This window comes from Streptomyces sp. NPDC050549 (genome assembly GCF_040655035.1).
Classification (GTDB): Bacteria; Actinomycetota; Actinomycetes; order Streptomycetales; family Streptomycetaceae; genus Streptomyces.
In genome coordinates this window covers 170,820-401,505 of the sequence record NZ_JBFAJD010000001.1, presented here as the reverse complement: position 1 = coordinate 401,505, position 230,686 = coordinate 170,820, and the positions used below count along the sequence as shown (strand labels likewise).

At 70.4% G+C, this 230,686-nt stretch carries 195 protein-coding genes, 5 tRNA genes and 4 pseudogenes (2 of these 204 only partly in view); 77 read left to right on the top strand and 127 right to left on the bottom strand.

The window, feature by feature from the left end; translation table 11 throughout:
• From AB0I51_RS01790 to hrcA, 7 genes are all read right to left on the bottom strand, one after another.
• Positions 1 to 2,057 carry the 5' portion of a S41 family peptidase gene (locus tag AB0I51_RS01790; RefSeq protein ID WP_362970319.1) on the bottom strand. 1,171 nt of this gene lie to the left of the window's left edge, so 2,057 of the gene's 3,228 nt are visible here — the first part of the coding sequence; the start codon lies at positions 2,055 to 2,057; the stop codon falls past the left edge of the window.
• A 70-nt stretch (positions 2,058 to 2,127) separates the two neighbouring features.
• On the bottom strand, positions 2,128 to 2,640 hold the full coding sequence (locus tag AB0I51_RS01785; protein ID WP_362971119.1) for a hypothetical protein: 513 nt from the start codon (positions 2,638 to 2,640) through the stop codon (positions 2,128 to 2,130).
• A 144-nt stretch (positions 2,641 to 2,784) separates the two neighbouring features.
• Positions 2,785 to 3,177, bottom strand: a complete 393-nt coding sequence (locus AB0I51_RS01780; RefSeq protein ID WP_362970317.1) for a VOC family protein — start codon at positions 3,175 to 3,177, stop codon at positions 2,785 to 2,787.
• Between the two features lie 16 nt (positions 3,178 to 3,193).
• A complete protein-coding gene (locus AB0I51_RS01775) occupies positions 3,194 to 3,946 on the bottom strand; it encodes a 16S rRNA (uracil(1498)-N(3))-methyltransferase (RefSeq protein WP_362970315.1) in 753 nt (250 codons plus the stop codon).
• On the bottom strand, positions 3,943 to 5,019 hold the full coding sequence (locus AB0I51_RS01770) for a nitronate monooxygenase (protein ID WP_362970313.1): 1,077 nt from the start codon (positions 5,017 to 5,019) through the stop codon (positions 3,943 to 3,945). Before AB0I51_RS01770 ends, AB0I51_RS01775 begins: the two co-directional genes overlap by 4 nt.
• A gap of 99 nt (positions 5,020 to 5,118) precedes the next feature.
• The gene (gene dnaJ / locus AB0I51_RS01765; RefSeq protein ID WP_362970311.1) at positions 5,119 to 6,255 is read right to left on the bottom strand and encodes a molecular chaperone DnaJ; all 1,137 of its coding nucleotides are present in this window, start codon (positions 6,253 to 6,255) and stop codon (positions 5,119 to 5,121) included.
• On the bottom strand, positions 6,256 to 7,272 hold the full coding sequence (gene hrcA / locus AB0I51_RS01760; protein ID WP_019074081.1) for a heat-inducible transcriptional repressor HrcA: 1,017 nt from the start codon (positions 7,270 to 7,272) through the stop codon (positions 6,256 to 6,258).
• A 181-nt stretch (positions 7,273 to 7,453) separates the two neighbouring features.
• On the opposite strand from hrcA, the gene AB0I51_RS01755 reads away from it, so the two are divergent.
• Together AB0I51_RS01755 and AB0I51_RS01750 are read left to right on the top strand one after the other, a co-directional pair.
• Positions 7,454 to 8,179 (top strand): MBL fold metallo-hydrolase, encoded by a 726-nt coding sequence (locus AB0I51_RS01755; RefSeq protein WP_362970309.1) that lies wholly within the window; start codon positions 7,454 to 7,456, stop codon positions 8,177 to 8,179.
• Between the two features lie 31 nt (positions 8,180 to 8,210).
• The gene (locus tag AB0I51_RS01750; RefSeq protein WP_362970307.1) at positions 8,211 to 9,020 is read left to right on the top strand and encodes a DUF3097 domain-containing protein; all 810 of its coding nucleotides are present in this window, start codon (positions 8,211 to 8,213) and stop codon (positions 9,018 to 9,020) included.
• On the opposite strand, the gene AB0I51_RS01745 is transcribed toward AB0I51_RS01750, so the two are convergent.
• The 3 genes from AB0I51_RS01745 to AB0I51_RS01735 all read right to left on the bottom strand — a co-directional run bounded on the left by AB0I51_RS01745 (position 8,998) and on the right by AB0I51_RS01735 (position 12,831).
• Complete coding sequence (locus AB0I51_RS01745) at positions 8,998 to 9,576, bottom strand: Uma2 family endonuclease (RefSeq protein ID WP_362970305.1); 579 nt, start codon at positions 9,574 to 9,576, stop codon at positions 8,998 to 9,000. The two genes, AB0I51_RS01750 and AB0I51_RS01745, sit on opposite strands and share 23 nt — an antisense overlap.
• A gap of 99 nt (positions 9,577 to 9,675) precedes the next feature.
• The gene (gene hemW, locus AB0I51_RS01740; protein WP_362970303.1) at positions 9,676 to 10,908 is read right to left on the bottom strand and encodes a radical SAM family heme chaperone HemW; all 1,233 of its coding nucleotides are present in this window, start codon (positions 10,906 to 10,908) and stop codon (positions 9,676 to 9,678) included.
• A gap of 36 nt (positions 10,909 to 10,944) precedes the next feature.
• Positions 10,945 to 12,831: a SpoIIE family protein phosphatase gene (locus tag AB0I51_RS01735; RefSeq protein ID WP_362970301.1), complete on the bottom strand. Its 1,887-nt coding sequence runs from the start codon at positions 12,829 to 12,831 to the stop codon at positions 10,945 to 10,947.
• Between the two features lie 102 nt (positions 12,832 to 12,933).
• Between AB0I51_RS01735 and AB0I51_RS01730 the strand changes: the two genes are divergently transcribed.
• A complete protein-coding gene (locus AB0I51_RS01730) occupies positions 12,934 to 17,064 on the top strand; it encodes a HAMP domain-containing protein (protein ID WP_362970299.1) in 4,131 nt (1,376 codons plus the stop codon).
• A gap of 11 nt (positions 17,065 to 17,075) precedes the next feature.
• The gene (locus AB0I51_RS01725; RefSeq protein ID WP_362970297.1) at positions 17,076 to 17,660 is read left to right on the top strand and encodes a response regulator; all 585 of its coding nucleotides are present in this window, start codon (positions 17,076 to 17,078) and stop codon (positions 17,658 to 17,660) included.
• A 24-nt stretch (positions 17,661 to 17,684) separates the two neighbouring features.
• Here the strand turns inward: AB0I51_RS01725 and AB0I51_RS01720 are convergent, their stop codons facing one another.
• A complete protein-coding gene (locus AB0I51_RS01720; protein WP_362970295.1) occupies positions 17,685 to 19,568 on the bottom strand; it encodes an AMP-dependent synthetase/ligase in 1,884 nt (627 codons plus the stop codon).
• Positions 19,569 to 19,796: 228 nt separating this feature from the next.
• A complete protein-coding gene (lepA, locus tag AB0I51_RS01715) occupies positions 19,797 to 21,671 on the bottom strand; it encodes a translation elongation factor 4 (protein ID WP_362970293.1) in 1,875 nt (624 codons plus the stop codon).
• Between the two features lie 276 nt (positions 21,672 to 21,947).
• On the opposite strand from lepA, the gene rpsT reads away from it, so the two are divergent.
• Complete coding sequence (gene rpsT, locus AB0I51_RS01710; protein WP_019074070.1) at positions 21,948 to 22,214, top strand: 30S ribosomal protein S20; 267 nt, start codon at positions 21,948 to 21,950, stop codon at positions 22,212 to 22,214.
• 269 nt (positions 22,215 to 22,483) lie between these two features.
• Here the strand turns inward: rpsT and holA are convergent, their stop codons facing one another.
• The 8 genes from holA to leuS all read right to left on the bottom strand — a co-directional run bounded on the left by holA (position 22,484) and on the right by leuS (position 33,451).
• Complete coding sequence (gene holA, locus AB0I51_RS01705; protein ID WP_362970291.1) at positions 22,484 to 23,473, bottom strand: DNA polymerase III subunit delta; 990 nt, start codon at positions 23,471 to 23,473, stop codon at positions 22,484 to 22,486.
• Positions 23,474 to 23,554: 81 nt separating this feature from the next.
• Complete coding sequence (locus AB0I51_RS01700; RefSeq protein WP_362970289.1) at positions 23,555 to 23,800, bottom strand: hypothetical protein; 246 nt, start codon at positions 23,798 to 23,800, stop codon at positions 23,555 to 23,557.
• A gap of 48 nt (positions 23,801 to 23,848) precedes the next feature.
• A complete protein-coding gene (locus AB0I51_RS01695) occupies positions 23,849 to 24,757 on the bottom strand; it encodes an arylamine N-acetyltransferase (protein ID WP_362970287.1) in 909 nt (302 codons plus the stop codon).
• Positions 24,758 to 24,851: 94 nt separating this feature from the next.
• The gene (locus tag AB0I51_RS01690; protein ID WP_362970285.1) at positions 24,852 to 27,398 is read right to left on the bottom strand and encodes a ComEC/Rec2 family competence protein; all 2,547 of its coding nucleotides are present in this window, start codon (positions 27,396 to 27,398) and stop codon (positions 24,852 to 24,854) included.
• Positions 27,395 to 28,591, bottom strand: coding sequence for a ComEA family DNA-binding protein (locus AB0I51_RS01685; RefSeq protein WP_362970283.1), 1,197 nt, complete (start codon positions 28,589 to 28,591; stop codon positions 27,395 to 27,397). Before AB0I51_RS01685 ends, AB0I51_RS01690 begins: the two co-directional genes overlap by 4 nt.
• A gap of 155 nt (positions 28,592 to 28,746) precedes the next feature.
• Positions 28,747 to 29,592, bottom strand: a complete 846-nt coding sequence (locus AB0I51_RS01680) for a DegV family protein (RefSeq protein ID WP_362970281.1) — start codon at positions 29,590 to 29,592, stop codon at positions 28,747 to 28,749.
• 108 nt (positions 29,593 to 29,700) lie between these two features.
• Entirely contained in the window at positions 29,701 to 30,432 is a 732-nt protein-coding gene (locus AB0I51_RS01675) for a hypothetical protein (RefSeq protein WP_362970279.1), read from the bottom strand.
• A gap of 139 nt (positions 30,433 to 30,571) precedes the next feature.
• On the bottom strand, positions 30,572 to 33,451 hold the full coding sequence (gene leuS, locus AB0I51_RS01670) for a leucine--tRNA ligase (RefSeq protein ID WP_362970277.1): 2,880 nt from the start codon (positions 33,449 to 33,451) through the stop codon (positions 30,572 to 30,574).
• Positions 33,452 to 33,868: 417 nt separating this feature from the next.
• Here leuS and AB0I51_RS01665 point away from each other — a divergent pair, with 417 nt between their 5' ends.
• Entirely contained in the window at positions 33,869 to 35,191 is a 1,323-nt protein-coding gene (locus AB0I51_RS01665) for a cytochrome b/b6 domain-containing protein (protein WP_362970275.1), read from the top strand.
• Complete coding sequence (locus tag AB0I51_RS01660; protein WP_362970273.1) at positions 35,188 to 36,801, top strand: NADH-ubiquinone oxidoreductase-F iron-sulfur binding region domain-containing protein; 1,614 nt, start codon at positions 35,188 to 35,190, stop codon at positions 36,799 to 36,801. Before AB0I51_RS01665 ends, AB0I51_RS01660 begins: the two co-directional genes overlap by 4 nt.
• A gap of 125 nt (positions 36,802 to 36,926) precedes the next feature.
• Here AB0I51_RS01660 and AB0I51_RS01655 read toward each other — a convergent pair.
• From AB0I51_RS01655 to AB0I51_RS01605, 11 genes and pseudogenes are all read right to left on the bottom strand, one after another.
• A tRNA-Ala gene (locus tag AB0I51_RS01655) sits at positions 36,927 to 36,999 on the bottom strand.
• Between the two features lie 133 nt (positions 37,000 to 37,132).
• Positions 37,133 to 37,366 (bottom strand): hypothetical protein, encoded by a 234-nt coding sequence (locus AB0I51_RS01650; protein ID WP_003976229.1) that lies wholly within the window; start codon positions 37,364 to 37,366, stop codon positions 37,133 to 37,135.
• A 3-nt stretch (positions 37,367 to 37,369) separates the two neighbouring features.
• Complete coding sequence (locus tag AB0I51_RS01645) at positions 37,370 to 37,543, bottom strand: hypothetical protein (protein WP_019063265.1); 174 nt, start codon at positions 37,541 to 37,543, stop codon at positions 37,370 to 37,372.
• Positions 37,544 to 37,612: 69 nt separating this feature from the next.
• A pseudogene (locus AB0I51_RS01640) lies at positions 37,613 to 38,103 on the bottom strand (MFS transporter); the annotation flags it as partial.
• 234 nt (positions 38,104 to 38,337) lie between these two features.
• Positions 38,338 to 38,410, bottom strand: a tRNA-Ala gene (locus AB0I51_RS01635).
• A 93-nt stretch (positions 38,411 to 38,503) separates the two neighbouring features.
• Positions 38,504 to 39,169 carry a histidine phosphatase family protein gene (locus AB0I51_RS01630; RefSeq protein WP_362970271.1) on the bottom strand — a complete coding sequence of 222 codons (666 nt, stop codon included), beginning with the start codon at positions 39,167 to 39,169 and terminating at the stop codon, positions 38,504 to 38,506.
• Entirely contained in the window at positions 39,166 to 39,609 is a 444-nt protein-coding gene (gene rsfS / locus AB0I51_RS01625; RefSeq protein ID WP_093626661.1) for a ribosome silencing factor, read from the bottom strand. The genes AB0I51_RS01630 and rsfS overlap by 4 nt, the downstream gene beginning before the upstream one ends.
• A gap of 155 nt (positions 39,610 to 39,764) precedes the next feature.
• Entirely contained in the window at positions 39,765 to 41,474 is a 1,710-nt protein-coding gene (locus AB0I51_RS01620; protein ID WP_362970269.1) for an LCP family protein, read from the bottom strand.
• A gap of 16 nt (positions 41,475 to 41,490) precedes the next feature.
• The gene (nadD, locus tag AB0I51_RS01615) at positions 41,491 to 42,180 is read right to left on the bottom strand and encodes a nicotinate-nucleotide adenylyltransferase (RefSeq protein WP_362970267.1); all 690 of its coding nucleotides are present in this window, start codon (positions 42,178 to 42,180) and stop codon (positions 41,491 to 41,493) included.
• Positions 42,181 to 42,236: 56 nt separating this feature from the next.
• Positions 42,237 to 42,398, bottom strand: a complete 162-nt coding sequence (locus AB0I51_RS01610) for a hypothetical protein (protein ID WP_033285922.1) — start codon at positions 42,396 to 42,398, stop codon at positions 42,237 to 42,239.
• Between the two features lie 145 nt (positions 42,399 to 42,543).
• On the bottom strand, positions 42,544 to 42,705 hold the full coding sequence (locus tag AB0I51_RS01605; RefSeq protein WP_019065531.1) for a hypothetical protein: 162 nt from the start codon (positions 42,703 to 42,705) through the stop codon (positions 42,544 to 42,546).
• Positions 42,706 to 42,806: 101 nt separating this feature from the next.
• Between AB0I51_RS01605 and AB0I51_RS01600 the strand changes: the two genes are divergently transcribed.
• Complete coding sequence (locus AB0I51_RS01600) at positions 42,807 to 43,934, top strand: M48 family metallopeptidase (RefSeq protein ID WP_362970264.1); 1,128 nt, start codon at positions 42,807 to 42,809, stop codon at positions 43,932 to 43,934.
• A 62-nt stretch (positions 43,935 to 43,996) separates the two neighbouring features.
• Here the strand turns inward: AB0I51_RS01600 and AB0I51_RS01595 are convergent, their stop codons facing one another.
• The 18 genes from AB0I51_RS01595 to AB0I51_RS01510 all read right to left on the bottom strand — a co-directional run bounded on the left by AB0I51_RS01595 (position 43,997) and on the right by AB0I51_RS01510 (position 67,116).
• Complete coding sequence (locus AB0I51_RS01595; protein WP_362970262.1) at positions 43,997 to 45,067, bottom strand: hypothetical protein; 1,071 nt, start codon at positions 45,065 to 45,067, stop codon at positions 43,997 to 43,999.
• 89 nt (positions 45,068 to 45,156) lie between these two features.
• The gene (locus AB0I51_RS01590; protein WP_362970260.1) at positions 45,157 to 45,765 is read right to left on the bottom strand and encodes a hypothetical protein; all 609 of its coding nucleotides are present in this window, start codon (positions 45,763 to 45,765) and stop codon (positions 45,157 to 45,159) included.
• Between the two features lie 93 nt (positions 45,766 to 45,858).
• On the bottom strand, positions 45,859 to 47,145 hold the full coding sequence (locus AB0I51_RS01585; protein ID WP_362970258.1) for a glutamate-5-semialdehyde dehydrogenase: 1,287 nt from the start codon (positions 47,143 to 47,145) through the stop codon (positions 45,859 to 45,861).
• A gap of 82 nt (positions 47,146 to 47,227) precedes the next feature.
• Complete coding sequence (locus AB0I51_RS01580) at positions 47,228 to 47,686, bottom strand: hypothetical protein (RefSeq protein ID WP_362971117.1); 459 nt, start codon at positions 47,684 to 47,686, stop codon at positions 47,228 to 47,230.
• A gap of 143 nt (positions 47,687 to 47,829) precedes the next feature.
• Complete coding sequence (gene proB / locus AB0I51_RS01575) at positions 47,830 to 48,936, bottom strand: glutamate 5-kinase (protein WP_362971115.1); 1,107 nt, start codon at positions 48,934 to 48,936, stop codon at positions 47,830 to 47,832.
• Positions 48,937 to 49,151: 215 nt separating this feature from the next.
• On the bottom strand, positions 49,152 to 50,336 hold the full coding sequence (locus tag AB0I51_RS01570; protein ID WP_362970256.1) for a glycosyltransferase family 2 protein: 1,185 nt from the start codon (positions 50,334 to 50,336) through the stop codon (positions 49,152 to 49,154).
• Positions 50,337 to 50,513: 177 nt separating this feature from the next.
• Positions 50,514 to 52,592: a hypothetical protein gene (locus AB0I51_RS01565; protein WP_362970254.1), complete on the bottom strand. Its 2,079-nt coding sequence runs from the start codon at positions 52,590 to 52,592 to the stop codon at positions 50,514 to 50,516.
• Between the two features lie 59 nt (positions 52,593 to 52,651).
• Entirely contained in the window at positions 52,652 to 54,145 is a 1,494-nt protein-coding gene (locus AB0I51_RS01560; RefSeq protein ID WP_362970252.1) for a bifunctional cytidylyltransferase/SDR family oxidoreductase, read from the bottom strand.
• A gap of 150 nt (positions 54,146 to 54,295) precedes the next feature.
• Positions 54,296 to 55,459: a hypothetical protein gene (locus AB0I51_RS01555; protein ID WP_362970250.1), complete on the bottom strand. Its 1,164-nt coding sequence runs from the start codon at positions 55,457 to 55,459 to the stop codon at positions 54,296 to 54,298.
• A gap of 97 nt (positions 55,460 to 55,556) precedes the next feature.
• A complete protein-coding gene (locus AB0I51_RS01550; RefSeq protein WP_362970248.1) occupies positions 55,557 to 57,107 on the bottom strand; it encodes an alkaline phosphatase D family protein in 1,551 nt (516 codons plus the stop codon).
• A gap of 217 nt (positions 57,108 to 57,324) precedes the next feature.
• Positions 57,325 to 58,761 carry a GTPase ObgE gene (obgE, locus tag AB0I51_RS01545; protein WP_362970246.1) on the bottom strand — a complete coding sequence of 479 codons (1,437 nt, stop codon included), beginning with the start codon at positions 58,759 to 58,761 and terminating at the stop codon, positions 57,325 to 57,327.
• A gap of 104 nt (positions 58,762 to 58,865) precedes the next feature.
• Positions 58,866 to 59,120, bottom strand: a complete 255-nt coding sequence (gene rpmA / locus AB0I51_RS01540; RefSeq protein ID WP_019063244.1) for a 50S ribosomal protein L27 — start codon at positions 59,118 to 59,120, stop codon at positions 58,866 to 58,868.
• Positions 59,121 to 59,134: 14 nt separating this feature from the next.
• Entirely contained in the window at positions 59,135 to 59,455 is a 321-nt protein-coding gene (gene rplU / locus AB0I51_RS01535) for a 50S ribosomal protein L21 (RefSeq protein WP_007381993.1), read from the bottom strand.
• Between the two features lie 229 nt (positions 59,456 to 59,684).
• Positions 59,685 to 63,776, bottom strand: a complete 4,092-nt coding sequence (locus tag AB0I51_RS01530) for an Rne/Rng family ribonuclease (RefSeq protein ID WP_362970243.1) — start codon at positions 63,774 to 63,776, stop codon at positions 59,685 to 59,687.
• A 263-nt stretch (positions 63,777 to 64,039) separates the two neighbouring features.
• Positions 64,040 to 64,819: a TIGR03936 family radical SAM-associated protein gene (locus AB0I51_RS01525; RefSeq protein ID WP_362970241.1), complete on the bottom strand. Its 780-nt coding sequence runs from the start codon at positions 64,817 to 64,819 to the stop codon at positions 64,040 to 64,042.
• A gap of 46 nt (positions 64,820 to 64,865) precedes the next feature.
• Entirely contained in the window at positions 64,866 to 65,942 is a 1,077-nt protein-coding gene (locus tag AB0I51_RS01520) for a hypothetical protein (RefSeq protein WP_362970239.1), read from the bottom strand.
• A 57-nt stretch (positions 65,943 to 65,999) separates the two neighbouring features.
• Positions 66,000 to 66,479: a GNAT family N-acetyltransferase gene (locus AB0I51_RS01515; protein ID WP_362970237.1), complete on the bottom strand. Its 480-nt coding sequence runs from the start codon at positions 66,477 to 66,479 to the stop codon at positions 66,000 to 66,002.
• A gap of 19 nt (positions 66,480 to 66,498) precedes the next feature.
• On the bottom strand, positions 66,499 to 67,116 hold the full coding sequence (locus tag AB0I51_RS01510) for a TetR/AcrR family transcriptional regulator (protein ID WP_362970235.1): 618 nt from the start codon (positions 67,114 to 67,116) through the stop codon (positions 66,499 to 66,501).
• Between the two features lie 145 nt (positions 67,117 to 67,261).
• Between AB0I51_RS01510 and AB0I51_RS01505 the strand changes: the two genes are divergently transcribed.
• From AB0I51_RS01505 to AB0I51_RS01495, 3 genes are all read left to right on the top strand, one after another.
• On the top strand, positions 67,262 to 67,813 hold the full coding sequence (locus AB0I51_RS01505; protein ID WP_362970233.1) for an isochorismatase family cysteine hydrolase: 552 nt from the start codon (positions 67,262 to 67,264) through the stop codon (positions 67,811 to 67,813).
• Between the two features lie 115 nt (positions 67,814 to 67,928).
• Positions 67,929 to 68,765, top strand: coding sequence for a hypothetical protein (locus AB0I51_RS01500; RefSeq protein WP_362971113.1), 837 nt, complete (start codon positions 67,929 to 67,931; stop codon positions 68,763 to 68,765).
• 38 nt (positions 68,766 to 68,803) lie between these two features.
• Positions 68,804 to 69,031 carry a hypothetical protein gene (locus AB0I51_RS01495; protein ID WP_362970231.1) on the top strand — a complete coding sequence of 76 codons (228 nt, stop codon included), beginning with the start codon at positions 68,804 to 68,806 and terminating at the stop codon, positions 69,029 to 69,031.
• A gap of 7 nt (positions 69,032 to 69,038) precedes the next feature.
• Here AB0I51_RS01495 and AB0I51_RS01490 read toward each other — a convergent pair whose 3' ends face one another.
• Entirely contained in the window at positions 69,039 to 70,175 is a 1,137-nt protein-coding gene (locus AB0I51_RS01490) for a glycosyltransferase (RefSeq protein ID WP_362970229.1), read from the bottom strand.
• A gap of 517 nt (positions 70,176 to 70,692) precedes the next feature.
• On the opposite strand from AB0I51_RS01490, the gene AB0I51_RS01485 reads away from it, so the two are divergent.
• The gene (locus AB0I51_RS01485) at positions 70,693 to 71,259 is read left to right on the top strand and encodes a hypothetical protein (protein ID WP_362970227.1); all 567 of its coding nucleotides are present in this window, start codon (positions 70,693 to 70,695) and stop codon (positions 71,257 to 71,259) included.
• Positions 71,260 to 71,684: 425 nt separating this feature from the next.
• On the top strand, positions 71,685 to 71,930 hold the full coding sequence (locus AB0I51_RS01480; protein WP_362970225.1) for a hypothetical protein: 246 nt from the start codon (positions 71,685 to 71,687) through the stop codon (positions 71,928 to 71,930).
• On the opposite strand, the gene AB0I51_RS01475 is transcribed toward AB0I51_RS01480, so the two are convergent.
• From AB0I51_RS01475 to AB0I51_RS01425, 11 genes are all read right to left on the bottom strand, one after another.
• Positions 71,920 to 73,866, bottom strand: coding sequence for a TIGR03960 family B12-binding radical SAM protein (locus tag AB0I51_RS01475; RefSeq protein ID WP_362970223.1), 1,947 nt, complete (start codon positions 73,864 to 73,866; stop codon positions 71,920 to 71,922). The two genes, AB0I51_RS01480 and AB0I51_RS01475, sit on opposite strands and share 11 nt — an antisense overlap.
• Before the next feature lie 79 nt (positions 73,867 to 73,945).
• Positions 73,946 to 75,457: a CYTH and CHAD domain-containing protein gene (locus tag AB0I51_RS01470; RefSeq protein WP_362970221.1), complete on the bottom strand. Its 1,512-nt coding sequence runs from the start codon at positions 75,455 to 75,457 to the stop codon at positions 73,946 to 73,948.
• 88 nt (positions 75,458 to 75,545) lie between these two features.
• Entirely contained in the window at positions 75,546 to 76,742 is a 1,197-nt protein-coding gene (rodA, locus tag AB0I51_RS01465; RefSeq protein WP_362970219.1) for a rod shape-determining protein RodA, read from the bottom strand.
• Positions 76,739 to 79,003, bottom strand: coding sequence for a penicillin-binding protein 2 (gene mrdA / locus AB0I51_RS01460; protein WP_362970217.1), 2,265 nt, complete (start codon positions 79,001 to 79,003; stop codon positions 76,739 to 76,741). Before mrdA ends, rodA begins: the two co-directional genes overlap by 4 nt.
• Positions 79,004 to 79,082: 79 nt before the next feature.
• Complete coding sequence (gene mreD / locus AB0I51_RS01455) at positions 79,083 to 79,751, bottom strand: rod shape-determining protein MreD (RefSeq protein ID WP_362970215.1); 669 nt, start codon at positions 79,749 to 79,751, stop codon at positions 79,083 to 79,085.
• Between the two features lie 15 nt (positions 79,752 to 79,766).
• On the bottom strand, positions 79,767 to 80,699 hold the full coding sequence (mreC, locus tag AB0I51_RS01450; protein ID WP_362970213.1) for a rod shape-determining protein MreC: 933 nt from the start codon (positions 80,697 to 80,699) through the stop codon (positions 79,767 to 79,769).
• A 169-nt stretch (positions 80,700 to 80,868) separates the two neighbouring features.
• On the bottom strand, positions 80,869 to 81,888 hold the full coding sequence (locus tag AB0I51_RS01445; protein ID WP_019065566.1) for a rod shape-determining protein: 1,020 nt from the start codon (positions 81,886 to 81,888) through the stop codon (positions 80,869 to 80,871).
• A gap of 275 nt (positions 81,889 to 82,163) precedes the next feature.
• Complete coding sequence (gene ndk, locus AB0I51_RS01440) at positions 82,164 to 82,577, bottom strand: nucleoside-diphosphate kinase (protein WP_362970211.1); 414 nt, start codon at positions 82,575 to 82,577, stop codon at positions 82,164 to 82,166.
• Between the two features lie 125 nt (positions 82,578 to 82,702).
• Positions 82,703 to 83,065, bottom strand: a complete 363-nt coding sequence (locus AB0I51_RS01435) for a DUF4233 domain-containing protein (RefSeq protein WP_362970209.1) — start codon at positions 83,063 to 83,065, stop codon at positions 82,703 to 82,705.
• 5 nt (positions 83,066 to 83,070) lie between these two features.
• Complete coding sequence (locus AB0I51_RS01430) at positions 83,071 to 84,558, bottom strand: folylpolyglutamate synthase/dihydrofolate synthase family protein (protein WP_362970207.1); 1,488 nt, start codon at positions 84,556 to 84,558, stop codon at positions 83,071 to 83,073.
• A gap of 163 nt (positions 84,559 to 84,721) precedes the next feature.
• Positions 84,722 to 87,346 (bottom strand): valine--tRNA ligase, encoded by a 2,625-nt coding sequence (locus AB0I51_RS01425; RefSeq protein ID WP_362970206.1) that lies wholly within the window; start codon positions 87,344 to 87,346, stop codon positions 84,722 to 84,724.
• A 135-nt stretch (positions 87,347 to 87,481) separates the two neighbouring features.
• Here AB0I51_RS01425 and AB0I51_RS01420 point away from each other — a divergent pair, with 135 nt between their 5' ends.
• On the top strand, positions 87,482 to 88,471 hold the full coding sequence (locus AB0I51_RS01420) for a hypothetical protein (RefSeq protein ID WP_362970205.1): 990 nt from the start codon (positions 87,482 to 87,484) through the stop codon (positions 88,469 to 88,471).
• A 92-nt stretch (positions 88,472 to 88,563) separates the two neighbouring features.
• Here AB0I51_RS01420 and clpX read toward each other — a convergent pair whose 3' ends face one another.
• From clpX to AB0I51_RS01395, 5 genes are all read right to left on the bottom strand, one after another.
• The gene (gene clpX / locus AB0I51_RS01415) at positions 88,564 to 89,850 is read right to left on the bottom strand and encodes an ATP-dependent Clp protease ATP-binding subunit ClpX (protein WP_019065572.1); all 1,287 of its coding nucleotides are present in this window, start codon (positions 89,848 to 89,850) and stop codon (positions 88,564 to 88,566) included.
• A 161-nt stretch (positions 89,851 to 90,011) separates the two neighbouring features.
• Entirely contained in the window at positions 90,012 to 90,692 is a 681-nt protein-coding gene (locus tag AB0I51_RS01410) for an ATP-dependent Clp protease proteolytic subunit (RefSeq protein WP_362970203.1), read from the bottom strand.
• Between the two features lie 50 nt (positions 90,693 to 90,742).
• Positions 90,743 to 91,345: an ATP-dependent Clp protease proteolytic subunit gene (locus AB0I51_RS01405; RefSeq protein ID WP_362971111.1), complete on the bottom strand. Its 603-nt coding sequence runs from the start codon at positions 91,343 to 91,345 to the stop codon at positions 90,743 to 90,745.
• 238 nt (positions 91,346 to 91,583) lie between these two features.
• Entirely contained in the window at positions 91,584 to 92,966 is a 1,383-nt protein-coding gene (gene tig / locus AB0I51_RS01400) for a trigger factor (RefSeq protein WP_362970201.1), read from the bottom strand.
• A 194-nt stretch (positions 92,967 to 93,160) separates the two neighbouring features.
• A tRNA-Pro gene (locus AB0I51_RS01395) sits at positions 93,161 to 93,237 on the bottom strand.
• A gap of 153 nt (positions 93,238 to 93,390) precedes the next feature.
• Between AB0I51_RS01395 and AB0I51_RS01390 the strand changes: the two genes are divergently transcribed.
• Positions 93,391 to 93,464, top strand: a tRNA-Gly gene (locus AB0I51_RS01390).
• Between the two features lie 511 nt (positions 93,465 to 93,975).
• Here the strand turns inward: AB0I51_RS01390 and AB0I51_RS01385 are convergent.
• Positions 93,976 to 94,170: a hypothetical protein gene (locus AB0I51_RS01385; protein ID WP_026178055.1), complete on the bottom strand. Its 195-nt coding sequence runs from the start codon at positions 94,168 to 94,170 to the stop codon at positions 93,976 to 93,978.
• Positions 94,171 to 94,475: 305 nt separating this feature from the next.
• Here AB0I51_RS01385 and AB0I51_RS01380 point away from each other — a divergent pair, with 305 nt between their 5' ends.
• Positions 94,476 to 95,615, top strand: a complete 1,140-nt coding sequence (locus tag AB0I51_RS01380; protein WP_362970199.1) for an acyltransferase family protein — start codon at positions 94,476 to 94,478, stop codon at positions 95,613 to 95,615.
• On the opposite strand, the gene AB0I51_RS01375 is transcribed toward AB0I51_RS01380, so the two are convergent.
• The gene (locus tag AB0I51_RS01375) at positions 95,612 to 96,067 is read right to left on the bottom strand and encodes an HD domain-containing protein (protein ID WP_362970197.1); all 456 of its coding nucleotides are present in this window, start codon (positions 96,065 to 96,067) and stop codon (positions 95,612 to 95,614) included. The two genes, AB0I51_RS01380 and AB0I51_RS01375, sit on opposite strands and share 4 nt — an antisense overlap.
• On the bottom strand, positions 96,064 to 97,263 hold the full coding sequence (locus AB0I51_RS01370; RefSeq protein WP_362970195.1) for a PP2C family protein-serine/threonine phosphatase: 1,200 nt from the start codon (positions 97,261 to 97,263) through the stop codon (positions 96,064 to 96,066). The genes AB0I51_RS01375 and AB0I51_RS01370 overlap by 4 nt, the downstream gene beginning before the upstream one ends.
• A 162-nt stretch (positions 97,264 to 97,425) precedes the next feature.
• Here AB0I51_RS01370 and AB0I51_RS01365 point away from each other — a divergent pair, with 162 nt between their 5' ends.
• The gene (locus tag AB0I51_RS01365) at positions 97,426 to 98,685 is read left to right on the top strand and encodes a GNAT family N-acetyltransferase (protein WP_362970193.1); all 1,260 of its coding nucleotides are present in this window, start codon (positions 97,426 to 97,428) and stop codon (positions 98,683 to 98,685) included.
• Positions 98,686 to 98,701: 16 nt separating this feature from the next.
• On the opposite strand, the gene AB0I51_RS01360 is transcribed toward AB0I51_RS01365, so the two are convergent.
• Both AB0I51_RS01360 and AB0I51_RS01355 read right to left on the bottom strand, forming a co-directional pair.
• Positions 98,702 to 99,517 (bottom strand): DNA-formamidopyrimidine glycosylase family protein, encoded by an 816-nt coding sequence (locus AB0I51_RS01360; RefSeq protein ID WP_362970191.1) that lies wholly within the window; start codon positions 99,515 to 99,517, stop codon positions 98,702 to 98,704.
• Between the two features lie 87 nt (positions 99,518 to 99,604).
• Positions 99,605 to 100,090: a ribose-5-phosphate isomerase gene (locus AB0I51_RS01355; RefSeq protein WP_362970189.1), complete on the bottom strand. Its 486-nt coding sequence runs from the start codon at positions 100,088 to 100,090 to the stop codon at positions 99,605 to 99,607.
• A 180-nt stretch (positions 100,091 to 100,270) separates the two neighbouring features.
• Here AB0I51_RS01355 and AB0I51_RS01350 point away from each other — a divergent pair, with 180 nt between their 5' ends.
• Positions 100,271 to 101,704: an amino acid permease gene (locus AB0I51_RS01350; RefSeq protein ID WP_362970187.1), complete on the top strand. Its 1,434-nt coding sequence runs from the start codon at positions 100,271 to 100,273 to the stop codon at positions 101,702 to 101,704.
• Between the two features lie 3 nt (positions 101,705 to 101,707).
• Here AB0I51_RS01350 and AB0I51_RS01345 read toward each other — a convergent pair whose 3' ends face one another.
• Complete coding sequence (locus AB0I51_RS01345) at positions 101,708 to 103,528, bottom strand: protein kinase (protein ID WP_362971109.1); 1,821 nt, start codon at positions 103,526 to 103,528, stop codon at positions 101,708 to 101,710.
• Positions 103,529 to 103,710: 182 nt separating this feature from the next.
• Between AB0I51_RS01345 and AB0I51_RS01340 the strand changes: the two genes are divergently transcribed.
• Positions 103,711 to 104,451 carry an LPXTG cell wall anchor domain-containing protein gene (locus tag AB0I51_RS01340; RefSeq protein ID WP_362970185.1) on the top strand — a complete coding sequence of 247 codons (741 nt, stop codon included), beginning with the start codon at positions 103,711 to 103,713 and terminating at the stop codon, positions 104,449 to 104,451.
• 115 nt (positions 104,452 to 104,566) lie between these two features.
• Positions 104,567 to 105,889, top strand: a complete 1,323-nt coding sequence (locus AB0I51_RS01335; RefSeq protein WP_362970183.1) for an FAD-binding oxidoreductase — start codon at positions 104,567 to 104,569, stop codon at positions 105,887 to 105,889.
• Here AB0I51_RS01335 and AB0I51_RS01330 read toward each other — a convergent pair.
• Positions 105,873 to 106,454, bottom strand: coding sequence for a biotin transporter BioY (locus tag AB0I51_RS01330; protein WP_362970181.1), 582 nt, complete (start codon positions 106,452 to 106,454; stop codon positions 105,873 to 105,875). The genes AB0I51_RS01335 and AB0I51_RS01330 overlap by 17 nt on opposite strands.
• 393 nt (positions 106,455 to 106,847) lie before the next feature.
• Here AB0I51_RS01330 and AB0I51_RS01325 point away from each other — a divergent pair, with 393 nt between their 5' ends.
• From AB0I51_RS01325 to AB0I51_RS01295, 7 genes and pseudogenes are all read left to right on the top strand, one after another.
• Positions 106,848 to 108,062, top strand: coding sequence for an ROK family protein (locus AB0I51_RS01325; protein WP_362970179.1), 1,215 nt, complete (start codon positions 106,848 to 106,850; stop codon positions 108,060 to 108,062).
• A gap of 227 nt (positions 108,063 to 108,289) precedes the next feature.
• Positions 108,290 to 109,360, top strand: coding sequence for an ABC transporter substrate-binding protein (locus AB0I51_RS01320; RefSeq protein ID WP_362970177.1), 1,071 nt, complete (start codon positions 108,290 to 108,292; stop codon positions 109,358 to 109,360).
• Positions 109,361 to 109,365: 5 nt separating this feature from the next.
• Positions 109,366 to 110,214, top strand: coding sequence for an ABC transporter permease (locus tag AB0I51_RS01315; RefSeq protein WP_362970176.1), 849 nt, complete (start codon positions 109,366 to 109,368; stop codon positions 110,212 to 110,214).
• The gene (locus tag AB0I51_RS01310) at positions 110,190 to 110,906 is read left to right on the top strand and encodes an ABC transporter ATP-binding protein (RefSeq protein ID WP_362970174.1); all 717 of its coding nucleotides are present in this window, start codon (positions 110,190 to 110,192) and stop codon (positions 110,904 to 110,906) included. Before AB0I51_RS01315 ends, AB0I51_RS01310 begins: the two co-directional genes overlap by 25 nt.
• Before the next feature lie 126 nt (positions 110,907 to 111,032).
• The gene (locus AB0I51_RS01305; RefSeq protein WP_362970172.1) at positions 111,033 to 112,367 is read left to right on the top strand and encodes an LLM class flavin-dependent oxidoreductase; all 1,335 of its coding nucleotides are present in this window, start codon (positions 111,033 to 111,035) and stop codon (positions 112,365 to 112,367) included.
• 12 nt (positions 112,368 to 112,379) lie between these two features.
• Positions 112,380 to 113,270 (top strand): TauD/TfdA family dioxygenase, encoded by an 891-nt coding sequence (locus tag AB0I51_RS01300; protein ID WP_362970170.1) that lies wholly within the window; start codon positions 112,380 to 112,382, stop codon positions 113,268 to 113,270.
• Positions 113,271 to 113,410: 140 nt separating this feature from the next.
• Positions 113,411 to 113,979, top strand: a pseudogene (locus AB0I51_RS01295) (superoxide dismutase).
• 58 nt (positions 113,980 to 114,037) lie between these two features.
• Here the strand turns inward: AB0I51_RS01295 and AB0I51_RS01290 are convergent.
• Positions 114,038 to 114,655, bottom strand: a complete 618-nt coding sequence (locus AB0I51_RS01290) for a histidine phosphatase family protein (RefSeq protein WP_362970168.1) — start codon at positions 114,653 to 114,655, stop codon at positions 114,038 to 114,040.
• Entirely contained in the window at positions 114,652 to 116,091 is a 1,440-nt protein-coding gene (locus AB0I51_RS01285; protein WP_362970166.1) for an FGGY-family carbohydrate kinase, read from the bottom strand. The genes AB0I51_RS01290 and AB0I51_RS01285 overlap by 4 nt, the downstream gene beginning before the upstream one ends.
• Before the next feature lie 71 nt (positions 116,092 to 116,162).
• On the opposite strand from AB0I51_RS01285, the gene AB0I51_RS01280 reads away from it, so the two are divergent.
• The 3 genes from AB0I51_RS01280 to AB0I51_RS01270 all read left to right on the top strand — a co-directional run bounded on the left by AB0I51_RS01280 (position 116,163) and on the right by AB0I51_RS01270 (position 119,209).
• Complete coding sequence (locus AB0I51_RS01280) at positions 116,163 to 117,206, top strand: 2-hydroxyacid dehydrogenase (protein ID WP_362970164.1); 1,044 nt, start codon at positions 116,163 to 116,165, stop codon at positions 117,204 to 117,206.
• Between the two features lie 264 nt (positions 117,207 to 117,470).
• Positions 117,471 to 118,892 (top strand): FGGY-family carbohydrate kinase, encoded by a 1,422-nt coding sequence (locus AB0I51_RS01275; RefSeq protein ID WP_362970163.1) that lies wholly within the window; start codon positions 117,471 to 117,473, stop codon positions 118,890 to 118,892.
• 110 nt (positions 118,893 to 119,002) lie between these two features.
• Complete coding sequence (locus AB0I51_RS01270; RefSeq protein ID WP_362970161.1) at positions 119,003 to 119,209, top strand: hypothetical protein; 207 nt, start codon at positions 119,003 to 119,005, stop codon at positions 119,207 to 119,209.
• A 4-nt stretch (positions 119,210 to 119,213) separates the two neighbouring features.
• Here the strand turns inward: AB0I51_RS01270 and AB0I51_RS01265 are convergent, their stop codons facing one another.
• The gene (locus tag AB0I51_RS01265; RefSeq protein ID WP_362970159.1) at positions 119,214 to 119,864 is read right to left on the bottom strand and encodes a DsbA family protein; all 651 of its coding nucleotides are present in this window, start codon (positions 119,862 to 119,864) and stop codon (positions 119,214 to 119,216) included.
• A 149-nt stretch (positions 119,865 to 120,013) separates the two neighbouring features.
• Here AB0I51_RS01265 and pepN (AB0I51_RS01260) point away from each other — a divergent pair, with 149 nt between their 5' ends.
• A complete protein-coding gene (pepN, locus tag AB0I51_RS01260; protein WP_362970157.1) occupies positions 120,014 to 122,617 on the top strand; it encodes an aminopeptidase N in 2,604 nt (867 codons plus the stop codon).
• Between the two features lie 206 nt (positions 122,618 to 122,823).
• The gene (locus tag AB0I51_RS01255) at positions 122,824 to 123,861 is read left to right on the top strand and encodes a hypothetical protein (RefSeq protein ID WP_362970155.1); all 1,038 of its coding nucleotides are present in this window, start codon (positions 122,824 to 122,826) and stop codon (positions 123,859 to 123,861) included.
• Positions 123,862 to 123,946: 85 nt separating this feature from the next.
• Here AB0I51_RS01255 and AB0I51_RS01250 read toward each other — a convergent pair whose 3' ends face one another.
• The 8 genes from AB0I51_RS01250 to AB0I51_RS01215 form a co-directional block, all read right to left on the bottom strand.
• Positions 123,947 to 125,155: a glycosyltransferase gene (locus tag AB0I51_RS01250; RefSeq protein WP_362971107.1), complete on the bottom strand. Its 1,209-nt coding sequence runs from the start codon at positions 125,153 to 125,155 to the stop codon at positions 123,947 to 123,949.
• Positions 125,156 to 125,630: 475 nt separating this feature from the next.
• Positions 125,631 to 125,837, bottom strand: coding sequence for a hypothetical protein (locus tag AB0I51_RS01245; RefSeq protein ID WP_362970153.1), 207 nt, complete (start codon positions 125,835 to 125,837; stop codon positions 125,631 to 125,633).
• Between the two features lie 118 nt (positions 125,838 to 125,955).
• Positions 125,956 to 126,984, bottom strand: a complete 1,029-nt coding sequence (locus tag AB0I51_RS01240) for an aldo/keto reductase (protein ID WP_362970151.1) — start codon at positions 126,982 to 126,984, stop codon at positions 125,956 to 125,958.
• Between the two features lie 82 nt (positions 126,985 to 127,066).
• Positions 127,067 to 128,206, bottom strand: a complete 1,140-nt coding sequence (locus AB0I51_RS01235) for a serine hydrolase domain-containing protein (protein WP_362970149.1) — start codon at positions 128,204 to 128,206, stop codon at positions 127,067 to 127,069.
• 117 nt (positions 128,207 to 128,323) lie between these two features.
• Positions 128,324 to 130,099 (bottom strand): TIGR03767 family metallophosphoesterase, encoded by a 1,776-nt coding sequence (locus AB0I51_RS01230; protein ID WP_362970147.1) that lies wholly within the window; start codon positions 130,097 to 130,099, stop codon positions 128,324 to 128,326.
• Positions 130,100 to 130,351: 252 nt separating this feature from the next.
• Positions 130,352 to 130,801 (bottom strand): NUDIX hydrolase, encoded by a 450-nt coding sequence (locus AB0I51_RS01225; RefSeq protein ID WP_362970145.1) that lies wholly within the window; start codon positions 130,799 to 130,801, stop codon positions 130,352 to 130,354.
• Positions 130,802 to 130,901: 100 nt separating this feature from the next.
• On the bottom strand, positions 130,902 to 131,792 hold the full coding sequence (locus AB0I51_RS01220) for a pyridoxamine 5'-phosphate oxidase family protein (protein WP_362970143.1): 891 nt from the start codon (positions 131,790 to 131,792) through the stop codon (positions 130,902 to 130,904).
• 11 nt (positions 131,793 to 131,803) lie between these two features.
• Positions 131,804 to 132,253: a VOC family protein gene (locus AB0I51_RS01215; RefSeq protein ID WP_362970141.1), complete on the bottom strand. Its 450-nt coding sequence runs from the start codon at positions 132,251 to 132,253 to the stop codon at positions 131,804 to 131,806.
• Positions 132,254 to 132,361: 108 nt separating this feature from the next.
• Between AB0I51_RS01215 and AB0I51_RS01210 the strand changes: the two genes are divergently transcribed.
• Together AB0I51_RS01210 and AB0I51_RS01205 are read left to right on the top strand one after the other, a co-directional pair.
• Positions 132,362 to 132,904, top strand: a complete 543-nt coding sequence (locus AB0I51_RS01210; protein WP_362970139.1) for a CGNR zinc finger domain-containing protein — start codon at positions 132,362 to 132,364, stop codon at positions 132,902 to 132,904.
• Between the two features lie 129 nt (positions 132,905 to 133,033).
• Positions 133,034 to 136,327 carry a S8 family serine peptidase gene (locus AB0I51_RS01205; RefSeq protein ID WP_362970137.1) on the top strand — a complete coding sequence of 1,098 codons (3,294 nt, stop codon included), beginning with the start codon at positions 133,034 to 133,036 and terminating at the stop codon, positions 136,325 to 136,327.
• A 55-nt stretch (positions 136,328 to 136,382) separates the two neighbouring features.
• Here the strand turns inward: AB0I51_RS01205 and AB0I51_RS01200 are convergent, their stop codons facing one another.
• Positions 136,383 to 137,141, bottom strand: a complete 759-nt coding sequence (locus AB0I51_RS01200) for a hypothetical protein (protein ID WP_362970135.1) — start codon at positions 137,139 to 137,141, stop codon at positions 136,383 to 136,385.
• A gap of 1 nt (position 137,142) precedes the next feature.
• On the bottom strand, positions 137,143 to 137,664 hold the full coding sequence (locus tag AB0I51_RS01195) for a sigma-70 family RNA polymerase sigma factor (protein WP_362970133.1): 522 nt from the start codon (positions 137,662 to 137,664) through the stop codon (positions 137,143 to 137,145).
• Between the two features lie 235 nt (positions 137,665 to 137,899).
• Between AB0I51_RS01195 and AB0I51_RS01190 the strand changes: the two genes are divergently transcribed.
• The gene (locus tag AB0I51_RS01190) at positions 137,900 to 139,804 is read left to right on the top strand and encodes a TerD family protein (RefSeq protein ID WP_362970131.1); all 1,905 of its coding nucleotides are present in this window, start codon (positions 137,900 to 137,902) and stop codon (positions 139,802 to 139,804) included.
• A gap of 44 nt (positions 139,805 to 139,848) precedes the next feature.
• Positions 139,849 to 140,865, top strand: a complete 1,017-nt coding sequence (locus tag AB0I51_RS01185) for an aspartate-semialdehyde dehydrogenase (RefSeq protein WP_362970129.1) — start codon at positions 139,849 to 139,851, stop codon at positions 140,863 to 140,865.
• Positions 140,866 to 140,989: 124 nt separating this feature from the next.
• On the opposite strand, the gene AB0I51_RS01180 is transcribed toward AB0I51_RS01185, so the two are convergent.
• Complete coding sequence (locus AB0I51_RS01180) at positions 140,990 to 141,463, bottom strand: DUF1203 domain-containing protein (protein ID WP_362970127.1); 474 nt, start codon at positions 141,461 to 141,463, stop codon at positions 140,990 to 140,992.
• Positions 141,464 to 141,575: 112 nt separating this feature from the next.
• On the opposite strand from AB0I51_RS01180, the gene pepN (AB0I51_RS01175) reads away from it, so the two are divergent.
• Positions 141,576 to 144,149, top strand: coding sequence for an aminopeptidase N (pepN, locus tag AB0I51_RS01175; protein ID WP_362970125.1), 2,574 nt, complete (start codon positions 141,576 to 141,578; stop codon positions 144,147 to 144,149).
• Positions 144,150 to 144,210: 61 nt separating this feature from the next.
• On the opposite strand, the gene AB0I51_RS01170 is transcribed toward pepN (AB0I51_RS01175), so the two are convergent.
• From AB0I51_RS01170 to AB0I51_RS01160, 3 genes are all read right to left on the bottom strand, one after another.
• A complete protein-coding gene (locus AB0I51_RS01170; RefSeq protein ID WP_362970123.1) occupies positions 144,211 to 144,969 on the bottom strand; it encodes an SDR family oxidoreductase in 759 nt (252 codons plus the stop codon).
• A 72-nt stretch (positions 144,970 to 145,041) separates the two neighbouring features.
• Complete coding sequence (locus AB0I51_RS01165; RefSeq protein WP_362970121.1) at positions 145,042 to 146,265, bottom strand: sigma-70 family RNA polymerase sigma factor; 1,224 nt, start codon at positions 146,263 to 146,265, stop codon at positions 145,042 to 145,044.
• Positions 146,187 to 147,260, bottom strand: a complete 1,074-nt coding sequence (locus tag AB0I51_RS01160) for an EamA family transporter (protein WP_362970119.1) — start codon at positions 147,258 to 147,260, stop codon at positions 146,187 to 146,189. Before AB0I51_RS01160 ends, AB0I51_RS01165 begins: the two co-directional genes overlap by 79 nt.
• A 119-nt stretch (positions 147,261 to 147,379) precedes the next feature.
• Here AB0I51_RS01160 and AB0I51_RS01155 point away from each other — a divergent pair, with 119 nt between their 5' ends.
• Both AB0I51_RS01155 and AB0I51_RS01150 read left to right on the top strand, forming a co-directional pair.
• Positions 147,380 to 147,886, top strand: coding sequence for a MarR family transcriptional regulator (locus tag AB0I51_RS01155; protein ID WP_362970117.1), 507 nt, complete (start codon positions 147,380 to 147,382; stop codon positions 147,884 to 147,886).
• A gap of 119 nt (positions 147,887 to 148,005) precedes the next feature.
• On the top strand, positions 148,006 to 148,779 hold the full coding sequence (locus AB0I51_RS01150; protein ID WP_362970115.1) for a hypothetical protein: 774 nt from the start codon (positions 148,006 to 148,008) through the stop codon (positions 148,777 to 148,779).
• Here AB0I51_RS01150 and AB0I51_RS01145 read toward each other — a convergent pair.
• The 3 genes from AB0I51_RS01145 to AB0I51_RS01135 all read right to left on the bottom strand — a co-directional run bounded on the left by AB0I51_RS01145 (position 148,697) and on the right by AB0I51_RS01135 (position 151,456).
• Entirely contained in the window at positions 148,697 to 148,960 is a 264-nt protein-coding gene (locus AB0I51_RS01145; protein WP_362970113.1) for a hypothetical protein, read from the bottom strand. The two genes, AB0I51_RS01150 and AB0I51_RS01145, sit on opposite strands and share 83 nt — an antisense overlap.
• 66 nt (positions 148,961 to 149,026) lie before the next feature.
• Positions 149,027 to 151,213: a 4-alpha-glucanotransferase gene (gene malQ, locus AB0I51_RS01140; protein WP_362970111.1), complete on the bottom strand. Its 2,187-nt coding sequence runs from the start codon at positions 151,211 to 151,213 to the stop codon at positions 149,027 to 149,029.
• On the bottom strand, positions 151,214 to 151,456 hold the full coding sequence (locus AB0I51_RS01135) for a hypothetical protein (RefSeq protein ID WP_362970109.1): 243 nt from the start codon (positions 151,454 to 151,456) through the stop codon (positions 151,214 to 151,216).
• 180 nt (positions 151,457 to 151,636) lie between these two features.
• Between AB0I51_RS01135 and AB0I51_RS01130 the strand changes: the two genes are divergently transcribed.
• From AB0I51_RS01130 to AB0I51_RS01120, 3 genes are read left to right on the top strand one after another with little or no spacing between them, the layout of a single operon-like run.
• On the top strand, positions 151,637 to 152,170 hold the full coding sequence (locus AB0I51_RS01130) for a PadR family transcriptional regulator (protein WP_362970107.1): 534 nt from the start codon (positions 151,637 to 151,639) through the stop codon (positions 152,168 to 152,170).
• Positions 152,167 to 152,865: an ABC transporter ATP-binding protein gene (locus AB0I51_RS01125; RefSeq protein WP_362970105.1), complete on the top strand. Its 699-nt coding sequence runs from the start codon at positions 152,167 to 152,169 to the stop codon at positions 152,863 to 152,865. Before AB0I51_RS01130 ends, AB0I51_RS01125 begins: the two co-directional genes overlap by 4 nt.
• The gene (locus AB0I51_RS01120; RefSeq protein ID WP_362970103.1) at positions 152,862 to 154,223 is read left to right on the top strand and encodes an FtsX-like permease family protein; all 1,362 of its coding nucleotides are present in this window, start codon (positions 152,862 to 152,864) and stop codon (positions 154,221 to 154,223) included. The genes AB0I51_RS01125 and AB0I51_RS01120 overlap by 4 nt, the downstream gene beginning before the upstream one ends.
• A gap of 95 nt (positions 154,224 to 154,318) precedes the next feature.
• Here AB0I51_RS01120 and AB0I51_RS01115 read toward each other — a convergent pair whose 3' ends face one another.
• Complete coding sequence (locus AB0I51_RS01115) at positions 154,319 to 154,855, bottom strand: HNH endonuclease (protein ID WP_356017467.1); 537 nt, start codon at positions 154,853 to 154,855, stop codon at positions 154,319 to 154,321.
• 346 nt (positions 154,856 to 155,201) lie between these two features.
• On the opposite strand from AB0I51_RS01115, the gene AB0I51_RS01110 reads away from it, so the two are divergent.
• Complete coding sequence (locus tag AB0I51_RS01110; protein WP_362970101.1) at positions 155,202 to 156,296, top strand: mechanosensitive ion channel family protein; 1,095 nt, start codon at positions 155,202 to 155,204, stop codon at positions 156,294 to 156,296.
• Positions 156,297 to 156,704: 408 nt separating this feature from the next.
• Here AB0I51_RS01110 and AB0I51_RS01105 read toward each other — a convergent pair.
• From AB0I51_RS01105 to AB0I51_RS01095, 3 genes and pseudogenes are all read right to left on the bottom strand, one after another.
• Positions 156,705 to 157,190 (bottom strand): annotated as a pseudogene (locus AB0I51_RS01105) (GNAT family N-acetyltransferase); the annotation flags it as partial.
• 14 nt (positions 157,191 to 157,204) lie between these two features.
• Entirely contained in the window at positions 157,205 to 157,342 is a 138-nt protein-coding gene (locus tag AB0I51_RS01100; protein WP_362970099.1) for a hypothetical protein, read from the bottom strand.
• A complete protein-coding gene (locus AB0I51_RS01095; RefSeq protein WP_362970097.1) occupies positions 157,335 to 157,490 on the bottom strand; it encodes a hypothetical protein in 156 nt (51 codons plus the stop codon). The genes AB0I51_RS01100 and AB0I51_RS01095 overlap by 8 nt, the downstream gene beginning before the upstream one ends.
• Before the next feature lie 117 nt (positions 157,491 to 157,607).
• Between AB0I51_RS01095 and AB0I51_RS01090 the strand changes: the two genes are divergently transcribed.
• Together AB0I51_RS01090 and AB0I51_RS01085 are read left to right on the top strand one after the other, a co-directional pair.
• On the top strand, positions 157,608 to 158,243 hold the full coding sequence (locus AB0I51_RS01090; RefSeq protein WP_362970095.1) for a hypothetical protein: 636 nt from the start codon (positions 157,608 to 157,610) through the stop codon (positions 158,241 to 158,243).
• Positions 158,244 to 158,693: 450 nt separating this feature from the next.
• A complete protein-coding gene (locus tag AB0I51_RS01085; protein ID WP_362970093.1) occupies positions 158,694 to 159,041 on the top strand; it encodes a hypothetical protein in 348 nt (115 codons plus the stop codon).
• Between the two features lie 173 nt (positions 159,042 to 159,214).
• Here AB0I51_RS01085 and AB0I51_RS01080 read toward each other — a convergent pair.
• Positions 159,215 to 159,343, bottom strand: a pseudogene (locus AB0I51_RS01080) (IS5/IS1182 family transposase); the annotation flags it as partial.
• 167 nt (positions 159,344 to 159,510) lie between these two features.
• On the bottom strand, positions 159,511 to 159,969 hold the full coding sequence (locus AB0I51_RS01075; RefSeq protein WP_362970091.1) for a hypothetical protein: 459 nt from the start codon (positions 159,967 to 159,969) through the stop codon (positions 159,511 to 159,513).
• 350 nt (positions 159,970 to 160,319) lie between these two features.
• On the opposite strand from AB0I51_RS01075, the gene AB0I51_RS01070 reads away from it, so the two are divergent.
• The 14 genes from AB0I51_RS01070 to AB0I51_RS01005 all read left to right on the top strand — a co-directional run bounded on the left by AB0I51_RS01070 (position 160,320) and on the right by AB0I51_RS01005 (position 179,496).
• Positions 160,320 to 161,153 carry a hypothetical protein gene (locus tag AB0I51_RS01070; RefSeq protein WP_362970089.1) on the top strand — a complete coding sequence of 278 codons (834 nt, stop codon included), beginning with the start codon at positions 160,320 to 160,322 and terminating at the stop codon, positions 161,151 to 161,153.
• Positions 161,154 to 161,343: 190 nt separating this feature from the next.
• Complete coding sequence (locus AB0I51_RS01065; RefSeq protein WP_362970087.1) at positions 161,344 to 162,570, top strand: ROK family transcriptional regulator; 1,227 nt, start codon at positions 161,344 to 161,346, stop codon at positions 162,568 to 162,570.
• Positions 162,571 to 162,671: 101 nt separating this feature from the next.
• On the top strand, positions 162,672 to 164,009 hold the full coding sequence (locus tag AB0I51_RS01060) for an ABC transporter substrate-binding protein (protein WP_362970085.1): 1,338 nt from the start codon (positions 162,672 to 162,674) through the stop codon (positions 164,007 to 164,009).
• 7 nt (positions 164,010 to 164,016) lie between these two features.
• A complete protein-coding gene (locus AB0I51_RS01055) occupies positions 164,017 to 164,958 on the top strand; it encodes a sugar ABC transporter permease (protein ID WP_262058107.1) in 942 nt (313 codons plus the stop codon).
• A 3-nt stretch (positions 164,959 to 164,961) separates the two neighbouring features.
• Complete coding sequence (locus tag AB0I51_RS01050; protein ID WP_362970082.1) at positions 164,962 to 165,855, top strand: carbohydrate ABC transporter permease; 894 nt, start codon at positions 164,962 to 164,964, stop codon at positions 165,853 to 165,855.
• Between the two features lie 6 nt (positions 165,856 to 165,861).
• On the top strand, positions 165,862 to 167,127 hold the full coding sequence (locus AB0I51_RS01045) for a 6-phospho-beta-glucosidase (protein ID WP_362970080.1): 1,266 nt from the start codon (positions 165,862 to 165,864) through the stop codon (positions 167,125 to 167,127).
• Positions 167,118 to 168,089, top strand: coding sequence for a BadF/BadG/BcrA/BcrD ATPase family protein (locus AB0I51_RS01040; protein ID WP_362970078.1), 972 nt, complete (start codon positions 167,118 to 167,120; stop codon positions 168,087 to 168,089). Before AB0I51_RS01045 ends, AB0I51_RS01040 begins: the two co-directional genes overlap by 10 nt.
• A 185-nt stretch (positions 168,090 to 168,274) precedes the next feature.
• Positions 168,275 to 169,720: a hypothetical protein gene (locus tag AB0I51_RS01035; RefSeq protein ID WP_362970076.1), complete on the top strand. Its 1,446-nt coding sequence runs from the start codon at positions 168,275 to 168,277 to the stop codon at positions 169,718 to 169,720.
• A gap of 14 nt (positions 169,721 to 169,734) precedes the next feature.
• Complete coding sequence (locus tag AB0I51_RS01030; RefSeq protein ID WP_362970074.1) at positions 169,735 to 170,793, top strand: glutamate ABC transporter substrate-binding protein; 1,059 nt, start codon at positions 169,735 to 169,737, stop codon at positions 170,791 to 170,793.
• Positions 170,794 to 170,859: 66 nt separating this feature from the next.
• Positions 170,860 to 172,191: a hypothetical protein gene (locus tag AB0I51_RS01025; RefSeq protein ID WP_362970072.1), complete on the top strand. Its 1,332-nt coding sequence runs from the start codon at positions 170,860 to 170,862 to the stop codon at positions 172,189 to 172,191.
• Between the two features lie 26 nt (positions 172,192 to 172,217).
• Complete coding sequence (locus AB0I51_RS01020; RefSeq protein ID WP_362970070.1) at positions 172,218 to 174,827, top strand: tetratricopeptide repeat protein; 2,610 nt, start codon at positions 172,218 to 172,220, stop codon at positions 174,825 to 174,827.
• A complete protein-coding gene (locus AB0I51_RS01015) occupies positions 174,828 to 176,174 on the top strand; it encodes a PP2C family serine/threonine-protein phosphatase (RefSeq protein WP_362970068.1) in 1,347 nt (448 codons plus the stop codon).
• 98 nt (positions 176,175 to 176,272) lie between these two features.
• A complete protein-coding gene (locus AB0I51_RS01010) occupies positions 176,273 to 177,619 on the top strand; it encodes a VWA domain-containing protein (RefSeq protein WP_362970066.1) in 1,347 nt (448 codons plus the stop codon).
• A 41-nt stretch (positions 177,620 to 177,660) separates the two neighbouring features.
• Positions 177,661 to 179,496 carry an FHA domain-containing protein gene (locus tag AB0I51_RS01005; protein WP_362970064.1) on the top strand — a complete coding sequence of 612 codons (1,836 nt, stop codon included), beginning with the start codon at positions 177,661 to 177,663 and terminating at the stop codon, positions 179,494 to 179,496.
• 6 nt (positions 179,497 to 179,502) lie between these two features.
• Here AB0I51_RS01005 and AB0I51_RS01000 read toward each other — a convergent pair whose 3' ends face one another.
• Positions 179,503 to 180,468, bottom strand: a complete 966-nt coding sequence (locus AB0I51_RS01000) for a methyltransferase domain-containing protein (RefSeq protein ID WP_362970062.1) — start codon at positions 180,466 to 180,468, stop codon at positions 179,503 to 179,505.
• Positions 180,469 to 180,568: 100 nt separating this feature from the next.
• On the opposite strand from AB0I51_RS01000, the gene AB0I51_RS00995 reads away from it, so the two are divergent.
• Positions 180,569 to 180,973, top strand: coding sequence for a globin (locus AB0I51_RS00995; RefSeq protein WP_317888034.1), 405 nt, complete (start codon positions 180,569 to 180,571; stop codon positions 180,971 to 180,973).
• 90 nt (positions 180,974 to 181,063) lie between these two features.
• On the opposite strand, the gene AB0I51_RS00990 is transcribed toward AB0I51_RS00995, so the two are convergent.
• From AB0I51_RS00990 to AB0I51_RS00960, 7 genes are all read right to left on the bottom strand, one after another.
• Positions 181,064 to 181,732: a hypothetical protein gene (locus AB0I51_RS00990; protein WP_362970059.1), complete on the bottom strand. Its 669-nt coding sequence runs from the start codon at positions 181,730 to 181,732 to the stop codon at positions 181,064 to 181,066.
• Complete coding sequence (locus AB0I51_RS00985) at positions 181,729 to 182,142, bottom strand: thioesterase family protein (protein WP_362970057.1); 414 nt, start codon at positions 182,140 to 182,142, stop codon at positions 181,729 to 181,731. The genes AB0I51_RS00990 and AB0I51_RS00985 overlap by 4 nt, the downstream gene beginning before the upstream one ends.
• A gap of 5 nt (positions 182,143 to 182,147) precedes the next feature.
• The gene (ettA, locus tag AB0I51_RS00980; RefSeq protein WP_362970055.1) at positions 182,148 to 183,812 is read right to left on the bottom strand and encodes an energy-dependent translational throttle protein EttA; all 1,665 of its coding nucleotides are present in this window, start codon (positions 183,810 to 183,812) and stop codon (positions 182,148 to 182,150) included.
• A 130-nt stretch (positions 183,813 to 183,942) separates the two neighbouring features.
• Positions 183,943 to 185,325 (bottom strand): Cys-Gln thioester bond-forming surface protein, encoded by a 1,383-nt coding sequence (locus tag AB0I51_RS00975; protein ID WP_362971105.1) that lies wholly within the window; start codon positions 185,323 to 185,325, stop codon positions 183,943 to 183,945.
• Positions 185,326 to 185,648: 323 nt separating this feature from the next.
• Entirely contained in the window at positions 185,649 to 186,131 is a 483-nt protein-coding gene (locus tag AB0I51_RS00970) for a single-stranded DNA-binding protein (protein WP_362970053.1), read from the bottom strand.
• A gap of 175 nt (positions 186,132 to 186,306) precedes the next feature.
• Positions 186,307 to 188,292 (bottom strand): YfjP family GTPase, encoded by a 1,986-nt coding sequence (locus tag AB0I51_RS00965; RefSeq protein ID WP_362970051.1) that lies wholly within the window; start codon positions 188,290 to 188,292, stop codon positions 186,307 to 186,309.
• Between the two features lie 3 nt (positions 188,293 to 188,295).
• Positions 188,296 to 189,903, bottom strand: coding sequence for a dynamin family protein (locus AB0I51_RS00960; RefSeq protein WP_362970049.1), 1,608 nt, complete (start codon positions 189,901 to 189,903; stop codon positions 188,296 to 188,298).
• A gap of 323 nt (positions 189,904 to 190,226) precedes the next feature.
• Between AB0I51_RS00960 and AB0I51_RS00955 the strand changes: the two genes are divergently transcribed.
• Positions 190,227 to 190,302 (top strand) — tRNA-Arg (locus AB0I51_RS00955).
• 453 nt (positions 190,303 to 190,755) lie between these two features.
• Here the strand turns inward: AB0I51_RS00955 and AB0I51_RS00950 are convergent.
• Complete coding sequence (locus AB0I51_RS00950) at positions 190,756 to 191,613, bottom strand: inositol monophosphatase family protein (RefSeq protein ID WP_362970047.1); 858 nt, start codon at positions 191,611 to 191,613, stop codon at positions 190,756 to 190,758.
• Positions 191,614 to 191,855: 242 nt separating this feature from the next.
• Between AB0I51_RS00950 and AB0I51_RS00945 the strand changes: the two genes are divergently transcribed.
• Both AB0I51_RS00945 and AB0I51_RS00940 read left to right on the top strand, forming a co-directional pair.
• Complete coding sequence (locus AB0I51_RS00945) at positions 191,856 to 193,388, top strand: APC family permease (RefSeq protein ID WP_362970045.1); 1,533 nt, start codon at positions 191,856 to 191,858, stop codon at positions 193,386 to 193,388.
• Positions 193,389 to 193,477: 89 nt separating this feature from the next.
• The gene (locus AB0I51_RS00940; protein ID WP_362970043.1) at positions 193,478 to 194,437 is read left to right on the top strand and encodes a D-2-hydroxyacid dehydrogenase family protein; all 960 of its coding nucleotides are present in this window, start codon (positions 193,478 to 193,480) and stop codon (positions 194,435 to 194,437) included.
• A 31-nt stretch (positions 194,438 to 194,468) separates the two neighbouring features.
• Here AB0I51_RS00940 and AB0I51_RS00935 read toward each other — a convergent pair whose 3' ends face one another.
• Positions 194,469 to 195,008: a DUF2087 domain-containing protein gene (locus tag AB0I51_RS00935; RefSeq protein WP_362970041.1), complete on the bottom strand. Its 540-nt coding sequence runs from the start codon at positions 195,006 to 195,008 to the stop codon at positions 194,469 to 194,471.
• Positions 195,009 to 195,206: 198 nt separating this feature from the next.
• Between AB0I51_RS00935 and AB0I51_RS00930 the strand changes: the two genes are divergently transcribed.
• Positions 195,207 to 195,509 carry a chaplin gene (locus tag AB0I51_RS00930; RefSeq protein WP_362970039.1) on the top strand — a complete coding sequence of 101 codons (303 nt, stop codon included), beginning with the start codon at positions 195,207 to 195,209 and terminating at the stop codon, positions 195,507 to 195,509.
• A 96-nt stretch (positions 195,510 to 195,605) separates the two neighbouring features.
• Here the strand turns inward: AB0I51_RS00930 and AB0I51_RS00925 are convergent, their stop codons facing one another.
• From AB0I51_RS00925 to chpG, 7 genes are all read right to left on the bottom strand, one after another.
• A complete protein-coding gene (locus tag AB0I51_RS00925; RefSeq protein WP_362970037.1) occupies positions 195,606 to 196,472 on the bottom strand; it encodes a tyrosinase family protein in 867 nt (288 codons plus the stop codon).
• Positions 196,456 to 196,899: a tyrosinase family oxidase copper chaperone gene (locus AB0I51_RS00920; protein ID WP_362970035.1), complete on the bottom strand. Its 444-nt coding sequence runs from the start codon at positions 196,897 to 196,899 to the stop codon at positions 196,456 to 196,458. The genes AB0I51_RS00925 and AB0I51_RS00920 overlap by 17 nt, the downstream gene beginning before the upstream one ends.
• A gap of 168 nt (positions 196,900 to 197,067) precedes the next feature.
• Complete coding sequence (locus AB0I51_RS00915) at positions 197,068 to 197,586, bottom strand: hypothetical protein (RefSeq protein WP_362970033.1); 519 nt, start codon at positions 197,584 to 197,586, stop codon at positions 197,068 to 197,070.
• Between the two features lie 163 nt (positions 197,587 to 197,749).
• Positions 197,750 to 198,247: a DUF5949 family protein gene (locus AB0I51_RS00910; RefSeq protein WP_362970031.1), complete on the bottom strand. Its 498-nt coding sequence runs from the start codon at positions 198,245 to 198,247 to the stop codon at positions 197,750 to 197,752.
• A gap of 127 nt (positions 198,248 to 198,374) precedes the next feature.
• Positions 198,375 to 198,665: a hypothetical protein gene (locus tag AB0I51_RS00905; protein WP_019065677.1), complete on the bottom strand. Its 291-nt coding sequence runs from the start codon at positions 198,663 to 198,665 to the stop codon at positions 198,375 to 198,377.
• A 234-nt stretch (positions 198,666 to 198,899) separates the two neighbouring features.
• Entirely contained in the window at positions 198,900 to 199,667 is a 768-nt protein-coding gene (locus tag AB0I51_RS00900) for a hypothetical protein (RefSeq protein ID WP_362970029.1), read from the bottom strand.
• A gap of 272 nt (positions 199,668 to 199,939) precedes the next feature.
• On the bottom strand, positions 199,940 to 200,179 hold the full coding sequence (chpG, locus tag AB0I51_RS00895) for a chaplin ChpG (RefSeq protein ID WP_362970027.1): 240 nt from the start codon (positions 200,177 to 200,179) through the stop codon (positions 199,940 to 199,942).
• 254 nt (positions 200,180 to 200,433) lie between these two features.
• Here chpG and AB0I51_RS00890 point away from each other — a divergent pair, with 254 nt between their 5' ends.
• Genes AB0I51_RS00890 through AB0I51_RS00850 form a run of 9 tightly spaced genes read left to right on the top strand, consistent with a single transcriptional unit; the run spans position 200,434 to position 210,851 of the window.
• Positions 200,434 to 201,516: a DUF3344 domain-containing protein gene (locus AB0I51_RS00890; protein WP_362970025.1), complete on the top strand. Its 1,083-nt coding sequence runs from the start codon at positions 200,434 to 200,436 to the stop codon at positions 201,514 to 201,516.
• Between the two features lie 54 nt (positions 201,517 to 201,570).
• Positions 201,571 to 202,746, top strand: coding sequence for a glycosyltransferase (locus AB0I51_RS00885; protein ID WP_362970023.1), 1,176 nt, complete (start codon positions 201,571 to 201,573; stop codon positions 202,744 to 202,746).
• Complete coding sequence (locus AB0I51_RS00880; RefSeq protein WP_362970021.1) at positions 202,743 to 204,164, top strand: sugar transferase; 1,422 nt, start codon at positions 202,743 to 202,745, stop codon at positions 204,162 to 204,164. The genes AB0I51_RS00885 and AB0I51_RS00880 overlap by 4 nt, the downstream gene beginning before the upstream one ends.
• A gap of 3 nt (positions 204,165 to 204,167) precedes the next feature.
• Positions 204,168 to 205,511, top strand: coding sequence for an O-antigen ligase family protein (locus AB0I51_RS00875; protein ID WP_362970019.1), 1,344 nt, complete (start codon positions 204,168 to 204,170; stop codon positions 205,509 to 205,511).
• Positions 205,512 to 205,513: 2 nt separating this feature from the next.
• Positions 205,514 to 207,232, top strand: a complete 1,719-nt coding sequence (locus tag AB0I51_RS00870) for a lipid II flippase MurJ (protein WP_362970017.1) — start codon at positions 205,514 to 205,516, stop codon at positions 207,230 to 207,232.
• Positions 207,216 to 207,974 carry a polysaccharide deacetylase family protein gene (locus tag AB0I51_RS00865; protein ID WP_362970015.1) on the top strand — a complete coding sequence of 253 codons (759 nt, stop codon included), beginning with the start codon at positions 207,216 to 207,218 and terminating at the stop codon, positions 207,972 to 207,974. Before AB0I51_RS00870 ends, AB0I51_RS00865 begins: the two co-directional genes overlap by 17 nt.
• Positions 207,971 to 209,122, top strand: coding sequence for a glycosyltransferase (locus AB0I51_RS00860; RefSeq protein ID WP_362970013.1), 1,152 nt, complete (start codon positions 207,971 to 207,973; stop codon positions 209,120 to 209,122). The genes AB0I51_RS00865 and AB0I51_RS00860 overlap by 4 nt, the downstream gene beginning before the upstream one ends.
• Positions 209,119 to 209,751 carry a lipopolysaccharide biosynthesis protein gene (locus AB0I51_RS00855; protein ID WP_362970011.1) on the top strand — a complete coding sequence of 211 codons (633 nt, stop codon included), beginning with the start codon at positions 209,119 to 209,121 and terminating at the stop codon, positions 209,749 to 209,751. Before AB0I51_RS00860 ends, AB0I51_RS00855 begins: the two co-directional genes overlap by 4 nt.
• Positions 209,748 to 210,851 carry a GNAT family N-acetyltransferase gene (locus tag AB0I51_RS00850; RefSeq protein ID WP_362970009.1) on the top strand — a complete coding sequence of 368 codons (1,104 nt, stop codon included), beginning with the start codon at positions 209,748 to 209,750 and terminating at the stop codon, positions 210,849 to 210,851. Before AB0I51_RS00855 ends, AB0I51_RS00850 begins: the two co-directional genes overlap by 4 nt.
• 22 nt (positions 210,852 to 210,873) lie before the next feature.
• Here the strand turns inward: AB0I51_RS00850 and AB0I51_RS00845 are convergent, their stop codons facing one another.
• A complete protein-coding gene (locus tag AB0I51_RS00845; RefSeq protein WP_362970007.1) occupies positions 210,874 to 212,199 on the bottom strand; it encodes a glycosyl hydrolase in 1,326 nt (441 codons plus the stop codon).
• A gap of 140 nt (positions 212,200 to 212,339) precedes the next feature.
• On the opposite strand from AB0I51_RS00845, the gene AB0I51_RS00840 reads away from it, so the two are divergent.
• Complete coding sequence (locus AB0I51_RS00840) at positions 212,340 to 213,647, top strand: ATP-grasp domain-containing protein (protein WP_362970005.1); 1,308 nt, start codon at positions 212,340 to 212,342, stop codon at positions 213,645 to 213,647.
• The gene (locus AB0I51_RS00835) at positions 213,647 to 214,903 is read left to right on the top strand and encodes an NAD(P)-binding domain-containing protein (protein ID WP_362970003.1); all 1,257 of its coding nucleotides are present in this window, start codon (positions 213,647 to 213,649) and stop codon (positions 214,901 to 214,903) included. The genes AB0I51_RS00840 and AB0I51_RS00835 overlap by 1 nt, the downstream gene beginning before the upstream one ends.
• A 54-nt stretch (positions 214,904 to 214,957) precedes the next feature.
• On the opposite strand, the gene AB0I51_RS00830 is transcribed toward AB0I51_RS00835, so the two are convergent.
• The 3 genes from AB0I51_RS00830 to AB0I51_RS00820 form a co-directional block, all read right to left on the bottom strand.
• Entirely contained in the window at positions 214,958 to 215,992 is a 1,035-nt protein-coding gene (locus AB0I51_RS00830; RefSeq protein WP_362970001.1) for a chaplin family protein, read from the bottom strand.
• 107 nt (positions 215,993 to 216,099) lie between these two features.
• Positions 216,100 to 216,291: a chaplin gene (locus AB0I51_RS00825; RefSeq protein ID WP_019065692.1), complete on the bottom strand. Its 192-nt coding sequence runs from the start codon at positions 216,289 to 216,291 to the stop codon at positions 216,100 to 216,102.
• Positions 216,292 to 216,629: 338 nt separating this feature from the next.
• The gene (locus AB0I51_RS00820) at positions 216,630 to 217,046 is read right to left on the bottom strand and encodes a rodlin (protein ID WP_362969999.1); all 417 of its coding nucleotides are present in this window, start codon (positions 217,044 to 217,046) and stop codon (positions 216,630 to 216,632) included.
• Between the two features lie 190 nt (positions 217,047 to 217,236).
• On the opposite strand from AB0I51_RS00820, the gene AB0I51_RS00815 reads away from it, so the two are divergent.
• Both AB0I51_RS00815 and AB0I51_RS00810 read left to right on the top strand, forming a co-directional pair.
• The gene (locus tag AB0I51_RS00815; protein WP_019065694.1) at positions 217,237 to 217,650 is read left to right on the top strand and encodes a rodlin; all 414 of its coding nucleotides are present in this window, start codon (positions 217,237 to 217,239) and stop codon (positions 217,648 to 217,650) included.
• Positions 217,651 to 217,876: 226 nt separating this feature from the next.
• Complete coding sequence (locus tag AB0I51_RS00810) at positions 217,877 to 218,287, top strand: rodlin (protein ID WP_019065695.1); 411 nt, start codon at positions 217,877 to 217,879, stop codon at positions 218,285 to 218,287.
• A 58-nt stretch (positions 218,288 to 218,345) separates the two neighbouring features.
• On the opposite strand, the gene AB0I51_RS00805 is transcribed toward AB0I51_RS00810, so the two are convergent.
• The 7 genes from AB0I51_RS00805 to iolD form a co-directional block, all read right to left on the bottom strand.
• Entirely contained in the window at positions 218,346 to 220,277 is a 1,932-nt protein-coding gene (locus tag AB0I51_RS00805) for an AMP-dependent synthetase/ligase (protein WP_362969996.1), read from the bottom strand.
• 107 nt (positions 220,278 to 220,384) lie between these two features.
• Positions 220,385 to 221,959: a von Willebrand factor type A domain-containing protein gene (locus AB0I51_RS00800; RefSeq protein WP_362969994.1), complete on the bottom strand. Its 1,575-nt coding sequence runs from the start codon at positions 221,957 to 221,959 to the stop codon at positions 220,385 to 220,387.
• Positions 221,960 to 222,107: 148 nt separating this feature from the next.
• Entirely contained in the window at positions 222,108 to 222,971 is an 864-nt protein-coding gene (locus tag AB0I51_RS00795; protein ID WP_362969992.1) for an ABC transporter permease, read from the bottom strand.
• Positions 222,968 to 225,781, bottom strand: a complete 2,814-nt coding sequence (locus tag AB0I51_RS00790) for an alpha/beta fold hydrolase (RefSeq protein ID WP_362969990.1) — start codon at positions 225,779 to 225,781, stop codon at positions 222,968 to 222,970. Before AB0I51_RS00790 ends, AB0I51_RS00795 begins: the two co-directional genes overlap by 4 nt.
• 187 nt (positions 225,782 to 225,968) lie before the next feature.
• The gene (locus AB0I51_RS00785) at positions 225,969 to 227,372 is read right to left on the bottom strand and encodes an APC family permease (RefSeq protein ID WP_362969988.1); all 1,404 of its coding nucleotides are present in this window, start codon (positions 227,370 to 227,372) and stop codon (positions 225,969 to 225,971) included.
• A 198-nt stretch (positions 227,373 to 227,570) separates the two neighbouring features.
• Complete coding sequence (mmsA, locus tag AB0I51_RS00780) at positions 227,571 to 229,073, bottom strand: CoA-acylating methylmalonate-semialdehyde dehydrogenase (protein ID WP_362969986.1); 1,503 nt, start codon at positions 229,071 to 229,073, stop codon at positions 227,571 to 227,573.
• Positions 229,074 to 229,087: 14 nt separating this feature from the next.
• On the bottom strand, positions 229,088 to 230,686 hold the 3' portion of the coding sequence (gene iolD, locus AB0I51_RS00775) for a 3D-(3,5/4)-trihydroxycyclohexane-1,2-dione acylhydrolase (decyclizing) (RefSeq protein ID WP_362969984.1). It continues 318 nt past the right edge of the window; the window shows 1,599 of its 1,917 coding nt (coding positions 319-1,917); its start codon lies beyond the right edge, outside the window; the stop codon is at positions 229,088 to 229,090.

Below are 230,686 nucleotides of genomic sequence, written 5' to 3'. Positions count from 1 at the left end.
TCGGCGGCCGGGTCGACGGTCTGGCGGATGCGGGAGAGGTCGACGTTGATGTTCGAGTCGCTGTCGTCGTCCTCGGAGGAGGCGCGGCGGTCGCTCGGGACGACCCGCAGTTTGTGGTCGGTGCGCAGCAGGACGCGTTTGCCGTCGCCGCTGACCTCGAAGTGCTCGGCGTCCCCGGCGAGGTGCTCGATGCGCTGCTGGGCGAGGTCGTAGCGCTCCAACTCGGTTTTGGGGTCCGGGTCTTCGGGGGTCGCGCGGGTGGCGCCGAGGACGCCCTGTACGGGGTGGCGCAGCCACAGGACGCCGTCCTTGGCGGCGCGCAGGTTGGAGTAGCGGCCGGCCTCGACGGGGAACGGGACGATGCGGTCGGCGAGGCCTTCGAGGTCGACGCGGGTGGTGGGGCGGCCCTCGCTGTCGGGGGTCTCGTCCTTGTCGGGGGCCTCGAAGGGGCGGCCGTGCCGCTGCGGTCCGAAGGGGGACGGGGTGGTCGCGGCGAGAGTGATCAGGTGCGGGCGGTCGCCGACCACGAAGGCGAGGTCGAAGACGTGCTCGTCGTAGACCGGGTCGAAGGAGCGGGTGGAGAGGAAGACCAGGTGCTTGCCGTCGAGGGTGAAGGCGGGGGCGTAGTCCTGGAAGCGGAGGGGGGTGGCCTCGGTGACCGACAGGTCGGTGGTGTTGGCGAGTTTGAGCTGGCGCAGCGGGCGCGGGCCGGGGTGCGACCAGGCGAGCCAGGCGGAGTCGGGCGAGAAGGAGAGGCCGGAGGCGTCGCCGTCCGCGCTGCGGTCGACCTCGCGGACCTCGCCGGTCTCCCGTTCGATGAGGAGGACGCGGCCGTCGTGCGAGGCGACGGCGACGCGGCTGCCGTCGGGGGCGACGGTGAGCGCGAGGACGCGGCCGAGCTGTCCGGCGGCGATGCGGCGCGGGGTGGCGCCGGGGGCGAGGCCGGTGGCGGGGGCGAACTCCAGGGCGTCGTCGCCCTCGGCGTCCGTCACCCACACCACCCATTCCTCGCCGTCGACGCGGAAGGTGTGGGGCAGCCGGGCGCGGACGCCGGGGGTGGCGGCGAGAGCGCGGGCGGGGCCGGAGCGGTGGGTGATCCAGTGGACGGTGCCGCGGACGGCGACGGCGCTGCCGCGCGCGGTGTGGTCGGGCGACGCGGAGGCGAACCAGCGGGCGGCGGACACCGGGAAGGGCTGCTGGTCGGTGCGCTGTCCGCCGAGCCTGATGTCGAGCCGGCGGGGTTCGGCGCCGTCCAGGTCGTCCAGGAGCCAGAGTTCACCCGCGGAGGAGTAGATGATCCGGGTGCCGTCACCGGACGCGTGCCGGGCGTAGAAGCCGTCGAGCGGGGTGTGGCGGCGCAGGTCGGAGCCGTCGGCGAGGGAGGAGTAGAGGGCGCCGGTGCCCTCGTGGTCGGAGAGGAACGCGATCCTCTCCCCCGCCCACACCGGGTACTCGAGGTTGCCGTCCAACTCCTCGTGCAGGCGGGTGAATTCGCCGTCACCGTCACGGTCGATCCACAGCTTGCCCGCCGTGCCGCCCCGGTAGCGCTTCCACCAGGCGGCCTCGCGGCCCATGGGTGCGGAGAGCAGGACGGTGGCGGCGGGGCCGATGGCGACATCGCCGACGGGCCCGTAGGGCAGGGTCGTTGCCGGTCCGCCGTCCAGCGGGATCGCGCGGGCCCAGCTGAGGCGGAGGTTCGCCTGGCCGTGGGTGCTGATCGCGAGAACCTGGCCGTCCACCGTCCAGCCGCGCACCTGGGTGCGTGAACTCCCCCAGTGGGTGAGGCGTTTGGCCGGTCCGCCGTCGACCGGGGCGATGTGGACCTCGGGGGCGCCGTCCCGGGTGGAGGTCCAGGCGACGGTGGTGCCGTCGGGCGAGATGCGCGGGTGCGTCACCGGCACGTTCTCCGCGCTGACCCGCCAGGCCCGGCCGCCGTCGAGAGGGGCCAGCCACACGTCGTCCTCGGCGGTGAAGGCGATCAACTCGCCGTGCAGGTGCGGGAAGCGGAGATAGGCCTGGAGACCGGCCTGGGCTGCGGACGCTGAGGGCTGAGTCACCTGATCAGCGTATGCAGCGGTGGCCCGCGCCGACAGCGGTTTGGATCACTTGCCCGCTGTGGAAGGGTCCTCACTTGCCCTCCACGGGCCAGCAGGTCGGGTCGCCCTTGCACCAGATGGTCTTGGTGACCGTGACGGTGACGGTCGGTCCCGGGCCGTAGGTGAGGCTCGGGTTCGGGTTGACCACGGACGAGGGTGTCGCCGCGTTGCAGTCGCCCAGGCCGGTCACGTGGAACACCTGCTTGCCGCCCACCTTGGCGACCAGGTCTCCGCGCACACAGGCGCCGTCGACGGCCCGGGTGACCTTGCCGGTGATGGTGATGTCCCGGTTGTCGTTGGTCTGCCCCTGGCAGTCGACGGAGACGACGGTGGACTCGGTCGGCGAGGGTGTCTTCCCGGGCGTGTAGGCCTTGTTGCCGCTGCCGTAGTTGCCCGTGCAGGTCAGATAGCGGACGCTCACATGGTCCCGCTTGAGCTCCGCGGTCGCCGTCTTGTCGGTGGTGTACGCGACGGTCGCCGCGCTGAGATCACCGGGCTGGCACGCGACGACCCCGCCCACGGACACCATCGCGAGCCCCGCCACAGCGGCCACCCGCCGTCCGCGGGGCCGACGCCAGTTCTGCCTCAACGCCCCCATGGACGGCAGCCTGCCACCGTCGGGGCGCACACGGAAGAGCGCATACGGCCACCCGTGCGCCCAGGGCGCAGTCACCCGGCGCACGACCGGTCAGCCCCGCAGCAGCAGCCACTCCTGAAGCTCCACCACATTGCCCTCGGGGTCCTTGAGATGGGCGACCCGCATCCGGTCCGTCATCGGCGCGGGGCCATGGAGGAGGGCCGCTCCCCGGTCGGTGATCTGTTCGCAGTACGCGTCCAGGTCGTCGACCCGCAGCACCACCAGCGAGCGGTGCCCGGCCACCAACTCCCCCATCTCACCGAGGACTTGGGCCATCATCGCGCGGTCCTGCAGCGCGATCCCGGCCGACCCGGCGGTGGGCCTGAACTTCTCGTACGGTCCCTCGGTCGCCCCCGACTGCGGCTTCAGGCCGAGGACTTCGGCGTAGAAGCGGTAGCAGGCGGCGAAGTCGGTGACGAGCAGCCTCACTTGGGCCAGTTCCACGACGGTCTCCCCTCGTTCAGGACCAGCGTCCGGTACGGCCCAGGAGCAGGGCGGTGGCCGCTGTCCCGGCGGTCGATGTGCGCAGCACGCTACGCCCGAGCCGGTAGGCCTTCGCCCCGGCCTCCTCGAAGAGGGCCAACTCCTCGGGGGAGACGCCTCCTTCGGGGCCCACGACCAGCACGATCTCGCCCTCGGCGGGGAGTTCGGCGGTGGCCAGCGGCTCGCTGCCGTAGTCGCGGTCCTCGTGGAGTACGGCGGCGAAGTCGGCTTTGGCGAGAAGTGCGGCAACCTGTTTGCTCGTTGCCGCGTCCGCCACCTCCGGGAAGCGCAGCCGGCGGGACTGCTTGCCGGCCTCGCGGGCGGTGGCCCGCCACTTCGCGAGGGCCTTCAGACCCCGCTCGCCCTTCCATTGCGTGATGCAACGGGAGGCCGCCCAGGGGACGATGGCGTCGACGCCGGTCTCGGTCATCGTCTCCACGGCCAGTTCGCCGCGGTCGCCCTTGGGTAGGGCCTGGACGACGGTGATGCGAGGGGTGGGCTCCGACTCGACGGGGAACGCGTGGAGTTCGACGATCAGCCGGTCCTTGCCCTCGGCCCTGAGGACCACCCCGGCGGCGCCCCGGCCCTGTCCGTCCGTGAGTACGACGTCCTCGCCGGGCTGCAGCCGTCGTACGGAAACGGCGTGCCGTCCCTCGGGGCCGTCCACCTCGGCGACGGAGCCGGGGCCGACGCCCGCCAGGGACTCGACCACGAACACCGGCGCCGTCATCGGAGCTCACCCCCGGCGGACAACGCTGTCCGGGCGGCGGCCAGTTCGGCGACCAGTACCTCGACCAGCTGGCCGGCCGGCAGCTCGCGTGCCATGCGGTGGCCCTGTCCGGCCCACAGCGCCATGCCCTGCGCGTCGCCGGCCGCGGCGGCCTGCTTGCGGAGCGGGGTGGTGAGGTGGTGGACCTCGGGGTAGGCGGCGGGGGCGTACGGGCCGTGCTCGCGCATGAAGCGGTTGACCAGGCCGCGGGCCGGGCGGCCGGAGAACGCGCGGGTCAACTCGGTACGCGTGAAAAGGGGGTTGGTGAGTGCCTGCTTGTGCAGGACGTTCGCCGCGGACTCGGGGGTGGCGAGGAACGCCGTGCCGAGCTGGGCCGCGCGCGCGCCCGCCGCGAGGGCGGCGGCGATCTGGCTGCCGCGCATCAGACCACCGGCGGCGACGATCGGGAGACTCACCGTCTCGCGGATCTGGGCGACCAGGGAGAGCAGCCCTATGCCGGAACCGTCGTTCTCCGGGAGGTCGCGGTGAGTGCCCTGGTGGCCGCCGGCCTCGACGCCCTGCGCGATCACCGCGTCGGCGCCGGCCCGCTCCACGGCGAGGGCCTCCTCGGCGGTGGTCGCGGTGACGAGGGTGAAGGTGCCGGCCCGGCGCAGCGAGTCCAGCACCTCACGGGTCGGGACGCCGAAGTGGAAGGAGGCGAAGGACACCGGGTTGTCGAGCAGCACGGACAGCTTCGCGTCGTAGCCGTCCTCGCGGCCGCTGTCCGGGTCGCCGAGTTCCGTGTCGTACCAGGCGGCCTCGCCGGCCAGCTGGTGGGCGTAGACGTCGACCGCGGCCTTGTCCGCGTACTCCGGCTGCGGCACGAAGAGGTTCACGCCGAAGGGGCGGGCCGTCAGGCTCCGCAACTGCTTGATCTCCTGGTACATGCCGTCGGCGGTCTTGTACCCGGCGGCGAGGAACCCCAGCCCGCCGGCCTCGGACACGGCAGCCGCGAGGCGCGGTACGGAGACACCGCCCGCCATGGGGGCCTGCACGATCGGATGCGGGAAAAGATCGGTCAGTGCGGAGGACATGACGGCATGTTGTCACGTCCTCCGAACAAGTCCGAATCCGGCCTTCCGCCGGGCACAGGACGGATGCATGCCCGGGCGGAGACCGGTTCGACGACCGGTTCAGCGGCCGTTGAAAGCGTCCTTCAGACGGGAGAACAGCCCCTGCTGCCCCGGCTGGAACGTCCCCATGGGGCGCTCCTCGCCGCGGAGTTTCGCCAGCTCCCTGAGGAGGCGTTCCTGCTCCACGTCGAGCTTGGTCGGGGTGGTGACCTCGACGTGCACGATGAGGTCGCCCCGGCCGCCGCCGCGCAGATGCGTGATGCCTCTGGTGTGCAGCGGGATCGACTGGCCGGACTGGGTGCCGGGCCGGATGTCGACCTCCTCCATGCCGTCCAGCGTCTCCAGCGGCACCTTCGTGCCGAGGGCCGCCGCCGTCATCGGGAGGGTGACCGTGCAGTGCAGGTCGTCGCCGCGGCGCTGGAACATCGCGTGCGGCAGCTCGTGGATCTCGACGTACAGGTCACCGGCGGGGCCACCACCGGGGCCGACCTCGCCCTCGCCCGCGAGCTGGATCCGCGTGCCGTTGTCCACACCGGCCGGGATCTTCACCGTCAGCGTGCGCCGCGAGCGGACGCGGCCGTCACCGGCGCACTCCGGGCACGGCGTCGGCACGACGGTGCCGAAGCCCTGGCACTGCGGGCAGGGGCGGGACGTCATGACCTGGCCCAGGAAGGACCGGGTCACCTGGGACACCTCACCGCGACCGCGGCACATGTCGCAGGTCTGGGCGGAGGTGCCGGGGGCCGCGCCCTCGCCGTTGCAGGTGTTGCAGACGACGGCCGTGTCGACCTGGATGTCCTTCGTGGTGCCGAAGGCCGCCTCGTCGAGCTCGATCTCCAGCCGGATCATCGCGTCCTGGCCGCGGCGGGTGCGCGAGCGCGGTCCGCGCTGCGACGCCGTACCGAAGAACGCGTCCATGATGTCCGAGAAGTTCCCGAAGCCGCCCGCGCCGAAGCCGCCGGCTCCACCACCGCCCGCCTGCGAGAGGGGGTCGCCGCCGAGGTCGTAGACCTGCTTCTTCTGCGGGTCCGAGAGCACCTCGTAAGCGGCGTTGATCTCCTTGAACCGCTCCTGGGTCTTCGGATCCGGATTCACGTCCGGGTGCAGCTCGCGCGCGAGCCGGCGGAAGGCCTTCTTGATCTCATCCTGCGACGCGTCGCGACGCACGCCGAGAACGGCGTAGTAGTCCGTGGCCACTTAGGACTCCGCCAGGATCTGTCCGACGTACCGTGCCACTGCGCGTACCGCTCCCATCGTTCCCGGGTAATCCATGCGGGTCGGTCCGACCACGCCGAGCTTGGCGACTGCCTCGCCGCCCGAACCGTAGCCGACCGACACCACCGACGTGGAGTTGAGTCCCTCGTAGGCGTTCTCGTGACCGATCCGTACGGTCATGCCCGAATCCCCCGCCTCACCAAGCAACTTGAGGAGGACGACCTGCTCCTCCAGGGCTTCCAGGATGGGGCGGATGGTGAGGGGAAAGTCATGTCCGAAGCGGGTGAGATTGGCGGTGCCGCCGATCATCAGCCGCTCCTCGGTCTCCTCGACGAGGGTCTCCAGGAGGGTGGAGAGCACCGTCGCGACCGTGCCGCGGTCCTCGTTCTCGAAGGCCTCCGGCAGGTCCTGCACGAGCTGCGGCACGTCCGCGAAGCGGCGGCCGGCGATCCGGCTGTTGAGCCGCGCGCGTAGATCCGCGAGCGAGGACTCCCCGAAGGGCGCCGGGCAGTCCACCATGCGCTGCTCGACCCGCCCGGTGTCCGTGATCAGTACGAGCATCACGCGCGCGGGAGCCAGTGACAGCAGCTCCACGTGGCGCACGGTCGAGCGGGTCAGCGAGGGGTACTGCACGACGGCGACCTGCCGGGTGAGCTGCGCTAGCAGCCGTACCGTACGGCCCACGACGTCGTCGAGGTCGACCGCGCCGTCGAGGAAGTTCTGGATGGCCTTGCGCTCGGGGCCGGTCATCGGCTTGACGCCGGCGAGCTTGTCGACGAACAGGCGGTAGCCCTTGTCCGTGGGGATGCGCCCGGCGCTGGTGTGCGGCTGGGCGATGTACCCCTCGTCCTCCAGGGCCGCCATGTCGTTGCGCACGGTCGCCGGGGAGACGCCGAGGCTGTGCCGCTCGGTGAGCGCCTTGGAGCCCACCGGCTCCTCGGTGCCGACATAGTCCTGGACGATGGCGCGCAGCACCTGAAGCCTGCGTTCGCTGAGCATCGCGCACACCTCCAGTTCTGGTCGCCTTTGTCGCCGCTTGTCGCGAGCCCGCCCTTTCCTGGCACTCTGTGCGCGTGAGTGCCAGCGTTCCCCGGCCAGTGTACGGCCGTGAGGTACACCCCGGGCAAGGCCGGTCCTGCGATGTCACGCCGTGGGGTGCCGTCACAGTTAGCGTCGCCGTATGACGGTGACTTGGGAAGAGGCGGGGTGGGAGCGGCTGGCCGCCGGGGTGGGGCGGTGCCGGCTGCCTGGCTGGGACTGCACGGTCGGTCTGGTCGTCGGGGGCGGCTCGGCGCTCATGATCGACGCGGGGTCGAGTGTGGCGGAGGGCGCGCGGTTGCGTACGGAGGCGCAGTCGCTCGCCGGGCGCCGTGTGACCCATCTCGCGCTCACCCACGGCCATTTCGACCATGTCTTCGGGGCGGCGGAGTTCGCGGACGCGGAGGTGTTCGGGGCGGTGGGCGTGGAGCGCGTGTTGGCGGACGAGCGGGAGGCACTCCGTAGGGACGCGGTCGAAAACGGCCTCCACGCGCGCGTGGCCGACGAGGCCGTAGCCGCCCTGACGTATCCGCGTCACCTGGTGTCGGACGATTGGCCCCTCTCCCTCGGCGACGACCGAGAGGTCCTGCTGGCGAACGTCGGGCCCGGGCACACCGCCCATGACCTGGCGGTGCTCGTCCCCGGCTCCCCGGCGGTCGTCTTCTGCGGCGATCTGGTCGAGGAGTCCGGCGAACCCCAGGCGGGGCCCGACGCCGTACCGTCCCACTGGCCGGCCGCCCTGGACCGCCTCCTCGGCCTGGGCGGTGAGGACGCGGTGTACGTGCCCGGTCACGGAGCGGTGGTGGACGCGGGGTTCGTGCGGGCCCAACGGGACGCGTTGGCAACCCGTTTCGGCGTGTCGCGGTGACGTCTCCCGGCCTTCTCCTATCGTCATCCGAATGCGCCAGTACTCCGCCGACCTGACCCCTCCGTGGAAGAAGCCCAGGCCCGTCCCCGAGGTCGCCGCGGAGGCGGGCCTGGTGGTCGAGGAGCCGGGCACCGGTTTCTGCGGCGCGGTGATCCGCTGCGAGGCCGGCACGGTCACCCTGGAGGACCGCTTCGGCAAGCACCGGGTGTTCCCGCTGGAGCCTCGCGGCTTCCTCCTGGAGGGCCGGGTGGTCACCCTGGTCAGGCCTGTGTCCAGTCCGCTACGGCCCACCCGCACGGCATCCGGTTCGGTCGCCGTTCCCGGTGCACGCGCGCGTGTGGCCCGCGCCGGGCGGATCTACGTGGAGGGCCGGCACGACGCCGAGCTCGTCGAGCGGGTGTGGGGCGACGACCTGCGCATCGAGGGTGTGGTGGTCGAGTACCTGGAGGGCGTCGACGACCTGCCGGCCATTGTGGACGAGTTCGGTCCGGGCCCGGACGCGCGGTTGGGCATCCTGGTGGACCACTTGGTGCCGGGCACCAAGGAGTGGCGCATCGCCCAGTCGGTCACCAGCGAGCACGCGCTCGTCGTGGGCCACCCCTACATCGACATCTGGGAGGCCGTGAAACCGTCCTCCGTCGGCATCGCCGCCTGGCCCCGCGTCCCGCACGGGCAGGACTGGAAGACGGGGGTGTGCCGGGCCCTGGGTTGGCCGGAAAACACCGGTGCGGTGTGGCAGGCGATTCTGGCCAAGGTCCGGTCCTACAAGGACCTGGAGCCGGAACTGCTGGGGCGGGTGGAGGAGTTGATCGACTTCGTCACGGATAGCGGTGAGGCTTGACGTTGGGGAACGTTCCGAACTCGCTGGTGTCGAGTTCGAGTCCCAGAACCTCCAGCGGGACCGGATTGCCGAACTTGATGATCTCCTGGCTGAGGTAGTCGGCATCCTCACCCTGGCCTGCGGGCTTCGTCAGCAGGACACACTGCGCCATGATCGGATCGACGAGAAGGTAGGCGGGAACCTTTCCCGCCGCGTAGATCGACCGCTTGACCGGATAGTCGTGGTGGACACTGGACTTCGACACGACCTCGACCGCCAGAGTGATCAACCGGGACGGCACCAGATTGCCTGAGGCCGGGACCACCCCACGCTCCGACACGATCAGGTCCGGAATGGGTTCGCTGGCCTCCCCGACGATCTCCACATCCTGGGTCTGGAGGCGATCCCAGCGCTGCCGAGGGATCTGGTCCTGCACATCGGCAACGATCATGTTGTGCACGATGTCAGGGCTGGCCATCATCACGACCACCCCCCGAAGAAGCTCCACCTTGAGTCCCTCGGGCGGCTCGAACCCCTCGAAGAACCTGGTCACCCCACGCTCGTCCACAGCGGTCATCTCCATGGCCTCCACATCCGCCGCGTGCTGTCGGCGGCAGCCTGCGAACCAGGTTAGGCACCGAACCTGAGTTCCGGAGCGATTCACTCGCCCGAGTGATCAGTCCACCAGATCCCGCACCACCGCGTCCGCCAGCAACCGCCCCCGCAGCGTGAGCACCGCGCTCCCCTCCTCGTACGGCCCCGCCTCCAGCAGCCCCTCCCCCAGCGCCCGGCGCGAAGCCGCGAGCCCCTCCGGTCGGAGCAGGTCCAGCGGGACCCCCTCCCGCAGCCGTAGCTCCAGCAGGACGCGCTCCACGCGGCGGTCCTCCGCCGAGAGGATCTCGCGGCCCGCGCCAGGTGAGCGCCCCGCCGCCAGCGCCCCGGCATACGCCCCCGGATGCTTCACGTTCCACCACCGCACGCCGCCCACGTGCGAGTGCGCTCCGGGGCCGGCGCCCCACCAGTCGGCGCCGCGCCAGTACAGCTCGTTGTGCAGACAACGGCCGGATTTCGACGTCGCCCAGTTCGAGACCTCGTACCAGTCGAAGCCCGCCGCCGACATCACCTCGTCCGCGATGAGGTACCGGTCGGCGTGCACGTCGTCGTCCGTCATCGGGACCTCGCCCCGGCGGATCCGGCGGGCGAGCTGGGTGCCCTCCTCGACGATCAGGGCGTAGGCGCTGATGTGGTCGGGTCCCGCGCCGAGCGCGGCGTCGAGGGACGCGCGCCAGTCGTCGTCCGTCTCGCCCGGGGTGCCGTAGATCAGGTCGAGGTTGACGTGGTCGAAGCCGGCCGCGCGGGCCTCCGCCACGCACGCCTCGGGGCGGCCCGGGGTGTGGGTGCGGTCCAGCACGCGCAGCACATGTTGCTTCGCGCTCTGCATGCCGAAGGAGACGCGGTTGAAGCCGCCGTCGCGGAGGGCCGCGAGATAGGCGGGATCGACCGACTCCGGGTTGGCCTCGGTCGTGATCTCCGCGTCCGGGGCCAGGCCGAACTCGTCCCTGATCGCGCCCAGCATCCGTACGAGATCGCCCGCCGCCAGCAGCGTGGGCGTGCCGCCGCCGACGAAGACCGTGCGGACCGGGCGCGGGTCGTCGCCGAGGACCTTGCGGGCCAGGCGGATCTCGTCGGTCAGGGTGTCCGCGTAGTTGTCGCGGGAGGCCAGCACTCCGCCGGTGCCGCGCAGCTCGGTCGCCGTGTAGGTGTTGAAGTCGCAGTAGCCGCAGCGGGTCGCGCAGTACGGGACGTGCAGATAGAACCCGAGGGGGCGGTCGGCGGCCCCGGCGAGCGCCTGCGCGGGCAGGGCGCCGTCGTCGGGGACGGGGTCGCCGTCGGGGAGTGCGGAAGGCATGTCCTCCATTGTCCAGCACCGGGCGGACTCCTCCGCCTACTCGGCCTGGAGCACCAGCAGCGCCATGTCGTCCTCCGGCGGACGCCCCCCGAACTCGTGCACCAACCGCTTGATCCGCTCCGCGATCAGCTCGGCGCCCAACCCCGCACACCCGGCGAGCACCGTCGCGAGGCCGTCGCCGTCGTCGAACTGGACGGAGCCGGAGCGGCGCTCGGTCACCCCGTCCGTTACGCACAACAGGCTGTCGCCGGGGCGTAGTTCGAAGGTCTCGCTGGTGTAGGTGACGTCCTCGACGACACCCAGGAGGGTCTGTGGGCGGGCGGCCGTGGCTACGGAGCCGTCCGGTCCGAGGAGCAGCGGCAGCGGGTGTCCGGCGGAGGCCAGGGTGCAGCGGACGCCGCCGTCGAAGGGGACGAGCTCGCCGTAGAGGAGGGAGAGGAAGCGGGGGCCGTCGCCGACCGGGCCGGGCATGCCGCCCGCGGCGACCAGGGCGTGGGCCGCCGCGTCGGCCGCTTCCGTGGCGTCGTCCAGGAGGAGCTGGTTGAGGCGGTCGAGGACGTCGGCGACGCGGTAGCCCTCGCGGGCGAGGAGGCGGAGCCAGGGGCGGGCCAGGCCGATGACCACGGCGGCCTCGGGGCCCTTGCCCTGGACGTCGCCGAGGGCGAAGCACCAGCGGCCGTCGCCGGCCGGGAAGAGGTCGTAGAAGTCGCCGCTGGGGCCGCCCTTGTCGCAGGGTTCGTAGACGAGGGCGCTGTGCACACCGGGGATCGCGGCGACGGCGCCGGGCAACAGGCCGCGCTGGAGGACACGGCTGATGGTGGCCTGGCGGGCGTACTGGCGGGCCGCGCCGATCGCGAGCGCGACCCGGCGGCTGAGGTCCTCGACCAGGCCGGTGACCTCGTCGGGGAAGCACGGCAGCCCGGACCGGCCGATGACGAGCGTGCCGAGCGGACGGCCGCCCGCGATCAGCCGGTACGCGAGTGCCGCGCCGTGGGTGCCGTGCGGGCCGAGGGCGTCGGCCGGCCAGGGGTAGGACACGGGCCTCAGCGAGTCCTGCGGGCGCGGTGGGTGCTTCTCCAGGGCGCCGCGCAGTTCCTCGATGCGGTTCTCGCTGCCGTGCCAGACGCGGGCGAGGCGCGGCCCGGCGCCGGCGTCCTCGCCCCAGCCGCCGCGGCCCATCGACTCGTCCTCCAGCCATACGGCGCACCAGTCGGCCAGTCTCGGCACGATGAGCTGCCCGGCGAGCGCGGCGACCAGGTCCTCGTCGAGCTGTCCGGCGAGGAGGTCGGAGGCCTCGGCGAGGAAGGAGAGGGCGCCTCGGCCGAGCCAGTCCCGGTCGCGTTCGGCACGTTGGGGTTCGGGGGCGAGGCTCTCGGCGACGCGCAGGCCGCGTTCACCGCCGTACGTCTCCAACTCCTCCTCGGCCGAGCTGCCTTCGGCGGGCAGGCGGGCCCACACGGTCTTGATGCCGGTGCGGTAGGTGACGCCCCAGGCCTCGGCGAGCGTGGAGACGAGCCGCAGCCCGCGCCCGAACTCCGGTGTCTCGTACGCCGGTTCACTGCTGTTGTCGCGCGGGGCGCGGGAGGGGTGGTGGTCGGCGACCTCCACGACGACGGACCGGGCGTCCTCAAGTCGGCAGAGCAATTCGACGTCCGTTCCCGCGTGGACGACGGCGTTGGTGACGAGTTCGCTGACGACGACCATCGCGTCGTCGGCGAGCCGGTCGGTGAGGTGTTCGGTGCCGGGCAGGGCGAGTTCGGTCCATTCGCGGAGCGCGGTGCGCACCAGGCCGCGGGCGGAGCCGGGCGCGAGGGGGCTTCCGGAGAGCGTGGCGCGCATGGTCGTGCGCGGGTCCGCGCCGTGGTGCGCGGGCGCGTCGGGAGCACGCGAAGTGGTCTCCCGTTGCGTCGGAATTGCCCCCATGCACAGCTCCCCGAGCAGATCGGACGAATACGCCTCGGTCGATGCGGACAGAGTGACAGACTGGCCGCGGCCATAAGCGCCGAGTTACCGAAGTGGGCCGCCATGGGTGAGAACAGTGCTACGCGTGTGCTCGAAGACGGACACAAAGAGGACTGGATTCGAGCATCGGAACTCCGCCCTCTGCTCGCCGTGATGACGGCGGCCCGGGACGGCGACTTCACGAAGGCGCCGGAGACGGGTCACGGCATGGTGGCCGAACTGACCGCCGCCTTCAACCAGATCATGGACCGCAGCACCCATTTCAACTCCGAGACGCAGCGCGTCAAACGGGAGCTGATCCGCCACGGCCGCCTCGACGAACGCCTCTCGGCCAGCCCCGGCCAGGGCGGCTGGGCCTCCCGCGTCAACGACGTCAACCAGCTCCTCGACGCCCTGGTCGCCCCGGCCGCCAACGCGACCCGGGTACTGGACGCGGTGGCGGGCGGCGATCTGACCCAGCGGGTGGACCTGCACGACGGCAGCAGGCAGTTGCGCGGTGATCTACGGCGCCTCGGCCGCACGGTGAACAAGATGGTGGACCAACTCTCCCTGTTCACCGGTGAGGTGACCCGGGTCGCCCGCGAGGTCGGCACCGAGGGCAGGCTCGGCGGGCGGGCCAAGGTGCAGGGCCTGTCGGGCAGCTGGCGGGACGTGACCGAGGCGGTCAACACGATGGCGTCCCGGCTGACCGCGCAGGTGCGGGACATCGCCCTCGTGACGACGGCGGTGGCGCGCGGCGACCTGACGCGGACGGTCACCGTCGAGGCGACCGGCGAGCTGCTCGAACTGAAGCTCACCGTGAACACGATGGTCGACCAGCTCTCCGCGTTCGCCGACGAGGTCACGCGCGTCGCCCGCGAGGTGGGCACCGAGGGGCAGTTGGGCGGGCGCGCTCAGGTGCGGGGTGTGTCCGGGGTCTGGAAGGACCTCACCGACAACGTCAACTTCATGGCGTCGAACCTGACTTCGCAGGTGCGGAACATCGCCCAGGTGACGACCGCCGTCGCCAACGGCGACCTGTCCCAGAAGATCACCGTGGACGCTCAGGGCGAGATCCTGGAGCTGAAGTCGACCATCAACACGATGGTCGACCAGCTCTCCGCCTTCGCCGACGAGGTCACGCGCGTCGCCCGCGAGGTCGGCACCGAGGGCAACCTCGGCGGACGCGCCCAGGTGCGGGGCGTCTCCGGCGTCTGGAAGGACCTCACCGACAACGTCAACTTCATGGCGGACAACCTGACTTCACAGGTCCGCAACATCGCGCTGGTGTCGACGGCCGTGGCACAGGGCGACCTCGGCAAGAAGATCACGGTGGAGGCCAAGGGCGAGATCCTGGAGCTGAAGTCGACCATCAACACGATGGTGGACCAGCTCTCCGCCTTCGCCGACGAGGTGACACGCGTGGCCCGCGAGGTCGGCACGGAGGGCAACCTCGGCGGGCAGGCGCAGGTGCGGGGCGTCAGCGGGGTGTGGAAGGACCTGACGGACAACGTCAACTTCATGGCCCTGAACCTGACTTCGCAGGTGCGGAACATCGCCCAGGTGACGACCGCCGTGGCCAACGGCGACCTGTCGAAGAAGATCACGGTCGACGCGCGCGGCGAGATCCTCGAACTGAAGGACACCGTCAACACGATGGTGGAGCAGCTGCGCGCCTTCGCCGACGAGGTGACCCGGGTGGCCCGCGAGGTCGGCACCGACGGCCGACTCGGCGGCCGGGCCCAGGTGCTGGGCGTCTCCGGCGTCTGGCGCGACCTGACCGACAACGTCAATTACATGGCCGACAACCTGACTTCACAGGTCCGCAACATCGCGCAGGTCGCGACGGCGGTGGCGCAGGGCGACCTGTCGAAGAAGATCGACGTGGACGCGCGCGGCGAGATCCTGGAGCTGAAGACCACCATCAACACGATGGTCGACACCCTCTCCTCCTTCTCCTCCGAGGTCACGCGTGTCGCGCGCGAGGTCGGTTCGGAGGGCCAACTCGGCGGCCAGGCAAGGGTAGAGGGCGTCTACGGCACCTGGAAGCGCCTGACGACCAACGTGAACGAACTCGCGCTCAACCTCACCACGCAGGTCCGCGCGATCGCCGAGGTGGCCTCCGCGGTGGCGCAGGGCGACATGTCACGCTCGATCACGGTCGAGACCCAGGGCGAGGTCACCGAGCTGAAGGACAACATCAACCTGATGGTGGCCAACCTCCGCGAGACGACCCGCGCGAAGGACTGGCTGGAGTCCAACCTGGCCCGCCTGGCGGCCCTGATGCAGGGACACCGGGACCTGATGGAGGTCGCCGACCTGATCCTGCGCGAGCTGACCCCGCTGGTGAACGCCCAGTACGGTGCGTTCTTCCTGGCCGACCCCGACGAGGACAGCCTGCGAACGACCATCCCGGCCAAGGGACTTGCCTTCATCGCCGGGTACGGATCTGCGCAGGGCGCGACCGTCGACACGGGCGGCATGCCGGTGCACGGGCTGGTCCGGCAGGCGGCACGGGAGAAGAAGCGGATCCTGGTGGACGAGGCCCCGCCGGACTACATCAAGATCAACAGCGGGCTCGGGGAAGCGGCCCCGGCGAGCGTGGTCATCATCCCGATCATCTTCGAGGACAAGCTCCTCGGCGTCATCGAACTGGCCTCCTTCTCCCGCTTCTCCGACGTGCACCTCGCGTTCTTCGACCAGTTCGTCAACACCATCGGCGTCGCGATCAACACCATCATCGCCAACTCCCGCACGGAGTCCCTGCTCGGCGAGTCCCAGCGCCTCGCGATGCAGTTGCAGGAACGTTCGGACGAACTCCAGAAGCAGCAGGCCGAGTTGCAGCGCTCCAACGCCGAACTGGAGGAGAAGGCAGCCCTGTTGGCGACCAGCTCCCAGTACAAGTCGGAGTTCCTGGCGAACATGAGCCACGAGCTGCGCACCCCGCTCAACTCGCTGCTGATCCTGGCCCGCCTGCTGTCGGACAACCCGGACGGCCATCTCTCCGACCAGGAAGTGCAGTTCGCGACCACGATCCACCGCTCCGGCTCGGACCTCCTCCAGCTCATCAACGACATCCTCGACCTCTCGAAGATCGAGGCGGGCCGGATGGACGTACGCCCCAAGCGCCTCCCCCTCATCAAGCTCCTCGACTACGTCCACGCCACGTTCCGCCCGCTCACCCTGGACCGGGGGCTCGCCTTCGAGGTGTCGGTCGGCGAGGACGTACCGCGCGAGATGTGGTCGGACGAGCAGCGGCTCCAGCAGATCCTGCGCAACCTGCTGTCCAACGCCATCAAGTTCACCGCCACCGGCCGGGTCGAACTCCGCGTCAGCCGGGTCAAGGACCCCGACCACCGCTACTCCCACGACAGCGACGAGGTCATCGCGTTCGCCGTCTCCGACACCGGCATCGGGATCGCCGCCGAGAAACTCCCGGTGATCTTCGAGGCCTTCCAGCAGGCCGACGGCACGACCAACCGGAAGTACGGCGGTACGGGGCTGGGACTGTCGATCAGCCGGGAGATCGCCGGGCTGCTCGGCGGCCGTATCGTCGCGGAGAGCGAGCCGGGCAGCGGCTCGACCTTCACGCTGTACGTCCCCGTCGTCAGCCCCGGCCACGCGGCGACCGGGCGGACCACCGAGGACCAGGAACTGCCCACGACGACCGAGGAGTTGTCGGCCGAGCCGTTCACCGGGCACGAGGTGGACGACTCGTGGCCGACGCCCACCAAACTGGAGGCGTGGAAGGCCGGCCGGGCAGGTCAAGTACTTCCTGGGCGGCGGGTGTTGATCGTGGACGACGACATCCGCAACGTCTTCGCGCTCACCCATGTACTGGGCCGCGTCGGCATGCCGGTGCTCTACGCGGAGAACGGCCGCGAGGGCATCGAGACCCTGGAGCGCAACCCCGACGTCGAACTCGTGCTGATGGACATCATGATGCCGGAGATGGACGGGTACGAGACCATAGCCGCCATCCGCCGCGCCCCGCGCTGGACCGGCCTGCCCATCGTCGCGCTCACCGCCAAGGCGATGCCGGGCGACCGGGAGAAGTCCATCGCCCGGGGCGCCAACGACTACGTACCCAAGCCGGTGGACGTGGACCAGCTGCTGACCGTCGTCTGCGCCCTCCTGGACCCCGAGACCGAGACCGACATCGCGGGGACCGATGCGGGTACAGGGGAGACGGCGATACCGCCCACGACTGAGTGAGGCCCGTCATCATGAGCGCTGAGGCAACGACCGACGAGCGCGCGAGCATCCTCCTGGTCGACGACATGGAGGACAACCTGCTCGCACTGGAGGCCGTCCTGAGGTCCCTCAACGAGCCACTGGTACGCGCTCGTTCGGGCGAGGAGGCGATGAAGGCGCTGCTGCGGCAGCGCTTCGCCGTCGTCCTGCTGGACATCCGTATGCCGGGCATGGACGGGTTCGAGACCGCCGCCAACATCAAACGGCTCGACCAGACCAAGGACGTCCCGATCATCTTCCTGACCGGCAGCGACTCGGACGCGGGGTATGCGTTCCGTGGCTACGCCACCGGGGCGGCCGACTACTTGACCAAGCCGTTCGATCCGTGGGTGCTGCGGGCGAAGGTCACCGTCTTCCTCGAACTGCACCGCAAGAACCAGTTGTTGGAGCGGATGCTGGCCCGTGAGCAGGGGCAGTTCGAGGAACTGGCGTCGCGCCTCAAGGAGATCGAGGCGCACATGGTTGCCAGCACGGTGACCGAGGTGCAGGAACTTCGGCACCAGGTGCGGGAGTTGGGCCAACTGGTGCGGGACTTGCGGCGGGGGCAAGGACATTGAGACCGGGCCCCCGGCACCACAGGGTCACGCCTCCCGAGAACCCGCGTACATCTCGTCGATCAGGTGCTTGTACTCGCGTTCCACCACCGGGCGCTTCAGCTTGAGGCTCGGGGTGATCTCGCCGTGTTCCACGTCGAGGTCGCGCGGGAGGAGGCGGAACTTCTTGATGGTCTGCCAGCGCTGGAGGCCCTCGTTGAGCTCCTTGACGTAGCCCTCGACCAGGGCGACCGTCGCGGGCGCGGCGACGACCTCGGCGTAGGACTTGCCCTCGAGGCCGTTGTCCTTCGCCCAGTCCAGGATGGACGGTTCGTCGAGGGCGATGAGCGCGGTGCAGAAGTTACGGTCGGCGCCGTGCACCAGGATGTTGGAGACGTAGGGGCAGACGGCCTTGAACTGGCCCTCGACCTCGCTGGGCGCGATGTACTTGCCGCCGGACGTCTTGATGAGGTCCTTCTTGCGGTCGGTGATGCGCAGATAGCCGTCCGGGGACAACTCGCCGATGTCGCCGGTGTGGAACCAGCCGTCCGGCTCCAGGACTTCGGCGGTCTTCTCGGGCAGCCCGTGGTAGCCCTCCATGATGCCGGGGCCGCGCAGCAGGATCTCGCCGTCGTCCGCGATGCGCACCTCCGTGCCGGGCAGCGGCTTGCCGACCGTGCCGGTGCGGTAGGCCTCGCCGGGGTTCACGAAGGAGGCCGCGGAGGACTCGGTCAGACCGTAGCCCTCCAGGATGTGGATGCCGGCGCCGGCGAAGAAGTAGCCGATGTCGGGCGAGAGCGCGGCGCTTCCGGAGACACAGGCGCGCAGCTTGCCGCCGAAGGCCTCGCGGATCTTCGCGTAGACCAGCGCGTCGGCCACCTTGTGCTTGGCGGCGAGACCGAAGGGCGCGGTGGCCGTGCCGGTGCGGCGGAAGTTGTCCTGGGTGACCTTGGCGTACTCGCGGGCGACCTCCGCCGCCCACTGGAAGATCTTGTACTTGGCCGCGCCGCCGGCCCGCGCCTTGGCCGCGACCCCGTTGTAGACCTTCTCGAAGATGCGCGGAACGGCCGCCATGTACGTCGGCTGCACGATCGGCAGCTGCTCGATGATCTTCTCGGGCCTGCCGTCCACCGCGGTGACGTGCCCGATCTCGATGTGGCCGGACGTGAGCACCTTGCCGAAGACGTGCGCCAGCGGCAGCCACAGGTACTGCACGTCCTCGGGACCGAGCAGCCCGGTCGCGGCGATGGCCTTCGCGAGATAGGACCAGTTGTCGTGCGGGAGCCGGACGCCCTTGGGGCGGCCGGTGGTGCCGGAGGTGTAGATGATCGTCGCGAGCTGGTCCTTGGTGATGCCCGCGATCCGCTCCTTGACCAGATCCGGGTTCTTCTCCAGGTACGCGGCACCGCGCTGCTCCAGCTCGGCCAGACTCAGCACCCAGTCGCCGGTCTCCGCGGTGTCGACGCCGGTCGGGTCGATGACCACGACATGCGTCAGTTCGGGCAGCTCGGCGCGCTTCTCCACGGCCTTGGCGAGCTGCGTCGCGTCCTCCGCGATCAGGACCTTGCTACCGGAGTCGGCGAGGATGAAGGTCGACTCGTCGGCGTTGGTCTGCGGATACACCGTGGTCGTGGCGGCGCCGGCGCACATGATGCCCAGGTCGGCGAGGATCCACTCGATCCGGGTGGCGGAGGCGAGCGCGACGCGCTGCTCGGGCTGTACGCCCAGTTCGATCAGACCGGCCGCGATCGCGAAGACCCGCTCGGCGGCCTGCGCCCAGGTCAGCGACTTCCAGTCGTCGGGGCCCTCGCCGGAGGCCGCGGGCACCGGGTGACGGTAGGCCTCGGTATCCGGCGTGGCCGCCACTCGCTCCAGGAAGAGGCCCGCGACGGACGGCGGACGGTTCTCGATCAGGGTCTGTGTGTCGCTCACGACATCCTCCGGGGGCCCGCGACGGTGCGGCTGGCTCAGTGCTACGGCTGTTGTTTAACTCGCGAGTAACCATCGAGCAGTGATCAGAGTAAGGCGCGACCGGCCGGTGCGTAAGGGGCGGCGGACTGTCGCTTCCTACAGAGCCAGGACGCGGGGCCCGCCGCGCCACAGCACGACGGGCCCCGGGGATCGCCTCGGTTTGCTCCGGAATTCCGATGTATGGGACCGCTACTTCTTGCTCTTGGCGCCGCCACCGCTGTCGTCACTGGACAGCACCGCGATGAACGCCTCCTGGGGAACCTCCACGGAACCCACCATCTTCATCCGCTTCTTGCCCTCTTTCTGCTTCTCCAGCAGCTTCCGCTTGCGCGAGATGTCACCGCCGTAGCACTTGGCGAGGACGTCCTTGCGGATGGCGCGGATCGTCTCGCGGGCGATGACCCGGGAGCCGACGGCGGCCTGGATGGGCACTTCGAAGGCCTGCCGCGGGATCAGTTCCCGCAGCTTGGCGACCAGCCGCACGCCGTACGAGTACGCCGCGTCCTTGTGCGTGATCGCCGAGAAGGCGTCCACCTTGTCGCCGTGCAGCAGGATGTCGACCTTGACCAGACTGGAGGCCACCTCACCGGTGGGCTCGTAGTCCAGCGAGGCGTAGCCGCGGGTCTTGGACTTCAGCTGGTCGAAGAAGTCGAAGACGATCTCCGCGAGGGGAAGGGTGTAGCGGATCTCCACCCGGTCCTCGGAGAGGTAGTCCATGCCGAGCAGGGTGCCGCGCCGGGTCTGGCACAGCTCCATGATCGAACCGATGAACTCCGACGGCGCGAGGATCGTGGCGCGCACGACGGGCTCATAGACCTTGTCGATCTTCCCCTCGGGGAACTCGCTCGGGTTGGTGACGATGTGCTCACTGCCGTCCTCCATCTCGACGCGGTACACCACGTTCGGCGCGGTCGCGATGAGGTCGAGGCCGAACTCGCGCTCCAGCCGCTCCCGGATCACGTCCAGGTGCAGCAGCCCGAGGAAGCCGACGCGGAACCCGAAGCCCAGCGCCGCCGAGGTCTCCGGCTCGTACACCAGCGCGGCGTCGTTGAGCTGGAGCTTGTCGAGGGCGTCGCGCAGCTCCGGGTAGTCAGACCCGTCCAGCGGATACAGCCCGGAGAAGACCATGGGCTTGGGGTCCTTGTAACCGCCGAGCGCCTCGGTCGCCCCCTTGTTCAGGGTGGTGATGGTGTCACCGACCTTGGACTGGCGGACGTCCTTCACACCCGTGATCAGATAGCCGACCTCGCCGACCCCGAGCCCGTCGGCACCGAGCATCTCCGGCGAGTTGGTGCCGATCTCCAGCAGCTCGTGCGTGGCGTTGGTCGACATCATCCGGATCCGCTCGCGCTTGTTGAGCTGCCCGTCGATGACACGGATGTACGTCACGACACCGCGGTAGGAGTCGTAGACCGAGTCGAAGATCATGGCGCGGGCGGGCGCGTCCGCGTTCCCGACCGGCGCCGGGATCTCCTGGACGACCTTGTTCAGCAGCGCGTCGACACCGATACCGGTCTTGGCGGACACCCGCAGCACGTCGTCGGGCTCGCACCCGACGAGGTTGGCCAGCTCCTCCGCGAACTTCTCGGGCTGCGCGGCCGGCAGGTCGATCTTGTTCAGTACGGGGATGATCGTGAGGTCGTTCTCCATCGCCAGGTAGAGGTTGGCGAGGGTCTGGGCCTCGATGCCCTGGGCGGCGTCCACCAGCAGCACGGTGCCCTCGCAGGCGGCGAGCGACCGCGAGACCTCGTACGTGAAGTCGACGTGTCCCGGAGTGTCGATCATGTTGAGGATGTGGGTGGTGCCCTCGTCGCCCCCGTCGGTGGGGGCCCACGGCAGACGCACCGCCTGGGACTTGATCGTGATGCCGCGCTCGCGCTCGATGTCCATGCGGTCGAGGTACTGAGCACGCATCTGCCGCTGGTCGACCACTCCGGTCAGCTGGAGCATCCGGTCGGCGAGCGTGGACTTGCCGTGGTCGATGTGCGCGATGATGCAGAAATTGCGGATCAGCGCCGGGTCGGTACGGCTCGGCTCGGGCACATGGCTGGGGATCGCGGGCACGCAGGGTCCTGATTCTTGAGGCGTCCGCAGTGTCTGCGGTCTCGGGTCGGATCGATACGTAGGCTCCATGGTCCCACGCGTGGGAGGCGCGGTCCGGTGTGGGCCGGTGCGAGACGGTAACGGATCGCGCCGTGGTAGCCGGTTTGGGTGGGCCGGTGGGCTGCTGGTAGCCTGGGTGGCTGTGTCTCCTGCCCTCTCGGCACGAGACACACCCCAAGAAAAATCATCGGCCCGGGACCCGTGCGGCCCCGTGCCAGAACCTGCAAAGGCTCATTCGTGGCGAACATCAAGTCCCAGATCAAGCGGATCAAGACCAACGAGAAGGCTCGGCTGCGCAACAAGGCCGTCAAGTCCTCCCTGAAGACCGCGATCCGCAAGGCCCGCGAGGCCGCTGCCGCGGGTGACGTCGAGAAGGCCACCGAGTACCAGCGCGCTGCCGCGCGTCAGCTCGACAAGGCCGTCTCGAAGGGCGTCATCCACAAGAACCAGGCCGCCAACAAGAAGTCGGCGCTTGCTTCCAAGGTCACCGCGCTCAAGGGCTGATCCTTCCGCACTTGCCTCGGCCCGCGCTCGCGCGGACCGGACCAGTAGCAATCCGCCGTGAGGACAACGTCGAGCCCTCTACCTCGATTCACGGACAGACATCGTGGTCGCCACGCCACGTACAGTGCCCCCGGACCCACTTCGGGGGCATTGCTGTATCCCCGGCCGGGCGCTTTGGAGCCCGCCCCTGGCCTGCCTCTCGCCTGCCTCTGACTGACGGCAGGGTCTCGGGCCTGTCCCCGGCACCTGCCCGTTTGCCGGGCAGGAGGTCAGGACTGTCCCCGGGACCGAGCGGCCCGGGCGATCGTGACGACCGCCTTCTCCAACGCGTACTCCGGATCGTCCCCACCGCCCTTCACCCCCGCGTCCGCCTCGGCCACCGCCCGCAGCGCGACGGAGACCGCGTCCGGTGTCCAGCCCCGCATCTGCTGCCGCACCCGGTCGATCTTCCACGGCGGCATCCCCAGCTCACGCGCCAGATCCGCCGGCCGCCCGCCCCGCGCGGACGACAGCTTCCCGATCGCCCGCACCCCCTGCGCCAGCGCGCTGGTGATCAGCACCGGCGCCACTCCGGTGGACAGCGACCACCGCAGCGCCTCCAGCGCCTCCGCCGCGCGCCCCTCCACGGCCCGGTCCGCGACCGTGAAGCTCGACGCCTCGGCCCGCCCCGTGTAGTACCGCCCGACGATCGCCTCGTCGATGGTCCCCTCGACGTCGGCGACCAACTGGGAGACAGCTGACGCAAGCTCCCGCAGATCGCTGCCGATGGAGTCGACGAGCGCCTGGCAGGCCTCCGGCGTGGCCGATCTCCCGGTCGCCCGGAACTCGCTCCGCACAAAGGCCAGCCGGTCCGCCGGCTTCGTCATCTTGGGACAGGCCACCTCCCGCGCACCCGCCTTGCGCGCGGCATCGAGCAGCCCTTTGCCCTTGACCCCGCCCGCGTGCAGCAGCACCAGGGTGATCTCCTCGGCGGGCGCCCCGAGATACCCCTTCACGTCCTTGATCGTGTCGGCGGACAGATCCTGCGCGTTGCGTACGACCACGACCTTGCGCTCGGCGAAGAGCGACGGGCTGGTCAACTCGGCGAGTGTGCCGGGCTGCAGCTGGTCCGAGGTCAGGTCACGTACGTCCGTGTCGGCGTCGGCGGCCCTGGCGGCGGCCACCACCTCCTGCACGGCACGGTCGAGCAGGAGGTCCTCCTGGCCCACGGCAAGGGTCACCGGGGCGAGAGGGTCGTCATTCGCAGTGTTCTTGGCCATCTCGCAAAGCATCGCACGCGGCACTGACAACGCGGGGCGGGTGCCGGTCGGGGTGAGTGAAGCGGGGTGGGTTCGCGGGTGTCACGGCTCCTCGCGCCAGCCGTCCCACTCCCCCGCGAACGCGTCCAGCTCACAGGCGTCGAGCCGTCCGCGCTCGTCCCGCAGTACGAGCAGCCACTGCGCGTCCTCGGCGTCGTCCTCGCCGGCCAGCGCGTCCCGCACCAACTGCGGTTCCTCGTCGAGGGCGAACCGCTCCCCGAGCGCCTCCGCCGCCTCCTCGGCCGCGTCGCGGTCGGGCAGCACCAGCACATGTCTCACATCGCTCACGGGGACATTTTCCGGTACGGCCGCGGGCTCGCGCGCACCCACCCACGGCTACGCGGGCGTGCGCACCGTCGGCACCTCCTCCAGCTCGATCCCGAACCGCTCCCGGTACACCGCCAACACCTCCTCGTCCGTTGCCAGTTCACGCACGTCCCGGGTCCCGTCCGCCGCCGTCACCGTCAGGCCACGACCGCTGAGCGTGATCCTCCCTCCGTCGTCCGTGAGCCGCGAGCAGACCAGGGACCGGGTGAAATGCGACGCCGGTGAAGTGGTCTGCCACCACGCCGCGGCCACGAAGTCACCGAGCACCCGGGACCGCGTCTCCAACCGGTACTCGGGTTTGCCGTTCCGGACGACGTCCAGGTCCGTCAGGGCCGCGAGGCCTTGCGGGTCCGGCAGGTCCGCGAGGCCTTGCGGGTCCGGCAGGTCCGCGAGGCCTTGCAGGTCCGGCAGGTCCGCGAGGCCTTGCAGGTCCGGCAGGTCCCCGGAGTTCGCGGACTCGGCGATCCTGAACATGCCGCCGGGGTCCGCCTGTTCACCCCGTTCCTCGAAGGCCAGGGGATAGTGGCTGTGCGTCCCGAACCCCACGTCGGCCAGCCACACACTCCCGTCCACCGTCCGCACCCGCAGCGCGAGATGGTCGTACGGGATTCCCAGCCGCCCGCCGTCCCCGTACACCCGCGCCGACAGCAGCGCGACCTCGAATCCCAGCGCTGCGAGCAACGCGCCGAACAGTCCGTTCAGTTCGTAGCAGAAGCCGCCTCTGCCCGCGCCCACGACCTTGTCCAGGAGCCGCTTCTCCTCCAGCACGATCTCCTCTCCCAGATGAATCGACAGATTCTCGAAGGGCACGGTCTGCAGATGGCGCAGGTGCAGCTCGCGCAGAACATCGACGGTGGGCAGCGCCGGGCGCGGAACTCCCAATCGGCGGAGGTAGGCATCAACCTGTGCGGGATTCATGCCACCAGTCTCACGCCGACCGCGGCTCGACGCCGGGGAGGCCCCCTCCCCCCTCCCCCTCCCCCTCCCTCCCCGGCCCCGCCGCCCGCCGCCCTCAGTCCCGTGTGACCCGCAGTCCGGCCCCCTCGCCTCCCACCGCCAGGGCCCCGTCCAGGTCCGTCCGCAGGACTACCGCGCCCATCGCGCGCAGCGCCGCGACCGTGCTGGGGGACGGGTGTCCGTAGGGGTTGTCCTCCCCGCAAGAGATCAGCGCCAGCCGTGGAGCAATCCTGCGTATCAGGTCCGGATCCTGGTAGGCGGAACCGTGATGGGCGACCTTGAGGACGTCCACACCTCCCAGCAGTGCCGCCGCCGGTGACCTCAACAGCTCCTGCTGGGCCGGGGGTTCGAGGTCCCCCAGCAGCAGCAGTCGCAGCCCGGCCGTCCGGACGAGCAGTGTGACACTCGCGTCGTTCGGGCCGTCCTGGTCCGGTTCCGGTTCCGGTGGCGGCCACAGCACCTGCCAGGAGAGCGGACCGGAGCGTCGCTGTTCCCCGGCGACGGCCCGGGTGATCGGGATGTGCCGTTCCGCTGCCGATCTCCGTACGAACTCGGCCTGGTCCGCGGGCTCTTCGAAGGACGTCGTCTCGATCGCGCCCACCGAGCGGCCGCGCAGCACCCCGGGCAGTCCGGCGACGTGGTCGGCGTGGAAGTGGGTCAGGACGACCAGTGGAATCCTGGTGATGCCGAGTGTGCGCAGACACTGGTCGACCAGCTTCGGATCGGGTCCGGCGTCCACGACCACGCCGGCGCCCTGGCCCGCCGCGAGCACCGTCGCGTCCCCCTGTCCGACGTCGCACATCGCGAACCGCCAGCCCGGCGGCGGCCATCCCGTGATCACCCGGGTGAGCGGCGCCGGCTCGACCACGACCAGCAGGAGCAGCAGTCCGCAGACACCGCACAGCCAGGGATGCCTCAGCAGCCGTCGGCCGACCAGCGCTAGGACCGCGACGGCTAAGGCGAGCAGCAGCGCCCCCGTCCAACTGCCCGGCCAGTCCACTCCCCCACCGGGCAGCGCCGCGCCCGTCCGGGCCACGTCCGCGATCCACCCGGCGGGCCAACTCGCGCCCCACGCAAGGACCTTGGCCACCGGCATCGCCACCGGTGCCGCCGCCAGCGCCGCGAAGCCCAGCACCGTGGCCGGTGCGACGGCGACCTCCGCGAGCAGGTTGCACGGCACCGCCACCAGGCTGACCCGCGCCGACAGCACGGCCACGACCGGCGCGCACAGAGCCTGCGCGGCGGCAGCGGCGGCCACCGCCTCGGCCAGTCGCGGAGGAACCCGGTGCCGCCGCAGCGTCTCGCACCAGCGTGGCGCGAGGGTGAGCAGGGCTCCGGTGGCCAGCACGGAGAGCAGGAAGCCGTAACTGCGGGCCAGCCACGGGTCGTACAGCACCAGGAGCAGCACGGCTGTCGCCAGCGCCGGGATCAGTGATCTGCGGCGCCCGGTCGCGAGGGCGAGCAGCGCGACCGCACCGCAGGCCGCGGCACGCAACACGCTCGGGTCGGGCCGGCACACGACGACGAACCCGAGTGTGAGTACCCCGCCGAGCAACGCGGTCGCCCGGAGCGAGATCCCCAGGCGGGGTGCCAGGCCTCGGCGTTCGACGCGTTGGGCGAGGCCGGGCGGTCCGATGAGGAGGGCGAGCAGGATGGTCAGGTTGCTTCCGGAGACGGCGAGGGTGTGTGCGAGGTCCGTCTCCTTGAAGGCCTCGTCCAACTCGGGTGTGATGCGCGCGGTGTCGCCGACGACCAGCCCCGGCAGCAGCGCCCGCGCATCCACAGGCAGGCCGTCGGTGGCCTCACGCAGCCCGGCCCGCAACCGCCCCGCGAATTGCTGGGCTCCGGACGGCTTCCCCACCACCTCCGGCACCGGCTGGTTCCGCACCCGCAGCACGGCAGCGACCCGGTCCCCGCTGGTCAGAGAGGGCGCCAGCCGCGCGGTCACCCGCACCCGTGTGGACGGCAGCAGCCCCAGCCAGGGCGAACGCTCCGGGCCGGCAGCGCCCTCGACACCCCTGGCGCCCCCGGCGGAGGAGTCCGGATCGACGATCAACAGCACCGGCGCCCGTGTCTCCACGACCGTCCCGTCCGTCTGCTCCACCCGTCGTACCTCGGCCTCGATCAGCACGGAGACCGGAGCCGCGTGATCCCCGCTGATCCGGGGCCTGGTCAACCGTGGATCGGAACCGACCTCCACCTCCGCGGTCACGGCCGCGTACTCCCGCGCCAGCTTCGGCACCGGGCCACGGCGCAGATCCGCCCCGTGCAACCCGGCGGAGGCGGCGGCTGCCGCGATGGAGAGGAGCAGGGCGGCGATCGAGACACGGGGCCAGGTGGAGGAAGCACGGCTGCCGCCCACCCCGCCTCGCCGTCGCGCCAGCAGGAGCGCGAGCCCCGCCACCAGGGCAGCGACCGTGACACCGGTGACCCAGGCCGGTGACACGTCCAGCGCCAGCGCGGCTGTCGCCCAGGCGGCGAGCGCGGGCGGTACGAGCCGTAGGTCTGTCGGACCTTCCTGGTGGGGGTGTGCGGCACCTCGCCGGTTCCCGGAGGAGGCATGCACGGCAGAACGGGACGTGTCGTCGTGGACGTGGGTCATGGCCGTACCAGATCCCGCAGATCGGCGAAGCGGCGGTCGCCGATGCCGTTGACCTGGCGCAGTTCGTCCACCGAGCGGAAACCGCCGTGCTGGGTGCGGTAGTCGATGATGTGCTGGGCCAGCACGGGGCCGACCCCCGGCAGGGTGTTGAGCTGGTCGGCAGTGGCCGTGTTGAGGGAGACCGGAGTCCCTGGAGCGGCCACCGCGCCGGTGCCCGTCGAACCCGCCGCACCAGGCACCGCGGCGGGCGCCGGCCCCCCGACGACGATCTGCTCGCCATCCACAAGGAACCTGGCGAGGTTGAGCCCCTCGGTGTTCGTGCCGGAACGCGCCCCACCCGCCGCCCGGAGCGCGTCCGTCACCCGCGAACCGGCCGGGAGCCGATGGACCCCGGGTTTCCGGACCTTGCCGCTGACGTCCACGACGATCTCGGCGCCGGCGGCACTCGGTGCGCCCCGTGCTCCGGCCGAGCTACGTGATTCGGCCCCTTTGCCCGTGCTGCCGCCCCCGCCTTGGCCCCCTGTCCCGTATGGAGCCACCGCCCTCACCACCTCCGGGGCCCGCACGGGCTGGGTCCGGCCGACCCAGAAGTACTGCACGGCGAGGACCGCGGCCAGCACAAACAGCACACCGAGCGCGACCACGCTCCGCCACTCCAGCCCGCACCGCGTCTGCACCCAGACCGGCATCCGCTCCCGCAGAGCCGATCCGGCCCGATCGCGCCAGTCCCCTACGGCGCGGCCGTCCCCGACATCGCCGAAATCTCCGGCAACCCCTGCAGCTCCGGCATCCCCAACACCGCCGAGGTCTCCGACGTCCCCGGCCCTTGCACGCCCCGCAGGCATCGCGCGCCCCACAGACACCGCGGCCCCTTCGGACCCTCCGCCGTACGGGACGTCGGACGCCGGCCCGGCACCCACCGGCGCTGCCATCCGGGCCGTCGCCCCGGCCGCCCGGGCCTCCACCTCCACTCCCCGTTCCCCACCCGGCGGCCCGTGCCCCAACTCCCGCCGTTCCCCCGCTCGTTCGGCGAAAAGGAGTTCCGCGCGTCGCCGGAGTTCGTCCGCCGAAGCCTGGCGGTGGGCCCGGCCTCGGACGGGCGCGCGGCGATGGCGGGTGCGGCCGTCCGAGGACGGGGCGCGGCCCGGGCCGCTGGTCGCGGTCGCTGTGTGTGAGCGTGATCGAAGTGCCATGCGCCGAGGATCGGGCATCTCGCCACTTCGCGATGATCTTGGTCAATTCCCGAGGAAACCCGCCCAGTTGTGGATAACTCTGTCACCCACACGAGTTACCAGCCCTGCGGATTACCGGCCCCGACGAACACCCCGAACGCCACAAGCGGCCACCGTCATCGCGGGGACACCACGGCCCCCAACAACCCGGGCCCGGTGTGCGCCCCGATCACCGCCCCGACCTCGCTCACATGGAGGTCGGCCAGTCCGGGCACCCGCACCCGGAGGCGCTCCGCGAGGGCCTCCGCGCGCTCGGGCGCGGAGAGATGGTGGACGGCGATGTCGACCTGCGCACTGCCCGCCCGGTCGGCCACGATCTCCTCCAGGCGGGCGATCGCCTTCGACGCCGTCCGGACCTTCTCCAGGGGTTCGATGCGCCCGCCCTCCAGCTGGAGCAGCGGCTTCACGGCGAGCGCGGAGCCCAGCAGGGCCTGCGCCGCGCCGATACGGCCGCCCCGGCGCAGATAGTCGAGGGTGTCGACGTAGAAGTAGGCGGACGTGCCCGCGGCCCGCTTCTCCGCGGCCGTCACCGCCTCGTCGACCGTGCCGCCCGCCTCCGCAGTCTCGGCCGCGGAGAGCGCGCAGAAGCCGAGCGCCATCGCGATCATGCCGGTGTCCACGACCCGCACCGGCACCGGCGCCTCGCGGGCCGCGAGGACCGCCGCGTCGTAGGTGCCCGAGAGTTCGGCGGAGAGGTGGAGGGAGACAATGCCGGTGGCACCGGACTCGGCGACCCTGCGGTAGGTCTCCGCGAAGAGCTGGGGACTGGGCCGCGAGGTGGTGACCGGGCGCCGCTTCTGCAGGGCCAGGGCCAGCGAGCGGGTGGAGATCTCGGTGCCCTCCTCGAATGCCCGGTCGCCGAGGACCACGGTGAGCGGCACCGCTGTGATGCCGTGGCGCTCCATCGTCAGCGGCGGCAGGTAGGCCGTTGAATCGGTGACGATCGCGACATGGCGGGACATGAGCTGGAGGTTACCTGCCGTAGCGGCCGGACGGCAGCCCGACCCCTTTCACCTGGGCCGGAACCGGCCGGATCACACCGTGTCGCGCGCTCGGGCCGTGCCGCCGGGTCAAGTGGTGCTCTCGGGGCGGGGTTTCTTCTGCCAGGGGTAGCTGGGACGGCGTGCCGGCGGGGTGATGGCCGAGGGGGCGGGCTCCTCGGGGGCGGGGCGGGAACGCGGGGTCTCCGGCCATGTCTGGTGGGCCGTCGCGGCGTCGGCGGCCGGGGCGTCGGGCCACGGGGGTGGCGCGTGCTCCGACTTCGTCCAGTGCCGCAGGGCTCCCGCCTCCACGTCTATCTGGGCGCTCAGCGCGTCGAGGTCGTCCTCCGCGAAGCGGCCGGCGCGGTCGCGGGCGGCCCAGCGCAGCGAGTCGGCCGATTTCGTGATGCGCTCGGTGCGCTCGCGCAGGCTGGGCAGCCGCTCGGCGAGCATTCTGCGGTCCGGCTCGGACTCCAGGCGTTTGAGTTCGCCGTCGAGTTCACGGCCGTGGGCGCTGAGCCGCTCGAAGAGACCGAGGGACTCCTTGAGCGACTCGTCCTCGGGCACCCCCGCGCGCAGCGCGTCCTGGGTCGCACGCATCGATGTGCGCAGCGCTAGCCGCAGTTGGGCCACCTGCCCCTGCGGACCGGGCTGGGCAAGGGACTTGGCGCGCAGGGTGTGGTCCTCGACCGTGCGCCGGGCCTGCGCGACCGTGCGGTCGACGCCACGCTTGGCCGCGCCGATCGCCTTGACCGCCGCATAGCCTCCTGCGACCACGAACAGCAGGAAGAGAAGGGCGAAGACTACGATCACGGCTTCCAACGCTCCTCCACCGGCTCGGGGCGGCACACACCGCGCCGCTCTTCAACGGTAAACGCAACGGGCAGATCCGGAGTTCCAAAAGAACCCCGAACCTGCCCGTAGGGGACTACCCCGAGGCACCCGCCCCGTCGCGTCGAAACTACGCCGGAACGATGTTGACCAGCTTCGGCGCCCGCACGATGACCTTGCGGATGCCCGCGCCGTCCAGCGCGGCGACGACCTTCTCGTCGGCCAGCGCGACCTTCTCCAGCTCGGCGTCGGAGATCGTCGGAGGAACCTCCAGGCGCGCCTTGACCTTGCCCTTGATCTGCACGACGCAGGTCACGCTCTCGTCCACGACGTACGCCGGGTCGGCCACGGGGAAGTCCTGGTGGACCACCGTGTCGGTGTGGCCCAACTTGCGCCACAGTTCCTCGGCGACGTGCGGGGCCAGCGGCGCGATCAGCAGGACCAGGGACTCGGCGACGGAGCGCGGCACGGCGCCGCCCGCCTTGGTCAGCTGGTTGTTCAGCTCGGTGATCTTGGCGATGGCCGTGTTGAAGCGCAGCCCCTGCAGGTCCTGACGGACGCCGTCGATCGCCTTGTGCAGGGCCCGCAGCGTCTCCTCGTCGGGCTCGGTGTCGACGACCGTGACCTCACCGGTCGTCTCGTCGACGACGTTGCGCCACAGCCGCTGCAGCAGCCGGTACTGGCCCACCACCGCGCGCGTGTCCCACGGCCGGGACACGTCCAGGGGGCCCATGGCCATCTCGTACAGGCGCAGGGTGTCGGCGCCGTACTCGTCGCAGATCTCGTCCGGAGTGACCGCGTTCTTCAGGGACTTGCCCATCTTGCCCAGCAGCCGGGAGACCTTCTCGCCCTGGTAGAAGTACTCGCCGCCCAGTTCCTCGACCTCGGCGGCCGGCACCGGGAAGCCGCGGCCGTCCCGGTAGACGTAGGCCTGGATCATGCCCTGGTTGAACAGCTTGTGGAACGGCTCCGGGGACGAGATGTGCCCCAGGTCGAACAGCACCTTGGACCAGAACCGCGCGTACAGCAGGTGCAGTACGGCGTGCTCGGCACCGCCGACGTACAGGTCGACGCCGCCGTGCGGCATGCCCGCGCGGGGGCCCATCCAGTACTGCTCGATGGCCGGATCGACCAGCTTCTGGTCGTTGTGCGGGTCCAGGTAGCGCAGTTCGTACCAGCAGGAACCGGCCCAGTTGGGCATGGTGTTGGTCTCGCGGCGGTACTTCCGGGGGCCGCGGCCGTCACCCAGGTCCAGGGTGACGTTCACCCAGTCCTCGTTGCGGGACAGGGGCGTCTCCGGGGACGTGTTCGCGTCGTCCGGGTCGAAGGTGCGCGGCGAGTAGTCCTCGACCTCCGGCAGCTCCAGGGGCAGCATCGACTCGGGCAGCGAGTGGGCGACGCCGTCCTCGTCGTAGACGATCGGGAAGGGCTCGCCCCAGTAGCGCTGGCGGCTGAACAGCCAGTCACGCAGGCGGAAGTTGACGGTGCCCTCGCCGATGCCCCTGCGGGCCAGCCACTCGGTGATGCGGGCCTTGGCCTCGGCGACGGGCAGGCCGTCCAGGGAGATGTCGTCGTTCGAGGAGTTGATGATCTTCGCGTCGTAGGACCCGAAGGCGTTCTCCCAGGTCGACGTGTCGGTGCCGCGGCCGTCGGTGGGCTCGACGATGCAGGTGATCGGCAGCTCGAAGGCGCGCGCGAAGTCGAAGTCGCGCTGGTCGCCCGCCGGGACGGCCATGATCGCGCCGGTGCCGTAGCCCATCAGTACGTAGTCGGCGATGAAGACCGGGATCCGCTCGCCGTTGACCGGGTTGGTCGCGAACGCGCCGGTGAAGACACCGGTCTTGTCCTTGGCCTCGGCCTGCCGCTCCACGTCGGACTTGGTGCCGGCCTGCGCGCGGTAGGCGGCGACGGCCTCCACCGGGGTGGCGTGACCGCCGGTCCACACGTCGTGGGTGCCCTCGGGCCAGGTGGCCGGGGTGAACTTGTCGACCAGCGGATGTTCGGGCGCCAGCACCATGTAGCTCGCGCCGAACAGGGTGTCGGGGCGGGTGGTGAAGACGGTGATGTGCTCGCCGTCGACGGCGAAGTCGACGCGGGCGCCCTCGGAGCGGCCGATCCAGTTGCGCTGCTGGAGCTTGATGGCCTCGGGCCAGTCCAGCTCCTCCAGGTCGGACAGCAGCCGGTCGGCGTAGGCGGTGATGCGCATGTTCCACTGGCGCAGCTTGGCCTTGAAGACGGGGAAGTTGCCGCGCTCGGAGCGGCCGTCGGCAGTGACCTCCTCGTTGGCCAGCACGGTGCCCAGGCCGGGGCACCAGTTGACGGGCGCGTCGGAGGCGTAGGCCAGGCGGAACTCGCTCAGGACGTCGGCGCGTTCGGTGGCTGTCAGGTCCGGCCACGCGCGCGTGTGGCCCGGTACGGCACGCTCACCGGACTCGAACTGGGCGATCAGCTCGGCGATCGGGCGGGCCTTGTCGGCCTCGTCGTCGTACCAGGAGTTGAAGATCTGCAGGAAGATCCACTGGGTCCACTTGTAATACTCCGGGTCGATCGTGGCGAACGACCGGCGCTTGTCGTGGCCCAGGCCCAGCGCGCGCAGCTGGACCTTCATGTTCTCGATGTTGGCCTCGGTGGACACGCGCGGGTGTGTGCCGGTCTGCACGGCGTACTGCTCGGCGGGCAGGCCGAAGGCGTCGAAGCCCAGGGTGTGCAGCACGTTGTGGCCGGTCATCCGCTGGAACCGGGCGAACACATCGGTGGCGATGTAGCCCAGGGGGTGGCCGACGTGCAGGCCCGCACCGGAGGGGTACGGGAACATGTCCATGATGAACTTCTTGGGGCGGGCGGCCAGTTCGGGGTCGCCGGCCAGGTCACCGCTCGGGTTCGGGGCCTCGTAGGTGCCCTCGGCGTCCCAGAAGTCCTGCCAGCGTGCCTCGATGTCCGCGGCCATGGCGGCCGTGTAGCGGTGCGGCGCGACCACCTCGGCGGCGGCAGCGGGGTTCGTCTCGCTCATGATCCTCAAAGCTCCATCGATCGTCTCTGCCAGCGGCTGCGACATTCAAGAAACGAAAAATCCCCTCGCACAGGAGGGGACGCCGCGCCGATTCCGACCTCACCGTTCACCGGTGGTCGGGACTGATCAGCGCGGCTCGCTAAGCAGAAGGCGTACGGCACGCATGGCATGAGGGTACCGCAGCGCTTGAGCACAACGCGACGCGCTTCCGTATCACCCTTGGCACCCCTGACCACACCGGCATGCACTGAACCAAGTTCAAGGACTACCTTCGCGTACCACCCACTACGGGACATCGCAGCAAGCGCATTGTCGTTTGATAACAACGCAATAACTCAAACCTCGTACCCACCGGTATGGAGCCACTTAGAGTTCGGCAGCGGGACCGCTTTCCCGATACTGCTCGGAGTTGCCCCCATGAACACTCGTCGTAGTACCAGTTCGCTCCCCAAGCCGGGCCGTTCGGCCTATGGCGTGGTGAGCCTCGTCGTCCTGCTCTTCATACCCGTGTTCGTGCTGCTCGGAGGCAGCCAGGTACAGAGCTTCCTCAACTTCGGTGCGGGCGTTCTCTCACTCGTCTCCCTCACCTGCTCGGTCATCTGGGGCCTCGTCGCCCAGGACCGGGTCGTCCTCAACATCCGCCAGCGGATCGTGGCCCAGGGCATCCACCGGGTGACCGCCGTCGGCTCGATCGCGTTCCTCGTGATTCACATCACGGTCAAACTGGCGCTCGACCACACCGTCCTGATCGCCGCGCTGATCCCGTTCAGCCTCGGCGTGAAGGGCAGTGCCGGACTCATCGGCCTCGGCTCCCTGGCCGGCCTGCTCATGATCTTCGTAGGCATCACCGGCGCCCTGCGCAACCAGTTCGCGTCCCCGGCGCCGGTGGCCGCCCGCTGGCGCGCGATGCACATGCTGGCCTACCCGGCCTGGTGCGCGGCGCTGATCCACGGCCTGTTCGCGGGCCGCGCGGCGAAGCCGTTCTTCATGATCTCGTACGAGCTGTGCCTGGTCGGGGTCGCCGCGGCCCTCGCCCTGCGCTCGGCGCCCCGCTCGTTCAAGCGGAAGTTCGCCGACCGGGTCGCCATGCTCCTGGGCAACGAGGAGCGGCCGGGCCTCGACGATCTCGACGCGAGCCGGGGCCGCGTGGCCGAGTCCGCGCTGCCGGGCTTCGAGAAGCGTGAGAGCCGGCGGCCGGCTCAGCCCTCGTTCACCGAGACCGGGTCGATCCCGCGCGTGGATCCCGCCGCCCAGTACGAGACGAGGTCCATGACCCCGGTGGCCGACACGAACGGTTTCGCGGCCGCCTACCGCACCGCCACGCCGGAGTCCACCGGCCAGATGCCGTACGTCACCGACCAGACCTCGCGCATGAACGTGCCGATGGACATGCAGAACACGCAGGCTGCCCCGCGCGTGGACAACGGCGGCAGCACCTCGGGCACCTGGCCGGTCCCGTCGCCGCCGCCGGTCGGCGAGGCGCCCCCGTCGGCCTACGACCCGCTCCAGGACACCGGGTACAACATCCCGACGTACAACAACAATTCGGGCACGGGCGGGTACGGCGACGGATATGTGTACCCCACCGGTGAGACGAACGGGGCCTCCGGTACGTACAACTCTGGCGACACGTACAACAGCGGTCCCGCCACCGATCAAACGCCCAACGCTTCGTACGACTTCGACGCGCAGGGCGGCTCGGGCGAACCTTGGAACATGCCTTCCGGAGGCTATAGGTGAACGAGGCCCTGCCCGACGTCCCAGAAGTCCGCGTCGTCGGGCTTCCACAGCTCACGTCGGGCTTCGACCTTGTCGAGAGACTCGACCTGCCCATGCACCTCAAGGTGCACGGGCCGCTCGAACCGATGGGCGGGGAGCAGCTCGCGAAGCTCTCCGAGGCGATCAACCTGAAGGGCCGCGGCGGCGCGGGCTTCCCCTTCCACAAAAAGCTGCGGTCGGTCGCCGAAGCGGCGATCAAACGCGGTGTACGGCCGGTCGTCGTCGTCAACGGCAGTGAGGACGAACCCGCCTGCCGCAAGGACACGGTGCTCATCAACCGTGCCCCGCATCTCATCCTGGACGGCGCGCTGCTGGTCGCCGAGGCCCTGGGTGCCCGCACGCTCGTGGTGGGGGTCACCCGTGAGTCGACACAGCGCTCCATGGAGGCCGCGCTCTCCGAACGCGGCCTGAGCAACACCCGCCGCTCGGCACTGAAGGCGTTCGTCCAGCGCAACCCGGTCCGCATGGTCACCGGTGCCGCCGCGTCGCTGATCCGCTCGATCGACGGCGGCCCGGCGATCCCGCCCGGCCGCAAGGTCAGCGCCTCCCAGAACGGCGTCGGCGGCGCCCCCACCCTGCTCTCCAACGCCGAGACCTTCGCCCAACTCGCCATCGCCGCCCGCATCGGCCCCGAGCGCTACGGCAACACCGGTCTCTACGACGAGCCCGGCACCGTCATGCTCACGGTCTCCGGCGCGGTCGCACGCCCCATGGTCCTGGAGGTCCCCACGGGTGTGCCGCTGCGCTACGTCCTGCAGCTCGCCGGCGCCCCGCCGGTCCCCCAGGGTGTGCTGACGGGCGGTTACCACGGCAAGTGGATAGACGCGGCGACGGTCAACGAGGCGATCGTCTCCCGCAACTCCCTGGACGCGGTGGGCGGTGCGCTCGGCGCCGGCGCCATCATGCCGATCACCCAGGAGACCTGCCCCCTGGGCGAGTCGCTTCGCGTGGCCCAGTGGCTGGCCGACGAGAGCGCGGGACAGTGCGGTCCCTGCTACCTCGGTCTGCCCGCCGCCGCGCGCGGCATGGAGGACATCCTCAACGGCGGCGGCCCGGCCGCCCTGGAGGCGCTGAAGCAGGTCGCCAAGGCCGTGAAGCGGCGCGGCGCGTGCTCGCACCCGGACGGCTCCGCGATGTTCCTGGAATCGACCATCAAGGCGTTCACCGACGACCTCGCCGCCCATGTCCTCGGAAACGGCTGCGGAAGGCCCGTGGAGGGCGTTCTGCCGCTCTTCGAGGGCGGCCAGCTCCCCGCGGGCATCACGAGCGGCGCGGAGCCCGAGGACAACGGTCCCAGCCGTCAGAAGATCTACGTCGACTGGACACTGTGCCGGGGCCACGGTCTGTGCGCGGACATCCTCCCGGAGGTCTTCGAACTCGGCGCCGACGGCTTCCCCACCGTCGCCCAGGCCCAGGTGCCGCGTTACGCGGAGGCGAAGGCGCTCCGCGCGGTGCGCCGCTGCCCGGCGCTGGCCCTGCGCCTGGAGGAGGAGACGGCCCGGGACAAGGGCCCGTCCCGCAACCTGCCGGTCCTCTCCCAGGGCCGCGGCCGGCGGGCACTGGGACGCTGAGCACACGGACGGCGGGTCGCTCTCTTCTCAAGAAGGGGCGGCCCGCCGCTCCATGACCTGCGCCAACTCCCCCTGGACACACCGAAGGCGGGTCATCCTGTGGGATGACCCGCCTTCGACTTCTGTGGAGCTAAGGAGAATTGAACTCCTGACCTCCTGCATGCCATGCAGGCGCTCTACCAACTGAGCTATAGCCCCTTGCGGTGTGCTACCGGGTCTCCCCGGCGGCGACGCCAACATTACCGGTCGACCCGGTGCACCACCAAATCGTTTCCGTCGCCCCGCCGGTGACCGTGATCGCCGGGACCTCCTCACGGGGTCCCGGCCCAAGTCAAGCGGTGACGAAGGAATAGAACCGTTTCAAAGTGCAGTGCTCTTCGAGGAGTCGGCCGTAGATCGGCTCGCCCTCGAGTTCGCGGTACGTCTCGATCGGATCGCCTTTTATGATCAGCGCCCGCGCGCACTCCTCGCACCAGTACTGGTAGTCGGGATTCACCGGTTCCATGTCACGGACGATCGGTGTCCCACTGCCGCACCAGTCGCACTTTCGCCTGTGTGCACCCATCGATCAGCTCCAGCTGTGGCCGCAGGCCGTGCACACGTAGGAAACTCCGCCGTTGTCACCGAGGACTTGGGCCACGTGGGCGGAACCGCAGGAAGGGCAGCTCAGGCGGGTGATCGTATCTCGTATCAACGCCGCATCGAAGAGGTGGTCGACCTCCTCGATGATGCTCGCAGGCATCGCTACTCCCTCCCGTCGGGCCGCGCCCCCTTCCGGCCGTTTGATTCTGCCACGGCCGGACCAATACGGTCAGCGACGCCTTAGTACCAGTCCGGACACGGCACCCACCGCGGCCGTCCCCGCCAGCGCGAACATGCACACCAGAAGCGCCTTCGCAGAGGTATACGCCCCCGGGGCCCCAAGTGACTCAAGCCGGTTCAAGAACAGTGTGCCGAAAACCGCGACCCGAGCAGCTGGCCCAGCTGCGCGACCGAGGAGAGCAGACCGCTGGCGTCCGCCGCGTCCTCGGGCCGCACGGTGGCCAGGGCCCGGGGCAGCGTCGGACCGAAGGCGAGCGCGAGCCCGGCCCCCACGCCGACGTACGCCACGTACAGTACGGCCCCGCCGCGATCGCCGCCTTCGAACGCCAGGCCGACTCCCAGGACGGACGGCATCGTGATCACGAACCCGAGCAGGGTCAGCGCACGCTGCCAGGCCGCCGGCCACCTGCGCCAGGTGGGACCGACCACTCCGAAGACGGCGAGACCCATGCCCGGGTGACGCAGCACACGCAGTGCGATCCTACGGAGTGCGCTCCGGCGAGCCCGCGCCGTCGGCGGCCGGCCCGCTCTTCAGAGGGCTCCGGGAGAGCGGGGACGTGGCGGAGCCGGGGCGACACTCCTGCCGACGAGGAGACCCGGCGGCGTACGGAGGCGCTGGCAACCACGAAAAAATCCCACCCCAGAAGGGGTGGGATCTCATCGATTCGATCTGTGACGACTCTCGATCCTTGACAACTCAAGAGTGTCGGACTGTGGAGCTAAGGAGAATTGAACTCCTGACCTCCTGCATGCCATGCAGGCGCTCTACCAACTGAGCTATAGCCCCTTGTGTTCTTCCCGCTCGGCGGGCGAACAAGAAGAACTTTAGCCTGCGACCTGCCGGAAAGTGAAATCCGGGGTCGGGGCCCTGGAGGGCCGCTCAGTCGTCGTCGCCGAGCACCGGTTCCGGGAGCGTGCCGGCGTTGTGTTCCAGCAGGCGCCAGCCGCGGGCGCCCTCGCCGAGCACGGACCAGCAGCAGTTGGAGAGGCCGCCGAGACTCTCCCAATGCGGGGACTCCAGACCGAGGAGCCGTCCGATGGTGGTGCGGATCGTGCCGCCGTGGCTGACCACCACGAGGGTGCCGTCCTCGGGCAGCTTCTCCGCGTGCCGCAGCACGACGGGGGCGGCCCGGTCGGCGACCTCGGTCTCCAGTTCGCCGCCGCCGCGGCGCACCGGCTCCCCGCGCTTCCACGCGGCGTACTCATCGCCGTGGCGGGCGATGATCTCCTCGTGCGTCAGCCCCTGCCAGACGCCCGCGTAGGTCTCCCGCAGGCCCTCGTCGTGGGTGACGTCGAGGTCGGTGAGGGCGGCGAGCTCGGCGGCCGTGTTCGCCGCCCTCTTCAGGTCGGAGGCGACGATCGCGTCGGGCTTGAGCGAGGCCAGCAGCCGGGCGGCCCGGCGGGCCTGGCCGATGCCGGTCTCGGTGAGCTCGACGTCCGTGGTGCCCTGGAAGCGGCGCTCCACGTTCCAGGCGGTCTGGCCGTGCCGCCAGAGGATGACGCGGCGGCCCCGGCCCGCCTTTCGGCCGTCCGCTCCGGCGCTCACCGCACCTCCCCGAACTCGGAGGCGTCCTCCTCGGCCTGCAGCTTCGCGTGCTCGGCGGCCTTGCCGCGGGTCTGCTTGGCGTCGGCGGGGAGGTCCAGCTCGGGGCAGTCCTTCCACAGCCGCTCCAGGGCGTAGAAGACGCGCTCCTCGCTGTGCTGGACGTGGACGACGATGTCGACGTAGTCGAGCAGGATCCAGCGGGCGTCACGGTCGCCCTCTCGGCGGACGGGCTTGGCGCCGAGTTCCTTGCTGAGCCGCTCCTCGATCTCGTCGACGATCGACTTGACCTGACGGTCGTTGGGAGCGGAGGCCAGCAGGAAGGCGTCCGTGATCGACAGCACATCGCTGACGTCGTAGGCGATGATGTCGTGCGCGAGCTTGTCGGCGGCCGCCTGGGCGGCGGCGGAGATGAGCTCGATGGAGCGGTCAGTGGCGGTCACTACGCGGCTTTCGGTCGGCGGTCAACAGACCTCAAGGGTCTCACGGACCGCGGACGGCACCCCACGTGAATGACGGATCACGCCCCGGACGTCGGCCCGGACACCGGCTCCGGCCTCCGGGGCGTGCGCTCCGTCACACAGTCACCGCACCGTCGTCATGATGCCGACGACGGTTTGTAGTCCTCTCCCAGTACGACCGAGACGTCCGCGTTCGCGGAGACCGTGCCCTTGGTCACGGTGCTGGTGGGCAGGCCCAGGGTCTTGGCGACCTCGGTGGCGTTCTCCTTGTCGGCCGCGTCGGAGTACGTGATCTTGGATTTGGCCGAGGCCGCGGACGCCGTGCCGGCCTCCAGGAAGGTGAAGCCGCCGTTGAGGAGGACGACGCGGGCCTTCTCGGTGTCGTCCTTGACGCCGGTGGCGTTCTGGACGGCGACCCGGACCGCCGAACCCGCGTCGGGGCTCTTCGCGGTGCCGCCGAGGACGTCCTTCACGACGCCGGCGGAGGCCTGCGCGGTCAGGGTGCCGTCGTTCTGGACAGGAAGCAGGGCCGTCTTGTAGGCGCCGCTCTTGGCGAGGTCGGCGAGCTTGGCGAGGAAGGTGCCGAGGTCCTTGTCGGTGAGGGGCGGGTCGAGGATCTGGGCCAGTGTCTGCACGGTGGTGGTGGCCGCCGTGGGGTCCGAGGTCAGCTGGCGCAGCACGCCCTGCATGACTTGCCCGAACCGCTCCAGCTGGGCGTTCTGGGATTCGCCGGAGGCACGGTAGGTGGCGTAGGCGACGGCCATCTTGCCGCTGAGGGTCTGGTCCTTGCCCTTGTGGACGAGGGGCGCGGCGCCCTTCTTCGTGGCGGCCGGGTCGGGCACGTCGGCGTTGGTGTCGATGTCGATGTTGCCGACGAGGTCGACCAGGTTCTGCAGGTAGGGGGTGTCGAGGCGCCAGGTGCCCTCGATGTCGGTGCCGAGGACCGTGTTGAGCTGGTCGACGGTCCCGGAGGTGCCGTCGTCGTCGACCGACTTGGCCAGCGTCGTCGTGTTGCCGTCGTCGTCCGTGAGGGCGAGCGAGTTGGGCAGCAGCACGGTGGTGCCCTGCTTGAGGGTGGTGTTGTCGACGAGCAGCACCGAGGAGGTGCCGCCCTTCGCGGTGTTGTGCAGATGGACGACGATCACGTCGCGGTTCTGGGCACCCGCGGCCGTCGTGGTGCCGGTCTTCGAGTCGGACGAGGAGACTCCGGGGATCTTCCCGGCATACCAGAGGTAGCCGACCCCGCCGGACACGACCAGCGCGAGGGCCACGACGAGGGCGACCATGCGGCCACGGGCGCGGCGCTTGGCCTCCTCGCGGCGCTCGGTGCGGTTCTCGGTGAAGTTCAGCCAGTCGATGACGTCCTCGGAGTCGTCGGTCGGCTCCTCCACGAAGGCGAACTGCTCGGTGCGGTAGTCCCGTTCACCTGCCTCCGGGGTCTTCGGGGCTTCCGTCTCCTCGGCCGGGCCGGCCTGCTGCGGGATGTAGGCGGTCTGCTCGGCGACCCGGGGCTGCTGTCCGCCCGTCGCGGTCTGCCCGTAGGGGTCGTAGGCCGTCGTGGTCCCGGTGGCGTACGGGTCGTAGCCGGCCTGGGGCGTCTGCCGGCTGTCGTAGGCCTGCTGGGCGCCCGTGTCGTAGTCGGGCGTCTGCTGCTGGGTGCCGGTGGCGTACGGGTCGTAGGCGTAGCCCTGCTGTTGCTGCTGCCCGTACGGGTCGTACGGCTGTTGCTGCGGGGGCTGTTGGGTCTGCTGGGCCGGGACCTGCCGGTAGACAGGCTGGTTGTACTCGTCGTAGCCGACGAGCTCGTACTGGTCGCCGCCGTACCCGGCGTCGTATCGGTCGTTCACCGGTGCCCCTCTCGGCTCACTCGCCGCGGTACAGCTCGCGCTTGTCGATATAGCGCACGACTCCGTCGGGCACCAGGTACCAGACCGGATCACCCTTGGCGACTCTCGCACGGCAGTCTGTGGAGGAGATGGCCAGCGCGGGAACCTCGACCAGCGAGACACCGCCCTCCGGGAGGCCCGGGTCGGTCAGTGTGTGGCCGGGCCGGGTCACCCCGATGAAGTGCGCGAGGGAGAACAGTTCCTCCGCGTCCCGCCAGGTCAGGATCGCACCGAGGGCGTCGGCGCCGGTGATGAAGAAGAGGTCCGCGTCGGGGTTGAGCGCGCGCAGGTCGCGGAGGGTGTCCGTGGTGTAGGTGGGGCCGCCGCGGTCGATGTCGATACGGCTCACCGAGAACTGGGGGTTCTCGGCGGTCGCGATGACCGTCATCAGGTAGCGGTCCTCGGCCGGCGCCACCTTGCGGTCGGTCTTCTGCCACGGCTGACCGGTCGGGACGAAGATCACCTCGTCCAGGTGGAACTGCGCGGCGACCTCACTGGCCGCCACCAGGTGTCCGTGGTGGATCGGGTCGAACGTTCCGCCCATGACGCCGAGACGGCGCTTGCCGGGGTTCGACGGGCCGTTGTTGCGCGGGCCGTTCACCATTCGGTTCTCCGTGCCGCGCGTCGTGTCGTTCGCCGGACCGGTAGGCATGTCCTGCTCTCCCATGCGTGCAGACCCTACCGGCCCGGTGTGGAGGCCCCGTTACCGTCCGGGGGCGGACCCTAGCGATCGCGGTTGAAGCGGGTGGTGATCCACAGCAGGAGCATCAGGACGATGAACGCGCCGCCACCGGTGATGATCGGCTGGAGGCTCTCGTGGTTGCCCCCGCCCTCCCCCTCGGCGGCAAGAGTGACCAACTGGGCAGCAGTGCCGTGGATGCTCATCTTCAGCAGAACCTATCCGGTGTGGGCGGGATAAAGATGTCGGCCCATGGTAAGCGGGCACCCCGGTGGCGATCACGCCGACTCCGCCATTGGGAACCGGACACGGAACTCGACATGCGCGTCGGCAGGGAACTCGACGGGCGTCTCAGTCGTCCTTCTGTTTGTATCCGCGCAGCAGGAACCACGCGGTCAGGATGCAGCCGAGGAACATCACGACCAGTACGACCCTGAGCAGATCCCCCGATCCGTGCTGGGGGGCGGCGTTCGCGGCCTCTGCGAGCCAGGCGGCTGCGGAATGGGGCTCCATGCGTTGACTCCTTCGCTGTACTGCCCGTCCACGGTATCTCCGCCTAGGCTGGGCTCTGCTTCGGGGGCACTCAGCGCACACAGACGCACATGGGGGACCACATGTCCGAAGACGGCCACGAGCAGAACGCGCACGAGAACGTGCCGAGCAGGCAGCGCAGGCGCTTCCCGGGGATCTCCTCGCGCGCGTACGAGCACCCGGCCGACCGCTCCGCCCTGGTGGCGCTGCGCAAACTGAGCGGGTTCGACACGGTGTTCAAGGCGCTCAGCGGGCTGCTGCCCGAGCGCAGTCTGCGCCTGCTGTTCCTGTCCGACTCGGTGCGGGTGTCGGACCAGCAGTTCTCGCACCTCAACGACATGCTGCGGGACGCCTGTTACATCCTGGACCTGGAGAAGGTCCCGCCGATGTACGTCACCCAGGACCCGCAGCCCAACGCGATGTGCATCGGCCTGGACGAGCCGATCATCGTCGTCACCACCGGCCTGGTCGAGCTGCTCGACGAGGAGGAGATGCGGGCGGTCGTCGGCCACGAGGTGGGCCACGCGCTGTCCGGCCACTCGGTGTACCGCACGATCCTGCTGTTCCTGACCAGCCTGGCGCTGAAGGTCGCCTGGATCCCGCTGGGCAACCTCGCGATCCTGGCGATCGTGACGGCGCTGCGCGAGTGGTTCCGCAAGTCGGAGCTGTCCGCCGACCGCGCGGGTCTGCTGGTCGGCCAGGACCTGCGGGCCTCGATGCGCGGCCTGATGAAGATCGCGGGCGGGAACCACCTGCACGAGATGAACGTGGACGCGTTCCTCCAGCAGGCCGAGGAGTTCGAGTCGGGCGGCGACCTGCGCGACTCGGTGCTGAAGATCCTGAACGTGCTGCCCCGCTCCCACCCGTTCACCACGGTGCGCGCGGCCGAGCTGAAGAAGTGGGCCGAGTCCCGCGACTACCAGCGGATCATGGACGGCCACTACCCGCGGCGCAGCGAGGACAAGGACACCTCGGTCACGGACTCGTTCCGCGAGTCGGCGGCGAGCTACGCCAGCAACGTCAAGAGCTCCAAGGACCCGCTGATGAAGCTGGTCAGCGACATCGCCGGCGGCGCGGGCGACCTGGGCGGCCGGGTGCGGCGCGGCTTCGGCGGCTTCGCGAGCTCGACCCCGCAGGACGGACCGCCGACCGAGTCGGCCAACGGCACGGAGCAGCCGCCCACGGACACCCCGCCGCGCGACGGGGACTGACCCGGCCGATACACACCGGGCTCACACCTGTGACGGCCTCGCACAGCCGTGGCTGAGCGGTTTCACACCTTCGGCTGTGCGCCGGCCGCCAGTGAGCCGCACAGGGCCGCGGCATCGCCCGTGGCGAACGGGTCGGTGCCGGCCGGGCCGCCCGCCTTGGCGGTCTGGCCGGCCAGCAGGGGCCGCAGGTAGGTGACGGAGTCCTCGGCGCAGGACAGGGGCCCGGCCTGGAGGTAGGAGGCGATGATCTGGGCCTGGTCCATGCGCAGGTCGTCGCGGTCGAAGCGGAACTGGAGCTCGCGGCGGACGGTGAACAGGGACGCCTCTGCCTTGTCGCCGGAGCCGGTCGGCCGGAGCGCGTAGACGAAGGTTCCGTCGGCGGTGACCTCAAGGGTGGACGAGTCGATCTCGGTGGCCTGGAGGGTGCCCTGGACGCGGATCTTGCGGTCGGCCAGCTCGGCGCGTGCCGGATCGAAGCGAACCAGCCATCCGGTGGGCTCGTGCCGGCCGTCGGCGGCCGGGTGCTCGAAGCTCTGGTCGAACTGGTCGAGCTGGTCGGGGTCGACGAGGACGCGCGCGGGGCGGATCTGCCCGCCGGTGAGCACGGCCGGGTAGAGCGACGACTCCACGATGTAGTCCTTGGCGGTGCTCAGGGCGGCCACGACCTGGCTGTCCGAGAAGTGCTCGGTGCGCCGCGCGGCCGGCAGCGGTATGCCGTCACCGCCGACGTCGAACTGCGCGGCGGGGCTGTGCGCGAAGAGGTACTCGGCGTCGGCCGCCCCCGGCACCTTGCCCTGGGGGGACAGCGGGATGACGGTCATCCGCAGCGGCTCGGCGGGCTGCTGGGCCGTGGGGGTCGTATAGGGGTGCCGTACGCCCATGTAGATCGCGGTGCCGAAGGCGATGGCGATCAGCATGACCAGGATCAGGGCCTGGCGGGAGAGACCGCGGCGCAGGGCCGGGCGGCGGCGGACGGCGGGGGTGTGGTCGGCCATGCGCTCCCGGGCGGAGAACTCCTGGAGACGGGCAGCACGGACGAACGACTCGTCGAACACGACGGATCGGTACTCGTCCTCACCACCCCCGGGAGCGCCCTCGGGCGTCCCCTCGGGTGGGTCTCCTGGACCGCCCATACTTTCAGAGTAGGTCTCCGGAGCCTCTGGTAAACGCGCTGGTACACGACAAGTTCTGACAGGTTCTCACCGAGCCGGTCACCGATCGCTCAGGGCGTGCGCGGTACGGCCGACAGCGGTGGCTGGGAGTTGTCCGCGGAAACGGAGGGTGCCGCCGCCGTGCCCTGTTCAACGCCCGTGGAGGCCGGGGGCGGAACGCGGTCCCTGCTGCCCGAGGACGCGCCGCGGTAGACCGCCGAGAAGGCCAGGGCGACCATGCCGATGCCCATCACCAGGGCGAGCAGCCAGGCGACGGGGCGGTGCCAGCGCACCTGTTTGCCGTAGGTTCCCGGGGCGCCGTAGCGGCCCTCGACGAGGTCGGTGTCGTCCAGGTCGTCGAGTTCCGGATCATGGCCGAAACCACGTCCGTAGGTCTCCTCGAAGAGGTCGTCGTCGCCTCGCGGGCCTCTGCCGCGCTGGGTCCGGCGCGCTTCGGCCTCGGAAGCCTCGGCTCCCGCCTGCGCGGCGGCAAGGAGACGCTCGACGGCGGTCGGCTCGTGTACTACGGCCGCCCGTACGAAGGCCTCGTCGAAGACCACGGAGTCGAATTCTTCGTCCGACATTCCGCGGTCGTGGTCGTCGTCGGGCTCCCAGCCGTCAGGGAACGGCGTGCCCCCCACGTCCTCCGGCACCTCTCCAGAGTAGACCTGGGGGGTCAATTTGGGCAGGCGGTAGGGAAATTCATCCGCAGGGTGAGATACCTCTCCACCCACGAGGACCTATGCCCGACGCATATGCCAAAAGCCTCTGGTTCAGCGGCGGATGTGCCCGTCGCCGGTGACGATGTACTTGGTGCTCGTCAGTTCCGGCAGGCCCATCGGGCCCCGTGCGTGCAGCTTCTGGGTGGAGATTCCGATCTCCGCGCCGAAGCCGAACTGGCCGCCGTCCGTGAAGCGCGTGGAGGCGTTCACGGCGACCGTGGTGGAGTCGACCAGCTGGGTGAAGCGGCGGGCGGCCTGCTGGGAGGAGGTGACGATCGCCTCGGTGTGGCCGGAGCTCCACAGCCGGATGTGCTGGACGGCCTTGTCGAGCGAGTCGACGACGGCGGCGGCGATGTCGTAGGAGAGGTACTCGGTGTCCCAGTCCTCCGGCGTGGCCTCCACGACCGTGGCCTTGGAGTCCTTGGCGTACGCGAGCACGCGTTCGTCGGCGTGCACGGTGACGCCGGCCTCGGCGAGGGCGTCCAGGGCGCGGGGCAGGAACTCGGGGGCGATGTCCTGGTGGACGAGGAGGGTCTCGGCGGCGTTGCAGACGCTGGGCCGCTGGGCCTTGGAGTTGATCAGGATGTCGATGGCCATGTCGAGGTCGGCGTGGGCGTCGACGTAGACGTGGCAGTTGCCGACGCCGGTCTCGATGACGGGGACCGTGGACTCGGTGACGACGGTCTGGATCAGCGAGGCGCCGCCGCGCGGAATCAGCACGTCGACCAGGCCCCGGGCGCGCATCAGTTCGCGGACGCTCTCGCGGCTCTCGCCGGGCACCAGCTGCACGGCGTCGGCGGGCAGTCCGGCGCCGCCCACGGCGTCGCGGATGACGCGTACGAGGGCGGTGTTGGACTCGTAGGCGGAGGCCGAGCCGCGCAGCAGGACCGCGTTGCCGGACTTGAGGCAGAGGGCGGCGGCGTCGACCGTCACGTTCGGGCGGGCCTCGTAGATGATGCCGACGACACCGAGGGGGACACGGACCTGGCGCAGGTCGATGCCGTTCGGGAGGGTCGAGCCGCGCACGACCTCGCCGACCGGGTCGGGCAGCGCGACGACGTCCCGTACGTCGGAGGCGATGGCCCGGACGCGCTCGGGGGTGAGGGTCAGCCGGTCGATGACCGTCTCGCTGGTGCCGGCCTCGCGGGCCTTGGCGATGTCCTTGGCGTTGGCCTCGACGATTTCGCTCGTACGGACCTCCAGCGCGTCCGCGATGGCGAGCAGCGCGTCGTCCTTCTCGGCCCGGGGCAGCGGCGCGAGGTCGGCGGCGGCGGACTTGGCGCGGTAGGCGGCCCGGGTGACCGGGGACATGGAGTCGTACGGCGAGAGCGTGGTCATGAGGGAAGGGTAGTGCGCCTGGCGGAGGCGTCCACCGGCTATCCCAAACCGCGAGACAGGCGCGGAAGGGCCCGAAGACGGCTCAAAACGGATGTACGCCGACCGGGGTCGCGGGCAGCGGGCCGTAGCCCTCGGAGATGCGCTGGTGGTAGGTCTCGCGGTCGATGACCTCCAGGCCGACGATCTCCCACGGCGGCAGCTTGGCGGTCCGGCGGTGCTCGCCCCACAGGCGCAGCGCGACAGCGGCGGCGTCGTGGAGGTCGCGGGCCTCCTCCCAGTAGCGGATCTCCGCGTGGTCGTTGGCGTAGCGGCTGGTCAGCAGAAAGGGGTGGTCGTGGGCGAGCTGTTCCAGACCGCGCCGCACCTCCTTCAGCGGGGCCTCGCCGCCGGAGACGCTGAGGGTGACATGCCACAGCCGGGGAAGGTCCTTGGGTTCCTCGCCCTCGTACCGGGCGCCGGCCGCGACGCTCGTCAGCGTGCGCTCCTCGCCGGGCGCGCGGGAGGTGGCACCACCGCGGGACGCCGCCGCCCCAGGGCGCACTCGTCTCACGACGGCCTCCTTACGCAATGGTCGAGCTGCTGTGCTCGCGCGGATGGGTCCCTGAGCAAAGTTGAGCAGGCGCAGGGCGTCCGTGTGGCACTTTTGCGGAACGTCCACCGAGGGAGGCGGACGTTTCGGTTGTTTTACGGGTGGAGGACCACCAGGTCGTCCCTGTGTACGACTTCCCTCTCGTACGACGGCCCCAGCTCCCGCGCCAGTTCCCTGGTGGAGCGGCCGATCAGCTGGGGGATCTCCTTGGCGTCGAAGTTGACGAGCCCCCGCGCGACCGGGTGTCCCGCGCCGTCCCGGAGTTCGACGGGGTCGCCCGCGCTGAACTCGCCCTCGACGGCGGCGATCCCGGCCGGCAACAGCGACATCCGGCGCTGTACGACCGCGCGCACGGCACCGTCGTCGAGCGTCAGCGAGCCCTGGGGCGTGGACGCGTGCTGCAGCCAGAGCAGCCGGTCCGCGGAGCGCTTGCCGGTGGCGTGGAAGTACGTGCCCGTGTCACCGCCACTCAGTGCGTCGGTCGCGTGGACCGCGCTGGTGAGCACGACGGGGATGCCGGCGGCGGCGGCGATCCGGGCCGCCTCGACCTTGGTGACCATGCCGCCGGTGCCGACGCCGGCCTTGCCCGCGCTGCCGATCTCGACATGGGCGAGGTCCTGCGGGCCCCGTACTTCCGCTATCCGCGAGGTGCCCGGTTTGCTGGGGTCCCCGTCGTAGACGCCGTCGATGTCGGAGAGAAGGACCAGCAGGTCGGCGTGGACGAGGTGGGCGACGAGGGCGGCGAGCCGGTCGTTGTCGCCGAAGCGGATCTCGTCCGTGGCAACGGTGTCGTTCTCGTTGACGATCGGGAGGGCACCCATGGCGAGGAGTTTGTCGAGGGTGCGGGAGGCGTTGCGGTGGTGGGAGCGGCGGCTCATGTCGTCGGAGGTGAGCAGGACCTGTCCGACGCGGATGCCGTAGCGGGCGAAGGAGGCGGTGTAGCGGGCCACGAGCAGTCCCTGGCCGACGCTGGCGGCGGCCTGCTGGCGGGCCAGGTCCTTGGGACGGCGGCGCAGTCCGAGCGGGGCGAGTCCTGCGGCGATGGCGCCGGAGGAGACGAGGACGACCTCTCTCTCGCCTCCGCTGCGGCTCTTGGCGAGGACGTCGACGAGTGCGTCGACGCGGTCGGCGTCCAGGCCGCCGGCCGCGGTGGTCAGTGAGGAGGAACCCACCTTGACGACAATCCTGCGGGCCTCGGTCACGGCCTGCCTTGCGGCTGCCACGGGCGGAATCCCCTCGGGTAGTTCGGGTGACCCGCGGCAATTTACGCGAACCGGGTGGGGGTGTGCACGTTGGTCCAGGTCGCGGACAGATGGGTTGAGTTCCAGGTGCGAGTGAGTGGGGGCTGGTCGCGCCCCGCGGCGGAGCCGCAAATCGACACAGCCCCGCGCCCCTGAAAACACCTGCACTGCTCCCACTACTTCAGTGCCCGCCGTACCTTTCGCGCCACCTTGCGCAGGAACACACCCGCTCCCCCCTCCCGATACCCCTGCACCCCACGAGCCTCCCGCGGCTCCGCAAGGTAGACCGAGTCCGGCAGCCCCGCATCACCCGATCGGAAGTGCGGATACGCCAGGTACACCCGCCGCCCCCGCCCCTCCACCACCGCCTCGGGGCGCTTCTTCGACTTGATGAACTCGACGACTTCCAGGAGGAGTTCGGGGCTTTCCTGGGCCACCAGATGCAGTCGCAGCCGTTCGTCGACCTTGAGGCGGACGGCGACCTCGTCGGTCCAGTGCGCGGCCATCAGCGGCTTCGCGAGTTCGAACTTGTGGCGTCTGACCTGCTCGCTGTCCCCCAGGTACTTCGGGCCGAACTGCGGAAGGAGGGTGACCAGGAACGGGCGGAGCATCAGCTTGTCGCGCTCGACGCCCGCGGGCACCATCTCCGCGATGAGGTTCATCAACGCGCGCGCGGAGTCGAAGCGCAGGGTGTAACTCCCGCTCTTCGTCACGTGTTTGCCGTCGTCGCGGCCCACCAGGTAGTAGCAGGTGTGGTCGGCGATCACGGAGACGCCGTCGGCCCGCAGATAGGCCTCCATCGTGAACAGCGCGTCCTCGCCGGTGAACAGCGACTCGTCGAACCGCATGCTGTGCCGCTCCAGCAGCGCCCGCCGGAACAGCTTCTGGGCGCTCAGCGTGAACTTGATGTTGGAGTGGAAGACGTCGGTGCGCTCCAGCGTCTCGACCCATGCTGCCTTGGGCGGGACCCGGTTGATGCCCTCGACCTTGCCGAGCACCACGTCGGTGCCGTTGCGGTCGGCCATCGCGACCATGCGTTCCAGGGCCTCGGGGGCGAGGCGGTCGTCGGCGTCGAGGAAGAAGACGTAGCGGCCGGCCGCCTTGCCGAGGCCGACGTTGCGCGGGGAGCTGGGGCCGCCGGAGTTCTCCTGGCGGATCACCGTGACGTGGGTCGCGGCGCGGGCCGCGAACTGCTCCAGGTACTCCCCCGTGCCGTCGGTCGAGCCGTCGTCGACGGCGACGACCTCGATCCGGGCCGGGTCCAGGGTCTGTGCCTCGACCGAACGCAGGCACTCCACGAGGTACGGCATCGCCTCGTACGCCCCGATGACCACGGTCACATCAGGCTGCGTCACGGTCACGCGCTCCCCTTTGTCCATGGAGTGTTTCCCCTGTATCGGCCGGATCGCCATCTACAAGACGGCCGACCGGGTGGATCGGTTGTCCTCCGTCGGCAGGGGATACGCAAAAGAGCCCGGTTTTCGAGGATCACTCCCCAAGAACCGGGCTCTTCTTGACCAAATTCTGACCCGCGCAGGTCAGCCGACCGTGGGGTCGGCCGACAGGTGGGCCTCCGTCGGACTCGCCGCGTCGCCGGTGGCCGCCGACCGCTCCTGGCCGACGTTGCGGGCCTCTGACTTGAGCGCCAGGTCCCGTACCGCGGTGTTGAACTGCTCGATGGAGGTGGGCTCGTCCGGGCCGAGCAGGTACTCCTTGAGTTCCTTGCGGTCCTCGGCCAGCGGGTCGGCGTCCGGGGCGCGGACCGCCGCCAGCAGCTCGCCCAGTTCGGCGGCCTTGTTGGAGAGGATCACGGCGGCGCGCACCGCGGTGTTCTGCCGCTTGAACTCCTCCACGCCCAGCTTCGCGGAGTCGGTGACCGCGTACGGCTTGCCGCTCGCGATGAAGTCGGAGACCACGCTGGAGATGTCGGAGACCATCGCGTCGGACACGTTGAAGCAGTCGTACAGGCGCGGTTCGGCGCCGGAGATGACCCGGTGCTCGAAGGTGCCGAAGGACTTCCAGTACGCGTCGTTCCACTCGGCGCGCAGCCGGGCGATCTCCTCGTACTTGGCCAGGTCGACCACGCCGTCGCGGGTGAGCTCGGCCTCGTCGCCCTTGTCGGCGGGGCCGCCGGAGAGTTCGGTGATCCGGGCCTCGATGCGGGCCATGTCGGCCTTGGCCTTGGTCTGCGCGGCGGCGTCGGCCTGGAAGCGCGGGTCGGTCGCGCGCTGGGCGGCGGCCTTCTCCACCAGGGCGGTGACCTTGCGGTGCGCGGAGCCGGCCGCGGAGCTGACGGTGCCGGTGAAGGGGTGCGGCTTGTACAGGACCCGGACCGGCGGGTCGGCCTTGAGCAGCTTCTTCACGATGTTCTCGCCGGCCAGCAGCAGGGAGGTGTTGCCGGGGTCGTTGTCCCAGCCCTCCCAGGTCGGCGCGTAGAGGACGGTGGGGATACGGCCCTCGGGCACGCCCTGCCAGCCCAGGATGGGGGCGAGCTGCGGGCGGCCGACCTCGACGATGTCGTCGTCGCGGACACCGACGTCGGCGATGGCGTAGCGGTCGCGGCCGGCGCGGCCGGCGGTCCACACCTCGTCGTAGACCTTGCTGAACGGGTTGACGCTGGCCAGCTTGTCGCTGTCGCCGTGGCCGATGAAGACGTGCTTCATGGTGGGGACGCGCAGCAGGTGGATGTTCTTGCCGACGTTGGCCGCGTACAGCGCGACGCGCACGCTGGAGAGGTCCATGTTCATCAGGTGCACGCCGCCGGGGACGCAGATGACGGGGACCTTGGTGGGGGCGAGGTTCTGCAGGATGACGCGCTCACGGAGCAGGACCAGGGGCCGGGTGTCCAGCTGCTCCATGGTCTCCAGCCACATGTTGACCTGGTACGCCGAGTCCTTGGAGCCGGAGAAGCAGAGCACGGTCTGCGGCTGGTACTCGTGCAGCCAGTCGTCGACGGCTTCGAGGATGACCTCGGCGGTCGGCGGGATCTTCGTACCCCGTATGTACGGGACGAGTGCGAGGACGTAGAGGGTGCCGAGGAACAGGGTGACGCCGATGCCGATGAAGGCGGCGACGGCCGAGTCCAGCTGCGCGGAGATCAGCAGGCCCACGACGGCGAACAGGTCGAGGTGGAGCATCTTCTCGGCGGAGCGCTCCAGCAGGCCGAACGGCGGGGCGTCCGGGATGTTGATGCGCGAGCCGAGGTCGACGTTGCGGGTGGCGACCGGCATCCGGCGACGGTTGCGGATCAGCGTGACGACGGCGCCGTGCGGGGCCTGGAGGCCGTAGAAGGCGATGAAGCAGGCGATCGCGCCGTAGAAGATCAGGTGGTCCGAGAGGTCCATGCGGGCCAGCAGGAGGATCAGCAGGAGCTGGCGGATCAGGAAGCGGATGGACAGGCCCGCCCTGACCTTGCTGAGGCGGTTGACCAGATAGCTGCCCTGGCGGTGCAGATAGTGGTCGGCGACGTACGTCACGACGGCCGCCGCGGCGAAGGCGGGGACGCTCGGGACGAGCGCGGCCAGCATGAGGGCGGGGAAGCCCAGCATCATGAGGACGGCCGCGGCGAGCTCGGCCGCGCTGCCCACGCGGGCAACGCGGATGGCGGTGGAAATCACTGATAAACCTGCTCTTAGGGGTTTTGAGTAATTTACCGGGATCTCAGAGTCAGGCTTAATTAAACGCCGTCCTGGACGTCCAGCACCGAGGCGAGGGCGGCCTCGAAGCCGGAGGCCTTGGCCGCGCCGGCCGTCGGGTCCTGCTGGCGGACGTCGATGACATGGCCGGTCAGCTCGGACAGCAGCACGTCGAGCGAGGTGCGGGCGACGGCCTCGGAGGAGAGCAGGGTGCCCGAGGGCTCCTGGCCGAAGGCCTTGGTGCGCATCGGGGTGGCGGTGCGCTCCGGGTTGATGCAGTTGACGCGGATGCCGTCGCCGGCCCACTCGTCGGACAGGGCCTGCGTGAGGTTGACCATCGCGGCCTTGGTCGAGGAGTACAGGCTGTACTCGGCGCGGCCCCGGGTGTAGCTGCTGGAGGTGTAGAGCAGCAGCTGGCCCTTGGTCTCGGCGAGGTACTTGTACGCGGAACGGGCGATCTGCACCGGCGCCAGGTAGTTGACCTTCAGCGCTTCCTCGATGGTCGCGTTGTCCGTCTCGGCCAGCTTGCCGATGCGCAGCACGCCCGCGGTGTTGATGACGTGGTCGATGCGCCCGGTCTCGGCGTAGGCCTTGGACAGCGCGTCGTCGACCTCCTCCGGGTTCTCGACGTGCGTGCCGGTGGTGGAGCGGCCCAGCGCGTAGACCTTGGCGCCGTAGCCCTCGGCGAGCTCGGCGATGTCCTTGCCGATGCCGTACGAGCCGCCGAAGACGACCAGTGTCTTGCCGGTGAGCAGCTCGCGGTAGGCGGCCTCGTCGACCTGCTCGGGGGCGGCCGTGGAGGCGAGCTGGAAGAGCTTGTCGGCGATGAAGACGTCGACGGGCTGGGTGACCTTCATGTTGTACTCGTCGCCCGCGACGACGTGGATCGGCACGTCCGGCAGGTACTTCAGTACGACGCTGCAGTCGTCGGTGGCCTGGAAGTTCGGGTCTCCGGCGGCGACCTCGTAGGCGCGGCGGATCGTGGACAGCTTGAACGCCTGGGGCGTCTGGCCGCGGCGCAGCCGGGAGCGGTCCGGGATCTCGGTGATGAACTCGCCGTCGTCGCCGTGCGTGCGGGTCACGATGATGGTGTCCGCGGAGGGGATGGCCACGTCGACGGCCTGGAAGCGCTGCAGGGCGATCACGCAGTCGTCGATCACGCGCTGCGAGAGCAGGGGGCGCACGGCGTCGTGGAAGAGGACGTTGGCGTCCTCGCCCTCGGCCAGGCCCTCGCCGAGGGCGGCGATGGCGCGCTCGGTGGTCTCGTTCCGCGTGGAGCCGCCCTCGATGATCCGGGTGACCTTCTCGAAGCCGGCCTTCGCGACGATCTTCTCGACGTCGGGAACATAGCCCGGCGCCATCAGAACGATGATGTCGTCGATCGACTCGGCGTTCTCGAAAGTGGTCAGGGTGTGCTCGATGACTGCCTTGCCGGCGATCTTCAGCAGCTGCTTGGGGATCGAGAGACCCACGCGCTGGCCGGTACCGCCGGCCAGGATCACTGCGGTGGTGCGGGGCTTGGCTATGTGCGACACAGGCGACCTTGACCTACCTCGGGACAACGGGGGAACTGGCAAATGGTCCCACTCACGGTTACCGCAGTGCAAGGCGAGTGACCTCCGCCGCATATGTGAGCGACACCTGTCATTCATCTTGCACTGCTGGTGACCGCGCGACGACACCTCTCAGCGGCGCCGCAGCTTCTTCAGGCAACGGTGACCGAGAACTCGTACGAGTTCCTTCGACGATGTCTGGTGAACCGTCCGTGCCTTCGCCGGCGCGGTGTGCCGGACGGGCGCGGCGGCCGCTGCCGCGAGCGCCCCGTAGAGCGCCTGCGCGGCCACCTCGGGCGCGATCCGCGGCGCCGCGGGCACCTGCTCCGAAGCCTTCGGTACGGCCGACAGGAGCGCGGTGTCGCCGACGATCCGTACGCCCGTGGCGGCGATGGTGCCGGCCATCTCGGCGCCGATCGCGCCCGCCGCCTCGACGGCCCACCGCGGTGTCGTGATCTTCACGTCCTGCGGGGTCGGGCTGCACGAATTCTTCATATGCATGACCGCGCCGTTGCGCACGAGCTTGGAATACAGCTCGTCGGGGAGTCCATTGCCGCGGAATTCCACATTGAGTTTTCGCAGCATTTCGGTCTCGGCGAGGGTAAGAGAGCGGTTGGCGGCGTCCGGAACCGGCCGCAGCAGATTCGCGGGCAGTCCGAGCAGCGCCTCGAAGGTGCGCAGCAGTCCGTCACGGTCGCTGTCGTCGACCACGACGACCGTGACCCGCTCGGGGCCCACGGCCCGGGTCCACCGCTCCACCAGCCGGTCGTGCCGGTGCCGGCGCCAGAAGCTGGGGTTGGGCTGCTCGTAGGGCGCCTTGCGGAGCATGTGCTCCAGCCAGTTGTCGTAGCCCATGCGCAGGCCGTTCTGTACGTACTGCTGCCACTGCGAGGGCATGATCCTCGCCAGCGGGCGCAGGGTGATCAGGATGTGCACGCGCTCGCCGCCGAGCTGCTCCACGATCCGGGCGATCGTCTCGTCGTCCTCGGCGTCGGCGAAGAACTCGCTGCTGATCACCGAGGTGCGCTCACCGGTGGCGCGCACGGCGTCGAGGAGACGCGTCCAGTGCTTGTCGGTGGGCACGGTGTCGCCCATCATCGCGGGCCGGGCGCAGGCCGCGAGGGCCGCTTCCATCGGATGCCTGCTGTGCGCGGGGAAGTCGACGCCGTGCTCGGGCATCGTGTCCTTCGCGGCGAACAGCGCGCCCTGGATGGCGGTGGTCCCGGTCTTGTGCGGGCCGATGTGCAGCAGCCGGGTCCCGGAGGGCAGCGCTTCCTTAATACAGTCCGTCTCCATGGTTAATGGAAGGTAAGAGTTGTTCCTGAGTTTGACCTGAGAGGAGCCTGGGACACGGATGAGTCCCAGGCTCCGGTCACGCGGGGTTCACGAACCTCTAGACGACCTGGACTCCGGGATCTCCCGATTCCACCCTGAGTGCGGCGTACGTGCTCGGTGTGGCCGTCGGCTTCAGCACGGTGTCCACGACCCGCACCTTCGCGTCGATGCCGTCCCGCCGGATGTCGAACAGGTGGTAGCCGCGGTGGGCGTCGATCACCTTCCAGTGCGGGTTGTCCGCCATCAGCGGGTCCCACTGGGCGTGGAAGGCGGCCTGGTCCTGGTCGCCGTTGCTGGAGATGGACGTACCGACGAACTCGGCGCCGACGACGTCGGAGTCCGGGTCGGCGAAGTCCTCCTTCAGATCGCTGATCATCGTGAGATGGCGGTCGCCGCTGAGCACCACGGGATTGCGGACGCTCTTGAAGTCCCGCAGCAGGGCGTTGCGTTCGACCTGGTAGCCGTCCCAGGCGTCGTAGAACCACTGCTTGCCCGCGCCGAGCAGGATGTCGGTCTCGGCCATCATGATCTGCGAGGCGATGACGTTCCAGCGGGCGGGCGAGTGGCGCAGCCCCTTCAGCAGCCATGCCTTCTGCTCGGCGCCCATCATCGTCGTCGACGGGTCCTCGGCGCCGGCCTGAGTGGTGGCCTGGTCGCTGCGGAACTGCCGGGTGTCCAGGACGTTCAGGCGCATCAGGCGGCCGAACTCCAGGCGCCGGTACATCTGGATGTGCGGCCCGTCCGGCACGGCGCTCGCGCGCACCGGCATGTGCTCGTAGTACGCCTGGAAGGCCGCCGTGAGCCGCGCCACGAAGGCGTCGTGCGACTGCCTGTCGGGGTCCTGCGGGACCTCCCCCGCCCAGTCGTTGTCCACCTCGTGGTCGTCGAAGGTCACCACCCAGGGGGTGTTGGCGTGCATCGCCAGCAGGTCCGGGTCGGTGCGGTACTGCGCGTACCGGTTGCGGTACTGGACCAGGCTGTACGGCTCCCCGGTCCCCTCGTGCCGGCGCGGCCCCGCGTTCGAGGGCGCCGACTCGTAGATGTAGTCGCCGACGAAGAGCACGAAGTCGGGGTCCTGGGACAGCATGTCGGCGTACGGCGTGAAGTAGCCGTTCTGCCAGTTCTGGCAGGAGGCGAGCGCGACGCGCAGCCGGCCGCCGGAGCTGTCCGGGTGCGGCGCGGTGCGGGTGCGGCCGGTGGCGGAGAGCTGACCACTGGTGCGGAAGCGGTACCAGTAGTCACGGCCGGGGCGCAGTCCCCGTACATCCACGTGAACGCTGTGCCCGTACTCGGGCCGCGCGGGCGCGACTCCGCGGCGCACGCTCTTTCTGAAACGGGCGTCCTCCGCGATCTCCCACTCCACGGGGACCACCTGGTCGGGCATACCGCCGCCGTTCAGCGGGTCCGGGGCGAGGCGCGTCCACAGCACGATGCCGTCGGGCAGCGGGTCGCCGGAGGAGATACCGAGGCTGAACACACCGTCGGGCAGCGGGGTTTCGGCTGCCCGGGCGGAGGTCGGCAGCCACAACTGGGCGGAGGCGGCGGCTCCGAGCACCGCCGCGCCGGCCGCGAGAAAACGTCGTCGATCGGGTGATACGGCTCCGGTCATCGTGAACTCCCTTGCGACGTTGGCCTCTTGGGTCACTTGGAAGCTCACAGTGCGCGGAGTCCCGCCTGTTGAACAGTAAGTATCGCGTCCATGACAAATGAGCACACAGCAAGAGACCCGTTGCTCCGAGAGCAACGGGCCTCAGCCAGTTTGGGTTACGCCTGACAGTCCGTCAGAGTGCCACGCCGATGGTTCAGAAGGGTTTGAACTCCTCGGTTCAGAAGGGCTTGAACTCCTCGAACTCCTGCGCCGCCTCGTCCCGCTCGGCCTGCCGGTCCCGACGCCGCTGTGTCGCGGGCCGCGGCTCGTCGAGCCGGTGGTCCTCACCACGCCGGCCCAGCATCTCCGCGCCGGCCATGACGGTCGGCTCCCAGTCGAAGACGACCGCGTTGTCCTCGGGGCCGATCGCGACGCCGTCACCGGAGCGGGCGCCCGCCTTCATCAACTCCGCTTCCACACCGAGGCGGTTGAGCCGGTCGGCGAGATAGCCGACGGCCTCGTCGTTGTTGAAGTCGGTCTGACGCACCCAGCGTTCGGGCTTCTCGCCACGCACGCGGAAGAGACCGTCCTCCTCCAGTACGACGGTGAAGCCGCTGTCGTCGACCGCCTTCGGGCGGATGACGATCCGGGTCGCCTCCTCCTTCGGCTTCGCGGCGCGCGACGCGGCGACGAACTCCGCGATGGCGAAGGAGAGTTCACGCAGTCCCGTGTGGGCGACGGCCGACACCTCGAAGACACGGTAGCCGCGCGCCTCCAGGTCGGGCCGCACCATCTCGGCGAGGTCCTTGCCGTCCGGTACGTCGATCTTGTTCAGGACGACCATGCGCGGCCGGTTGCCGAGCCCGCCGTACTGCTTCAGCTCCTCCTCGATCATGTCGAGGTCGGAGATCGGGTCGCGCTCGGACTCCAGCGTCGCGGTGTCCAGGACGTGCACGAGGACGCTGCACCGCTCGACGTGGCGCAGGAACTCCAGGCCGAGGCCCTTGCCCTGGCTGGCGCCGGGGATGAGTCCGGGGACGTCGGCGATCGTGTAGACCGTCTCGCCGGCCGTGACGACGCCCAGGTTCGGGACCAGGGTCGTGAAGGGGTAGTCGGCGATCTTCGGCTTGGCCGCGCTCAGCACGGAGATCAGCGAGGACTTGCCGGCGCTCGGGTAGCCCACGAGTGCGACGTCGGCGACCGTCTTCAGCTCCAGGACGATGTCCTGGAGGTCGCCGGGGACGCCGAGCAGCGCGAAACCGGGGGCCTTGCGGCGGGCGCTCGCGAGAGCCGCGTTGCCGAGGCCGCCCCGGCCGCCCTGTGCGGCGATGTACGAGGTGCCGTGGCCGACCAGGTCGGCGAGCACGTTGCCCGCGCCGTCGAGCACGACCGTGCCGTCCGGCACCGGCAGGACCAGGTCCGTGCCGTCCTTGCCGGAGCGGTTGCCGCCCTCGCCGGGCTTGCCGTTGGTGGCCTTGCGGTGCGGGGAGTGGTGGTAGTCCAGCAGTGTGGTCACGGACTGGTCGACGATGAGGATGACGTCACCGCCCCTCCCGCCGTTGCCGCCGTCCGGGCCGCCGAGCGGCTTGAACTTCTCACGGTGGACGGAGGCACAGCCGTGGCCTCCGTTACCCGCGGCGACATGCAGCTCGACGCGGTCCACGAAGGTGGTCATGGGATGTGCCTCCAGTTACTTACGGGGTGTCTTTGTACTAACACGCGAAAGGCGGACCCGCTTCCCACCAGGGGAAGTGAGGTCCGCCTCGCGAAAGCTTCCGATCAGGCGACCGGAACGATGTTCACGACCTTGCGGCCACGGTGGGTACCGAACTCCACCGCACCGGCGTTCAGCGCGAACAGCGTGTCGTCGCCGCCACGGCCGACGCCCGAACCGGGGTGGAAGTGGGTGCCGCGCTGGCGGACCAGGATCTCACCCGCGTTGACGACCTGACCGCCGAAGCGCTTCACGCCGAGCCGCTGGGCATTGGAGTCGCGACCGTTCCGGGTGGACGATGCGCCCTTCTTGTGTGCCATCTCTCCTCAGTCCCTTACTTCGCAGCCGCGGGGATCTCAGTGACCTTGATCGCCGTGTACTGCTGGCGGTGGCCCTGACGACGGCGGTAACCGGTCTTGTTCTTGTAGCGAAGGATGTCGATCTTGACGCCCTTGTGGTGGTCCACGACCTCGGCCTGGACCTTGATGCCGGCCAGCACCCACGGGTCGCTGGTCACAGCGTCGCCGTCGACAACGAGCAGGGTCGAGAGCTCGACCGTGTCGCCAACCTTGGCAGTGGAAATCTTGTCAACCTCAACGATGTCGCCGACAGCAACCTTGTGCTGGCGACCACCGCTGCGCACGATGGCGTACACGCGGATCTCACTCTCTCGCTCGGGAACGGCACCCCCGCAGTCCAGCCGCCCTGCAGAGCAGACGGCCTCTCCCGGTGGAGCACACCCGGGAGGAAGAGGTTTACGGGGATGTGGCGTGTCACCAGTGGACACGCCGACAGTCAAGGTTACGGGGCCGCAGCCGAACGGGTCAAACCGGGCCCGTGGGGAGTGCGACCGGTCACATGGACCGGCCGCACCCGCCGGGGGTTCAGTCCTCGTCGGTGGAGGCGGTGACGGAGGACGGGCTCGTCTGCTCCGCCGCCGCGGTCTTCTTCGACGTGGTCTTGGCGGCCTTCTTGGCCGTCGTCTTCTTCGCGGCCGTCTTCTTGGCCGCGGTCTTGGTGGCCGCCGCCTTCTTGGCGACCGCCTTCTTCGCCGGGGCCTTCTTGGCGGCCTTGCGGGCGGCCGTCTTCTTGGCCGGAGCCTCGACGTCGGCCTCGGCTTCCGCGGCGGCCGGGGCTGCCTCCACCACCGTCGACGGTACGACCACGACGGCCGCCTCCTCGGACGCGGTGGGCGCGGTCGCCTTGCGCACGGCACGACGCCGCGGGCGGGCCGGAGCCGCGCTCTCGGCGGGCGCCTCGGGCTGCTCGGCCCGGGCGGGTGCCTCGACGACGACCGGTGCGGCGGCCTCGGTGACCGTCACGACGGCGGCCTCCTCGGACCCCGCCGGAGACCCGGCGGGCGCGGTGGCCTTGCGGGTCGCACGACGGCGCGTACGCCCCTTGGGCGCGGCGTCGTCGACGACCTCGGCGACAGGGGCTTCGGCAGCGACCGGAGTCTCGACGACCGGGTCCTCCACGGCGACGGGCTCGGCCTGCGCGACGGCGACCGGCTCGGCCTCCGCACGCGCTTCGTGGACCTCACGCGGCTGCCGCGACTCACGCGACTCCGCCCTCGGCGCACCGGCCGGAGCCGACGCCCGCCGGCTCGTCCGGCGCCGCGAACGCCCACCACGGGTGGCCGCGGCCTCCGCCTCGGCGGCGCTGCTGTACAGGTCCTCGTCGGGACGGAACTCGGATTCGGCGAACGGCACCGGCATGGCGACCTCGGCGGCCACCTCCGCCTCGGTCTCGACCTCGTCGGAGTCGTGATCGTGCTCGTGCGTCTCGTGGCCGTCGTGCGTGTCGTGGGCGTCCTGCCCGTCGCCACCACGCCCGCGCCGTTTGCGCTTGCCGCCGCCACCGACCGAGGTCGGCTGCTCCATGTGCACGATGACACCGCGGCCGTTGCAGTGGACGCAGGTCTCGGAGAAGGACTCGAGGAGGCCCTGTCCGACGCGCTTGCGGGTCATCTGCACCAGGCCCAGCGAGGTGACCTCGGCCACCTGGTGCTTCGTACGGTCGCGGCCCAGGCACTCCAGCAGACGCCGCAGCACCAGGTCCCGGTTGGACTCCAGGACCATGTCGATGAAGTCGATGACGACGATGCCGCCCAGGTCGCGCAGCCGCAGCTGACGCACGATCTCCTCGGCCGCCTCCAGGTTGTTCCTGGTCACGGTCTCTTCGAGGTTGCCGCCCTGACCGGTGAACTTGCCGGTGTTGACGTCGATCACGATCATCGCTTCGGTCTTGTCGATGACCAGCGAACCACCGCTCGGCAGCCAGACCTTGCGGTCCAGGGCCTTCATCAGCTGCTCGTCGATGCGGTACGTCGCGAAGACGTCGACCTCGGACGTCCACTTGGACAGCCGGTCGGCGAGGTCGGGGGCGACGTGCGAGACGTAGCCGTGGATGGTGTCCCACGCCTCGTCACCGCTGACGATGACCTTGGTGAAGTCCTCGTTGAAGATGTCGCGCACGACGCGGACGGTCATGTCCGGCTCGCCGTACAGCAGCGACGGGGCGTTCGAACCGCCGCCGCTCTTCGACTTCTTCTGGATGTCCTCCCACTGCCCCTGCAGCCGCTCGACGTCACGGCGCAGCTCGTCCTCGCTCGCGCCCTCGGCGGCGGTGCGCACGATGACGCCCGCGTCCTCGGGGACGATCTTCTTGAGGATGGTCTTCAGCCGGGCCCGCTCGGTGTCGGGCAGCTTGCGGCTGATGCCGGTCATCGAGCCCTCCGGGACGTACACGAGGTAGCGCCCGGGGAGGGAGACCTGGCTGGTCAGACGGGCGCCCTTGTGCCCGATCGGGTCCTTGGTGACCTGCACGAGGACCGACTGGCCCGACTTCAGGGCGGACTCGATGCGGCGCGGCCCGTTGGCCATGCCGAGCGCCTCGAAGTTGACCTCACCGGCGTACAGGACGGCGTTGCGCCCCTTGCCGATGTCGATGAACGCGGCCTCCATGGAGGGCAGCACGTTCTGGACCTTGCCCAGGTAGACGTTGCCGACGTACGAGGTCGACTGCTCCTTGTTGACGTAGTGCTCGACGAGCACGCCGTCCTCCAGGACGCCGATCTGCGTGCGCTCACCGGTCTGCCGGACGACCATCACGCGCTCGACGGCCTCGCGGCGGGCCAGGAACTCGGCCTCGGTGATGATCGGGACGCGCCGGCGCCCCTGCTCGCGGCCTTCGCGGCGGCGCTGCTTCTTGGCTTCGAGACGCGTCGAGCCCTTGATGGACTGCACCTCGTCGCTGGGGTGGTCGTCCTTCTTGGCGCGCGGCTCGCGGACCTTGACGACGGTGCGCTCGGGGTCGTCCGACGACGAGACCGACTCGGTCTCGCCGCCCGAGTCACCGGCGCGACGACGCCGACGGCGCCGGCGACGGCTGCTGCTCGATCCGGAACCGCCCTGGTCCTCGTCCGCCTCCTCGGCGTCCTCCTCGACCTGCTCGGCGGTGTCCTCGGCGTCTTCGGCGGCCTGCTCGGCGGCGTACTCCTCGCCGTCCTCGGCCTCGTCCTCACCGGTGGCGGACTCGCCACGGCGACGACGCCGGCCGCCACGGCGACGGCGGCGGCGCGAACCGGTCTCCTCGGTCTCGTCACCGTCGGCGGAGTCCTCGGCGGCCTCGTCGGCCTCCTCCGGCTCCTCCTCGGCAACGGCGGTCTCGACGGGGGCCGGAGCCACGGGCTCGGCCTCGAAGGCGGCACCCCGGCGGCGACGCCGACGACGTCCGCCGGTCTCTTCCTCGACAACTTCGACGGCCACGGGCTCGGCGACGACGACCTCTTCCTCGTCGTCCTCCACCGCCTCGGCGGCAGCGGCGGCGGCCCGCTCCGGCGTCTGGAACATCGGCTCGGTGAAGACGGGCGCCCGGAACACGGCCACGGCGGGCCGCGCGGGCCGGCGCGGCCCCTCGTCCCCTTCAGCGGTGTTGCCGTTCTTGGGCGCGGGCGCGGAGAACCCGCCGGCCGCGGTCCGCGCGACCCGGCGCCGACGACGCGGCCCGGAGTCCTCGGCGGGAGCGTCGGCGGTGGTGTTCTGCTCCGCGGCGTCCGCGGTGGTCTCGTCGTTCACAGGGGCCTCCTCGCCCACGGGCGTCCCGGCAGGCGCGGACACACGGCGCGTGGCGCGACGACGGCTCCTGCGCGGCGCGGCATCCTCATCGGAGGCAGCGGGCGCAGCACCTTCGGTCACTTCGGTCACTTCGGTCACGGCAGCAGCAGGCGCCGCGGTCGCTTCAGTCGCTTCGGTGTTCTCGACAGCCTCGGCCGCCTGCGGCGCACCGGCGGGCGCGGAGGCGCGCCGGGTCGCACGACGGCGCGTACGCCCGGCGGGCGCGGCCTCTTCCACCGGAGCTTCGACAGCTACGGGTTCCTCGACAACGGCCGACGCGGCAGGCTCCTCCGCCTGCTCAGCCGCGGTCTCAGGGGCAGCGGCCTCGGGCGCGGTCACCTTGCGGGTGGCCCGCCGGCGGGTGCGGCGCGGAGCGGCGTCCTCGCCGGACACGGCCTCTTCCGCCACGTTGTCCTCAACGACCTCAGGCGCGGCAGCGGCAACTGCCGGCACCACGATCTCGGCCGCCTCGGGCACCGCACTCGCCTCGGGCGCACCGGCGGGCGCAGACACCCTCCGGGTCGCACGACGGCGCGTACGCCCGGCAGGCGCGGCCTCTTCCACAGCCTCTACGGCTGCTGCGACGACGGGCGCCTCGGGGGCCACCTCGGTCACCTCGGCCTCAATGGGCTCGGTGACCGCGCCGACCTCTGTGGTCTCGACGCTCTCGTCCTGCTTCTCGTCGCTCTCCTCGGCCGGTATGGCCGGAGCGTTGCTTTCGACCGCGCCCTCGGGGGCGGTCGGCGGTCCCGCCGGGCGAGACGCGGCGCGGCGCCTGCGGCGCGGCGGCAGCGTGTCGCTGGGGGTGTTCGGTTCGGAGCCCGTTGAGGACTCTGCGGGTTCGGTCGGTTCGAGCATGCGGGCGTTTCTCCCGTCAGGCTCCCGGGCGCCGCGCCTGGTCCGGCTTGGATGCCGGTGACGTCCGCGGCTCGCGCGTTGCGCGGTGCCGCCGTCCGGGGCGCGGGCGCCGCACGGGAGCTCTCTGTGTCCTGTCTCGCCGGTTCCGTACGCCCAGTTGCGGACGGCCTGGCGAAAGTCTTGTGGTCGGTGCGCTGCCCGACCCAGGTGGCTCCCGAGTCCGAGGGCGGCGCTACGACGTCCGTCCCTACGCGGAACCTTCCCTACGCCGGCGCCTTCGCGGCGGCAGCTTCGGCGACCGTGGGATTCCCGGTCACTGCTGCCTCGCGGTCGGGCGCGAGCGGGTCGGTCACCGTGCCGGTCTCTTCATCGAACAGCCCCTGCGCCAGCCTGGTCACCGCTACGGCGACCGGCGGCGCCAGGTCGGCCACGGCGCGAAGACCGGACAGGACGTCGTCGGGTCGAACGGCAGGCGTCACGTGCCGAACAACCAGCCGCAGTATCGCACAGGCCTGGTCGGTAGGCCTATCAGCCTGTGGGCTGAGCGTCCCGGGAACGGCTTCAAGGCTCGCCACCGCGGAGCGGGCGTCGAAGGTGCGCAGGCCGTTCTTGGCCATACGCTGGACCTCGACACTCTCGGCCGCGTTGAACGCGGCCACCGCGCGCTCCGCGTCCTCGGGAGCCACCCCGTCGAGCCGCAGCTCCCACACGGAAGCCGTGAGCCGGTCGGCGAGCCCGGAGGTCCGGGCCTCGACCGCGTCGACGATGTCGAGTCCGACGGGCATCGACTCGTCGAGCAGCTCGCGCAGCTTGTCGGGGTCGCGCTCGGCGGTGAGCGCGATCTCCAGGTATTCCGCCTCACTGCCCGTGCCGGTGGGTGCGGCATTGGCGTACGACACCTTCGGGTGCGGTGTGAACCCGGCCGAGTACGCCATCGGCACCTCGGCGCGGCGCAGCGCACGCTCGAAGGCGCGCTGGAAGTCACGGTGGCTGGTGAACCGGAGGCGGCCGCGCTTGGTGTAGCGCAGTCGGATGCGCTGCACCGCGGGTGCGGGCGGCGGGCCTTCGGGCTGTCGCTTGCCCAGTGTCCTAGTCCTTCGTGAGAACGGTCGTACTTCTACCAAGAGTACGTGTCTCGTCGCCCATCGGTTCCCGGCGCTCCACCGGCTGCGGCTGCCGCGGCTCGCCGAAGACTGTCCGCCGGAAGTCGGCACGGGCCTGCCGGGCGGACTCGCGCGCGGCCGTCAGCACCTGCCGGGTGACCCGGCCCACACTGCGCGCGGCCTCGGCGGCGGGCCGCAGCACCAGGTCCCGTACAACGTGTCCGACGGGGGTGAGGACGGTCCGGTACACCCAGCTCACCGGCGCCACGAAGATCCACCGGAAGAGGGTCGCCAGCGCCCGTCCCACGGCGAGCGAGAGGTGCCCGGCGATCCGCCAGGCGTGCCCGAGGGCGTCCCACACCTCCCGTCCCACGACGGCGAGGACCCGCCCGACCGGTGTCAGGACCCAGCGCCAGAGCGCGATCGCGGGCAGTACGAGGAGGATCCGGGCCATCCAGTACAGGACGACACCGACACCGGTACCGACAGCCTTCGCGAGCCACAGCAGCCCTCGCCCGCACCAGGCGATCGCGCGCCCGACCGGCGCGATCACCCAGGCGTACAGCCACCCGGACGGCACGACGAGCAGATACCGCCCGAGCCACTCGACGGCTGAGGTCACCCTGTCGACGACCCACACGCACGCGTGCCCGACGGGAGTGAGCACGCGCGCGTACACCCACGCCAGCCCACTCCCGATCCCGCGCGCCGTCCAGGCGAGGGCGTGCCCGAGCGGGGTCAGCGCATACTGGTAGAGCCACCCGAGGGGCACGAGGACGAGTACGCTCACGAGCCATCCGACCGCCTTGGCGCCGGGCACGACGACATACCGCCACAGCGCCACCACCGGCCACACGAACAACGCCCGCCCCACCGGTCGCAGCACGGTCCGCCACAGGAACCGCCCACCGACCGCCAGCGCGTCCCACACCACCCGCACCGGCACGACCAGCACGAGCACGACGATCCGCACGGGAACACGGATCGCGACGGCCAGACATCCCTCGGGCGACTGCGGCGCGGGCTGCGCGGAAGGTTTCTCGAACTTCACAGGGGCGTCCATATCAGTCAGGACGCCTCAACACCCCGTACGGATGCGGTACGGCGGCCTCCTCATGGGTCACGGGTACGAGTCCGCGCGGGAGACGTGGGTGTGCAGCAGCCGGGGCGAGGAGGCGAAGCCGCGTCGGGCGTACGCCGGGATCGCCCGGGGCGAGGAGTGGACGGTGACGCGTTCGAGGCCGAGTTCCCGGGCGCGGCTCAACACCGCCTCCATCAGCCGCCCGCCGACCCCGCTGTCCCGTTCACCGGGGACCACGTACACGCACTGCAGATCGCCGGAGGCCCGGTGCAGGGCACGCGGACTCGGTACCCGTTGGACAACGGCCAGCCAGGCCATCCCGATGACCGCGCCGTCCCGCACGACGACCATGCAGCGGTGCGAACCGGTCTGCTCCGCCGCCCAGTCGACGAAGTGCCGTACGAACTCCTCGCGGGTGGTGACGGGTTGGTCTCCGCCCTCCAGAATCCACTGCCACCGCAGCTCTGCGACGGCGCCCAGTTCGGCGGGTTCGGCGGGGCGGATCACGAAGTCGTTCACCCGTGCATTCTGCGGCGGTTCAGCGGTCGTCGGCAGGGGGCGTCAACAGCGCGTCGACGATCTCCCGCAGGGGCGCGGCCAGTTGACCGGCGGTCGCGTCACGCAGGGGCCGCAGGCCTACGGCGGACCGTACGACAGCGACGCCGACGCCCAGCGCGACCAGGAGCTGTGCCCGCAGCAGCCGTTCGTCGTCGTCCTCCCCCGCCGGTCCCCCGCCGGATGCTTCGAGGATCTGGCGGCCGAACTCGTCCAGGGCCTTGCGGCGCAGCGCGTCCACGCGTTCGTCGCCGGAGCCGCGCAGCAGCATCAGCACGGGGTGTTCGCCGAACTCCGGCCAGGCACCGGCGGACAGTTGGTGGCTGAGCGCCTCGGCGAGACCTTCCCGGTCCTGCGGGAAATGATCGCCCCGGCCCAGAAACCGGGGAGTCGACGCCAGGGCCGCCTTGAACAGCCCTTCCTTCGAGTCGAAGTACCGCTTGATGAGCGCCAGGTTGACCCCGACGTCGGCGGCCACGTCCCGCAGTGTCGTGCGGTCGTACCCGAGCCGGGTGAACCGGCTGCTCGCGGCTTCCAGGAGCGCCTGCCGGGTCGCCGCCGCGTCCCGCCGCCGGGGTCCGTCGGCCTCACTCGTCTCCACCGCAGCCTCCTCGGACAGGTCAAGTAATCACTCGTTGACATGACTACAGGGCATGGTTACGTTAAGCAAGTAATCACGTGATGACTTAGCCCGCCCCGCTCACGTGTGCCCCTCACGTCCCGCCCTCCCGTCCGAAAGGGCAACGGTGTCCAAGCAAGCCCTCCTCGTCATGGACGTCCAGCGCGTCATCGTCGACCGCTACCCCGACCCGGCCCATCTGCCGCGCCTGCGCAAGGCGATCGACACGGCCCGCGCGGACGGCGTCCCCGTGATCTACGTGACCGTCGGCTTCCGCCCCGGCGCCCCGGAGGTCAGCGCCCGCAACAAGATGTTCGGCAGGCTCGCGGGCGTCCAGGTGCCGGCCGCCGCCGCCCAGGCCAACGAGATCCACCCGGACGTGGCCCCCGAACCCGGCGACATCCTCGTCACCAAGCGCCGCGTCAGCGCGTTCGCCGGAAGCGACCTCGAGATGGTGCTGCGGGCGAACGACATCGACCACCTGGTCCTGACGGGCATCGCCACCAGCGGAGTCGTCCTGTCGACGCTCCGCCAGGCGTCCGATCTGGACTTCACTCTCACCGTCCTGTCCGACGGCTGCCTCGACAACGACCCGGAGGTGCACCGGGTCCTCACGGAGAAGGTGTTCCCGATGCAGGCGGACGTCACGACGGTGGCGGAGTGGGTCGCGGCGCACTGAACTCCCTATATTGATCCCCGTACTTGATGCCGGTGTTCAATGCGCCGGAGTCGACGTCGGTGCGATCCGGGGGGATTGAGCGCTCGTGCGACCGGACAGAACACTCGGGGTGGCTGTGGCCGCTGCGCTCTGCGCCGTAGCCGTACTCCTTCTCGGCGCCTGCGGGACGCAGGTGGCCGGTGACGCGAACGGAGCGACGCCGACCGGGCCGATCCCGTGGACCACGATGGAGCCCTCCGGGGTCACCGCGGCCCAACTCGCCGGAGATCAGCGCACGTTGACCCTGACCGCACGGGTACCCGACGGCAAGCACCCGTGCGTGCGTGCGCTCAAGGCCGCACTCACCGCCGCCGAACGGAACATCCTGTGGGTGCAGATCACCTACTCCTCCCCGTCGGCGGACAAGCGCTCCGGCTGCACCGGGGAACGTACGGCCTCGACGCGACTCCTGCTGCCCAAGCCTCTGGGCAGCCAGAAACTGATCGTGGACCAGGACACCCAATTCACCGCCGACGGCCCCGAGTTGCCCGCACTGCGCCTGTGCGGGGAACTCGGCTGTCACCCCCCGGCCACCGGCTGCACCGTCCCCTCCTACGAGCAGGCGATGATCGCGGCCGACGCCCCCGAGCACAGCTACCGCGACGCGGAACACTGCGACGGCAAGTGGCTGGTCATCGACTTCTCCTGGCGTACGGGCCCGGTCTGCGGCGACACGACCGCGACCCCGTCCGGCTGCTCGTCCCGGCTGGGCGACCGCTGGTTCTTCCGCGCCGAGCCCGCAGGCTGGAAGACGATCACAGCGAGCTCGACCGGAGGCTGCAAGGTGGTACAACACGTGGAACCCGCGTTCCCCACGGCCCTGTGCGCGACACTGGCCCCGCTCTCCGCCTCCCTGCACCCGAGCTACCCGCCGCAGTCGGCTTCCGCGACCCCGCACACACCCACTCCGTAATCTCGTCAACACACGCCAAGAACGGGGGAGTTCACACGATGGCGAAACCGGTACGCGCGGCGCTGGGCGACGGCCTCTGGCTCAGCTGCCAGGTCTGCCAAGGGGATCTGTTCCGTGAGCGGGGCGTTCTGCTCAACAGCACCGGCATGGAGTTCATGAAGCTGGGCTGGGCCGACGAGAACGCCACCGGCCTGATCTGCTGGCGGTGCGGCTACGTCCACCTGTTCGTGAACAGGGACATCAAGCTCTACCGGGCGGACAAGTGACGGGCGCCTACTTCTTCCTCCCCCTGGCCGCCTTGCCCGCCCGGGAGACCTTCGGCCTGCGCAGGGGCACCGCGGTGAGGTGCGGGGCGGAGAACTCCCGGTTGGCCAGGGTCTGTTGGCGTACGGAGGCGGGCAGGTCCGGCAGGGCCAGCAGTCTGTCGCACGCCTCGACGGAGGCCGCGAACTCGCCCACCCAGTAGGCGGTGATCGAGAACTCGAAGAGGAGCCCCCACCGGTACACCCAGGGTCTGGTGAACAGCAGGTCGTCGGGTTCCGGTCTGCCGACCGCGTCACCGAGCAGGGCGAACGCCGTGCGGTAGCGGCCGGCGAGGCGCAGGCGGGACGCCAACTCGTAGCAGGCCTCCAGCCGTTGAGGGCGTCCGTCCCACGCCCGGGAGAACGCGTCCAACGCGCCCGGCCAGTCGTCGGTCCGCTCCGCGCGCAGGACTCCGGCCTCCAGGAGCGAGCAGTAGACCTCCTCGCCCCAGCCGCCCATCCGGGCGCGACGCTCGTAGAGAGCGATCGCCTCCTCCGCGTGCCCGAGGTCACGTTCGGTGTTGGCCAGATAGAAGACGGTGCGCGGGTTGTCGGGGTCGCGCTCCAGCTCGCGCCGGAGCAGACGCGCGTCCCGCTCGAACTTGTCGCCGCGGCACCCGCCGTCGGCCTGGTCCTCGATGGCGAGGGCGCCCAGGTTCTCCTGGGTGTCGGGTTCGTCGGTGCACGGGTACTCGTGCGTGACACCCTCGTAGCGCCACAGCCAGTCGCCCCGCATCAGGTGCTTGAACCGGTGCTGGGTGCCGGGGCCGTCGTAGCGCAGCATGTAGGAACCCGCCGTCAGCCGCGGCAGCGGGGCGTCCTGCCGCAGGACGTGGTCGGCGTCGAGTGTGAGCAGGTAGTCGGCTCTGCCGCGGGCGAGCTGGATGTTCCGGGTGCGGTTGTGCCCGAAGTCGACCCAGGGTTCCTCGTGCAGTTCGCCCGGAACACCGTCCAGCACCTTGCGGATCAGCTCCTGCGTGCCGTCCGTGGAACCGGTGTCGGAGATCACCCAGTAGTCGATGAGAGGGCGGACGGCCTCCAGGCAGCGCTCGATCACGAGCGACTCGTTCTTGACGATCATGCACAGGCAGAGAGTCTGCTGCTTCACGGCCTCACCCGTCCCGGACCCCGGCGTCCCGTCGGAAACACGCGCGCCACAGTGACACGCACCCACTCCCCGACCACCCATCCACGCGGAGGACCGCACCCGAGAGCCCCCGAACAGCGGCGGCTTAGCCCGGACGGGTGATCACAGGTAAAGAATGCCCCACCAGAACACATCGACTAGTCCGATACGATGACAAATGGGCGCGTTCCACACCGCCACGCCGGTCACCCCAGCTCCCTCACACCACACTCGCACTCGGATTCGGGACACCACCCGAACAAGTCGAGCAAGGAGCGTGGGAATGAGGACGGGTGCTGAATTTCGCACATCGCCATTCGGGCCGCTGGCCCGGGACGGATTCAGGAAGGCGGGCACGGTTGTCTCGCTCGCGCTGGTCCTGGCAGCCGGCGTAGCCAGTCCGGCCGCCGCCGCGGCGCGGAACGTGACCGATCGGACCACTGCGACAGCCGGCCACGGCGGCGACAGGTGCAAGCCGGGCCACCATCACAAGTCCCGGGTGAGCGAAGCCGGCGGCAAGGGCGACTGCAAGGGACCGACGGGCCCCACCGGCCCGAAGGGCGACAAGGGCGCCACCGGACCGACGGGACCGACCGGCCCCCAGGGAGCGACCGGACCACAGGGTCTGCCCGGCACCCCGGGAGCCACCGGAGCCACAGGTGCGGCAGCACCGTGCTCGGACATCGACGCCTACCACCCCCAGGGCAACGTCGAGTACCGCAGCGTACTGACCAACGGGCGCTACTACGCAGGCATTCGCGACCTCACCGGCAGCGAGGCCAACCCCATGCTGTGGACCGACCTCACCAACCACACCGGATACCCCGCGGGCGGCGCCGCGGGTCAACCGTGCGGCACCGCAGTGAGCGAGCACCCGACGTCCACGGGCGTACAGTTCGACGTCCTCACCACCACAGGACGGGTCTACGAGATCACCTGCGCGTTCGACGCCAACGGGCCCGACCCGGCGATCCTGAACTGCGGCACGAACACCGGCAACGTCTGGGCGGAGATGAACCGGCGACCGGCCACCGACGCCGTGAACGGCGGGACGATCGTCCCCTGACCTACGAACGGGGGTCCGCCGGACCGGCTTCCGCTCCATCGGACCCCCTTCGCTCACCGGCCCAGCGCGAACCTCGGTGCGCGTCCCCGCCCCCCGGCCCCGCGGGCTGCTTCACCGTCAACGGCAGCAGCTTCTTCCTCGTGGGACCGATCCGGACGGACATGTCCATCTGCCAACACAAACCAACGGAGCCATATCAACCGCACATGTGCGGTTGATATGGACCGAATGGCCCCCGAAACTGCCGCAGTCGGCCCACTGCACAGGCCGACCGTCACCTCCTGCGACCCGCGGGATCGGCGCACGCTGGCAGCATGACCGGTAATCAGATACCCCCAGGCAACGGGTCATGGCACCCGAAAGGCTTCATGATCCTCACTCCGTCGCACATCGAAGTCACGGTCGGAGAAGAGTTCACTTCGTCAGTGACCGTGTGGCCCGCAGGGCCACAGCACATCGTGAACGCCTCCGCACCCGCCGGATCGGACCTGCAGGTCGAGGTGAAAGGCCACAAGGTGACGGTCACCGGGCGTCTTGGGCGCGCGGGCGAGAAACACGCCGTCCAGGTGACCGTGCGGACCGGGCCGGACATCGCCCGCGACACCCTGACCATCGAGGGCACCGACGTTCACCGGTCGGCGGCGGGGTCCGCCCACTCCGCTACTTGTTGACCACGGACAGAGGAAGCAGCTTCTTCCCCGTGGGGCCGATCTGGATGGACGTGTCCATCTGCGGACACACCCCGCAGTCGAAGCACGGCGTCCACCGGCAGTCCTCGACCTCTGTCTCGTCGAGGGCGTCCTGCCAGTCCTCCCAGAGCCAGTCCTTGTCGAGGCCAGAGTCCAGGTGGTCCCAGGGGAGGACCTCCTCGTAGGTCTTCTCGCGGGTGGTGTACCAGTCGACGTCGACACCGAACGCGGGCAGTGTCTTCTCCGCGCAGCGCATCCAGCGCTCGTAGGAGAAGTGCTCGCGCCAGCCGTCGAAGCGGCCGCCGTCCTCGTAGACCGCGCGGATCACCGCGCCCACTCGCCGGTCGCCCCTCGACAGCAGGCCCTCGACGATGCCCGGCTTGCCGTCGTGATAGCGGAAGCCGATCGAGCGGCCGTACTTCTTGTCGCCGCGGATCTTGTCCCGGAGCTTCGCGAGGCGGGCGTCCGTCTCCTCCGCCGAGAGCTGCGGGGCCCACTGGAACGGGGTGTGGGGCTTGGGGACGAAGCCGCCGATCGAGACCGTGCAGCGGATGTCGTTCTGGCCGGAGACCTTGCGGCCCTCGGCGATCACCTTCATCGCCATGTCGGCGATCTGGAGGACGTCCTCGTCGGTCTCGGTCGGCAGGCCGCACATGAAGTACAGCTTCACCTGGCGCCAGCCGTTGCCGTACGCCGTCGAGACGGTGCGGATGAGGTCGTCCTCCGACACCATCTTGTTGATGACCTTGCGCAGGCGCTCCGAGCCGCCCTCGGGGGCGAAGGTGAGGCCGGAGCGGCGGCCGTTGCGCGTCAGCTCGTTCGCCAGGTCGACGTTGAAGGCGTCCACGCGGGTCGACGGGAGGGACAGGCCGATCTTGTCCTCCGTGTACCGGTCCGCCAGGCCCTTCGCGATGTCGCCGATCTCCGAGTGGTCGGCCGAGGAGAGCGACAGCAGGCCGACCTCCTCGAAGCCCGTTGCCTTCAGGCCCTTCTCGACCATCTCGCCGATGCCCGTGATCGACCGCTCCCGCACCGGGCGGGTGATCATGCCCGCCTGGCAGAAGCGGCAGCCGCGCGTGCAGCCGCGGAAGATCTCCACCGACATGCGCTCATGGACCGTCTCGGCGAGCGGGACCAGCGGCTGCTTGGGGTACGGCCATTCGTCGAGGTCCATGACCGTGTGCTTCGACACGCGCCATGGGACACCCGACTTGTTGGGGACCACGCGCGCGATACGGGCGTCCGGCAGGTACTCGACGTCGTAGAACGCCGGGATGTAGACCGAACCCGTCTTGGCCAGCCGGAAGAGGACCTCCTCGCGCCCGCCCGGGCGGCCCTCCGTCTTCCAGTTGCGGATGATCTTCGTCATGTCGAGGACGGCCTGCTCGCCGTCGCCGATGATCACCGCGTCGATGAAGTCCGCGATCGGCTCGGGGTTGAAGGCCGCGTGGCCGCCCGCCAGCACGATCGGGTCGTCCAGCGTGCGGTCCTTCGACTCCAGCGGGATGCCCGCCAGGTCCAGGGCCGTCAGCATGTTCGTGTAGCCGAGTTCGGTGGAGAAGCTGAGCCCGAACACGTCGAAGGCGCCGACCGGGCGGTGGCTGTCGACCGTGAACTGCGGGACGCTGTGCTCCCGCATCAGCGCCTCCAGGTCGGGCCACACGCTGTACGTGCGCTCGGCGAGGACGCCCTCCTGCTCGTTCAGGACCTCGTAGAGGATCATGACGCCCTGGTTGGGCAGGCCGACCTCGTAGGCGTCCGGGTACATCAGCGCCCAGCGGACGTCGCACGACTCCCACGGCTTGACCGTGGAGTTGAGCTCGCCTCCGACGTACTGGATCGGCTTCTGCACATGCGGGAGCAGGGCTTCGAGCTGCGGAAACACGGACTCTGCGGCCGCAGCGACTTCGGCAGGCATCTCGCGAACCTTCGTGAGCGGTACTGAACGGACGGGTGACCATCCAGACTAACGCGATCCCGGAGGTCCCCCGTACGGCTCAGAGGGGCGCCCCGGTCCCGATCTCCTCCCACACCCCCGGCAGCGCCGCTTCCACGGCCGCCGCCCGCTGCTCCTCCCGCCCGTACAGCACGCCGTAAGTGAACGAGCTCTCCCCCGCCGCGTGCGCCACCGCGGACAGCTCGCGCAGGGTCAGCCGGACCATGACGCTGTCCTGGTGCTCGCCGAGCAGGCTGGTCAGGGACTTCATGGACTTGGCCAGCTCACGGGCCGGAGCGCCGAGCGCGGGGCTCGCCGCCTCCGCCGCGTACCGGGTGCGCTTGGCCTTCTTGCGGGCCTCGTGCAGCGCGAGGTCGCGGTCCGCGCCGGGCGGGGCCTCGATCGCCTCCTCGACGAGCGCCGAGACCTTCCCGAAGTTCTTGCGTACGGCCTTGCCGATCACCTTCTCCGGCCTGCCGGCGGCGTCCGGCAGCAGGGGCGGCTCGGCCACCAGCGCGTCCAGGGTGTCGAGCAGCTCGAGATACCGCTTGGAGTCCAGGACGCCGATGAGCCGTCGGCGCGAGCCGCCCCGACGGGCGTTGGCCCAGGTGCGCATGCGGGTGCGGATCGGGCCGGAGACGAGCGTGCGGGGCAGTTCGCCGAGGACCGTCGTCAGGCGTTCGGTCATCACCTCGCGGTCCCGGTCCACGCCCAACTCGCCCGCCAGCCACTTCAGTTCCTCGCCGACCGGGTCGGTGACCGTGCGGTCGAGGACCTTGGCGTACGAGCGGAGGGTGCTGCGCAGCCGGCGGGTGGCGACCCGCATGCGGTGCACCGAGTCGTAGGCGTCCTGCCGTACGGCGGGGTCGAGTTCGAGGATCGCGTCGCGCTGGGCGCGGACGTAGGCGAGGACGTGGTCACCGGCGGTCCGGGGTTCCTCGGGGGCCGGGGGCGCCTTGCGCTTCCCGGACTTCTTCGGGGCGGTCTCCGCCAGCGCCCGCGCCAGCTTCGACACGGACGACGACGGTCGTACGCCCGCCTTGCGCAACCGTTTCTCCACCTTGTCGAGGAAGACCGGGTCGCCGTCGTCGGCGAGTTCGACCTCGATCTCGGTCCACTGCGCGGTGCCGCCGCCGTCGGTGAGGCGTTCGGCGTGTACGGCGTCCACGCTGACCTCGGCGAGCAGCGCGCCGTCCGCGTCCACGAGGTGGCGTACGTCCCGGTCGGAGCGGAGCCGGACCAGGGGCAGCAGCTCGGCCTCGCGGACCCGGGAGCGGACCAGGCCGGCGAGGGTGCGCGGCAGGGTGTCGGAGAGCGGCTCACGGATCTCGTCGCGGACTCCGGGCGCGACCGGCACCTTCAGGTGCCAGCCCGCGTCCGAACCGCCGGTGCGGCGGCGCAGGGTCATCGAGGCATTGGCCAGGCGCTCGTCGGCCGTGTCGTAGTAGACGGCGTCCAGGTTCGCGACGCCCTTGTCGATGACGGCCCGGACACCGGCGACGCCGGTCAGGTCGGGCAGACCGCTGTCGTCGGACTCGTACTTACGCTCGATCTCGCGCTTTGTGTCCGCCATGAACCGAATCTAGTTGCTGAAGAGCCGGGATGGCAGGGGGCGCCCCAAATGAACCCAGGGGAAACCCACGCGAATCCGCAGGTTACGGCTATGCGGACATGGGGCGCTGGACCCGGATCGACTGCAGCAGCCCCACCGCGATCCACACCGCGAACATCGACGTTCCGCCGTACGACACGAAGGGCAGTGGCAGGCCGGTGACGGGCATGATGCCGAGGGTCATGCCGACGTTCTCGAAGGACTGGAAGGCGAACCAGGCGACGACTCCGGCGGCGACGATCGTGCCGTAGAGCTCGGTCGAGTCGCGGGCGATGCGGCAGGCGCGCCACAGCACCACGCCCAGGAGGACGAGGATCAGGCCCGCGCCGACGAAGCCCAGTTCCTCGCCCGCGACCGTGAAGACGAAGTCTGTTTGTTGCTCCGGGACGAACTGGCCCGTGGTCTGCGAACCGTGGAAGAGGCCCGCGCCGGTGAGGCCGCCGGAGCCGATCGCGATGCGGGCCTGGTTGGTGTTGTAGCCGACGCCTGCCGGGTCGAGGCTCGGGTTGGCGAAGGCGGCGAAGCGGGCGATCTGGTACTCGTCCAGGATGTGCAGCTGCCACACCGCGACCGCGCCGATCGCGCCGGCGCCCAGCAGGCCGAAGATCCAGCGGTTGGAGGCGCCGGAGGCCAGCAGCACGCCGAGCACGATGATGACCATGACCATGACCGATCCGAGGTCGGGCATCAGCATGACGATCATCATCGGGACTGAGGCCAGGCCCAGGGCCTGGAGGACCGTGCGGTGGTCGGGGTAGGGCTTGTCGCCCGCGTCGACCCGGGCGGCGAGGATCATCGCCATGCCCAGGATGATCGTGATCTTCACGAACTCGGAGGGCTGGAGCGAGAAGCCGCCGCCGAGGACGATCCAGGAGTGCGCGCCGTTGACCGTGGAGCCGAGCGGGGTGAGCACCAGCAGGATGCCGAACACCGAGGCGCCGTACAGGAAGGGGACGATGACGCGCAGGGTGCGGTGGCCGACCCAGACGACGGCGATCATCAGGGCGATGCCGATGCCTGTGTTCATCAGGTGCCGGATCAGGAAGTAGTACTCGTCGCCCTGGTTGATCTCGGTGCGGTTGCGGGTCGCCGAGAAGACCAGTACCGAGCCGATCAGGGAGAGGCCGATCGCGGACAGCAGTATCGGCCAGTCCAGGCGGCGGGCCAGCGAGTCACGGGCGAAGACCCGCGTCCAGCCGGCCCGTTCGGGGCCGTATCCGGAAACGGAGAAGCTGTTGCCGGTCATGTGAGCATCCTCCGGCTTCCCCTTCTGCGCGGGCGCCTGCGGGTGTTGCTGTTGGTGGGGTTCGGTGTGGGCGAGGTGGCGGGCGGCTGGGTGTCGTCCGCGGCCGTGACCCCTCCCTGGGTCGCCTTCTCCTGCTGCTTCTCCAGCTCCTTGGCCGGGTCGGCGGTGATCTTCGGGGAGGCGATCGTGCCGTCGGCGCGGACCTTCGGGAGGCTCGTCTGCGGGCTGGGCAGCAGCGCCTTCTTCTTGTCGATGGAGCCGTCGGCCTGGACGCCGTACATCGCGTTGTAGATGTTGCGCACGGCCTCACCGGAGGCGCCCGAACCGGTACCGGCCTGGGCGATCGTCATGACGACCGTGTAGTCCTTGGTGTAGGTCGCGAACCACGAGGTGGTCTGCTTGCCGTAGACCTCGGCCGTACCCGTCTTGGCGTGCAGCTCGATCTTGTCCTGCGGCCAGCCCTGGAACTTCCAGGCGGCGGTACCGCTGGTGACCACGCCCGCGAGGGCCTTGTCGATGCCCTTGTGCGTGGCCGCGCTGATCGGCAGCTTGGCCTTCACCTTGGGCTTGATCTCCGTGACCGTCTTGCCGTCGGCGCTGACGATCGCCTTGCCGATGGTCGGGACGTACTCGGTGCCGCCGTTGGCGAGGGCGCCGTAGATCATGGCCTCCTGGATCGGGGTGACGAGGGTGTCGCCCTGGCCGATGGAGTAGTTGATCGAGTCGCCCTCACGCATCTTGTTGCCTTCGAGGCAGTTCTCGTAGGCGATCTTCTGGACGTAGGTGCCGTCCTTCTTGCCGGTCTTGCACCAGTAGGCCTTGTTGGCCTCGTAGGTCTCCTGCTTCCACTTGCGGTCCGGGACACGGCCGGTGACCTCGTTCGGGAGGTCGACGCCGGTCGTCTTGCCGAGGCCGAACTGGTGGGCCGCCTTGTAGAAGTAGTCCTTCGGCTGGCCCTTCTTCGGGTTGATGCCGCCGTCCTTCTTCCACTGGGCGTCGGCGAGACCGTAGAAGACGGTGTCGCAGGAGACTTCGAGCGCGCGGCCCAGGGAGATCGGGCCGAAGTTCTCGCCCTCGAAGTTCTTGAAGACCTGGCCGCCCACCGAGTACGAACTCGTGCAGGGGTAGCCGCCGTCCCACTCGTAGCCGGCCTCGACCGCGGCGGCCGTGGAGACCACCTTGAACGTCGAACCGGGCGCCGACTGACCCTGTATGGCCCTGTTGAGCAGCGGGTAGTCGGAGTTCTTGCCGGTGAGCTGCTTGTAGTCCTTGGCGGAGATGCCGCCGACCCAGACGTTCGGGTCGTACGTCGGCGCGGACGCCATCGCGACGATCCGGCCGGTCTTGGCCTCCATCACGACCACGGCGCCGGAGTCGGCCTTGTAGTTCTCGCCGGTGATCTTGTCGAACTGCTGGCGGGCAGTCTTCATCGCCTTGTCGAGCTGGTACTCGGCGACCCGTTGCACCCTGGCGTCGATACTGGTGACGAGGTTCGAACCGGGCTGCGGGGCATCGGACTTGGCCTTGCCGATCACGCGGCCGAGGTTGTCGACCTCGTAGCGGGTGACGCCCGCCTTGCCGCGCAGCTCCTTGTCGTACTGGCGCTCCAGGCCGGAGCGGCCGACCTGGTCGGAGCGCAGATACGGCGAGTCGGAGTCCTTGGCCTGGGTGATCTCGTCGTCGGTGACCGGCGAGAGGTAGCCGAGGACCTGGGCCGCGTTGGCGTCACCGGGGGCCGCGTAACGGCGGACGGCCTCGGGCTCGGCGGTGATGCCGGGGAAGTCCTCGGAGCGCTCCCGGATCTGCAGGGCCTGCTTGGCGGTGGCCTCGTCGGTGATCGGGATCGGCTGGTACGGCGAGCCGTTCCAGCACGGCTGCGGGGTCTTCGCGTCGCACAGCCGGACCTTCTGGATGACGTCCTCGGGCTTCAGACCCAGCACGCCGGCCAGCTTGGTGAGGACGGCCTTGCCGTCGTCGGCCTGCTTCAGCAGGTCGGTGCGGGAGGCGGAGACCACCAGCCGGGTCTCGTTGTCCGCGAGGGGCACACCGCGCGCGTCCAGTATCGAGCCGCGCACCGCGGGATCGACGACCTGCTGCACATGGTTGCCGGACGCTTCCTTCTGGTAGGCGGAGCCCTCACGGATCTGCAGGTACCAGAGGCGCCCGCCGAGGGTGCCGAGGAGGGAGAGGACGAGGATCTGGATGACGACGAGCCTGATCTGGACCCGTGGAGTCCGTCCGGTCTCCGGGATGTTGGTCACTGGTGCTGCCTCCCCCTCTCGATGTGTGTATGAGTCATATACGACGGACCTGTGTGCCCGTACGCCAACTCCCCGGTGGTCAAAGCCTCTTGACCCCCTTGATACGTCCCGCCCGGGCCACCCGCGCGCGAGCCGTCTTCAGCTTCAGGCCACCGCGCTGGCCGCCGATCCTGAGACCGGTGCCCGAGGCGAGCCAACCCGATGAGATGTCGGCCGACTTGGCGGCGTTGGTCTCCGCGAGCGGGTCGTTGTCGGCGCGGCGGGCCAGCGCCATGACGCCGGGGACGACGAACGGGGCGAGCAGCAGGTCGTACAGGGCGGCCGTGAACAGCAGGCTGGGCAGGCCGACATGGCGGGCGGCGGTGTCGCCGACGAGGGCGCCGACACCGGCGTAGAGGAGGGTGGAGCCGATCGCGGCGGCGACCACGACGGCCATCGGGCCGGTGGCCGACTTGAGGCGGCCGTTCTCCGGTTTCGCCAGGCCCGCGAGGTAGCCGATGACGCAGAGCACGAGCGCGTAGCGGCCGGCCGCGTGGTCGGCGGGCGGGGCGAGGTCGGCGAGGAGTCCGGCGCCGAAGCCGATGAGGGCGCCGGTGACATGGCCGTAGACCATGGCCAGGCCCAGGACCGTGAGAAGGAGCAGGTCGGGGACGGCGCCCGGGAGGTGGAGGCGGGCGAGGACGCTCACCTGGATCACCATGGCGACGACGACCAGCGGCACGGAGAGCAGGATCCGGTTGACACGCATGGGGATTCGCTCCTACTACTGGCCGGCGGCCGGCGCGCTTGCGGACGGGGTGACCGTGACGGTCACCGTCGGGATCGGGGTCGGCTTGGGCTTCGCGGGCAGGACCGTGTCGCGCGGGTCCTTCTTCGGGGCCTCCACGACCACACCGACGATGTCGAGCTTGGTGAAGTTGACGTAGGGCGTGACGTACAGCGTGCGGGTCAGGCCGCCGCCGGAGGGGTCGACGCGGGAGACCACACCGACCGGGACACCGGGCACGAACGGCTTGTCGGACTGCGAGCCGAAGGTGACCAGCCGGTCGCCCTTCTGCACCTCCGCCTTGCCGTTGAGGAGTTCGACGCGCAGCGGGCCGTCGCCCTCGCCGGAGGCGAAGCCGAGTTCGTCGCTGCCCTCCATGCGGGTGCCGACGGTGAAGTCGGGGTCGTTGGCGAGGAGGACGGTGGAGGCGTCCGGGCCGACGGTCGTGACGCGGCCGACCAGTCCGTCGCCGTTGAGGACGGTCATGTCGCGCTTGATGCCGTCGTTGGCGCCGACGTCGATGGTGATCGTCCAGGAGAAGCTCTGCGCGGCTCCTATCGCGATGACCTGGGCGCCCTTGATGCCGTACTGGCCCTCGCCGGCCACCTTCAGCATCTTGTCCAGCTGGGTCAGGCGGCTGCGGTTGCGGTCGTCGCTGCCGAGCTTCGCCTTGAGGGCCGCGTTCTCCTTCTCCAGGAGTGCGAGCCGGTCGTGCCGCTCACCGGAGTCGCGGACTGCCGAGATCGCGTCGCCGACCGGGTTCACGGCGGACGACACGCCGTTCTCGATCGGGCCGAACACGGTGGCCGCGGCCCGGCGGGCACCCTCGACCGGGGAGTCCTGCCCTCCCCGGATGTCCACCGTGATCAACGCGAACGCGACGGCGATCAGCAGCACCAGGAGCAGCCGGCTCTCTCGTGTGTCCCTCACGTGCGGCGGCCGTGCCTTCCTCATAGAAATGTGCAGAGGTTCGGGTATGCAGGTGTGTACGAGGGCCCGTCAGATGTGAACGAAGGCCTATGACGGAGCCTATGCCTCCGTATCAACGATCCGCCGCACGAGAAGAGATCATCCCGTACGGCGGAATCGAAGTGTTACGTCATCTGCGCGGCTGGGCGTCCAGAACCTGCTGGAGCGCCTCGAACTCCTCGACGCACTTGCCGGAGCCGAGCGCCACGCTGTCCAGCGGGTCCTCCGCGATGTGGATCGGCATACCGGTCTCCCGGCGCAGCCGCTCGTCGAGACCCTTCAGCAGGGCTCCACCGCCGGTCAGAACGATTCCGCGGTCCATGATGTCCCCGGACAGCTCCGGCGGGCACTTGTCGAGGGTCGTCTTCACCGCGTCGACGATCGCGTTGACGGGCTCTTCGATCGCCTTGCGGACTTCGCCGGCGGAGATGACGACGGTCTTGGGCAGGCCGGAGACCAGGTCCCGGCCGCGGATTTCGGTGTGCTGGTCGTCGTCGAGGTCGTACGCGGAACCGATCGTGATCTTGATCTGCTCAGCCGTCCGCTCACCCAGAAGGAGCGAGTACTCCTTCTTGATGTGCTGGATGATCGCGTTGTCCAACTCGTCGCCCGCGACGCGGATGGACTGGGCGGTGACGATGCCACCGAGCGAGATGACCGCGACCTCCGTGGTGCCGCCGCCGATGTCCACCACCATGTTGCCCGTGGCCTCGTGGACCGGCAGGCCGGAACCGATGGCCGCGGCCATGGGCTCCTCGATGATGTGCACCTGGCGGGCGCCGGCCTGGGACGACGCCTCGATGACGGCACGGCGCTCGACGCCCGTGATGCCCGAGGGCACACAGACGACGACACGGGGGCGGGCCAGATAGCGCCGCTTGTGGATCTTCAGGATGAAGTAGCGGAGCATGCGCTCGGTGATCTCGAAGTCGGCGATGACACCGTCCTTCAGCGGACGTACGGCAACGATGTTGCCGGGCGTGCGCCCGATCATCTTCTTGGCTTCGGAGCCGACCGCGAGAATGCCACCGGTGTTGGTGTTGATCGCGACGACGGACGGCTCGTTGAGTACGATCCCGCGACCCCTGACGTACACCAGCGTGTTGGCGGTCCCGAGGTCGACAGCCATGTCACGGCCGATGAACGACATTGAGTTCCCCATCAGGATTCGTCTGGCCTTCCTGGGAGCTTTGAGGGCTTTTCAGGTCGGCGAAGTGGGTGCTGTGACGTGAAGGCTTCCATCGTAGACGCGCCTGCACGAACACTGCGCGAGGGTCTTCGCCATTGTCAGCATGTGAGGCGCCGCCTCGCTTGTGGAGACGGCCCAACGGGGGCACTCGTTCCCCCGATCGGCACGCATATGCCAAGAGACGGCCGGAAAAACGCGGCCGCCCCTGGTCAGGCATGTGGGTTACTGATGGAGGTTCAGGAACGCCCCGGGAAGAAGATCTTCACCTCGCGTTCGGCGGACTCCGCCGAGTCCGAGGCGTGGATCAGGTTCTCCCGCACGATGACACCGAAGTCCCCGCGGATCGAGCCCGGCGCGGCGGCGATCGGGTCGGTCGGACCGGCCAGCGCGCGCACCCCCTCGACGACCCGCTCGCCCTCGACGATCAGGGCCACGACCGGACCGGAGGCCATGAACTCCACCAGCGGCTCGTAGAAGGGCTTGCCCTTGTGCTCGCCGTAGTGCTGCTCCAGCGTGTCCCGGTCCAGGGTGCGCAGCTCCAGCGCGGTGATCTGCCAGCCGGCCTTGCGCTCGATACGGCTGATGATCTCGCCGGTCAGGCCACGACGAACGGCGTCGGGCTTGAGCAGGACGAGGGTGCGCTGGGTCACGACGGGACTCCTTCTGATCATGATGGTGCGGGTCGGCTCATGGTCGTGTCACGGTCGTCTCACGACAAGGCCGAGGCTACAGGGCGTGTCCATGCGTCCATTACGCAGCGTCAGGTGTAGTGGAGTCACGCCGCCCCGGGAGCGGATTCGGCCTGCGCGGCCTGCGCCGCGAACCGCGCCTTCGCCTCGTCGATCTTCCGGCCGTAGTGCACCGACGCCCACCACAGGGCCGCGAAGATCGCCCCCAGGAAGAACATCGACGGCACCACGAAGCCCGCCGCGATCAGCGCGATCTGCAGCGCCCAGCCGAGCACGATGCCGGCCGGCCGGGTCACCACGCCGCACAGCGCGACCGACAGGAACATCGCGATCCCGCACACCGTCCACACCGTGGACGTGGTCAGATCCGGGTCCTTCATGGCGACCAGACCGGCGAAACCGATCACGAAGAACTCGCCGAGCAGCGTCGAGGAACAGAGCGTACGCACGAAAGTCAGCCCCTCCCGAGGAGCAGTCGGGCCTCACCGACGGTGATGACGGAACCGGTGACGAGCACACCGCCGCCCGCGAACTCGCCGTCCTCCTCGGCCAGCGTGATCGCCGCCTCCAGTGCGTCCGGCAACCGCGGCTCGACCTGCACCCGCTCGTCGCCGAACACCTCGACGGCGATCGCGGCCAGCTCGTCCGCGTCCATCGCGCGATGACTGGAGTTCTGCGTGACGACGACCTCGGCGAACATCGGCTCGAAGGCTTCGAGCAGCCCGCGCACGTTCTTGTCCCCGCTGGCCCCCACCACTCCGATCAGCCTGCTGAAGTCGAACGCCTCCGCGACGGCTTCGGCGGTCGCACGGGCGCCCGCGGGGTTGTGCGCCGCGTCCAGCACAACGGTCGGCGACCGTCGCACCACCTCCAGCCGTCCCGGCGAGGTGACGGACGCGAAGGCCTTCCGGACCGTGTCGATCGCGAGCGGATCTGGCCGCTGGGCCCCGACACCGAAGAACGCCTCTACGGCGGCGAGGGCGACGGCTGCGTTGTGCGCCTGGTACGGCCCGTGGAGGGGGAGGTAGATCTCCTCGTACTCGCCGCCGAGGCCGCGCAGGTTGATGAGCTGTCCGCCGACCGCGACGTTCCGGGACACGACCCCGAATTCGAGACCCTCCCGGGCCACGGTCGCGTCCACCTCGACGGCCTTCTTCAGCAGCACCTGCGCCGCGTCCACCGGCTGCTGCGCCAGGATCACGGTCGCGTCCTGCTTGACGATGCCGGCCTTCTCCGTGGCGATCTCACCGGTCGTCTCGCCGAGGCGGTCGGTGTGGTCGAGATCGATCGGGGTGACCACGGCCACGTCCGCGTCGATGACGTTGGTGGCGTCCCAGGTGCCGCCCATCCCGACCTCCACGACGGCCACATCGACGGGCGCGTCCGCGAAGGCGGCGTACGCCATCCCCGTCAGCACCTCGAAGAACGACAGCCGGAACTCCTGCTGGGCGTCGACCATCTCGATGTACGGCTTGATGTCGTTGTACGTCTCGATGAACCGCTCGGCGGAGATCGGGGCGCCGTCGAGGCTGATGCGCTCGGTGATCGACTGGACATGCGGGGAGGTGTAGCGGCCGGTGCGGAGTTCGAAGGCGCCGAGGAGGGCCTCGATCATGCGGGCCGTGGACGTCTTGCCGTTCGTCCCCGTGATGTGGATCGAGGGGTACGAGCGCTGCGGGTCCCCCAGGACGTCCATCAGCGCGGCGATACGGCTGACCGACGGCTCCAGCTTCGTCTCGCCCCAGCGTGTGGCGAGCTCCGCCTCCACCTCGCGGAGGGCGGCGTCCAGCTCGGGGTCTTCGGGGCGCCCGGGGACGTCGGCCTGCGGCGCGCCGGTGCCCTGGGTGCGGAGGGTTCGGCTGCCGGCCTCGATGACCGCGAGGTCGGGGTCGCGGTCTGTCTCGGCCTCGATGATCTCGTCGAACGGGTCGCTGTCAGTCACAGGGCCAGTCTACGGAGGTCGCGTCGTCTTTCGTCTGCGGGCCCGGTGGGGGCTGGTCGCGCCCACGCGGCGGAGCCGCATATCGATACAGCCCCGCGCCCCTGGGTGAGACGGGGCCCCGGCGCTGAATACGCACCGGAGCCCCTTGCCCGACTACAGACCCTTACGCCTCCGGCAAGCCGTCCAGCTGGGCCTTGATGCGCTCGATGTCCTCGTCGGCCTTGGACAGGCGGCCCCGGATCTTGTCGACCACGTTGTCCGGGGCCTTGGCCAGGAACGCCTCGTTGCCGAGCTTGGCCGTCGCCTGGGCCTTCTCCTTCTCGGCCGCCGCCAGGTCCTTCGCGAGGCGCTTGCGCTCCGCCGCGACGTCGATCGTGCCGGAGAGGTCGAGGGCGACCGTGGCACCGCCGATCGGGAGGGTCGCCGTCGCCGCGAAGGTGTCGCCCTCCGGCTGGAGGCGGAGGAGCTGGCGGATGGCGGCCTCGTGGGGTGCGAGGGCCGTACCGGTCAGGGTGAGGCGGGCCGGGACGCGCTGGCCGGGCTGAAGGCCCTGGTCGGCGCGGAAACGGCGGACCTCGGTGATGACCTGCTGAAGGGTCTCGATCTCGCGCTCGGCCGCCTCGTCGCGGAAGCCACTGTCCTTCGGCCAGTCCGCGACGACGATCGACTCGCCGCCCGTGAGGGTCGTCCAGAGGGTCTCCGTGACGAACGGGACGATCGGGTGCAGCAACTTCAGGGTGACGTCGAGGACTTCACCCAGGACGCGGCCGGAGACCTTCGCGGGCTCGCCGCCCGCCTGGAACGTGGTCTTCGACAACTCGACGTACCAGTCGAAGACTTCGTCCCACGCGAAGTGGTAGAGCGCGTCGGAGAGCTTGGCGAACTGGAAGTCGTCGTAGAGCGCGTCGACTTGGGACACCGTCTTGTTGAGCCGGGAGAGGATCCAGCGGTCCGTCGCCGAGAGCCTCTCGGCGGGCGGGAGTTCGCCCTCGATCGTCGCGCCGTTCATCAGCGCGAAGCGGGTCGCGTTCCAGATCTTGTTGGCGAAGTTCCGGGACGCCTGGACCCAGTCCTCGCCGATCGGGACGTCCGTACCGGGGTTGGCGCCGCGGGCCAGGGTGAAGCGGACGGCGTCGGAGCCGTACGCGTTCATCCAGTCCAGCGGATCCACGGCCGTGCCCGAGGACTTGGACATCTTCTTGCCGAACTGGTCGCGGACCAGGCCCGTCAACGCGATGGTCCTGAAGGGGACTTCACCGTCCATCGCGTACAGGCCGAACATCATCATCCGGGCGACCCAGAAGAAGATGATGTCGTGGCCGGTGAGCAGGACGTCGGTCGGATAGAACTTCTTGAGATCCGGGGTCTGTTCGGGCCAGCCCAGGGTCGAGAAGGGCCAAAGGCCGGAGGAGAACCAGGTGTCCAGGACGTCGGAGTCCTGCGTCCAGCCCTCGCCGGTGGGGGCCTCGTCGTCCGGCCCGACGCAGACGACCTCACCCTCCGGGCCGTACCAGACCGGGATGCGGTGTCCCCACCACAACTGCCGTGAGATGCACCAGTCGTGGAGGTTGTCGACCCAGTCGAAGTAGCGCTTCTCCATCTCCTGCGGGTGGATCTTGACGCGGCCGTCACGGACCGCGTCCCCGGCCGCCTTCGCGAGCGGGGCGACCTTGACCCACCACTGCATGGACAGGCGCGGCTCGATGGTCGTCTTGCAGCGCGAGCAGTGGCCGACGGAGTGGACGTAGGGCCGCTTCTCGGCGACGATCCGGCCCTCGGCGCGCAGCGCGGCGACGATCGCGGAACGGGCCTCGAAACGGTCCAGGCCCTCGAAGGGGCCGTGGACGGTGATGACACCGCGCTCGTCCATGACGGTCAGCGACTCCAGGTCGTGCCGCTGGCCGATGGCGAAGTCGTTCGGGTCGTGGGCCGGGGTCACCTTGACGGCGCCGGTGCCGAACTCCGGGTCGACGTGCGTGTCCGCGACGACCGGGATGGTGCGGTCGGTGAGCGGCAGCTTGATGTGCCGGCCGACGAGGTGCTTGTACCGCTCGTCGTCGGGGTGGACGGCGACGGCGGTGTCGCCGAGCATCGTCTCGGCGCGGGTCGTGGCGACGACGATGGTGTCGTCCCCCTCGCCGTACTTCATGGAGACGAGCTCGCCGTCGTCGTCCTGGTACTCGACCTCGATGTCCGAGATCGCGGTGAGACAGCGCGGGCACCAGTTGATGATGCGCTCGGCGCGGTAGATCAACTCGTCGTCGTAGAGCCGCTTGAAGATGGTCTGGACGGCCTGGGAGAGGCCCTCGTCCATGGTGAACCGCTCGCGGGTCCAGTCGACGCCGTCGCCCAGGCGGCGCATCTGGCCGAGGATCTTGCCGCCGTACTCGTCCTTCCACTGCCAGACGCGCTCGACGAACGCCTCACGCCCCAGATCGTGGCGGGACTTGCCCTCCTTGCCGAGCTCGCGCTCGACGACGTTCTGGGTGGCGATCCCCGCGTGGTCCATGCCCGGCAGCCACAGCGACTCGAAACCCTGCATCCGCTTACGGCGGGTCAGGGCGTCCATCAGCGTGTGCTGGAAGGCATGCCCGAGGTGGAGCGAGCCGGTGACGTTCGGCGGCGGGATGACGATCGTGTACGGCGGCTTCTCACTCTTCGCGTCCGCCTCGAAGTAACCCCGCTCCACCCAGCGCTCGTACAGCGGCCCCTCTACGTCGGCCGGCGCGTACTGGGTCGGCAGTTCGGAGTCGGGCGCTGATGGCTGCTGCTGAGCGTTCTCGGTCACGGGGCCAGTTTAGGGGTGTCGCGGGGGTGTCCCGAAACGCGTTTGTTCTGTAACGGTGCGGCCCCCGATGCCATGCGGTTCCTGTGACTGGGCGAGGATGTCGGGATCACATAAGTATCTGGAGGGGAACCCAGAATGAGCTACAACCAGCCGGGCCCGTACGACGGGCAGCCGCAGCAGCCCGGGCCGTACGGTCAGCCGGGTCCCTACGGCCCGCCTCCGCAGCAGGCGCCGCAGGGCGCCCCTCAGCCCGGCTACGGCTACCCCCAGCAGGCACCGCCCGCCCAGCCCGGTTACGGCTACCCGCAGCAGCCCCCGCAGGGCGTCCCGCCCCAGCCGAACCCGTACGGACAGCAGCCCTATGGTCAGCAACCGCCTTACGGCCAGCCGCCGTACGGCGTTCCGCAGCCCCCGGCGCCCGGTGGCGGGAAGAAGCGGACGGGGCTGATCATCGGCGCGGTGGCGGTCGTGGCCGCTGTGGCGGTCGGCGTGTACTTCGTGATCGGCGGCGGGAGCGGCAGCAGCGGCGGTGTGGCCGACGACGGCGCGCACAAGCTGACCGCGCCCGCGACGGTCATCAACGGGACGTACAAGAAGTCGGACAGCGACGCCGGCTCCGCGAACTCGATGACCGACGACGACAAGGCCGACTTCCAGAAGTGGGGCGTGAAGGACCCCGTGGAGGTCAGCGCCGGTTACGAGAACGGCTCGGGTCTGGCGCAGAAGACGCTGTCCTTCGACGGTGTGTACGGCACGATCGACGACCCGGAGGCCGTCGTGGACGCGATGTTCGCGAAGGTCAAGACGGAGTCGGAGAAGGACCAGAGCAGCGACAAGACCAGCGGCAAGCTGGTCGGGAGCCCGGAGAAGGTCACTCCGGCGGGCTTCTCCAACGGCATCATGAAGTGCCAGGTCGCCGAGATCGCCAACAACGACACGTCGAGCACCGCCGCCGGTGCCGCGAAGACCATCAAGTTGCCGATGTGCATCTGGGGCGACCACAGCACGGTCGCCGTCGTCAGCGCGTTCGGTATCGCCGAACTCGCCGCCGGGAACGGCGGAACCATCGAGAGCACGGCGTCCATGGCCGCGAAGCTCCGCAACGACGTCCGGGTCAAGGCCTGATGGCGTAGACCCTGCTCAAGAGGCTCCAACTGCGAGGGGGCCCCGGTCAGTTGGACTGACCGGGGCCCCCTCGGCAATGAAAGGACTTGTCGCTACGCCGTCTTCTGCTCGCCCGGCCCCCGGCCCCGCGCGTCACGCGGGATGAGGGTCGGGTTGACGTTCGAGAGGACGACGTCCGCCGTGATGACCACGCGGGCCACGTCCTTGCGGGACGGGACCTCGTACATGACGCCCTGGAGGACTTCCTCCATGATGGCGCGCAGGCCGCGTGCGCCGGTCTGGCGGAGGATGGCCTGGTCGGCGATGGCTTCGAGGGCCTCGCGCTCGAAGTCCAGCTCCACACCGTCGAGTTCGAAGAGGCGCTGGTACTGCTTCACCAGCGCGTTGCGCGGCTCGATGAGGATCTGGAGCAGGGCCTCGCGGTCCAGGTTGTGGACCGAGGTGATGACGGGGAGACGCCCGATGAACTCGGGGATCATGCCGAACTTGACCAGGTCCTCGGGCATGACGTCCTCGAACTGGTCCTTGGACTGCAGCTCCCGCTTGGAGCGGATCGTCGCCCCGAAGCCGATGCCCTTGGCGCCGGCCCTGGACTCGATGAGCTTCTCCAGGCCCGCGAAGGCACCGCCCACGATGAACAGGACGTTCGTCGTGTCGATCTGGATGAACTCCTGGTGGGGGTGTTTACGGCCGCCCTGCGGCGGGACCGAGGCCGTCGTCCCCTCCAGGATCTTCAACAGGGCCTGTTGGACGCCCTCGCCGGACACGTCACGGGTGATCGAGGGGTTCTCGCTCTTGCGAGCGACCTTGTCGATCTCATCGATGTAGATGATCCCGGTCTCGGCCTTCTTGACGTCGTAGTCCGCCGCCTGGATCAGCTTGAGCAGGATGTTCTCGACGTCCTCGCCGACATAGCCCGCCTCCGTGAGCGCGGTCGCGTCGGCGATCGCGAACGGGACGTTCAGCATGCGGGCCAGGGTCTGCGCGAGGAGGGTCTTGCCCGAGCCCGTGGGGCCGAGCAGGAGGATGTTGGACTTCGCCAACTCGATGGCGTCCTCGCGGCTCTGGCCGCCGCCGTTCTCACCGGCCTGGACGCGCTTGTAGTGGTTGTACACCGCGACCGAGAGTGCCTTCTTCGCCGACTCCTGGCCGACGACGTAACCCTCGAGGAACTCGTAGATCTCGCGGGGCTTGGGGAGTTCCTCCCAGCGCACCTCGCTCGTCTCCGCGAGTTCTTCCTCGATGATCTCGTTGCAGAGGTCGATGCACTCGTCGCAGATGTACACACCGGGCCCTGCGATGAGCTTCTTGACCTGCTTCTGGCTCTTGCCGCAGAACGAGCACTTGAGCAGATCGCCGCCGTCACCGATGCGTGCCACGGTGTGCTTCCCCTTCGCCTGGGAGACGCCTAGGTCCAGCGGCTCCTGGTGCTGCCTTATGTCCGACGGTACCTTGCCGGGCCCCCCGTTCGGGCCCCCCTTGGCACGGTTCACTTCCACGTGGACCGTGCCGAGGGGTGGTGGACGATACAGGGTCCGGGTCAGCGGACGTCGGCGTTGTTCATCTTCCGGGTGGAGATGATCTGGTCGATCAGGCCGTACGCCAGGGCGTCCTCGGCCGTGAGGATCTTGTCGCGCTCGATGTCCTCGCGGATCTTTTCGAGCGGCGTGGTCGAGTGCTTGGCCAGCATGTCCTCCAGCTGCGCACGCATGCGGAGGATCTCGTTGGCCGCGATCTCCAGGTCGGAGACCTGACCCCGGCCCGTCTCGCTGTAGGGCTGGTGGATCAGCACGCGCGCGTTCGGCAGCGCCATGCGCTTGCCCGGCGTACCGGCGGCCAGCAGGACGGCGGCCGCGGACGCGGCCTGGCCCATGCAGACCGTCTGGACGTCCGGCTTCACGAACTGCATCGTGTCGTAGATCGCGGTCAGCGCCGTGAAGGAGCCGCCAGGGCTGTTGATGTAGATCGAGATGTCACGGTCGGGGTCCATCGACTCCAGGCACAGCAGCTGCGCCATGACGTCGTTGGCGGACGCGTCGTCGATCTGGACACCGAGGAAGATCACGCGCTCTTCGAAGAGCTTCGCGTACGGGTCGTACTCGCGGACGCCCTGCGAGGTGCGCTCCACGAAACGCGGGATCACGTAACGGGACTCGGCGGCGGGAGCCGTGTATTCGGCGCGTGCGTGGTCGTGCAGGCCGTTGCCGGGGAAGTTGTTCACTGTCTCTCTCCTGGGGGCTGTGGCGGTCGGCTGATGGCTGTGGCGGGGCCTCAGGCCCCGGTGCCGCCGCCGCCCGGCATACCTGCGGCCGTAGGCATGATGTCGTCGATGAGGCCGTACTCCTTGGCCTCGATCGGGTCGAACCAGCGGTCGCGGTCCGAGTCGCGCGTGACCTGCTCCACGGTCTGGCCCGTGTGGAAGGCGGTCAGCTCCGCCATCCGCTTCTTGGTGTGCAGCAGCCGCTCGGCGTGGATCTTGATGTCCGAGGCGGAACCGGCGAGGCCGGCCGAGGGCTGGTGGATCAGGATCTCGGCGTTCGGCAGCGCGAACCGCTTGCCGGGAGTGCCGGCGCTGAGCAGGAACTGGCCCATCGAGGCCGCCATGCCCATGGCGATGGTCACCACGTCGTTCTTGATGTACTGCATGGTGTCGTAGATCGCCATGCCGGCAGTGATCGAGCCGCCGGGGCTGTTGATGTAGAGAAAGATGTCCTTGTCCGGGTCGGAGGCAAGGAGCAGGAGCTGTGCGGTGATCTTGTTCGCGATGTCGTCGTCGACCGCCTGGCCGAGGAAGATGATCCGCTCACCGAGCAGTCGGTTGTAGACCTGGTCGCCGAGGCCACCGAAAGAGGGCTCGCCGGCGGCTGTAGGCATCAGATTCGTCACGTATCCACCTGCTCGTCTTTACGACGGCGCCGGGCCGTCTCACGTGTACTGCCGGGGGCAACGGGGACTCCCCTGCCCTCCTATTCATGGACCCTAACGCGCGGGTCCCTCCGGGGAATCCCGCAAAGGGAACTGTTCGCTGTCAGCGCATGTACCGCGCTGGTGAGACCCCGGGTAAGGGCAGGGGCCCCGGGGGCAGATGTCCCCGGGGCCCCTGTGTGCCTGCTTACGCCTCGGCGGGCTCCTCGGCGGCGGCCTCGACGGTCTCGACCGTCTCGACGGCGGCCTCGTCCTCGTCCTCGTCTTCCAGGTCGACGACCTCGCCGTTGGTGTCCTTCACGGTGGCGGCCTCGACCACGACGGCCAGGGCCTTGCCGCGGGCCACCTCGCCGACCAGGAGCGGAACCTGGCCGCCCTCGACGACCGCCTGGGCGAACTGGTCGGGGGACATGCCGGAGGAGGCGGCGCGCCGCATGAGGTGCTCGGTGAGCTCCTCCTGGTTGACGTTCAGCTTCTCCTTGTTGACGAGCTCGTCGAGGACGAACTGCGTCTTGATGCCCTTGACCGCGGCTTCCTTGGTCTCGGCGTCGAACTCCTCGGCCGTCTTGCCCTGGATCTCCAGGTACTTCTCCAGGTCGAGGCCCATCTGGCCGAGCTGGTGGTGCTCCAGGTTGTGCTTGCGGGTGTTGATCTCGTCCTCGAGGAGCTTCTCGGGGACGGGCACCTCGACGAGCTCCAGCAGCTTGTCGAGGACGCGCTCCTGGGCCTGCGTGGCCTGGTCGTACTGCTTCATGTTCTCAAGGCGCTTGCGGCTGTCGGCGCGCAGCTCCTCCAGGGTGTCGAACTCGGAGGCGAGCTGAGCGAACTCGTCGTCCAGCGCGGGGAGTTCGCGGGCGGCGACCTGGCTCACCTTGACGGTGACCTGGGCCTCGCGGCCGGCCGCGGAGCCGCCCTTGAGCTCGGAGGCGAAGGTGGCCTCGCCACCGGCCTCCAGGCCCGTCACGGCCTCGTCGATGCCGTCGAGGAGCTCGCCGGAACCGATGGTGTAGGAGACGCCCTCGGCGACCCCGTCCTCCAGGACCTCGCCGTCGACCTTGGCCTCCAGGTCGAGGGTGACGACGTCACCCTCGGCGGCGGCGCGCTCGACCGGGGAGGTCGAGGCGAAGCGCTCGCGGAGCTGCTCGACGGACTTGTCGATGTCCTCTTCGCTGACCTCGACGGCGTCGACCTCGACCTCGATGCCCGAGTAGTCCGGGATCTCGATGGTCGGGCGGATGTCGACCTCGGCGGTGAAGTTCAGCGTCTCGCCGTCCTTCAGCTCCGTGATGTCGACCTCGGGCTGGCCGAGCGGGTTGAGCTCCGCCTCGTTGACCGCCTCGGTGTAGAACTTCGGGAGCGCGTCGTTGACCGCCTCCTCCAGCACCGCACCGCGGCCGAACCGCTGGTCGATGACGCGCGCCGGGATCTTGCCCTTCCGGAAGCCCTTCACCGTGACCTGCTGGTTGATCTTCTTGTACGCCGCGTCGAGGCTGTCCTTGAGCTCCTCGAAGGGCACCTCGATGCTGAGCCGAACCCGGGTCGGGTTCAGGGTCTCCACGGCGCTCTTCACGGTTCGGTCTCCTTGGGGGCTGACTTCTTGGGGTGCGGACCCAGACAGGTCCGGCGGTTTCTGGTCGCCCGGAGGACTTCAGAGTGTGAGAGACACACGGGCGCGCAGCTTGCATAGTAGCCGCAGCGGCTGGACGCCCCAAAAGGCGATCGCGCGAGGTACTGGTGTGGTACCGGTCCCGGAGGTCCGGCAGGTGGTCGGGGTGGCGGGATTTGAACCCACGGCCTTCCGCTCCCAAAGCGGACGCGCTACCAAGCTGCGCCACACCCCGTCTGGTGCGACACGTAGGGTACATGGCCGCAGGCAGTGGGGCCGCCGCATTTCACGGGCGCCGGGGATGTGGGGAATGGGGTGTGCGCCGAAGCTGCCCGACCCGCTACGATGTTCTCTGTGCCGCGGTCGTCTGACCTGCGGCGCGTCATGTGCGGGCGTAGCTCAATGGTAGAGCACTAGTCTTCCAAACTAGCTACGCGGGTTCGATTCCCGTCGCCCGCTCCACATGGTTCAGGGCCAGGTCGGAGGTCGAGTCCTCCACCTGGCTCTGGTCGTTTCCGGGAGCTCCGATCGACCTGCCGCGTCCCTCATGTGCCCATCGCGCCAGCGGGAGTCACGATCCCGCAGGGCACTGATGCCGCCACTGGCATCGCTGAAATGCTCATACCCATGAGCCTGTCTTCGCGCGTCACGAAAGTCTCTCGTGGCCGCCGCCTCGATTCGCCGCGCTTCCGGACCGGCAGCCATCCTGCGCCGATCGCGGCGCACCAGCACGGTCACCGCGGCCGCCACGACGGACACGAGCGCCGGCGCAGTCATCGCAAGGTAGACCATCGTCACCCCGTACTCGCCTCGGACCGCTCATCACGATCCGCATCCCGGCACCGACCACCGAAGACGGTTCAGGCGACCGTACCCACCGGGCCGTCGCCGCGGCCCGGGTGCTCCCCGGCAGCAACCGCTCGGTGAACTCTGCCGTTCTCCGGCAACTTCATCCCGGTGAATCGTCCCGCCATCAGAAACTGATCGAGTTGATCGTCTCCGCTATCGAGTTCAGGAACCGGTTGATGGACGGTGCCATGCCGGTCGAGGCGAGGAAGAAGCCGAAGAGGATGGCGACTATGGCGGGGCCCGCCTTGATCGATCCCCCTCGGATCAACACCACCAGGATGATCGCCAACAGCAGCACCACAGACAGTGAAATGGCCACAACTGATCACACCCTCGGTCGGTCCGCTCTCCCGGCCCGGGGACGCCACCGCGCGCACCCCCGCCAGAACCATCGTGCCACCAACCCGGCCCACCTATGCGGCGGGTGACGCATCGTTGGTCGCAAAGGTTCGGAAGGGAAACGTTCGCAGGCAGTTCGAATAATTGACAGCAGCACACGAACAGGCGTTCCCAGCATGATTGTTTGCGCCTTTTGTTCGGTATGAATCATGACATCTGGGAAACTTTTCGGACGCGCATCCGATGGTTTCAACGATTCCCACAGGCAACGCTAGGGTGCCTCAGATGTTCCACGCTGCCATGCCCTCCGGCCAGAACGAACAGAGCAAAAAGAACGAACAGAACGAACAGCCCAGAAACCGCGACGCGTTCTTCGACAACGCGAAGTACCTGGCGATCCTGCTGGTCGCCGTCGGCCACTCCTGGGAGCCCCTCAAGGGCGACAACAGAGTGCTCCAGGGCCTGTACATGGTCGTGTACAGCTTCCACATGCCGGCCTTCATCATCATCTCCGGCTACTTCTCCCGGAGTTTCGACCTCCGTCCCGACCGCCTGAAGCGGCTCATCACCGGTGTCGCGGTGCCGTACGTCGTCTTCGAGATCGCCTACTCGCTCTTCAGCCGGTACGCCAACGACGACCCGCACCAGAAGATCACCCTCCTCGACCCGCTGTATCTCACCTGGTTCCTCTGCGCGTTGTTCATCTGGCGGCTGACCACCCCGATCTGGAAACTGGTCCGCCACCCGCTGCCGTTCGCGCTCGGCATCGCCATGCTCGCCTCCTGCACCCCGGACATGACCGACGACTTCGACCTGCAGCGGCTGGCGCAGTTCCTGCCGTACTTCGTGCTCGGTCTGGTCCTGAGGCCCGAGCACTTCCAGTGGGTGCGCCGGCGCGCGGTGCGGGTTCTGTCCGTGCCTGTGTTCGTCGCTGCGCCGGCCGTCGGCTACTGGGCCGTGCCGCGGATGAACGCCGGCTGGTTCTACCACCACGACTCCGCACAGGAGTTCGGCGCGCCCTGGTGGGCGGGGCCGGTGATGATGCTCCTGATGTTCGCCTGCTCGCTGCTGCTGACGGCAGGCTTCTACTCCTGGGTGCCGAGCCGGAAGACGTGGTTCACGGCGCTCGGCGCGGGCACGCTGTACGGCTATCTGCTGCACGGCTTCCTGATCAAGGGCGCCGGTTACGCGGGCCTGTTCCACCACACCTGGCTGCACCGGCCCTACGGCGTGCTCCTGGTGAGCGCCCTCGCGGTCACCGCCGTCACGCTGCTGTGCACGCCGCCCGTGAGGCGGGTCTTCCGCTTCGCGGTCGAGCCGCGCATGGAGTGGGCGTTCCGGCGCGACGCGGCCGAACTGGCCCGCGACCGGGCGCAGTTGGAGCGGCACGGGCGACCGGTCGTGCGCGAGAAGGTCAGCGCCTAGTCAAAGACGCCGAGGCCGAGAAGTGCGCGCATCCGTGCGTACTTCTCGGTCAGCCGGGTCCGGGTCGCCTCGTCGAGGACGGCGAGGCGGGCCGGGTCCGCGTTGTGTGCCAGGTCCGCTTCCTTCACCAGGAGCGCGCCGGGGGTCGCGAGCACGCGCCCGGCGTACGTCTCCGGGGTCTCCCCCGCCCGCTTGGTGACCGCCAGCACGATGTCCTTCGTACGACGGGTCAGCGCGGCCCCGTCCAGCCATCGCTCGGTGAGCGCGTCGTCCTCCACGGAGTCGTGCAGCCAGGCCGCCGCGATCTGTTCGGCGTCCCCGCCCCGCGCCCGCACACCCTCGGCCACGGCCCTCAGGTGCTCGGCGTAGGGCCGCCCCGCCTTGTCGGTCTGGCCCTCGTGCGCGGCGCGGGCGACGGCCTCCACCTCGGCAAGGCTCAGCGGCTCGCTCACCGGGACAGTCCCTGTGCCGAGGCCGAGGCCGACGCCGTAGGGCCCTCCCGGCAGACCAGGAGCAGGGCGCGGTCGTCGTTGACGTCCTTGGCAACCGCCTCGATGAGGTGCCAGGCGGCGCCGTGGAAGCCGCCGGCGACATAGCGGTCGGCCTCGCCGGTGAGGCGGTCGATGCCCTCGACGATGTCCCGGTCGGAGGTCTCCACCAAGCCGTCCGTGAACAGCATCAGCACGTCTCCGGGCCGCAGCGAGCCCTTCACCGGGTCGAACTGGGCGCCGTCGTAGACCCCCAGCAGTGGCCCTTCCGCCGCCTTCTCCTCCCAGCGGCCGCTGCCCGCGCTGAGCTGGAGGCCCGGCGGGTGGCCGGCGGAGAAGAGTTCGTAGTCGCCGGAGTCGAGGTCCAGGACGAGGTGGATGGAGGTGGCGAAGCCCTCGTCCCAGTCCTGGCGGAGGAGATAGCCGTTGGCGGCGGGCAGGAAGGCGTGCGGGGGCAGGGAGCCGAGCAGGCCGCCGAAGGCGCCCGACAGCAGGAGTGCGCGGGAGCCGGCGTCCATTCCCTTGCCGGAGACGTCGGTGAGGACGACCTCCATGGTCCGACCACCGTTCGTGCGGGCCGCGACCACGAAGTCCCCGGAGAACGACTGGCCGCCCGCGGGCCGCAGCGCCATCTCCCGGTGCCAGCCCTGGGGCAGTTGCGGGAGCTTGCTCTGCACCCGGATGCGTTCGCGCAGGTCGAAGAGCATGGTGCCGCCGCGCCGCCAGGGCACGCCGACCCGGCTGCGGAACTGCGCGATCAGCAGCCCGAAGAAGCCGCACGCGGCCACCACGAGCACCACGCCCGGGGTCACCCGCGCCGGGCCCTCGGTGTACGGGCCGAGCTTCACCGACTCCACGATCAGGGCGCTGGCCGCCGCCGCGTACAGGCCCAGTAGGCTCGCGGGCCGCAGCAGCAGACCGCCCGCGACGATCGGCAGGACCAGCGCGACCGGTGAGAACCACACCGCGTTGGCGAGGGTCATGACCGCGATCACCGGGATCGTGATCAGCAGTCCGGCCAGCGCGACCCAGTCCGAGCCGTCCCCGCGGAAGTAGTCGACGGCACTTCTGCGCAGGCCGGTGCGGACCCGGTGAACCAGCTTCCTCAACCGGGCCATGAACGTGTCGGCCTCCGCGCGCCGCTCTCGTCCTGCTGCCATTAGTTCGGGACCCTATCCATCCGACCAGCCGCTTGGCACGGGAGGTCCCACTTGTCCCCCCTGCGAGGTTCAACTTCACAGTGAACTTCACCAGAGGCCCCTGTGAGGCCACCCGGCGGAAATTCCCTGGCTCGTCCCGCAAAGCGCTGATAGGCATGGTCCATGGGGACTGATGCGACAGACACGCGGGCCGACCGGACCGAGCTGCGGGTACTGCGGCGGGACGAGTGGAACACCTGGTACGACGCCCTGATCACCGCGTTCGGCGGGACTCCGGAGTCGCCCGAGGAGCGTGACCTGTGGGACGGGCTCACCGAGGTCGACCGCTCCCTCGGCATCTGGGACGGTGACGCGTGCGTGGGGACCGCGGGCGCGTTCGGTTTCCGGGTCACCGTGCCGGGCGGGGCCTCCGTGCCGGCCGCGGGCATCACGATGGTCAGCGTGGCCGCCACCCACCGGCGCCGCGGCCTCCTGACGTCCATGATGCGGCGGCAGTTGGACGACGTACGGTCCTGGGGCGAGCCGCTCGCCGTACTGACGGCCTCCGAGCCCGCGATCTACGGCCGGTTCGGGTACGGCATCGCCACGCTGCGCGGGAGCGCCGAGATCGACACCGCCCGGGTACGGCTGACGGTGCCGCCGGGCACGGACGACGTACGGCTGCGCTACGCCGACCCCGGCTCCGTACGCGAGCAGTGCGAGGCGGTGTACGCGCGGCAGGTGGCCGGGCGGCCGGGGATGCTCGCGCGGCGGCCCGGGTGGGAGAACCAGCCGCTGCTGGACCCGCCGAGCGAGCGGCAGGGCGCGTCACCGCTGCAGTGCGTGGTCGCCGAGCGCGAGGGTGAAGTCGTGGGCTACACACGGTACTTCGTCAAGCCCGAGTGGGACGGCTCCGGCCCCAGGGGCGAGGTGCTGCTGCGCGATCTGGAGGCGCTGGACCCGGCGTCGTACGCGGCGCTGTGGCGGTTCCTCTTCGACATCGACCTGACGTCGAGGCTCAAGGTGCGCAGCCGTCCCGTCGACGACTCCTGGCAGCATCTCGTCTCCGACATCCGCCGGTGCGGTCTGCGGCAGCAGGACTCGCTGCACGTACGGCTGGTGGACCTGGGGGCCGCGCTGGAGGCGCGGACCTACCAGACGCCGGTGGACGTCGTGTTCGAGGTCGAGGACGTCTTCTGCCCCTGGAACGAGGGGCGTTGGCGGCTCACCGGTGACGCGAAGGGCGCGTCCTGCAAGCGGACCGAGGAGCCGGCCGATCTCGCCCTGTCCGTACGGGAGTTGGGGGCCGCGTATCTCGGCGGGTTCTCCCTCGCCTCGCTCGCGGGCGCCGGGCGGGTGCGGGAGCTGCGGGTGGGCGCGCTGGCGGAGGCGTCGTTGGCGTTCGGCTCGACGGTCGCGCCCTGGCTGCCGCACGGGTTCTAGAACCGCCGCAACGGCCTTACGGCTTCTGGCATTCGGGGCACCAGAACAGGTTGCGGGCGGCGAGGTCGGCGGTGCGGATCTCGCTGCCGCAGATGTGGCAGGGCAGGTTGGCGCGGCGGTAGACATAGACCTCGCCGCCGTGGTCGTCCACGCGCGGTGGGCGGCCCATCGCCTCGGGGGTGTGTTCGGGGCGGACGGTGTCGATGCGGTTGTTGCGGACGCCCTCACGCATCAGCTCGACCAGGTCGGCCCAGATCGCGTCCCACTCGGCGGGGGTGATGTCCTTGCCCGCGCGGTACGGGTCGATGCCGTGCCGGAAGAGGACCTCTGCGCGGTAGACGTTGCCGACACCGGCGATGACCTTCTGGTCCATGAGCAGGGCCGCGATCGTCGTACGGCTGCGGGCGACGCGTCGGTACGCCGCGCCCGGGTCGGTGTCCGCCGGCGGGCGCAGGGGGTCGGGGCCGAGGCGGTCGTGTATCGCCCGCTTCTCGGTGTCCGTGATCAGGGCGCAGGTGGTGGGGCCGCGGAGATCGACGTACGACGTGTCGTTGGCGAGGCGCAGGCGGACGGTGTCCGTGGGCGGGGGCGCGGGGGCGTCGCCGAAGTTGACCTTGCCGAAGAGACCGAGGTGGATGTGGATCCAGTCGGCGTCGCGGAAACCGAGGAACAGGTGCTTGCCGTGGGCTTCGGTGCGGGTGAGTTCCGAACCGTTCAGCAGCTCGGCGGTGTCGCTGAACTTGCCCTGGGGACTGGTCACTTGTGCGGGTCGGCCACCGAACCGACTGCCGTAGTCCAGCGCAAGCCGATGAATCGTGTGCCCCTCTGGCACTGACGCAGTTCCTTTCCCACCGCCCACCCGTCTCGGTCACTTGACGGGTGGGCCTCGAAAAGCCTCGGGGCTCAGCCCCGGACCCGCCTACTGCTTCGGGTGGTGTGCCGGGATCTCCGGCAGCTCCCCCGTCGTCTCGTACTCGGTCAGCATGTCGATCCGCCGAATGTGCCGCGGGTCCTCGGAGAACGGCGTGGACACGAACGCCTCGACGAACTTCGTCGCCTCGTCCCGCGAGTGCATCCGCGCGCCGACCGCCACGACGTTCGCGTTGTTGTGCTGCCGGCCGAGCGACGCCGTCTCCTCGCTCCACGCGAGGGCCGCCCGCACGCCCTTGACCTTGTTCGCCGCGATCTGCTCGCCGTTGCCGGAGCCGCCGATCACGATGCCGAGGGCCTCGGGGTCGGCGGCCGCGCGCTCGGCGGCGCGGAGGCAGAAGGGCGGGTAGTCGTCCTGTGCGTCGAAGATGTGGGGCCCGCAGTCGACGGGCTCGTGCCCCGCCTCCTTGAGCCACTCGACGAGGTGGTTCTTGAGTTCGAAGCCCGCATGGTCGGAGCCGAGATACACGCGCATGGGACGAGTGTGACACGGCTGTTTCCGGGAAGCAGCTCCGGGGCCCAGCCCGTTTAAATCCGGGAAACACCTCGGAACCTCAAGGGAACCTCAAGTAACGATCAGGAATCAAAGGTTCACTAATCACTTTGCCTCCGATTCACTGGACCATCTTGTAAGCGGCGCAAAGGAATTCCCCCCATGACTGATGGTTCCGGCCTCCAGGCAGGTCTCAAGAACCGGCATCTGTCGATGATCGCGATCGGTGGCGTCATCGGCGCCGGTCTGTTCGTCGGGTCCAGTTCGGGCATCGCCACCGCGGGGCCCGGCATCCTGCTCTCCTACGCCCTCGTCGGCACGCTCGTGGTGCTGGTGATGCGCATGCTCGGTGAAATGTCGGCCGCGAACCCCACGTCCGGCTCGTTCTCCGCGCACGCCGACCGCGCGCTCGGCCGCTGGGCCGGCTTCTCGATCGGCTGGCTGTACTGGTTCTTCTGGGTCGTCGTGCTCGCCGTCGAGGCGACCGCCGGCGCCAAGATCCTCGAAGGGTGGATCCCCGCCGTACCGCAGTGGGGCTGGGCGCTCCTCGTGATGGTGGTGCTGACCGCCACGAACCTCGTATCGGTCGGTTCCTACGGCGAGTTCGAGTTCTGGTTCGCCGGGATCAAGGTCGTGGCGATCGGCGCGTTCATCGTCGTCGGCGCGCTTGCGGTCTTCGGCGTACTGCCCGGCGCCCACACCGACAAGGCGGGCATCGGCAACCTCACCGACCACGGCGGCTTCCTGCCGAACGGCCCCGGCGCGATCCTGACCGGTGTCCTGCTGGTCGTCTTCTCCTTCATGGGCAGCGAGATCGCGACCCTGGCCGCCGGTGAGTCCGAAGACCCGCAGCGCGCGGTCACCAAGTCGACCAACAGCATCATCTGGCGCATCGGCGTCTTCTACCTCGGCTCGATCCTCGTCGTCGTCTGCCTGCTCCCCTGGAACGACCCCTCCATCAAGGAACAGGGCTCCTACGTCGCCGCCCTCGACTCCCTCGGCATCGCGCACGCCGGCCAGATCATGAACTTCATCGTGCTGACCTCGGTGCTGTCCTGCCTCAACTCCGGCCTCTACACGGCCTCCCGCATGGCCTTCTCGCTCGGCGGACGCGGCGACGCGCCGGCCGCGTTCGCCCGGACGACCTCCCGTGGTGTACCGATGGCGGCGATCATCGCCTCCGTCGTCTTCGGCTTCGTCGCCGTGTTCTTCAACTACGCCTTCCCGGACACCGTCTTCCTCTTCCTCGTCAACTCCTCAGGTGCGGTGGCCCTGTTCGTGTGGCTGGTGATCTGCGCGTCCCAGCTCCGCATGCGCCGGATCATCGAGCGCGAATCGCCGGAGAAGCTCGTCGTGCGGATGTGGCTGTACCCGTATCTGACCTGGGCGACGATCGCCCTGATCGTGTTCGTCCTCGGCTACATGCTCACCGACACCAAGGGCGAGAGCAGCGGCCGTACGACCGTCCTGCTGTCGCTGCTGGTCGCGCTGGCCGTGGTGGCGGTCTCGGTGATCAAGGAGCGGATGCGGGGCGGGCGACCCGTCGCGGTCGCCGCCTCGGACACCGACACGGACAAGGTGTCCGTCGACCGGTGACGTTCACAGCACGACAAAGCTGTTCTTGACCCTGTCGTAGGTCTTCAGGGCCTGGGTCTCCACGTCCGGCCGGTACCAGGTGTTGATCTGGTACGACTTCCCGTCCGCGTCGAAGCCGAGCAGCCGGGCGTGCCAGGGGGTGCCCTTGAGGGTGAACGTGTACTCCCAGACCACCGCCGGGTAGCCGCGGAAGGTCGTACTGGCGAGCCGGATCTTCCGGTAGTCCTGCCCCTGGTGGGCGTTCCGCTCCGAGTCCTCCCACGTGCGCATCAGGTCACCGCGGGCGAGGGAGGACTTGCCCACGAGTTCCTGGCTGCCGTCCGGGGACGTGTAGTGGACCTCGGCCCCCGTCTTCAGATCCCGCCGCCACCCGGTGGGCGTCGCCCACGCGAACCCGCCCGCCTCCTGGTGCGTGCCCGGGGGCAGGCTCGGGGGGCGGAAGGTGCCCTCGACCGTGGGAGAGGGGGACGGGGACGGAGTGGCGGAAACGGAGGGTTCGGTCGGAGTCGACGAGGCGCTGGCCGACGGCGTCGATGCCGTCGATGCCTTCGACGCCGAGCCCGTCGCCGTGTCGTCGGACGAGCCGCTCCCGTTCACGAGGATCGCCGCGACCGCCGCGCCCACTGCGGCTACGGCTGCGGCGGCGATCAGTCCGGTACGGCGGTGGGGGCGGGTGCGGGCAGTGAACGGTTGCGCGGGGCCGGGCAGACGGGCGGGGTGGGGGCCGAGGTCCGGGCGGGGGCCGCGGGCGGGGTGCGGTGGTACCGGGCGCTCGGGGCGCACAAGGGAGACGCCTGCCACCGCCGGATGCCGGGTCGGTATCGGGTCCTCGACGGGCGGGGCGGGATCGGGGTGGGGTCGGGGTTCGGGGTCCGGTTCGTGCACTCGGGGGTCTCGTGCCGCCCTGACCACCGAAGGTTCCAGGAAGGCCGGAGTGGGTGACTCCTGATGGGCCTCGGGCTCCACCGGCCTCTCGGGCTCCTCCACCAACCGCGTTTCCACTGAGCCGAGTTTCTCGGCCTCCGTCGGAAACGCGACCGGGCTCAGCACCTCCTCCACCTCCTCAAGACCCGGCCGCACCGACGGCTCCTTCTCCAGCAGCGCGGCCAGTACCTCCCTCAACGGGCCTGCCGCGGGCGGGAGTTCGGGCTCCTCGTAGAGCACCGCGTGCAGGGTGGCCAGGGTGGTGTCGCGGGAGAACGGTGAGCGGCCGCCGAGGGCCGCGCAGAGGGTCGCGCCCAGGGACCAGATGTCCGAGGGCGGTCCCTGCGGGCGGCCGGAGATCCGCTCGGGTGCCATGTAGTCGGGCGAGCCGACGAGCATGCCGACCATGGTGAGCGCCTTGGCGTCCTGGATCGCGGCGATACCGAAGTCGGTGAGCACGACGCGCTGCGCGCGGCTCTCGACGAGTACGTTGCCGGGTTTGATGTCCCGGTGCAGAACGCCTCCCGCGTGCACCTGCCGCAGGGCCGCCACCAGCCCCAGCCCGATGCGGGCGGCCTCGCGCGGGCCGACCGGACCGTCCTCCGCCATGATCCGCTCCAGCGAGCGGCCCGCCACCAACTCCATGACGATCCACAGGCGTTCGCCCTCGTCCACGACGTCGTAGACCCGTACGACGTTGGGATGGTCGATCCGGGCCGTGGCCCTGGCCTCGCGCAGGGTGCGCTCGCGGCGGGTGCGGGTGTCCTCCGGGTCGAGGCCGTCGATGCGCATCTCCTTGACCGCGACCTGCCGGTCCAGCATTTCGTCGGCGGCCCGCCACACCCGCCCCATTCCCCCCTGGCCGATGCTTTCGACCAGTCGATAGCGTCCGGTCACCAATAGCCCCGGAGTTCCGCCGTCCCTCAAGTTCCCCGTATTCCCCGGCAATCCGCTGCACCCCCACAATGGTCACACTTCATGCCGTACCAGCATAGTGCGGAGAAATCTTGTGGTACCTCTTCAAGTACTGCGAATTCAGGCGCAGTCCCAGGGGGATACAGGGGAACACAAGGGGGACGAACATGAGTTCTCGTCGCGCGACGACCATCGCGACGGCCATCACAGGATCGCTGCTCACGGCATCTTTCTCGGCCGTGATGATCCTTTCCTTCACCGCCTCGGCGGACGACCGGGGACCGGGAAGCAGCAAAGGCGGAAAGGCGATGGACGCGGCACCGGCGGGTGTGAAACTGACCACGCTCCTGCCGGAGAGGATTTCTGTCGACAACAGTTCGAAAAGGACGGCCATCACCGCCACGGTGAAGAACGAGGGGACCAAGGAGAGCGGCGAGATCAATCTCCTGGTGGTCGGTTTCGACGGCCTCAAGGTCAATGGTGTGCAGGGTTGTTCGGCGATCGCCGAAAAGGATCTGCCGCCCGGTTCGAACAGCGGATTCACGTGCCCCGTCGGCACGCTTGCCGCCGGGAAGTCGAAGTCGTACGCGGTCGACGCGACGTACGACCTGAGCAAGGCCGGGAAGATCTGTCTGCCGGTGATGTCCGCCGACGGCAAGAAGACGTTCTGGCAGCAGGGCCCGGTCCCGTTCGGTACGACGAACCCGTCGCCGAACGCCCCGGCCACCCCGCTGCTGCTCGGCACCGACAACAAGCCGGTGGCACCGGGCGGCGACACCCTGCCCAAGACCGGCGTCGGCAGTGACGTACTGCCGCTGGGCGCGGCCGGTGCGGCACTGATCGCGGCGGGCGCGGCGGGCCTGTACTGGTCCCAGCGACCGCCGGGGCGGCAGACCCTGCGGGGCTGAGCGGAGCTCGGACAAGGGGGGCCGGGTCGCGGGAGCACCTGGCCCTTCCTGTTGCTCCCGCCCTCATCCGGAAAGCCTGACGGCACATGTCAGGTTATGGGGCCAGCATGACCGTATGAGCCAGCACCCGCAGCCCCTCACCCTCCGCCCCACCGACCCCGGATACGACGACGAACTCACCGGTTTCCAGACCGGGTTCGCCCAGCGCCCCGCCGTGGTCCACGGCGCGGCCTCGGCCGACGACGTGATCGCCGCCGTACGGTACGCGGCCGGCGCGGAGCTGCCGGTCGGGGTGCAGGCCACCGGGCACGGGCTGCCGGGTGGATCGGAGGGCGGGGTGCTGATCACTACGCGGCGGATGGACGGCGTACGGGTCGATCCGGAAGCGCGGACCGTCCGGGTCCAGGCGGGCGTGCGATGGGCGCAGGTGGTCGCGGCTGCGGAGCCGTACGGCCTGGCCCCGCTGAACGGGTCGTCGCCGGGTGTGGGGGCCGTGTCGTACACGCTGAGCGGTGGACTCGGCATCCTGGCAAGGGAGTTCGGGTACGCGGCCGACCATGTGCGCTCACTCGACGTCGTCACCGCCGACGGGCGACTGCGGCAGGTGACACGGGAGGCGGAGCCCGAGCTGTACTGGGCGCTGCTCGGCGCCGGGCATGCCTTCGGTGTCGTCACGGAGCTGGAGATCGGCCTCGTCCCCGTGCGGACGCTCTACGGCGGTTCGCTCGCCTTCGACGGGCGGGAGGTGGATCCCACGGGCCTGCTGCGGGCGTACGAGGAGTGGACGCGGACCGTGCCGGACGGGCTGACCTCGTCCTTCGCCGCTGTACCGTACCCGGACATCCCGGCGCTGCCGCCGCAGCTGCGCGGACGGTACGTCGTCTCCGTGCGGGTCGCGTACACGGGGGCCGACGGCGAGCAAGTCGTCGCCCCGCTGCGGAAGTCGGGGCCGCTGCTCGCGGACTCGCTGCGGGAGATGCCGTATGCCGAGAGCCACACGATCCACAGCGATCCGCCCGAGCCGCACGCGTACTACGGCGACAGCGCGGTGCTCGGCGAATTGGATGTCGCGCGGGTGGGCGAGGTGCTGGCCCTCGTCGGGCCGGACGCGCCAGGTATGTGCGTCGTCCAGGTCAACCATCTCGGCGGGGCCCTCGCGAAGTCCGCGCCGAACTCGGTGCCGTACCGCGAAGGACGTTTCCTGGTACGGCTGTTGGCGGTCGGCGACCGTGCGAGCGCGCGGGCCCGGCTCGACCCGGCCTTCGCGCTGCTCGGGCCCGTGACGCTCGGCAGGGCGGTCAACTTCGCGTTCGGGGCCGGTGACCGGACCGAGGGGCTGTACGACGTGGAGACGCGGAAGAGGCTCGCCGCGTTGAAGTCGGCGTACGACCCGGCGAACCTCTTCCGCAGGAACTATGGCCCTACCGCTGCTTGTTGACGAACTTCCACGCGGCCGGAGTCGCGCCCATCGCCAGGGCCGCCTTCAGGGCGTCGCCGAGGAGGAAGGGGGTGAGGCCGGCGGCGATCGCGGCGCTCGCCGACAGGCCGAGGCTCACCGCGAGGTACGGAACGCCGACGGCGTAGATGATCGCCTCGCCCAGGATCATCGTGCCCGCCATGCGCAGGACCGAGCGGTCGGCGCCACGGCGGGCCAGGGCGCCCACGGCGGCGGAGGCGAGCAGCATGCCGACGATGTAGCCGAAGGAGGCACCGCTGCCGTGGGTGCCGCCGGCGAACCACGGCACGCCGGCCAGGCCGAGCAGCGCGTACAGCGCGAGCGAGAGGAAGCCGCGGCCGGCGCCGAGGGAGGTGCCGACGAGCAGCGCGGCGAAGGTCTGGCCGGTGACCGGGACCGGGGAGCCCGGGACGGGCACGGAGAGCTGGGCGGCGAGGCCGGTGAGCGCGGCGCCGCCGAGCACGAGGGCGATGTCCCGGACGCGGGAGGCGGGCAGCAGATCGGCGAGGACCTGTCCGGGGCGGGCGGTGGCGACGGCGGTACTCAAGGGGAACTCCGCAGGTTGACGGGGGTACAGGGGGACTCAGTGACGCTATCCCAGGGCCGTTCGGCCGATCACCGTCAGCGCTCGACAAAGGCTTCGGCGCGGACTTGGTGGGCTCCGGACAAAGGATGCCTGTTACACGCGCTCGGGCGTGATGCCCGTCACGCGCACCCCGTGCCGTCTCGCACACCGGTCACCGTCTGGGCAGCGGTGCACCGTTTTGCTAGCTTCGACCGCATGGTTGCCCAGGCCCGGAACTTCGCGTCGCGTCGCTATGTCGACCTGCGACGCCAGGCCGCAGCGACCTGTTACCGCCCCTGAGGCGGGCGGAGCGGATCCGGTGCGCCTCGAAATCCACACGGCGCACTGTCGGACCCGTTCCCGAGGAAGATCCCCATGCCCCGTAACGCGGCACCTCTTCTACGCTCCCCCGTACCCCGCGCCGCCGACAGTGACCGGCGGCGCACCAACGCGAGTGTCATCCTGCGGTCCGTGCTGGAGCACGGGCCGGTGGCCCGCTCCACCATCGCCCGGCTGACCGGGCTGTCCCCCGCGTCGGTGACCGACTACTGCGCCCGCTTCGCGGGACTCGGCCTGATCCATGAGTCGGCCACACCCGAGCGATCGGGAGGTGTGGGCCGGCCCCATGTACCCGTCGACCTGGACGACTCGCAATTCATCGTGGGCGGAGTCCATGTGGCCGTGCCCTATACGACGGTGGCTCTGCTCGATCTGCGGGGGCGGGTGGTCGCCGAGCGGTGCCTCGGCCACGACACCACCGATCCCTCCCGTGTGCTGGCGCGGGCCGCCGAGGGGCTGGACGCGCTGCTCGCGGAGGCGGCCGGGACCATCCCGCTGGGTGTCGGGGTCGCCGCCGGCGGCTGGGTCGACCGGGACTCCGGGACCATCGTCGACCACCCCCTGCTCGGCTGGCGGGAGGTGCCGGTGCGCGAGATCCTCGGCACCCGCACCGAGCTCCCGGTCCATGTGGACGGCCATGCCCGCGCGTTGGTCAACGGGGAGCGGCTGTTCGGACGGGCCGCGCGGGGCAGCCGCAGCGTGCTGCATCTCTTCGTCGGCAATGTGGTCGACGCGGCCTTCGCCACCAACGACGAGGTGCACCACGGTCCCCGCTCGCAGGCCGGCGCGATCGCCCATCTGCCCCTGCGCGGCGGGACCGAGCCGTGCGACTGCGGCCGGGTCGGCTGCCTCCAAGTGGAGCTGAGCGAACAGACGTTGTGCCGACGGGCCCGGGAGGCCGGAATCGTCGACGGGGTCAACCCGACCCACGTCGTGGCCGCGGCCGAGCGCGGGAACCCGGTCGCCGTACGGCTGTTGACGCAACGGGCGCGGATGGCCGGGCGGGCTGCCGGGCTGCTGCTCGACATCCTCAACCCGGAGACGGTGGTCGTCACCGAACTCGGCGTCATCCACCGGGAGGACTGCCTGCGCGCGCTGCGCGAGGAGGTCGGTGACGCGCGGGCGTCGACTGTCGTGCCGACGAGTTTCCCGGATTCCGTGCTGGCCGTGGCAGGCGGTTCGGTGATGCTGGACGTGCTGTTCCGGGATCCGCTGAGCGTGTCACCGAGCGTTTCACCGGGGCGTATTTAATTCAGAAACTCGGAATATTGACAGGGGGCACGCATGATCGGGAACATCCTGCTCATGAGCCTGCCGATGAGTTGTCGCACCTCTTGTTGCTGACCCGCTGAAGCGCCCCGAGCGCCGGCCTCATCCTGCCTGAATTTCCTTCCCGGACTTTCCGCTGCCCGGAGTTCCGCCTGCATTCCGCAGACTTTTCGTCAGACTTCTCATCCGATGAATCAGGGAGCCCTCCCATGCCCAGTTCCCGTGCGCCCGGCCTCGACCGGCGGCTCTTCCTCACCTCCGTGCTCGGCGCCGCCGCGGGCATCGCCGGCCTCAGCGGCTGCGCCACGAGCAGTGCCGCGGCCTCGAAGTCGGGGGCGGGCCTGTCCGCCCCGCTCGCCGAGAAGGTGCCGTCCGGCACCAGCCTGAAGATCTCCTCGTATCTCAACACCCAGCAACTCCAGTTCAAGCTGGCGAAGTTGCCCAAGTTGCCGTTCACCGTGTCGAGTTGGGTGGACATCGGGGCCGGTCCCGATGTCATCAACGCGTTCCGCGCCAAGTCCCTGGACCTGGCCAACAACGCGGGCATACCGCCGATCCAGGCGCACTACCAGGGCTTCGACGCGAAGATCGTCGCGATCGACATCACCCGCAAGCCCAACTACCTCTTCGCCACCAAGCCCGGCAGCGACATCCGCTCGGTCGCCGACTTCAAGGGCAAGAAACTCGCGTTCTCCCAGGGCCAGGCCCAAGGCGTCGTGCTTCTGCGGGCGTTGAAGGAAGCGGGTCTGAAGTACGACGAGGTGAAGCTGGTCCCGCTGACCAGCAACCAGTTCTTCACGGCCCTGCAGTCGGGCCAGGTCGACATCGCCCCGCTCGCCAACAGCCAGGCACCGGCGTACCTCAAGCAGTACGAGGCGAAGGGCGCCCACGCGATCACCACCGGCGTCGTGGACCTGCTCAGCCTTCTGTGGGCGCCGACCGCAGTGCTGGCCGACGCCGCGAAGGCCGCAGCGATCGCCGCGTACATCCCGCAGTGGGCGCGGGGCCAGGTCTGGCAGTACGAGAACCCGGACACCTGGAACGAGGAGTTCTACGTCAAGACGCAGAACCTGACCCTCACACAGGCCGAGTCGGTCACCGCACTCGCCAACAAGCCCTTGTTCCCGCCCAGTTGGGACGAGGCCATCAAGTGGGAGCAGGAGACCGCCGATCTGCTGGCGGAGGGCGGCTTCGTGAAGGAGTTCAAGGTGGACTCGCTCTTCGACCGGCGCTTCGAGTCCATCGCGGCGAAGGCCGTCCCGGCGGAGTACCGGAAGTGACGGCCATGACGACCACGACAACCACCGTGCCGGTGGCGGCTGTCGAGGAGAAGCCGGCCGTACGGCGGCGCGGGCGGCGCCGCGGCCTCGCCCCCGGCAAACGCCTGCCCGCCTCCCGGATCATCGGTCCCGCGCTGTTCTTCGCCCTGTGGGCCGCCGCCTCCGCCGCCGGACAGCTGGACCCGGCCGCGATCCCCGCACCCTGGACCGTGCTGAAGACGGCCGGCCGCCTGTGGACGGACGGCACGCTCCCCACCGACGTACTGACCTCCCTCGAACGCGCCGCCTACGGCTTCGCCCTCGGCCTCACCGCCGGCGTCGTCCTCGCCCTGGCCGCCGGACTCAGCCGGGTCGGCGAGGCCCTGATCGACGGGACCGTGCAGCTCAACCGGGCCATCCCCACCCTCGGCCTCATCCCGCTGTTCATCCTCTGGCTGGGCATCGGCGAGACCTTCAAGATCGCCATCATCGCGATCGTCGTCTACATCCCGATCTACCTCAACCTGCACGCCGCGCTGTCCGGCATCGACCACCGTTATGTCGAACTCGCCGAGGTCCAGGGCCTGTCGAGGCTCCAGTTCATCCGCCAGATCGTCATCCCCGGCGCCCTGCCCGGCTTCTTCGTCGGCCTGCGCCTCGGGGTGACCGGCTCCTGGCTGAGCCTGGTGGTCCTGGAGCAGATCAACGCCACCAGCGGCCTCGGTTACATGATGTTCCAGGCCCAGAACTACGGCCAGTCGGACGTCATCCTGGTCGGCCTGCTGATCTACGGCGTGTTCGGCCTGGTCTCCGACAGCGCGGTCCGTCTCGTCGAACGGAGGGTGCTGTCATGGCGCCGCACACTCAGCAGCTGACCACCACGCCCAACGTCCGACTCCGGGGCCTGACAAGGTCGTTCGACGGCCGTACGGTCCTCGACGACATCGACCTCGATCTGCCCGCCGGACAGTTCACCGCCCTGCTCGGGCACAGCGGCTCCGGCAAGAGCACACTGCTGCGGGCCATCGCGGGGCTCGACCACGAGGTCGTCGGCAGCGGCCGACTCACCGCCCCCGAGCGGGTGTCGGTGGTCTTCCAGGACTCCCGGCTGCTGCCCTGGCGCCGGGTGCTCGACAACGTGCTGCTGGGCACGGACGGCAAGGAGGCCGCCGAGAAGGGGCGCGAGGCGCTCGCCGAGGTCGGATTGAAGGGCCGTGAGCATGCCTGGCCCAACGAACTGTCCGGCGGTGAGGCACAGCGGGCGGCGCTTGCCCGGTCGCTGGTGCGTGAGCCTGAACTGCTGCTCGCCGACGAGCCGTTCGGCGCGCTGGACGCGTTGACGCGGATCCGGATGCACGTGCTGCTGCGCGAGCTGTGGGAGCGGCACCGTCCCTCGGTGCTGCTGGTCACGCATGACGTGGACGAGGCGATCGTCCTCGCGGACCGCGTGCTGGTGCTGGAGGAGGGGCGGATCGGACTCGACCTGGCCATCGACCCCGAGGTGCCGCGTGGGGAGTACCGGGAGCGGTTGCTGGCGGCGCTCGGCGTGACGTCGGACTCGCGGTGACCGTCGGCTGCGCGCCCCGCCTGGGGGCTGCGCCCCCGGACCCCCATCGGCCCTGAAGGGGCCTCGTCCTCAAACGCCGGACGGGCTGGACATACGCACCCGGAACTCCCACCTAAGGAACCTGGCATGCCCCGCCAACTTCACCTCAACGCCTTCCTCATGAACACCGGCCATCACGAGGCCTCCTGGCGCCTCCCCGAGAGCGACCCCTACGCCCACGTGGAGCTGGACCACTACGTACACCTCGCCCGGATCGCCGAACGCGGCACCTTCGACTCGCTCTTCCTGGCCGACGGACCGCAGTTGTGGAGCAACCTGGCCCAACGCCCGGCCGGAGCACTGGAACCGCTCACCCTGCTCACCGCACTCGCGACGGCCACCGAGCACATCGGTCTGATCGCCACCGCGTCCACGTCCTACAACTCCCCCTACAACCTGGCCCGCAAGTTCGCCTCGCTCGACATCATCAGCGGCGGCCGGGCCGGCTGGAACATCGTCACCACGGCCGGCGCCGAGGCAGCCCGCAACTTCGGACTCGACCACGAGCCCGCGCACGCCGAACGGTACGCACGCGCCGCCGAGTTCCTCGATGTGGCGCTGAAACTCTGGGACAGCTGGGAGGACGACGCGATCGTCGCCGACAAGGCGGCCGGTGTGTGGGGCGACGACGCGAAGATCCATCCGCCACGCCACCAGGGGACGTACTTCAGCGTCGAGGGCGCCCTCAACGTCCCCCGCTCGCCCCAGGGTTACCCCCTCCTCGTGCAGGCGGGTTCGAGCGAGGACGGCAAGGCGTTCGCGGCCCGTTACGCGGAGGCGGTGTTCACCGCGCAGCAGACCCTCGGCGACGCGCAGGCGTTCTACGCGGACCTCAAGTCCCGTACGGCGGCGGCCGGTAGGGACCCGGAGCACATCAAGGTGCTGCCCGGCATCGTCCCGGTCCTGGGCTCGACGGAGGCGGAGGCCCGTGCGAACGAACGCCTCCTGGAGGACCACATCGTGTACACGCACGGAGTGGACCGCCTGGAACACCTGCTCCAACTACCGCCCGGCACCTTGGAGTTGGACGCCCAACTCCCCGCCGATCTCCCGCCCGAGGATGCCATCGAGGGCGCCAAGAGCCGCTACACCCTGGTCGTCGAACTCGCCCGCCGCGACCGGCTGACCGTACGGCAACTGGTCGGCCGGCTCGGCGGCGGACGCGGGGACCTCACCTTCGCGGGCACACCCGAACAGGTCGCCGACGCGATCGGGACCTGGTTCACACGAGGCGCCGCCGACGGCTTCAACATCATGCCGGCCGTCCTTCCCTCCGGCCTCGACGCCTTCGTCGACCACGTCGTCCCGCTCCTCCGCTCCCGCGGCCTGCTCCGCACCGAGTACGGCCCCCGCACCACCCTCCGGGAGCGCTACGGCCTCCCCCGCCCGGCCAACCAGTACACCCAACCCGCCTTTGTCTGAAGGGACTTCACCATGTCCATCGAGATCCAGAAGGTCACCGCGCACATCGGCGCCCACGTCTCCGGCGTCGACATCAACAAGCCGCTCGACGCCGAGCAGGTCGCGGCGATCCGCGAGGCCCTCAACGTCCACAAGGCGCTGGTCTTCGACGACGTGCACCTCGACGACGAGGGACAGGAGGCCTTCGCCCGCCACTTCGGCGACCTCACCACCGCCCACCCCACCGTGCCGGCGGTCGACGGCGCCCCGAACGTGCTGCCGGTCGACAGCGAGCGCGGCCGGGCCAACCACTGGCACACGGACGTCACCTTCGTCCTCAACCCGCCCCAGGCCAGCACCCTGCGCTCCATCACGGTCCCGCCGTACGGCGGCGAGACGCTGATCGCCAGTTCGGCGGCGGCCTACCGCGACCTGCCCGAACCCCTCCGTGCCCTCGCCGACACCCTGTGGGCGGAGCACACCAACGACTACGACTACGCCGTACCGGACGAGGAGATCGACGACGAAAAGGCCGCCCAGCGCGCCCAGTTCACGTCGATCAAGTTCCGCACGGTCCACCCGGTCGTCCGCGTGCACCCGCTGACCGGCGAACGCGGCCTGTTCATAGGCGGTTTCGCGCAACGGATCGTAGGCCTCTCGACCGCCGAGTCCCGCAAGATCCTGGACCTCCTCCAGGCGTACGTCGCCCGCCCCGAGAACGTCCTCCGCCACCGCTGGTCGCCGAACCAGCTCGTCCTGTTCGACAACCGCATCACCCAGCACTACGCCATCGACAACTACGACAGCCGGCCGCGCCGCCTCAACCGCGTGACCGTCGCCGGTGACGTCCCGGTCGGCATCGAGGGCAAGGAGAGCTACTCGATCGAGGGCGACGCCTCGCACTACACCTCGGTGGCGGAGTAACCACACACCCGAACCCGCGCCGGATCCGATCCCGCCCTCGAAACGCCCCCGCGGTCCACCCGCGGGGGCTTCTTGTCGCCAACCTGCACCTGCAAGTAATTGCAGTAAGAGCCCAGAGGCCCGGAGGGGATCGATCCGTCATACCCGTCCATACGCTGCCCGACCTGCCCTACGACTACTCCGCGCTCGCCCCGTGATCAGACCCGAGATCATCGAGCTGCACCACGACAAGCACCACGCGGCCTACGTCAAGGGAGCCAACGACACGCTGGAGCAGCCGGCGGAGGCGCGCGACAAGGAGCAGTGGGGCTCGGTCAACGGCCCGCAGAAGAACCTGGCCTTCCACCTCTCCGGCCACATCCTGCACAGCATCTACTGGCAGAACATGACCGGCGACGACGGCGGCGAACCCCTGGCCGCGGACGGGGTCGGCGGCCTCGCGGATGCCATCACCGAGTCCTTCGGCTCCTTCGCCGGATTCAAGGCCCAGCTCACCAAGGCCGCCGCGACCACGCAGGGTTCGGGCTGGGGCGTATTCGCCCACGAACCGCTCAGCGGCCGCCTCATCGTCGAGCAGATCTACGACCACCAGGGCAACGTCGGCCAGGGCTCCACCCCGCTCCTCGTCTTCGACGCCTGGGAGCACGCCTTCTACGTGGCAAGGCGTTACGAGGCGGCGGGGTCCCGGCAGACGATCGTGCCCGCATGACTCCACGAGACGTCCTGCCTCGTGATCGTCTTCTCACCCTTCACGCGGGCCGCCGTCTTCAATCCTCCCCACCACACGGAACATTGAGCGACAGCAGAGCGAACTCCCCGTCCCCCACCCGAAGTTCACTCACCGCCGCGTTCCGCAGCCGCGGAAACACCCGCCGGTACTCACTCAGCGGAATCGACAGCGCCCGGCACAGCACCAGCCGCAGCAGGGTGTTGTGGGCGACGACCAGGACCCGCCCACCGGAGTGCGCGGCGGCGATACGACACAGCGCGGCCAGCCCGCGCGCCGCGGCGGCCGTCGGGTCCTCCGACCCCGGGAACGGACACGCCACCGGGTCGGCCCGGTAGGCCTCCGCCGCGCCGGGGTCCTCCGTCGCGAACTCCGCCAGCGTACGGCCCTCAACCACCCCGAAGTCGCATTCGCGCAGGGCGGGTTCGGTGTGGGGGGTGAGGCGCAGGGCGCGGGCGGCGGGGGCCGCCGTCCGGACGGCCCGGGACAGCGGGGACGTCCAGATCGCGTCGACCGGATGCGCGGCGGCCCACCGGCCGAGGTCCTCCGCCTGGGCGACCCCCACGTCCGTCAGGGCGACGTCACTGATGCCGGCGTAGCGGTTCTCGGCGTGCCAGTCGGTCTGACCGTGACGGGCGAGGAGAAGCGTGGTGCTCATGAATGAGGGGTGTCCTGATTCAGTCGGCGGCGGGTGTGCGTGGCGACCGGCGCCGGCAGCCAGCCCCGGCTCTCCAGTTCGTCCACCAGCCGAGCGTACGGCTCGGCGAAGCGGGCCGTACGAGACCGACGGGGTTCGAGGACCGTACGGATGCGGACCATCCGGTCGGCCGTGTCCACCAGTCCGGCGCCCGTTCCACTGTGTGCCGCCAACACCGCCATCCCCAGGGCCGGTTCGACCTGTTCCGGGACTCGGGCCGGGCGGCCGAGGATGTCGGCGCGGAGCTGGTTCCAGTACGCGCTGCGGGCCGCGCCGCCCGTGAAGGTGAGCGGCCCGTCTATCGGGGCGCCGAGGTGGTGCAGATAGTCCAGGCACAGCCGCTCGGTGAACGCCACGCCCTGGAGCACCGCCGCCCAGCGGTCCGCGTCGGAGGCCGGGGTGCCGAGCGTGAAGGCGGTGGCGTCCGGGGCGAGAAAGGGGAACCGTTCACCGGGCGAGGTGAGGGGGTAGGCAAGGGCGCCAGAGGGTTCGTACTCGGCCGCCAGCCTGTCCATCTCCACCGGATCCGCCCCCGCCGGCAGCGCGCCCGCCCCCACGCTCGACGCCCCGCCGGGCAGCCAACTCCCGTCCGGCGCACGGTGGTTGTAGACCACCCCGGCACTGTCCCGGACGGGGCTCGCGGACGCCCCCTTGAGGACCAGTGTGGTACCGAGCACCGAGTTCCAGGAGCCTTCGTACAGCGCCCCCGAGGCGATCTGGGCCGCGCAGCCGTCCGTCATCCCGGCGATGACCGGCGTACCGACAGGAATCCCGGTCGCCTCGGCGGCGACTCCGCAGACCTCTCCCAGCCGAGTACCGGGACGGACCACCTCCGGCAACACGTCACCCAAGTGGGCCAGTTGAGGCGGCCAGGCCTCGCGCTCCACGTCGTAGCCCGTCTTGAGGGCATGACTGGAGTCGGTCGGAACCGTTCCGCCACCCGTCAACCGCGCGGTGATGACATCGGGCTGATGGGTGACCCGCCCACCGCCGTACGCCTCCAGCAACCACAGCGCCTTGGGCAGCGCCCAACTCGTCTGCATCCCGACCCGCGTCGCCTCCGCCACCGCGCGCCCGTCGTCGTACATCACGCCCGGCGTCAGCGGGCGCCCCGCGCCGTCCGTCAGCAGGACGGTCCCGGAGGTGCCGCACACCGCGAGCCCACCGAGCCGTAGCCGTAGCCGCGGCTGTTCCGTCAAGGCGGCTCTGGACGCCTCGCACACCGCCTCCCACCACTCCCCCGGATCCTGCTCGTGCCGCACCCCGTCCCGGCGTCCGGCCAGCGGGGCGGTGCCGGCGCCGAGGACGCGCCCGTCGCCGGTGACCAGCAGCGCGCGGACGCTCTGCGTCCCCAGGTCGATGCCCAGCCACGCCCCGCCGTCACCGTCGAACATCATCCGGACCTCCCACAGGGGTTACGCATTCGGCATTCCCCGTTCATCGTGGCAAAGAGGGAGGGAGCCCCACGATGACCGAGACACTGCGTGTCGTCGCCGCCGGTGACCATTTCGTCCTACCGTCGCTGATCACTTCCGCGATCGCCGAGGAACTGCGCGAACACCCTTTCACCGTACGTGAGTTGAAGCTCGGCTGGCCGCTGGAACCCTTCGGGCGGGTCGCCGAGGTCGAGGAGGCGAGCGACGCCGAGGACGAACTGATCGAGGCCCTGCGGGGCGACGGCGGCGCCCAGGTGCTGGTCACCCAGATGGGCCCGGTCACCGAACGCGTCCTCACGGCCTGCCCCGATCTCCAGTTGGTCGTCGTGTGCCGGGGCGGACCCGTCAACGTCAACCTGGACGCGGCGAAGACCCACGACGTACGGGTGTGCTTCGCACCCGGCCGCAACGCCGCCGCGACCGCCGAGTTCACCGTCGGGATGATGCTGGCCGCGCTCCGCCGCATCCCGCAGGCCCATGAACTCCTTGCCGGGCAAGGGAGTTGGGAGGCGGGGGCCGCCTACTACACCTACGAGCACAGCGGATTGGAGCTGGAGGATCTACCGGTCGGACTGGTCGGCTACGGCGCGGTCGGCAGCCGCGTGGCCCGTGTCCTCTGCGCCTTCGGCGCCCGCGTGATGGTGTACGACCCTTATGTGCACGGCGAGATCCACGGACTGCGCGTCGCGACGCTGGACGAACTCCTGCGCCGCTCCCAGGTCATCACCCTGCACGCCCGCCTGACCTCCGAGACGCGCGGCCTGATCGGCGCCCGCGAGCTGGCACTGCTGCGCCCCGGCGCGGTGGTGGTGAACGTGGCGCGGGGCCCGTTGCTGGACGAGGACGCGTTGTGCAACGCCCTGGAGAACGGCCAGGTGTCGGCGGCGGCCCTCGACACCTACACCCGCGAACCACTGCCCGCCGCATCAAGGCTGTTCGGCCTCACCGACAGGCTGATCCTCACCCCCCATCTGGGCGGCGCCTCCCGCTCCGTCGCCGAGAAGGCGGCACGAATAGCAGCAGAAGAGGTCGGCCGCTGGGCACGAGGGGCTTCACTCGCACACCAACTCCGTTGAGGGCCCACCAACTCCCGCTGTCCCCACGCGCCGGCCGAGAGGCAGCCGCAGGGGCGGGCCGGTGTCGAGAGGCCGTGGGGCCCCTCACGCTCGGGCGAAGCCGAGAGTGGGGGATCGCGGAGGCGCGCAGCGCCGAGCACGGTGGGCCTCTCGGCACCGGCTCAAGGCGCCCCGAAGGCGACCGAACCAAAAGAGGTGCGCGCACGGCGCCTTCTCAACACCGGCCCAGCTTCCCAGCACTTCCAACCCCCAGGAGGCCCCCACATGTACATCGGAATCGACGTAGGCACATCCACCGTGAAGGCAGCCGCCTTCGACAGCACCGGCCGTCAACTCGCCGTAGCCTCCCGCCCGGTGGAGCTGTCGATGCATGGTGGCTACGTCGAGCAGGACATGGACGAGGTCTACTCCGCCGTGGTCGCCGTACTCGACGAACTCACCGCGGACACAACCGACCCGATCGAACTGGCCGGCCTGACCGGCCAAGGCGACGGCGTCTGGCTGGTCGACACAACAGGGCGCCCCGTCCGCCCGGCCGTGTCCTGGATGGACGGCCGGGCGCACGAACTGCTCGACCAGTGGCTGGCGGACGGAACCTTCGAGACGGTGTTCCGGCGGACCGGCAGCGCGATGTTCCCGGGGTGTCCGGGCCCGGTGCTGGCCTGGTTCGAGGCGCACGAGCCGAAGGCGCTGGACGCGGCGGCGCACGCCCTGTTCTGCAAGGACATGGTCTTCCAGCGACTCACCGGGGCAGCGCCCACCACCGACGTCTCGGACGCATCGATGCCGTTCCTCGACCCCAGGACCCGTTCGTACGACAACGGTGTCGTCGAACTCCTGGGCCTGACCCGCCACCGACGCCTGCTGGCCCGGGTCAGCGACCCGGTAGCGACGGCCGAGACCCGCGCCGAGGGACTGCCCGCTGGTACCCGCATCGCGAACGGCCCCTACGACCTGCCCGCCTGCGCACTCGGCGCGGGCGTGACGGAACCCGGGGACGGACTCCTCATCGTCGGCACCTGCCTCGCCAGTCTCGTCGCGACCACCGACCTCGACCTCTCCGGCGAGCCGGCCGGTCTCTACATCTCTCTCGACCGCCCCGGGCACTGGCTGCGCGCGATGCCGGCGATGGTCGGGACGGCTGCCCTGGACTGGGTGCTGTCGACGACGGGCGTCCGGCACGAGGAGGTGGACGCACTGCTCGCGGCGACACCTCCCGGCGCGAACGGCGTACGGGTACTGCCGTACTTCGCGCCTTCCGGCGAACGCGCCCCCTTCGTCGAGCCTCGTCTCCGGGCCGAACTGACCGGTGTCTCCCTGGAGTCGACGCCCGCCGATCTGATCCGGGCGACCTGCGAGGGCATCGGTTACGCGGCCCGGCACTGTCTGGAGGCGGCGGGCCTGACGGGTTCGCTGGCGGTGTGCGGCGGGGGTACGCGCAGCCCGGCCTGGATGCGGCTGCTCGCGGATGTGCTGGGCCGGCCGCTGCGGGTGGTCGAGGGCGAGGTGGGGGCGCGGGGCGCGGTGCTCGCGGCGGCGGAACGGTACGGGGTTCCGCTGGACGCGGCGGCCTGGACGCGGCCGACGGAGGTGGTCGAGCCGGATGCGGGGCGGGCGGCGTACTACACGAAGGGATACGAGGACCATCTCGCGCGGCTGAAGGTGGCGCGGGGGCGGGAACGGTAGCCCGGAGGCGGGCGGACCGGCTGCGGCCCGGCCCCGCGGGCGTTTACGCTCGCGGGGCCGGGCCGCTGGACTGCCGGCGTCGTCTCGTGTGGAGGTTCTGGAGGTTCGACATGGTGCACAAGAGGTGCCCCGGCTGCGGCCCTGGCCCGCTGCGGGAGTTCTGCGACCTCGACGAGAAGGAGAAGACGTTCGTCCGCGGGGAGAAGAAGGACTTCGCCCCCGAGGCGTACATACGCTGTGCCGTCCCCGGCTGCAGGCGCTACCAGCGGCGCCTGAACTGGCGGGACGGCGGCTTCTTCCCCGAGCCGGACAAGTGACGGCTTACAGGTTGCTGAAGTCCGGCCCCTTGGTCCGCGAGCGCTTGATCTCGTAGAAGCCGGGGACGGAGGCGACCGCGACGGTGCCGTCCCACAGCCGTGCGGCCTCCTCGCCCTTGGGGGCGGGGGTGACGACCGGGCCGAAGAAGGCGATCTGCTCACCGTCGGGGCCGGGGACGGCGATGACGGGGGTGCCGACGTCCTGGCCGACCTTGTCGATGCCCTCCTTGTGGGAGGCGCGCAGCTCGGCGTCGAACTCGAAGTCCTCCTGGTCGGCGTAGTCGATCAGGTCGGCGGGCAGGCCGACCTCAGCGAGCGCGCCGGCGATGGCCTCCACGGTCGGGCCTTCGCCGTTGTTGTGGATGCGGGTGCCGAGCGCGGTGTAGAGCGGGCCGAGGATGTCCGAGCCGTGCTTCTGCCACGCGGCGGTGACCACGCGGATCGGCTTCCAGGCCTTGGTGGCGAGCAGCTCGCGGTACTCCTCGGGCAGCTCGTCGAGCTTGGGCTCGTTGAGCACGGCCAGGCTCATGATGTGCCAGCGGACCTCGATGTCGCGGACCTTCTCGACTTCGAGCACCCACCGGGAGGTCATCCAGGCCCAGGGGCACAGCGGGTCGAACCAGAAGTCCACGGGGGTCTTGGCGGTCTCAGACATGGCGCTCCTCGGAATACGGCCGATTTCCCACGGCAACACCGCCCCTCGCCACCTCATTCCCGGGTGCCCGCGGTCAGGGGCGCATGGCAGGATCGGCCCTGACCACACTGCGATGTCCAACAGCGATGACCATCCGAGGGAGTGCCTCCGTGCCCGGTGAGAATCTGTCCCGCGACGAGGCCCGGGAGCGGGCCGCACTGCTGTCCGTCGACGGGTACGACGTGTCCCTCGACCTTCGCTCGGCGGTGGGCGACGAGGCCGGTGACGGGGACGGGCCGCGGACGTTCCGGTCCGTGACCACGATCCGGTTCCGCTGCGCCGAGCCGGGCGCGGCGAGCTTCGCGGACCTGATCGCGCCGGGTGTGACCGCCGTGTCGCTCAACGGCCGGGACCTCGATCCGGGCGAGGTCTTCGACGGCTCCCGGATCCAGCTTGAGGACCTGGCCGCGGAGAACGAGCTGATCGTCGACGCGCAGTGCGCGTACTCCCGTACCGGCGAGGGCATGCACCGCTTCGTCGACCCCGAGGACGGCGAGATCTACCTCTACACCCAGTACGAGCCGGCCGACTCGCGCCGGGTCTTCGCCAACTTCGAGCAGCCGGACCTCAAGGCGCCGTTCCGCTTCGAGGTGCGGGCGCCCGAGGGGTGGACGGTGTGGAGCAACGGCGCCGGTGAACTGAGCGACGGCGTATGGAAGTTCGCGGAGACGAAGCCGATCTCGACGTACATCACGGCGTTCCTCGCGGGCCCGTACCACTACGTCACGGACTCCTACTCCCGTACCTTCGACGACGGTACGACGCTGGAGATCCCGCTCGGCGCGATGTGCCGCAAGGGTCTGGCGCCGTACTTCGACTCCGACGACGTGTTCCTGGTGACGAAGCAGGGGCTGGACTTCTTCCACGACCACTTCGACTACCCGTACCCGTTCGGGAAGTACGACCAGGCGTTCGTGCCCGAGTACAACCTCGGCGCGATGGAGAACCCCGGACTGGTCACGTTCCGCGAGGAGTTCATCTTCCGGGGGAAGGTGACGCGGGCGTCGTACGAGAGCCGGGCCAACGTCGTTCTGCACGAGATGGCGCACATGTGGTTCGGCGACCTGGTCACCATGGAGTGGTGGGACGACCTGTGGCTGAAGGAGTCCTTCGCCGACTTCATGGGGGTGTTCGCGAGCGTCGGCGCGACCCGTTTCACCGACGCCTGGATCAGTTTCGCCAACCGCCGCAAGGCGTGGGCGTATCGCGCGGACCAGCTCCCGTCCACGCACCCGATCACCGCCGACATCCGCGACCTCCAGGACGCGAAGCTCAACTTCGACGGCATCACGTACGCCAAGGGGGCTTCCGTACTGAAGCAGTTGGTGGCGTACGTCGGGCAGGACGCGTTCCTGGAGGGCGCGCGCCGCTACTTCAAGCGGAACGCGTACGGCAACACACGCCTCGGTGACCTGTTGTCCGTCCTTGAGGAGACGAGCGGCCGGGACATGGCTTCGTGGTCGCGGGCGTGGCTGCAGACGGCCGGGGTCAACTCCCTCACTCCGCAAGTGGTGCTGGACGTGGAGGGCGACCGCATCGCCGAGCTGACGGTGCTTCAGGAGGCGGCCGAGTCGCACCCCGAGCTGCGCCCGCACCGGGTCGTGGTCGGCCTCTACCGGACGGAGGACCGACGGCTGGTCCAGTACGAGCGGGCCGAGGTGGACGTCGACGGCGCGCGGACGGTCGTAGTGGAGCTGGCCGGTGCGGACGCGCCGGAGCTGGTGCTGGTCAACGACGAGGACCTCACATACGCCAAGACCCGTTTCGACGCGGTGTCGTTGGCGACCCTGCGGGACCGGCTCGGGGCGCTGACCGACCCGATGACGCGGGCCCTGTGCTGGTCGGCGCTGTGGAACATGACGCGGGACGCGCTGCTGCTCGCACCCGACTTCATCGACCTGGTGATGCAGTTCGGGCGCCGGGAGACCGACATCGGTGTGCTGCAGATGCTGCACGCGTGGGCGAACTCGGCGCTGGTCAACTACTCGCCGCCGTGGTGGCGTGAGACGGGCGCGAAGCTGCTGGCGCACATCGCGGAGCGGGATCTGCGGGACGCCGAGGCCGGCAGTGAGCAGCAGTTGGCCTGGGCGCGTTTCTACGCGTCGGTGGCGTCGGCGCCGGAGGAACTGGCCCTGTTGCAGGGCCTGTTGGACGGCACGGAGAAGATCGACGGTCTGGTGGTGGACCAGGAGCTGCGCTGGGCGTTCCTGGAGCCGCTGACCGCGCACGGCGTTGCCGACGAGTCCGTGGTGGCCGCCGAGCTGGCCCGGGACGACACCGCGTCGGGCAAGCGGCACCAGGTGCGCTGTCTCGCCGCCCGTCCCTCGGCGGCGGTCAAGGCGCAGGCGTGGGCGCAGGTCGTGGAGTCGGACGCGCTGTCCAACGCGTTCGTCGAGGCGACGATCGCGGGCTTCGTGCAGCCGTCGCAGCGGGAGCTGCTGGCACCGTACACGGAGAAGTACTTCGCGGCGATCGAGCGGGTGTGGGAGGAGCGGTCGATCCAGATCGCCATGGATGTGGTGAAGGGTCTGTTCCCGGCGTTCCCGACCGCCGAGGACGGCCCGGCGACGCTGGCCGCGACGGACGCGTGGCTGACCTCCCACGAGGGTGCGGCGCCCGCGCTGCGGCGGCTGGTACTGGAGGCGCGGGACGATCTGGCGCGGGCGCTGCGGGCGCAGGAGGCGGACAACGGGGGCCGGGGCGCCCAGGGCTGACCCTTGGCCTGTGATTGGTCTCTCCGTGACCGTTACTGAATACAGGTAATCGCAGCCGTAACCCCTGGTCCATCCCATCCGGACCAGGGGTTTTCGGTGCCTACTCGGCATCCGAACGCCTGTCCTTTAGTACCGCATCGTCCGGATTTGTCGACAGGCGTGTAACAGCGGTTAGGGAGCGGATCCGGCGCGGAAAACCCCGTTGCATGAACCACAACACCCCCCTCTCCCCCCGCCCCCTCAGCCACCTCTCCGAGGTGCACCGCCGGGTTCTGACGACGGCTCAGCTCCGTACACACGGCGTCCCGGCCGCCGAGGTGAACGAGCAGTGCCGTCCCGGCGGCCCCTGGCAGCAGCTCCTCCCCGGCGTCGTCCTGCTGCACTCCGGTCCGCCCACCGGCGAGGAGCGGCTGCACGCGGTGCTGACGTACGCGGCGCGGGAGCGGACGGCAGGTGTCCCGGTCCAGCCCGGAGCGGAGGAGCCGCACCGGCCGACGTACGGCGAGACGATGGTCACCGGCCTGGCCGCGCTGGCCCTGTACGGCTTCGCCTCGGCCGGACCGCTCGCGTCCCTCGACCGCGTCGACGTCCTGGTCCCCCGGATGCGCCGGCTGCGCTCGACGGGCTGCGCCCGCATCCTCCGCACCCCGGCGCTCCCCGCCGCGCGGCAGGTGAAGGGCGTACCGGTCGCCCCGGTGCCGCGTGCCGTCGCGGACGCGGCGGCCGGGCTGTCGGACGCGAACGCGGTCCGCCGGCTGCTCACCGAGGCGGTACGCGGCGGCCACTGCGAACCGGCCGCGGTGGTACGGGAGTTGCACGACGCGAAGCTGCTGAGCCGCCCGCACGTGGTGGACGCGGTGGACTCGCTGCTGGCCGAGGGCCGCGCGATCGCGGAGGACCGCCTCTACCGGATGGTGAGCGAGTACGGCCTCCCCGACCCGGTGTGGAACGTCGACCTGCGGCTGCCCGGCGGCCCGCACCTGGGCGGCCTGGACGCGTACTGGCCCGAGCAGGCGGTCGCGGTCGAACTGGACACCCGCGCCCCGCGCCAGGACGAGGACGCGCTGTGGTCGGAGTACGCCCGCAAGCGCGAGCACCTGGAACGGCTCGGCATCACCGTCGTCCACATCACCCCCAGGAAGCTCCGCGAGGGTCTTGAGCAGCAGGCGGCGGTGGTCCGTACGGCACTGATGGCGGCGGCGGACCGCGATCCCGCCGCGTATGTCGTGGTGCTGCCCCGGTAGTGACGGACCGGGGCGGCATCAGGAGGGGAGAGGAGGGGCCACCGGGGGGTCGGTGGTCCCTCCTCATTTATGGCCGCACTTGTGGCTACAGGGGTTCGGGGAGGGGTGGTGGGGTCGCGCTGGTGGTGGTGTGACTGGTGTGGAGGCCGTCGAGGAGGGCGGCGTAGGAGGCGATCATGCGCGTACGGCTGAAGCGTTCGCGGCTGCGGGCGTGGGCCTTGGCGAACTCCGCGCGGCCGATGACCGCCTCGGTCCAGGCCGACGCGATGGCGTCCGGGTCGGGGGGCGTGATGATGCCGTGCCCGGCGACGATGGACGCGCTGTCGCCGATGTCGGTGGCGACGGGCACGGCCCCGCACATCATGCCCTCGATGAGACAGAGGGGCGCGGCCTCGCCGAAGGACGACGTCAGCGCGACGACGTCCGAACCGGCGTAGACGGTCTCCATGTCCCGCCGCACACCGAGCAGATGAAGCCGCGCGGTGAGTTGTGCTCTGTCCGCCCCGAACTCGGCGTCGATGTCGGCGGCGAGGGCGGGCTGGTTGTCGGCGGTCATGCCCGTGCCGCACATGACGACGTGGCCGGCGGGTTCGCGTCGCAGCCACTCGTGGGCGGCGGCGAGGAAGAGCGGGATGTTCTTCATGGTGGCGTAGCGGGCGGCGAACACCACGACGGGAGCGGTGTCCAAAATCCCCAGGGAGGCGCGGAAGGCGAGCCGCCGGGCCGGGTCGGGCCGAAAGCGCAGCAGATCGACCCCATTGGGGATGACGTGGAGGACCTCGGGCGGGATGCCGGCGGCCTGGTAGGCGTCGCGGGTGGACTCCGCGCAGCAGACACAGGCGACGACCTTGCCGTCGGCGATGGCGGCCTTCAGTTCGTCGAGGGCGGCACCCTGGTGTTCGGGGTCCGAACGGTGCAGGCACACGACGACCGGCCGACGCGGCAGGCCTCCCTGGTTCAGCAGGGAGAGCGGCTGTTCCTTGAGCGACAGGACGACGTCGGCGTCCGCCAGGGCGCGGGCCGCGTCGGCCAGCTCCGGGCCCGTGAACCCGGAGCTGATCTGCCCCTCACCACCGCCGAAACTACGACCGAGGGTGGAGACCCCGACACCGGCCGCGGTCAGTTGCTGGTAGCAGGCGTCGTTCTCCATGGCCTGCCGGGTTGCTTCTCGGTGTACTTCTCCGTGGATGCTCAGCACCGAATGATGCTGGCCGCCCTCCACCAGACCCATGATGACGTCGCTGTGGACGATTCGGGCTCCTCCGGAGAAGAAGCCCTCGTAGACCGACAGCACGTGCAGTTCGTGTCTAGCGCGCACACGACCACCCGCCTTGCGTATGAATCGAGCCATCCCCGTGAACAGCGGGTTAGCCGTTATGAGGCGGCACGGACATTTCGCCTGAATGAACTGGGCGTCTCGTATCCGAGTCCGGTTGGTTATCCCGGGGTCAATTGGTGGCGAGAAGCCCGCGCCCGCTCTCCCTCCTGGGGGTCTGGCTCCCCACGGGAAACTCCAGCACCGGGTCCGGCATGTCGATCGTCGGCGCGGAGCCCTCTTCTTCGTCTACGGCGACCCGCAGCCGGACCTCGTGTCCGCGTCGGCGTCCTCGATGTCACCGGGCCACCCTGAGACAAGCCGAGCTCAGTCCTCCGGTCGTACACCGCCTGTCCCGGGGCGAACGCGTACCCGGCATCCACATGGGCGGGGGACTCCTCGGCGGACTCGCCCGGAAGCTTCCGGGTCCGCCGGGTCTTCCACTGGGGGTGGTTCACGGCTGCTCCTCCTCGGCACGCAGCTCCCGCACTTTGCCACCGAGGTGTCGCGAGTACGGCTCCCCGAGAGTGGTCGGCTGTGACGCCGGCAGGTCGGCAGCTCGTTCAGCGTTGGCGTACTGCGCATCCGAAAGGAGCTCCAGCCACTGCCGGGCTTCGGGCTCGATCTCGATCTCGATCGGCCACGGGTCGCTCGCAGGCATGGCTGTACAGAAATCCATGTGGCAAGACAGCAGGGCGCCGGTACTCCGCGTACACGACTGACTACGGTCGCAGGAGCGTAAGGGCAGGGCCTCCCGGCAGCAGCTCCGGAGGCCCTGCTCAGGCCGCCGTCCGTTCCCCGAGTACCCGCCTGCGCAGTGCCGTTCGCTGAACGGCCGGCGGGGCGTACGCCATGTCGAGGGTGCCGACGTCCGTGCCGGGCGGGACCAACTCGTCTATCTGGTCGAGGAGTTCGTCCGACAGGACGGTCTCCGCACCGGCGAGCAGGTCGTCCAGGTGGGCCATCGTCCGCGGGCCGATGATCGCCGAGGTGACACCGGGGTGGGCGATCGCGAAGGCCATGGCCAGGTGGGTCAGCGGCAACCCCGCCTTCTCGGCGAGGGCCACGAGTTGTTCGACCGTGGCCAGGCGGTGTTCGTCGCTGAGGTGCTTGAAGCCGAAGCCGGAGCGGTGGGTGTCCGCCCGCGCGTCCTTGCGGTAGCGGCCGGTCAGCAGGCCGCCCGCCAGGGGGCTGTAGACCAGTGCGCCCATGCCGTGGCGCTCACAGACGGGCAGCACTTCGCGCTCGATGCCCCGGTTGAGGATCGAGTACGTCGGCTGCTCCGTGCGGAAGCGGGTCAGGCCGCGTCGCTCCGCCACCCACTGCGCCTCGACGATGTCCGACGCGGGGAAGGAGGACGTGCCGGCCGTCCGCACCTTGCCCGCGCGCACCAGGTCGGTGAGGACGGAGAGGGTTTCCTCCACGTCAGTGTCCGGGTCGGGACGGTGGATCTGGAACAGGTCGACGTGGTCCGTCTGCAGGCGGCGCAGGGAGTTCTCCAGTGCGCGCACCAGCCAACGCCTGGAATTTCCGCGCTCGTTGGGGTCGTCACCCATCGGGAGGTGTGCCTTCGTGGCCAGTACGACGTTGTCGCGGCGGCCCTTCAGCGCCTTGCCGACGATCTCCTCGGACTCGCCGCGCGAGTAGGCGTCGGCGGTGTCCACGAAGTTGATGCCCGCGTCCAGTGCCCTGTGGATGATCCGGACGGAGTCGTCGTGGTCGGGGTTGCCGATCGCACCGAACATCATCGCGCCCAGGCAGTAGGGGCTGACCTTGATACCGGTGCGGCCCAGCGTGCGGTAGTGCATGGCTCTCCTCGGGGGGACAGATAAGCGGAACAGCGTTCCGGAACACCATACGGAACGCCGTTCCGCTTATGCAAGGGAACCCCTACTTACCGCAGAACTCCCCCACCACCACCGCCCCCGCGTCCCCCGACCAGTCCCCGTTGAAGTTGAACGCCAGCGAGTGGCGGCCGTCCGGCGTCGCCACCACCACCGACGACGAGCCGTGGATGCCGCCGTCGTGGCCCCAGAGGTGGACACCGCAGGGCAGCTTGATGTCGGAGATACCGAGGCCGTAGCGCGTGGTGGGGCTGTCGCCCGCCGGTACCGTCGTCTGCATCTCCTTGAGCTGCTTCGCCGGGAGGAGCTTTCCGCCGAGCAGCGCGCCGTAGAAGCGGTCCAGGTCGGCGGAGTCGGAGATCATCTCGCCCGCGGAGGAGGCGATGGACGGGTTCAGCTTCGTGACGTCGTACGTCGGGCCCTTCGTCTCCTCCGCCAGCTTGCTGTAGGCGCGGCTGCTGGGGCTCGGCACCGTCACCTTCGTGCCGGGGAGTGAAGTCGCTCTCAGGTGCAGGGGGTTGATGATGCGGTCGCGGATCTCCGCCGCGTACGAGTGGCCGGTGACCTGCTGGATGACCATCCCGGCGAGGACGTAGTTCGTGTTGGAGTAGTGCCACGACACGCCCGGCGCGAAGTCCGGCTTGTGGGACATGGCTATCGCCACCAGTTCGGCCGGGGTCTTCGTGTCGTAACGGTGCTGGAAGAAGCCGTCCTTGGTGAAGTACGCGCGGCCGAAGTCGTCGTCCTGCGTGTAGTTGTAGATGCCGCTGGTGTGGTTCAGGAGCTGGCGGACGGTGATCTTGCCGCCGTCGTTGCCGTTGCCCCGGACCACGCCCGGCAGCCACTTCTCCACCGTGTCGTCGAGCGACAGGCGGCCCTCCGCCTCCAGTTGGAGCAGCACCGTCGACACGAAGGCCTTGGTGATGCTGCCGATCCGGTAGCGGTCGTCGGCCGAACGCGGCTTGCCGGTACGGAGGTTGCCCACACCGGCTGTCGCCGACCAGGTGGCGCCGCCGTCCTTCACCGTCGCGGTGACGCCGGGTACGCCGTCCTGCACGGCCGCCCGGAGTGCCTCCCGTGTCGCCGTGTGGTCCTTGCCCGCGGGCTCCGCCGCCGGCGCGGGTCCCGCCAGTGCGACCGACAGCGCCACCGCCGTCGCACCCATCACCGCCGTACGAACTGCCATGTCTTCCCCCTTCGTTGAGCCCTGTCGAAGGCTCGGTCGGGGGAAGGGACACAGCCACGCGATGCGAAGGTTGCTCCGGTGCACGTCAGTTGAGCGTGTTTCAGCCGTTCTGAAGGCTCAGCCCTTCTTGAGGATCAGCTCGGTGTTGCGGTCCTTCGCGTCGCCGCCCAGGACCGTGCTGGAGCCCGGCGCGTTGTAGGAGAGTTCGCGGTAGAGGGCCGCGAGGCCGGTCTGGGTGAGGTCGGAGAAGTCGGTGCGGTGCGGGGCCGCGGACTCGATGAGCGTGGTGAAGAGGGAGAGCGTGCCGTCCTTGTTGTCCACCAGCTCGATGACGCGGGCGAGTTGGGGATAGTCGACGTGCGAGGCGGTGGAGATCTCCCAGAAGCTGCGGCCGTCGGGCGCCGCGTGCGGAGTGATGACGTTGCGGTGGATGTGGCCGTTGACCCAGGCCAGCACGTTCGGGTGACTGCCGAGGAGGGAGACGACCGCCGAGCCCTCGTAGCGGCGCTCGGTGGGGTGCGCCGGGTCGGGGCGGGTGTTGTCCATCGTCTTGCTGGTGTGGTGGCTGAAGATCACCGCGTACGAGTCCTTGTTGTCGCGGAGCGTCTTGTCCAGCCACCTCAACTGCGTTGCCCCGATGGACCCTTCGTAGTGACCGCCCGCGTCCGTGGTGTCGAGGCTGATGCCGATCACGTCGTCGGCGATACGGAACGCGTAGTACTGCGTGCCCGCGTCGACGTTCGCGGAGGAGTAGCCGTGGCCGACCGGACCGAGGCCCTGGTAGGCCGGGTCCAGGTGGGCCTTGAGGTACTCGGCGGAGGTGTAGGGGGCGCGGTTCTCGTCCGGGGTGATCGAGCGCGCGGAGCGGGCGTGGGCCTTGAGGAAGTCGCGGTAGCCGGTGCCCTTGGGGTCCTTGGCGTCCCGGATGGAGTTCTGGAGCTTCTTCGCCTCGGCCGCGGTCGCGGTCATCAACTTCTTGCCGCCGATGGCGAGTTCGGTGAGGTACGGGTCGGCGTGCGAGCCGAAGCAGCCGAGCGGGAGCGCGTCGTGGTTGCCGACCGTGGAGTACCAGGGCAGGTTGAGGCCGGGGCTGCGGACCTCGCGGATCGCGGCGGCCAGGAAGCCCCCCAGGTGCGGGAAGCCGAGCTGCTTGTCGCCGTCGCGCACGGTGGAGTCGGGCTGCCAGTACAGCTTGAGGCCGCTGTTCTGGACGCCCTCGTAGTGGCGCGGGTCACCGGTGTTGGGGGTGAACCGGCCGCCGCTCATGATCTTCATGAACCATTCCAGCTCGGACTTGGCGTTGTTGTCCGTGTTGTCGCCGGTGGTCATCACGAAGTGCAGCGGGGAGCCGGTCACCGGGGCGCCGCGCAGCGCGTTGACCCGCTCGACCAGCGAGATCCCGCCCTGCACGGTGAGCGCCTCGTGCGGGCGCCAGGCGTGCTTGTCGGTCGAGCGCAGGTACTCCAGGCGCAGCGGGTGCTGGCTGTCCATCAGGTGCAGGTCGGTGAACTGCACGAACGACGCGAGTGCCGTACGGCGGCCCGCGCGCCCGGACTTGGCGGCGGCGAGGTCGGCGCGCACGACGCGCTTCCAGCCGGCGCCGTCGCCGAGGCGGCGGTAGCCGGAGTGGGTGCGCGGGGCGGCGACCGTGGCGAGGGTGGTGCCCTTGGTGTACGGGGCCAGGGGTGCGGCCGGTGCCTTGCGGGACTGGGCCACGGGTGCCTCGGCGGCGGCGTTGGCGGCATGGGTGGCGTCGTTCGTGGCGGCCTGGCTGTCGGTGGGCCGCAGGGCGTAGCCCACGCCCGCGGAGACGGACACGGCCGCGGTGGCGGCGAGGACGGTACGGCGGTTGACCCCCAGCGCGGAGCTGGCGACAGAGCGTGTGCGCGACATGGCGCGATCTCCCCGAGTACGAACTGCGTCGGCAGTGGTCGCGGGTGTTCGCGTCGACCGGTTTTCGATCGCGGTCGCGAACTGCCCGCTCGTACTGGATGCTTGGCATCGGGGATGACCTGCGCGTAAACGAGACGGCAACGCGTAGCGCCGATCACCGTACGTGGATCTTGGCGCCCCCTGTGCGTTCGTGAACGCTCGTCGAGCCGCCGGGAGGTGGCTACTCAGCGTTCATCTGCCGGGGTACTGAAGCTATTCCGGGACGCGTCCCACGGCCGGCCGCTCGCGCCACAGCCGCAGCGCGACGTCGATCAACCGGACGCGGCGCAGACCCAACACGTCGTCCAGCGGATGCCAGGCGGCCATGTCGGTGGAGCCGCCGATCTCGTTGCGGAGCTCGCCGCCGAGGATCCGGCCCTCGTAGACGAGCCGGAGGCCGTGTTGGTCCACCTTGCGTCGGTAACTCCATGGAATGACGTGGTGGATCGAGTTCATGCCGAGGAAACCGGTGACCTCGATGTGGTAACCGGTCTCCTCCTCAAGCTCCCTGACGACCGTGTCGTTCGGATGCTCGCCGTGGTCCATGCCACCGCCGGGCAGCACCCACTCGTACCCCCCGCCCGCGGCCGGTGACCGGGCGAGCAGGAGCTGTCCGTCCCGGACGCAGACGGCATAGGCGGCGACCCTCAGTTTCTTGCGCACTCGGAGAAGCTAGGCGCTTCGCCGGGGGTGGCGCAGGTGGATTTTCGGCTGACGCGCCGTCGTGGCCGGCCGCGCGGTTCCCCGCGCCCCTTCAGGGCGCTCAACGCGACGGAGTCGGATTGGCAGGTGAGTATTCCGGGGCGGACCAGCGCAGGGGGAGCGCTGTGGGGGTCTCTACGGCCTCGTCGAGAGTGAAGCGCACCCTGCGTTCTCCGTCCTCCCCGAACTCCGTCCGTGCCTCGCCGGTGAGTTGGAGGGTCGTGCCCGTCGTCCAGTCAAGGAAGAGGAGTCCCGCGCGGGGGTCGGTGAGGAGGTTGCCCAGGCTGAGGAACATGGCGTTGCCCGGGTAGTCCGGCCAGGTCAGTTCGCGGGGCGAAACGGCTTGTACGAAGCCGGAGTTGCCGCCCCGGTGGCTGGCGTCGGCGCCGTGCTGGTGGACGGTGGCGAGGAAGAAGGTGTCGGCCGCCGCGATGAACTCGGTCTGGGCGGCGGTCAGTTCACGGCCGCGCCGGGCGGCTGCCGGCACGCGGTCCATGACCGTCTCGTACGACGCTCTCCGCTGGATGTACTTGGGGCAGTTGGAGAACACCCGCTCCGCCTCGATCGCGAACCCCCGCGCGGTGGAACGGAGTCGGCCGTCGACTCGCATACGGCGGCGGGTGCGGGGGTCGAGGGCGATCGTGCCGACCGGCAGGTCCCGTGCGCCGGTGAGGGCCGGGACCAGGGGGTCGGCCGGGAGTGTGCCGCCGGTGACCGAGATCTGGTGGGGGCCTGTCGCCCGGACGAAACCGGGTGGGCCGGTGAGCGGGGAGGCCCAGACCCGGTCCGTCGCCGGGTCGGCGGCGCCCAGGATCAGGAGGGGCTGGAGTTCCAGGAAGGCGGCGGCCACGGGTTTGATGCCCTGGCCGATGATCTGGCCGACGCGATCGGCGATGTCACGCACTCCCGCCCGGTCCTGCACAGCACGGGACCCCGCGTGATACGTCCGCATGGCGGCCATGGCTAGAAGAAGCCGCAGGTCGGGACTTCGGCGTGCGGGGCCGGGGCGTGCTCGGCGCCGCTCGGCACGGAGATCTCCAGGCGGGTGCCGTCCGGGTCGTGGAAGAAGATGCCGCCGGAGGCCGCGCCCTCGCGATGGGCGACCACACCTTCGTACGCGAACTCGGCGCCGTAGGCCTTGAGCGCCTCCTCGTAGCGCTCGACCCGCTCGATCGAGTCGGCCGCGAACGCCAGGTGGTGGAGGCCGACGCGGTCGCCGCCGTAGGACTCCCGCGCCTGCTGCCAGAGGGTGAGGACGGGGTGGTCGCCGCCGTCGCCGAGGAACGCGTACCGGCGGTCGTCGTCCTCCTTGCCCTCGGCGAGTACCGCGAAGCCGAGGACGTCCCGGTAGAAGGCGAGCGAGCGGTCGAGGTCGGTGACGTTCAGGCCGATGTGGCCGGCGTGCAGGGTCATGGGAAGCCCTCCTTTGATCTAACCGTCGTCAATGACATTAGTGGTTAGAATTGAGAGGGTCAACCGGTCACGTAGTCTTGACCGGTTAGATCAGAAGGGAGCATCTCCGTGACTACGACCTCCGACCCCCGCCCGCTCGCCGGCGAGCCGCTCGCGCTCGACCTGCTCAACACGCGGTGGATGAAGGAGGGCTCCGTCCAGGACCTGCTCACCGACGTCGACGGGCTCGGCGTGTGGCTGGCCGCGAACGGGCTGGACGGCGGGCACTCCCCCGACACCAGGATGCTGAGCCACACCCTCCAGGCCCGCGAGGCACTGAGGACAACCGTCGACGGGTCACTGCGCGAGGGGGCACCGCTCGTCGACGCCGTACTCCGGAACGGACGCATCCGGGCCACGCTCACCGCCGAAGGCCCCGGCGAGATCCCCGAGTTCGACGACCCCCGGTGGGGCCCCGGCTGGCTCGCCGCCCGCAACTACCTGGAGTTGCTCGCCGCCGCCCCCGACCGCATCCGCCGCTGCGCCCACGAGGCGTGCATCCTGCACTTCTACGACACGTCGAGGAACGGCACCCGCCGCTGGTGCTCGATGGCGGCCTGCGGCAACCGCGCGAAGGCGTCCCGCCACTACACGCGCGTCAAGGAGTCCTGAACCCCCTGCCCAATAGGGGGTTTTCCCCATACGTTCATATCGTTTCGGTCAACACTTCCCAAACAACTGTCCCTTGGGTAAAGCTGTGCGCTCGTCCGGCACTGGATTCTTCACCTACAAGGGATGCCGATGACCCTCACCCCCAAGAGACGCGTGGCCCGAATATCCGTGGCCGCCGGTCTCGTCGCCGCGCTGTCCGCGGCCGGGCCGATACCCATGGCCTTCTCCGCGGATGCCCCGTCCAGCACGGCGCCCACGGACGGGACCGTCAAGTCCGCCGCCGCCAAACTCGGTTCGGACGACGCCGATCTGCTCGCCACGGCCAAGGCCGACGGCGACAAGAACGTCACGATGATGATCGCGACCGCTCCGGGCCAGACCGAGCAGGTCGCCGACCAGCTGGACGCGGTCAAGGGCGGCTCGGTGGGCCGTACTTACGACAAGCTCGGCTACGTCCGCGCCACCGTCCCGACGGGCAGGGCGGACTCGGCGATCGCCGCCGCCGCGAAGCTGTCCTCGGTGCACGCGATCGACCTGCGCCAGGAGATCGCGCTCGACGACCCGACCCCGAGCGCGGACACCGCGAAGGGCGCCGCCAAGGCGACGAAGACCGTCACCTACTCGGGGCCGAGCAGGACCACCCCCGCCGAGAACCCGTACAACCCGTCCTTCGAGACGGGCGCCGTCGACTTCGTGAAGAAGAACCCGAAGGCGGACGGCCGGGGCATCACCATCGGCATCCTCGACTCCGGCGTCGACCTCGGCCACCCGGCGCTGCAGAAGACCACCACCGGCGAGCGCAAGATCGTGGACTGGGTCACCTCGACCGACCCGGTCAACGACGGCGACGCCACCTGGCGGCAGATGACCAGGGCGGTCTCCGGCCCGGAGTTCTCGATCACCACGGTCAGCCAGGGCACCGAGACCTTCAAGGCGCCCACGGGCGACTACAAGTTCAGCTACTTCGCCGAGTCCGCCACCACCGGCGGCGACATGGCCGGCGACCTGAACCGCGACGGCGACACCAAGGACGTCTGGGGTGTGCTCTACGACCCCGCCGCCGGCACCGTCCGCGTCGACCTGAACGACAACCTCGACTTCACCGACGACACCCCGATGAAGCCGTACAAGGACGGCTACCAGATCGGCTACTTCGGGACGGACGACCCGGCGACCGACGTCGTCGAGCGCATCCCGTTCGTCGTCGAGATCCGCAAGGACGTCGTCTACAACGCGTCCGGCGCGAAGGCGGACTACGTCAACATCGGTGTCATCGAGTCCGAGCACGGCACCCACGTCGCCGGTATCACCGCGGCCAACGGCCTGTTCGGCGGCAGGATGAACGGCGCGGCCCCGGGCGCGAAGATCGTCTCCTCGCGGGCCTGCACCTGGACCGGCGGCTGCACCAACGTGGCGCTCACCGAGGGCATGATCGACCTCGTCGCCAACCGCGGTGTCGACATCGTCAACATGTCGATCGGCGGCCTGCCCGCACTGAACGACGGCAACAACGCGCGCGCCGAGCTGTACACACGGCTCATCGACACCTACGGCGTGCAGCTCGTGATCTCGGCCGGCAACTCCGGTCCGGGCGCCAACACGATCGGCGACCCCGGCCTGGCCGACAAGGTGATCTCGGTCGGCGCGGCCATCTCCAAGGAGACCTGGGCCGCCAACTACGGCTCGCAGGTGGCGAGGAAGTACCAGCTGCTGCCGTTCTCCTCGCGCGGCCCGCGTGAGGACGGCGGCTTCACGCCGACGCTCGTCGCGCCCGGTGCCTCGATCAACTCCACCCAGACCTGGCTGCCGGGCTCCCCGGTCGCCGAGGCGGGCTACAAGCTGCCGGCCGGCTACTCGATGCTCCAGGGCACCTCGATGGCCTCCCCGCAGGCCGCGGGCGCCTCGGCGCTGCTGCTGAGCGCCGCCAAGCAGAGGCACATCGCCCTCACCCCGGCGACCCTGCGCACGGCGCTGACCTCAACCGCCCATCACATCAAGGGCGTTCAGGCATACGAGGAGGGCGCGGGCCTCATCGACATCGTGGACGCGTGGCAGTCCATCAGGGACGGCGCCACGTCTCACGACTACACCGTCAAGGCTCCCGTCGACACCGCGATCGACTACGCGCTGAAGACCCCGGGCTTCGGCACGGGACTGTACGACCGCGAGGGCGGCCTCAAGGCCGGCGCGAAGAAGACGTACGACGTCGTCATCACGCGAACCACCGGGGCGGACAAGGCCGTTCGGCACGAGCTGGGCATCGCGAACAACGCCGGCGGCACCTTCCGGATCGTCGGTTCGGACGAGGTCAAGCTGCCGCTGAACCAGCCGGTGACCGTCAAGGTGCAGGCGGCGCCGAAGAGTTCGGGCATCAAGAGCGCGATCCTGGAGGTCGACGACCCGAAGACCGAGGGCGTCGACAAGCAGATCCTGACGACGGTCGTGGTCTCCACTCCGGTCGACTACGCCTACTCCAAGTCGAGTTCGGTGCAGCGCAACAGCACTCAGTCGTACTTCCTGACCGTCCCCGAGGGTGCCAAGGCCTTCGAGGTCGCGATCAGCGGGCTGAAGGACAAGAGCCAGACGCGGTTCATCTCCATCCACCCGTACGGCGTTCCGGTCGAGGACACCGGCACCCCGTACTGCTACAACAACTACCTCGACGGCAACGGCTGCAAGCCCGACGTGCGCTCGTACGCCGACCCGCAGGCCGGTGTCTGGGAGATCGAGGTCGAGTCGCGCCGCACCTCGCCGCTGCTCGACAACCCGTACAAGCTGGACGCCACCGTTCTCGGCGCGGCCTTCGACCCGGAGACCGTGACCGTGCCCGAGGCCAAGGTCGGCGTCCCGGCCACCGCCTCGTGGAAGGTGACCAACAACTACGCGGCACTGGACGGCACGTTGAAGGGCGGCCCGCTCGGCTCCTCGCTGACCGCGCGGCCCACCATCACCGAGGGCGTCACCCAGACCACCACGGTCGACGTGCCCGCCGGCGCCACCTCCCTGGACGTGTCCATCGGCAACGTCTCGGACACGGCGGCGGACCTGGACCTGACGGTGAAGAACGCCGCCGGTACGGTCGTCGGACAGTCCGCCGACGGCGACTCGGAGGAGGCGGTCTCGGTCGCCAACCCTGCCGCCGGGACCTACACGATCGAGGTCGCGGGCTACTCGGTGCCGTCCGGGTCGACCGCGTACGACTACCTGGACGTGTTCTACTCGGCCGCGCTCGGCACGGTCACCGTCGACGACTCGACGCCGGTCAAGCTCGGCACGGGCGCCTCGGCGACCGTCTCCGGCAGCGTCACCGCCCTCGCGGCGGCTCCGGCGGGCCGTGAGTTCTTCGGCCGGGTCCAGCTGGTCAACGCCCACGGCACGGTCGCGGGCCTGGGCAGCGTGAAGATCGAGAAGGTCACGTCGTAGCACGACGTACGACAGACGGGGCGGGCGTCCGTGCGGGCGCCCGCCCTTCTCGCTCTCAGCCGGGCGGGCAGGTGGCCGTGCCCGCGCCGGCTCCGGTGAGTGCCTCGACGATCGCGGCCCGGTCCGCGGCGACGGCGTCGTCGCCCACGGCCCACAGGTTCGCCGTGTCCGAGCCCTTCGGGACACCGACCAGCACATGCTGCCCCTGGCGCGGCGCCGGACTCGTCCCGGCGGCCAGCACCACCGTGACGTGGGCCGGGCCGTGCGCGGGCCGGTAGGAGCGGGTGACGGCGAGTGTGATCCGCTTGCGGGGGTCGGAGCCCGGCTGCACCTCGGTCACGGTCCCCTCGACGAGCAGGCGGGAGCAGGCCACGTACAGGCCCGGGTCGGACAGCGCGCCCGGGACCTTGGAGCCCCCGCCGGAGCCGCCCGCCACCTTGGAACCGGAGTCCGCGCTGCTGCTCGACGCGGAGTTGACACCCCCGCTCTGCGCGACCAGCCAGGCGAGCCCGGTGATCATCCCCGCCACCACCGCGAACGCGAGCGTGCCGTAGGCGAGGGCGCGCAGGGCCGGACGGCGCCGCCGGGCGGGACGCGGTGTGCGCACGGGCTCCGGTTCCGGCCGCGGCGGCGGTGCGGAGAGCGCCTCCCCGATGATCCCCAACTGCTCCCGCAACAGCGCCACATCGGCCGTCGCGGCCCGGTGCTCGGCCAGGTAGGCGGCGTCCGCGCGGGCCGCCTCCGGCACCGGCTCGCCCGTGATCGCGGCCATCAGCGCGTCCACGCCGTCGTACTCCTCGTTCTGCGTGGCCACGTCACACCACCTCGTCCTCGTGCAGGCGGTCGCGCAGCGCGCGGACCGCCGTGTGCAGCCTGCTCTTGACCGTGCCCTCCGGGATGCCCAGCTCGTCCGCTATGGAACGCACCGGCAGATCGGCGAAGAAGCGGAGGACGAGGACCTGGCGCTGCTGGTCGGGCAGCTCGTCCAGGCCCTGGGCCACCGCCAGGGACAGGACGCTCGTGTCCTCGCCCGAGGGGTGCGCCAGCTGGCGCAGGGAGGCCAGCCGCTCCCCCACCCGCTCCTGCCGGCGCCTGGCCCGGTGCCAGTCCATGGCGAAGTTCGAGGCGACGACCGCCGCCCACGCCGAGACGTCGCGCGGCGCCTCGTCGCCCTTCGCCGCCCGCTCCAGCAACCTCAGCCGCACCTGCTGGACCCCGTCCGGCAGATCCGCCTGCGGCACCCCGCCGAGCGCGAGCACCGCCCGCACCCGCCGCTCCTGGGCCGCGTCCAGTGGATCATCGCCCTCCCGGACCCGACGGGCCGTTCTGCGCAGCACAAGCCACCCCCCTTCCCGCGTTTCCTCTACGACGCCGCAGCGCACGGAAACGTTCGGCCCACGGCGACGGAGTTTCCCGAACCATCGGCTTCCGCATATTTCCCCCTCGACTTCACATGATCACCACTGTCAGCATGTGTCCCGTGACGCATATCGCCAAGGGCGCCAACATCCCTGTCCCGCAGGTCTGTTGAGGGTCGCCGTCTGTCGCCGGAACGTCCCGGGAACGCCTGCCGTGGACGCCTCGGCGTTGCTGCTCGACGCGGTCGGCAACGTGCGTGGGGACACCGACCTCGTCTTCTGCAACCAGCCGGCGCATCCCTCGGGAGCCGTACGGCACGCGGGCACGGGCAAGGGCGAGGGGCAGTTCGCCGAATGGCTGGAGGTGGAGCTGCAGCGCGTGGAGCCCGAGGTGCAGCGGGTACTGATCGCCGGGTCCTGCGACGGCGGGGACTTCGGCCAGGTACCCGGCCTCGTCGTGCGGGCGATGACCAGTGACGGCGCGGTCGTCGCGCACTACGACGTGACCGACGCGTCGAGCGAGACCGCCTTCGTGCTGGGCGAGTTCTACCGGCGCGACGGGGCGTGGAAGTTCCGGGCGGTGGGGCAGGGGTACGCGTCGGGACTCGCGGGGCCGGCGACGGACTTCGGCATCGCGGTGGCCGAGCCGGCGCCCGCGCCGACGCCCGCGGCCACGGCCGCCTTCCCCTTCGGGGCCGATTTCCCGGCCCACGTCCAGGAGGGCCGGGGCAACGGCGTGGTGTCCGTGGCCGTACCGCTGCCGCCCGGGCCGGTGATCGTCGAGGCCTGGCACGACGGCGAGGGCTACTTCTCGATACACACGCTCGACAAGCGCAACAAGGACGACGACTTCGTCTGCAGCAGCACTCTGTACGACTTCCGTGGCCGCGCCCTCGTCCACCCGCCGCAGGACCGCCCCCTGCGGCTGAGCCTGAAGGCCGAGAACACCTGGAAGGTCCTGGTGCAGCCACTGCCGGTGGCCCGCGTCCTCGGTCCCGGCCCGCTCCAGGGCTACGGCCCCGAGGTCGTCGCCCACACCGGTACGGCGGCCGACCTCGACGCCGAGTTCGCGGGCGACGAGAACGGACAGGGCTACTTCAGCCTCTCGTACCTGGAGGCGGACCAGCTGAACGACCGGAGCGAGATCCGGCTGCTCATCAGCGCCACCGGCCCGCTGCGTCAGACGGCTCCCGTGCCGGACGGCCCCCTGCTGCTGCTCCTTAAAGCGGACGGCCCCTGGCAGCTGACGGCCCGGCCGCTGACCGCCTCCACCGAGCCGGTGGCGAAGGTCTCCACGCCCACGCCCACGCCCACGCCCACACCCGCACCCGCACCCGTGGCTCAGGCCCAGATGCCGATCGCCGATCCCCCCGTCACCAAGGACTCCACCGGCTCCCCCCTCCACAAGGGCCGCGGCGAGCAGACGATCACGCTCGTCAACCCGCGGCCCGGCCGTCGCTTTCCCGGCCGGCCAGGCCGAGCAGCGCGTACGCGTCCAGTGCTCGGGCAAGTGGACCCTGCGCCTGCTGCCCGAGGAGGACGCGCCGCTGTTCACGGGCACGGCCGAGGGCAAGGGCACCACGGTGCTGCGCTACCAGGGCCCGCCGACGCTGATGACCGTACGGCGGACCTCACGCGACGACGCGAAACTCGTCGTGAAGGCCCTGAACCACCCCTACGGCAAGTCGGCCGCCGTCGCCGACACGCTGTGGCGCAAGCGCCCCGTCCTGGGCCCGGTCTGGGTGGATCCCGGCGGTTCCTGCTTCCTCGTCGTCCACGCCGCCGAGGACACGAAGTGGCACCTGGAGCAGGCCCCGCTGGACGCGGCACCGGTGCTGGCCGCGCGGACCCCCGGCGACCGGTACGGAGTCGTACGTCACATCGGGCCCGAGGCGGAGATGGTGCTCGCCGACACCAGCAGCATGTTCGTCTACGAACTGGACGAAAATCTCTTCCCGGTCCGCAAGATGAACACAACTTCCTCTCCGAACCGGATATCGAAGTCGATCCTTCACGTCAGGTCGATGGGCGAGTGGGTGATCGAACTCCGCGACTGACCGTGTGCCCGTCCAGCACCTGGGCAAAGGATTGGACATACCCGCCTGGGTGGGACGCATGATGGAAACGCCCAGGCCACGCAACCGCCATCAAGAAGGAGTCACCGTGAGGGTCGGAATCGTCGGAGCCACCGGTCAGGTCGGCACGGTCATGCGCAGGATCCTCGTCGAGCGGAACTTTCCGACGACCGAGCTGCGTCTGTTCGCCTCGGCCCGTTCGGCGGGGACGGTCCTCGACGGTGTGACGGTGGAGGACGCGGCCACCGCCGACTACTCCGGCCTGGACATCGTGCTGTTCTCGGCGGGCGGCGCCACCTCGAAGGCACTGGCCGAGAAGGTCGCCGCGCAGGGCGCCGTCGTCATCGACAACTCCTCGGCCTGGCGCAAGGACCCGGACGTACCCCTCGTGGTCTCCGAGGTGAACCCGCACGCGATCGTCGACCGCCCCAAGGGCATCATCGCCAACCCGAACTGCACGACGATGGCCGCGATGCCGGTCCTGAAGCCGCTGCACGCGGAGGCGGGACTTGAGGCGCTGGTCGTCGCCACCTACCAGGCGGTGTCCGGTTCCGGTGTGGCCGGGGTGGCCGAGCTGCACGGCCAGGCGCTGAAGGTCGTCGCCGACGCGGACAAGCTCACCCACGACGGCTCGGCGGTCGACTTCCCCGAGCCGCAGGTCTACAAGCGCCCGATCGCCTTCAACGTGCTGCCGCTCGCGGGCTCGATCGTCGACGACGGCCTGAACGAGACCGACGAGGAGCAGAAGCTCCGCAACGAGTCCCGCAAGATCCTGGAGATCCCGGAGCTGAAGGTCTCCGGCACCTGCGTCCGGGTCCCGGTCTTCTCCGGCCATTCCCTCCAGGTCAACGCCCGCTTCGCCCGCCCGATCACGGCCGAGCGCGCGACGGAGCTGCTCGGCGGCGCGCCGGGGGTGGCCCTGAGTGACATCCCGACCCCCCTCCAGGCCGCCGGCCAGGACCCGTCCTACGTCGGCCGCATCCGTGCCGACGAGACGGTCGACCACGGCCTCGCCCTCTTCATCTCCAACGACAACCTCCGCAAGGGCGCCGCGCTGAACGCGGTACAGATCGCGGAGCTGGTGGCGGCGGAGCTGCAGAGCTGACGCCCGCCGGGAGTTCTTCGCCCCCGCCACCCCTACCCGTCCCGTCCTCCGGGGCTCCGCCCCGGACCCCGCTCCTCAAACGCCGGAGGGGCTGAGTCGTCGCCGGCCGGGGGTGCGCAGGGCACTACGCCCCGCGCACCTCGAAGAAGAAGCAGCCGTACTCCACCGCCCGAACGTGGACGAGAACCACGGACGGGTCGGTGAAGGCCCTGTGGAAGGCGTCCTCGTCGAGGGTGTCGACCAGTTCGCCGCCGAGGATGTGCCCCTCGGCCGAGTAGCGCCGCAGCACCCGGTGGGCGTCCGCGAACGGGTACCCGGAGCCGGCCGCAGGCCCCCCGCACTCCTCCGCGTGGACGAACACCGGCCCCTGCTCGTCGTACGCCCCCGGATCCACCCCCGTTTCCGCCGCCCAGCGCCGCAGCGGGGCGTAGGAGACGAGGGCGATCCGCTCCCCCGACTCGCTGCGGCGCAGGCAGCAGCGGAGCGGAGCGCCGCCTTCCTCATCGAGTGCGGGAACCATTCGGCGCCCCGCATCGTCAGCAGAGCGCAGCTCCTTCAGAACGGTGGGGTCGATGGGTCGTGCCGTGTACGTCGTCATGACTCCAGGCTCGCGCTCGTCCGCCCCGCTGACCGGCGGGATACGGACATCGCGTTCCGGTCAGGTCCCGTGGAAGGATGGCGCAACCCACACATAACGAGGAGATGACCGCGTGCCTGGCACAAACCTGACTCGCGAAGAGGCGCAGCAGCGGGCGACGCTGCTCACCGTTGACTCGTACGAGATCGATCTCGACCTCTCCGGCGCGCAGGAGGGCGGGACCTACAGGTCCGCGACGACGGTGCGCTTCGACGTGGCCGAAGGCGGCGCCGAGTCCTTCATCGACCTGGTGGCCCCCACGGTCCACGAGGTGACGCTGAACGGCGACCCGCTCGACCCGGACGAGGTCTTCAAGGACTCGCGGATCGCGCTGGCCGGGCTGCTGGAGGGACCGAACATCCTCCGGGTCGTCGCGGACTGCGCGTACACCAACACCGGTGAGGGGCTTCACCGGTTCGTCGACCCGGTCGACCAACAGGCCTATCTGTACACCCAGTTCGAGGTGCCGGACGCGCGGCGCGTGTTCGCGAGCTTCGAGCAGCCGGACCTCAAGGCCACTTTCCAGTTCACCGTGAAGGCACCGACGGGCTGGACCGTCATCTCCAACTCCCCGACGCCCGAACCCCGGGACGACACCTGGGTGTTCGAGCCGACGCCCCGCATCTCGTCGTACATCACGGCACTGATCGTCGGCCCGTACCACTCCGTGCACAGCGTGTATGAGAAGGACGGGCAGAGCGTCCCGCTGGGCATCTACTGCCGGCCCTCGCTCGCCGAGTTCCTCGACTCGGACGCCATCTTCGAGGTGACGCGGCAGGGCTTCGACTGGTTCCAGGAGAAGTTCGCCTACGCCTACCCCTTCAAGAAGTACGACCAGCTGTTCGTCCCGGAGTTCAACGCGGGCGCGATGGAGAACGCCGGTGCCGTCACCATCCGGGACCAGTACGTCTTCCGTTCCAAGGTGACCGACGCCGCCTACGAGATGCGCGCGGAGACCATCCTGCACGAGCTGGCCCACATGTGGTTCGGCGACCTCGTGACCATGGAGTGGTGGAACGACCTGTGGCTGAACGAGTCGTTCGCCACCTACACCTCCATCGCCTGCCAGGCGTACGCGCCCGAGTCGCGCTGGCCGCACTCGTGGACCACGTTCGCCAACTCGATGAAGACCTGGGCGTACCGGCAGGACCAACTGCCGTCCACGCACCCGATCATGGCCGAGATCCGCGACCTGGACGACGTCCTGGTCAACTTCGACGGCATCACGTACGCCAAGGGCGCGAGCGTCCTCAAGCAGCTCGTCGCGTACGTCGGCATGGACGAGTTCTTCGCGGGCGTACAGGCGTACTTCAAGCGCCACGCGTACGGCAACACCCGTCTGTCCGACCTGCTCGGCGCGCTGGAGGAGACCTCCGGACGTGATCTGAGCGCCTGGTCGAAGGCGTGGCTGCAGACCGCCGGCATCAACATCCTGCGCCCGGAGATCGAGACGGACGCGGACGGTGTCATCACCGCCTTCGCGATCCGCCAGGAGGCTCCGGCCCTGCCCGCCGGCGCCAAGGGCGAGCCGACGCTCCGCCCGCACCGCATCGCGGTCGGCCTGTACGAACTCGACGAGGAAACCGGCAAGTTGGTGCGCGACGAGCGCGTCGAGCTGGACGTGGACGGCGAGTTGACCGCCGTACCGCAGCTCGTCGGCAAGCACCGCCCGGACGTCGTGCTGCTCAACGACGACGACCTGTCGTACGCGAAGGTCCGCCTCGACGAGCAGTCCCTCGCGTTCGTCACCGAGCACCTCGGCGACTTCGAGTCCTCGCTGCCCCGCGCCCTGTGCTGGGCCTCGGCCTGGGACATGACCCGCGACGCCGAACTCGCCACCCGCGACTACCTCTCCCTCGTCCTGTCGGGCATCGGCAAGGAGTCCGACATCGGTGTCGTGCAGTCGCTGCAGCGGCAGGTGAAGCTGGCGATCGAGCTGTACGCCGACCCGGCCGCCCGCGAGGCGCTGCTCACCCGCTGGACCGACGCCACGCTGGCGCACCTGCGCTCCGCCGAGGCGGGCAGCGACCACCAGCTGGCGTGGGCCCGCGCGTTCGCCGCCACGGCCCGTACGCCGGAGCAACTCGACCTGCTGGACGCCCTGTTGGAGGGCACGCAGACGATCGAGGGCCTGGCCGTCGACACCGAGCTGCGCTGGGCGTTCGTCGAACGCCTCGCGGCTGTCGGCCGGTTCGACGAGGCGGAGATCGCCGGCGAGTACGAGCGGGACAGGACGGCGGCCGGTGAGCGCCACGCGGCGACCGCCCGTGCCGCCCGCCCGACCGAGGAGGCGAAGGCGGAGGCCTGGGCGCAGGTCGTCGAGTCCGACAAGCTGCCCAACGCCCTTCAGGAAGCGGTGATCTCGGGCTTCGTCCAGACCGACCAGCGCGAACTGCTGGCGCCGTACACGGAGAAGTACTTCGCGGCGGTCAAGGAGATCTGGGACGCCCGTTCGCACGAGATCGCCCAGCAGATCGCGGTCGGCCTCTACCCGTCGATCCAGGTCTCCCAGGACACCCTGGACCGCACGGACGCCTGGCTGACGGCCACCGAGCCCAACGCGGCCCTGCGCCGCCTGGTCTCGGAGTCCCGGTCCGGTGTGGAGCGCGCGCTGAAGGCCCAGGCAGCGGACGCGGCCGCTTCGTAACCGGTTCCGCTACGGCCATGAGGGGCGCCCGGCGATCCGCCGGGCGCCCTTTGCCGTCCCTTCAGCCCGGGAACATCCCGCCGGTGACGTTGACGAACGTGCCGGTGATGCCCGCCGCGTGGTCGGAGGCGAGGAACACGGCGGTCGCGGTGATCTCGGCGAGGGTGGGGTTGCGGCGGGTCATGCGCAGGCTCGACAGGTGGTCGAGGATCCCCTGGATCGCCGCCTCGTTGAGGTCGGGGTTGACCTTGCCGAGCTTCTCGATCGTGAGCGTCTCGGGGATGCCCGCGGCCCACAGACCGACCGCGCGCACTCCGCGCGGGCCCAGCTCCATCGCCAGGTTGCGCACCAGGCTGTCGGTCGCCGCGTCGGCCGGACCGGTGCCGCCCATCATCGGACTGCCGTGCGCGGAGCCGCTGTTGAGGGTGAGGACGACACCGCTGCCCCGCTCGGCCATCCGGCGGGCGGCGGCGCGGGCGGTGATGAAGTTGGCGCGGGTGCCGTTGATCACCGGCGCCAGGAAGTCGTCGACGGGCATGTCGGTGATCGGCAGGCCCTGTACGTCGCCGCGCGAGACGAGGTTGAAGGACACGTCCAAGTCCCCGACACGGGCAAGGTGTTCCTCCACTGCCGCCTCGTCGAGCGCGTCGACGACGGCCACCTCGGCGTCCTTGATGTCGGCGGCCACGGCCTCCAGCGTCTCCCGGGTACGCCCCACGAGGTGGACACGGGCTCCCTCGGCGGCGAAGGCACGGGCGACCGCACCGCCGATCGAGCCACCGGCGCCGTAGACGACCGCGGTCCTGTCGGTGAGCAGCATGGTGAACTCCTTGTGGGTCAGGTGTCGTTCGAGTCGGCCATACAGACGCACGCGGCGCCCGCCACTCATCGGTCACAGCCTCAGGGGCAGTCCGAAGGCCGGGAACAGATGCGGTTCGAAGGAGGTGATCTCCACGATCCGGTCGTCGGGGCCGAAGCGGAGCACGTCGAGAACCTGCGCGCGGTAGACGGTCGTTCCGGGCCGTCGGACGTACCCCCCGGCCGCGAGCCGCCCGTTGGCGCGGGCGGGGAGATGACGCCAATGCCCCAGGAACATCGGCGAGTTGACGTCGAGGCTGACGCTCAGGAACTCCACGAGCGCGTCGCGGCCGGTGAACCAGAACGGGTTCGGCGGCATGGTGAGGGTGACGTCCTCGCTGAGCAGGGCGGCGACCTCGGACAGGTCGAGGCGTTCGGCGGCGGCCATGTACCGCTTGACCAGGGTGCGTTGGTGCTCGGTGGGCCCGTCGGCCGTCCAGTCCGCACGCCTGCCGGGCAGCCGGTCGCGCAGGGTGGGGCGGGCGCGTTGCAGCGCGCTGTTGACCGAGGCCACGGTCATGTCGAGGGCCTCGCCGGTCTCGACGGCGGTCAGCCCGAGCACATCGCGCAGCACCAGCACCGCGCGCTGGCGCGGCGGGAGATGCTGGACGGCGGCCAGGAAGACCAGTTCGAGGGTCTCCCGGGAGACCGCGGCGGCCTCCGGCTGCTCCTCTGCGGAGGGCAGCTCGTCGTCGGGGTAGGGCTGCAGCCAGGTGATCCGGGCGGGCGGCTCCCCGCCACCGTGGTTCATGCCGGGCAACGGCTCGTAGCGCTTGGGGCGGCGGGCCGTACGGCGCTGGAAGTCCAGGCAGGCGTTGGTGGCGATGCGATACAGCCAGGTACGGGCACCGGCCCGCCCCTGAAAGGTGTCCCGGGCCCGCCAGGCCCGCAGGAACGTCTCCTGCACCAGGTCCTCGGCGTCGTCGTACGAGCCGGTCATGCGGTAGCAGTGGACCTGGATCTCACGGCGGTGGGACTCGACGAGCGCGGCGAAGTCGCCTTCGTCGAGCGGGACTTCCGTAACGGTGGGATGGGTGACGGATTCCTGAGCGGTGTCGCGCGCGGTGCGGGCCACTCGGCGGAGCCGCGCGACGGACGACGACAGTTCCGTCACCCCGGAGTAGAGGACGGAGGGCGGCTGCGGCACCAGCTCCTCCACCTGCCGGCCGATCTCCTTGATCAGTCCGTCGACACCGAGCTCGCCGCTCCCCTGCCGCTCCCGGTAGGCCTTCTGCCGGCAGGCGGCGGAGCAGTACACGGAACGCCGACCGGTACGGCCCGTCCGTGCGGTGAGCGGCTTGCCACAACTGGGGCAGGGTTCTTCGGCCACGGGCGCCTCCGGCGTTGCGTCACGGCGTTCTGGCGTGACGCTACCTCCCGGACGGAGGCATAAGACGGGCGCGACCCGATCTGCCCGGCCACCGTCGCCCCGAACGCCAGTGCCATCCCCGCCACCTGCAACGGCGTGAGCGCCTGCCCGAGCGCCACCCAGCCGACGACGGCCGCGGTCAGCGGGGACAGCGGGCCGAGGAGGGTGACCTGGGTGGCGGAGAGCCGGCCGATGCCGCGGAACCAGAGCCAGTACGCGATCGCCGTGTTCGCCAGCGCGAGGTACAGATAGCCCCCGACCGCCCGCCCGTCGAGCGCGGGCGGCGCCCCCTCGGCGAGGAAGGCGACGGGGGCGATCAGCAGTCCGCCCGCGGTGAGCTGCCAGCCGGTGAGGGCGAGCGGGCCGACGCCGTCCGGACGGCCCCACCGCTTGGTCAGCACGGTGCCGGTGGACATGGAGGCCGTGGACGCGAGGGCCGCGAGCACGCCGACCGGGTCGAGCGCACCGGCCGCCTTCAGTACGACGAGACTGACGCCGAAGGCCGCGACGGCGCCGGTGAGCACGCTCCGGGCCGTGGGCCGCTGCCCCAACAGGACCGCCGAGAGGCCTACGACGATCAGCGGCCCGATCGAGCCGACGACCGAGGCCATGCCACCCGGGAGCCGGTACGCGGACAGGAACAGCAGCGGGAAGAAGGCGCCGATGTTCAGCGCGCCGAGCACGGTCGCCTTCCACCACCAGGCCCCGCGCGGCAGCACCCGGGCCAGCGCGAGGAGCACGAGTCCGGCCGGGAGGGCGCGCATCAGGCCGGTGAAGAGGGGGCGGTCGGGCGGGAGGAACTGGGTGGTGACGGCGTAGGTGGTGCCCCAGGAGATCGGGGCGAGGGCGGTGAGAGCGGCCGTCAGGACCGGGCGACTGGCCATGGGAGACACGCCTTTCAGCATGGACCGAAGTAGGTCGACGGCAATTAGCTTATCGCTAAGCAACTTAGCGTCAAGCTGCTTTCTTGCAACCGACCTACCACCCGGCGGATACTCGCCCCATGAACGACAAGGACCCCGTCGACGCGATCGTCGAGCAGTGGGCGGCGGTGCGGCCCGACCTCGACACCGCCGCGATGGAGGTCTTCGGGCGGATCTTCCGGCTCTCCCGGGCCATGGGCGACCGCATGGAGAAGGCATACGCGCCGCACGGCATCTCGCGCGGCGAGTTCGACGTCCTCGCGACCCTGCGTCGGGCCGGCGAGCCGTACACCCTCTCACCGCGCGAGCTCTCCGCGACGCTGATGCTCACCACGGGCGGCATGACCGGCCGCCTCGACAAACTGGAACGGGCCGGCCTGCTCCGCCGCTCCCCCGACCCGCACGACCGGCGGGGGCTCCAGGTGACCCTGACGGAGAAGGGGTTGGCGCTCATCGACGAGGCGGTGGGGGCGGGCCTGGCGGCCCAACAGCAGGCCTTGTCCGCCGCCCTCGACGGGGAACGGGCCGGACAACTGGCCGACCTGCTGAGGGAGTTGCTGGCCGGGACCCAGAGGGCGGCGGAGTGACTCCGCGGCGGTGAGCACACGACACCGAAGGGGCGACCACCACCGGAGGCGCTCACACCGAAGCGACCGTCGCCACCGGAGGCGTTCCGTCCGCACCACCGCCACCTCATCATGACGGCGTGAGAATCACCCCGGCAGAGGCCGCGATCATCGGCACGTCCCTGGGCGCGACGGCCACCCTCAGCGCCGCCTGGACAACCCAGCGGGCGACGTCGAGACGCGAACGGGAGCGACGGATCCGGGACCACCGCGTGGCCACCTACGAGGACCTGATGAGCACGGTGCACACCTACGCCCAGCTCCGCGCCCACACCCGGCAGACCTTCGACCTCCCGCAGCTCGAAGGCGTACGCAACGAGGCCCTGCACTCCCCCGCCGCGCCGGCGGCGCGCATCGAGCTCTACAGTTCCGAGCGGCCGCGCGAGGCCTGCGAGAAGTCGTTCGACGGCATGCAGCGGTGGCTGGAGGCCTGGGAGGACCGGCACGACCAGGGCCCGGACGTCCGCCTCCCCAGCAGGGCCGACGGTCTCTGGAGGAAGTTCACCGACCGGGTCGAGGAGTCCGAGGCGGCCGACAGCGAACTCCTCGATCTCCTGCTGGCCGACATCCACGGCGAACGGAAAAGATCCAGTCCCTCATCTCCGGGCCGCTTCCTCGGAATCAAACTGAGTGTGACCACATCCGGCTCTTCGGCATCATGGGAAACATCGATCGGGAAGAGCCGAACCCGCCGCACCCGGCGGGAGAACATGCCGAGGGCGCCCGCCTCACCGCTGTGGGTGATGCGGGCGCCCTTAGGGAAAGGTGAGGTCAGGCCTTCGTGCCGGAGGCGGACTTGGCCTTCGGCGCACGGTCCTTGGACTTGTCCAGCGCCAGGACCAGCCCCGCGATGATCGCGAACAGGGCCAGCGGGCACAGGACAAAGAGCCCCAGCGTCTCGGCGACGCTCAGGCCGTTGCCCGGGTCGTCGCCGTCGTCGCGGGTGAGCGCGAGCGCGGGGGACGTCATGAGCAGCATCATCAGCGTCGTACCGGCAACGAGGGCACCGGCGCGCAGGGCGTTCTTCTTGTCCACACCGCAAAAGTAGCGAACGCCCGAACGTGCCGCGCGCCCGGGGGTGCCGTATGGGGCGTACGGGCGTCACGGACCCCGTTCCGCGCCTCCGCCCGGGCCCGTTTCCGAACCCTCGCCCAAGCCCGTTCCCGCGCTCTCCCCCTCGCCCGAGCCCGTTTCCGGTCCCTCCCCCAACCCCACCCGCAGCACATCCACCAGCGCGTGCAGCCTCGGTGACGCGGCGAGTTCCTCCAGGGTCACGGGACGGCCCTCCGCGTCGGCGATCGGAAGGCGCCAGTTCGGGTACTGGTCCCACGTGCCGGGGAGGTTCTGCGGGCGGCGGTCGCCGATCGTGTCGGGGAGCCAGACGCCGATCATGCGGGCGGGGGTGCGGAGCAGGAAGCGGTGGACGGCGTGGATCTCGGCCTCCTCCTCGGACGCGGGGCGGCCGCCGCCCGTCGCGGGTTCGTAGAGGCCGAGCCGGGCCAGCAGGGCCAGCCACTCCCCCACGTCGGTGGCGGACTCGACGCGCTCCTCCTCGACCGGGCGGGTCAACAGGCCCAGCCGGTCCCGGAGTTCGACGTGCTCGCCGGTGAGCCGGGCCGCGGTGGGCGGCAGGTCGTGGGTGGTGGCGGTGGCCAGGCAGTCGGCGCGCCACTGCTCGGGCGCGAGGGGGCGGCCGTCGCCGTCCCAGTCCCGTTCGAACCACAGCACCGACGTGCCGAGCACCCCGCGCTCCTGCAACTCCTCGCGCACACCCGGTTCCACGGTCCCCAGGTCCTCGCCGATCACCACCGACCCGGCGCGCGAGGCCTCCAGCGCGAGGACGGCGAGCATGGCGTCGGCGTCGTAGCGGACGTAGGTGCCCTCGGTGGGCGGGCCGCCCTGGGGGACCCACCACAGGCGGAACAGGCCCATGACGTGGTCGATGCGCAGGGCGCCGGCGTAGCGGAAGAGGGCGCGGAGCAGGCGGCGGTAGGGGGCGTAGCCCGACTCGGCGAGGCGGTCGGGGCGCCAGGGGGGCAACCCCCAGTCCTGACCGAGGGAGTTGAAGGCGTCGGGGGGTGCGCCGACCGACATGCCGGCCGCGAAGTGGTCCTGCTGCGCCCAGGCGTCGGCACCGTCGGGATGCACCCCCACGGCGAGGTCGTGCACGACTCCGAGCGGCATGCCCGCTTCCCGTGCGGCCCGCTGGGCGGCGGTGAGTTGGGTGTCGGTGAGCCAGGCGAGGCGGGAGTGGAAGTCGACGCGGTCCATCAACTCGGCGCGGGCGCGGGCGGTTTCGGGTGAGCGGGGGTCGCGCAGACCGGCGGGCCACCGGTGCCAGTCCGAGCCGTGCACCTCGGCCAGGGCGGACCAGGTGGCGTGGTCCTCCAGGGCCTCGCCCTCGCGGGCGAGGAAGTCGACGTAGGCGGCCCGCCGTCCGGGCCCGAGGGGGACCTGGCGTACAAGTTCCAGCGCCTCCCGCTTGAGCTCCCACACTGCGTCGCGGTCGATCAACGCGCCCTTCTCCAGGACGGATTCGCGCAGCCGCGCGGCTCGTTCGAGGAGCCCGCGCACCTGCTCGCGCTCCTCCACGTACACGAACTCGGGGACGTCCTCGACCCGCAGATAGACCGGGTCGGGGAAGCGGCGCGAGGACGGGCGGTAGGGCGACGGGTCGGTGGGGGCACCGGGCACGGCCGCGTGCAACGGGTTGACCTGCACGAACCCGGCGCCGAGCGCCCGTCCGGCCCAGGCGGTCAGCTCGCCCAGGTCGCCGAGGTCGCCCATGCCCCAGGAGTGCCGGGAGAGGAGGGAGTAGACCTGCACCATCAGTCCGTACGACCGTCCGGCGGGGGTCGGCAACCGGTCCGGGGCGATGACGAGATGGGCCTCTGCGCTACGGCCGTCCGGTGCGGTGGCGGTCAAGTGGTGGACGCCGGGCGGGAGTTGCTCAATGCCCGTCCGGGTCTCGCCCTGTTCGGTCTCGATGTGCAGCCGGGTGCCCTCGGGCAGTGCGTCGAGCGTGGCGGGAGCGCTGCCGTGCCGGCCCACGACGGTGGGCGGCAACAGCCGCTCGGCCAGCTCCTGTTGGCGGGCGGCGAGCGCGGCACGTACGGCCTGCGGGGTGCTCGCGTCGACACCGAGGGCGGCCAGCACGGCGACGACGGCGCCGGGCGAGGCGGGGACCGCGCGGTCCGGGGCGGGGCTGTAGGCGGTGGCGACGCCGTGCAGTTCGGCGAGCCGGGACAACTCCTCGCCGAGGGCTTCGGCCGGCCGGGGTGCTGTCATCTAGGGCCTCGTCGAGTCCGGGTCGGCGAACACGGCGGACTCGCTGGTGAGCGGGGCCGTGTCGGCGAGTGGGGGCTCACTGGTGAGGGGTTCGGCGTCGGTCAGCGGGGGTTCGCTGGTGAGCGGCGTCTCGGCCCAGGCGCCCTCGGAGTCGACGTGGAAGAGCTCGGGTTCGAGGTCGGCGGACGGCTCCGCGGTGCGTTTGGAGCGGGCCGGGAGCGGAAGTGATGCCGATGCGGCCACGGTGGCCTCCTTGTCGGATCGGGCGACGGCTGGTTACCGCAGCCCTACCCAGTGGGCGCGACGGCAGACCTCCAGGTTGGGGTACGGGCGGCACCGTGGCCACTCCCCCACCCCGGATCCCGCGCTTTTCCTGCTGATCACTATTCACTCAGTACATGTATCCAGTGCATACTGATCGCCATGAGCACCCGCCACATCCTGCTGGGCCTGCTCGCGGGAGGACCGAGCCACGGCTACGACCTCAAGCGACGCCACGACGAACGCTTCCCACAGGCCCGCCCGCTGGCCTACGGGCAGGTCTACACGACCCTGCAACGCCTGGTCCGGGACGGTCTCGTGGAGGTCGACGGCACCGGCTCGGACGGCGGCCCGGAGCGGACTGCGTACCGCACGACCGCCGAGGGTTCGCGCGAACTCGCCCACTGGGCAGGAGAGATCGCGGCGCCCGCGCCCTTCGTGACGAACGAGATCTTCGCCAAGGTCGTCGTCTCGATCCTGTCCGGCGGCGACCCGGAGGCGTATCTCCGGGCCCAACGCGCCGCCCACATGGAGCGGATGCGCGAACTCACGGCACTCAAGACCGCCAAGGGCGCCGACCTGGCGACCGCCCTCTCGGCGGACTACGCCCTCAACCACCTTGACGCGGACCTCCGTTGGATGGCGACGACGGCGGCCCGGCTGACCACTCTGACCGCGGAGGTCGACACAGCATGAGCGACATCGGGGGTACGGCGGCGCCGCTGCTCGCGGCCCGGGACCTCGCCAAGACGCACGGCAGGACCCGGGCCCTGGACGGCGCCTCTGTCGACCTGGCCGCCGGCGAGATCCTCGCCGTCACGGGGGCCAGCGGCAGCGGCAAGAGCACCCTGCTGCACTGCCTGGCCGGGATCGTCCACCCGGACGAGGGGACGGTGACGTATGCCGGGGAGCGACTGGACGAACTGCCGGAGAAACGGCTCAGCGAGCTGCGGCGGACCGAGTTCGGGGTGGTCTTCCAGTTCGGGCAGCTGATACCCGAGCTGACGGCCGCCGACAACGTGGGCCTGCCCCTGCTGCTGGCCGGGGCCACCCGCGCCGAGGCGCAGCAGCGGGCCGGTGAGTGGCTGGAGCGGTTCGGGGTGCGCGGGCCGGCCGAGCTGCGGCCGGGCGCGATGAGCGGCGGCCAGGCCCAGCGGGTGGCGCTCGCCCGGGCCCTGGTGACCGGCCCGAGGATCGTCTTCGCGGACGAGCCGACGGGCGCCCTGGACTCGCTGGCGAGCGAGCAGGTGATGACGGCCCTGGTGGGCACGGCCCGCGAGACTGGTACGGCGGTGCTGCTGATCACCCATGACGCGCAGGTCGCGGCGTACGCGGACCGCGAGATCCGGCTGACGGACGGAACCGCGGCGCGGGCGGGGGTGACGGCGTGAAGTCGTTGCTCGCCGATCTGCGACTGGCCCGGCTGCTCACCCGGGGGTCCGACCGCCGGGAGTGGTGGCGCGTCCTGCTCACCGCCGTCGGGGCGGCGCCGGCGACCGGCCTCGGACTGGTCGTCGCCGTGTTGCTGCCGCTTAAGGGGCACCACCACGTGTCCGTGGGCGGCGGGCTGCTCGACGAGCCCGGTACCCGGATCGGTGTGGTCGCCGCGCTGCTGCTGCTCTTCATCCCGGTGCTCGGCTTTCTGGGCCAGTGCGCCCGCGTCGGCGCGGTGCAGCGCGACCGGCGGCTCGCCGCGCTGCGGCTCGCCGGGGCCACCCCCGGCCAGACTCGGCGGATCGCGGCGCTGGAGTCGGGGCTTGCCTGTCTGGCGGGCTCGGCGGTGGCCGCGGCGTTCGCCGTACCGGCCCTGTTGCGGCTGTGGCACAGCCCCGTCCCCCTGGCCTGGGCGGGCATCGCCGTCGTGACCGCCGGAGTGCCGGTGCTGGGCGCGGCGGTGAGCGCGCTGATGCTGCGCCGGGTGGTGACCTCTCCCCTGGGGCGGATACGGCGGCTGCGGCCGGCCGAGGGTCCGGGGCGGCTGTTCCGGGTGGCGACGGCGCTGCTGGCGCTGACGGTGGTGTACATCCTGACCACCCCCTTCCACGACGTGCCCTTCGAGTTCGCCCTCACCCCGCTCACGGTCTTCGGCGTGTGCCTGCTGATCGGCGCCGTGGCGGTGTGGCTGACCGGTGCCTCGGCCCGGCAGCTCGGTGAGGGCCTGGCCGCCCGCGCCCAGAGCCCGGCGGTACTGATCGCGGCGGAGCGACTGCGCGACGATCCCTGGGCGGCGGCCCGTACGCATGCCGCGGTGCTGCTGGTGACGGTCGTCGGCTCGGGCTTCATGGGGATACGGCAGGTGCTGCTCTCGGTCCTGCACGGCCGGGCGGACCGGTACGCGGAGGGCATCGGGTTCTACGAGAACGGCCTGAACCTCGTCGGCCTCGCACTCCTCTTCGCGCTCGTCCTGGTCCTGACCGCGCTCGCCGTCGGCACCGCCGAGTCCGTCGCCACCCGGCGCCGCGGACTCGCCGCCCAGGTGGCGGCCGGAGTGCCGTACCCGGTGCTCGCGCGGGCGACCCTGCTGGAGACCGCGGTGCCGCTGGCACCGGCGCTCACGGTGGCGGGCCTCGGCGGCCTGACGATCAGCATCTGGTACGGCAGCGCCGCCTCGGAGCACGCGGCCGTCCCGGTGCCGTACGACGCGCTGCTGGTCCCGGTCGCGGTGTACGCGGCCTGCCTGCTGGCTGCGGCCACGTCACTGCCGCTGCTGCGCCGCTCGGTGCGTCCCGGCGAACTGCGCTACGCATGACCGTCCGCCCCGGGGGCACAGGGGACTCCCGGGGCGGACGGCTCCGTACCGTCGTACGGAACCGGGTGTTGCGGGGTACACAAAAGCCCGGATCGTCAGGCGGAGATGCCGTCGATCCGGGCCATCGCGTCCTCCGCGCCGTATGGCTGCAAGTACGGCAGCCAGCGCGGGTCCCTGTGCCCGGTCCCGATGATGCGCCAGGCCAGGCCGGTGGGCGGGGCGGGTTTGTGGCGCAACCGCCAGCCGATCTCGAAGAGATGTCGGTCGGCCTTCACATGGTTGCAGCGGCGGCAGGACGCCACCACGTTGTCCCAGACGTGCTTGCCCCCGCGGCTGCGCGGAATGACATGGTCGACGCTGGTTGCGACGCCACCGCAGTACATGCACCGGCCCCCGTCGCGCGCGAAGAGCGCCCGCCGGGTAAGAGGAACGGGCCCCCGATAAGGAACCCGCACAAATCGCTTGAGCCGGACCACGCTGGGTGCGGGGACTGTGACGGTTGCGCTGTGCATATAGGCGCCGGATTCCTCCAGGGAGACAGCCTTGTTCTCCAGGACGAGGACGAGCGCGCGGCGGAGCGGTACGACGCCGAGTGGCTCGTACGACGCGTTGAGGACCAGGACATGCGGCACGGATGCCTCCTTGTGCGTCGGCGGCGCGTGGCTCGCGCCGGGACGATCTGTAGTCAGTCTCCCCTCATGCCTGGTGGAAGCGCCACCATGTCCCGGTAACGGGCTGGGAGTGTTTTCGACCACATGTGATCCGTCCCCGGGACGGCCGTGGGTTCGTCCCACCTGTTCTTTCCCGGTTGAACACAGCCTCTCCCCCGAAGACGGCAACGATCCTCACGCGTTGCCCCGATAGTGTGGTGGATCCGCCCCTACGGTGACCTATTCGTGACCTAGACCGCGTGTACGAAGACGTGTAAGACCTGACCGCAGCGCCGGGGGCGGACCGCAGCACCTGGAGGTACCTGCCGTGTCCTTGTCCGCCGTCCTACTGGCCGCCGCCTCGCCGTCGCCCTCTCCGAGCCCCTCGGAGACCACGGTGACCGTGCCCTCGCTCCAGGACGCCCAGGAGAGCGCGACCAACGCAGCGAGTTGGGTCGAGCAGAACTGGTCCACCTGGCTGGCGATAGGGCTGCGGGTGCTGCTGATCCTGGTGATCGCGGCGGTGCTGAGAATGACGGTACGGCGGGCGATCACCAAGCTCATAGACCGGATGAACCGCACGGTCGAGTCGGTGGACGGCACGGCGCTGGGCGGTCTCCTGGTGAACGCGGAGCGCCGCCGCCAGCGCTCCCAGGCGATCGGCTCGGTCCTCCGCTCGGTGGCGTCGTTCGTGATCCTGGGCACGGCCGCGCTGATGATCCTGGGCACCTTCGAGATCAACCTGGCCCCGCTCCTGGCGTCCGCCGGTGTCGCGGGCGTGGCGATCGGTTTCGGCGCCCGCAACCTGGTCACGGACTTCCTCTCCGGCGTCTTCATGATCCTGGAGGACCAGTACGGCGTCGGCGACCAGATCGACGCGGGGGTCGCCTCCGGCGAGGTCATCGAGGTCGGCCTGCGCGTGACCAAGCTGCGCGGGGCCAACGGCGAGATCTGGTACGTCCGCAACGGCGAGGTCAAGCGCATCGGCAACCTCTCCCAGGGCTGGGCCACGGCGGGCGTGGACGTCACCGTCAAGGCCTCCGAGAACCTGGACCGGGTGAAGTCCACGCTCGACGCGGTCTCGGAGCGGATGAGCAAGGAGGAGCCCTGGAACGAGCTGCTCTGGGGCCCCATCGAGGTCCTCGGCCTCGACAGCGTCCTCATCGACTCGATGGTCGTCCGCGTCTCGGCCAAGACGATGCCGGGCAAGTCGGTAGGCGTGGAGCGCGAACTCCGCTGGCGCATCAAGCGAGCCTTCGACCAGGCGAACATCCGCATCGTGGGCGGCGCGACGGCGGACCCGGCCGACGACACGGCCGACCCTACGGAGGCGGTCGCGGCGCCCTCGGTGTACTCCAACTCGGACTCGCCCCAGGTGGCGGCTACTTCGCCCATCTCTTCGCAGCGACCTTCTACGCGGTAGGGGTACGGGGGCGAGTGCGGGTGCGGGTGCGGGTGCGGGTGAGCCGGCCCCCGAGGCCACGAGTGCGCATCAACTGCCCGTCCGCTCCGCCCCCGTAGCAAAGAACCGCCCCACGTAGTCGTCGGCCGGCAACCCGCTCTCCCGCATGAGAGAGAACACCTCGGCGCCCTCCCCCGGCTCGCCGCCCATCCGGTACGCCTCGGCGAAGTCGGCGTACTCGACTCCGTCGAGGTCAGCGCAGTACTCGCGCGCCTCCAACTCCCCACGCCCGATGGCCTCGTCGAGCGACCGGGCCCGCCAGAGGGTCAACCGCTCCTCGTAGACCCCGAGTTCGCGATGCCGGAACACGCATCGGACGCCGTACCAGGACAGTTCACTCGTCGGCTCAGTCATCGGCGTCGCATCGGCCCAGGTGATCTCGAAGTACCTGACGCGTTCGTCCTGTCCGGCCGGCCGCATGCCTGCCGCCGTCATGACGCGGTGGGATGCGACGTTGTCGTGGTCGGCGTCGCCCTTCACGCAGGTGACTCCTTGTGCCCGCGTGAACTGGAGCAGCGCGCGGAGGGCTTCGGAGGCGTATCCCTGCCCCTGGGCCGACGGGACGATGCCGTAGCCGATCGTGACACTGCCGTCCTCGTCCACGGGTCCATGGAAGCCGAGGCCGCCGATCGCCCGGCCGTCCTCCCGGCGACGGATCTCGTAGTTGCCGAACGGCTGGGGATCACCGGCGTTCGCACAAATACCAAGGAAGCGCCTGGCGGCGAACACGTCCCCGTCGGTGGGATATTCGGACGCCCACCGGTCACCACCGCCCGGCTCGCCCGCGACCACTCGCTCGGCCTCGCCGACGGTCATCGGGTGAAGCACCAGCCGTGCCGTCACAAGATCGCTCATGGCAGCGAGGAGTATCACGCGGGGCGATCGGGGCGCACGGGGATTGTCCGGGCGGCGATCTCGTTGGCCGGCCGTTCCGTCTCGGCACGGGCCGCATCCGGGAGGGCGTCCAGCATGTCGTCCTGGAACAACTCCCAGTGCCAGTCAGCCACCCGCGACCCCGCGGTGGGCGGCACGGGCGATCTCCCCGGTCTCGCGAAGGGCACGGTCGCGTACGGCGGGGTCCGCGCTGTTGATCGCCGGCTCGGCGGCATGCAGCCGGCGAGCCGTCTCCGGGTGGCGCTCGATCTCGACGACCATGCCCCACTCCCGGCAGAACATCCGGATCGGTACGACGCTGTCCTCGCCCCCGGCACGACAACCTCCGCGACTCCAAGACCCCGGGCGGGCCGGGGCTCCCGCACGAAGACGACCGATGTGTGGTCGCTGTCCGAAGACGAGCAACTCATCGGGCAGCGCATCAGCGAAGCCCTGCCACGATCCGGCTGGCAGTACAGTCACCCCGGCCCCAGGGGCCTTCACCAGGTGCATCTGCATCGCTCGCTCGGGGAGGCGCTGAACTGCGGCGGTCGGCAGGCGTTTCTGCTTCTGCCGGACGGGGCTCGCGCACCTGAAGACGTTCTGGTGGACAGCGCAGTCGCCGCCGAATCCGACATCGGGCACTCGGCCGTCGTGCAGTTCCTCTGCTCACGCCGCCTCCAGGACGGCGAGGGCGAGGTCTTCGGAGCCGGCCGTCTCGCAGTGCGCTGGTTCGAGCAGGAGGTCGGACCTGAGAGACATCAGCTCCTGACCGAGGAGACGCGCCTTGTCTGGAAGGCCCTGCGAGCGGCGACCCGGCCCGCCGTCGTCGAGAGCACGCAGGGCCGACGAATCTCCGGCATGAGGATCGGCCCTGCCGCCCATGACCTCGTGGCCGGCAGCAGGATGTTGCTGAAACGCGGCGGCGTCCAACGTCTGCAGCTGGCCACAGCGCCGCCAACCGGTGAGATGCGGGAGAGGCTTCAGCGTTTCTGTGTCCTTGTCCTTCTCTTCCGGAACATCGCGACCAGGTAACTCCTCACGCACAAACCAACGAGCTTCCGCCAGGTAGTCGCTTCTGTACTCCCGAAACGAGGCCCCCAAGCGTCCATGCGCCCTGATCGGCGTATCTGAGGCTGCCCAACTCCACCAGCAGGGACACATGGCTCTGCCACCGTCACGGGTTTGACCACAAGTGATCGAGCGATGGAACTCCGCGCGACCGCCGCCCACGCAATCGACATCCCAGACACCGCACGTCCGAGGTGAGTCACATCCTCCTTCACCCCCAATGGAATGCGATGCCACTCCAGCCGCACGTTTCGATGGTGTTCGAAAGGTTGGCCGGTACCCACGGGCGCCGCCTACGGTGTGCCGCGAAGAGGTCGACCACAGCGAGTCGCATCGGTCGACCGAGTGGCAGGTCCTCACGGGCGTCTGCTCGAAATGGCGTTGAAGTGGGGCCCCAGGCAGGGAGACTTCTGGATGCAGTTGCTCAAAAAGCACGTGACCCGTACAGCTGTGGCTCTCACTCTTGGGATTGGCGCGCTCATCGGCGGCTCCAGCACTGCTTCAGCCGCCGACGTCCATCCCCAGTACGTGACCTACAAGTGCGATGCCGGGCGGGCCTGCGTATACGACACTTCCGGAGGCGTCTGGAATATGGACGGCTGTGGAGACAACTGGATCTACGGCCGTTTCAACTATGCCAGGGCCCATGGCAACAGCTTCAGGGTGTACTACGTGAATAAGACGTGGGATGACGTCTGGGCAGGGGGCCAGCGGACCCTGGACGGCAGCAATTACGTCGAGCGAGTGCGCGTGAATTGCTGATCTCTGACGGCAAAAGCAGCCCCCCTCCAGCTTCAGGGAAGGGGGCTGCCTTCTTTCCCGGCCTCTCTTTTCCTCACCTTGTGCACGTCGGCGATCGGGTCCCTCCGTCGGAGTTTCCGAGAAAGTGAGCCTTCTCCATCCTCAGTTCCATCTTCGGTCCGAGCCGGCCGGACAAGGCGGTCCCGCCGGCCGCGGCAAGGGAGGCGGACCGTGCCGCCCGCGCCCTGATAGCCCTTGTCCGCCCAGCAGTTGATGCCGGTCTGGGCGAGAGCGCCGATGATGCCGTGCTCGCGTGCGGCCCGGAACCGCCGGCAGAAGCGGAAGCACGGCTGGCACGGCTGTTCAGGTCATTGGGCGAATCGCTCGGCAAGAGCAGAAGGGTCTGGAGACGACCGCTTCGCCTTCCTCCACGCGCATCACACATTCGGGCCGGAAGAGAACGAATGTCACGCCGGACCCCGGACCTCCATCAGCACCCGGCCTCCACCAGCCCCAATCCCCCAGCCACCTGACACAACGCCACGAAAGACGCCCCCCGCCGCACCCCCGAAACCCCCGTATAGGCCGCCCCCTCGCGAAGATCGAGCAGCACCGTCCCCGCCGCCTCGTCGAAGGTGATCGAGCCCCAGACCGTGTGCCTGCGGACGCCCGGGCGCCAGTGGAACCACATCTCCTCGCGGCCCTTCTCCGCGGTGACGACGGCCCGGCCGGACGCCTTCAACTCCGTGCGCATCCGGTCGGGCCAGCCCACGGAGGGCCGTAGCACGCGGAGTTGGCGGGTCTGGCGGCGGGCGAGGACGTCGGGGGTGAGGGGGATGCCCGCGGTGCGCGCTCGTCGCCGTAGTGACGGCCGTACCGCCACAGCCCATGCGACGTTGACGGTGAGGACGCCCACCGCCTCCTGCCGACACCCGGCCAACACGCTCATGCCCGCACCCCTCTCACCGATCCCCATGTCCCGCGAACGCGGTTGATCAAAAGTCAGGATTCTGTGAGGTGGCTGGCAGCGGTCGGCGGTGACATTACGAATCGGCCTCGGCAGCGGAGTCGTAGCGGCCGAAAAGCGCCCAACAGGCCGCGCAATTGCGGCAGATCAGCCAAATCCCCGCCGCTCTCCCCCAGCTGCGGCTTTGTCCATCGTGACGAAGCCGTGACGCGATCACCTTCACAGGTTGATCTCATTCCCCTCGCAGCTCCGTCACGCCTAAGGTCGCCCCACGACGGGCCCTTGTTCTGGAGCGCAACGCCCAGGGGTCCGTTTCGAATGTGGGGACAAGAATGAGAAAACTCGCCATCGGCGCCGCCCTGACCGGTGCCCTGGCCCTGACCGGTCTGGCCGCGCCGCTCGCACAGGCCGCCACTCCGGATCTGGTCTTCTCGGGTGTGACGGTCAACAAGGGGAAGGCGATCGTCGTCGGCACCACCGCCGTGGTGAAGGTGCCCGTGACGTACACGCTGACCCGGCCGTCGGACCTGGTCGTCGACAGCAAGACGACGTTCGCGGGGATCATGCTCTACCGCGGCCGGCTCGCCGACATGGACAACGACATCGAGAGCACCCTCGCGCCGACCTGCACCACGACGGCGACGACGGACACCACCGTCACCGAGACCTGCTCCGACACGATCACGATCGACCCGGAGGAGAGTCTGTACGAGGCCGCCGACGCGACCACCTGGAACGTCGGCGGTTTCTACGGCCACATCGACGTCGACTCGGACGACTCCGACGACAAGATCAGCTCGTCGGTCGACTTCGCGGCCTGGGGCGGCAAGGGCAAGGTCAAGGTCCAGCGGGCGGCCAAGCTGACCGCCAACGCCTCGCCGGAGCCGGTGAAGAAGGGGAAGACCATCACCGTCACCGGCAAGCTGAGCCGGGCCGACTGGGAGAACAGCGTCTACACCGGCTATGTGTCCCAGCCCGCCAAGCTGCAGTTCCGGGCGAAGGGTTCGAGCACCTACACCACCGTGAAGACCGTCACCTCCACCACCGGCGGTGCGCTGAAGACGACCGTGAAGGCCGTCAAGGACGGTTACTTCCGCTACGTCTTCGCCGGCACCTCCACCACCGGCGCGGCCACCGCCGCCGGTGACTACATCGACGTTCAGTAGGAACAAGAAGTAGCACCAGCTCCCCTCCCACCGCCCCCGCAGGTAACGAGTCTGTTGCCTCGGGGGCGGTGTCTATTGACGCCCCCTTCGTCCCGGGCTTACGTTCCTCCCACCCAATAGGAAACTTTCCTAACAGTGATCACATGACACGCTGGGTGGTTCGAGAGTCCGAGAGGCAGGTGGCGTCGACATGGCAGGAACCTCCGGTACCCCGGGCACGGGTACCCCTGGCACCCCCCGCGTCCTGCGCGCCATGAACGACCGCGCCGCCCTGGACCTCCTCCTGGAGCACGGCCCGCTGTCCCGCACCCGGATCGGCAAGCTCACCGGACTCTCCAAGCCGACCGCCTCCCAGCTGCTCGCCCGCCTCGAAGCGGCGGGACTCGTGCTCGCCACGGGGACCAGCGAGGGGCGGCCGGGCCCCAACGCCCAGCTGTACGTGGTCAATCCGAGCGCCGCGTACGCCGCCGGGCTCGACGTCACACCGGAGCGCATCCGCGCCGCCGTCGCCGATGTCACCGGCCGGACAGTGGGCGAGTTCGAGCTCGCCACACCCGGCCGGCGGCCCGCCCAGCCCGTCGTGCGGCAGGTCACCGACGCCCTGGACGGGGCCGTCAAGGCAGCCGGGCTGGCCCGCGGTGACGTCCACCGCCTGGTCATCGGCACCCCCGGCGCCTTCGACCCCAACACCGGCCGGCTGCGCTACGCCTCGCACCTGCCGGGCTGGCACTCCCCCGCCCTCCTCGACGAACTCGCCGCCGCGCTGCCGATGCCGGTGGAGTACGAGAACGACGTCAACCTCGTCGCCATAGCCGAGCAGCGGCTCGGCGCGGCCCGCGGGCACGGCGACTTCGTGCTGCTGTGGAACGAGGGCGGTCTCGGTGCCGCCCTGGTCCTCGGCGGCCGGCTGCACCGCGGCTGGACCGGCGGCGCCGGCGAGGTCGGCTTCCTGCCGGTGCCGGGCGCGCCCCTCGTACGCCAGGTGACCAAGGCCAACAGCGGCGGTTACCAGGCACTGGCAGGCTCGCAGGCCCTGCCCCAGCTCGCCCGCGAACTCGGCATCACCGAGATTCCGACGGGCCCCTACGCCGAGGTCGCCGCCGCCCTCGTCGCCACTGCGGCCGACCACACCACCGGACCTCAGCGGCGGTTGCTGGAGATCTACGCGACCCACCTCGCGACCGGTCTCGCCTCACTCGTCTCCGTGCTCGACCCCGAACTCGTCGTCCTCAGCGGTGCCTCGCTGACCGCGGGCGGCGAACCCCTGCGTGCCCTCGTCCAGGCCGAGTTGGAGGAGCTGGCGGCGTCGCGGCCCCGGCTCGTCGTCGGCGACGTCCATGAACAGCCCGTGCTGCGCGGCGCGTTGGAGAGCGCGCTGGCAACGACCCGCGACGAGGTCTTCGACACCTCGCGCTGATCCCACCGGCCGACTCCGGTTCCCCCAGACCGACTTCGGCTCCACCACTCACCCGGCTTCCCCAACCACCTCGCCCCGCCCCGCCCTTGGGAGACCTTGCCATGCCCGGAATGTACCGGAAAGCGGCTGTCGCAGTCGCCGCCTCCGCCTCCTTCGCCCTCCTCGCCACCGCCTGTACCGGCCAGTCCTCGTCCGGTGCCTCCGACGACGCGTCGAAGGACGTCACCATCAACTTCTGGCACGCCTGGAGCGCGGCCTCCGAGCTGAGCGCCGTGAAGTCGCTGGTCGCCGGGTTCGAGAAGGCGCACCCCAACATCCATGTGAACGTCGTCGGCAACATGACGGACGACAAGATCAACCAGGCGCTGCGCACCGGCGGCGGCAAGTCGCCCGACGTGATCTCGTCCTTCACCACGAACAATGTCGGCAAGTTCTGTTCGTCGGGTGCCCTGGTCGATCTCAACCCCTTCTTCAAGAAGGACGGCATCGACCCGGAGACGACGTTCCCGAAGGCGATGAACGAGTACACCCAGTTCGACGGGAACCGCTGCACCGCTCCCCTGCTGGGCGACGCGTACGGGCTCTACTACAACAAGACGGAGTTCAAGAAGGCCGGCATCACCAGCCCGCCCAAGACGTGGTCCGAATTCGAGGCCGACGCCAAGAAGTTGACGATCACCAAGGGTGACACGTACTCGCAGCTCGGCTTCATGCCGGACTACCACGGCTGGGAGACCACGACCGAGCACATCTTCGCGCAGTTCTCGCCGACGTACTTCGACAAGAGCGGAAAGTCGGCGCTCGCCACGGACCCCGCGTTCAAGGCCGGCTTCACGCTGCAGAAGAAGCTCGTCGACGAACTCGGCGGCTTCAAGAAGCTGGAGAGCTACCGCTCCACGCTCGGTGACGAGTGGGGCGACAAGCACCCCTTCCACACCGGTCAGGTCGCGATGCAGCTCGACGGCGAGTGGCGGCTCGGGATGGCCACGGCCGCAAATCCCAAGCTGGACATCGGAGTTGCCCCGCTGCCCGTGCCGGACGACCAGGTCGCCCAGTACGGCAAGGGCTACATCACCGGCACGATCGCCGGTATCGCCGCCAACAGCAAGAAGCAGAACGCGGCCTGGGAGTTCGTCAAGTACATCACCACGGACACGGACGCGGTGGTCGGCTTCTCCAACGCCATCCACAACGTGCCCTCCACCCTCGCCGCCCTCAAGTCGCCGAAGCTGAAGTACGACCCACGCTTCAAGACGTTCCTGGACATCGCGTCGAACCAGTACTCGACGACATCTCCCGCCTCCATCAACGGCGGTGTGTACCTGACGACGATCCAGAACCTCGGATACGACTACGAGAGCGGCAAGGTGAAGGACCTGGACTCCGCTCTGAAGAGCACGGCCAAGCAGATCGACACCGACATCGCGCAGGCGAAGTAGCCGCAGCATGAGCACCATTACTCTGGCGTCGAAGCGCCGCAGGTCGGCGCTTCGGACTCTCGCCTTCATGTCGCCCTGGCTGATCGGCTTCGCGGTGTTCTTCGCGTATCCGCTGATCTCGACGGTCTACTTCTCGTTCATGCACTACGACGGCTTCAAGCCGCCGACGTGGGTGGGGACGAAGAACTGGACATACGTCTTCAAGAACTATCCGTACTTCTGGCCCGCGATGCGCAACACCCTGTGGCTGGTCGTGGTGATGGTCTCGCTGCGGGTCGTGTTCGGGCTCGGCGTCGGCCTGTTGATCACCAAGATCAAGACGGCGACGGGCGTCTTCCGCACGCTCTTCTACCTGCCGTACCTCGCCCCGCCGGTCGCGGCCACGATGGCGTTCGCGTTCCTCCTCAACCCCGGTACCGGGCCGGTCAACTCGATCCTGGAGAAGGTCGGCATCCCGGCCCCGGGCTGGTTCAACGACCCCACCTGGTCCAAGCCGGCCCTCACCCTGCTCGCCCTGTGGGGCATCGGCGACCTCATGGTCATCTTCATGGCCGCGCTGCTCGACGTACCCCAGGAGCAGTACGAGGCGGCCGAGTTGGACGGCGCCTCGGCCTGGCAGCGGTTCCGGTTCGTCACGCTGCCGAACATCTCGCCCATCGTGATGTTCGCCGTGGTCACCGGCGTGATCCAGACCATGCAGTACTACACACAGCCCCTCATCGCCGGGAAGGTCGCGTCCGGTGTCATCCAGGGCGCGGGCACTCAGTTCGAGCCCGGCTACCCGGAGAAGTCCACGCTCACCCTTCCCCAGCTCGTCTACAACCTCGGCTTCCAGCGCTTCGACTACGGCTCGGCCTGCGTGGTGGCACTCGTCCTGTTCGCCCTGTCGATGGTGTTCACCGCGTTCCTGATGCGGCGCCGGGGCGGCCTCAACCTGGCAGGTGACTGACCCATGGCCCAAGTACTGGACAAGCCCGTGGAGTTGCGGGCACCGGTGACCCCCGCCGAGCGCACCGCCCGCCGCAAGGCGCTCATGGAGTGGATCGCGGTCCACTCGCTCGGTGTCGCCGCCGCGCTCTTCTTCACCCTCCCCTTCGTGTTCGTGTTCCTGACCTCGCTGATGAGCGACAGCCAGGCCCTGAGCCGCGACCTGATCCCGCACACCTGGGAGTGGGGCAACTACAAGAAGGTCTTCGACACCCCGGGCTTCCTCACCTGGTGGAAGAACACGCTGATCTACGCCGGTCTCGGCACCGTCCTGACCGTCGTGTCGTCGATCCCGGTGGCGTACGCGCTGGCCAAGTTCCGCTTCCGGGGCCGGAATCTGTCGCTGATGCTGGTCATCTCGATGATGATGCTGCCGCCGCAGGTCGTCATCATCCCGATGTACCTGTTCTGGGCGAAGCAGTTGGACCTGTCGGGCACGCTGTGGCCGCTGATCATCCCGATGGCGTTCGGAGACGCCTTCTCGATCTTCCTCCTTCGCCAGTTCCTGATGACCATCCCGAACGAGTACCTGGACGCGGCGAAGGTCGACGGCTGCGGCGAGTTCAAGACGCTCGTACGGGTGGTCCTGCCGATGGCCAGGCCGGGCATCGCGGCCGTCGCGCTGTTCCAGTTCTTCTACGCCTGGAACGACTACTTCGGACCGCAGATCTACGCGTCCGAGAACCCCGGTGCCTGGACCCTGAGTTACGGCCTGGAGTCGTTCAAGGGCGCGCACCACACCGACTGGAATCTCACCATGGCCGCGACCGTGCTGGTCATGGCCCCTGTGATCCTCGTGTTCTTCTTCGCGCAGAAGGCGTTCGTCGAGGGTGTCACGCTCACCGGAGTGAAGGGTTAACCACGTATGAAACTCGCCGTGGTCGGCGGAGGCTCGACCTACACACCCGAACTCATCGACGGTTTCGCCCGGTTGAGGGACACCCTGCCCGTCGAGGAACTCGTCCTCGTCGACCCGGCGCCCGAACGCCTGGAGCTGGTGGGCGGGTTGGCCCGCCGGATCTTCGCCAAGCAGGGGCACCCCGGCAGGATCGTGACGACGGACGACCTGGACGCCGGTGTCGAGGGCGCCGACGCGGTGCTGCTCCAGCTCCGGGTCGGCGGGCAGGCGGCCCGCGAGCAGGACGAGACCTGGCCGCTGGAGTGCGGCTGCGTCGGCCAGGAGACGACCGGTGCGGGCGGCCTCGCCAAGGCGCTGCGGACCGTACCGGTGGTCCTCGACATCGCGGAACGGGTCCGCCGTACCAACCCGGACGCCTGGATCATCGACTTCACCAACCCGGTGGGGATCGTGACCCGCGCCCTGCTCCAGGCCGGCCACAAGGCGGTCGGGCTGTGCAACGTGGCGATCGGCTTCCAGCGGAAGTTCGCCGGACTCCTCGGAGTCACCCCGACCGATGTGCACCTCGACCATGTGGGCCTCAACCACCTCACCTGGGAGACCGGTGTGCGGCTCGGCGGTCCCGAGGGCGAGAACGTACTGCCCAAGCTGCTCGGAGAGTTCGGCGACGACATCGCCGCCGACCTCGGCCTGCCCCGGGTACTGCTCGACCGGCTCGGCGTCGTCCCGTCGTACTACCTGCGCTACTTCTACGCGCACGACGAGGTCGTACGGGAACTCCGTACGAAGCCGTCGCGGGCCTCCGAAGTGGCCGAGATGGAACGGAACCTGCTGAAGATGTACGCCGATCCCGCGCTCGACGAGAAGCCCGCGCTGCTCGCCAAGCGCGGCGGGGCCTACTACTCCGAGGCCGCCGTGGATCTGGCCGCCGCGCTGCTCGGCGGGGGCGGTAATCCCTACCAGGTGGTGAACACGTACAACAAGGGGACGCTGCCGTTCCTGCCGGACGACGCCGTCATCGAGGTGCAGGCGGCCGTCAGCGGGAAGGGCCCGACCCCGCTCGCCGTGACCGAGGTCGACCCGCTGTACGCGGGGCTGATGGCCAATGTGACCGCGTACGAGGACCTCGCCCTGGAAGCCGCGCTGCGCGGCGGCCGGGACCGGGTGTTCCGGGCGCTGCTCTCGCATCCCCTGATCGGCCAGTACGAGTACGCCGAAGCCCTGACCGACCAGCTGGTCGCGCACAACCGGGAGCACCTCGCGTGGGCCTGACCGCAAGTGTCCTCGCCATCGACGCGGGCAACAGCAAGACCGACGTCGCGGTCGTGGCGGCCGACGGAGAGATCCTCGCCACGGCCCGCGGCGGCGGGTTCCGGCCCCCGGTCGTGGGCATCGGCACGGCCGTGGACAACGTCGCCGAGGCCGTCGCCCGCGCCTTCGCGGACTCGGGGGTGAGCGCGGTCCGGCATGTGTCGGCCTGTCTCGCCAACGCCGACTTCCCCGTGGAGGAGGAGCAGTTGGCCGTCGCGCTGCACGCGCGCGGGTGGGGCACGAGTGTGGAGGTGCGCAACGACACGTTCGCGGTGCTGCGGGCGGGCATCCCCGAGCCGCGCGGAGTCGCCGTCGTGTGCGGGGCCGGCATCAACTGCGTCGGCATGCGGCCCGACGGCCGTACCGCCCGCTTCCCGGCGCTGGGCCGTATCTCCGGTGACTGGGGCGGCGGTTGGGGCCTGGCGGAGGAGGCCCTCTGGCACGCGGCCCGCGCGGAGGACGGACGCGGCGGCCCTACGGCCCTGGCGCGCACGCTCCCGGCGTACTTCGGCCTGGACTCGATGTACGACCTGCTCGAAGCCCTGCATCTCGAACATGTCGCGCACCGTCGCCGGCACGAGTTGACGCCGGTGCTGTTCGCGACGGCGGTGGACGGCGACCCGGTGGCCCGCTCCATCGTCGACCGGCTGGCCGAGGAGGTGGTGGCGATGGCGACGGTCGCGCTGACCCGCCTGGAGCTGCTCGACGAGGAGGCGCCGGTGCTGCTCGGCGGCAGCGTCCTCGCCGCCCGGCATCCCCAACTGGACGACGGTATAAGGGAGTTGCTGGCCGCCCGGGCGCCCAAGGCGGTGGCGACGGTGGTCACGGCGCCACCGGTCCTCGGCTCGGTGCTGCTGGGCCTGGACCACGTGGGAGTTCCGGCCGAGGCGCATGTGCGGGCGCGGGGGTACTACGAGCACTGACACCGGGGAACCGAACAGATTCCCACGGCGTATTCATGGACAAGGGGGTGGTCGGGGGCGTTGTGTGGTGCCGGAAATCCGGTCGTCACGCTGCGATCCGATCAAGATCCAGTGAAGGCCCGTGCGGAATGTCAGTCCTGGCGGCGATACTTGCGGCGACGGGATGACCCTGGGGGAGGTCAGCAGTGACACAACCGCCGAAGAGCAGTACGGCGCCACCGGGCGTCGGCGTGCCCACGATGCCTGCGCTGCCGCCGCAGTCGGGCCGGCCGGGGGCGCCCGCGCCCCGGCGTGCGCCGGACGCGGAACCCGCGCGCCGTACGGCGATCGCCGAGGGCGTCGACCGGCTGCGCGCTGCGGCCGTCACCGAGCCGGGCCGGCTGCGGGCCATCGGCGCCCTGCTGGCCCTGCTGGTCGTCGCGTTCGGCGCGGTCACCGCCTGGCAGACCGACAGCCGGGCCACGGCGGCCGACGACGTACTCCACCACAGCCAGCCGCTCAGCTCGGACGCGGCGGACATCTACCGCTCCCTCGCGGACGCCAACACGATGGCGGCCACCGGCTATCTGGCGGGTCTGCAGGAGACGCAGGCGACCCGCGACCAGTACGAGAAGGACATCAAGACGGCCGCCTCGAAGCTCGTCACGGCCGCCGCCAACACCGACCCGGGCTCGTCGTCCGCGACCATCATCAAGGATCTCAACGAACTCCTGCCGAAGTACAAGGGGTTGGTCGAGTCGGCCCGCGCCAACAACCGGCAGGGCTTCCCGGTGGGCGGCGCCTATCTGCGCGCCGCGAACGACACCATGCAGAACCAGATGCTCCCGCAGGCACAGAAGCTCTACGACAACGAGAACGCGCGGCTGAGCACCGACTACGGGAACGCGAAGCCGTACCCGTGGTTCGCGATCGCCCTCGGGCTCGTCGCGCTCGGCGGTCTCGCCTGGGCCCAGCGGCGCAACTACCAGCGCACCAACCGGGTGCTGAACCACGGCCTGGTAGCCGCCTCGGCCACCACCGCGGTCGTCCTGCTGTGGGTGGTCGTCGGCCACACCATCGCCCGCGCGGGCCTCAACGACTCCTACGACCACGGGGTCAAGTCGCTCAACGTGCTGCACGACGCCCGCATCGCCTCCCTGAAGGCGCGCAGCGACGAGAACCTCACGCTGGTCAGCCGGGGCGCGGAGACCCACGAGCTCGCGGACGGCACAGTCATGGACGCCTACGACTGGGGCTACGACCAGCAGATCGCCGTGCTGGGCAAGGGCCTGAAACTGGCCGACTCGCTCGCCGACGACTCCGCGGGCCGCAAGCCCGTCGCGGTCGCCAACAAGTCCATGACGGTGTGGATCTCCCGCCACAAGCAGGTCAGCAAGGACAACAACGAGGGCGACTACCAGGCGGCCCGCGACGGTGTCATCGGCAAGGACGGTGCGACGGCCGAGTGCTTCCAGGCCGTGGACGCCTCGCTGGATCAGGCGCTGACCCACGAGACCAAGGAGTTCCAGCGGTCCGCGGGTGACGGCCTGGACGCCATGACGGGCCTCACCGTCGGCGCCGCGGTGCTCGCCGTGCTCGGCGCGGCCGGCGCCGTGCTGGGCATCGGGCGCAGGCTGTCGGAGTACCGGTGAAAGGGGGCGTGACCATGCGAGCACGCAGTGACTTTCTTCGCCGCCTGAGGGCTGTACGGCGCCTGCGGATCAGCCTGAAGGGCTGGGGCGGGGTGGGTGCGATGGCGGTCGTCTGCGTCCTCGCGGTCGCGTTCGTCCTGCTGTTGCCGCTCACCCAGTCGCGCGGCGAGGCCGGCGCGGACCTCGGCGGACAGCACACGACCCAGGGCGTCCAGGCCAAGGCCCCCAAGTGCGACGACAACACCATCCAGGACCAGAGCCCGCCCCCGTCGGACGCCGGGGGCACCACGATCGACGCCATCAAGGCCCGCGGCGTCCTGAAGGTGGGCGTCGACCAGAACAGCTACCGCTGGGGCTACCGCGATCCGAACAGCGACAAGGGTGACCTGGCGGGTTTCGACATCGATCTCGTCACCGCCATCGCCAAGAACATCTTCGGCAGCGCCTACACCGACAAGAGCATCCAGTTCCTGGCCATCCCGACCAACGAGCGCGTCCCGGCGATCCAGAACAACCGCGTCGACATGGTCGTCCGCACCATGACGATCACCTGCAAACGCGCCGAGCAAGTCGCCTTCTCCGCCCCGTACTTCGTCACCGGCCAGCAGGTCCTCGCCCCGAAGGTGTCGTCGATCACGGGCTACAACGAAACCCTCGCGAACAAGCGGGTCTGCTCGGCGGCGACCTCCACGGCGAACGAACATCTGAACGCGGACAAGGGCCACAAGATCCCCGCCAGCGTCACGATCATGGATCCCGTCCCCAACCAGCTGGACTGCCTGGTGAAGCTCCAACTCGGCGAGGCGGACGCGGTGGTGACCGACGGCGCGCTCGCCGCCAGCCAGGCCGCGCAGGACCCGACGGTGGAGCTGAAGGGCAGCCCCTTCACCACTGAGTACTACGGCGTGGCGATGAACCTGAAGGCCACCGATCTGGTACGCCGGGTCAACCGAATACTGGAGACCTACCGCACCAGCCCCAGCGGCTGGCGGGCGTCGTACGACAAATGGCTGCTGCCCACCCTGCGCGCGGACTCGAAGTCGGCCACCCCGCCCGTACCGACATACAAGTGACGGGCCGTCAACAACCGAACGACACAACGGACTTCCGACAGAACACAACGCAGCGAGAGGTGATCGATGGGCGTCACGGGACCCCCCGGGCCGGTAATGGACCGGGACGAGGTGGACCGTGCGCTGGCGCGGCTCGGCGCGGAGCACGAGGCCATCGAGACCTCGCTCCTCGCCCTGCAGGACCACGCGGGCCGCAGACTCCTCGAAGGCGCCGAGCTCACCGGCACGACCAAGGAGCGCTGGGCGGCCACCGAGGCGTCGATCACGCTGCTGTGGGCGTACTTCGACGCGTACTCGGACGCGTTCCACGCCGCCCAGAGCATCCGTTCCCGGCGCCGCTGGTCCAACCGTGAGGACCTGGTCGAGCTGACCGAGCTGCTGCGCGGCGAGTCCGTCACCGTCGCCGGATCCACCACGGCGACGGCCAACGCCCCTACGCTGACGGGCAGTTCGAGCAAGCTCAGCCACCAGTTCTCGCTGAGCGCGCTGGTCGACGAGATGAACGAGCTGTACGCGACCTCTCTCGACATGGTTGTCACGTCCGACGCGGTGTGGTCCGCGCTGCCCGCCCGGATCGATTTACTGGCCGCGGAGTTGCAGCGCACCCGGCAGCTGGCCCATTCGGTCGGCGTCCGCCCGGGCGAGCATCCGGCGGGCGACGACCTGGAGCGCATCACCACCACGCTGACCGAGCTGCGCGAGCGGGTCATCTCCGACCCGCTCGCCTTCTGGGTACGGGCACAGGGCAGTTCGGCACCCGGCGGCGGCCGGCCCGACACCACGGTCTACGACCGGGAGGCGCGCGCGCTGGAGGAGGTGCGCCGGGAGATCGACGCGGTGCTGACCGTCCGGCAGGACGCGGAGGCGCGCCTGGTGAAGCTGCGGGACGTGCTCTCGCGCGCGGACCGCACGCTCGCCGAGGCGCGCACCGCGCGCGGTGAGGTCCTCGCGAAGATCGCGGCCACGGAGGTGCCGGTCGTCAGCGGACCGCCGACCGTGCTGCAGGAGCAGTTGTCGACGGCCGCCGAGTACCGCAGACACGCCCAGTGGCACCGGCTGTCGCCGCTCCTTGAGTCCCTGGAGCAGAAGGCGGAGGACGAACTGCTGCGCGCCCGCGAGTCGTTGACGGCGGTCACCCAGCCGCTGGCGGTCCGCGCGGAGCTGCGCGGCCGGCTCGACGCGTACAAGGCGAAGGTCGCCCGGCACGGCCTCGCGGAGGACCCGTTCCTCATCGAGCGGTACGACGCGGCGCGCCGCATGCTGTGGAGCGCGCCCTGCGACCTGCGCGTCGCGGAACAGGCGGTGCTGCGCTACCAGCACGCCGCCGCCGAGCAGTTGAGTGCTTCCCGGACCCGGCCGCAGGGCGGTCCCGAGGACTCGAGGGGGCCGGGCGCGTGAGTGACGAGGGAGAAGCGGGGTCGGTCATGAGTGAGGCACAGCGAAAGTGTCAGCGGCCCGGCTGCGAGGGGTCGTACGAGGACGTGGGCGGCGGCGAGCTGTACTGCGACACGTGCGGTCTGGCGCCGGTGGTGTCGTCGAACGGCGCGCTCGGTTCACCGCCCACCGGGATGACCGGCGGCGGCAGGGGCTCGCGGAGTTCGGGCAGCAGTTCCCGTACCAGCAGCCGCAGTTCGCGTACGTCGTCGCAGTCGTCGAAGTCGCGGCGCTCGGTGTCGGGCCGGCTCTCGCGCTCGGTGTCGGGGCAGTCGTCGGGCCGCTCGGTGTCGGTGCGCAGCTCCGGTTCGTCGTCTGTGTCCTCGACGCGCGGCCGGCTCGGGGTCGGTCTGGTGCAGGTGCCGGACGTGCCGCGGCCCGACCCGCGCGCGATGGTGCTGGAGAACCCGGAGGTGCCCGAGCGGAAGCGGTTCTGCTCTCGTTCGGACTGTGGTGCGCCGGTGGGGCGGGCGCGCGGTGACAGCCCGGGGCGCACGGAGGGCTTCTGCACCAAGTGCGGCAACCCGTACTCGTTCACACCCAAGCTGACCGGCGGTGACGTCGTGCACGGCCAGTACGAGGTCGTGGGCTGTCTGGCGCACGGCGGCCTGGGCTGGGTCTATCTCGCCGTGGACCGCGCGGTCTCCGACCGCTGGGTGGTGCTCAAGGGTCTCCTCGACACCGGCGACGAGGACGCGATGGCCGCCGCGATCTCCGAGCGGCGCTTCCTCGCCGAGATCGAGCACTCCAACATCGTGCGGATCTACAACTTCGTGGAGCACCTGGACCAGCGGACGGGTTCGCTGGACGGGTACATCGTCATGGAGTACGTCGGCGGCAAGTCCCTGAAGGAGATCGCCAACGACCGCCGTACGGCGACCGGGAAGCGCGATCCGCTGCCGGTGGAGCAGGCCTGCGCCTACGGCATCGAGGCCCTTGAGGCGCTCGGTCATCTGCACAGCCGCAACCTGCTGTACTGCGACTTCAAGGTCGACAACGCGATCCAGACCGAGGACCAGCTCAAGCTGATCGACATGGGCGCGGTGCGCAGAATGGACGACGAGGAGTCGGCCATCTACGGCACCGTGGGGTACCAGGCACCCGAGGTCGCGGAGGTCGGCCCCTCGGTGGCGTCCGACATCTACACCGTCGGCCGCACCCTCGCCGTCCTCACCTTCGACTTCCAGGGCTACACGAACGTCTTCGTGGACTCGCTGCCCGACCCGGACAACATCGAGGTGTTCCGCCGCTACGAGTCGTTCTACCGGCTCCTGGTGCGCGCCACCGACCCGGACCCGGCCCGCCGGTTCGCCTCCGCGCAGGAGATGGCCGAGCAGCTGACGGGGGTGCTGCGGGAGGTCGTCTCCCTGCAGACCGGCCGCGCCCGCCCGGCGCTCTCCACCCTGTTCGGGCCCGAACTCAAGGTCACGGACACGGAGTTGTTCCCGCAGCTGGACGGCGACGTGTCGCTTCTGGGGGCGCGGGTGGTGCGGCCCCGTAAGAAGGCGGGCACACGCGCCGACGCCGCCCGCCCGGGTGCCGCACTGCCCGCCCCCGCGGCCCCGCTGCCCGTCGCCGCGCCGCATCCCGTCGGCACCGCGGTCGCCGAGCGGCCGGACGGCACCGCCGCGCTCAACGGCTCGGGCGGCGCCGCCCCGGACCTCGTCAAGGAGGTCGACTCCCCCGCCGTGGCGCTCGCCCTGCCCGTGCCGCACGTCGACCCGACCGACCCCAACGCGGGCTTCCTGGCCGGACTGATGACGACCGCCGCGACCGAGCTGCTCGGCGCCCTCGCTTCCGCGCCCTCGCCGTCCGTGGAGACCCGGCTGCGGCAGATCCGGGCCTGGCTGGAGAACGGCGACTCGTACACCGCGCTGGACGCCCTGGCGAAGCTGGAGGACGAGCGGCCCGACGACTGGCGGGTGGTCTGGTACCGGGGCGTGGCCGCGCTGGCGACCCGCGACTTCGAGGCCGCCGCGCTGTCCTTCGACGCGATCTACGACGCCTTCCCGGGCGAGCCCACGCCGAAGCTGGCGCTCGGGCTCTGCGCCGAGGTGCTGGGCCAGCTGGACAACGCCGCCGAGTACTACCGGCTGGTGTGGTCGACCGACCCGAGCTATGTGAGCGCGGCCTTCGGCCTGGCCCGCGTCCAGCTCGCGACCGGCGACCGCCCGGGCTCCGTACGGACGCTGGAGTCGGTGTCGGAGGCCTCGATCCACTACACGGCGGCGCGGGTGGCCGCCGTACGGGCGCGGCTTCGGCGGCGGACCGCGACGGCGGGCGACACGCCGTTCCTGGACGATCTGACAGCATCCGCCGGACAGGTGGAAGCGCTGGAGGGATACGGTCTGGACGCGGTGCGACGCGAGCAGTTGTCGGCCGAGGTCCTCGGCTGCGCGCTCGACTGGATACTCTCCGGAGGCCAGGGTTCCGTGCCGCCGACGCGGCGGGAGCTGCTCGGCAACGAGCTGGACGAGCGGGGACTCCGCTTCGGCCTGGAGCGTTCGTACCGCACGCTGGCCCGGCTGGCGCAGGGCGGCGAGGAGAGGATCGACCTGGTGGAACGTGCCAACCGTTACCGCCCCCGGACGTGGGTGTAGTTGATGTCCCAGATGCCCCAGCTGTCCGCCTGCCCGAGCTGCGAGGAGCCGCTCGAATCGGGTGACCGCTTCTGCGGCGCGTGCGGGTACGACCTGTCGGCCGTGCCCACGCCGCCGGACGACCACCCGACACTCACCATGAACGGCGCGGGTTCGCTGCCGCCCGAGGAGGCCACGGACGTGAACTGGCCCGTGGTACCCCAGCCGGAGGGCGCCGAGACCCCACCGACGGTCCATCTGCCCACCGACCTGCCCGGCACCGACTCGGGCGGCACCCCGCTGCCGTCCAACTCCCCGCTGCCGCCGCCCACAGGTTCACCGGTCTCCCCGGCCACGGGCGTACGGTTCGACCGGCCGCCGGAGCCCGACGAGTACCCGCTGCAGGCACCGGACCCTCGGGTCGCCGCCGACCTGCCGACCCCGGCCGAGGGCACCAAGGTGTGCGTGGCCTGCCGGTCCGGCCGGGTCGATCCGGACGGCTACTGCGAGAACTGCGGGCACGCCCAGCCCCGCGAACGCGACCACATGGAACAGGAGTCGGGCCCGCTCGCGGCGGTCAGCGACCGCGGGCTGCGCCACCATCGCAACGAGGACGCCTTCGCCGTAGGACAGTGCGCGCTGCCGGACGGGGCGCCCGCGCTGGTCGCGGTCGTGTGCGACGGGGTGTCCTCGGCGACGCGGCCCGACGCGGCCTCGCTGGCCGCCTCGCAGAAGGCCGGCGAGTCGCTGCTGGCCGCGCTGCCGCAGGGCACGCACCCGCAGCAGGCGATGCACGAGGCGATCATCGCGGCCTCGCACGCGGTCAACTCCCTCGCCGAGGAGCCCGCGACGGCCCGCGAGCACGCCCCGCACCAGAACGCGCCGGCCTGCACCCTGGTCGCCTCCGTCGTCACCCCGGCGCTGCTCGTGGTCGGCTGGGTCGGCGACAGCCGCGCCTACTGGATCCCGGTGGACCGCAGTTCGCCGCCGGCCCGGCTCACCGAGGACGACTCGTGGGCGGCGCAGATGGTCGCCGCGGGCCTGATGAGCGAGGCGGAGGCCTACGCCGACGAGCGCGCCCACGCGATCACCGGCTGGCTCGGCGCGGACGCGTACGAACTGGAGCCGCACACGGCTTCCTTCAAGCCGGACCGGCCGGGTGTAGTGGTGGTGTGCACGGACGGCCTGTGGAACTACGCGGAGTCGGCCGAGGAGATGGCCGAGGTCGTGCCCCCCGATGCCATGGTCCGCCCGTTGCACAGCGCCCAGGTCCTGGTCGGTCACGCGCTGGACGGCGGGGGCCACGACAACGTAACAGTGGCCGTCGTGCCGTTCCCGGCCCCGCCGCAAGGGGCAGTAATCGGCTGAGGCCGCACAAACGGGGACGGTCTCGGACCGGAGGGGACCGGTCCGCTCATAGTCATCGCCCCATTCAGGTGGGGTATTTGAGGGGGATCAGAGTAGGCATGGCCAATTTTTCGAAGTCGAACGTGCCGCAGTTCTCGGTCGACGTGTACCAGAACGAGTACCTGCCCGAGGGCGGCCGGGAGGTCAACGCGATCGTCACCGTGACCTCGACCGGCGGCGGCACCGTGGGGAGCGCGGTCGCCGCGCCCCATCTGTACTCGCCGGGTCAGGGTCCGGACGCGGCCGTGGCGATCATGGTCGACTGCTCGGGCTCGATGGACTACCCGCCGACCAAGATGCGCAACGCCCGGGACGCCACCGCCGCCGCGATCGACACCCTGCGCGACGGGGTGCACTTCGCGGTGATCGGCGGCACGCATGTCGCCAAGGAGGTGTATCCGGGCGGCGGCGCGCTCGCGGTCGCCGACTCCAGGACCCGCGACCAGGCCAAGCAGGCGCTGCGCAAGCTGAGCGCGGGCGGCGGGACCGCGATCGGCACCTGGCTGCGCCTCGCCGACCGGTTGCTGTCCTCGGCGGACGTCTCCATAAGGCACGGCATCGTGCTCACCGACGGCCGCAACGAGCACGAGTCGCCGGAGGACCTGAAGGCCGCCCTCGACGCCTGCGCCGGACGCTTCACCTGTGACGCCCGCGGTGTCGGCACCGACTGGGAAGTGAAAGAAGTCACAGGGATCGCCTCCGCGCTGCTCGGCACCGCCGACATCGTCGCCGACCCGGCGAACCTCGCCGCCGACTTCACGAAGATGATGGAGACGGCGATGGGCAAGGAGGTCGCGGACGTCGCGCTGCGGCTGTGGACGCCGGTGGGCACTGCCATCAAGTTCGTCAAGCAAGTCGCGCCCCGGGTCGAGGAGTTGACCGACCGCCGCACCGAGACCGGCCCCCGCGCCGGGGACTACCCCACCGGGTCCTGGGGAGACGAGTCCCGTGACTACCACGTGTGCGTCGAGGTCCCCGAGGCCGGCATCGGCCAGGAGATGCTCGCCGCCCGCGTCTCGCTGGTCGTCCCGCAGCCCGACGGAACCACTCAGAACCTGGGCGCCCAGGGCCTGGTGAAGGCCGTGTGGACCGACGACATGGTGGCGTCCACGTCCATCAACCCGCAGGTCGCGCACTACACCGGCCAGGCCGAACTGGCACAAGTCATCCAACAAGGTCTCGATCTCCGCAAATCGGGCGATGTCGATGGAGCAACGGCCAAACTGGGACGGGCCGTTCAGCTCGCCAGCGTCTCCGGAAACGCGGATACTGCGAAACTGCTTGCGAAGGTGGTGGACGTGGTCGATGCCGCGGCGGGTACTGTGCGACTGAAGGCGAAGGTCGCGGAGGCCGACGAGATGACTCTCGAGACCCGGTCCACAAAGACTGTTCGTGTAAAGAAGTGACCTAGCTAGTACGACCCTGTGAGAAAGGGGGACGCGCCGACATGCCGACCTGCCCGAACGGACACCAGTCGGGTTCCGACGACTGGTGCGAGGTCTGCGGTCACCGCATGGCCGGTGCCGTACCCCCGCCCCCTCCACCGCCCCCCGGCGGCGGCTACGGCTTCCCGCCGCCCGCGCGCCCCGGCAACGGCCCGAGCGCCGAGGCCGAGCTCTGCCCGCAGTGCCGCACGCCCCGTGAGGGCGGTGCGCCCTTCTGCGAGGAGTGCCGGTGGAACTTCCTCACCAACACGGCGACGTCGTACACCCCGGCGGCCCCGCGCCCGTCGAACCCCGGCCCGAGCCCGGCGGCCCGCTTCCAGCAGCCGCCGCCCGGTCCGACGTACGGCGGTGACTCCTACGAGTACCAGGGCTCGCGCCCCTCACAGATGAACCGCCCCGCCGAGCCGATACCCCCCTTCGGCAGCGAGCCGACGAACCGGTCCGCGAGGCCGGGGGGTTCCGGTGGGTCCGGAGGCGCCGTCGGTCCCGGGGGTCCGAACGGCCCCGGTGGCTTCGGCAACGAGCGGCAGCAGGGTGGCCCCGGCGGCCCGCAGGGCTTCGGCGGCGAACGGCAGGGCGGCCCCAGTGGGCCTGGTGGGCAGGGTTCGCAGGGCTTCGGCAATGAGCGGCAGCAGGGTGGGCCCGGCGGCCCCGGCGGCTCGCAAGGTTTCGGCAACGAGCGGCAGGGTGCTCCCGGCAACCCGTCGGCCTTCGGCGAGCGCCCGGGCGGCCCCGGCAACCCGTCGGCCTTCGGCGGTGAGCGCCAGGGTGGCGGTCCCGCGCCCTTCGGTGGCAACGACCCGTCCGGTCCGCCGCGGCCGTTCGGCAACGAGCCCTCCGGCCCGCCTCCGCCCCCGCCCTTCGGCAACGAGGCGTCCGGTCGGCGGCCGTTCGGCAATGAGCAACCCCCGGGCCCCGGCGGCCAGTTCGGCAACGAGCGCCCCGGCCAGGGCGACTTCGGCGGTGGCCGCCACGGCGCGTTCGGCGGCGAGCGGCAGGGTGGCGGTCCCGGTGGCCCCGCTGGGGCGCAGGGCTTCGGTGGCGAACCGTCCGGTCCGCCGCGACCGTTCGGCAACGAGCCCTCGAACCCGCAGGGTCCCTCCAACTTCGGCCCCGACCCCTCGCGGCCGGTCCCGCCGCCAGGACCCACGCCCCCCGCGGGCCCGGGCCGGACCAGCGGCGCCCCGCAGGCCTTCCAGCAGTCCGCCCCGCCGGCCCCGCCCGGGTTCCCGCAGGAGACGAGCCGTCCGCAGCAGAGCGGCCCGTCCTTCGGCGGCGGTGACGACGACTGGGTGATCTCCCCGCCGGCCCCCGGCTCCCCAGGTGGCCCCGGAGGTCCCGGCGGTCCCGGACAGGGCGGTGGCGGCTACGGCTACCCGCAGCCCGGTTCCACCCAGGCCCCGCCCCCGCCCCGCCCGGCGTACCAGCAGCCGACGACGTGGATGGCGACGATCGGCCCGGACCGCGACTACTTCATGGCGATGATGCAGCGCTCGGGCCCGGAGGCCGCGGGTCTCAACCTGCCCGCGTACTCCCCCGAGCAGCAGCGCCAGCTCACCGGCAACCAGATCACCATCGGCCGCCGCCGGCACTCCACCGGCGAGTCCCCCGACATCGATCTGTCGGTGCCGCCGGAGGACCCGGGCGTCTCGCACCAGCACGCCGTACTGGTCCAGCAGCCCGACGGCAGCTGGGCGGTCGTCGACCAGAACTCGACGAACGGTACGACGGTCAACGGCGGCGAGGAACCGATCCAGCCCTTCGTCCCGGTGCCGTTGCAGGACGGGGACCGGGTGCACGTCGGCGCGTGGACGACGATCACGGTCCGCCGGGGCTGAGACCGGTCAGCGGAGGGGCCAGCTGTACGGCCCCTCCGGATCGTCCAGCCACGCCCGCACCCGGCCGTCGGCGACCGTGACGCCGTAGCGCTCGCGCCCGGGCCGCAGTTCGCGCTCCCACAGGTCGTGGGCGTCCTGCGGGTCGAGGGTGCCTTGGGTGAGGGTGAGCAGGAAGCGGAAGAGTTCGTGGTCGCCGGACCGGTGCGGGATCTCGTCCGCCGGGGCGGGCCCGGTGCCGCGCAGGGGCACGAAGTACGCGGCCGTGTCCAGGAAGCTGCCCTCGGCGTGCTCCGCGTCCCGCACGGTGAGTGCGATCAGTCCGGTGGCGAGCGGGGCCAGGATCCGGGCGCCGGGGCTGCACTGGGCGAGCCAGGCGGGCGGCACCGACGGCAGGGCGCAGGTCGCGATGATCCGGTCGTAGGGAGCGTGTTCCGGGACTCCGCGGGCGCCGTCGCCGGTGACGACGGTCGGACGGTACCCGGCGTCGGCGAGGTGAGCGCGCGCGGACTCCGTGATCTCCGGTTCCAGGTCGACGGTGGTCACCAGGCCGTCGCCGAGTCGGTGGGCGAGCAGCGCCGCGTTGTAGCCGGTGCCCGCGCCGATCTCCAGCACCCGGCAGCCGTCCGTCACCCCCAGCTCGACGAGCATCCTGGCCATCAGCGAGGGCTGGCTGCTGGACGACACCAGTTCTCCGTCGCGCAGCCGGGTGGCCAGCGGGGCGTCGGCGTAGACCCCGCGCAGCCAGCGCTCCCGGACGCGCGGGTCGGGGCTCCCGCTCCACAGCCGCTCGTAGCCGCCGGCGGCACCGACGTAGTAGTACGGCACGAAGAGATGCCGCGGCACCGCCTCGAACACCGCCCGCCACCCCGGGTCCGCGTCCCACGCCCCGCTCAGCCCGATCACCCGCACCAGCTCCGCCCGTGCGGAGCCGGCCGCGGCGTCCAGATCCCTGCCGAGAGCGTGCGCGCCCATACATCCACTGTCCTGCGGTACGGCCGGGGAGGCGAGCGGTCCGCTTGGGCAAGGTCCTAGGTCCGAAGTCCTCCGCCACGCCGTCTGAGACCATGGGAGCGTGAAAGAGATTCGGCGCGGCACGCTTCAGGAGCAGACCTTCTACGAGCAGGTCGGCGGGGAGGAGACCTTCCGTCGGCTCGTTCACCGTTTCTACGAGGGTGTCGCCGAGGACCCGCTGCTGAAGCCCATGTATCCCGAGGAGGACCTGGGCCCGGCCGAGGAGCGCCTGACCCTCTTCCTGATCCAGTACTGGGGCGGTCCCACGACGTACAGCGACAACCGCGGCCACCCGCGGCTGCGCATGCGCCACGCCCCGTTCCAGGTCGACCGGGCCGCGCACGACGCCTGGCTGAAGCACATGCGGGTCGCCGTCGACGAACTCGGCCTGTCCGAGGAACACGAGCACACGCTGTGGAACTACCTGACGTACGCCGCCGCTTCGATGGTGAACACAGAGGGCTGAGCACGGCAGGCTGAACGCCGGGGGGCTGAGGCGGGGGGGCTGAGGCGGGGGCTGAACGCCCTTCGCCGCGCGAGGAGTTGAACGGCGCGCTCAGCGTACGCTGACGCCGAGTGCGCCAACTCCTGCCCGGCGTACGGCGATCGAGCCGTAGGGCGTGCGCAGCCGCAGCCAGGCGCCGGACGAGAAGAGGCCCGGCTCCCCGCCGGGGCGCAGGAATCCGAGCGACTGGGCGGCGTGCACCGCGCGCACCGGCAGCGAGGTGTCGCCGACCGACCTGGACCAGATCTCCCGCCCTATGCGGTCGAGTTCGGTGCGGGTACGGCCCTCGGGCGCCAACTCCTGCGTACGCGACCGGAATTCGGCGACCCCGGCGGCGATCATCCCGCGCAGCGCCTGCGGTCCCGGCAGCCCGGACTCGGGGGCCCAGCCGCCGCGCGGCGGCAGCACCCCGGCCCACGGCGGGCCGGTCACCGCGGCCGGTACCCGGGCCGTGGCCGCCGACTCGTCGAGGGATTCCAGGAGTTCACCGGCGGAGACGGTCACGTCGAGCGTGGCGTCGAGGCCGTTCTCGTACGGCTTGGCGAGGCGCACCGCGCGGATGGCGAGCACCTCGAAGGACGGCGGACGCCCGAAGACGGCGAGGGCCGTACCGGCCACCTGGAGGCGGACGGCGGCGCCGCGGTCGTAGTGGAGCAGCCGGGAGAGGAAGGCCGCGAGATCCGCCGCCTCCCCTTCGTCGGCGAGGTGGAGAACCGTCATGCGGCGACGGCCTCCTCCTCGGTGTCGTCCCGGTACCCCTCCAGGAACTCCCGTTCCTCGGCGGTGATCCGGCGCGGTCGCTGGGCCTCGAAGTCGAACGGCACGACGACCGTCGAGGCCCGTACGTAGATCAGGTCCTCGTCCTTCACCTCGTAGGTGATGGTGAAGGACGCGGCCCTGATCTCGGTGATCCACAGCTCGATGTCGACCGGGTGGTGCCGGTGGACGAGCTGGCGTTTGTAGTCGATCTCGTGGCGCGCCACCACCGACCCCTGCTTGAAATCCTTTTCCGGGCGGAACAGGAAGTCGATGCGGGCTTCTTCCAGGTAGCGGATGAAGACCGCGTTGTTGACGTGGCCGTACGCGTCCATGTCCGACCAGCGCAGCGGGCAGCGGTAGATGTGGCGCAAGAAGATCAGCCCCGGGTCAGCTTCTTGTAGGTGGCGCGGTGCGGACGCGCGGCGTCCGGGCCGAGCCGCTCGACCTTGTTCTTCTCGTACGACTCGAAGTTGCCCTCGAACCAGAACCACTTGGAGTCACCCTCGTAGGCGAGGATGTGCGTGGCGACCCGGTCCAGGAACCACCGGTCGTGGGAGACGACCACGGCCGCACCCGGGAACTCCAGCAGCGCGTTCTCCAGCGAGCCCAGGGTCTCGACGTCGAGGTCGTTCGTCGGCTCGTCGAGGAGGAGCAGGTTGCCGCCCTGCTTGAGGGTGAGCGCGAGGTTGAGGCGGTTGCGCTCACCGCCGGAGAGGACGCCGGCCGGCTTCTGCTGGTCGGGGCCCTTGAAGCCGAACGCGGAGACGTAGGCACGGGAGGGCATCTCGACCTGGCCGACGTTGATGTAGTCCAGCTCGTCCGAGACGACGGCCCACAGCGACTTCTTGGGGTCGATGTTCTCGCGGCTCTGGTCGACGTAGGAGATCTTGACGGTGTCGCCGACCTTGATGGATCCGGAGTCCGGCGTCTCCAGCCCCTGGATCATCTTGAAGAGGGTCGTCTTGCCGGCGCCGTTCGGGCCGATGACACCGACGATGCCGTTGCGCGGCAGGGTGAAGGAGAGGTCGTCGATGAGGACCTTGTCGCCGAAGGCCTTGGAGAGGTTGCTGACCTCGACGACGATGGAGCCCAGGCGCGGGCCCGGCGGGATCTGGATCTCCTCGAAGTCCAGCTTCCGCATCTTGTCCGCCTCGGCGGCCATCTCCTCGTAGCGGGACAGACGCGCCTTGGACTTGGCCTGGCGTCCCTTGGCGTTGGAGCGGACCCAGTCCAGCTCTTCCTTCAGCCGCTTGGCGCGCTTGGCGTCCTTCTGGCCCTCGACCTTGAGGCGGGAGGCCTTCTTGTCGAGGTAGGTGGAGTAGTTGCCCTCGTAGGGGTGGGCGCGGCCGCGGTCGAGTTCGAGGATCCACTCGGCGACGTTGTCCAGGAAGTACCGGTCGTGGGTGACGGCTACGACGGTGCCGGGGTACTTCGCGAGGTGCTGCTCCAGCCACTGGACGGACTCGGCGTCCAGGTGGTTGGTGGGTTCGTCGAGCAGCAGCAGGTCGGGGGCTTCGAGGAGCAGCTTGCAGAGCGCGACGCGGCGGCGCTCACCACCGGAGAGGTTGGTGACGGGCCAGTCGCCGGGCGGGCAGCCCAGGGCGTCCATGGCCTGCTCCAGCTGGGTGTCCAGGTCCCACGCGTTGGCGTGGTCGAGGTCCTCCTGGAGCTTGCCCATCTCGTCGAGCAGGGCGTCGGAGTAGTCGGTCGCCATCAGCTCGGCGACCTCGTTGAAACGCTTGAGCTTGCCCATGATCTCGGCGGCGCCGTCCTGCACGTTCTCCAGGACCGTCTTCGACTCGTCGAGCGGGGGCTCCTGGAGCAGCATGCCGACGCTGTAGCCCGGCGACAGGAAGGCGTCGCCGTTGGAGGGCTGCTCAAGGCCCGCCATGATCTTGAGAACGGTGGACTTACCGGCACCGTTAGGTCCGACCACACCGATCTTCGCGCCGGGCAGGAAGCTCAGCGTCACATCGTCAAGGATGACCTTGTCGCCGTGCGCCTTGCGCGTCTTGCGCATGGTGTAGATGTACTCAGCCAAGAGAAACCGTCCGGCAGCTTGAAATCTGGAGTGGGCAGATGTAGTCCATACTGCCTGACCCCTGCCCCTCGGGGGAAACGCGTATGGACAAGGGGGCTGTGAGCTGGGGCTTGGCCGTCTGCCGTACCGCTCAGCCCTGCTGCCCGGGCTTGCGGTCCCGCAGCAGGATCAGAGCCGTGGCACCGATGCCGACCAGGCCGAGGGCGACGACCGTGATCATCGGGGTGATGGCCGAGCCGCCCGTCTCGGCGAGGTTGGTGTCGGCGGCGGTGCCGCCCACCGTGGCGGGGCTGGGCTCGCTGAGCGTCTGCGTCACGGCGCCGCCCGCGTCGCTCTGCGTCCGGCAGTCGAGGACTCCGGCGAACCGCTTCTCGTAGCCGTGCGGCGCCGTGATCGTGAAGTCGTACGCCTGGTCCTCCTGGAGCGGGATCGTCACCGTCTGGGAGTCCCCGGCGTCGATACCGTGCTCGACTCCCATGAGAGCGAAGGTGAACGTCTCGTCGCCCTCGTTGGCCGCCGTGATGTCCACACTGCCCGCGACGCAGTTCTTCCGCGCCGACAGTGCCGGTGCGGCCCCCGTCTTCGCCCAGTCCGCGTCGACGGCGGCGGAGACCGTCGACTCGCTGGAACCGGCGAGGATCTGCGTCTGGCTCCTGTTCTCGGAGGTGAAGGCCCGGCCGACGGGCACGGTGGTGGAGGCCTGCACGGTCAGCTCGGCCGACCCGGCCGCCGCGTCCTCGGGGATGTCGAAGAACACCTGGCTGCCGTCCGCCGCGGACGTGACGGCCTTGCCGTCCTTGTCGACGATCCGCACCCCGGTGGTGGCGGCGTCCGCGGGCGGTGTCACCGTCACCGCGTTCGCGTTGGTGTGCACGGTGACCGGGCCGAGCCGCTCGCCGGGGTGGCCGGAGACCGCGGACGGGTCGAGGATCAGCGAGGCCTGCGGCTCCGCCACGTCACGCGCGCTCTTCTGCAGATAGTCCGCGAGCTTCTCGGCCTGCGGGTCGACCGCGTCGACGTCGGCGCCGTCCGAGTAGCGCCAGATGGCCACCTGGGTGCCGGCCGCCGCGTCGCTCTCGGTCAGGCCCTTGGTGCCGGCCTTCGCGGAGAGCGCCGCAAGGTCGTTCACCTGCGGGTAGGAGTGCTGCAGGATCCAACTGATCTTGCCCGCGCTCTTGTTGGCGGCCAGCGACGTGCCGCTCCACGCGGTCTCGTGGTACTTGGCGTCGCGCTGGGTGGGGTTCTGGAGATCGACGCAGTACGTCTGCAGGGTGCCGCCGCCGTCCACGGACATCTCGAACAGGCCCGCGGAGACCTGCACATCGCTGCCGCCGGCGCCGTGGATCACGGCGTCGCCGTACGTCTTGAGCCCGCCTATCGTGGCCGTCGCCCCGCCCTGGGTCTGCGGTGTCTCGTCGGCGACGGCCGAGCCCGCGCCGGCCAGCACCCCGGCGGCGACGAGTCCGCACGCCCAGGTCGCGGCGACGAAGCGCACGGCGCCCCGGCCGCGCAGTGACAGCGCGGAGAAGACAGACAACGCAGATGACACGGAATTCCCCTTCGAGCAGGACCCATGGGCGTGGGGGGCGTGGCGTGGTCCCACCAGCAGAATCTGTAGCGCCGAGAGCTGTGCCCGAGCTATGTCCGGCATCCTAGGGACGCGGGCGCACCACGTTCTCCAGTCGGGTGATCGGATAACCGTTCCGAATCGGAATCGTTATCACCAAGATCACCGCGAGCGCGGCTTATCGACAAATCCACCGAGTCATTCGGAGCGCATTCATCGATAAGCCATGGAAAAGCCGTAGTTCGATCAGCTCGGGGCATTCACTGACATCACGTCACCGCGACGGGCTCGGCCTGTCGCTGCCGGTCCTGTTGCTCGGAGACGTCGGCGGAATCCCCCGCCGGGGTCTCCCACTCGGGCTCGGGCCTGGACGAAGAGGCCGCCGTGTCCGGCCTGTTGGCCCGCCGGAAGGCCGAGGTGCCGCGCGCCAGGTCGTGGCCGATCGCCACCGCGTCGAGGTCCGTCCAGGACCGGTTCGGCTGCCCCTCACGCGCCTCCTCGCGCACCCTCAACCGACCCTGGACGACGACCGGGTCACCGACCGTCAGCGATGCCGCCACGTTGGTGGCCAGCTGTCGATTGGCCCACACCGTGAAGAAGTTGGTGTGGCCGTCCGTCCATGCGCTCTTCTCGCGGTCCCAGTAGCGCGAGGTCACCGCCAGCCTGAACCGCGCCGACGGTCCCGCCGCCAACTCCCGGTACACCGGCGGTGTCGCCACGTTGCCCACCGCGCAGACCATGGTCTCGTTCATCGCGCATCCCTCCCTCACCCGGCCGCGCGGCCGGGCGGAAAACGCGTACGGGCCCGTCCCGTACGGCTGCAGTCAGACTGCCTCCGCCGAGCCGGGCCCGCTGAGCCCTGTGCACCGCCGCCCACCTGTGGAAAACCTCATCACCCGGACGAGCGAACGACGTTCGGACCGAGGTTCACCCGGCCCCGACGCCGGCCCCCGTGACCCGCGCGTACTGCTCCCGCACCTCCCGGTACCGCAACAGCTCGGCGGCCAGCGGATCGAGCACCCGCGCCCGTCCACAGCCGGCCGCGGCCTCCCGCAATCGCCGCTCCGCGTCGAGGCCGTAGCGCCTGGCGGGTCCGCGGGCCGCCATCCGGCAGCTCCACTCGACGAGCGGGCCGCCGATGATGCCGGCCACCATCAGCAGCACCGGCACCCCCAGGTTCGGCGCCATGAACCCGATGATCTGGCCCAACAGCCAGAGCCCGCCGACGACTTGAAGGATCGTCATGGACGCCTGCGCCAGTACGGCAGCCGGCCACCACCCCGGCCGCGGCGGGCGCCCCACCGGCAGCCCGGCCCGCGCCGCCAGCTCGTCCAGCGCCTCGGGCAGCCCCTGCGCCCCGCGTACGGCCGCCTCCCGCACCGCCTGCGCCCAGGGCGCCGGGAGCCCGCCGGAGGCCCGGTCGGCGACCGTACGGACCGCCTGTTCGACGCGCTGGCGTGCCGTGGCCTCCTCGTCCGGCTGGGCGCGGACGGGCAGTCGGCCGGTAGTCGGTTCGCGCCGGTCGTTGTACCAGCGCCACAGCCGCAGCCAGGGCGTGCCGCAGGCCCGGTTGGCGTTGCGCAGCCACGCGCGTTCGGCCGCCTCGCCCGCCGCGGTGGCGCCCACCGAGTCCGCGAGCCGCGCGGCGAACTCGTCCCGCGCCTCCTCGCTGAGCCCGGTGCGCCGCCCCGTGGCGTAGACGGGCCGCAGCCGCCACGCCGCCGCGTCGACATCGGCTGAAATTCGCCGTGCGGCGGCTCCACGATCCGCCACGAACTGGCCCAGAACCTCGCGCAGTTCGGGGATGCCGTCGCCGGTGAGCGCGGACAGGGACAGCACGGTCGCGCCGGGTTCGCCGTACTCCCCCAGGGCGATCCCGTCCTCGTCGAGCAGCCGCCGCAGATCGTCGAGGACCTGGTCGGCGGCCTCCCCGGGGAGCCGGTCGATCTGGTTGAGGACGACGAACATGACCTCCGCGTGGCCCGCCATCGGCCGCAAGTAGCGTTCATGGAGGATCGCGTCGGCGTACTTCTCCGGGTCGACGACCCAGATGACCGCGTCGACGAGCGCCAGCACCCGGTCGACCTGCTCGCGGTGCGCGACGGCCGCCGAGTCGTGGTCGGGCAGGTCCACCAGGACGAGCCCGCGCAACTGGGCCTCCATCTCGGCGCTCTGCAGGGGGCGCCTGCGCAGGCGCCCCGGGATGCCGAGCCGGTCGATGAGGGTGGCCGCGCCGTCGCTCCAGCTGCACGCGATGGGCGCGGCGGTGGTCGGCCGTCGTACGCCCGTCTCCGAAATGGCCACTCCGGCGAGCGCGTTGAAGAGCTGCGACTTGCCACTGCCGGTGGCGCCCGCGATGGCGACCACGGTGTGCTGCCCGGAGAGCCTGCGGCGCGCGGCGGCCTCGTCGAGCACCCGCCCCGCCTCCGCCAGGGTCCCGCTGTCGAGCCGGGTCCTGGAGAGCCCCACCAGTTCGCGCAACGCGTCGAGACGGGACCGCAGCGGCCCGTCGTACGCCAACGGGGCCGGAACATGGGCGGTGTGGTGCGCGGTGTGCGCCGCCTGCGCCCTGGAGGCCCTGATCTCCACGGCTGCGGCCTGCTGCGCGGCGTTGGCCTCGTTGACCCGCCGCGCGATGAGCCCGTCGTCCCAGGAACCGGTCGATTCCTCGGAGTCCGTGGGGTTCGCCGGGTCTACGGCCGCCTCGGATTCCGTACGACCGGAGGTGTCGGCCCGCACGCGCGCGTGGTCGCCGGTGTCCTCCTGGTCGACGTTTTCCTGTGCGGCCTCTACGGGAGAGGGGTTTTCAAGGCGCTTGTCCTTGGCGTCCGCATCACGGCCGTTGCCGGCATGATCGGCGTGGTCGGCGTGGTCCATCTCGTCCGTGTGGTCCTGGTCAGTGACGGCAGTCACCGGTCACCTCTCCTTCTGCAGTACGGACAGCGCGGCGATGAGTTCGGCCTGGGGTTCGGGGTGCACTTCGAGGGCGTCGAGCGGGGCGAGCCGCCGTTCGCGCTCGGTGTGCACGACCCGGTCCAAGTGGTCGTTGAGCAGCCGCCCGGCCCGGTCGCGCAGCCGCAGCGCCCCGTGGGCGCCGATCCGCTCGGCGAGCCCCTCCCCCGCGGACCGCGCCCTGCGGCCGCCCAGCAGCGCGGTGGCGACGAGGGCGGCGACCACCTCGGGATCGGGGGCGATGCTCCGGTCGAGGTCGGCGACCTCCTCCTCGGCGTACTCCTCCAGCTCGCGCCGCCACCGCCGTACGGCCATCCCGATGCGGTGCTCGGCGCTCTCCGGCGAGGGATCGCGGTCGGTGAGTTCGGGGGCGTCCGCGGCCGGTTCGCGGCGCCAGGCGTCGTCGACGCGTTCGTCGGCGGCCGTGACGGCGCACAGCAGCAGTGCGGCGAGGCTTTCGGCGAGGGCGTCGAGGAGTTCGCCGGCGGAGCAGTCGAGCGGGAAGGCGCGCCAGCGCTTCAACGCGTCCCCGGCGAGCACGGCCCCGCCCTGCAAACGGCCCCGCACGCGCGCGTGCTCGCTGTCGTAGGCCCCGTCGACGGCGGCCGTGAGCCGCAGGGCGGCGGCGTACTGGGCGGCGGCGGCACCGGCCAGCTCGGGCATCCGCGACTTGAGCGAGTCGAGGACGCCGTAGGCCGTGCGCGCCATCGACTGGTGCCGGGCCCCGGGATCCTGCGCCTGCTGCACGAGCCAACTCCGCAGTGTCGCCACGGCGCTGGCCGGGAGCAGGCCCCCGCCCCAGGCGGACTCGGGGAGTTCGGGCACCGTGAAGCGCGGTACGTCGCCGAGCCCGGCCTTGGCGAGCAGGGCGCCGTACTGCCTGGACACCTCGGACACCACCTGGTGGGGCACCCGGTCGAGGACGGTCACCAGGGTCGCGTTGTGCTCCTTGGCCGAGCGCAGCAGGTGCCAGGGCACGGCGTCGGCGTAGCGGGCGGCCGTGGTGACCATCACCCAGATGTCGGCCGCGCAGATCAGTTCGGCGGCCAGCACCCTGTTGTCGGCGACCAGGGAGTCGATGTCGGGCGCGTCCAGGAGGGCGATTCCGCGCGGGAGGGAGTCGGCGGTCTCGACCCGCAGCACGCGCGTACCGTCCTCACCCGGGAGGAGCAACTCGTCCCCCGGGTCCTGATGGGGTACCCACACGCGCGTGAGGTCGGGCAGCACCCGCATCCCGCTGAACCAGTGATGGTCTTCCGGATGGCAGACGAGCACCGGTGTGCGGGTCGTCGGCCGCAGCACGCCGGCCTCGCTGACCCGGCGCCCCACAAGGGAGTTGACGAGCGTCGACTTGCCCGCGCCGGTGGAGCCGCCGACCACTGCCAGCAGGGGCGCTTCGGGCTCTTTCAGGCGGGGCACCAGATAGTCGTCGAGCTGGGCTAGCAGTTCGTCGCGGTTGGCACGCGCGCGTGGAGCCCCCGCCAGGGGCAGCGGGAAGCGTGCGGCGGCGACACGGTCGCGCAGGGCGGAGAGTGCGTCGAGCAGCTGAGGCCGTACGTCCAAGGTCACCACATGTGAAGAATGCCCAATTTTGGGGGAATTCTGAAGCATATGAGCATGTCTGCGCGCCGACAGAACACAACGGACGGAAGGGACGACTGGGGCAAGGGCACAGTCCAGGCATAACGAGTGCACAACACCCGTGGCGCGGGGCACCAAATGCGATGCACGATTCGTACCTGCCTGCGATTATCAGGACCGCTTCACTGAACCTCCACATCGAGCCACGGAGGGGAAGCAACAGGGACAAGGACCCGGGAGCCCTATCCTTGTCCCCGGCAACGTCACGGACCGGCCCACACCCGGGCACACCACGACCGAGGCCACCACACCCGGCCCCCGTAGCTCAGTGGATAGAGCAGGCGCCTTCTAAGCGCTTGGCCGCAGGTTCGAGTCCTGCCGGGGGCGCCATTGAGTCTCCGACCCTCATACATCGGTCGGTTGGATCATCGACGGCCGAATGAACCAGTTCCCGTGCCCTCCGGAAGCCCTCGTCGTGCGCACCGACTTGTCGACGGACGATGCCTGGGACGCTGTCCGGGAGTCGCTGCTCCCGCCCGGTGAGGACGGTTTCCTGCCCAACGTCGCACTCGTCGACGACCGGCAGTACGAGGGTTTGACGCCCGACCGGACCCTCGCTGGGCTTCGCCCTCCGGACGGCGACCGACTGCGTGGCCCGCGGCGCGGTCCGCCGCCACCGCCGCAAGGCTCTCCTGAACCACCCCCGCGCCGGGCCGAGTTGTGGAGCGTCGAGGTTGTGGAACGTCGAGAACAATCTCTCGGGCGCGAACATGGACTTCGCCGAGTTCGCCGACGCCGTCGACGACGACGCCGTGTTCCGAGGGTTCCGAGGGAGCGGACAGTTCAGTCGGCGGTCGCCGCGATGTCCAGGAGTTGCCGGTGGAGTCCGGGGCGGGCGAACAGCGCGGCTCCGGTGTCGGTCCGGTACTGGCCGGTGAGGTCGCTGAAGGTGCCGCCGGCTTCCTGGACGATGGGGATCAGCGGGGCGATGTCCCAGGGGCCCGCCCCCAGCAGGAGGAAGGCATCCAGCCGACCGGTCGCGACCAGGAGGGCGCCGTGGCAGGTGCCGGATCCGGCGGACGGTTTGCGAGGCGCCGGCGCGGCGGGGTGCGCCGCGGTCCAGTCGAGCGGCGGCAGGACCCGCGAGACGGCCCGGGCCAGTCTCGCGGCCACGCGGCGTTCCTGCCGGTTCAGTCTGGACGGAGGCGGCCAGATGCCGATGGCTGCGTCCTGGGCGCTTCCGCCTTCGGTGAGGACCAACCGGTATGCCGTTGCGGCCGGGTCGGAGGGGCGCGACCCCGTCCACGAGCCCGAGTCCGGGCCGGCCCACCACCGACGGCCCAGGACAGGGGCGGAGACCATGCCCACGGTGACGCGGCCGTCCTCCTCGACAGCGATCAGTGTGCTCCACTCCGGTTCACCGGCGAGGAAGCTCGCAGTCCCGTCGATGGCGTCGACGATCCAGCGCCTTCTGCCATGCCCGTGGGAGCCGAACTCCTCACCGATGAACGCGTCGTCGGGACACTCCTGGCGGATCAAGGAGCGAAGGACGAGTTCGATCTCCCGGTCGGCGTCGGTGACCGGGCTCCCGTCGCTCTTGGTCCGGGATTCGACGGCCGCGGCTGAGAAGTAGCGCCGGGCAATGACATCCGCCCGGTCGGCGAGGCGGTGCGCCAGCACCAGGTCCGCCGAGTCCGTCACGAGGCCCCCTTCCGTCCGTGGTCCACCGGCGCGTCTCCGAGGACCCCTACCCCGATCACCCCCACGTTTCCCCCCGGTTTCCGTTACGTCCGGATGGATACGTAATGGTCAAGACTTGACCCCGAACGCTTGTGTGGTTCCCCATGGGCACCGATCATTGGCCGAATCCCGCCCATCCTCCGCTCATCCTCCGCCCACCCCGTCCCCCGCCCCCTCTCCCCCGAAACCCGCAGGAGCCCCCGGTGGCCGCTGGTCAGACAGCCTTTGAGCCGGCCGACGCGCCGGCCGCAGCGCAGACGGAGCGGCAGAAGCTGCGCAAGCACTTCGGCCGTTTCGACATCCTCTTCTTCCTTCTCTGCACCATCGTCGGCGTGGACACGATCGGCACCGTCGCCAGCAACGGCGCCGAGGCGTTCACCTGGCTCATCGTGCTGGCCGTGGTGTTCTTCATCCCCTCCGCGCTGCTCGTCGCCGAACTCGGCGCCGCCTTCCCCGACGAGGGCGGCCCCTACATCTGGACCAGCCGCGCCTTCGGCCGCCTCGCGGGCGCCGTCAACAACTTCCTGTACTGGATCACCAACCCGGTGTGGCTCGGCGGCACCCTCGCCGTCTCCGCCGTCACGGCGTACACCACCTTCTTCAACGACGGCAAGGACCTGAGCACCCCGGCCTTCTACGTCTTCGCCCTCGTCTTCATCTGGGTCGGCGTCCTCGCCGCGATCCTCTCCTTCGACGTCGGCAAGTGGATCCCCACCATCGGCGCCTGGAGCCGCTTCGTCCTCCTCGGCCTCTTCACGATCACGGTCGTCGTCTACGGCATCCAGCACGGCCTGCACGGATTCGGCGCCGGTGACTTCTCCCCGACGTACACCGGCTTCGTGCTCCTCGTGCCCGTCCTGATGTTCAACTACGTCGGCTTCGAACTGCCCAACACCGCGGGCGACGAGATGACCGACGCCCAGAAGGACGTGCCGTACGCGATCTTCCGCAGCGCCGCCCTGTCCGTGGTCCTCTACGCACTGCCCATCCTCGGCATCCTGCTCGTCCTCCCGGTCAAGGCCATCACCGGCCTCGGCGGCTTCCTCGACGCGATCCGCCAGGTCTTCACCGTCTACGGCGGTGACGTGGCCGCCGACGGCACCGTCACCAGCAGCGGCGCGGGCACGGTGCTCGGGGACATCGCGGCGGTGCTGTTCATCCTCACCGTGCTGTCCTCCGGCGTCACCTGGGTCATGGGCTCCGACCGCGCCCTCGCCGTCTCCGGCTACGACGGCGCCGCGCCCCGCTTCCTCGGCGTGATCTCCAGCCGGTTCGGCACACCGGTCCGGGTCAACATCCTCAGCGGACTGGTCTCCACCCTGGTCCTGGTCCTGGCCCACCAGCTCACCAACGGCAGCGCGGCCAAGCTCTTCGGCGCCGTCCTCGGCCTCGCCATCTCCACCACCCTCATCAGCTACCTGGGCATCTTCCCGGCCCTCGCGGTACTGCGCCGCAAGGCCCCGGACGTCCCCCGCCCCTACAAGGCGCCCGCCCCCATCCTGATCAGCGTGGTGCTCACCCTGCTCATCGTGTTCGCGAGTGTGCAGCTGATCGCCCCGGGAGCCGGTGACCACTGGTTCGGCGCCGAATACCTCCCGGACGGCTGGACCCACGCCGAACGCGGGAAGTACCTCCTGACGGAGGCCGTACCACTCGCCGCGTTCGTCCTCCTCGGCGTCCTCTTCTGGGCCCTGGGCAAGCCGACCCGCACGGCGATCTCGCTCACCAAGGAGTAAGGAGTAAGGAGTAGCGTTCCAGTCGATCACCGGGAACCAGGAACCCGGAACCCGGAACCCGGACTCGACACAAAAGGAACCGAACCCCCGTGCACCTGCGCTGTGTTGTCCTCGACGACTTTCAGAACGTGGCGACCGAACTCGCCGACTGGTCGCCGGTCCAGGACGCGGTGGAGGTCGTCAGCCTGCGTGAACACCTCGACGGCGAGGGCGAGTTGGCCACCGCCCTCGCCACCGCCGACATCGTGGTCACCCTGCGCGAACGTGTCTCCTTCCCCGCCTCGCTGTTCGCCCGCCTCCCCCGGCTGAAGCTGCTCGTCGCCTCCGGAATGCGCAACACGGTCATCGACTACGCCGCCGCCGAGGCGCACGGCGTCACCGTGTGCGGTACGGCCAGTTCCTCGGCCCCGCCCGTCGAACTGACCTGGGCGCTGCTGCTCGGCCTGGCCCGGGGCATCGTCGAGGAGAGCAACTCCCTTCGCGCGGGCGGCCCTTGGCAGCAGACGGTCGGCGCCGACCTGCACGGCCGCACCCTCGGACTGCTCGGACTCGGGAAGATCGGCAGCCGGGTGGCCGCGATCGGGCTCGCCTTCGGCATGCGCGTCACGGCCTGGAGCCAGCACCTCACCAAGGAGCGCGCGGACGAGATCGGGGTACAACTCGCCGCGTCCAAGGAGGAGTTGCTCGTGGAGAGCGACTTCGTCTCGGTCCATCTGGCCCTCGGCGACCGCACCCGCAGGCTCCTCGGCCCCGCCGAACTCGCCCTCCTCAAGCCGACCGCGTACCTGATCAACACCTCGCGCGCGGCGATCGTCGACCAGGACGCCCTGCTCGCCGCACTGCACGAGGGCCGTATCGCGGGCGCCGGCATCGACGTCTTCGACATCGAGCCCCTCCCCGCCGACCACCCGATGCGCACGGCACCGCGGCTGCTCGCGACACCCCACCTCGGCTATGTGTCGCAAGCCAACTACACGACGTACTACGGCCAGGCCGTCGAGAACATCCGGGCCTACCTGGCGGGTTCACCCGTGCGGCAGCTGCCGTAGAGCCGGGCGCCCGTACGGCGGCTGCCGCAGGTCACGCCTCGATGCGCTGGTAGATGCCGTCGCCCCGCCGCAGATGGTGCAGGTCCACCAGGTAGCGGCGGAGCGTCACATGGTCGACCTCGCCCTCGTCGCACCAGGCGCGCAGCTTCTCGTTGACGGTCCGCTCGGGGTATTCGACGCCAGGGGCGAAGGTCTGCTCGGCGATGTGCTGGAGCACCACCTGCTTGCGGGTCCACTGGGCGGGCAGGCGGACCAGCCGGCCGCCTTGGACGAAGGTCCGCAGGATCATGTCGGTGTGCTCGTCGCCGGTGACCGGCCCGTCCTCGGCGGGCTCCTCGCCCTCGCGCGCGAGGTTCCTGAACAGGTCGTAGTCGACGCGGAGTTCGCCGTCGTCCATGGTTTTCACCACGCCCTGCTCGCGCAGCTTCAGCAGGGCCAGGGCCGTCCCCTTCGGGGTCAGGCCGGCCACCTCGGCGACCTGCTCGGAGGTCTCCGCGCCCAGGGCCACCGCCGCGAAGGCACGTACGCGGTTCTGCTCGGCGAACAGACGGAACAGTTGGTCGGTTGCCATGGCGGGAGGCTAATCGACGCACAGCCGCCGGGAACACCGAATTTCCTGCCGTCGAACATCCACTCCCGGCGCTCGAAGTCCTGTTCAAAACGGGTGATCTCCCCGTCGGCGCCGTTACCAGGCCTGGGCCGCCGCGTTGAACCCGAAGTGCGGCGGCGAGTCCTGCCGCCGCACTCATCGAAACCAAAGGAGAACGTGATGTCTCGCATCGCGAAGGCGGCCGTGGTCGCTCTCGGCACGGGCGCCGTGGCGCTCGGCGGCGCCGGTCTGGCCATGGCGGACGCGGGTGCGCAGGGTGCGGCCGTCGGTTCGCCCGGCGTCCTGTCGGGCAACGTCGTGCAGGTGCCGGTGCACATCCCGGTCAACGTCTGCGGCAACACCGTCAGCGTGATCGGCCTGCTGAACCCGGCCTTCGGCAACACCTGCGCCAACGTGAGCGACCACGGCAAGGGCGGTCACCCCGGCCCGGGCGGCTACGGCGACAACGGCTACGGCCACTGATTCGACCGCACGCGCGGACGGACGGACGTACGCGAAGAGCCCCGGCACCTCAGGCGCCGGGGCTCTCCCCGTGTCTCCTGCTCGCTGCCCCGCCGGTCAGGCGTACCGGTAGATCCTGCTCACGTCCTCCAGCTGCTCCGGTGTCACGTCCCACGGCGGCATCCGCTGCTGCCGTGCCACGATCCGCCCCTCCTGGTCGTCGTCCGGCCCGGGCGGCTTCGCCGGCAGATAGCGGGCGCCGCGATGCCGGTTCTGCCACCGCGACCACTGGAGGTCGATGAAGGCGTGGTGGAGCCAGAAGACCGGGTCGTTGACGGAGGCGCCGCCGAGCATCACGCCACCGACCCACTTGTGGACCCGGTTGTGGTTGCGCCAGGACGCGCTGCCCGACCCGGTGCCCCAGCCTTCGAGCCGGTTGCGGAACCCGGTGCGGGAGGTCGAGTCCCAGGGCGCGGTGTCGTAGACGGGATCGGCGAGCGCCGAGTTCAGGTCGCTCTTCGTCGGCAGCGCGATCGGGGCGCCGGCCCGGCCGAGGTCCCGGGTGAGGTACGGCTCGTCGGTGATCCCCTCCTTGATCTCCCAGTTGCCCGCCGCGTAGGCGAACGGCCCGGTCGTCACCTGGTGGTCGGAGCGCCGCCCGGTGCCGCCGAGCAGGTCCTTCGTCCAGGGCAGGGCGGTCGCGGAGCGGTCCCGCGTCCAGTCCCAGTAGGGCACCGTCACCGAGGAGTCGACCCGGCGCAGCGCCCGCTCCAGATCCAGCAGGAACTGCCGGTGCCAGGGCAGAAAGGAGGGCGCCATGTGCGCGGAGCGCAGTCCGTACTCCCCGTCGGGCACGAAGTACTCGATGTGCGTGCGCACGAACTCGTCGTACTCGCCCCGCCGTTTGATCTCCAGCATCGCCGCCACGAACCGCCGCTTCTCGCCCGCGGTGAGTGTGCTGACGTCCTTACGCGTGTACGCCATGGTCTCCCCCCATGTGCATCTGCTCCATCGGACCGTCCGCCTCGCGCAGTTCGCGGCCGGGGCTCAACTCGTCGACGGCGGCGCGGGTCGCCTCCAGCGCGGTGGGATACGAGCGGTAGTGGTCGACCATGCTCAGCCAGGTGCCGTCGGCCCGCCGCATGAGATGCAGCGGCCGCCCGTCGACCGTCACCTGCCAACTGCCCTTCAGCACACCGTGAATACGACGTCCCCGGTACGTCTCGTCGAAGGCGGTGTCCCCGGCGTCCTCACCGGAGCGGGTGGGCCGGGAGGCGGCGACGACCGGTACCAGCGCCACCGCGAGCACGGCACCGAACGCCCCGCGCAGCGCCTCCCGCCGCGTCCTGCGCACCGACCCGGGTCTGACCGGCTCCCGGCCCACGGATACTCCACCGACGCTCACGCTCATGGCCCAACTCCCTCGTCCGTTCCGACCGTTCGAGGGGCTAACCGTCCGACCCCCCGCACGGTCACCGTCCGAAACCACCCATGACATGCGGAAGGGCCCGGGTCGCACCACCCGGGCCCTCTCCTCCACACTCCGGCGCTACGACCGCCTTCGTTCCCGCGCTACGGCCTAGAGGCCCGCGCCGGTGACCAGGTCCGCGCCCGGCACGGTCTGCAGAACCGGGGCCAGGACGCCTGCCTGGGGCGCCTTCAGGTCCGGGAGGCCGAAGTTGTCGGGGTTGGGCGGGGTCAGCGGGGCGTCCAGGGCGAGGCCCGGGGCCAGGGTGCGCAGATCGGACGCGGGGGTGCTGACTCCGACGTGGTCGAAGCCGTCGCCGAGAACGTGCGGCAGCGGGGCGCGCAGGCCGATGCCGGGCAGGCCGCCGTGGACCGGGAGCTGGGGCAGCGCGTGCTCCGGGATGAGCCGGCCCTCGACGTACCGCGGGCCCTCGGGGGTACCCGGCATGGGCACCGGGATCTCGCCGCCCAGCTTGGGGAGTTCCATGCCGAGGGCGCTCTCCGCGCCCCCCAGCGGCACGGGCACCGGGACCGCGCCGAGCGCGGCGGCGGGGGTCGCGGCGGCGGCGCCGGTCGCGGCCGCCACGGCCGTGATGACGGCGGCGATGGTTCCTCGGGTGGTCGACTTCATCTCGAGTACGGTCCCTTTCGGAATTCGGAGGCTCTGTGTGCTGACCGGGTAACGATCCCGGGAAGGAGACCAGTTCAAGATTCCCCCAAGTGCCGCAGTAGTCAGCTTTTCCCGAATTCCCATCAGCGGGCCGGAACGGGTGTTCCCGCCCGCTTTCCGGTCGTCAGCCGCGCAGGCTGCGGGCGGGCAGGACAATGTGCGCGGCGGCGGTCAGGGTCTCCTCCGCGCCCGCGAACTCGGCCAGCGCCTCGGGGGTGACGGGCTTGCCCGGCTCGGCCTCGGGCCAGGGGCGGGTGGTGAACACCAGGTAGGCGAAGCCGCGTTCGCCGACCGCCGCGAGCCACTCGGGCGGCGGCACGCACTGGGCGTTGAGCTGCGGCATGTTGAGGACGGCCTGCCCGGACTCGACGAGCATGGTGATCGGCAGGCTGGGCCGGGAGGCTCCGTCGACGACGTCGCCGCCGACCGGGAGTCCGTTGTCGGTCAGCAGTCGCTCCACCGCGGCACTGGCGGCCTCGGGGCCGTCCGCGGCGTCGCCCAGGGTGTAGGCGAGGAGGTAGGGCATGTCCCCGTCGGGGGCCTCGCCGCTCCACGCCAGGACGACGAGGGTGCCGAGGTCGGCGACGCGGAAGGGGCGCGTTTCGCTTGAGGTTGAGGTCACCGCGCGACCTTATCGACGGGCCGGAAGGCCACCGGCCGCGTTCTCACCCGTCCGGCCGATGGCACGGTCGACCCGCCACACGAACGAGGGACGCCTCGCGACGCCCCTCGAACACCACCGGCGGGACTCAGCCCTGCAGCGGCAGACCGCCGAGCAGCGGGTTGTGCTGGTTCAGCGCGCCGGCCGCCCCCTTGACGGTGCTGAGCGGGGACTGCTTGTTCTCGGTGTCGAGCGCGTCCGACTGGTGCTGCAGCGGCATCACGTCGACGGGCTGGATCCGACCACTGGTGAGGGTGTTGACGGCGCCGGTGAGGCTGGTGGGCGTCACGTCGGCGGGGCTGTAGGCGAACGCGGGCGCGGCGGCACCGGCGAGGGCGACGGACCCGGCAACGACAGCGGCAGCCTTCAGGGACTTCATCGTGTTCCTTTCTTCGGCAACTCATGTCACCAGAGGGAATTCTGTCGCCGTGTGTAACGAGTTCCGGCCGGGCCGGAAACCCGTGCGCAGAAACTTTCTGCTCCCCCACCCGAATGCGGTGTGTGTCTCATCGGCGTTTCCCATCCTCATATGAAAGGGAGTTGCGGCGGAAAAAGCCGTCGGGCCGGCCCCCGGAAAGGGACCGGCCCGACGACCTTTCTACGACCGCTCGCCTCACACTCCCGGAACCGCGGGCACGGCCGGAAGGGCCGGTGCCGCGGGCACCGCAGGAAGCGAGGACGTGGACGGCAGCGCGGGCAGCGCCGGGAGACCGGCCAGGCTCGGCGCGGGCAGCCCGCCGCCCAGCAGCGTGGCCGCGACCACGTTGACAAGGCCCGTCACCACGCCGGTGACCGCCGGGACGACCGCCCCGACATCGCCGGAGGTGACGGCGGCGAGCAGGGTGGCGACCGCTTTCTGCAGGGAGGCGAGGGCGTCCCCGGCGAGGTCGGCGGGCGCCTTCCTGCCCTTGGAGTCGTCACCGCTCTTCGGCAGCGCGGGCAGAGCGGGAGTCGCGGGCAGGGCGGGGGTGGCGGGCAGTGCGGGCGTCGCCGGAACCGCCGGGACAGCGGGAGCCGCGGGAACCGCCGGGGCCGCAGGAACCGCCGGAGCTGCCGGAGCCGCCGCGGTGATCTTGGCGACGGCCTCGTTGACGGCGTCGACGAGTTTCTGCGCCTGGTCGGCGGAGAGTTGGCCGTTGTCGGCCTTGAGCACCTGGTTGAGCAGGTCGGTGACCGGGGTGAGCACGCTGCCGACATTGCCGAGGCCCTTGACCTGGGCGAGCAGCCCGTCGGCTCCAGGGACCGGCACGCTCGACGCGGCGTGGACGTGCTTCCGCGCCGAGTCGTTGTCGGCCGCGACGGCCGCGGGGCCGGCGATTCCGATCAGGACGGTGGCACAGAGTACGGAGGACGCGATGCGCCGTGCGGGCAGACCACGCATGGGGTGTTCCTTTCGGTGGTGCTTTCGGATCTTGAGCCCACCGTGAAAGCGCTCACCACCATCTGCAACCGGTCGATCGCGCCGGGTGACCGTCCGTCAGCCGCACGGACGACGTCGTGCCTGGTGAGGGCCATGTCAAGACCGGACCGCCGGACCGGCGCCGCTACCGCCCATTCGGGGCAACGACCCGCACCGCGGCCCCAACGCCAACCGGCCGTCCCCCCGTGGATGGACCACGGGGAAACGGCCGGCCGAAGGGATGCGCGCGGACGTCAGTCGTTGACGCAGGTGTTGCCGAACGCGGGGTTCAGCAGACCGATGACGTTGACGGTGTTGCCGCAGACGTTGACCGGGATGTGAACCGGAACCTGGACGACGTTGCCCGACAGCACGCCCGGGGACTGGGCGGCGGCGCCGTGCGCGTCGCTGTCGGCGGCGGCGATGCCGGCGGTGCCCGCCATGGCGGCGGCGGCAACGGAGGTCAGGACCAGGCCCTTCGCGATACGCGACATGGAGAGGTGCTCCTTGGGGTTGAAACAAACACCCGGGCGGGGATGCCCGGCGCTGTGTCAACGCGCGGCGCCCACGGGGGTTGTGCCGCCAATGGGGTGATGTGCCACAGGGCCGAACTTCACCATTCCGACACACTTGTCACGTTTCACCGCATTAATCCGGATAGCTACTAGAGTTGCGCACCTCCCGAAGTACCCCTATAGCCAGCAAATCGCATATAGGGGCCGCACTTCCCGAAAGGGCACCGCCGGTCATGCGCAATTCCCAGGGTCCGCTGCTGCGCCGGGCGTCGACGGTCGCCCTCGCCCTCGCCACGATCTGGGCCCCGGCCGCCTCCGGCGCCTCCGCCCCGCCCGCCGCCGAGAGGGAGCGCATCCCCCCGGCCCAGCGCTACCAGGCGCTCCAGCACGGCGGCTTCGTCCGCGCGGCCAACACCTCCGTCAGCTGCCGCACGGACTCGGCCACCTGCCTCTCCGTACGCGAGGGTGAGGCCGCGGTCAACGGCGACTTCGACATGTTCTACGTCGACGTCGACCGCGATCCCAACACCTACAACTCCTCCCGCGCGGAGGTCCGGTTGCCCGAGGGCGCCCGGGCCACGTACGCACGCCTGTACTGGGGCGGCAACCTCCGGGTGGGCGAGCAGAAGCCGCCCAAGGACAACGGGCGGGTGCTGATCGCGGAGCCCGGCGGCGACTACAAGGAAGTGCTCGCGGACACGGTCGTCGGACACCGGGTGACGGACGGCGCCGACGCGTTCCAGGCCTCGGCGGACGTCACCGGGCTGGTCCGTGCGAGTGGTTCGGGCCTCTACACGGTGGCCCAGGTCAACACGGCGATGGGGAAGTCCGCGGCCGGCGCGTGGGGCGGCTGGACACTCGTCGTGGCGTACGAGAAGCCACAGGAGCCGCTGCGCCGGCTGGAGCTGTGGGACGGCTTCGACGCGCTGAACTCCAGAACCGGCGCGGAGATCCGGTTGCGCGGCCTGCGCACGCCCGCGCACGCCGGGGGACGCGCGGGCGTGGTGGCGTACAACGGGGATCGCGGCCGGACCGGGGATTCGCTCACGCTCTCGACCGGTCGTACGAACGCCATCCCGCTGGGTGACGGCGCCAATCCCCGTGACGACGTACTGAATTCCACGATCAGCGCCCCGGGGGCGGCGCCTTCGGAGCGTGCGCCCGCGTATGCGAACACGCTCGGCTACGACTCCGATGTGTTCGATCTCGGCAAGGCGCTGCGTCCGGGCGGTGACCAGCTGGCCTTCCGGCTCGTTTCCCAGCGGGACGCGGCGTGGTTCGGGGCGCTCTTCGTCGCCGTCGACGCCCAGCAGTGAGGCGCGTTCCCGCCCGCAGTCCCGAGCGCCACCCGTGAGCGAGGAAACCGCGCAATGCACCAGTCAGCAACCGACCCTCGGCCACGGGTCCTGCACCTCGCCCAGCCCGTGGACGGCGGGGTCGCCCGTGTCGTCACGGATCTGACGCGGGCCCAGCTCGCGGCCGGCCTGCACGTCACGGTCGCCTGCCCCGACGGCGGCTCCCTCGCGGGCGCGGTCAGGGCGCTCGGCGCCGACGTACGACCGTGGCAGGCCACCCGTTCGCCGGGTCCGGCGCTCGTCTCCGAGGTACGGCGGCTCACCCGGGTGGTCGAGGAGGTGCGGCCCGATCTGGTGCACGCGCACAGCGCGAAGGCCGGTCTTGCCGGGCGGCTCGCCGTGCGGGGGCGGATCCCGACCGTGTTCCAGCCGCACGCCTGGTCGTTCGAGGCGGTCGGCGGGGTCACCGCCGCGCTCGCCGTCGGCTGGGAGCGCTGGGGCGCCCGGTGGTCCACGCGAACGGTGTGCGTGAGCGAGGCGGAGCGCACCACCGGGCTGCGGGCCGGGGTCCGGAGCCGCTGGAGCGTGATCCCGAACGGCATCGACGCCGAGCGTTTCCACCCGGCCGCCGTGGACACCGTACGGGCCGGGATCGAGCGGCTCGCCGGGGTCGATCCGGCGGCGCCGCTGGTGGTGTGCGTGGGGCGGCTGTGCCGGCAGAAGGGCCAGGACGTCCTGCTGAGGGCGTGGGACGCGGTGCTCCGGCGGGTGCCGAAGGCGCGCCTGGTGCTCGTCGGCGACGGGCCCGACCGGGACGCACTGCGTCGACTCGCCCCGGATTCCGTGCTGTTCGCGGGTGCCGTCGCCGATGCCGTGCCCTGGTACCAGGCCGCCGACCTGGTGGTGCTGCCCTCGCGCTGGGAGGGCATGGCGCTGGCGCCGCTGGAGGCGATGGCGTGCGGGCGGCCCGTCGTCCTCACGGATGTCGCGGGCGCCCGCGAGAGCCTGCCCCCCGGTCTCGCCCCGCGCTGCCTGGTGCCGGCCGACAACCCGGCGGTGCTGTCCGGTGCCGTCGCCGAGCTGCTGCTCGACCCGCTGCTGCGCGAGTCCCTCGGCCACCAGGGACGCCGGTACGTCCAGTCCACGCACGACGTGCGGCACACCGCCGAAGCGGTCGCGGGGGTCTATCGCGACCTGCTCGGCGGCAAACCCGTCGTGCCCACCGAGTGCAGGGAGTCCATCCACTCGTGACTGCGGAAAGCACCGTCCCCTCCCCCGGCGGACAGCCACGGGACCACGGATCCTCGAACGTCTCGGTCATCCCCCGGCGCACCGCCGGCGGTTTCCGGTTCCCGGTCCGCCGCCCGCCCGCGCGCCCGGCCTCACCGCTGCCGCTGCTCGGCGCGGACCTCGCCGCCGCCCTGCTGGGCGCGCTCGCGCTGACCGGCGGCCGGCGCAGGCCGCTCCTGGTGGCGCTGCTGATCGCCGCTTCGATACTGCTGCGCCCGCACGTGCCCCGGGCCGTACCGCGCGTCCTGGACGAACTGCCCGCCGTCTGCGGGCGGATCGCCGTCGCCTGGCTCGCGCTCGGCACCCTCACGGCGGCCTACGACCCCGGCCGCGCCCTGTCCGCGCGCACCCTGCTGCTGGGCTTCGCCCTCCAGACGGCGGCCGGCTGCGTGGCCCGCGGCGCGGTCCACCGCCACCGCCGCAAGGCTCTCCTGAACCACCCCCGCGCCGCCCTGGTCGTCGGCCCGGCGACGACCGCGCAGCGCGTCGCGGCAGCTGTTCTACGACACCCGGGGTGCGGGATCGAGCCGATCGGCATCGTCGCCGACCATCCGGACGGCGCCGAGGGCCTGCCCGTACTGACCACCGGCGAGGAGGTCGAACGCGCCCTCATCCAGAACGGCGTCCGCGCCGTCCTCACCGTGCATCCCTCCGTACGGTCCGAACGCGGGCCGCTGCTGCGGGCGTTGGCGGAGTCGGGCTGTACGGTCTGGGAGGTCGACGCCGACTCCCCCTCGTACGAGATGCGCGACCAGCTCGCCGGATTCGCCTGCCGGCGGCTGGAGTTGGGCTCCCGCAGGCGCGGCAGCCTCGGCAAGCGGGCACTGGACGTCCTGGTGTCCGGGACCCTGCTCCTCCTGGTCGGCCCGCTGCTGCTGGTCTGCGCGACGGTCCTGCGGCTCACCGACGGACCCGGGGTCGTCTTCCGCCAGGAGCGCATCGGCAAGGACGGACGCCCCTTCATCCTGCTGAAGTTCCGCACCCACCGCCCGGTCGACGAGCACGAGGCGGCGACCCGCTGGAGCGTCGCGGGCGAACACCGGATGAGCCGCTTCTGCCGCTTCCTGCGCCAGACCTCGCTGGACGAACTGCTCCAGCTGTGGAACGTCTTCCGGGGCGACATGAGCCTGGTCGGCCCACGCCCCGAACGCCCGTATTTCGTAGCGCAGTTCAGCCAGACCTACCCCGGTTACGCGGCCCGCCACCGGATGCATACCGGCATCACCGGCCTCGCCCAGATCCACGGGCTTCGCGGCGACACCTCGATCGAGGACCGCTGCCGGTTCGACAACGCGTACATCGACAACTGGTCCCTGTGGCAGGACATCTGCATCCTCGCCCGTACCGCGACCGCGCTCGTACGTCCGACGGGGAGCTGAGCCGTGAACCACCGCCTGCGCACCTTCGCCCCGGTCCTGCCGGTCATCTCCGTGATCGCCCTGCTCGGCCTGCCGCTCGCCCCGGGCGCGGGCGGCGCGGGGCCGGCCGACGCGGTCTCCGGGCTGGTGGTGCTGTACTGCGGGATCCGGCTGCTCCGGGAGCGCAGGCGCCCCCTGACCCCAACTGCCGTGACGGTCATGGGACTTCCGGTCCTGGGCCTGTCCATCGCCGCGATGGGAGCGTCCTCGCCGGGGGCGGGGCTGAGCGGTCTCGGCCGCTATCTCCAGATCTTCGTCCTCGTCCCGGCGGCGGTGGTCCTGCTGATCCGCGACCGGCGTGACTTCCGCATGCTGGCCTGGTCGTTCGTGTCACTCGCCCTGTGGCAGGGGGCGATCGGCGTCAAGCAGTACGTCACCGCGACCGGCGCCTCCTACCAGGGCGAGGACATCCGCGCGGTGGGCACCTTCGGACCGACCGACGTGATGGGCATGGCGACGGTCGTGTCCTTCGGCCTGATCTGCGCGGTGGCCCTGGCACTGGGCGGCCTGGGCCGGAACGACGCGAGGCGGCGGGCGGTTGCCGCAGGTTGCGCGTTCGCCCTGTTGCTGCCGCTGGCCCTGTCCTTCAGCCGCGGCGCGTGGATCGCGACCGCCGCGACCTGCGCGCTGCAACTGGCGCTGGCCGGACTGCGGCGCGCGCTGAAGGTGGCCGCGGCGGTGACAGCGGCAGGCGTGGTGCTCGTCGGCGGCTTCGGGGTCGGTTCGGCGATGCTCCAGGAGCGGATCAGCAGCATCACCCAAGTCACCGACGCCCCCGACCAGTCGGTGACCGACCGGTACACGATGTGGGCGGCGGCGACCGCGATGTGGCGTGAACACCCGCTGACCGGCGTCGGGTTGAAGGGCTTCCCCGAACACCGCGACGGCAACGCCTCGTTGGCCCTGTCCTCGGGCAGCGACACCGACGGCGCGGGCGCCGGGTTCCTCAAGCAGCCACTGCTCTCCCCGCACAACATGTACCTCCTGGTCCTCAGCGAACAGGGCCTGATCGGCCTCCTCACCCTGGCCGGCAGCTGGCTGGCCCTGCTGGTGTGCGCACTGCGCGGCCTCTTCCGCACCCACCGCACCGGCCACCCCGGCCTCGACTGCGCCCTGGTCTCCTCCGGCCTCCTGATCTGGCAGCTGATCGACTTCATGTACGCGGACATCGGCGGCCCGTCGACGGTCCTGACGGCGGTGGTGTTCGGGGTGGCGGCGTGGTGGTCACTCGTGGGCGCGAACACGGAAGAGCAGCTTCCTGTGCCGACTTCGGTGTGCGCGCCCAAGGCAGAGGCCGCGATCCAATGACGGTGACCGGCAGCGCCCCAAAGGGGCGCGGGGCTGTATCGATCAGCGGCTCCGCCGCGGGGCGCGACCAGCCCCAACGGCGCAGCAGTCAGCCACCGACCGCCACCACCCCCATCCCAGCCCCCTCCCCAGAAGTCACCCCACCCCCCGAATCCCGCCGTTTCCTGGCCAAAGCCGCCCTGATCACCGCCGTCCTCTCGATCACCGGCTCCCTCCTGGGCCTCGCCAGAGACCAGTCCCTCGCCCGCCTCTTCGGCGCCGGCAGCGAGACCGACGCCTTCCTCGTCGCCTGGACGATCCCCGAGTTCGCCGCCACCCTCCTCATCGAGGACGGCCTGGCGTTCGCCCTGATCCCGGCGTTCAGCATGGCGCTGGCCCGCAGAGCGCAAGGTGCCCCCGGCGACCCCGTCAGCGCCCTGGTGAAAGCCACCCTCCCCCGCCTCACGCTGGCGTTCGTCGCGGTGTCGGCGCTGCTCGTCGCAGCAGCCCCCTACCTGGTCGAAGCCCTCGCCCCAGGCCTCCCCCACCCCGCGCTCGCCGTCAGCTGCACCCGCATCACCGCGACCTGCGTCCTGAGCTTCGGCCTGGCCGGCTACTGCAGCGCGGCGCTCCGCGCCCACCGCCGTTTCGTGGCACCGGCGGCGATCTACGTGGCGTACAACATCGGCATCATCGCCGGGATGTACGCCTTCGGTGCCCACTGGGGCGTACGGTCGGCGGCCCTCGGTGTGGCCGCGGGCGGCTTCCTGATGGTGCTGACCCAACTGCCCGCGCTGGTACGCCAGTTGAGGAGCCATAAGCCGACTGCCCCGGACACCGTCGCCGACAGCACCGCCGAGTCCCCCCGCCCGATGAACTTCGCCCTGATGGCCACCGTGCTGCTCTTCGCGCTGTGCCGTCAGTCCCAGGTCCTCATCGAGCGCTTTCTCGCCTCCCACCTCCCGGCCGGTGCCATCTCGCATCTGAACTACGCGCAGAAGGTCGCCCAGATGCCGATGGTGCTGTCGCTGATGCTGTGCACGGTCACCTTCCCGGTGGTCGCGCGGGCGCTCGCCGAGGGCGACACGGAGAAGGCCCGCAACCGGGTGGAGCGGGACCTCGCGCTCGCCGCCTGCCTTGTCCTGCTCGGCGCCGCCACGGTGATCGCCTGTGCCCCGCAGATCATCGAACTCCTCTTCCAGCGGGGCGCGTTCACCGCCCACGACACCGCGGCCACGGCCGGCGTGATGCGCGTGTACGCGCTCGGGCTGCTCGGCCAGACCCTGGTCGGCGTCCTGGTCCGCTCCTACTTCTCGGCCGGCCGCCCCACCTGGTACCCGGTCGGCGCGATGGCCGCCGGCATCGTCGTGACCTCCTGGATCGGCGCCTGGACGGTCGGCCCCTGGGGTGTCATCGGCATCGCGATCGCCAACGCCACCGGCATCACCGTCACCGCCGTACTGCTGCTGTGCGGCAGCGGCCCGCGCAGTGTCCCGATCCGCACCCGGCAGGTCCTGGTGGAGCTGAGCCGGCCGGTGCGCGCGGCGGCGGTCGCCACGGTCGCCGGGGCGTTCGCCGCCCGCGCGATGCCCGCACCGCTGCCCGGTCTCGCCGTCGGCTGCGCGACCGTCACCGTCGTCTTCGTCCTGCTCGGCCGGGCCCTGGGCGCCCAGGGCTTCGCACCCGCACTGGAATCCGTCCGCTCCGTCACACGAAGGCTCATCCATGGCCGCTCCCGCTGATTCCCCGACCACCGGCAGTCGCGTCACGGGCCCGGTCCCGTGGGTGGCGATGTACCACTCCGTGGGCGACTGCTCCGACGACCCCTACCGCATCACGGTCACGCCCGACCGCCTGGACCGGCAGCTGCGCTGGCTGAGCAGGCGCGGGCTGCGGGGCGTGTCCATGGCCGAGCTGCTCGCCGCCCGCGCCCGGGGCGAGGGCCACGGTCTGGTGGGGCTGACCTTCGACGACGGCTACGCCGACTTCGTCGACAACGCCCTTCCCGTGCTGGCCCGTTGGGACTGCGGCGCCACTCTCTTCGTGCTGCCCGGCAGGCTCGGCGGCGACAACGCCTGGGACCCGCTGGGCCCGCGCAAGCCGCTCCTCACCGCGGACGGCATCCGCCAAGCCGCCGCCGAGGGTTTGGAGATCGGTTCGCACGGCCTGACCCACGTCGACCTCACCAAGGCGGACGACGCCACTCTGAAGGCGGAGGTCACCGAAAGCCGTTCCGTACTCGCCGAGTTGACCGGTACGAACGTCGACGGCTTCTGCTACCCCTACGGCACGATCGACGCCCGCGCCGTGGCCGCCGTACAGGAAGCCGGTTACACCTACGCCTGTGCCATCGACCCCGGCGACCTCAACGGCCAACACGCCCTCCCCCGCGTGCACATCGGCCAGAACGACACCGCCGTCCGCCTCTTCCTCAAGTACCGGCTGCACGGCCTGCGCCGCCGCCCGGTGGAGGGGCTCGCATGAAGGCGCTGCACATCATCACCGGGCTCGGCATCGGCGGCGCCGAGCAGCAACTCCGCCTGCTCCTGCGCCACTTGCCGGTCGACTGCGAGGTCGTGACGCTCACCAACCCGGGCGCGGTGGCCGACGGGCTCACGGCCGACGGGGTGCGCGTCCACCACCTCGGCATGACCGGCAACCGCGACCTCGCCGCCCTCCCCCGCCTGGTCAAAATCATCCGCACCGGCGGCTACGACCTCGTCCACACCCACCTCTACCGCGCCTGCGTCTACGGCCGACTCGCCGCCCGGATCGCGGGCGTGAAGGCGGTCGTCGCCACCGAACACTCCCTGGGCGACTCCCAGATGGAGGGCCGAAGCCTCAACGCCGGGGTCCGCGCCCTGTATCTCGCCAGCGAGCGCCTGGGCCGCTCCACGGTCGCCGTCTCCCCCACGGTCGCCGAACGCCTCAAGCGGTGGGGGGTGCCGGGCCCGCGCATCGAAGTGGTCCCCAACGGCATCGACCTGCCCCGCTTCCGCTTCGACCCGGTCCAGCGACTGTGCACCCGCCAGCGGCTCGGCCTGCCCGAGGGCGCGTACGTCGTCGGCGGCATCGGACGCCTCGCGGCCGGCAAACGCTTCGACGTCCTGATCCGCACTCTGACCCAACTCCCCTCCGACTACTGGCTGTTGCTGGTCGGCGGCGGCCCCGAGGAGAACCTCCTGCGCCGCACCGCCCACGACTGCGGAGTGGCCGACCGGGTGCTGTTCACCGGCGAACGCCCCTACGTCCCGGACGGCACCCCGGGCCCCGACCTGCCCTCCCTCACCGCGGCGATGGACCTGCTGGCCTCGCCGTCCCCCGAGGAGGCCTTCGGCCTGGCCGTCGTAGAAGGTCTGGCGTCCGGGCTGCCCGTGCTCTACGCCTCCTGCCCCGCCGTCGAGGACCTCCCGCCGCAGGCCGCCGCAGGAGCGCGCCGGGTCCAGGGCGGGCCCGAGGTCTTCGCCCGCGCGCTGGCCGCGGCCCGCGCCCGGGGCCCGCGTCCGCGCACCGCGCCGGACGCCGCCCACCACTACTGCATCACCCGCAGCGCCGCCCAACTCATGGACGTGTACGCGGCGGTCTCCACCTCGTCGCCGACCCCCGCACCCCAGGGAGCCAGTTCCTCATGACCGAGATCCGACAGCACCGCCCACTCGCCCGCGCGAAGACCTTCCCGGCCTGGTCCCTTCTCGCGGCCGGCGCCGTGACCGGCGGGCTCCTCGGCGCCGGCTACGGCCTCGCCAAGCCGCCGACGTACACGGCCACCAGCTACGTCATCGCCGTACCGACGGACAAGGCCGACTCCTCGACCGCGCTCGGCTTCGCGCAGGCCTACGGCCGGGTCGCCACCCAGCTCGCGGTGCTCGGGGACGCGCAGGTGTGGGCGGGCGTCCCGGTGAAGACGCTCCAGTCGAGCGTGCAGACGGCAACCTCGCCGGACGCGCCGATGGTCGCCGTCACGGCCACCTCCTCGCGCGCCGACCTCGCCGCCGACATGGCCAACGCGGTGTCCCGCTCGCTGACCGTGCACGCGAACGACTCCAAGGACTCGACCCACGTCGAACTCCAGACCTTCGCCCGCGCCATCAAGCCGGCCGGCCCCTCCTCGGCCTCGGCCGTGGTGACCGGCCTGGTAGGCGCGAGCGCGGGCGGTCTCCTCGGCGGGCTGCTGCTGCTCGTCCGGCCGCGCCGCACCACCGACGAGACCGGCCGCCCGGCCTCCGTGCCCAGCCCGGCCACCGCGGCCGACGTCCTGTGACACCGGTGTACTCGACCGAACTCGTCACCGACGCCCAGGCCTTCGCCGAACTGGCCCCGGCCTGGGGCCGGTTGTACCGGAAGTGCGGTGCGGCGACCCCGTTCCAGAGCCACGCCTGGCTGCACTCCTGGTGGCTGTCGTACGGCCGAACGGGCCGACTGCGCCTGCTCGTTGTGCGCGAAGGGCGCGAACTCGTCGCCGTCGCACCCCTGATGCTCGTGCGCCGTCCGGTCCCCACACTGGTCCCGCTCGGCGGGGCGATCTCCGACTACGGCGACGTCCTGCTGGACGACGACCACGGCGAACCGGCGGTCGCCGCACTCACCGAGGGCCTCGCGTCCGCCGCCCGCACCGCGCTGATCGACTTCCGCGAGGTGCGGCCCGGCGGCGCGGTCGAGCGCGTCTACGACCGCTGGCGCGGCCCCCGCCGCCGCGTCCACGACTCGCTCTGCCTGGAGCTCCCCGCCGTACCGATGGACGAACTGGTCGCCCGTCTCCCCTCCTCCAAGGCCCAGCGTGTCCGCGCCAAGCTCCGCAAGCTGACCGCGCTCGGCGTCGAGCGCAAGGTCGTACGGCCCGACGAGGTGGACGGAGCGCTGCGGCGACTGCTGGAGCTGCATCAACTCCAGTGGCAGGGGCGGAAGGTGACGTCCGAGCATCTGCAGACCCGGTTCTGCGAACACCTGGTCCGCTCGGTCGGGCCGATGGTGCGCTCCGGGGACGCCGTCGTCACCGAGTTCCGGCTCGACGAGGACGTGGTCGCCGTAGATCTCACGCTGCTGTCGCGGCGGCTCGCGGGCGGGTATCTGTACGGCGCGCATCCGCGGCTGCGGGAGCGGAAGGCCGATGTGGCGGTGATGCTGCTCGACGCGTGCGCCGAGCACACCGGCACCGACGGGCCCGGCACGCTCAGTCTGCTGCGGGGCAACGAGCCGTACAAGCACCACTGGCGGCCCGAACCGGTGGTCAACCAGCGGCTGTTGCTGGCCCGGAGGCGCACGGCGCCGCTGATGGCGGCCGTCGTTTGCGATGTCGCCGCGCGCCGGCGGGGCAAGGCGATACTGCGGAAGTGGAGGGAACGCGGTGGCGACGGACCATGAGCGGCCCGCCGCCACCTCAGGTTCAGCGGTCGCGCTGCCACCAGTCGAACTTCACGCACAGCTTCCCGCCGAGCCAGTACTCCACCCAGTCGCCCAACTCCACGGGCGAGCAGTTGGCCGGGTGCGCCGGGGTGGGAGGCGTGGTCGGCTTGGGCGGCTCCGGGGTGACCGGGGTCGTGGGTGTCGTGGGTGTGGTCGGCAGCGGAGTGACCGGGGTCGGGTCCTCGGTGCGGCCGAACAGGACCGAGCGGTAGACCTTGGACGACTTCGGGTTCTGGGAGCACTGCCACACACCGTGCGGGCAGTAGTCGGTCACCGTGTTGTACAGCGGCTTGTGCTCGTCCATCCAGGCGAGCATGCGCTTCATGTACTCCGCGTTGTCGCCATTGCGGAAGAGTCCCCATTCAGGATAGGAAATGGGCTTGCCGTGGGATTTGGCGAAGTCCACGTGTTCCTGGAGTCCATAGGGCTCTTTCACCTGCTCGTCGAACGTCAGCCCGGAAGGCTGGTCGTACGAATCCATTCCGACGATGTCGACCGTGTCGTCCCCCGGATAGCACTGCGTCCAGGGAACGGCGTCCCGGCCGCGGCTCGGAGTGAAGTCGAACCGGAATTTCTGGCCCGGCACCGAGCGCATCGTGGTGACGATCCTGTTCCAGTACTTCTTCCAGGCCTCCGGGTCCGGCCCGCAGCGAGAGGTGTACGTGGTGCCGTTCATCTCCCAGCCGAGCACGATCACCGTGTCCGGCACCTTCAGGTCGACCAGCCGTTCGGCGAGGGCCTTGAAGTGCTGATCGAACTGACCGGCCGCGCCCAGCTGGAGCAACCGCCGGACCTGCCAGTCGGACACGCCGTCCTCGTTGCGCTCCTGCATGGGCACGTTGAGGACGAGCATCCGGTCGGCCTTCTCCGTCCGCCAGTCCGCCCATACGTCGAGGAGGCCCGGGGCGCCCTCGATGTCGCTCCAGTGGTTGCCGGGCAGGTAGGTGTGGCCGACGCGCAGTTCGGCACCGCCCAGCCAGCTGCTCAGCGCGGCCATCCGGGCCACACCGCGGGCACCCGAGTCGAGGAAGGCGCCGAAGGCCGGAGCCGCTTTCGGCTCGGGGGTCTTCACCGGTTCGACGACGGCCGGGGCCGTGGGCACGGTGGCCGCGGGTGCGGTGGTCGTAGGCGTGGCGGGCACGGTGCTCGTGGGTGCGGTGGTCGCGGGAGCAGGCGGGTCGGTGGCCCGCGCCACCTCCGCCCCCGCCGCGAACCCGGGACCCGACGCCAGTGCCGCCGACGCGGCGACCGTAACCGCGATGAAGGTCAGTCGTCCGGTCCGGGACCGTCGCTGCTGTGGGGCCATGCCTGCTCCTCTCTCTGCTCTCGTTTTCTCTTTCTCCTTTTTGACACTCAGTCATATGAATATGAATTACGCCACCGCCGTTACGGCTTTTGAGTGTCCCTGTCGCCCGCGTGGGTGAACCGAACCGAAGGAAACAGTCCGTGTCGCTGCTCGACATCCGTGTCCCCGCAGTTCTGTTGCGGATCGACCGGAACCCCTTTCACCACGGAACGCTGGGGGCCGTGCGTTCGCTCGGCAGGGCCGGAGTGGAGGTGCATGTGGTCGCCGATTCCGCCGGAAGTCCCGTACGCAGCTCCCGTTTTGTCTGCCAGATGCATCCCCCGCCGGCGCCCGGCGCGTCCCTGGGCGAGATCGCCGTCACGCTGCGCCGGGTGGCCGCCCGCATCGCGCGTCCCGCCGTACTGATCGCGATGGACGACGCGAGCGCCGTCGCCGTCGGCCGGCTGCGCGAGGAACTCGCGCCCTCCTATCTGCTGCCGCTTCAGCCCGGCGCGCTGGCCGAACGGGTCGCCGACAAGGCGGAACTGGCCGCCGTGTGCGCGAGCGCGGACATCCCGCACCCGGTGACGCTGATCCCGGAGAGCCCGGCGCAGGCCGCGAGCGCCGCCTGGCAACTGGGACTGCCGGTGGTCGCGAAGTGGAGCCGGCCCTGGCTGGTGCCGTGCGGGACCGGGCTGCGCAGCACGGTGGTGGTGCACAGCGCGCAGGAGGCGCGAGAGTTGTATCTGCGCGCCGAGGAGGCGGGCAGCCGGCTGCTGTTGCAGGCCTTCCTGCCGTCCGGGCCCGACCGCGACTGGTTCTTCCACGGCTACGTCGACCGGACCGGCGCCGTACGCGGCGGCGGGCCGGGCCGCAAGCAGCGGGCCTGGCCGCGCGGAGCGGGCCTGACGGCGGTGGGCCGCTGGACACCCAACCCGCAGGTGCAGGCGCTCGCCGAACGCCTCACCGCCGAACTCGGCTACCGCGGCATCTTCGACCTGGACTTCCGCCGCTGCGGCACGAGCGGCCGCTACCACCTGCTCGACTTCAACCCGCGGCCCGGCGCCCAGTTCCGGCTCTTCACCGACAGCGCGGGCCTGGACGTCGTCCGCGCGCTGCACCTGGACCTGACCCACCGTCCGCTGCCGGACGGGGCACCCCGGCCCGGGCGTTCGTTCGTGGTGGAGAACTACGCGCCGCTCAGCGCGCTGCGCCCGGCCCCCGCCGGCCGCGAGCTGGCCTGGTACGCGCCGGACGACCGGGCGCCGGGTCGGGCGATGTGGGGCCTGTGGGCGGGGCACGTGCTGCGCAAGCTGCGGGGGCGGCTGGGCGGCGGGCCGGTACCGGCGCGCACGGCGGCGCGGGTGGTACGGCAGTCGACCACGAGCCCCCTCAACGAGCCGGCCGAACAAGCCGAGTTGACCAAGCCGACCGAGTTGTCCGACGACGAGAAAGCGAGCAGTTGCTGATGTACGACCTGCTGGTGGTGGGCGCGGGCCCGTACGGCCTGTCCATCGCGTCCCACGCCGCGGCCGCCGGGCTGAACCTGCGCGTCTTCGGCCGGCCGATGGCCTCCTGGCGCGACCACATGCCCCGGGGCATGTTCCTCAAGTCGGAGCCCTGGGCCTCCAACCTGTCTGACCCGGACGGCCGTTGGCCGCTCGACGCGTACTGCGCGACGCAGGGCGTTCAGGCCCGGCACGGCGAGCCGATCCCGGTCGAGATGTTCGCCTCGTACGGCCTGTGGTTCGCGCGCAACGCGGTGCCCGAGGTGGACGAGCGGACCGTGGAGCGGATCGCCCCGGTGCCCGGCGGCTTCGAGGCGGTGACGGACGACGGCACGGTGCTGCACGCCCGTACCGTCGCACTCGCCGTCGGTGTCATGCCGTTCGTCGAAATCCCGTCCGCGCTGAGGGGGTTGAGCCGTTCCCTTGTCTCGCACAGCAGCCACCACAGCACACTGGACGACTTCCGCGGCAAGGACGTCACGGTGATCGGCGGCGGCCAGGCCGCGCTGGAGACGGCCGCCCTGCTCGCCGAACAGGGAACCCGGGTAAGGGTGTTGGCGCGGGCCGACGAACTGCACTGGAACGACGTGCCGCCGGCCTGGGAGCGCCCGTGGTGGCAGGAGGCCCGCTCCCCGCACAGCGGCCTGGGCCCCGGCTGGCGCAACTGGTTCTACGCCGAGCGCCCCGGCCTCTTCCGCCGTCTTCCCGAGTCGACCCGGGCCAGGATCGCGGCCAACGCCCTCGGGCCGGCGGGTGCTTGGTGGGTACGGGACCGAGTGGAACCGACGGTCGAGGTGCTGCTCGGCCATGAGGTCGCGGCCGCCGACGTGGTTCCGGGCGGGGTACGCCTGGAGACGGTGAGCGGGGCGGGCGGGACACAGTCCCTGGAGACCGAACACGTCATCGCGGCAACGGGGTTCAAGGCAAGGACCGGCCGACTCGGGCTGTTCTCAAGCGAGTTGAGGGAATCCCTGACCACGGTGGGCGACGGTTCCCCCGAGGTCGGCCGGGACTTCGAGTCCTCGCACCCCGGCCTCTTCATGGCGGGCCTGCTGACGGCCTCGGGCTTCGGCCCGGCGATGCGCTTCGTGCACGGCGCCACGTTCACCGCGGGCGCGCTGGTCCGGGGCGTCCGGCGCCGGCTGCGTTCGGAGCCGCGCGGCGGGATGATCCCGGCGCCGGGGCGGCGGGGCGCACTGGATTTCGTACGACGCTGACCGCGTGGTGCGGCGCGGGTGTGCCGGGCGGTGACGTCCGGCACCCCGTGCGCATTACCGACGGGACGCTGCCCGGCCCCGTCGGTAGAGGATCGTGCCACCCGCGATCAACGCGGCACTGACAGCGGAAGTGGCCAGCATGGCCTCACTGCCGGTGTGCGCCAGGACGGGCGGCGGGGTGTGACTCCCACCCTGCGGAGGCGGGGTGTGGTTGCCGCCCGTGGGGGGTGGGGTGTGGTTGCCGCCCGTGGGGGGCGGCGTGTGGTTGCCACCCGTGGGCGGAGGGGTGTGGTTCCCGCCGCTCGGCGGCGGGGTGTGATTTCCGCCCGTGGGGGGCGGGGTGTGGTCGCCACCGCTCGGCGGCGGGGTGTGGTTCCCGCCCGTGGGGGGCGGGGTGTGGTTCCCGCCGGTGGGCGGCGGGGTGTGGTTCCCGCCGGTGGGCGGCGGGGTGTGGTTCCCGCCGGTGGGGGGCGGGGTGTGGTGATCGCCGCCCGTGGGAGGCGGGGTGTGATCCCCACCCGTGGGCGGAGGCGTGTGGTGGTCCCCGCCCGTGGGAGGGGGTGTGTGGTGATCGCCGCCGGTCGGAGGGGGCGTGTGGTCCCCGCCGTGCGGAGGCGGCGGCGTCTCCTCGCAGTCCGGCTTGCCGTGGCCCGAGTCACCGGAGCCGTAGCCTCCGTGGTCACCGGAGCCGTAACCCGAGTGATCGCCGTAGCCATGGCCGGAGTGACCGCCGTAGCCGTACCCCGAGTCGTCGTCCCCGGAGCCGTAGCCCGAGTCGTCGGAGTCGTCGTAGGCCTGCTCGGCCCACCGGTGGTGTCCGGTGTGCTCGCCGTGCCGGTGCGAATCCTTGCCGCCGGCGCAGGAGTTGCCGAAGGTCGGGTTGAGCCCGGACACGCCGTCGACGGAGTTGCCGCAGGCGTTGACCGGCGCGTCGACCGGGACCGAGAGGCTGTTGCCGGACAGGACGCCCGGCGAATCCTTGGCAGCGCCGGCCGTGTACGTCTCGGCCACGGCGGGGCTGCCGCACAGGGACAGAATGCTTGTCGCGGCGGCAGCCGCGACCATTCCCTTACCCAGGGTCTGTCGCAATCTCGTTGTCTTCCTGCTTGAAGAAGTGGGAAAAAAAGCCGGCCTTGGAACAGGAAAGTGTCCAAGGCCGGCCGTGACACAGCCGGAGCGGCTGGTGCGTTGCGTCGTCAGTCGTTGACGCAGGTGTTGCCGAACGCCGGGTTCAGCAGGCCGATCACGTCGATCGAGTTGCCGCACACGTTGACGGGGATGTGCACGGGAACCTGGACCACGTTGCCCGAGAGGACACCCGGCGAACCGATGGCGGCACCCTCGGCACCGGCGTCGGCGAAGGCCGGGGCGGCCATACCGAGAGCCATGATCGCACCAGCGACAACAGCAGCGCTCTTCTTCATGAACGTTCCCTTCTCTGCGGTCATGCCCTATGACGGCCGAAACCGAGCGAGCACAGCTTGGGCGGCTCGCACCATGACCTGCAGCCTGTGAAACGAGGGATAGACACAGGAAGAAACTGAAGAACGCGTGTCACCTGACAATTCACTCGATCGTCGGCACTGAATTGACGCGATGGCCGCATCAACGCAGAAACGCTTCTCTTCAAGGGAAGGAAGATGGCGGACAACTTTGGAAAACGCCGAGGGCGGCCCGTACGGAAAAATTTCCGACGGGCCGCCCCGGCCGCTTCATTGACGGACGATCAGCTGCCGATGGCGCCGTTGCCCGAGAGCACCGGGATGTTGTCCGCGATGTGCGACAGCGGCTCGTCCCCCTTCGCCTGGGTGGAGTTCTCGGCGCACTGCTGGTTCTGCTCGGCGGACAGGATCGGCACGTCCTGGAGGACGGTGACCGGCACCAGCACGCCCACGATCGAGGCCGCGTTGACCTTGGCCGGCAGGCCGACACAGAGCTTGTTCAGGTCGCCCTGGGCGAGCGAGAGCTGGGGGCTCATGTCGCCGGTGGTCTTGGCGTTGCCGTAGACCTGCTCGGCACCGTTCCCGTTGACCGTGGTGACGCCGTTGTCGTTGCCGATGGCCAGCGCCTGCGGGGCGGCCGTCGCCGAGACGCCGACGACGGAAGCCGCGACAGCCGTCGCAGCCATTGCCTTCTTGAGCATTTCTGCGGTCCTTTCCTGGCAGAGACACAATTCCTGCTCCCCCATCAACCGGGGCGGGCCGGATTGGTTGCGTGACTTCACCCGGTTGGATTCATCAGGGCCATTGGAGTGAATCGGAGCAACCATGCGGCCCGGTGCCAGTTGTTCAGGTCGCTCCGGTGGACGGGGTTACTCCAGAAGGGATCATGAAGTGATCAAGAAGGTTATGGCTGCTGCGGCTGTCGCCGCTTCCGTCGTCGGAGCCTCGGCTGCCGTCGCCGCCCCGGCAATGGCGATCGGTAACGACAACGGCGTCACCACGACGAACGGCAACGGCGCCGAGCAGGTCTACGGCAACCAGGCCACGTACGGCAACATGAGCCCGCAGATGGCGCTCATCCAGGGCTCGCTGAACAAGCCCTGCATCGGCCTGCCGGCCAAGGCGAACCTGGCCTCGCTGGTCGGCGTCGTGCCGGTCACCGTCGCCCAGGACGTGCCGATCCTCTCCGCGCCGCAGAACCAGCAGTGCACCGAGAACTCCACCCAGGCCAAGGGCGACGAGCCCCTGTCGCACATCCTGGACAACATCCCGGTCCTGTCGGGCAACGGCTCCGCGGGCAGCTGATCCCCGGACGCACACCACGGGCCGCCGAATTCTCGGCGGCCCGTCGGTCTGCTCTCCGCGCGCGGACCGTCCACGGGGACACGCCCTCGCCCACCCGTGAGCCGACTTGTCACCCCAGCAGACTTATTGCTCCATTCAGGGCAAAGGCCGCAACCAAACCGGCCGTCACCCAGTTGATCATCGCGCGGCTCCGCAACGGGAGTCCGTCCTCCGAAAGGGATAGAACATGAAGAAGCTGTGGGCGACCGCGGCTGTTGCCGCCTCCATCGCCGGTGCCACCGCCGCCGTCGCCACCCCGGCGATGGCCATCGGCAACGACGACGGTGTCACCACCACCAACGGCAACGGTGCCGTGCAGAAGTACGGCAACCAGGAGACCAAGGGCGACATGAGCCCCCAGCTCTCCCTCGTCCAGGGCACCCTGAACAAGCCCTGTGTCGGCCTGCCGGTCAAGGCGAACCTCGCCTCGATCGTCGGCGTCGTGCCGGTCACCGTTCTGCAGGACGTGCCGATCCTGTCGGCCCCGCAGAACCAGCAGTGCACCGAGAACTCCACCCAGGCCAAGGGCGACGAGCCGCTGTCGCACATCCTGGACAACATCCCGGTCCTGTCGGGCAACGGCGCCGTGGGCAGCTGACCCCACCAGCACCACGAGAGCGGGTCGCCGAGCACCTCGGCGGCCCGCTTCTCTTGTTCTACGGCTGTTTCGGCTTCGCGTAGAGCGCCTCGATGTCGTCGGCGTAGGCCGCCGTCACCACGTGCCGTTTGAGTTTCAGCGACGGGGTGAGCAGGCCGTTGTCCTCGGTGAACTCCCCCTCGACCAGGGCGAAGGCGCGGATCGACTCGGCCCGGGAGACGGCCTGGTTGGCGTAGTCCACGGCCTTCTGGACGTCGGCGCGCAGGCGCGGATCCTGTACGAGCTCGGCGAGCGGGGTGTCCGCGGGGAGCTTGCGGACCGAGAGCCAGTGGGCGATGGCCTCGGGGTCCAGGGTGATCAGGGCGGCGACGAAGGGGCGGTTGTCGCCGACGACCAGGCACTGGCCGACCGGGGCGCGGCTGCGCAGCCGGTCCTCCAGGACTGCGGGCGAGACGTTCTTGCCGCCGTTGGTGACGAGGATGTCCTTCTTGCGGCCGGTGATGGTGAGATAGCCGTCCTCGTCGAGCGCCCCGAGGTCCCCGGTCGCGAACCACTCGTCCCGCAGTACGGCGTCGGTGGCCGCCGGGTTGTTCCAGTACGCGCCGAAGACCACCCCGCCCTTGATGAGCACCTCGCCGTCGTCGGCGATGCGGATCGTGGTGCCGGGCACCGGGAGGCCGACCGTGCCGGGGCGGGGCCGCAGGGGCGGGACGATGGTGGCTGCGGCCGTGGTCTCGGTGAGGCCGTAGCCCTCGTAGACGATGATTCCGGCCGCGGCGAAGAAGAGGTTGAGGTCGCGGTCGAGCGGGGAGCCGCCGCTGATGGCGTACCGCATACGGCCGCCGAGTTCCTTGCGGATACGGCGGTAGACCAGCAGGTCGTAGAGGGCCCACGCGGCGTACAGGGCGGGGCTGGGGCCCTTGCCGGTGCCGAGGAACCTGTCGAGGTACGCCTTGCCGAAGCGGACCGCGACGCGGTCGGCGCGGTCGAAGGAGGCGGCGCGGCCCATCCGTTCGGCGGTCGCGCGGCCGGTGTCGTGGATCTTCTCGAAGAGGTACGGCACCCCGACCAGGAACGTGGGCCTGAACTCCCTTAGCGCCGGGCGGAGTTCGTCGGGCTTGATGCTCGCGCAGTGGCCGGTCTCGATGCGGGCCATCAGACAGGCGATCTGCAGGGTGCGGCCCATGATGTGCGCGAGCGGGAGGAAGAGGAGCGTCGAGGCGACCTGGCCGGTGACCTCGGTGAAGAGGTGGTGCAGCAGCTCGACGGTGTTGGCGGCCTCGGCGTGCAGGTTGGCGTGGGTGAGGACACAGCCCTTGGGGCGGCCGGTGGTGCCGGAGGTGTAGCAGATCGTCGCGACCGTGTCGGGGGTGAGAGCGCTGCGGCGCTTGGTGACCTCCTCGTCGGTGATGTCCCGTCCCAGGGTGGCGAGTTCGGCCAGGGCGCCCGCGTCCAGCTGCCAGATGCGGGGGTGTTGGGGGTGGCTGGCGGTGCCCGTCATGACCGTGTCGGTGTTCTCGGCGTTCTCCGTGACCACGAAGCGGGTGCCCGAGTCCCTTACGATCCACTCCACTTGCTCGGCGGACGAGGTCGCGTAGATCGGCACGGTCCGGCCGCCGGCCGCCCAGATGGCGAAGTCGAGGACCGTCCACTCGTAGCGGGTGCGGGACATCACCGCGACCCGGCCGCCCGGTTCGAGACCGGCGGCTATCAACCCCTTCGCGGTGGCGGTGACTTCACGGGCGAAGGCGGTCGCGGTCACGGGGTGCCAGCTGCCGCCCTGCTCGCGGCGGAGGACCACGGTGTCGGGTGCCTCCGCCGCGTTGGTGAACGGGAGGTCGGCGGTACTGCCGGTCGTCGGGCGCGGGGCGAGCGGCAGGGTGCTCGCCTCCCGTACGACGCCCCGCTCGTCCCTGGTGAGTTCGACCCGGGTGCGGGCCGCGAGGTCGGTGCGTTGTCGCGCCCGCTTCAGGTCCTTGCGTACGCCCATGTCGGCTGCTCCCGGTCGGCGGTGAGACGGTGACTGGGGCGTCAACTTACTCGCAAGTAGGGGAAGGTCAATGGTGCCGGTGGGGTTGAGTGCGGGTTCGGCCGGGTTCAGTTCATGCGGCTTGCCTCGTCGATCGCCTCGGCGAGTTGCTGTACGTCCTTGTCCTCCGTCTGCTTCGCCAACGCGTGGGCGCGGTCGGCGAGTTCGTCGAGGCCGGGGTCGCCGGGCAGGTCGCCGGAGCGGAGCGAGTCGGCGAAGTAGGCGGCCACGGCGGTGACTTGGAAGCAGGGCGAGGCGCTGGACAGGGAGTCGTGCAGGGCGCCGGTCTCCAGCTGGCCCGACTCCTCGTGCGGGGCACGGGTGTCGGGGTCGAGCCAGCGGACGCCGGCCGTGGCCAGATGCCCGTCGGCGCCGGGCCTGGTGCGGACGGCGTAGAGGGCGGTCACGGTGTGGCCGGGGCCGATCTCGCCGCCGTCGACGTTGTCGTTGCGGAAGTCGTCGTCGGCGACCTTGCGGTCCTCGTAGCCGATGAGGCGGAACTGCGCGACCGTCTCGGGGTCGAAGGCGACCTGGGCCTTGGCGTCGCGGGCGGTGAGGTCGATGTTCTGCGGGAGCTGGTCGACGAAGACTTTTCGGGCGTCGGCGTCGTCCGAGACGTACGCGGTGTGGCCGTCGCCCTTGTCGGCGAGTTTCTCCATCAGGGCGTCGCCGTAGTCGCTGCCGACTCCGACGCCGAAGAGGGTGATGCCGTGGTCGCGGCGCTCGTTCGAGATGCGTTCCAGGATCGAATCGGCGCTGGTGTCACCGGTGTTGGCGAGGCCGTCGGAGATGAGGACGACCCGGTTGGTGGCGCCCTCGCGCAGGCCCTCGGTGGCGGTGGCGTAGCCGGTCTCGACGCCGGCGCCGAGGTTGGTCGAGGACTGGGTCTCCAACTCCTCGATGGCGTGGTGGACTTTGCCGCGATGGCCGTCGAGGCGGGTCATCGGGAGGACGGTCTCGGCCTCGTCGCTGAAGGTGACCAGTGCGACCGAGTCGTCGTCGCGCAGCCGGTCCGTCATCTCGTCGAGGGACTTCTTGGCGAGGTCGAGGCGGCCCGTCTCGGCCATGGAGCCGGAGACGTCGATGACGAACGTGAGGGCGGCGGGCGGGCGTTCGGCCCTGTCGTCGGCCGTGCGGGTGGCGAGGCCGACGCGGACCAGGGACCAGTTGGCGCTGTCGGTGCGGGCGCCGTCGACGGTGACCGTGAAGCCGTTGCCGTCGGGGCGTTCGTAGTCCTGCCGGAAGCTGTTGACGAACTCCTCGGGGCGGATCGTCGACGGGTCGGGCAGCTGCCCGTCGGCGAGGACGCGGCGGGCGTAGCCGTAGGAGGCCGTGTCGACGTCGAGGGCGAAGGTGGAGAGGTAGTCGGGGGACGGGGCGATCTTGTCGGCGGGGGTGCTTGTCTGCTCGCCGTCCTGGTTCGTGCTCTCTCCGCCGTTCCGTTCTCCGCCCGAGGAGACGGCCGGTGCCGGGAAGCCGGTCCGGTTCGTCCCGTCCGCGCTGCTGGAGTTGCTGCCGCCGCCCGCGCTGCAGCCGGTGAGCAGCAGGCCGCCGGCCGCGGTGAGGGCGAGCAGGGTGGCGCGCAGTCGCCGGGTGCGGTGGCGGGCGTACTCCTGCGCAGGCTGTATTCGGTCGGTCTCCATCTCCCGTGCCCCCTCGGTCCGTTGACGTCGGCTTCTGCGACTGTGACGGCGGAGGGGACGGGAACGTGCGCTACGGGGAGTTGCGGAAGCGTCTCGAAGGGGTCGCGATCAAGGTCCGTCGAGACCGGTGGGAGATCCTCCGGTGACCTCAGGACACGATGTCCTTGCGGGCGAAACCCCGGAAGGCCAGGGCGAACAGCACGATGGCGTATGTAACGGAGACCGCCGTGCCCTGGATCATGCCGGACCACTCGGGATGGGGCTGTACGGCGTCCGCCCAGGCGAACTGCCAGTGCGCGGGCAGGAAGTCGCGCCAGTGGCCGAGGGCCGTGACGGCGTCCAGGACATTGCCGACGATGGTCAGGCCGACCGCGCCGCCGACCGCGCCCAGGGGTGCGTCGGTCTTGGTCGAGAGCCAGAACGCGAGCCCGGCGGTGACCAGTTGGGACACGAAGATGTACGCCACCACCACGAGCAGGCGTTGGGCGGCCGTGCCCGAGCCGATCGTGCCGCCGGTGGGCAGCTCCAGTGGGCCCCAGCCGTAGGCGGCGGTCCCGACGGCCAGTGCGACGAGCGGGAGCAGGAACATCGCGCCGAGGCTGAGGCTCAGTCCGACGACCAGCTTGGACCAAAGGAGGCGGGCCCGGGGCACGGGTGCCGCCAGAAGATAGCGCAGGGACGACCAGCTGGCCTCCGAGGCGACCGTGTCCCCGCAGAACAGGGCGACCGGGACGACCAGCAGGAAGCCCGCCGACACGAACAGGTTCACCGCGGCGAAGTTGGCGCCGGACGCGGTGGCCGTGTCCATCAGGGTCACCTGGGAGTTGCGCCCGCCCGGGGTGCCGCCGATCGCGAAGGCGGCCACCAGGACGAAGGGCAGCGCGGCGAGGATGCCGCCCATGACCAGGGTGCGGCGCCGCTTCAACTGCCGGACCAGCTCGACCCTCAGGGGCAGTGTGCGGCCCGCTCGGTAGCCGGAGGCCACCTCTACGGGCTCGGCGAGCGTGCTCATGCGGAACCTCCGATCAGGGTGAGGAAGGCGTCTTCGAGCCGGCGGTGGGGGCCGACCGAGGAGACGGGGACTTCGAGCCGTACGAGTTCGACGAGGAGTCGGGCGGCCGTGGCGGAGCCGTGGGTGGAGGGCGGGGACGCCGGTGTGTCGAGCGCGGCTTCGGCGGCCTCGACGGTGTTGGTGCCGGGCTCGGCAGCGGCTACCGTGGCGACGGCGGTGGCCGAACCGGCTCCGTCCACCGTGGAGTTGGCGGCCACCAGAGGCTCGACAGGGGCCGGACCGGCGTCGGGCGCCAGCCGCAGCAGCAGGCCACCCTCCGCGCGGGTCACCGAGTCGACGTCCGGCAGGGCCGCGATCTTCTCCACCAGGGGGTCGGGGATGTCGGCGGCCAGGCCGACGAGGAGGGTGTCGCCGGAGCCGATGATCTCTGCGACCGGGCCCGCCTGGACGAGTCGGCCGCGGTCCATGACCACGAGGTGGGTGCAGGACTGCTCGACCTCCGCGAGAAGGTGGCTGGAGACGATGACCGTACGGCCGGCCTCCGCGTAGCGGATCATCACCTCGCGCATCTCGCGGATCTGTGGCGGGTCGAGACCGTTCGTCGGTTCGTCGAGGATGAGGAGGTCGGGGAGGCCCAGCATGGCCTGGGCGATGGCCAGGCGCTGGCGCATGCCCTGGGAGTAGGTGCGCACCGCGCGGGCGAGCGCGTCGCCGAGGCCCGCGATCTCCAGAGCCTCTTCCAGGTGGGCGTCCTCCGGGGGCCGTCCGGTCGCCTGCCAGTACAGCTCCAGGTTCTCGCGGCCGGAGAGGTGCGGGAGGAAACCGGCACCCTCGACGAAGGCGCCGACCCGGGACAGCACCGGGGCGCCCGGGCGGATCGCGTGACCGAAGACCCTGATCTCGCCGTCGTCCGGTTTGATCAGGCCCATCAGCATGCGCAGGGTGGTCGTCTTGCCCGCGCCGTTCGGACCCAGCAGGCCGAGCACCTGGCCCTTCTCCACGCGGAAGGACAGCTCCCGGACCGCGTACCGGTCAGCCGACTTCGCGTACCGCTTGCTCAAGTCGGTGATCTGGAGCGGGACTTCGGCCAGCTCGGGGTCGGGGGGTGTCGCGGAGGTGCGGCGGCGTCCGGTCAGCAGCAGCGCCAGTGCGATCACGGCACCGGCGAGCGGCAGCCACCACACCCAGGACGGCAGGGTCGCCGCCGCGGTGGTGACGCCGGGGGCCGTCGGCACCTTGAGGTCGCTCTTCAGGGTGACGGTGTACGTCGCCGGGGCCGTCGGGGAGGAGTACGCGAGGTCCGTCGAGGCGAGGACCAGGCGCAGGTGGTGGCCGCTCTGGACGTCGTAGTCGATGGCCGGGAGGGTGATCGTGACGTCCTTGCCCGCCTTGGCGCCCTCGACCCTGAGGGGGGTCACCAGCTGGGAGGGGAGCACCTGTTGGGTGCCGCCCGGGCCGACGTCGTAGACCTTGCCGAAGAGGACGGCGTCGTCGCTCGTCGACCTGACATGGACGGTGACCGTGGGCGATCCGGTGATGCGCAGGCCCTCGGTGAGGGGCTTGGAGTCGAACGCCGCGTACTGGCCGGGGAAGTCGAGGGAGATTCCGATGCCCAGGGAGGACAGCTGCGAGAGGCCGCCGGTGCTGCCGAGGCCGGGCAGGGCGGAGATCGCGGGCGGGCTGGCTCCGGCCGGGTTGGTGAAGGACTGCTCGCGGCGGCCGGTCAGGGCGAACGCGCGCGGGTCGCTCTCCAGGCCTGGGTAGGCACTGCCGCTCGCGCCGCGCAGCTGGGCGGCGCCGTCCGTGGAGTCGACGCCTCCGGTGCGGGTGACACGGAAGGCCGGGCCGGTGTCGGTGTTCTTGTCGTCCTTCAGGTACCGGCCGAACCACGAGGTCACGCGTGCCTGGACGCGGCTCGTCTCCATGTCGCCGCCGTCATGGCCGCCCGCGATCCAGTCGACGTCCACGGGGGCGCCGTTGGCGCGGATCGCCTTCGCGGCGGCGTCGGCCTGGCCGAGCGGGAAGAGGGAGTCGGTCTGGCCCTGGAGCAGAAGGGTCGGCACGTTGATGTGCGTGGCGACGGCGGACGGGGAGCGTTCGTCCAGGAGGGCCCGTGCCGCGGCGTCCGGTTTCCCGGACTCGGCGACCCGGTCGTACATCGCGCACAACTGGGGCTCGAAATTGGCGCAGCCGCCACCGGAGTTGATGAAGATGCTCGCCCAGAGCTTCTTGAAGACGCCGTTCGGGAACAGGGCGTCGGCGAGGTTCCAGTAGGTGATCGCCGGGGCGATGGCGTCCACGCGGTCGTCGTAACCGGCGGCGAGCAGGGAGATCGCTCCGCCGTAGGAACCGCCCGCCACGCCGACGCGCGGGTCGCCGGGCTTGTCGAGCTGGACGTCCGGCTGCTTCGCCAGCCAGTCGATCAGCTTGGAGACGTCCTTGACCTCGCCGTCCGGGTCGTTCAGGCCGATCTTGCCGGTCGACTTCCCGAAGCCGCGCGCGGACCAGGTGAGGACGGCGTACCCGTCTCTGGCCAGGCCCTCGGCCTGCTTCCGTACATCGTCCTTGCTGCCGCCGAAGCCGTGCGCGAGGAGGACGGCGGGGCGGCGGCCGGTGCCGGTGCCTCCGGCGGTGAAGTACGAGGTGTCGAGCTTGACCCCGTCCACGGCCATCACGCGGTCGGCGCGGTGTACCTCCGGTGCTTTGTCGGAGGCTGCGGCCGTCCAGGTGCCGGCGGCGGCGAGCACGGCTACGGCGGCCGTGGCGGCGAGCCAGCGCCGTGGGCGTCGTAGCTGCGGGCGAAGATCCATGTCGTCAACGGTACGGGGCGTCTCTGACAGTTGGGGGCGACCCTGGGGTGAACCGGGGGTGAGGGGTGTACCGCGGTTGGTGTACGGCTTCTACCTCGGGGGGCTTGTGCGGTTTGCCGGGTGCGGGTGCGTGGGGGCCGGGCGCGCAGTTCCCCGCGCCCCTGAGGAGGACTCGCCCGTTCGGGGCCTAGTCCTCCTCAGGGAGTGAGATCAGCCAGCGGGTCTCGCTGCGCGGGCGCAGATAGAACGCCCAGTAGAGGGTGGCCGCAGCGACTATGCCCCCTGTCCACAGCAGGTAGCTCGTCTCCTGCTGGGTGAGGATGTACGCCAGGACCGCGATCAGGAGGATCGGCATTGCGGGCCACAGTGGCATGCGCCACGCGTGCGTGTGGCGGTGCGAGCCGCGTCGGGACAGGAGCGCGGCCACCGCTACCAGCAGGTACATGCCCGTCACCGACACACCCGTCACGCCGTACAGCGTGTCCAGGTTGACGAAGCAGAGAACTGCTCCGGGGATGCCCACGGCCAGGGTGGCCACCCAGGGGGAGCCGAAGCGGCCGAGCTTGGCGAAAACCGTGTTGACCGGGGCGGGCCACGCCTTGTCGCGGGCGGAGGCGAAGAGGACGCGGGAGTTCTGGATGACCATGACGATGCCCGCGTTGATGATCGCGAGGGCTACGCAGAGGCTGACGAAGGTGCCGACCGCGGAGTTGGACCAGGCGGTGACCATGCTGCTGATGTCGCCGCCGGTCAGCTCCGGGAGGTCGGACGCGCCCATGGTGATGGCGACCACCGGGACCAGGATGATCACCGTGGAGATCGCGAGGGTGGCGAGGACCGTGCGGGCGACGTTGCGGCGCGGGTTCTCCAGTTCCTCGGAGAGGTAGACCGCCGTCGAGAAGCCCTGGGTGACGAAGAGGGCGATCGCCAGGCCGGAGACCACGAGCATCGCCGTCACCGTGTCCGTGTGGCCACCGGTGCCCGCGACCTGCATCGAGGTGAGGCTGCCGAGGCCGCGGTGGCTGTGCGTGAAGCCGAGCAGCGCCACCACTCCTGCCGCTATGACCTCCAGGACCAGGAAGATGCCCGTGATCCAGGCGTTGGCCCTCAAGTCCAGCAGGCCGGCCAGCGTGGCCAGGAGCATCACGCCCGCGCCGGTCATCGACGGGTTCAGGTGGACGATCGGGGTCAGGTAGTCCGCCGTGCCCATCGCTATCACCGGGGGGACGATCATCACGACGAGGAGCGAGAGGACGAAGACCAGCCAGCCCGCCAGGCGGCCCGCCAGCGTCGACACCATCGCGTACTCGCCGCCCGCGCTGGGGATGAGGGTGCCCAGCTCCGAGTAGCAGAACGCCACCGCGATGCAGAGCACCGAGCCGATCGCGATCGTGAGGGCGGTCGCGGTGCCGAGCGAGCCGAACAGGTCGGGGACGACCACGAAGAGCGTGGAGGCCGGCGTCACGCACGAGAGCGTCAGGAGCGTGCCTCCGACGATGCCGATGGAACGCTTCAGCTGCCGCGGGCGCTGGGGGCTGTCCGCCGTCGCCTCGGAGACGGCGGCTTCGGCGGTGGGGAGGGTGTCGGTCACGCGCTGATGGAACATTGACGGAAACCATCACGTCAATGGGTGTTCACCTACGGAATTCGTTGATCCAGGCTGCCGAGAGTTCCGTAATCGACCGCTTGAGGCAGTGCTGGCCCCGGTTCGGGTTCCTACGGGAACCGCAGCCGTCGTAGGCGAAAAAACGGGGCCGTCCGCGATACGGACGGCCCCGATCAGTCGGGATCAGTGGTTGCGGGGGAACCCGAGGTCGACGCCGGTGGGGGCGTCGGCCGGGTCGGGCCAGCGGGTGGTGACGACCTTGCCGCGGGTGTAGAAGTGCGTGCCGTCGTTGCCGTAGATGTGGTGGTCCCCGAAGAGGGAGTCCTTCCAGCCGCCGAAGCTGTGGTAGCCGACGGGGACCGGGATCGGGACGTTGACGCCGACCATGCCGGCCTCGATCTCCAGCTGGAAGCGGCGGGCGGCGCCGCCGTCGCGGGTGAAGATCGCGGTGCCGTTGCCGAAGGGGGAGCTGTTGATGAGGGCCACGCCCTCGTCGTAGGTGTCCACGCGCAGGACGCACAGGACCGGGCCGAAGATCTCGTCCGTGTAGGCCTTCGCCGACGTCGGCACCTTGTCGAGGAGCGAGATGCCGATCCAGTGGCCGTCCTCGAAGCCCTCGACCGTGTAGCCGGTGCCGTCGAGGACGACCTCCGCGCCTTCGGCCGCCGCGCCGGTGACGTAGGAGGCCACCTTGTCGCGGTGGACCTTCGTGATCAGCGGGCCCATCTCGCTCGTCGGGTCGTTGCCGGGGCCGATCTTGATCTTCTCGGCGCGCTCGCGGATCTTCTCCACCAGCTCGTCGCCGATGGAGCCGACCGCGACCACGGCGGAGATGGCCATGCAGCGCTCGCCCGCCGAGCCGTAGGCGGCGGACACGGCCGCGTCGGCCGCCGCGTCCAGGTCGGCGTCGGGCAGGACCAGCATGTGGTTCTTGGCGCCGCCCAGGGCCTGGACGCGCTTGCCGTTCGCGGAGGCCGTGGTGTGGATGTAGCGGGCGATGGGCGTGGAGCCCACGAAGGAGACCGCCTTGACGTCCGGGTGCTCCAGGAGGCGGTCGACGGCCACCTTGTCGCCGTGGACGACGTTGAAGACGCCGTCCGGGAGGCCCGCCTCGGCGAGGAGTTCGGCGATCTTCAGGGACGCCGACGGGTCCTTCTCGGACGGCTTGAGCACGAAGGTGTTGCCGGTCGCGACGGCGATCGGGAACATCCACATCGGCACCATGGCGGGGAAGTTGAACGGGGTGATGCCGGCCACGACACCCAGCGGCTGGCGGATCGACGCCACGTCGACGCGGCTGGCGACCTCGGTCGACAGTTCGCCCTTGAGCTGCACGGTGATCCCGCACGCCAGGTCGACGATCTCCAGCCCGCGCGCGACCTCGCCCAGCGCGTCGCTGTGCACCTTGCCGTGCTCGGCGGTGATCAGCTCGGCGATGGCGTCCCGGTTGGCCTCAAGCAGCGCCCGGAACTTGAAGAGGATCGTGGTCCGCTTGGCGAGCGAGGACGTGCCCCAGGTCGTGTAGGCGTCCTTGGCGGCGGCGACCGCCGCGTCGACCTCCTCGACCGACGCGAACGCGACCTTCGTGGTGACCGCGCCGGTCGCCGGGTCGGTGACCGGCCCGAAGTTCCCCGACGCGCCTTCGACGGTCTTGCCGCCGATCCAGTGGTTGACGATCTTCGTCATGCCCAGTTGCTCCTTCACAGATGGCGGCGTCGGGTGGTGACGTGCCGTTCGTACAGCTCACGTGCCTTGACCGCGGACGATCGGGCCGCGGTCTCGGCCACAGGAACATCCCACCAGGCCTGCGCCGGAGGCGCGCCCGACACAGTGTCTGCGGTTTCGGTCTCCACGTAGACACAAGTGGGAGTGTCCGCGGCCCTCGCCTCGGCGAGCGCCGTACGCAGGTCACGGACGGTCTTCGCGCGCAGCACGCGCATGCCGAGGCTGGCCGCGTTGGCGGCGAGGTCGACGGGCAGCGGGGCGCCGGTGTAGGTGCCGTCGTCGGCCCGGTGGCGGTAGGCGGTGCCGAACCGCTCGGCGCCCACCGACTCGGACAGGCCGCCTATGGACGCGTACCCGTGGTTCTGTATCAGCAGCACCTTGATCGCGATGCCTTCCTGTACGGCGGTCACGATCTCCGTCGGCATCATCAGATAGGTGCCGTCGCCGACCAGCGCCCACACCGGCCGGTCCGGCGCGGCCAGCTTCACACCGATCGCGGCCGGGATCTCGTAGCCCATGCAGGAGTAGCCGTACTCCAGGTGGTACTGGTCCAACGACCGCGTCCGCCACAGCTTGTGCAGATCGCCGGGGAGCGAGCCGGCCGCGTTGACGAGGATGTCCGACTCGTCGACGATCTCGTCGAGCGCGCCCAGGACTTGGGGCTGCGTGGGTCGTACGTCGGGCTCGTCGGCCTCGTAGCAGGCGTCGACGCGCTGCTCCCAACGCTCCTTGTCCTCGCGGTACTCGGCGATGTACGACGCGTCGACCCGGTGACCGTGGCGGCCCAACTCCTTTGCCAGCGCGGCCAGTCCGCCACGGGCATCGGCTATCAGCGGCTGTCCGGCGAGCTTGTGGCCGTCGTACGGGGCGATGTTGAGGTTGAGGAAGCGGACGCCCGGGCGTTCGAAGAGGGTGTGGGAGGCGGTGGTGAAGTCGGTGTAGCGGGTGCCGACACCGATCACCAGGTCGGCCAGGCGGGCGAGTTCGTCGGCGGTGGCGGTGCCGGTGTGGCCGATGCCGCCGACGTCCTGCGGGTGGTCGTGGTTCAGGGAGCCCTTGCCGGCCTGGGTGGAGGCGACCGGGATGCCGGTGGCGGCGGCGAACTCCGCGAGGGCGGCCTCGGCCCGGCTGTGGTGGACTCCGCCGCCCGCGACGACCAGTGGGCGCTCGGCGGCCCGGATCGCCCTTACGGCCGCGGCGAGTTCGGCCGGATCGGCGGCCGGTCGCCTTACGTACCAGGTGCGTTCGGCGAAGAACTCCTCCGGCCAGTCGTGCGCCTCGGCCTGAACGTCCTGCGGAAGAGCGAGAGTCACGGCCCCGGTCTCGACGGGGTCGGTGAGCACGCGCATGGCGTTCAGGGCGGCGGGGATCAGCGCTTCCGGGCGGGTGATCCGGTCGAAGTACCTCGACACCGGGCGCAGGCAGTCGTTGACCGACACATCGCCCGCGTACGGGACTTCGAGCTGCTGGAGCACCGGGTCGGCGACCCGGGTGGCGAAGGTGTCGCCGGGGAGGAGCAGGACCGGGAGGTGGTTGATCGTGGCGAGCGCGGCGCCGGTGACGAGGTTGGTGGC

Excerpts from the sequence above, each read along its gene's own strand:
- AB0I51_RS01775 (WP_362970315.1), bottom strand. The coding sequence starts at position 3,946 with ATGACGGCGCCGGTGTTCGTGGTCGAGTCCCTGGCGGGCGTCGGCCCC.
- AB0I51_RS01770 (WP_362970313.1), bottom strand. The coding sequence starts at position 5,019 with ATGTCCTCCGCACTGACCGATCTTTTCCCGCATCCGATCGTGCAGGCC.
- hrcA (WP_019074081.1), bottom strand. The coding sequence starts at position 7,272 with ATGCTCAGCGAACGCAGGCTTCAGGTGCTGCGCGCCATCGTCCAGGAC.
- AB0I51_RS01755 (WP_362970309.1), top strand. The coding sequence starts at position 7,454 with ATGACGGTGACTTGGGAAGAGGCGGGGTGGGAGCGGCTGGCCGCCGGG.
- AB0I51_RS01750 (WP_362970307.1), top strand. The coding sequence starts at position 8,211 with ATGCGCCAGTACTCCGCCGACCTGACCCCTCCGTGGAAGAAGCCCAGG.
- AB0I51_RS01745 (WP_362970305.1), bottom strand. The coding sequence starts at position 9,576 with ATGACCGCTGTGGACGAGCGTGGGGTGACCAGGTTCTTCGAGGGGTTC.
- hemW (WP_362970303.1), bottom strand. The coding sequence starts at position 10,908 with ATGCCTTCCGCACTCCCCGACGGCGACCCCGTCCCCGACGACGGCGCC.
- AB0I51_RS01735 (WP_362970301.1), bottom strand. The coding sequence starts at position 12,831 with ATGGGGGCAATTCCGACGCAACGGGAGACCACTTCGCGTGCTCCCGAC.
- AB0I51_RS01730 (WP_362970299.1), top strand. The coding sequence starts at position 12,934 with ATGGGTGAGAACAGTGCTACGCGTGTGCTCGAAGACGGACACAAAGAG.
- AB0I51_RS01725 (WP_362970297.1), top strand. The coding sequence starts at position 17,076 with ATGAGCGCTGAGGCAACGACCGACGAGCGCGCGAGCATCCTCCTGGTC.
- holA (WP_362970291.1), bottom strand. The coding sequence starts at position 23,473 with ATGGCCAAGAACACTGCGAATGACGACCCTCTCGCCCCGGTGACCCTT.
- AB0I51_RS01695 (WP_362970287.1), bottom strand. The coding sequence starts at position 24,757 with ATGAATCCCGCACAGGTTGATGCCTACCTCCGCCGATTGGGAGTTCCG.
- AB0I51_RS01690 (WP_362970285.1), bottom strand. The coding sequence starts at position 27,398 with ATGACCCACGTCCACGACGACACGTCCCGTTCTGCCGTGCATGCCTCC.
- AB0I51_RS01685 (WP_362970283.1), bottom strand. The coding sequence starts at position 28,591 with ATGGCACTTCGATCACGCTCACACACAGCGACCGCGACCAGCGGCCCG.
- AB0I51_RS01680 (WP_362970281.1), bottom strand. The coding sequence starts at position 29,592 with ATGTCCCGCCATGTCGCGATCGTCACCGATTCAACGGCCTACCTGCCG.
- leuS (WP_362970277.1), bottom strand. The coding sequence starts at position 33,451 with ATGAGCGAGACGAACCCCGCTGCCGCCGCCGAGGTGGTCGCGCCGCAC.
- AB0I51_RS01665 (WP_362970275.1), top strand. The coding sequence starts at position 33,869 with ATGAACACTCGTCGTAGTACCAGTTCGCTCCCCAAGCCGGGCCGTTCG.
- AB0I51_RS01650 (WP_003976229.1), bottom strand. The coding sequence starts at position 37,366 with ATGGGTGCACACAGGCGAAAGTGCGACTGGTGCGGCAGTGGGACACCG.
- AB0I51_RS01645 (WP_019063265.1), bottom strand. The coding sequence starts at position 37,543 with ATGCCTGCGAGCATCATCGAGGAGGTCGACCACCTCTTCGATGCGGCG.
- nadD (WP_362970267.1), bottom strand. The coding sequence starts at position 42,180 with ATGGGAGAGCAGGACATGCCTACCGGTCCGGCGAACGACACGACGCGC.
- AB0I51_RS01610 (WP_033285922.1), bottom strand. The coding sequence starts at position 42,398 with ATGAGCATCCACGGCACTGCTGCCCAGTTGGTCACTCTTGCCGCCGAG.
- AB0I51_RS01605 (WP_019065531.1), bottom strand. The coding sequence starts at position 42,705 with ATGGAGCCCCATTCCGCAGCCGCCTGGCTCGCAGAGGCCGCGAACGCC.
- AB0I51_RS01600 (WP_362970264.1), top strand. The coding sequence starts at position 42,807 with ATGTCCGAAGACGGCCACGAGCAGAACGCGCACGAGAACGTGCCGAGC.
- AB0I51_RS01595 (WP_362970262.1), bottom strand. The coding sequence starts at position 45,067 with ATGGGCGGTCCAGGAGACCCACCCGAGGGGACGCCCGAGGGCGCTCCC.
- AB0I51_RS01585 (WP_362970258.1), bottom strand. The coding sequence starts at position 47,145 with ATGACCACGCTCTCGCCGTACGACTCCATGTCCCCGGTCACCCGGGCC.
- AB0I51_RS01555 (WP_362970250.1), bottom strand. The coding sequence starts at position 55,459 with ATGGAGACGGACTGTATTAAGGAAGCGCTGCCCTCCGGGACCCGGCTG.
- AB0I51_RS01550 (WP_362970248.1), bottom strand. The coding sequence starts at position 57,107 with ATGACCGGAGCCGTATCACCCGATCGACGACGTTTTCTCGCGGCCGGC.
- obgE (WP_362970246.1), bottom strand. The coding sequence starts at position 58,761 with ATGACCACCTTCGTGGACCGCGTCGAGCTGCATGTCGCCGCGGGTAAC.
- rpmA (WP_019063244.1), bottom strand. The coding sequence starts at position 59,120 with ATGGCACACAAGAAGGGCGCATCGTCCACCCGGAACGGTCGCGACTCC.
- AB0I51_RS01530 (WP_362970243.1), bottom strand. The coding sequence starts at position 63,776 with ATGCTCGAACCGACCGAACCCGCAGAGTCCTCAACGGGCTCCGAACCG.
- AB0I51_RS01520 (WP_362970239.1), bottom strand. The coding sequence starts at position 65,942 with ATGGACGCCCCTGTGAAGTTCGAGAAACCTTCCGCGCAGCCCGCGCCG.
- AB0I51_RS01495 (WP_362970231.1), top strand. The coding sequence starts at position 68,804 with ATGGCGAAACCGGTACGCGCGGCGCTGGGCGACGGCCTCTGGCTCAGC.
- AB0I51_RS01475 (WP_362970223.1), bottom strand. The coding sequence starts at position 73,866 with ATGCCTGCCGAAGTCGCTGCGGCCGCAGAGTCCGTGTTTCCGCAGCTC.
- AB0I51_RS01470 (WP_362970221.1), bottom strand. The coding sequence starts at position 75,457 with ATGGCGGACACAAAGCGCGAGATCGAGCGTAAGTACGAGTCCGACGAC.
- rodA (WP_362970219.1), bottom strand. The coding sequence starts at position 76,742 with ATGACCGGCAACAGCTTCTCCGTTTCCGGATACGGCCCCGAACGGGCC.
- mreD (WP_362970215.1), bottom strand. The coding sequence starts at position 79,751 with ATGCGTGTCAACCGGATCCTGCTCTCCGTGCCGCTGGTCGTCGTCGCC.
- AB0I51_RS01445 (WP_019065566.1), bottom strand. The coding sequence starts at position 81,888 with ATGTCGTTCATCGGCCGTGACATGGCTGTCGACCTCGGGACCGCCAAC.
- AB0I51_RS01420 (WP_362970205.1), top strand. The coding sequence starts at position 87,482 with ATGAGCTACAACCAGCCGGGCCCGTACGACGGGCAGCCGCAGCAGCCC.
- AB0I51_RS01405 (WP_362971111.1), bottom strand. The coding sequence starts at position 91,345 with ATGCCTACAGCCGCCGGCGAGCCCTCTTTCGGTGGCCTCGGCGACCAG.
- AB0I51_RS01380 (WP_362970199.1), top strand. The coding sequence starts at position 94,476 with ATGTTCCACGCTGCCATGCCCTCCGGCCAGAACGAACAGAGCAAAAAG.
- AB0I51_RS01370 (WP_362970195.1), bottom strand. The coding sequence starts at position 97,263 with ATGGCAGCAGGACGAGAGCGGCGCGCGGAGGCCGACACGTTCATGGCC.
- AB0I51_RS01365 (WP_362970193.1), top strand. The coding sequence starts at position 97,426 with ATGGGGACTGATGCGACAGACACGCGGGCCGACCGGACCGAGCTGCGG.
- AB0I51_RS01355 (WP_362970189.1), bottom strand. The coding sequence starts at position 100,090 with ATGCGCGTGTATCTCGGCTCCGACCATGCGGGCTTCGAACTCAAGAAC.
- AB0I51_RS01350 (WP_362970187.1), top strand. The coding sequence starts at position 100,271 with ATGACTGATGGTTCCGGCCTCCAGGCAGGTCTCAAGAACCGGCATCTG.
- AB0I51_RS01340 (WP_362970185.1), top strand. The coding sequence starts at position 103,711 with ATGAGTTCTCGTCGCGCGACGACCATCGCGACGGCCATCACAGGATCG.
- AB0I51_RS01335 (WP_362970183.1), top strand. The coding sequence starts at position 104,567 with ATGAGCCAGCACCCGCAGCCCCTCACCCTCCGCCCCACCGACCCCGGA.
- AB0I51_RS01325 (WP_362970179.1), top strand. The coding sequence starts at position 106,848 with ATGCCCCGTAACGCGGCACCTCTTCTACGCTCCCCCGTACCCCGCGCC.
- AB0I51_RS01320 (WP_362970177.1), top strand. The coding sequence starts at position 108,290 with ATGCCCAGTTCCCGTGCGCCCGGCCTCGACCGGCGGCTCTTCCTCACC.
- AB0I51_RS01315 (WP_362970176.1), top strand. The coding sequence starts at position 109,366 with ATGACGACCACGACAACCACCGTGCCGGTGGCGGCTGTCGAGGAGAAG.
- AB0I51_RS01310 (WP_362970174.1), top strand. The coding sequence starts at position 110,190 with ATGGCGCCGCACACTCAGCAGCTGACCACCACGCCCAACGTCCGACTC.
- AB0I51_RS01305 (WP_362970172.1), top strand. The coding sequence starts at position 111,033 with ATGCCCCGCCAACTTCACCTCAACGCCTTCCTCATGAACACCGGCCAT.
- AB0I51_RS01300 (WP_362970170.1), top strand. The coding sequence starts at position 112,380 with ATGTCCATCGAGATCCAGAAGGTCACCGCGCACATCGGCGCCCACGTC.
- AB0I51_RS01290 (WP_362970168.1), bottom strand. The coding sequence starts at position 114,655 with ATGAGCACCACGCTTCTCCTCGCCCGTCACGGTCAGACCGACTGGCAC.
- AB0I51_RS01285 (WP_362970166.1), bottom strand. The coding sequence starts at position 116,091 with ATGATGTTCGACGGTGACGGCGGGGCGTGGCTGGGCATCGACCTGGGG.
- AB0I51_RS01280 (WP_362970164.1), top strand. The coding sequence starts at position 116,163 with ATGACCGAGACACTGCGTGTCGTCGCCGCCGGTGACCATTTCGTCCTA.
- AB0I51_RS01275 (WP_362970163.1), top strand. The coding sequence starts at position 117,471 with ATGTACATCGGAATCGACGTAGGCACATCCACCGTGAAGGCAGCCGCC.
- AB0I51_RS01270 (WP_362970161.1), top strand. The coding sequence starts at position 119,003 with ATGGTGCACAAGAGGTGCCCCGGCTGCGGCCCTGGCCCGCTGCGGGAG.
- AB0I51_RS01265 (WP_362970159.1), bottom strand. The coding sequence starts at position 119,864 with ATGTCTGAGACCGCCAAGACCCCCGTGGACTTCTGGTTCGACCCGCTG.
- AB0I51_RS01255 (WP_362970155.1), top strand. The coding sequence starts at position 122,824 with ATGAACCACAACACCCCCCTCTCCCCCCGCCCCCTCAGCCACCTCTCC.
- AB0I51_RS01245 (WP_362970153.1), bottom strand. The coding sequence starts at position 125,837 with ATGCCTGCGAGCGACCCGTGGCCGATCGAGATCGAGATCGAGCCCGAA.
- AB0I51_RS01240 (WP_362970151.1), bottom strand. The coding sequence starts at position 126,984 with ATGCACTACCGCACGCTGGGCCGCACCGGTATCAAGGTCAGCCCCTAC.
- AB0I51_RS01235 (WP_362970149.1), bottom strand. The coding sequence starts at position 128,206 with ATGGCAGTTCGTACGGCGGTGATGGGTGCGACGGCGGTGGCGCTGTCG.
- AB0I51_RS01230 (WP_362970147.1), bottom strand. The coding sequence starts at position 130,099 with ATGTCGCGCACACGCTCTGTCGCCAGCTCCGCGCTGGGGGTCAACCGC.
- AB0I51_RS01220 (WP_362970143.1), bottom strand. The coding sequence starts at position 131,792 with ATGCGGACGTATCACGCGGGGTCCCGTGCTGTGCAGGACCGGGCGGGA.
- AB0I51_RS01215 (WP_362970141.1), bottom strand. The coding sequence starts at position 132,253 with ATGACCCTGCACGCCGGCCACATCGGCCTGAACGTCACCGACCTCGAC.
- AB0I51_RS01205 (WP_362970137.1), top strand. The coding sequence starts at position 133,034 with ATGACCCTCACCCCCAAGAGACGCGTGGCCCGAATATCCGTGGCCGCC.
- AB0I51_RS01180 (WP_362970127.1), bottom strand. The coding sequence starts at position 141,463 with ATGACGACGTACACGGCACGACCCATCGACCCCACCGTTCTGAAGGAG.
- AB0I51_RS01170 (WP_362970123.1), bottom strand. The coding sequence starts at position 144,969 with ATGCTGCTCACCGACAGGACCGCGGTCGTCTACGGCGCCGGTGGCTCG.
- AB0I51_RS01160 (WP_362970119.1), bottom strand. The coding sequence starts at position 147,260 with ATGGCCAGTCGCCCGGTCCTGACGGCCGCTCTCACCGCCCTCGCCCCG.
- AB0I51_RS01155 (WP_362970117.1), top strand. The coding sequence starts at position 147,380 with ATGAACGACAAGGACCCCGTCGACGCGATCGTCGAGCAGTGGGCGGCG.
- malQ (WP_362970111.1), bottom strand. The coding sequence starts at position 151,213 with ATGACAGCACCCCGGCCGGCCGAAGCCCTCGGCGAGGAGTTGTCCCGG.
- AB0I51_RS01130 (WP_362970107.1), top strand. The coding sequence starts at position 151,637 with ATGAGCACCCGCCACATCCTGCTGGGCCTGCTCGCGGGAGGACCGAGC.
- AB0I51_RS01125 (WP_362970105.1), top strand. The coding sequence starts at position 152,167 with ATGAGCGACATCGGGGGTACGGCGGCGCCGCTGCTCGCGGCCCGGGAC.
- AB0I51_RS01095 (WP_362970097.1), bottom strand. The coding sequence starts at position 157,490 with ATGGTCGTCGAGATCGAGCGCCACCCGGAGACGGCTCGCCGGCTGCAT.
- AB0I51_RS01085 (WP_362970093.1), top strand. The coding sequence starts at position 158,694 with ATGCAGTTGCTCAAAAAGCACGTGACCCGTACAGCTGTGGCTCTCACT.
- AB0I51_RS01075 (WP_362970091.1), bottom strand. The coding sequence starts at position 159,969 with ATGAGCGTGTTGGCCGGGTGTCGGCAGGAGGCGGTGGGCGTCCTCACC.
- AB0I51_RS01070 (WP_362970089.1), top strand. The coding sequence starts at position 160,320 with ATGAGAAAACTCGCCATCGGCGCCGCCCTGACCGGTGCCCTGGCCCTG.
- AB0I51_RS01065 (WP_362970087.1), top strand. The coding sequence starts at position 161,344 with ATGGCAGGAACCTCCGGTACCCCGGGCACGGGTACCCCTGGCACCCCC.
- AB0I51_RS01060 (WP_362970085.1), top strand. The coding sequence starts at position 162,672 with ATGCCCGGAATGTACCGGAAAGCGGCTGTCGCAGTCGCCGCCTCCGCC.
- AB0I51_RS01055 (WP_262058107.1), top strand. The coding sequence starts at position 164,017 with ATGAGCACCATTACTCTGGCGTCGAAGCGCCGCAGGTCGGCGCTTCGG.
- AB0I51_RS01050 (WP_362970082.1), top strand. The coding sequence starts at position 164,962 with ATGGCCCAAGTACTGGACAAGCCCGTGGAGTTGCGGGCACCGGTGACC.
- AB0I51_RS01045 (WP_362970080.1), top strand. The coding sequence starts at position 165,862 with ATGAAACTCGCCGTGGTCGGCGGAGGCTCGACCTACACACCCGAACTC.
- AB0I51_RS01030 (WP_362970074.1), top strand. The coding sequence starts at position 169,735 with ATGCGAGCACGCAGTGACTTTCTTCGCCGCCTGAGGGCTGTACGGCGC.
- AB0I51_RS01025 (WP_362970072.1), top strand. The coding sequence starts at position 170,860 with ATGGGCGTCACGGGACCCCCCGGGCCGGTAATGGACCGGGACGAGGTG.
- AB0I51_RS01020 (WP_362970070.1), top strand. The coding sequence starts at position 172,218 with ATGAGTGAGGCACAGCGAAAGTGTCAGCGGCCCGGCTGCGAGGGGTCG.
- AB0I51_RS01010 (WP_362970066.1), top strand. The coding sequence starts at position 176,273 with ATGGCCAATTTTTCGAAGTCGAACGTGCCGCAGTTCTCGGTCGACGTG.
- AB0I51_RS01005 (WP_362970064.1), top strand. The coding sequence starts at position 177,661 with ATGCCGACCTGCCCGAACGGACACCAGTCGGGTTCCGACGACTGGTGC.
- AB0I51_RS01000 (WP_362970062.1), bottom strand. The coding sequence starts at position 180,468 with ATGGGCGCGCACGCTCTCGGCAGGGATCTGGACGCCGCGGCCGGCTCC.
- AB0I51_RS00990 (WP_362970059.1), bottom strand. The coding sequence starts at position 181,732 with ATGACGGTTCTCCACCTCGCCGACGAAGGGGAGGCGGCGGATCTCGCG.
- AB0I51_RS00970 (WP_362970053.1), bottom strand. The coding sequence starts at position 186,131 with ATGAACGAGACCATGGTCTGCGCGGTGGGCAACGTGGCGACACCGCCG.
- AB0I51_RS00935 (WP_362970041.1), bottom strand. The coding sequence starts at position 195,008 with ATGGCAACCGACCAACTGTTCCGTCTGTTCGCCGAGCAGAACCGCGTA.
- AB0I51_RS00930 (WP_362970039.1), top strand. The coding sequence starts at position 195,207 with ATGTCTCGCATCGCGAAGGCGGCCGTGGTCGCTCTCGGCACGGGCGCC.
- AB0I51_RS00925 (WP_362970037.1), bottom strand. The coding sequence starts at position 196,472 with ATGGCGTACACGCGTAAGGACGTCAGCACACTCACCGCGGGCGAGAAG.
- AB0I51_RS00920 (WP_362970035.1), bottom strand. The coding sequence starts at position 196,899 with ATGAGCGTGAGCGTCGGTGGAGTATCCGTGGGCCGGGAGCCGGTCAGA.
- AB0I51_RS00915 (WP_362970033.1), bottom strand. The coding sequence starts at position 197,586 with ATGAAGTCGACCACCCGAGGAACCATCGCCGCCGTCATCACGGCCGTG.
- AB0I51_RS00905 (WP_019065677.1), bottom strand. The coding sequence starts at position 198,665 with ATGAAGTCCCTGAAGGCTGCCGCTGTCGTTGCCGGGTCCGTCGCCCTC.
- AB0I51_RS00900 (WP_362970029.1), bottom strand. The coding sequence starts at position 199,667 with ATGCGTGGTCTGCCCGCACGGCGCATCGCGTCCTCCGTACTCTGTGCC.
- chpG (WP_362970027.1), bottom strand. The coding sequence starts at position 200,179 with ATGTCGCGTATCGCGAAGGGCCTGGTCCTGACCTCCGTTGCCGCCGCC.
- AB0I51_RS00890 (WP_362970025.1), top strand. The coding sequence starts at position 200,434 with ATGCGCAATTCCCAGGGTCCGCTGCTGCGCCGGGCGTCGACGGTCGCC.
- AB0I51_RS00885 (WP_362970023.1), top strand. The coding sequence starts at position 201,571 with ATGCACCAGTCAGCAACCGACCCTCGGCCACGGGTCCTGCACCTCGCC.
- AB0I51_RS00865 (WP_362970015.1), top strand. The coding sequence starts at position 207,216 with ATGGCCGCTCCCGCTGATTCCCCGACCACCGGCAGTCGCGTCACGGGC.
- AB0I51_RS00860 (WP_362970013.1), top strand. The coding sequence starts at position 207,971 with ATGAAGGCGCTGCACATCATCACCGGGCTCGGCATCGGCGGCGCCGAG.
- AB0I51_RS00855 (WP_362970011.1), top strand. The coding sequence starts at position 209,119 with ATGACCGAGATCCGACAGCACCGCCCACTCGCCCGCGCGAAGACCTTC.
- AB0I51_RS00845 (WP_362970007.1), bottom strand. The coding sequence starts at position 212,199 with ATGGCCCCACAGCAGCGACGGTCCCGGACCGGACGACTGACCTTCATC.
- AB0I51_RS00835 (WP_362970003.1), top strand. The coding sequence starts at position 213,647 with ATGTACGACCTGCTGGTGGTGGGCGCGGGCCCGTACGGCCTGTCCATC.
- AB0I51_RS00825 (WP_019065692.1), bottom strand. The coding sequence starts at position 216,291 with ATGGCTCTCGGTATGGCCGCCCCGGCCTTCGCCGACGCCGGTGCCGAG.
- AB0I51_RS00820 (WP_362969999.1), bottom strand. The coding sequence starts at position 217,046 with ATGCTCAAGAAGGCAATGGCTGCGACGGCTGTCGCGGCTTCCGTCGTC.
- AB0I51_RS00810 (WP_019065695.1), top strand. The coding sequence starts at position 217,877 with ATGAAGAAGCTGTGGGCGACCGCGGCTGTTGCCGCCTCCATCGCCGGT.
- AB0I51_RS00805 (WP_362969996.1), bottom strand. The coding sequence starts at position 220,277 with ATGGGCGTACGCAAGGACCTGAAGCGGGCGCGACAACGCACCGACCTC.
- AB0I51_RS00800 (WP_362969994.1), bottom strand. The coding sequence starts at position 221,959 with ATGGAGACCGACCGAATACAGCCTGCGCAGGAGTACGCCCGCCACCGC.
- AB0I51_RS00795 (WP_362969992.1), bottom strand. The coding sequence starts at position 222,971 with ATGAGCACGCTCGCCGAGCCCGTAGAGGTGGCCTCCGGCTACCGAGCG.
- AB0I51_RS00790 (WP_362969990.1), bottom strand. The coding sequence starts at position 225,781 with ATGGATCTTCGCCCGCAGCTACGACGCCCACGGCGCTGGCTCGCCGCC.
- mmsA (WP_362969986.1), bottom strand. The coding sequence starts at position 229,073 with ATGACGAAGATCGTCAACCACTGGATCGGCGGCAAGACCGTCGAAGGC.